This window comes from Alteromonas sp. ABM1_013, from assembly GCF_056160505.1.
In genome coordinates this window covers 173,015-403,700 of the sequence record NZ_JBSWXH010000002.1, presented here as the reverse complement: position 1 = coordinate 403,700, position 230,686 = coordinate 173,015, and the positions used below count along the sequence as shown (strand labels likewise).

The 230,686-nt window shown below is 44.2% G+C and carries 194 protein-coding genes, 1 tRNA gene and 1 pseudogene (1 of these 196 only partly in view); 119 read left to right on the top strand and 77 right to left on the bottom strand.

The window, feature by feature from the left end:
• The 4 genes from ACXAGK_RS06410 to ACXAGK_RS06395 all read left to right on the top strand — a co-directional run.
• Nucleotides 1-632 carry the 3' portion of an AAA family ATPase gene (locus ACXAGK_RS06410; RefSeq protein ID WP_474854982.1) on the top strand. 64 nt of this gene lie to the left of the window's left edge, so 632 of the gene's 696 nt are visible here — the last part of the coding sequence; its start codon lies off the left edge, out of view; it ends in the stop codon at nucleotides 630-632.
• Complete coding sequence (locus tag ACXAGK_RS06405; protein WP_474854980.1) at nucleotides 592-915, top strand: replication protein RepA; 324 nt, start codon at nucleotides 592-594, stop codon at nucleotides 913-915. The genes ACXAGK_RS06410 and ACXAGK_RS06405 overlap by 41 nt, the downstream gene beginning before the upstream one ends.
• A gap of 129 nt (nucleotides 916-1,044) precedes the next feature.
• A complete protein-coding gene (locus tag ACXAGK_RS06400; protein WP_474854978.1) occupies nucleotides 1,045-3,177 on the top strand; it encodes a tetratricopeptide repeat-containing diguanylate cyclase in 2,133 nt (710 codons plus the stop codon).
• An 18-nt stretch (nucleotides 3,178-3,195) separates the two neighbouring features.
• On the top strand, nucleotides 3,196-3,513 hold the full coding sequence (locus ACXAGK_RS06395) for a GFA family protein (RefSeq protein ID WP_474854976.1): 318 nt from the start codon (nucleotides 3,196-3,198) through the stop codon (nucleotides 3,511-3,513).
• A 157-nt stretch (nucleotides 3,514-3,670) separates the two neighbouring features.
• Here the strand turns inward: ACXAGK_RS06395 and prsR are convergent, their stop codons facing one another.
• The 3 genes from prsR to ACXAGK_RS06380 all read right to left on the bottom strand — a co-directional run bounded on the left by prsR (nucleotide 3,671) and on the right by ACXAGK_RS06380 (nucleotide 8,581).
• On the bottom strand, nucleotides 3,671-5,032 hold the full coding sequence (gene prsR, locus ACXAGK_RS06390) for a PEP-CTERM-box response regulator transcription factor (RefSeq protein ID WP_474854974.1): 1,362 nt from the start codon (nucleotides 5,030-5,032) through the stop codon (nucleotides 3,671-3,673).
• Nucleotides 5,033-5,113: 81 nt separating this feature from the next.
• Entirely contained in the window at nucleotides 5,114-7,159 is a 2,046-nt protein-coding gene (gene prsK, locus ACXAGK_RS06385) for an XrtA/PEP-CTERM system histidine kinase PrsK (RefSeq protein ID WP_474854972.1), read from the bottom strand.
• A gap of 297 nt (nucleotides 7,160-7,456) precedes the next feature.
• The gene (locus tag ACXAGK_RS06380; protein WP_474854970.1) at nucleotides 7,457-8,581 is read right to left on the bottom strand and encodes a beta-ketoacyl-ACP synthase III; all 1,125 of its coding nucleotides are present in this window, start codon (nucleotides 8,579-8,581) and stop codon (nucleotides 7,457-7,459) included.
• A gap of 624 nt (nucleotides 8,582-9,205) precedes the next feature.
• Here ACXAGK_RS06380 and ACXAGK_RS06375 point away from each other — a divergent pair.
• The 4 genes from ACXAGK_RS06375 to ACXAGK_RS06360 all read left to right on the top strand — a co-directional run bounded on the left by ACXAGK_RS06375 (nucleotide 9,206) and on the right by ACXAGK_RS06360 (nucleotide 17,655).
• On the top strand, nucleotides 9,206-10,084 hold the full coding sequence (locus tag ACXAGK_RS06375; protein WP_118492763.1) for an NAD(P)-dependent oxidoreductase: 879 nt from the start codon (nucleotides 9,206-9,208) through the stop codon (nucleotides 10,082-10,084).
• Between the two features lie 51 nt (nucleotides 10,085-10,135).
• Nucleotides 10,136-11,449 carry an MFS transporter gene (locus ACXAGK_RS06370; protein ID WP_474854968.1) on the top strand — a complete coding sequence of 438 codons (1,314 nt, stop codon included), beginning with the start codon at nucleotides 10,136-10,138 and terminating at the stop codon, nucleotides 11,447-11,449.
• Nucleotides 11,450-11,829: 380 nt separating this feature from the next.
• On the top strand, nucleotides 11,830-14,544 hold the full coding sequence (locus ACXAGK_RS06365; RefSeq protein WP_474854966.1) for a poly(beta-D-mannuronate) lyase: 2,715 nt from the start codon (nucleotides 11,830-11,832) through the stop codon (nucleotides 14,542-14,544).
• A gap of 84 nt (nucleotides 14,545-14,628) precedes the next feature.
• Nucleotides 14,629-17,655, top strand: a complete 3,027-nt coding sequence (locus ACXAGK_RS06360) for a TonB-dependent receptor (RefSeq protein ID WP_474854964.1) — start codon at nucleotides 14,629-14,631, stop codon at nucleotides 17,653-17,655.
• A gap of 146 nt (nucleotides 17,656-17,801) precedes the next feature.
• On the opposite strand, the gene ACXAGK_RS06355 is transcribed toward ACXAGK_RS06360, so the two are convergent.
• Nucleotides 17,802-19,604: a choice-of-anchor I family protein gene (locus ACXAGK_RS06355; protein ID WP_474854962.1), complete on the bottom strand. Its 1,803-nt coding sequence runs from the start codon at nucleotides 19,602-19,604 to the stop codon at nucleotides 17,802-17,804.
• Nucleotides 19,605-20,012: 408 nt separating this feature from the next.
• Between ACXAGK_RS06355 and ACXAGK_RS06350 the strand changes: the two genes are divergently transcribed.
• A complete protein-coding gene (locus ACXAGK_RS06350; RefSeq protein ID WP_474854960.1) occupies nucleotides 20,013-20,810 on the top strand; it encodes a M48 family metallopeptidase in 798 nt (265 codons plus the stop codon).
• Nucleotides 20,811-20,892: 82 nt separating this feature from the next.
• Here the strand turns inward: ACXAGK_RS06350 and ACXAGK_RS06345 are convergent, their stop codons facing one another.
• On the bottom strand, nucleotides 20,893-21,735 hold the full coding sequence (locus ACXAGK_RS06345; protein ID WP_474805326.1) for a mechanosensitive ion channel family protein: 843 nt from the start codon (nucleotides 21,733-21,735) through the stop codon (nucleotides 20,893-20,895).
• Nucleotides 21,736-22,526: 791 nt separating this feature from the next.
• Here ACXAGK_RS06345 and ACXAGK_RS06340 point away from each other — a divergent pair.
• The 4 genes from ACXAGK_RS06340 (at nucleotide 22,527) to ruvX (ending at nucleotide 25,477) form a co-directional block, all read left to right on the top strand.
• The gene (locus ACXAGK_RS06340; protein WP_474854958.1) at nucleotides 22,527-23,255 is read left to right on the top strand and encodes a 16S rRNA (uracil(1498)-N(3))-methyltransferase; all 729 of its coding nucleotides are present in this window, start codon (nucleotides 22,527-22,529) and stop codon (nucleotides 23,253-23,255) included.
• 138 nt (nucleotides 23,256-23,393) lie between these two features.
• A complete protein-coding gene (gene gshB / locus ACXAGK_RS06335) occupies nucleotides 23,394-24,347 on the top strand; it encodes a glutathione synthase (protein WP_474855595.1) in 954 nt (317 codons plus the stop codon).
• Nucleotides 24,348-24,486: 139 nt separating this feature from the next.
• Nucleotides 24,487-25,053, top strand: a complete 567-nt coding sequence (locus tag ACXAGK_RS06330) for a YqgE/AlgH family protein (protein WP_179984299.1) — start codon at nucleotides 24,487-24,489, stop codon at nucleotides 25,051-25,053.
• A complete protein-coding gene (gene ruvX / locus ACXAGK_RS06325; protein ID WP_179984300.1) occupies nucleotides 25,046-25,477 on the top strand; it encodes a Holliday junction resolvase RuvX in 432 nt (143 codons plus the stop codon). Before ACXAGK_RS06330 ends, ruvX begins: the two co-directional genes overlap by 8 nt.
• A gap of 46 nt (nucleotides 25,478-25,523) precedes the next feature.
• Here the strand turns inward: ruvX and ACXAGK_RS06320 are convergent, their stop codons facing one another.
• The 3 genes from ACXAGK_RS06320 to ACXAGK_RS06310 all read right to left on the bottom strand — a co-directional run bounded on the left by ACXAGK_RS06320 (nucleotide 25,524) and on the right by ACXAGK_RS06310 (nucleotide 28,165).
• Nucleotides 25,524-25,841 (bottom strand): putative signal transducing protein, encoded by a 318-nt coding sequence (locus tag ACXAGK_RS06320; protein WP_474854955.1) that lies wholly within the window; start codon nucleotides 25,839-25,841, stop codon nucleotides 25,524-25,526.
• 159 nt (nucleotides 25,842-26,000) lie between these two features.
• Nucleotides 26,001-27,113 (bottom strand): PilT/PilU family type 4a pilus ATPase, encoded by a 1,113-nt coding sequence (locus ACXAGK_RS06315; protein WP_474805322.1) that lies wholly within the window; start codon nucleotides 27,111-27,113, stop codon nucleotides 26,001-26,003.
• A gap of 8 nt (nucleotides 27,114-27,121) precedes the next feature.
• Entirely contained in the window at nucleotides 27,122-28,165 is a 1,044-nt protein-coding gene (locus ACXAGK_RS06310) for a type IV pilus twitching motility protein PilT (protein ID WP_179984303.1), read from the bottom strand.
• A gap of 27 nt (nucleotides 28,166-28,192) precedes the next feature.
• On the opposite strand from ACXAGK_RS06310, the gene ACXAGK_RS06305 reads away from it, so the two are divergent.
• The 5 genes from ACXAGK_RS06305 to ACXAGK_RS06285 all read left to right on the top strand — a co-directional run bounded on the left by ACXAGK_RS06305 (nucleotide 28,193) and on the right by ACXAGK_RS06285 (nucleotide 33,329).
• Nucleotides 28,193-28,879 carry a YggS family pyridoxal phosphate-dependent enzyme gene (locus tag ACXAGK_RS06305; RefSeq protein WP_474854953.1) on the top strand — a complete coding sequence of 229 codons (687 nt, stop codon included), beginning with the start codon at nucleotides 28,193-28,195 and terminating at the stop codon, nucleotides 28,877-28,879.
• A 76-nt stretch (nucleotides 28,880-28,955) separates the two neighbouring features.
• Nucleotides 28,956-29,777, top strand: coding sequence for a pyrroline-5-carboxylate reductase (gene proC / locus ACXAGK_RS06300; RefSeq protein ID WP_269916798.1), 822 nt, complete (start codon nucleotides 28,956-28,958; stop codon nucleotides 29,775-29,777).
• A 20-nt stretch (nucleotides 29,778-29,797) separates the two neighbouring features.
• Nucleotides 29,798-30,334, top strand: a complete 537-nt coding sequence (locus tag ACXAGK_RS06295) for a YggT family protein (protein WP_474854951.1) — start codon at nucleotides 29,798-29,800, stop codon at nucleotides 30,332-30,334.
• 111 nt (nucleotides 30,335-30,445) lie between these two features.
• Nucleotides 30,446-30,895, top strand: a complete 450-nt coding sequence (locus tag ACXAGK_RS06290) for a DUF4426 domain-containing protein (protein WP_474854949.1) — start codon at nucleotides 30,446-30,448, stop codon at nucleotides 30,893-30,895.
• Nucleotides 30,896-31,238: 343 nt separating this feature from the next.
• Nucleotides 31,239-33,329 (top strand): oxidoreductase, encoded by a 2,091-nt coding sequence (locus ACXAGK_RS06285; protein ID WP_474854947.1) that lies wholly within the window; start codon nucleotides 31,239-31,241, stop codon nucleotides 33,327-33,329.
• A gap of 42 nt (nucleotides 33,330-33,371) precedes the next feature.
• Here ACXAGK_RS06285 and ACXAGK_RS06280 read toward each other — a convergent pair whose 3' ends face one another.
• The 4 genes from ACXAGK_RS06280 to ACXAGK_RS06265 all read right to left on the bottom strand — a co-directional run bounded on the left by ACXAGK_RS06280 (nucleotide 33,372) and on the right by ACXAGK_RS06265 (nucleotide 37,884).
• Nucleotides 33,372-34,529, bottom strand: a complete 1,158-nt coding sequence (locus ACXAGK_RS06280) for a tetratricopeptide repeat protein (protein WP_474854945.1) — start codon at nucleotides 34,527-34,529, stop codon at nucleotides 33,372-33,374.
• 91 nt (nucleotides 34,530-34,620) lie between these two features.
• A complete protein-coding gene (locus ACXAGK_RS06275; RefSeq protein ID WP_474854943.1) occupies nucleotides 34,621-34,956 on the bottom strand; it encodes a VOC family protein in 336 nt (111 codons plus the stop codon).
• Nucleotides 34,957-35,117: 161 nt separating this feature from the next.
• Entirely contained in the window at nucleotides 35,118-36,962 is a 1,845-nt protein-coding gene (locus tag ACXAGK_RS06270; protein WP_474854942.1) for a DUF885 domain-containing protein, read from the bottom strand.
• Between the two features lie 280 nt (nucleotides 36,963-37,242).
• Nucleotides 37,243-37,884, bottom strand: a complete 642-nt coding sequence (locus tag ACXAGK_RS06265; protein ID WP_474854940.1) for a glutathione S-transferase family protein — start codon at nucleotides 37,882-37,884, stop codon at nucleotides 37,243-37,245.
• A 354-nt stretch (nucleotides 37,885-38,238) separates the two neighbouring features.
• On the opposite strand from ACXAGK_RS06265, the gene sodC reads away from it, so the two are divergent.
• Nucleotides 38,239-38,781, top strand: coding sequence for a superoxide dismutase [Cu-Zn] SodC (gene sodC, locus ACXAGK_RS06260; RefSeq protein ID WP_474854938.1), 543 nt, complete (start codon nucleotides 38,239-38,241; stop codon nucleotides 38,779-38,781).
• Nucleotides 38,782-38,852: 71 nt separating this feature from the next.
• Here the strand turns inward: sodC and ACXAGK_RS06255 are convergent, their stop codons facing one another.
• Nucleotides 38,853-39,287, bottom strand: a complete 435-nt coding sequence (locus ACXAGK_RS06255) for an OsmC family protein (protein WP_474854936.1) — start codon at nucleotides 39,285-39,287, stop codon at nucleotides 38,853-38,855.
• Between the two features lie 571 nt (nucleotides 39,288-39,858).
• Here ACXAGK_RS06255 and msrA point away from each other — a divergent pair.
• Nucleotides 39,859-40,461, top strand: a complete 603-nt coding sequence (gene msrA, locus ACXAGK_RS06250) for a peptide-methionine (S)-S-oxide reductase MsrA (RefSeq protein WP_474854934.1) — start codon at nucleotides 39,859-39,861, stop codon at nucleotides 40,459-40,461.
• 30 nt (nucleotides 40,462-40,491) lie between these two features.
• Here the strand turns inward: msrA and ACXAGK_RS06245 are convergent, their stop codons facing one another.
• The 3 genes from ACXAGK_RS06245 to ACXAGK_RS06235 are packed head-to-tail and all read right to left on the bottom strand — an operon-like array spanning nucleotide 40,492 to nucleotide 42,081.
• Complete coding sequence (locus tag ACXAGK_RS06245) at nucleotides 40,492-40,845, bottom strand: AzlD domain-containing protein (protein ID WP_474854932.1); 354 nt, start codon at nucleotides 40,843-40,845, stop codon at nucleotides 40,492-40,494.
• Nucleotides 40,835-41,557: an AzlC family ABC transporter permease gene (locus ACXAGK_RS06240; protein ID WP_474854930.1), complete on the bottom strand. Its 723-nt coding sequence runs from the start codon at nucleotides 41,555-41,557 to the stop codon at nucleotides 40,835-40,837. Before ACXAGK_RS06240 ends, ACXAGK_RS06245 begins: the two co-directional genes overlap by 11 nt.
• On the bottom strand, nucleotides 41,554-42,081 hold the full coding sequence (locus ACXAGK_RS06235; protein WP_474854928.1) for a helix-turn-helix domain-containing protein: 528 nt from the start codon (nucleotides 42,079-42,081) through the stop codon (nucleotides 41,554-41,556). The genes ACXAGK_RS06240 and ACXAGK_RS06235 overlap by 4 nt, the downstream gene beginning before the upstream one ends.
• 540 nt (nucleotides 42,082-42,621) lie before the next feature.
• On the opposite strand from ACXAGK_RS06235, the gene ACXAGK_RS06230 reads away from it, so the two are divergent.
• Nucleotides 42,622-43,881 carry an MFS transporter gene (locus ACXAGK_RS06230; protein WP_474854926.1) on the top strand — a complete coding sequence of 420 codons (1,260 nt, stop codon included), beginning with the start codon at nucleotides 42,622-42,624 and terminating at the stop codon, nucleotides 43,879-43,881.
• A 103-nt stretch (nucleotides 43,882-43,984) separates the two neighbouring features.
• On the opposite strand, the gene ACXAGK_RS06225 is transcribed toward ACXAGK_RS06230, so the two are convergent.
• Together ACXAGK_RS06225 and ACXAGK_RS06220 are read right to left on the bottom strand one after the other, a co-directional pair.
• On the bottom strand, nucleotides 43,985-44,335 hold the full coding sequence (locus ACXAGK_RS06225) for an RNA recognition motif domain-containing protein (RefSeq protein WP_474854924.1): 351 nt from the start codon (nucleotides 44,333-44,335) through the stop codon (nucleotides 43,985-43,987).
• 116 nt (nucleotides 44,336-44,451) lie between these two features.
• Nucleotides 44,452-45,432 carry a GlxA family transcriptional regulator gene (locus tag ACXAGK_RS06220; RefSeq protein WP_474854922.1) on the bottom strand — a complete coding sequence of 327 codons (981 nt, stop codon included), beginning with the start codon at nucleotides 45,430-45,432 and terminating at the stop codon, nucleotides 44,452-44,454.
• A gap of 139 nt (nucleotides 45,433-45,571) precedes the next feature.
• On the opposite strand from ACXAGK_RS06220, the gene ACXAGK_RS06215 reads away from it, so the two are divergent.
• From ACXAGK_RS06215 to ACXAGK_RS06180, 8 genes are read left to right on the top strand one after another with little or no spacing between them, the layout of a single operon-like run.
• Nucleotides 45,572-46,726, top strand: coding sequence for an acyl-CoA dehydrogenase family protein (locus ACXAGK_RS06215; RefSeq protein ID WP_474854920.1), 1,155 nt, complete (start codon nucleotides 45,572-45,574; stop codon nucleotides 46,724-46,726).
• 12 nt (nucleotides 46,727-46,738) lie between these two features.
• A complete protein-coding gene (locus tag ACXAGK_RS06210; protein ID WP_474854918.1) occupies nucleotides 46,739-47,731 on the top strand; it encodes an NAD(P)H-dependent flavin oxidoreductase in 993 nt (330 codons plus the stop codon).
• A 3-nt stretch (nucleotides 47,732-47,734) separates the two neighbouring features.
• Nucleotides 47,735-49,348 (top strand): acyl-CoA carboxylase subunit beta, encoded by a 1,614-nt coding sequence (locus tag ACXAGK_RS06205; protein WP_474854917.1) that lies wholly within the window; start codon nucleotides 47,735-47,737, stop codon nucleotides 49,346-49,348.
• Nucleotides 49,349-49,377: 29 nt separating this feature from the next.
• Nucleotides 49,378-50,187, top strand: a complete 810-nt coding sequence (locus ACXAGK_RS06200) for an enoyl-CoA hydratase/isomerase family protein (protein WP_474854915.1) — start codon at nucleotides 49,378-49,380, stop codon at nucleotides 50,185-50,187.
• A 7-nt stretch (nucleotides 50,188-50,194) separates the two neighbouring features.
• Complete coding sequence (locus tag ACXAGK_RS06195) at nucleotides 50,195-52,213, top strand: acetyl/propionyl/methylcrotonyl-CoA carboxylase subunit alpha (RefSeq protein WP_474854913.1); 2,019 nt, start codon at nucleotides 50,195-50,197, stop codon at nucleotides 52,211-52,213.
• The gene (locus ACXAGK_RS06190) at nucleotides 52,200-54,020 is read left to right on the top strand and encodes an acyclic terpene utilization AtuA family protein (protein WP_474854911.1); all 1,821 of its coding nucleotides are present in this window, start codon (nucleotides 52,200-52,202) and stop codon (nucleotides 54,018-54,020) included. The genes ACXAGK_RS06195 and ACXAGK_RS06190 overlap by 14 nt, the downstream gene beginning before the upstream one ends.
• A complete protein-coding gene (locus ACXAGK_RS06185) occupies nucleotides 54,021-54,893 on the top strand; it encodes an SDR family oxidoreductase (RefSeq protein WP_474854909.1) in 873 nt (290 codons plus the stop codon).
• A gap of 16 nt (nucleotides 54,894-54,909) precedes the next feature.
• Nucleotides 54,910-56,496 (top strand): class I adenylate-forming enzyme family protein, encoded by a 1,587-nt coding sequence (locus ACXAGK_RS06180; protein WP_474854907.1) that lies wholly within the window; start codon nucleotides 54,910-54,912, stop codon nucleotides 56,494-56,496.
• A 129-nt stretch (nucleotides 56,497-56,625) separates the two neighbouring features.
• Here the strand turns inward: ACXAGK_RS06180 and yaaA are convergent, their stop codons facing one another.
• Complete coding sequence (gene yaaA / locus ACXAGK_RS06175) at nucleotides 56,626-57,402, bottom strand: peroxide stress protein YaaA (RefSeq protein WP_474854905.1); 777 nt, start codon at nucleotides 57,400-57,402, stop codon at nucleotides 56,626-56,628.
• Nucleotides 57,403-57,788: 386 nt separating this feature from the next.
• Between yaaA and tal the strand changes: the two genes are divergently transcribed.
• The 3 genes from tal (at nucleotide 57,789) to ACXAGK_RS06160 (ending at nucleotide 60,952) form a co-directional block, all read left to right on the top strand.
• Nucleotides 57,789-58,748, top strand: a complete 960-nt coding sequence (gene tal, locus ACXAGK_RS06170; protein ID WP_474854903.1) for a transaldolase — start codon at nucleotides 57,789-57,791, stop codon at nucleotides 58,746-58,748.
• Between the two features lie 15 nt (nucleotides 58,749-58,763).
• A complete protein-coding gene (gene pgi / locus ACXAGK_RS06165) occupies nucleotides 58,764-60,413 on the top strand; it encodes a glucose-6-phosphate isomerase (protein WP_474854901.1) in 1,650 nt (549 codons plus the stop codon).
• A 362-nt stretch (nucleotides 60,414-60,775) separates the two neighbouring features.
• A complete protein-coding gene (locus ACXAGK_RS06160) occupies nucleotides 60,776-60,952 on the top strand; it encodes a DUF3545 family protein (RefSeq protein WP_081765847.1) in 177 nt (58 codons plus the stop codon).
• A 76-nt stretch (nucleotides 60,953-61,028) separates the two neighbouring features.
• On the opposite strand, the gene ung is transcribed toward ACXAGK_RS06160, so the two are convergent.
• From ung to ACXAGK_RS06130, 6 genes are all read right to left on the bottom strand, one after another.
• Complete coding sequence (gene ung, locus ACXAGK_RS06155; RefSeq protein ID WP_474805302.1) at nucleotides 61,029-61,700, bottom strand: uracil-DNA glycosylase; 672 nt, start codon at nucleotides 61,698-61,700, stop codon at nucleotides 61,029-61,031.
• Complete coding sequence (thrC, locus tag ACXAGK_RS06150) at nucleotides 61,700-62,983, bottom strand: threonine synthase (RefSeq protein ID WP_474854899.1); 1,284 nt, start codon at nucleotides 62,981-62,983, stop codon at nucleotides 61,700-61,702. Before thrC ends, ung begins: the two co-directional genes overlap by 1 nt.
• A gap of 156 nt (nucleotides 62,984-63,139) precedes the next feature.
• Nucleotides 63,140-64,084: a homoserine kinase gene (gene thrB / locus ACXAGK_RS06145; RefSeq protein ID WP_474854897.1), complete on the bottom strand. Its 945-nt coding sequence runs from the start codon at nucleotides 64,082-64,084 to the stop codon at nucleotides 63,140-63,142.
• A 46-nt stretch (nucleotides 64,085-64,130) separates the two neighbouring features.
• The gene (thrA, locus tag ACXAGK_RS06140) at nucleotides 64,131-66,596 is read right to left on the bottom strand and encodes a bifunctional aspartate kinase/homoserine dehydrogenase I (RefSeq protein WP_474805299.1); all 2,466 of its coding nucleotides are present in this window, start codon (nucleotides 66,594-66,596) and stop codon (nucleotides 64,131-64,133) included.
• Between the two features lie 378 nt (nucleotides 66,597-66,974).
• Nucleotides 66,975-69,524, bottom strand: coding sequence for an excinuclease ABC subunit UvrA (locus tag ACXAGK_RS06135; RefSeq protein WP_474854895.1), 2,550 nt, complete (start codon nucleotides 69,522-69,524; stop codon nucleotides 66,975-66,977).
• A gap of 82 nt (nucleotides 69,525-69,606) precedes the next feature.
• Nucleotides 69,607-70,485 (bottom strand): LysR substrate-binding domain-containing protein, encoded by an 879-nt coding sequence (locus tag ACXAGK_RS06130; protein ID WP_474854893.1) that lies wholly within the window; start codon nucleotides 70,483-70,485, stop codon nucleotides 69,607-69,609.
• Nucleotides 70,486-70,674: 189 nt separating this feature from the next.
• Here ACXAGK_RS06130 and ACXAGK_RS06125 point away from each other — a divergent pair, with 189 nt between their 5' ends.
• Entirely contained in the window at nucleotides 70,675-71,832 is a 1,158-nt protein-coding gene (locus tag ACXAGK_RS06125; RefSeq protein WP_474854891.1) for an S-(hydroxymethyl)glutathione dehydrogenase/class III alcohol dehydrogenase, read from the top strand.
• Between the two features lie 88 nt (nucleotides 71,833-71,920).
• Here ACXAGK_RS06125 and ACXAGK_RS06120 read toward each other — a convergent pair whose 3' ends face one another.
• The gene (locus tag ACXAGK_RS06120) at nucleotides 71,921-72,556 is read right to left on the bottom strand and encodes a carbohydrate binding domain-containing protein (protein ID WP_474854889.1); all 636 of its coding nucleotides are present in this window, start codon (nucleotides 72,554-72,556) and stop codon (nucleotides 71,921-71,923) included.
• A 411-nt stretch (nucleotides 72,557-72,967) separates the two neighbouring features.
• Here ACXAGK_RS06120 and ACXAGK_RS06115 point away from each other — a divergent pair, with 411 nt between their 5' ends.
• The 5 genes from ACXAGK_RS06115 (at nucleotide 72,968) to arsB (ending at nucleotide 76,540) form a co-directional block, all read left to right on the top strand.
• Nucleotides 72,968-73,648, top strand: a complete 681-nt coding sequence (locus ACXAGK_RS06115; RefSeq protein ID WP_474854887.1) for a protein-tyrosine phosphatase family protein — start codon at nucleotides 72,968-72,970, stop codon at nucleotides 73,646-73,648.
• Nucleotides 73,649-73,784: 136 nt separating this feature from the next.
• On the top strand, nucleotides 73,785-74,129 hold the full coding sequence (locus ACXAGK_RS06110; RefSeq protein ID WP_474854885.1) for a metalloregulator ArsR/SmtB family transcription factor: 345 nt from the start codon (nucleotides 73,785-73,787) through the stop codon (nucleotides 74,127-74,129).
• 130 nt (nucleotides 74,130-74,259) lie between these two features.
• Complete coding sequence (locus ACXAGK_RS06105) at nucleotides 74,260-74,727, top strand: arsenate reductase ArsC (RefSeq protein WP_474805292.1); 468 nt, start codon at nucleotides 74,260-74,262, stop codon at nucleotides 74,725-74,727.
• A gap of 74 nt (nucleotides 74,728-74,801) precedes the next feature.
• The gene (gene arsH / locus ACXAGK_RS06100) at nucleotides 74,802-75,476 is read left to right on the top strand and encodes an arsenical resistance protein ArsH (RefSeq protein WP_474855593.1); all 675 of its coding nucleotides are present in this window, start codon (nucleotides 74,802-74,804) and stop codon (nucleotides 75,474-75,476) included.
• Nucleotides 75,477-75,499: 23 nt separating this feature from the next.
• Nucleotides 75,500-76,540 carry an ACR3 family arsenite efflux transporter gene (gene arsB, locus ACXAGK_RS06095; protein ID WP_474854883.1) on the top strand — a complete coding sequence of 347 codons (1,041 nt, stop codon included), beginning with the start codon at nucleotides 75,500-75,502 and terminating at the stop codon, nucleotides 76,538-76,540.
• Nucleotides 76,541-76,625: 85 nt separating this feature from the next.
• On the opposite strand, the gene ACXAGK_RS06090 is transcribed toward arsB, so the two are convergent.
• A complete protein-coding gene (locus tag ACXAGK_RS06090; protein ID WP_474805290.1) occupies nucleotides 76,626-77,024 on the bottom strand; it encodes a response regulator in 399 nt (132 codons plus the stop codon).
• 179 nt (nucleotides 77,025-77,203) lie between these two features.
• On the opposite strand from ACXAGK_RS06090, the gene aceK reads away from it, so the two are divergent.
• From aceK to ACXAGK_RS06075, 3 genes are all read left to right on the top strand, one after another.
• Nucleotides 77,204-78,937, top strand: coding sequence for a bifunctional isocitrate dehydrogenase kinase/phosphatase (gene aceK, locus ACXAGK_RS06085; RefSeq protein WP_474854881.1), 1,734 nt, complete (start codon nucleotides 77,204-77,206; stop codon nucleotides 78,935-78,937).
• Between the two features lie 264 nt (nucleotides 78,938-79,201).
• Nucleotides 79,202-79,882: a response regulator transcription factor gene (locus tag ACXAGK_RS06080; RefSeq protein WP_474805288.1), complete on the top strand. Its 681-nt coding sequence runs from the start codon at nucleotides 79,202-79,204 to the stop codon at nucleotides 79,880-79,882.
• Nucleotides 79,879-81,294: a sensor histidine kinase gene (locus tag ACXAGK_RS06075; protein ID WP_474854879.1), complete on the top strand. Its 1,416-nt coding sequence runs from the start codon at nucleotides 79,879-79,881 to the stop codon at nucleotides 81,292-81,294. The genes ACXAGK_RS06080 and ACXAGK_RS06075 overlap by 4 nt, the downstream gene beginning before the upstream one ends.
• Nucleotides 81,295-81,460: 166 nt before the next feature.
• On the opposite strand, the gene ACXAGK_RS06070 is transcribed toward ACXAGK_RS06075, so the two are convergent.
• Both ACXAGK_RS06070 and ACXAGK_RS06065 read right to left on the bottom strand, forming a co-directional pair.
• Complete coding sequence (locus ACXAGK_RS06070; RefSeq protein ID WP_474854878.1) at nucleotides 81,461-82,021, bottom strand: DUF3833 domain-containing protein; 561 nt, start codon at nucleotides 82,019-82,021, stop codon at nucleotides 81,461-81,463.
• 57 nt (nucleotides 82,022-82,078) lie between these two features.
• The gene (locus ACXAGK_RS06065) at nucleotides 82,079-82,567 is read right to left on the bottom strand and encodes a chalcone isomerase family protein (RefSeq protein ID WP_474854877.1); all 489 of its coding nucleotides are present in this window, start codon (nucleotides 82,565-82,567) and stop codon (nucleotides 82,079-82,081) included.
• Nucleotides 82,568-82,843: 276 nt separating this feature from the next.
• On the opposite strand from ACXAGK_RS06065, the gene ACXAGK_RS06060 reads away from it, so the two are divergent.
• A complete protein-coding gene (locus ACXAGK_RS06060) occupies nucleotides 82,844-83,764 on the top strand; it encodes a 1-aminocyclopropane-1-carboxylate deaminase/D-cysteine desulfhydrase (protein ID WP_474854875.1) in 921 nt (306 codons plus the stop codon).
• A gap of 173 nt (nucleotides 83,765-83,937) precedes the next feature.
• The gene (locus tag ACXAGK_RS06055; protein WP_118492654.1) at nucleotides 83,938-84,183 is read left to right on the top strand and encodes a DUF4282 domain-containing protein; all 246 of its coding nucleotides are present in this window, start codon (nucleotides 83,938-83,940) and stop codon (nucleotides 84,181-84,183) included.
• Between the two features lie 53 nt (nucleotides 84,184-84,236).
• Here the strand turns inward: ACXAGK_RS06055 and ACXAGK_RS06050 are convergent, their stop codons facing one another.
• Nucleotides 84,237-85,067 (bottom strand): sterol desaturase family protein, encoded by an 831-nt coding sequence (locus tag ACXAGK_RS06050; RefSeq protein ID WP_474854873.1) that lies wholly within the window; start codon nucleotides 85,065-85,067, stop codon nucleotides 84,237-84,239.
• Nucleotides 85,054-85,482, bottom strand: a complete 429-nt coding sequence (locus ACXAGK_RS06045; protein WP_474854871.1) for an SRPBCC family protein — start codon at nucleotides 85,480-85,482, stop codon at nucleotides 85,054-85,056. Before ACXAGK_RS06045 ends, ACXAGK_RS06050 begins: the two co-directional genes overlap by 14 nt.
• A 99-nt stretch (nucleotides 85,483-85,581) precedes the next feature.
• Here ACXAGK_RS06045 and ACXAGK_RS06040 point away from each other — a divergent pair, with 99 nt between their 5' ends.
• The 5 genes from ACXAGK_RS06040 to ACXAGK_RS06020 all read left to right on the top strand — a co-directional run bounded on the left by ACXAGK_RS06040 (nucleotide 85,582) and on the right by ACXAGK_RS06020 (nucleotide 91,554).
• Nucleotides 85,582-86,619 carry an AraC family transcriptional regulator gene (locus ACXAGK_RS06040; RefSeq protein ID WP_474854869.1) on the top strand — a complete coding sequence of 346 codons (1,038 nt, stop codon included), beginning with the start codon at nucleotides 85,582-85,584 and terminating at the stop codon, nucleotides 86,617-86,619.
• A 183-nt stretch (nucleotides 86,620-86,802) separates the two neighbouring features.
• Nucleotides 86,803-87,213 carry a hypothetical protein gene (locus tag ACXAGK_RS06035; RefSeq protein ID WP_474854867.1) on the top strand — a complete coding sequence of 137 codons (411 nt, stop codon included), beginning with the start codon at nucleotides 86,803-86,805 and terminating at the stop codon, nucleotides 87,211-87,213.
• Between the two features lie 227 nt (nucleotides 87,214-87,440).
• Complete coding sequence (locus tag ACXAGK_RS06030) at nucleotides 87,441-88,643, top strand: saccharopine dehydrogenase family protein (RefSeq protein ID WP_474854865.1); 1,203 nt, start codon at nucleotides 87,441-87,443, stop codon at nucleotides 88,641-88,643.
• Between the two features lie 172 nt (nucleotides 88,644-88,815).
• Nucleotides 88,816-89,946, top strand: coding sequence for a carboxynorspermidine decarboxylase (nspC, locus tag ACXAGK_RS06025; RefSeq protein WP_474854863.1), 1,131 nt, complete (start codon nucleotides 88,816-88,818; stop codon nucleotides 89,944-89,946).
• Nucleotides 89,947-90,198: 252 nt separating this feature from the next.
• Entirely contained in the window at nucleotides 90,199-91,554 is a 1,356-nt protein-coding gene (locus ACXAGK_RS06020) for a CsgG/HfaB family protein (RefSeq protein ID WP_474854861.1), read from the top strand.
• A gap of 77 nt (nucleotides 91,555-91,631) precedes the next feature.
• Here ACXAGK_RS06020 and ACXAGK_RS06015 read toward each other — a convergent pair whose 3' ends face one another.
• Together ACXAGK_RS06015 and rsmI are read right to left on the bottom strand one after the other, a co-directional pair.
• Nucleotides 91,632-91,895 carry a hypothetical protein gene (locus ACXAGK_RS06015; protein WP_474805277.1) on the bottom strand — a complete coding sequence of 88 codons (264 nt, stop codon included), beginning with the start codon at nucleotides 91,893-91,895 and terminating at the stop codon, nucleotides 91,632-91,634.
• Between the two features lie 103 nt (nucleotides 91,896-91,998).
• Entirely contained in the window at nucleotides 91,999-92,835 is an 837-nt protein-coding gene (gene rsmI, locus ACXAGK_RS06010; RefSeq protein WP_474854859.1) for a 16S rRNA (cytidine(1402)-2'-O)-methyltransferase, read from the bottom strand.
• Between the two features lie 141 nt (nucleotides 92,836-92,976).
• Between rsmI and ACXAGK_RS06005 the strand changes: the two genes are divergently transcribed.
• From ACXAGK_RS06005 to ACXAGK_RS05960, 10 genes are all read left to right on the top strand, one after another.
• Complete coding sequence (locus ACXAGK_RS06005; RefSeq protein ID WP_474854857.1) at nucleotides 92,977-94,992, top strand: penicillin-binding protein activator; 2,016 nt, start codon at nucleotides 92,977-92,979, stop codon at nucleotides 94,990-94,992.
• A gap of 3 nt (nucleotides 94,993-94,995) precedes the next feature.
• Nucleotides 94,996-95,337 carry a YraN family protein gene (locus tag ACXAGK_RS06000; protein WP_474854855.1) on the top strand — a complete coding sequence of 114 codons (342 nt, stop codon included), beginning with the start codon at nucleotides 94,996-94,998 and terminating at the stop codon, nucleotides 95,335-95,337.
• A gap of 178 nt (nucleotides 95,338-95,515) precedes the next feature.
• The gene (locus ACXAGK_RS05995; RefSeq protein WP_474854853.1) at nucleotides 95,516-96,604 is read left to right on the top strand and encodes a glycosyltransferase family 4 protein; all 1,089 of its coding nucleotides are present in this window, start codon (nucleotides 95,516-95,518) and stop codon (nucleotides 96,602-96,604) included.
• A 181-nt stretch (nucleotides 96,605-96,785) separates the two neighbouring features.
• Nucleotides 96,786-97,382, top strand: coding sequence for a phosphoheptose isomerase (locus ACXAGK_RS05990; RefSeq protein WP_118492632.1), 597 nt, complete (start codon nucleotides 96,786-96,788; stop codon nucleotides 97,380-97,382).
• 23 nt (nucleotides 97,383-97,405) lie between these two features.
• Entirely contained in the window at nucleotides 97,406-97,981 is a 576-nt protein-coding gene (locus ACXAGK_RS05985; RefSeq protein ID WP_474855591.1) for a BON domain-containing protein, read from the top strand.
• 19 nt (nucleotides 97,982-98,000) lie between these two features.
• Nucleotides 98,001-99,383: an MFS transporter gene (locus ACXAGK_RS05980; protein ID WP_474855589.1), complete on the top strand. Its 1,383-nt coding sequence runs from the start codon at nucleotides 98,001-98,003 to the stop codon at nucleotides 99,381-99,383.
• A gap of 125 nt (nucleotides 99,384-99,508) precedes the next feature.
• Nucleotides 99,509-100,105 (top strand): DUF7010 family protein, encoded by a 597-nt coding sequence (locus ACXAGK_RS05975; protein ID WP_474854851.1) that lies wholly within the window; start codon nucleotides 99,509-99,511, stop codon nucleotides 100,103-100,105.
• A 27-nt stretch (nucleotides 100,106-100,132) separates the two neighbouring features.
• Entirely contained in the window at nucleotides 100,133-100,462 is a 330-nt protein-coding gene (locus ACXAGK_RS05970) for a DMT family transporter (RefSeq protein WP_474805271.1), read from the top strand.
• A 16-nt stretch (nucleotides 100,463-100,478) separates the two neighbouring features.
• Nucleotides 100,479-101,723 carry a sensor histidine kinase gene (locus tag ACXAGK_RS05965; RefSeq protein ID WP_474854849.1) on the top strand — a complete coding sequence of 415 codons (1,245 nt, stop codon included), beginning with the start codon at nucleotides 100,479-100,481 and terminating at the stop codon, nucleotides 101,721-101,723.
• Nucleotides 101,720-102,340 (top strand): response regulator transcription factor, encoded by a 621-nt coding sequence (locus tag ACXAGK_RS05960; protein WP_474854848.1) that lies wholly within the window; start codon nucleotides 101,720-101,722, stop codon nucleotides 102,338-102,340. Before ACXAGK_RS05965 ends, ACXAGK_RS05960 begins: the two co-directional genes overlap by 4 nt.
• 7 nt (nucleotides 102,341-102,347) lie before the next feature.
• Here the strand turns inward: ACXAGK_RS05960 and ACXAGK_RS05955 are convergent, their stop codons facing one another.
• The 3 genes from ACXAGK_RS05955 to ACXAGK_RS05945 all read right to left on the bottom strand — a co-directional run bounded on the left by ACXAGK_RS05955 (nucleotide 102,348) and on the right by ACXAGK_RS05945 (nucleotide 105,395).
• Nucleotides 102,348-102,680 carry a hypothetical protein gene (locus ACXAGK_RS05955; RefSeq protein ID WP_474854846.1) on the bottom strand — a complete coding sequence of 111 codons (333 nt, stop codon included), beginning with the start codon at nucleotides 102,678-102,680 and terminating at the stop codon, nucleotides 102,348-102,350.
• Nucleotides 102,681-102,728: 48 nt separating this feature from the next.
• Nucleotides 102,729-103,004 carry a hypothetical protein gene (locus ACXAGK_RS05950; RefSeq protein WP_474805267.1) on the bottom strand — a complete coding sequence of 92 codons (276 nt, stop codon included), beginning with the start codon at nucleotides 103,002-103,004 and terminating at the stop codon, nucleotides 102,729-102,731.
• A 126-nt stretch (nucleotides 103,005-103,130) separates the two neighbouring features.
• On the bottom strand, nucleotides 103,131-105,395 hold the full coding sequence (locus ACXAGK_RS05945) for a TonB-dependent receptor (protein ID WP_474854845.1): 2,265 nt from the start codon (nucleotides 105,393-105,395) through the stop codon (nucleotides 103,131-103,133).
• Nucleotides 105,396-106,182: 787 nt separating this feature from the next.
• Here ACXAGK_RS05945 and ACXAGK_RS05940 point away from each other — a divergent pair.
• From ACXAGK_RS05940 to ACXAGK_RS05915, 6 genes are all read left to right on the top strand, one after another.
• Nucleotides 106,183-106,845 carry a GntR family transcriptional regulator gene (locus tag ACXAGK_RS05940; protein ID WP_474854843.1) on the top strand — a complete coding sequence of 221 codons (663 nt, stop codon included), beginning with the start codon at nucleotides 106,183-106,185 and terminating at the stop codon, nucleotides 106,843-106,845.
• 65 nt (nucleotides 106,846-106,910) lie between these two features.
• A complete protein-coding gene (gene prpB, locus ACXAGK_RS05935; RefSeq protein WP_474854841.1) occupies nucleotides 106,911-107,786 on the top strand; it encodes a methylisocitrate lyase in 876 nt (291 codons plus the stop codon).
• 236 nt (nucleotides 107,787-108,022) lie between these two features.
• Complete coding sequence (prpC, locus tag ACXAGK_RS05930) at nucleotides 108,023-109,147, top strand: bifunctional 2-methylcitrate synthase/citrate synthase (RefSeq protein ID WP_474854839.1); 1,125 nt, start codon at nucleotides 108,023-108,025, stop codon at nucleotides 109,145-109,147.
• 17 nt (nucleotides 109,148-109,164) lie between these two features.
• Nucleotides 109,165-111,756 carry a Fe/S-dependent 2-methylisocitrate dehydratase AcnD gene (gene acnD, locus ACXAGK_RS05925; RefSeq protein WP_474854837.1) on the top strand — a complete coding sequence of 864 codons (2,592 nt, stop codon included), beginning with the start codon at nucleotides 109,165-109,167 and terminating at the stop codon, nucleotides 111,754-111,756.
• 391 nt (nucleotides 111,757-112,147) lie between these two features.
• A complete protein-coding gene (gene prpF, locus ACXAGK_RS05920) occupies nucleotides 112,148-113,329 on the top strand; it encodes a 2-methylaconitate cis-trans isomerase PrpF (RefSeq protein ID WP_474854835.1) in 1,182 nt (393 codons plus the stop codon).
• A gap of 129 nt (nucleotides 113,330-113,458) precedes the next feature.
• The gene (locus tag ACXAGK_RS05915; RefSeq protein WP_474854833.1) at nucleotides 113,459-114,709 is read left to right on the top strand and encodes a response regulator; all 1,251 of its coding nucleotides are present in this window, start codon (nucleotides 113,459-113,461) and stop codon (nucleotides 114,707-114,709) included.
• Between the two features lie 14 nt (nucleotides 114,710-114,723).
• Here the strand turns inward: ACXAGK_RS05915 and ACXAGK_RS05910 are convergent, their stop codons facing one another.
• From ACXAGK_RS05910 to ACXAGK_RS05895, 4 genes are all read right to left on the bottom strand, one after another.
• Complete coding sequence (locus ACXAGK_RS05910) at nucleotides 114,724-115,866, bottom strand: ROK family transcriptional regulator (protein WP_474855587.1); 1,143 nt, start codon at nucleotides 115,864-115,866, stop codon at nucleotides 114,724-114,726.
• A gap of 70 nt (nucleotides 115,867-115,936) precedes the next feature.
• The gene (locus tag ACXAGK_RS05905; RefSeq protein ID WP_474854831.1) at nucleotides 115,937-117,169 is read right to left on the bottom strand and encodes a glycerate kinase type-2 family protein; all 1,233 of its coding nucleotides are present in this window, start codon (nucleotides 117,167-117,169) and stop codon (nucleotides 115,937-115,939) included.
• 30 nt (nucleotides 117,170-117,199) lie between these two features.
• On the bottom strand, nucleotides 117,200-118,771 hold the full coding sequence (locus ACXAGK_RS05900) for a sodium:solute symporter family protein (protein WP_474854829.1): 1,572 nt from the start codon (nucleotides 118,769-118,771) through the stop codon (nucleotides 117,200-117,202).
• A gap of 84 nt (nucleotides 118,772-118,855) precedes the next feature.
• The gene (locus tag ACXAGK_RS05895; protein ID WP_474854827.1) at nucleotides 118,856-121,306 is read right to left on the bottom strand and encodes a TonB-dependent receptor; all 2,451 of its coding nucleotides are present in this window, start codon (nucleotides 121,304-121,306) and stop codon (nucleotides 118,856-118,858) included.
• A gap of 194 nt (nucleotides 121,307-121,500) precedes the next feature.
• Between ACXAGK_RS05895 and ACXAGK_RS05890 the strand changes: the two genes are divergently transcribed.
• Together ACXAGK_RS05890 and ACXAGK_RS05885 are read left to right on the top strand one after the other, a co-directional pair.
• A complete protein-coding gene (locus ACXAGK_RS05890) occupies nucleotides 121,501-122,802 on the top strand; it encodes an MGH1-like glycoside hydrolase domain-containing protein (protein WP_474854825.1) in 1,302 nt (433 codons plus the stop codon).
• Between the two features lie 11 nt (nucleotides 122,803-122,813).
• Nucleotides 122,814-124,022: an AGE family epimerase/isomerase gene (locus tag ACXAGK_RS05885; protein WP_474854823.1), complete on the top strand. Its 1,209-nt coding sequence runs from the start codon at nucleotides 122,814-122,816 to the stop codon at nucleotides 124,020-124,022.
• An 83-nt stretch (nucleotides 124,023-124,105) separates the two neighbouring features.
• Here ACXAGK_RS05885 and ACXAGK_RS05880 read toward each other — a convergent pair whose 3' ends face one another.
• The 4 genes from ACXAGK_RS05880 to ACXAGK_RS05865 form a co-directional block, all read right to left on the bottom strand.
• Nucleotides 124,106-125,797: a PH domain-containing protein gene (locus tag ACXAGK_RS05880; RefSeq protein WP_474854821.1), complete on the bottom strand. Its 1,692-nt coding sequence runs from the start codon at nucleotides 125,795-125,797 to the stop codon at nucleotides 124,106-124,108.
• Nucleotides 125,797-126,351: a PH domain-containing protein gene (locus tag ACXAGK_RS05875; RefSeq protein ID WP_474855585.1), complete on the bottom strand. Its 555-nt coding sequence runs from the start codon at nucleotides 126,349-126,351 to the stop codon at nucleotides 125,797-125,799. The genes ACXAGK_RS05880 and ACXAGK_RS05875 overlap by 1 nt, the downstream gene beginning before the upstream one ends.
• A 171-nt stretch (nucleotides 126,352-126,522) precedes the next feature.
• Entirely contained in the window at nucleotides 126,523-128,877 is a 2,355-nt protein-coding gene (gene arcB, locus ACXAGK_RS05870) for an aerobic respiration two-component sensor histidine kinase ArcB (protein ID WP_474805257.1), read from the bottom strand.
• 98 nt (nucleotides 128,878-128,975) lie between these two features.
• A complete protein-coding gene (locus tag ACXAGK_RS05865; protein WP_474854819.1) occupies nucleotides 128,976-129,911 on the bottom strand; it encodes an N-acetylmuramoyl-L-alanine amidase in 936 nt (311 codons plus the stop codon).
• A 647-nt stretch (nucleotides 129,912-130,558) separates the two neighbouring features.
• On the opposite strand from ACXAGK_RS05865, the gene gltB reads away from it, so the two are divergent.
• The 12 genes from gltB to ACXAGK_RS05805 all read left to right on the top strand — a co-directional run bounded on the left by gltB (nucleotide 130,559) and on the right by ACXAGK_RS05805 (nucleotide 144,042).
• Complete coding sequence (gene gltB, locus ACXAGK_RS05860) at nucleotides 130,559-135,025, top strand: glutamate synthase large subunit (protein ID WP_474854817.1); 4,467 nt, start codon at nucleotides 130,559-130,561, stop codon at nucleotides 135,023-135,025.
• 13 nt (nucleotides 135,026-135,038) lie between these two features.
• The gene (locus ACXAGK_RS05855; RefSeq protein ID WP_474805255.1) at nucleotides 135,039-136,454 is read left to right on the top strand and encodes an FAD-dependent oxidoreductase; all 1,416 of its coding nucleotides are present in this window, start codon (nucleotides 135,039-135,041) and stop codon (nucleotides 136,452-136,454) included.
• 196 nt (nucleotides 136,455-136,650) lie between these two features.
• Nucleotides 136,651-137,094 carry a hypothetical protein gene (locus ACXAGK_RS05850; RefSeq protein ID WP_474854815.1) on the top strand — a complete coding sequence of 148 codons (444 nt, stop codon included), beginning with the start codon at nucleotides 136,651-136,653 and terminating at the stop codon, nucleotides 137,092-137,094.
• Nucleotides 137,095-137,301: 207 nt separating this feature from the next.
• A complete protein-coding gene (locus ACXAGK_RS05845) occupies nucleotides 137,302-137,889 on the top strand; it encodes a DUF2726 domain-containing protein (protein WP_269916726.1) in 588 nt (195 codons plus the stop codon).
• A 167-nt stretch (nucleotides 137,890-138,056) separates the two neighbouring features.
• On the top strand, nucleotides 138,057-138,758 hold the full coding sequence (locus ACXAGK_RS05840; RefSeq protein WP_474805252.1) for a 5'-methylthioadenosine/adenosylhomocysteine nucleosidase: 702 nt from the start codon (nucleotides 138,057-138,059) through the stop codon (nucleotides 138,756-138,758).
• Between the two features lies 1 nt (nucleotide 138,759).
• Nucleotides 138,760-139,707: a cobalamin biosynthesis protein CobD/CbiB gene (locus ACXAGK_RS05835; RefSeq protein WP_474854813.1), complete on the top strand. Its 948-nt coding sequence runs from the start codon at nucleotides 138,760-138,762 to the stop codon at nucleotides 139,705-139,707.
• Nucleotides 139,704-140,612, top strand: coding sequence for a cobalamin-binding protein (locus ACXAGK_RS05830; protein ID WP_474854812.1), 909 nt, complete (start codon nucleotides 139,704-139,706; stop codon nucleotides 140,610-140,612). The genes ACXAGK_RS05835 and ACXAGK_RS05830 overlap by 4 nt, the downstream gene beginning before the upstream one ends.
• A 59-nt stretch (nucleotides 140,613-140,671) precedes the next feature.
• The gene (locus ACXAGK_RS05825) at nucleotides 140,672-141,076 is read left to right on the top strand and encodes a rhodanese-like domain-containing protein (protein ID WP_474854810.1); all 405 of its coding nucleotides are present in this window, start codon (nucleotides 140,672-140,674) and stop codon (nucleotides 141,074-141,076) included.
• 120 nt (nucleotides 141,077-141,196) lie between these two features.
• Complete coding sequence (locus ACXAGK_RS05820; protein WP_071952535.1) at nucleotides 141,197-141,598, top strand: DUF2721 domain-containing protein; 402 nt, start codon at nucleotides 141,197-141,199, stop codon at nucleotides 141,596-141,598.
• Nucleotides 141,595-142,191 (top strand): GNAT family N-acetyltransferase, encoded by a 597-nt coding sequence (locus tag ACXAGK_RS05815; protein ID WP_474854808.1) that lies wholly within the window; start codon nucleotides 141,595-141,597, stop codon nucleotides 142,189-142,191. The genes ACXAGK_RS05820 and ACXAGK_RS05815 overlap by 4 nt, the downstream gene beginning before the upstream one ends.
• Nucleotides 142,192-142,230: 39 nt before the next feature.
• Nucleotides 142,231-143,589 (top strand): NAD(P)/FAD-dependent oxidoreductase, encoded by a 1,359-nt coding sequence (locus ACXAGK_RS05810; protein ID WP_474854806.1) that lies wholly within the window; start codon nucleotides 142,231-142,233, stop codon nucleotides 143,587-143,589.
• Nucleotides 143,590-143,688: 99 nt separating this feature from the next.
• Nucleotides 143,689-144,042 (top strand): DUF1428 domain-containing protein, encoded by a 354-nt coding sequence (locus ACXAGK_RS05805; protein WP_071969533.1) that lies wholly within the window; start codon nucleotides 143,689-143,691, stop codon nucleotides 144,040-144,042.
• 53 nt (nucleotides 144,043-144,095) lie between these two features.
• Here the strand turns inward: ACXAGK_RS05805 and tyrS are convergent, their stop codons facing one another.
• Nucleotides 144,096-145,295, bottom strand: coding sequence for a tyrosine--tRNA ligase (gene tyrS, locus ACXAGK_RS05800; RefSeq protein WP_474805235.1), 1,200 nt, complete (start codon nucleotides 145,293-145,295; stop codon nucleotides 144,096-144,098).
• A gap of 417 nt (nucleotides 145,296-145,712) precedes the next feature.
• Between tyrS and ACXAGK_RS05795 the strand changes: the two genes are divergently transcribed.
• Nucleotides 145,713-147,038, top strand: a complete 1,326-nt coding sequence (locus ACXAGK_RS05795) for an OapA family protein (protein WP_474854804.1) — start codon at nucleotides 145,713-145,715, stop codon at nucleotides 147,036-147,038.
• Between the two features lie 7 nt (nucleotides 147,039-147,045).
• Nucleotides 147,046-148,248 (top strand): anhydro-N-acetylmuramic acid kinase, encoded by a 1,203-nt coding sequence (locus tag ACXAGK_RS05790; protein ID WP_474854802.1) that lies wholly within the window; start codon nucleotides 147,046-147,048, stop codon nucleotides 148,246-148,248.
• Between the two features lie 53 nt (nucleotides 148,249-148,301).
• Here the strand turns inward: ACXAGK_RS05790 and fucP are convergent, their stop codons facing one another.
• Complete coding sequence (gene fucP / locus ACXAGK_RS05785; RefSeq protein ID WP_474854800.1) at nucleotides 148,302-149,639, bottom strand: L-fucose:H+ symporter permease; 1,338 nt, start codon at nucleotides 149,637-149,639, stop codon at nucleotides 148,302-148,304.
• Between the two features lie 501 nt (nucleotides 149,640-150,140).
• On the opposite strand from fucP, the gene ACXAGK_RS05780 reads away from it, so the two are divergent.
• Together ACXAGK_RS05780 and ACXAGK_RS05775 are read left to right on the top strand one after the other, a co-directional pair.
• On the top strand, nucleotides 150,141-151,454 hold the full coding sequence (locus ACXAGK_RS05780; protein WP_474854798.1) for a carbohydrate porin: 1,314 nt from the start codon (nucleotides 150,141-150,143) through the stop codon (nucleotides 151,452-151,454).
• Nucleotides 151,455-151,616: 162 nt separating this feature from the next.
• Nucleotides 151,617-152,738 carry an alkene reductase gene (locus ACXAGK_RS05775; protein WP_474854796.1) on the top strand — a complete coding sequence of 374 codons (1,122 nt, stop codon included), beginning with the start codon at nucleotides 151,617-151,619 and terminating at the stop codon, nucleotides 152,736-152,738.
• Nucleotides 152,739-152,934: 196 nt separating this feature from the next.
• Here ACXAGK_RS05775 and ACXAGK_RS05770 read toward each other — a convergent pair whose 3' ends face one another.
• Together ACXAGK_RS05770 and ACXAGK_RS05765 are read right to left on the bottom strand one after the other, a co-directional pair.
• On the bottom strand, nucleotides 152,935-153,381 hold the full coding sequence (locus ACXAGK_RS05770) for an SRPBCC family protein (RefSeq protein ID WP_474854794.1): 447 nt from the start codon (nucleotides 153,379-153,381) through the stop codon (nucleotides 152,935-152,937).
• A gap of 201 nt (nucleotides 153,382-153,582) precedes the next feature.
• On the bottom strand, nucleotides 153,583-155,394 hold the full coding sequence (locus tag ACXAGK_RS05765; RefSeq protein WP_474854792.1) for a trans-sulfuration enzyme family protein: 1,812 nt from the start codon (nucleotides 155,392-155,394) through the stop codon (nucleotides 153,583-153,585).
• A gap of 176 nt (nucleotides 155,395-155,570) precedes the next feature.
• Between ACXAGK_RS05765 and ACXAGK_RS05760 the strand changes: the two genes are divergently transcribed.
• Nucleotides 155,571-156,542 (top strand): D-2-hydroxyacid dehydrogenase, encoded by a 972-nt coding sequence (locus ACXAGK_RS05760; protein ID WP_474854790.1) that lies wholly within the window; start codon nucleotides 155,571-155,573, stop codon nucleotides 156,540-156,542.
• 153 nt (nucleotides 156,543-156,695) lie between these two features.
• On the opposite strand, the gene ACXAGK_RS05755 is transcribed toward ACXAGK_RS05760, so the two are convergent.
• The 4 genes from ACXAGK_RS05755 to ACXAGK_RS05740 form a co-directional block, all read right to left on the bottom strand.
• On the bottom strand, nucleotides 156,696-157,268 hold the full coding sequence (locus tag ACXAGK_RS05755) for a glutathione S-transferase family protein (RefSeq protein WP_474854788.1): 573 nt from the start codon (nucleotides 157,266-157,268) through the stop codon (nucleotides 156,696-156,698).
• Nucleotides 157,269-157,469: 201 nt separating this feature from the next.
• On the bottom strand, nucleotides 157,470-157,814 hold the full coding sequence (gene erpA, locus ACXAGK_RS05750; protein ID WP_025256292.1) for an iron-sulfur cluster insertion protein ErpA: 345 nt from the start codon (nucleotides 157,812-157,814) through the stop codon (nucleotides 157,470-157,472).
• Between the two features lie 258 nt (nucleotides 157,815-158,072).
• Nucleotides 158,073-159,950 carry a methyl-accepting chemotaxis protein gene (locus ACXAGK_RS05745; protein ID WP_474854786.1) on the bottom strand — a complete coding sequence of 626 codons (1,878 nt, stop codon included), beginning with the start codon at nucleotides 159,948-159,950 and terminating at the stop codon, nucleotides 158,073-158,075.
• A gap of 49 nt (nucleotides 159,951-159,999) precedes the next feature.
• Nucleotides 160,000-160,782 (bottom strand): hypothetical protein, encoded by a 783-nt coding sequence (locus tag ACXAGK_RS05740; RefSeq protein WP_474854784.1) that lies wholly within the window; start codon nucleotides 160,780-160,782, stop codon nucleotides 160,000-160,002.
• A 128-nt stretch (nucleotides 160,783-160,910) separates the two neighbouring features.
• On the opposite strand from ACXAGK_RS05740, the gene ACXAGK_RS05735 reads away from it, so the two are divergent.
• Nucleotides 160,911-161,744 (top strand): polyphosphate kinase 2 family protein, encoded by an 834-nt coding sequence (locus tag ACXAGK_RS05735; protein WP_474854782.1) that lies wholly within the window; start codon nucleotides 160,911-160,913, stop codon nucleotides 161,742-161,744.
• 31 nt (nucleotides 161,745-161,775) lie between these two features.
• Here the strand turns inward: ACXAGK_RS05735 and minE are convergent, their stop codons facing one another.
• From minE to ACXAGK_RS05710, 5 genes are all read right to left on the bottom strand, one after another.
• Entirely contained in the window at nucleotides 161,776-162,030 is a 255-nt protein-coding gene (gene minE, locus ACXAGK_RS05730) for a cell division topological specificity factor MinE (protein WP_118492536.1), read from the bottom strand.
• Nucleotides 162,030-162,839: a septum site-determining protein MinD gene (gene minD / locus ACXAGK_RS05725; RefSeq protein WP_474854780.1), complete on the bottom strand. Its 810-nt coding sequence runs from the start codon at nucleotides 162,837-162,839 to the stop codon at nucleotides 162,030-162,032. The genes minE and minD overlap by 1 nt, the downstream gene beginning before the upstream one ends.
• 30 nt (nucleotides 162,840-162,869) lie before the next feature.
• Entirely contained in the window at nucleotides 162,870-163,664 is a 795-nt protein-coding gene (gene minC / locus ACXAGK_RS05720) for a septum site-determining protein MinC (protein ID WP_474854778.1), read from the bottom strand.
• A 350-nt stretch (nucleotides 163,665-164,014) separates the two neighbouring features.
• On the bottom strand, nucleotides 164,015-165,382 hold the full coding sequence (locus ACXAGK_RS05715; protein WP_474854776.1) for a class II fumarate hydratase: 1,368 nt from the start codon (nucleotides 165,380-165,382) through the stop codon (nucleotides 164,015-164,017).
• 124 nt (nucleotides 165,383-165,506) lie between these two features.
• A complete protein-coding gene (locus ACXAGK_RS05710) occupies nucleotides 165,507-165,839 on the bottom strand; it encodes a hypothetical protein (RefSeq protein WP_474854774.1) in 333 nt (110 codons plus the stop codon).
• A 201-nt stretch (nucleotides 165,840-166,040) separates the two neighbouring features.
• On the opposite strand from ACXAGK_RS05710, the gene azu reads away from it, so the two are divergent.
• Together azu and ACXAGK_RS05700 are read left to right on the top strand one after the other, a co-directional pair.
• Nucleotides 166,041-166,490, top strand: coding sequence for an azurin (gene azu, locus ACXAGK_RS05705; RefSeq protein ID WP_474854772.1), 450 nt, complete (start codon nucleotides 166,041-166,043; stop codon nucleotides 166,488-166,490).
• 91 nt (nucleotides 166,491-166,581) lie between these two features.
• A complete protein-coding gene (locus tag ACXAGK_RS05700) occupies nucleotides 166,582-167,832 on the top strand; it encodes a putative manganese transporter (protein ID WP_474854771.1) in 1,251 nt (416 codons plus the stop codon).
• Between the two features lie 125 nt (nucleotides 167,833-167,957).
• Here ACXAGK_RS05700 and ACXAGK_RS05695 read toward each other — a convergent pair whose 3' ends face one another.
• Nucleotides 167,958-168,665, bottom strand: coding sequence for a DUF6776 family protein (locus ACXAGK_RS05695; protein WP_474854769.1), 708 nt, complete (start codon nucleotides 168,663-168,665; stop codon nucleotides 167,958-167,960).
• 105 nt (nucleotides 168,666-168,770) lie between these two features.
• Between ACXAGK_RS05695 and ACXAGK_RS05690 the strand changes: the two genes are divergently transcribed.
• From ACXAGK_RS05690 to ACXAGK_RS05680, 3 genes are all read left to right on the top strand, one after another.
• Complete coding sequence (locus ACXAGK_RS05690) at nucleotides 168,771-170,447, top strand: chloride channel protein (RefSeq protein WP_474854768.1); 1,677 nt, start codon at nucleotides 168,771-168,773, stop codon at nucleotides 170,445-170,447.
• Between the two features lies 1 nt (nucleotide 170,448).
• Nucleotides 170,449-170,877, top strand: coding sequence for a CopD family protein (locus ACXAGK_RS05685; RefSeq protein WP_474805196.1), 429 nt, complete (start codon nucleotides 170,449-170,451; stop codon nucleotides 170,875-170,877).
• A gap of 183 nt (nucleotides 170,878-171,060) precedes the next feature.
• Entirely contained in the window at nucleotides 171,061-171,252 is a 192-nt protein-coding gene (locus tag ACXAGK_RS05680) for a hypothetical protein (protein ID WP_474805194.1), read from the top strand.
• A gap of 31 nt (nucleotides 171,253-171,283) precedes the next feature.
• On the opposite strand, the gene ACXAGK_RS05675 is transcribed toward ACXAGK_RS05680, so the two are convergent.
• A complete protein-coding gene (locus ACXAGK_RS05675) occupies nucleotides 171,284-171,982 on the bottom strand; it encodes a UPF0149 family protein (protein WP_474854765.1) in 699 nt (232 codons plus the stop codon).
• Nucleotides 171,983-172,234: 252 nt separating this feature from the next.
• On the opposite strand from ACXAGK_RS05675, the gene ACXAGK_RS05670 reads away from it, so the two are divergent.
• Nucleotides 172,235-173,431 (top strand): Nramp family divalent metal transporter, encoded by a 1,197-nt coding sequence (locus ACXAGK_RS05670; protein WP_474854763.1) that lies wholly within the window; start codon nucleotides 172,235-172,237, stop codon nucleotides 173,429-173,431.
• A gap of 50 nt (nucleotides 173,432-173,481) precedes the next feature.
• On the opposite strand, the gene ACXAGK_RS05665 is transcribed toward ACXAGK_RS05670, so the two are convergent.
• The 3 genes from ACXAGK_RS05665 to typA all read right to left on the bottom strand — a co-directional run bounded on the left by ACXAGK_RS05665 (nucleotide 173,482) and on the right by typA (nucleotide 177,455).
• Complete coding sequence (locus tag ACXAGK_RS05665; RefSeq protein ID WP_474854761.1) at nucleotides 173,482-174,657, bottom strand: MalY/PatB family protein; 1,176 nt, start codon at nucleotides 174,655-174,657, stop codon at nucleotides 173,482-173,484.
• 267 nt (nucleotides 174,658-174,924) lie between these two features.
• On the bottom strand, nucleotides 174,925-175,302 hold the full coding sequence (locus ACXAGK_RS05660; RefSeq protein WP_474854759.1) for a response regulator: 378 nt from the start codon (nucleotides 175,300-175,302) through the stop codon (nucleotides 174,925-174,927).
• Nucleotides 175,303-175,622: 320 nt separating this feature from the next.
• Nucleotides 175,623-177,455, bottom strand: coding sequence for a translational GTPase TypA (typA, locus tag ACXAGK_RS05655; RefSeq protein ID WP_179984410.1), 1,833 nt, complete (start codon nucleotides 177,453-177,455; stop codon nucleotides 175,623-175,625).
• 458 nt (nucleotides 177,456-177,913) lie between these two features.
• Between typA and glnA the strand changes: the two genes are divergently transcribed.
• The 4 genes from glnA to glnG all read left to right on the top strand — a co-directional run bounded on the left by glnA (nucleotide 177,914) and on the right by glnG (nucleotide 182,806).
• Complete coding sequence (glnA, locus tag ACXAGK_RS05650; RefSeq protein ID WP_020746516.1) at nucleotides 177,914-179,323, top strand: glutamate--ammonia ligase; 1,410 nt, start codon at nucleotides 177,914-177,916, stop codon at nucleotides 179,321-179,323.
• A 295-nt stretch (nucleotides 179,324-179,618) separates the two neighbouring features.
• Complete coding sequence (locus tag ACXAGK_RS05645; RefSeq protein WP_474854757.1) at nucleotides 179,619-180,191, top strand: DUF4124 domain-containing protein; 573 nt, start codon at nucleotides 179,619-179,621, stop codon at nucleotides 180,189-180,191.
• Between the two features lie 130 nt (nucleotides 180,192-180,321).
• Nucleotides 180,322-181,407, top strand: coding sequence for a nitrogen regulation protein NR(II) (gene glnL, locus ACXAGK_RS05640; protein ID WP_474854755.1), 1,086 nt, complete (start codon nucleotides 180,322-180,324; stop codon nucleotides 181,405-181,407).
• Nucleotides 181,397-182,806, top strand: coding sequence for a nitrogen regulation protein NR(I) (glnG, locus tag ACXAGK_RS05635; protein WP_474854753.1), 1,410 nt, complete (start codon nucleotides 181,397-181,399; stop codon nucleotides 182,804-182,806). The genes glnL and glnG overlap by 11 nt, the downstream gene beginning before the upstream one ends.
• 86 nt (nucleotides 182,807-182,892) lie before the next feature.
• On the opposite strand, the gene ACXAGK_RS05630 is transcribed toward glnG, so the two are convergent.
• The gene (locus ACXAGK_RS05630; RefSeq protein WP_474854751.1) at nucleotides 182,893-184,032 is read right to left on the bottom strand and encodes an HD-GYP domain-containing protein; all 1,140 of its coding nucleotides are present in this window, start codon (nucleotides 184,030-184,032) and stop codon (nucleotides 182,893-182,895) included.
• 202 nt (nucleotides 184,033-184,234) lie between these two features.
• On the opposite strand from ACXAGK_RS05630, the gene ACXAGK_RS05625 reads away from it, so the two are divergent.
• The 6 genes from ACXAGK_RS05625 (at nucleotide 184,235) to ACXAGK_RS05600 (ending at nucleotide 192,167) form a co-directional block, all read left to right on the top strand.
• The gene (locus ACXAGK_RS05625; protein ID WP_474854749.1) at nucleotides 184,235-184,960 is read left to right on the top strand and encodes a 1-acylglycerol-3-phosphate O-acyltransferase; all 726 of its coding nucleotides are present in this window, start codon (nucleotides 184,235-184,237) and stop codon (nucleotides 184,958-184,960) included.
• 32 nt (nucleotides 184,961-184,992) lie between these two features.
• Nucleotides 184,993-185,391 carry a ribonuclease E inhibitor RraB gene (rraB, locus tag ACXAGK_RS05620; protein WP_474805173.1) on the top strand — a complete coding sequence of 133 codons (399 nt, stop codon included), beginning with the start codon at nucleotides 184,993-184,995 and terminating at the stop codon, nucleotides 185,389-185,391.
• A 111-nt stretch (nucleotides 185,392-185,502) separates the two neighbouring features.
• Nucleotides 185,503-186,318: a choice-of-anchor H family protein gene (locus ACXAGK_RS05615; RefSeq protein WP_474854747.1), complete on the top strand. Its 816-nt coding sequence runs from the start codon at nucleotides 185,503-185,505 to the stop codon at nucleotides 186,316-186,318.
• Nucleotides 186,319-186,485: 167 nt separating this feature from the next.
• A complete protein-coding gene (locus ACXAGK_RS05610) occupies nucleotides 186,486-187,940 on the top strand; it encodes a sensor domain-containing diguanylate cyclase (RefSeq protein WP_474854745.1) in 1,455 nt (484 codons plus the stop codon).
• A gap of 219 nt (nucleotides 187,941-188,159) precedes the next feature.
• Nucleotides 188,160-189,443: an ABC transporter substrate-binding protein gene (locus tag ACXAGK_RS05605; protein WP_474805166.1), complete on the top strand. Its 1,284-nt coding sequence runs from the start codon at nucleotides 188,160-188,162 to the stop codon at nucleotides 189,441-189,443.
• 48 nt (nucleotides 189,444-189,491) lie between these two features.
• On the top strand, nucleotides 189,492-192,167 hold the full coding sequence (locus ACXAGK_RS05600) for a hybrid sensor histidine kinase/response regulator (RefSeq protein WP_474854743.1): 2,676 nt from the start codon (nucleotides 189,492-189,494) through the stop codon (nucleotides 192,165-192,167).
• Between the two features lie 95 nt (nucleotides 192,168-192,262).
• Here the strand turns inward: ACXAGK_RS05600 and ACXAGK_RS05595 are convergent, their stop codons facing one another.
• From ACXAGK_RS05595 to pepA, 3 genes are read right to left on the bottom strand one after another with little or no spacing between them, the layout of a single operon-like run.
• Nucleotides 192,263-195,037 (bottom strand): valine--tRNA ligase, encoded by a 2,775-nt coding sequence (locus ACXAGK_RS05595; RefSeq protein ID WP_474854741.1) that lies wholly within the window; start codon nucleotides 195,035-195,037, stop codon nucleotides 192,263-192,265.
• Nucleotides 195,038-195,072: 35 nt separating this feature from the next.
• Nucleotides 195,073-195,495 (bottom strand): DNA polymerase III subunit chi, encoded by a 423-nt coding sequence (locus ACXAGK_RS05590; RefSeq protein WP_474854739.1) that lies wholly within the window; start codon nucleotides 195,493-195,495, stop codon nucleotides 195,073-195,075.
• A 6-nt stretch (nucleotides 195,496-195,501) separates the two neighbouring features.
• A complete protein-coding gene (pepA, locus tag ACXAGK_RS05585) occupies nucleotides 195,502-197,007 on the bottom strand; it encodes a leucyl aminopeptidase (RefSeq protein WP_474854737.1) in 1,506 nt (501 codons plus the stop codon).
• Nucleotides 197,008-197,270: 263 nt separating this feature from the next.
• Between pepA and lptF the strand changes: the two genes are divergently transcribed.
• Together lptF and lptG are read left to right on the top strand one after the other, a co-directional pair.
• Complete coding sequence (gene lptF / locus ACXAGK_RS05580; RefSeq protein WP_474854736.1) at nucleotides 197,271-198,371, top strand: LPS export ABC transporter permease LptF; 1,101 nt, start codon at nucleotides 197,271-197,273, stop codon at nucleotides 198,369-198,371.
• Nucleotides 198,372-199,433 carry an LPS export ABC transporter permease LptG gene (gene lptG / locus ACXAGK_RS05575; RefSeq protein WP_474805154.1) on the top strand — a complete coding sequence of 354 codons (1,062 nt, stop codon included), beginning with the start codon at nucleotides 198,372-198,374 and terminating at the stop codon, nucleotides 199,431-199,433. It abuts the gene before it with no gap.
• A 102-nt stretch (nucleotides 199,434-199,535) separates the two neighbouring features.
• On the opposite strand, the gene ACXAGK_RS05570 is transcribed toward lptG, so the two are convergent.
• A complete protein-coding gene (locus tag ACXAGK_RS05570; RefSeq protein WP_474854734.1) occupies nucleotides 199,536-200,120 on the bottom strand; it encodes an RDD family protein in 585 nt (194 codons plus the stop codon).
• A gap of 195 nt (nucleotides 200,121-200,315) precedes the next feature.
• On the opposite strand from ACXAGK_RS05570, the gene ACXAGK_RS05565 reads away from it, so the two are divergent.
• From ACXAGK_RS05565 to ACXAGK_RS05515, 11 genes are all read left to right on the top strand, one after another.
• Nucleotides 200,316-202,376 carry a TonB-dependent receptor gene (locus ACXAGK_RS05565; RefSeq protein WP_474854732.1) on the top strand — a complete coding sequence of 687 codons (2,061 nt, stop codon included), beginning with the start codon at nucleotides 200,316-200,318 and terminating at the stop codon, nucleotides 202,374-202,376.
• 164 nt (nucleotides 202,377-202,540) lie between these two features.
• Complete coding sequence (locus ACXAGK_RS05560) at nucleotides 202,541-203,074, top strand: sigma-70 family RNA polymerase sigma factor (RefSeq protein ID WP_474854730.1); 534 nt, start codon at nucleotides 202,541-202,543, stop codon at nucleotides 203,072-203,074.
• Nucleotides 203,071-203,805 carry an anti-sigma factor gene (locus ACXAGK_RS05555; RefSeq protein WP_474854728.1) on the top strand — a complete coding sequence of 245 codons (735 nt, stop codon included), beginning with the start codon at nucleotides 203,071-203,073 and terminating at the stop codon, nucleotides 203,803-203,805. Before ACXAGK_RS05560 ends, ACXAGK_RS05555 begins: the two co-directional genes overlap by 4 nt.
• Before the next feature lie 263 nt (nucleotides 203,806-204,068).
• The gene (locus ACXAGK_RS05550; RefSeq protein WP_474854726.1) at nucleotides 204,069-205,661 is read left to right on the top strand and encodes a DUF4331 domain-containing protein; all 1,593 of its coding nucleotides are present in this window, start codon (nucleotides 204,069-204,071) and stop codon (nucleotides 205,659-205,661) included.
• A gap of 11 nt (nucleotides 205,662-205,672) precedes the next feature.
• Nucleotides 205,673-206,251: an Ig-like domain-containing protein gene (locus ACXAGK_RS05545; RefSeq protein ID WP_474805145.1), complete on the top strand. Its 579-nt coding sequence runs from the start codon at nucleotides 205,673-205,675 to the stop codon at nucleotides 206,249-206,251.
• 83 nt (nucleotides 206,252-206,334) lie between these two features.
• Complete coding sequence (locus tag ACXAGK_RS05540; protein ID WP_474854724.1) at nucleotides 206,335-207,405, top strand: tetratricopeptide repeat protein; 1,071 nt, start codon at nucleotides 206,335-206,337, stop codon at nucleotides 207,403-207,405.
• Between the two features lie 28 nt (nucleotides 207,406-207,433).
• Nucleotides 207,434-208,531 carry a HupE/UreJ family protein gene (locus ACXAGK_RS05535; RefSeq protein WP_474854723.1) on the top strand — a complete coding sequence of 366 codons (1,098 nt, stop codon included), beginning with the start codon at nucleotides 207,434-207,436 and terminating at the stop codon, nucleotides 208,529-208,531.
• A 200-nt stretch (nucleotides 208,532-208,731) separates the two neighbouring features.
• Nucleotides 208,732-208,818: transfer RNA gene (locus ACXAGK_RS05530), tRNA-Leu, on the top strand.
• A gap of 722 nt (nucleotides 208,819-209,540) precedes the next feature.
• Nucleotides 209,541-210,506, top strand: a complete 966-nt coding sequence (locus ACXAGK_RS05525; RefSeq protein ID WP_474854721.1) for a LacI family DNA-binding transcriptional regulator — start codon at nucleotides 209,541-209,543, stop codon at nucleotides 210,504-210,506.
• An 82-nt stretch (nucleotides 210,507-210,588) separates the two neighbouring features.
• On the top strand, nucleotides 210,589-212,397 hold the full coding sequence (locus tag ACXAGK_RS05520; protein WP_474854719.1) for an amylo-alpha-1,6-glucosidase: 1,809 nt from the start codon (nucleotides 210,589-210,591) through the stop codon (nucleotides 212,395-212,397).
• A 4-nt stretch (nucleotides 212,398-212,401) separates the two neighbouring features.
• Nucleotides 212,402-213,880: a glycoside hydrolase family 32 protein gene (locus ACXAGK_RS05515; RefSeq protein ID WP_474854717.1), complete on the top strand. Its 1,479-nt coding sequence runs from the start codon at nucleotides 212,402-212,404 to the stop codon at nucleotides 213,878-213,880.
• On the opposite strand, the gene ACXAGK_RS05510 is transcribed toward ACXAGK_RS05515, so the two are convergent.
• From ACXAGK_RS05510 to ACXAGK_RS05480, 7 genes and pseudogenes are all read right to left on the bottom strand, one after another.
• Nucleotides 213,877-214,029, bottom strand: coding sequence for an AraC family transcriptional regulator (locus tag ACXAGK_RS05510; RefSeq protein WP_474854715.1), 153 nt, complete (start codon nucleotides 214,027-214,029; stop codon nucleotides 213,877-213,879). The two genes, ACXAGK_RS05515 and ACXAGK_RS05510, sit on opposite strands and share 4 nt — an antisense overlap.
• 23 nt (nucleotides 214,030-214,052) lie before the next feature.
• Nucleotides 214,053-215,119 (bottom strand): annotated as a pseudogene (locus ACXAGK_RS05505) (IS3 family transposase).
• Between the two features lie 172 nt (nucleotides 215,120-215,291).
• Nucleotides 215,292-216,437 carry an ABC transporter ATP-binding protein gene (locus ACXAGK_RS05500; protein ID WP_474854713.1) on the bottom strand — a complete coding sequence of 382 codons (1,146 nt, stop codon included), beginning with the start codon at nucleotides 216,435-216,437 and terminating at the stop codon, nucleotides 215,292-215,294.
• Between the two features lie 22 nt (nucleotides 216,438-216,459).
• Nucleotides 216,460-217,842, bottom strand: coding sequence for a carbohydrate ABC transporter permease (locus ACXAGK_RS05495; RefSeq protein ID WP_474854711.1), 1,383 nt, complete (start codon nucleotides 217,840-217,842; stop codon nucleotides 216,460-216,462).
• Nucleotides 217,835-218,932 (bottom strand): carbohydrate ABC transporter permease, encoded by a 1,098-nt coding sequence (locus ACXAGK_RS05490; protein ID WP_474810461.1) that lies wholly within the window; start codon nucleotides 218,930-218,932, stop codon nucleotides 217,835-217,837. Before ACXAGK_RS05490 ends, ACXAGK_RS05495 begins: the two co-directional genes overlap by 8 nt.
• Nucleotides 218,929-220,182: an ABC transporter substrate-binding protein gene (locus ACXAGK_RS05485; protein WP_474854709.1), complete on the bottom strand. Its 1,254-nt coding sequence runs from the start codon at nucleotides 220,180-220,182 to the stop codon at nucleotides 218,929-218,931. The genes ACXAGK_RS05490 and ACXAGK_RS05485 overlap by 4 nt, the downstream gene beginning before the upstream one ends.
• A gap of 104 nt (nucleotides 220,183-220,286) precedes the next feature.
• Entirely contained in the window at nucleotides 220,287-222,788 is a 2,502-nt protein-coding gene (locus ACXAGK_RS05480) for a TonB-dependent receptor domain-containing protein (RefSeq protein WP_474855583.1), read from the bottom strand.
• A gap of 917 nt (nucleotides 222,789-223,705) precedes the next feature.
• Here ACXAGK_RS05480 and ACXAGK_RS05475 point away from each other — a divergent pair.
• Nucleotides 223,706-223,972 carry a hypothetical protein gene (locus ACXAGK_RS05475; RefSeq protein ID WP_474854707.1) on the top strand — a complete coding sequence of 89 codons (267 nt, stop codon included), beginning with the start codon at nucleotides 223,706-223,708 and terminating at the stop codon, nucleotides 223,970-223,972.
• Nucleotides 223,973-224,433: 461 nt separating this feature from the next.
• Here ACXAGK_RS05475 and ACXAGK_RS05470 read toward each other — a convergent pair whose 3' ends face one another.
• Nucleotides 224,434-224,667 (bottom strand): hypothetical protein, encoded by a 234-nt coding sequence (locus ACXAGK_RS05470; protein ID WP_474854705.1) that lies wholly within the window; start codon nucleotides 224,665-224,667, stop codon nucleotides 224,434-224,436.
• Nucleotides 224,668-224,790: 123 nt separating this feature from the next.
• Complete coding sequence (locus ACXAGK_RS05465; RefSeq protein WP_474854703.1) at nucleotides 224,791-225,672, bottom strand: LysR family transcriptional regulator; 882 nt, start codon at nucleotides 225,670-225,672, stop codon at nucleotides 224,791-224,793.
• A 99-nt stretch (nucleotides 225,673-225,771) separates the two neighbouring features.
• Here ACXAGK_RS05465 and ACXAGK_RS05460 point away from each other — a divergent pair, with 99 nt between their 5' ends.
• Together ACXAGK_RS05460 and ACXAGK_RS05455 are read left to right on the top strand one after the other, a co-directional pair.
• On the top strand, nucleotides 225,772-226,386 hold the full coding sequence (locus ACXAGK_RS05460; RefSeq protein ID WP_474854701.1) for a LysE family translocator: 615 nt from the start codon (nucleotides 225,772-225,774) through the stop codon (nucleotides 226,384-226,386).
• A gap of 62 nt (nucleotides 226,387-226,448) precedes the next feature.
• Entirely contained in the window at nucleotides 226,449-226,811 is a 363-nt protein-coding gene (locus tag ACXAGK_RS05455; RefSeq protein ID WP_438823648.1) for a cupin domain-containing protein, read from the top strand.
• Between the two features lie 338 nt (nucleotides 226,812-227,149).
• Here the strand turns inward: ACXAGK_RS05455 and ACXAGK_RS05450 are convergent, their stop codons facing one another.
• Nucleotides 227,150-228,166, bottom strand: a complete 1,017-nt coding sequence (locus tag ACXAGK_RS05450) for a Gfo/Idh/MocA family protein (protein WP_474854699.1) — start codon at nucleotides 228,164-228,166, stop codon at nucleotides 227,150-227,152.
• Nucleotides 228,167-228,254: 88 nt separating this feature from the next.
• On the opposite strand from ACXAGK_RS05450, the gene ACXAGK_RS05445 reads away from it, so the two are divergent.
• The 3 genes from ACXAGK_RS05445 to ACXAGK_RS05435 all read left to right on the top strand — a co-directional run bounded on the left by ACXAGK_RS05445 (nucleotide 228,255) and on the right by ACXAGK_RS05435 (nucleotide 230,574).
• Nucleotides 228,255-229,163: a LysR family transcriptional regulator gene (locus ACXAGK_RS05445; RefSeq protein WP_474854698.1), complete on the top strand. Its 909-nt coding sequence runs from the start codon at nucleotides 228,255-228,257 to the stop codon at nucleotides 229,161-229,163.
• 262 nt (nucleotides 229,164-229,425) lie between these two features.
• Nucleotides 229,426-230,022, top strand: coding sequence for an NAD(P)H-dependent oxidoreductase (locus ACXAGK_RS05440; protein WP_474854696.1), 597 nt, complete (start codon nucleotides 229,426-229,428; stop codon nucleotides 230,020-230,022).
• Between the two features lie 9 nt (nucleotides 230,023-230,031).
• Complete coding sequence (locus ACXAGK_RS05435) at nucleotides 230,032-230,574, top strand: redoxin domain-containing protein (RefSeq protein WP_474854693.1); 543 nt, start codon at nucleotides 230,032-230,034, stop codon at nucleotides 230,572-230,574.
• Nucleotides 230,575-230,686 lie beyond the last annotated feature (112 nt).

Here is a 230,686-nt window from a genome sequence, read left to right as displayed (position 1 = left end):
CAGTGTATCTTCGCACTGAAAAAGGTGCCAAGGTATTGATGGTGGATTGTGACCCGCAGCGAACGACCTCAGACTGGATCCAAGAGCGTAAAGCAAACCCTCGTCTTGCTGAAATTAACTGTGTTCAATTATATGGCAAAATACGTAACGAATTGCTCAGTCTGCGACAGTATTACGATTACGTAGTGATCGACTGTGGTGGACAAGACAATCTTGCATTGCGCTCATCAATGGCGGTTGCTGACCATATACTGATTCCACTTAGACCTAAGCGTCGCGACCTTAAAACCGTACCCCATATGGAAGATATTTTGTCGACTTGTAAAATGGTCAACCCAAAAATGAACGCGGCTTTTGTCATTACACAGTGTCCTTCGCTTCCTAGCCTAGCTAACCGCATTTTAGAGGCAAAAGAAGTGTGTCGTTCATTCGGCATCCCTGTTTTAAACTCTGTCACCTTTAGTAGAAATATGTATGACGATTCTGAAGAATCAGGGCAATCGGTGATTGAGAGTGAACCTGAGGGCAAAGCCGCTACGGAAATACGAACCCTGTTTGAAGAGCTATTAGCTGGCAAATTGGAGGATGCTTATGAGTTTGCTCAACCTCAAAAAGTCGAAGCCGTTAGCTAAGCCCAATCTTCGTTCGATAGAAGATTTTATTGATGATGCGCTGCTTTATGCGCAAGGCAAAGTTGATAAACAAGAAGAACAAGGAAGAAAAGGTTGCGTTAAAACCGTAAACAACCAGAACGTTGCACCAATAAGAAAACCGGCGAAAACGGAAGGTATGCGTCACGCTACCTTTACCTTAACGCCGCAGTGTATTGAAAAGCTTGCAGATATTGCTCATAGAACAGGAAAAGCAAAGTCAGCGCTTATTCGCGAGTGGATTGAAGAAAATAGCAAATATTAAACTAAAGTATAAATCCAAATACGTATAAGATTCGTTTTATCCTTCAAAATAATAAAGTTGCTAGGCCAAAGGCCTATTGAGATACTTAGTATTAAGCGTATTCTGACAGCGTATAGGAGATACAATAGAATGGGCCGTGGAGGAATAAGCACAGCGCGCGTGCTGGTGTGTGCCCTAGTGATTGCTGTATATCTTATACCGAGCAAACCGGTAAAGGCATTCGAACTTTTTCATACTGAAGTTACACGAATTGAAAACCTGCTCAATGCCAAGCAGTATTCGGATGCAGACAGCACTGCGCTCTTGCTTTTAGAACAAGCGTTGCAACAAAAGCAGATGCCTGCAGATATCTTTTCATCACTAGGTGAGCTACTGCAAAACGCATCTCGCTTTGAAGTAGCAAAAGCCATTTTTAATGCTGCGTTAGAGCGTTACACCCTTGAAGGCCGTCTCAATAAAATGGCGTCAACGCTTCTACAGCTTGCCACCTCCGAGCGACACCTGTCTAATTATACGAATGCCGTAACCTATGTCAGGCGCGCAATGTCTATCGCTCAAATTGAGCGCGATGATCTTTTAAAAGCCCGTTTAAATCTCGAGCTAGGTATAATCCAACAAGAACAAGGCGAAATAGAAGCGGCGTTAGAGCCACTGAAAAATGCGCTACGTTACTTTCGGGAAAATAACATGGCTAACGAAATGAGCCTTTCCCTTCTTCGCATTGGCGAAATTTATAGTTTACTTAATCAGTCCACGTTAGCCCACACCTACTACCAAGATGCATTCGATAGCATTCAAAGCACAGGGACGCCTAAACTTCTCGGTTCAATTAAAACACGAATGGGCGAGCTGTCACTAAAATCCGGCGCCATCAAGCAAGCTATACAAACCATAAATGAGGGCCTTACTCTTCTGCTTTCAACTAACGACGTTGGTGCCATTGCACAAGCAAAGATGCTAATGGGTAAAGCCTTCGTTGAAAGTGGCGAGGTTGCTAAAGGTAGAACGCTTCTGCAAGAAGCCATGCAGTTCGCAAGTTCATCGGGGCAGACAAAATTAATGAAAGAAGGCCGACTCGCCCTCGCTCAAGCCTATATGAAAGAACAAAATTTCGAACTGGCACTTACAGAAGCGAGAACAGGTACTATCGATGCGCGTACAAACAGAGATATTCGTGGGCAGTTGAGCTTCCTTTCATTGCAGCTTAGTGCTTTTGTATCTTTAGGTGAATTTAAAAAAGCCTTGGATATTCAATCTGTCATTCAACAGTTGCGCGAAGTTTTGCTCGACTCAGAAAACAAGTCAGCCATTGAGGGGCTTCAGGCTGAAATTGAGCTTGTGCGTCAGTCTCGTACACTAGAAAAACTGGAAGAGTCTAAGCAGCTTGTACTTGCCCAAGCTGAACGTGAAAACTTACAAACTACCTTGTTTTGGAGTGTATCGTTAGCTGCACTTCTGCTCACATTTTTAGTTTGGAGTCGATACAAACAGCGCCAACAAACTATTATTCTACGTCGCGAAGTTAGACAGCAAACCTTAACACTACAAGAAAAAAACCAAGAATTAGAACGCGCTTACAAAACTCTAGAGGAAGTAAGCCTACGTGACCCTTTAACCGGCTTGTACAACAGGCATTATCTGGAGTCACAGCTTCCGGGCGAAATTAGACGCAGTCAATTTTCAGCAAGACAAAACCCAAATGCCAATAAGTCTAAACAAGACTTACTTTGCCTTCTGATTGATATTGATCACTTCAAGCGAATTAACGATGACTATGGGCATATAGCAGGAGACAAGGTGTTGTCAGCATTTGCCGGCGTCCTAAAAGAGGTATTCCGGCAAACCGATCTCATTATTCGTTGGGGCGGCGAAGAGTTCTTAGTAGTGTGTCGACAATCAAACAGAGAAGAATTACCAGAGCTGGCTGAGCGCTGTCGGGAAATGGTGGCTCGTACCTCTTTTGATATCGGTTTAGAAGAGCCTATCTACATTACCTGTAGCATTGGCTTCTCTCTTCTTCCTCCAGATAAAGAAGATGATTTTGATACCGCATGGAAGCGCACGTTTGCCGTTGTAGATTATGCGCTGTACGCAACTAAGCTGTCCGGTAGAAACGGCTGGGTGGGTGTTATAGAAACTCTTGAAACACCGAGAGCGCACCCAACTTTGTTAGATACTAAGTTCAACTTTCCTGGTTCTAGAATTGCCACGTCTTTTAATAACGTAGCCAGTATTCAATGGCCAGATACCCTCGATAAATAGCAGTAGAGGAAATGAGATATGTATAGAGGAAGTTGCAGTTGCCAAGCCATTCAATATGAAATTGAACATATTGATGAGTTCGAAGCCGACGATGAAACACTCATTCAGACAGATATCAGTAAACTGCGTATGGCCGTTGAAAAAGAAAGGCTTGTGATTGACTGCGCGCCTTCCGCGCTAGCCGAACTACATCAAGCAAACGGTGAAACGCACCATGTATGTAACGTGTGTGGAAGCGTAATATGCATAGAGGTGAGCCCAAATAAAGTGCTACTTGACGTTGCGTTTAGCGGTCACGACGCTTTAGCTGAGCCTCACCGCCAATTTATCTTATAAAGCAGTTCTAGTCGGTTTAGCTCAGTTCAGTTCAGCTCAGTTAAATAAGAACAAGCGATATACAACAAAGCCTATTGACTGTTTAATAACGCGAATGAAAAGGGTGGGATCATCTCACCCTTTTCGCGTTAGCACATAAAGCTATGATGACAAACGCTTAGTCACTGCTTTTAATGTCTTCCATGTGATACTTATCAATTAACGAATAAAGTGTTGGTCGGGTAACGCCAAGCAGTTCGGCAGTTTTCGACATGTTTTTGTCCGCTTTTTGATATGCTCGTCGTATGGCGCGACTTTCGGCTATTTCTCGTACTTCACGCAAGTTTAATGTTTCAGGCTCTTCGTGGGCATCTACTGGCATTAACCCCAGATCATCAGGCTGTATTACCGTCCCTTCAGCCATGATCACCGCTGACTTGAGCTTGTTTTGCATCTCGCGAATGTTGCCCGGCCATTTGTGAGCTAACATGGCATTGACTGCCGTTTCTGAAAAACTCTTAGCTTTGGCTTTAAACTCTTCGCGGTAAATGTTCAAGAAGGTACGAGCAAGCAGAATAATGTCTTGATCCCTCTCCCGTAGCGGCGGGATCATAATAGGCATTTCGCCCACTCGATAATATAAATCTTCTCTAAAGGTTTCTTGTGCGACCATGGCTTGTAAATCTCGGTGAGTCGCACAGATTACGCGTATATCAACCGGGATTTCATTGCGTCCACCAACCCGCTCAATCACCCTCTCTTGCAAGAAACGCAGCATCTTAGCTTGTAAACCAATAGGCATATCGCCAATTTCATCTAAAAATAGCGTACCGCCCTGTGCCGTTTCAATCTTGCCTACCGTTGTTTTATTAGCGCCTGTAAATGCCCCTTTTTCATACCCAAACAGCTCACTTTCAAGCAAATTTTCGGGAATAGAAGCACAGTTAATCGCCACAAAGGGTTTATCTTTTCTAGGGCTGTGTTCATGAATGCTTCGTGCAAACACTTCTTTACCGGTACCACTTTCACCAAGTAGAAGCGTGCTGATATCGGTGTTGGCAATTTTCTCGGCGCGGCGAACCACTTTTTGAATAGCTTCACTATTGCCAACTATCCTCGACATACCTGAACGAGTCCGCGCTAAAATGCTGTTCTCATGTTCTAATTTCGACAGGTTTAACGCGCGATTGACCAATAATTTAATAGTGTCTGAGTCGATAGGCTTTTGATAAAAATCGTACGCCCCGAAATCAATGGCTTTAAGCGCATTTTGCTTATCGCTGTTACCTGTGACCACTATGACTTTTGTTCTTGGCGCCAGCTTAATGATGTCGTGAAGGATTCGTAAGCCCTCAGAAGCGTTGGCAGGGTCTGGTGGAAGCCCTAAATCTAGCGTAACCACTTTAGGTTCAAAACGACGCAGCTGCGCAATAGCAGAAGTATGATCGTCAGCAAAAACAACATTGTAATCCGTAAGGCTCCATTTAAGCTGTTTTTGAATGCCTAAATCATCATCTACTACCAAAATGGTATCGGTCATTTCATCATCCTATTAATCTACTTCATCCATCCGAGGAATGTGGATTTTTGTCGCGTACGGATCCACTTTCTAATTATTTGTCTATCCTATCGGAAAATGCAGCGTAAAACAGCTACCGCGTCCGGGTTCACTTTGGACCGTTAGTTTACCACCGATAGACTCGATATAGGTTTTCGCATCGTAAGCGCCTATTCCCATACCTGCATTCCCTTTTGTGGTATCAAAGGGTTTAAATAAACGTTCTTCAATAAAGCTTTTTTCCATCCCCACGCCAGTATCTTCTATCATGACAAGCTGGATATTGCTGTCGGAATTGGCAGTTATCACTACATCAACTTCACCGTCATCACCTGTTGCTTGTTGCGCGTTACTGATTAAATGGTAAAAGACATTGGCTACTTTTTCTTTATCAACCATAACAGCCGTTTCTTTAAGCACATGCACTTTCGGTATAGGGTTTAAACCTGAGCAACGACTACTTACCACATCCTTGGCAACTTCCGAGAGTAAAAGCTCAGCGTCAACCCCTTCCTGTACCGCCTTTTTGTCTGTGAGTTGCTTTAACATTTTCTCCATTCTAGCTTTAGTATGTTCTAAAGTTTCAAATGTATCGTCGATAAACTCGGGATTGTGCTTATGTTGTTGCGCGTTCGCCAAAATAAGGTCCACTTGCGCTAGTACATTTTTTAAATCGTGCAGTACGAATGCAGACATTCTGTTAAACGCAGCAAACTGTGCATTTTCAGCAACTACTTGTGCCGCCTCATGATGCTGCATATAGGTACCTACCTGCTCAGAGACCGCAGTAAGATAGTCTTTAACTTCCCAATTGAGACTAATTTTTTCTTTGTCTCCAGGAGCAAGTAAGGCAAATCCCCATAACCCTCCGTCTTTTAAGAAAGGTACAAAGAGCTGGTAGCCCCACTCTTTTAAAGCATTGCGGTCTAGTTTTAACCCTTCGTAATCAAAAGGCTTCACCAGATAAGCATCTGTATCAATAATCCAACCATTTTTATCACTGTATTGCGCTAAAGTTTCTAATATAGCGTAGGTGGCACTGCCTTTCGCTTCGCTTGATATATCTGTAATAGGGGATGCCTCAGCCACACGTTCATAACCATTTGCATTCACCCTATAGAACAGGCCCGATTCATACTGAATAGCGTTCAGCATGCCCGTTAGCCCAGCGTGATAAACATCTGATGACGAATCCCCGGCCCTAGTTAACCACTGGGTTAACTTCACCCATTCGACGCGATAGTCGAACTGATTAGCAAAGAAATGCTTCGTTATAAAAACTTTGATTTTTGTGCGAAAGGCATTCGATAAAAATACTGTGGCTAACAACGCGAATGACATCACCACCAGGATAATTTGTACGGTAGCGCCCCAGTTACCCCCGACATAGTTGATGGCGTAGCCAACCACAGCCATGACAAATAGGTAACCACCCGCCACAAGCAATAATGAGCTATGTAAAACCACATCGCGGGATATAAATATATCTATCCCCCAGTGATGAATACGGCGAATTGATATTACGAGTAAAGGCATGAGCAAGAAGTAGATATAACCCCGTGCAGCGATATAACCAATTTCCACTTGGTTAACCATGGTCGCATTAGCGTAGGTTACAAATTCGAACAAATTTGTTGCGCCAAGATAGATAATAAGCGGTTTGAAGGCCCACTGCTCTCTTCCTGCTTGCCGATAAACAACCTCTAAAAGTACAAGAACTTCTAAAGAAAGTACGATTAAAACGAGAAAGCTCCACGCAGGGTTAATTGCCAATAAATAGGGTGCAAGAAGCGCGATAAGCGCAGGTGCGACGATAATTAGCGTAATAGGACGCTTTAATACAGCAGCTATATTACTGAAGTTAGTTTGAATACAAGCGGACAAAAACAAAAGCCAAGCCAATTGCTTTATAACGTCAACACTTAACAGCCAGCTAAGGGAAATGGGGCCGAACAGCGAGGTAATTAAACTTGTCGACCATAAAAAAGTGGCAGCGGTCGCAACGACAAGCAGGTGCTTGGCAACGCCTGGCTTTCTTACTGTTAGCAATAACAATAAAAGGGCTAGGTGCGCGAGACTATTTAGCCCGTAGCCTACATCTGAAATCATCCTTTTATCTCACCTTTATTATCATTATTAGGAGGCATAGATCTGCGTGCTAGCAGATCATTACATTGATAACACTCGATATATACCGACCATGTTAGATGCTGCAAAACTCCATCTCGTTTTTTGTATAACTCCTAAGTAGCAGCAAGAACCGCACTTATGCTGTGCACCTAGTCCTATTGCCGCATGAGATAAAGCAACGAGTTGGTAAAACGGGCTCACAAAATAAATAGTTAACTTACGCCCTTTGTGATGCGCAGGCCAAGCCTGCGCTCTGAGCTTTTACCGATTAAACCTTTATCGTTTTTGAATTACCAAGGAACCAATTGAATAGCCCGCGCCAAATGAGCAAAGCACACCGATATCGCCAGAGACTAAGTCTTCATGATTCAAACCAAAAGCAATGACAGAACCAGCAGAAGCAGTATTTGCGTATTCATCGAGTACGATAGGCGCTTCTGTTCTGTCTGCATCGCGCCCTAATAAGCGCTTACAAATTAAGGTGTTCATATTGATATTAGCCTGATGTAGCCACCAACGCTTCACGCCTTCTGGTGTAATGTTATGACTTGCCAGGTGCGCTTCTATATGAGCTGCAGCCATCGGGCAAACCTCTTTAAATACTTTGCGCCCAGCTTGGTGGAAAAGTTTGTCAGGACCGTAAGGGTCTACATCTTCAGCACGGGTCATATAGCCAAAATTCGAACGAATATTATTTGAATACTTCGTCAGTGCCTTAGTGCTAAGTACGTCATAAACGTGTTCGCTTTTTGCCGTTTCAGCGAGTTCTAACACAGTCGCTGTTGCTACATCACCAAAGATAAAGTGGCTGTCGCGGTCTGCGTAGTTAATTTGAGGAGACACTAACTCAGGGTTGATAACGAGTACGCGAGTAGCATTTCTAGCGCTTAGCATCTCATAAGCGCGATGCATACCGAAAGTTGCTGCTGAGCAGGCGACTAACATATCAAACCCAAAGCCCTCGATATTTAGTGCTTCTTGCACTTCAATAGCGATAGCGGGATAGGCGCGTTGTGTGTAGGCACACGATACAATAACGGCATCAATCTCATCTGCACTCACGTTCGCTGAAGCCATAGCTAACTTAGCTGCTTCAACGGCTATTTCTGCCTGATGAGAAAGTTCATCATCTGCTCGCGGCGCAATTTTTGGTTTCATGCGAGTGATGTCTAGCGCGCCCTCTTTTTGATAAATATAGCGACTTTTAATTCCCGACGCCTTTTCAATAAACTCTGCACTTGAGTAAGGCACGGCGGCTAGCTCACCTGCTTCAATTTTAGTTTTGTTTTCAGCATTAAACGCGTCGGCGTATGCGTTATAGCTTTCTACTAGTTCTTCATTGGTAATACTATCTTTTGGGTGCCAAACACCCACACCGCTAATCACTATTTGTTGAGACATAAGCATTCTCTATTATCTGTTAACACTTCTGGCTTTTAAAACGTCGCGTTACTTCGTGTCCTTCACGCTACGGTGCCAGTGCAATTAAGCCTAATCGTACCTTTTGTTAGCAATACGACTGCGTTTTATGAGCTATAGCTTACCTTAATCCGTGGTCACTGTAACTATGGAGGAAGCCACCGTCCCTCTCAAACACCTAAATCGCTGCTGAAATAGAATTGACTTGACCAATAAAACAGCATCCATTGAGCCACTCCAACAAGAATTGTTTGTTCAAAGAAACAAAATCAACTTCTTTCCCTTTCACATCCACAGCTTAAGTAAGCAAACAAAAACCTCAAAATATTAAAGAGTTAGAGATTTAAAACGAACGTAAATTAAAGTGACTAGCAAATAGACGCCCTCGCACCTCTACAATTTATTTACAAAATGATGACCTTCAACGCGATATTGGTTGACAAATTGGCAAGATAGAAATAGGGTTTAAACATTAAATTGGTAATAACAATAGTCTCTCGATTATTAAGTGCCGTCTTTTCGGCAATAATCTGTTTATGACTAGGTGATACCAAAGGTGACGAGGTTGTATCTAACCTTCGAATTTTTACTTATGAGGAAAAGATAATGTCTAAACCATCAATTGGTTTCATCGGACTTGGTCTAATGGGCGGCAACATGGTTGAAAACCTTTTAAACAAAGGCTTTCCAACCACAGTTATGGACTTAAACCCTGATGCAGTGGCTAAGTGCACAGAGCGCGGCGCAAAGGTTGCAAAAACAGGTAAGGAATTAGCTGAAAGCGCGGATATCGTCATGCTTTGCTTAACGACGTCGAATATTGTCGAATCAGTAATGTACGCTGAAGACGGAATCATGGCAGGGTTAAAAGAAGGTGCCGTGGTAATTGATTTTGGAACCTCTATTCCTTCTTCTACAAGAAAAATTGGCGCAGACCTAGCAGCCAAAGGCGTAGGCATGGTAGATGCACCACTAGGTCGAACTCCTGCACATGCGAAAGATGGCCTACTTAATATTATGGCTTCTGGCGACAAAGAAACTTTTGAAAAAGTGAAACCAGTTCTTGATGAACAAGGTGAAAATGTCTTTTACCTTGGTCAGCTTGGTGCAGGTCACACTACAAAACTGATTAATAACTTCATGGGAATGACCACCGTATGTGCAATGTCACAAGCTTTTGCTGTAGCAGAGCGCGCTGGCGTTGACCGCCAACAGCTTTTCGACATCATGTCTGCAGGTCCATCTAACTCGCCATTTATGCAATTCTGCAAAAACTATGCAGTGGATAATAATAGTGACTTAGGCTTTTCTATTGCTAATGCCAACAAGGATTTAGGCTATTTCTTGAAGATGGTAGAAGACTTAGGTACTGAGTCAAAAATTGCTGAAGGTTCATCTGCTAATTTACAAGCAGCATTAGACGCCGGCTTGGGTAACGGCAACGTTCCTGAAATCTACGACTATTTTGTCAAATTAGATAAGTAGTAAACGAACACTCTGGCGAAACTATACACAACCTAAAAGAGAAGTGATGCCGTGAAAATTCAAGGTCTACGTTGGTGGGTAATTACACTTATTGCTCTCGCAACAATTATAAATTACATCGATAGACAAGCTTTAAGCGTATTATGGCCTGCTATTGTAGAAGACTTGTTTCCAGATGAATCAGCGTTAGAAAGGAAACAGATTTACGCTAATATCTCCATCGTGTTTGTTTTCTCTTACGCGTTTGGTCAGGCGATTTTCGGTAAGATTTTCGACTGGATTGGAACGCGAATTGGCTTCGTTCTTTCTATCGGTGTTTGGTCACTCGCCACTATTGCTCATGCATTTGCGCAAGGCATGTTGAGCTTCAGTATCTTTAGATCGATTTTAGGTATTGCCGAAGCTGGTAACTGGCCTGGTGCAACCAAAGGTAACGCCGAATGGTTTCCTACGAAAGAGCGTGCGCTAGCCCAAGGCATCTTTAACTCTGGTGCGGCTATTGGTGGCATCATAGCCTTTCCAATTATTGGCTTTTTAACTCTGCATTTTAGCTGGCAGGCGGTATTTATTATCGTAGGTGCCATCGGTCTTTTATGGCTATTGCCTTGGGTTATTATAGTTAAAGCTCCACCAGCGATGCACGCTTGGATTACCGAGGAAGAAAAGCACTATATTCTTTCTGGTCAGCGCACCATGAGCGAAGATAAAGATGAAAATGGTAATGCCAAGGAAATGGAGGAATACAGCCCTTCAACAGGTGAACTGCTTTCTCGCAAAGAAAGCTGGGGCGTAATTATCGCTTCGGCGGCAATCGACCCTATTTGGTGGTTATTTGTATTCTGGATCCCTATCTACCTTAACGAAGTGTATGGCATGAACGTTACCGAGATAGGTATATACGGCTGGGTGCCCTATGTGGGCGCAATGCTTGGCGCATGGTTTGGCGGTTTGTTGGCGCAAAATCGTATAGCGGCTGGCTGGACGCCGAACAAGACAAGGAAGCTAGTTATCACCTTGGGTTGTCTAATAATGCTCCCTGCTCTTATCGCAATGTCAGACCCTGGCGCGCCAACGGTAGCGGTGCTTATTATGGCGGTTATCCTTTTCGGTTTCCAAACAGCAATAGGTAACGTTCAAACCCTTCCGAGCGATTTATTTGGTAAAAAAGCTGTGGGTACGCTATCTGGTTTTTCAGGTATGGCGGCGAAGCTGGGTGCGGTGGGCTTAACATCTTTGGTTCCATGGCTTACTGCAGATGGAAATTATACGCCAGCCTTCGTCATCGGAGCGTCGTTAGCTATCATTGCAATTGCAGCCATTTGGCTTCTTATCCCAAAAATAGAAATGCTTAAGCCTAAGAGTTAGTAAATTGGTGCGCTATCAGAATTATTAGGTGTCTGGTAGCGCATTTTTTACCCATAACGTAAACGCAATTAACAGGTGTCTATAACCTGCCCCTAACCTAAAACTCATTTGGATGTCACAGTGAAAAGTACTCTGACTTCGAGCCTAAAAAGTACTCTGACCCCAGACCTATCTGACCAATTCCGCCAATCCCTCTTATCGAGCTCATTTTAAACGTCTTAATTTTTAAGAAATTTAGTAAATTTGCTAGCAAATGTTAATAAATTGTGTTTTTATTAGCCTTATTACCAATTTGGTAAAAACAAATACACATATTGGTAACACCAAAATACAATAAAAACTTTACCACCCTATAATTAAACTTGGAGCACGATGCCATCATGAAGATTAAAGCATTTGCACTTTGCGCCATAGCCGCAGCCATTACGGGATGTGATGTAGATTCTGATAACAACCCTAATACCCTAGGTAGCATCACGCTATCTGGTACACCAACTTCTGGCGAAACGCTAACTGCATCAGTCAGCGACCCAGATGGTATATCATCAGACGTAAGCTACTTTTGGTACGCTGATAATCAACTTATTGCTGACGCAAGCGGTGCAAGTTTTACTCTTACTGACGAGCAAATTGGTTCGGCTATTACGGTGCAAGGCTCTTACACTGATGATGGTGGTATTAACGAATCTCACGTGAGTGAACCAACAAGTGATGTAATGGCAATAGCGTTTGAGTCAAGTATTGCCATCTCTGGCGATGTTGTAGTAGGCGGTATGCTTACTGCCACAGTTTCAGATGAAAACGGTGTAGAACCAGAAAGCATTGTTTATACGTGGTATGCAGATGATGTTGCTATTGAGAATGAAGTTACATCTACAATCACGCTTACAGAAAATGAGTTTGGTAAGGTTATTACCGTATCTGCGGCTTTTACTGATAACCGCGGCTTTGATGAAGCGCCTATGTCTGAACCAACAGACCCTGTAGGTCGCGTAAATTCAGAAGGTGCAATCGTTATTGTAGGCACGCCTACTGTTGGCAACACCCTTTCTACAGAAATTAGCGATGAAGATGGCGCTACTGGCGAAGTGGCATACCAATGGTATGGCGATGACGTTGCCATCTCAGGTGCTACTCAAAGCAGTTACGTTGTTGACGCAAGCCTTGTAGGCCAGGTCATTACGGTAGAAGCGTCTTATACTGATGATAATGGCTTTGAAGAAGTTATTACCTCAGAACCTACTATACCGGTTAATGAAGAGGCCGTGGACGAAGCTGGAACGATAGAAATAACTGGCACTGTGCCTTATCTAGTAGACGGTGTATTAACGGCAACACTGACAGACAATAATGGGTTTGACGAAGCAAGCGTTGAATACACATGGTTTGCTGATGGCGTAGCCATAGCCGATAGCAACAGCAGCACTTTCACACCAAGTGCTAACGCTGGCGCAATCATTTCTGTAGAAGCCTCTTACACCGATAATGACGGTTTTGAAGGTTCAGCATCAGATGCTGTTGATACCATTGTTTATACTACTGTAGTTAACGATAAAGCCGGTCTTGAAAGTGCACTTAATAGCGGCCTTGCCGACGGCGATGTCTTAGGTCTAAACACCAACGTTTATGCTGACCTAGCACCAATTTTGTTAACCAGTGCTGTAACCATGACTGCAGTAGAAGGCGAAACGCCGGTAATATCTGGTGAAGCATGTATAAATGTTGCTAGCACGGTAGACGGTGCTGCAATAAAAGGCATGCGTTTTGAAAGCATTGATACGGCATTAGATTCTTACTGTGAAAGCGAAGCAGCCGCAGTTATTTATTCAGAAGGCGATAACTTCACTTTTGCTGAAAATACAATGGACGGCGACCAGACCACATTGAATGAAGAAACTCATCATTGGCTTGTTGTTAATGGTGAAGGCGCCATGATTGAGCGTAATACCTTCCGCAATAGAAACAACGCGGTTAAAGGCTCGGTAATCAAGCTCTCTTCTTCGGGCCTAAACCATACCATTCAGTACAATTTGTTTGAAAATGCGGTTAACCCGAACTTCAACCAATCAAGCCTACTGCTTCTTAACGTTGGAAGCACTACGGGTGCGGATGCGGCAGAAGACGCTAACTTTGTTGTTCAGTACAACCGTATTGATAACTTCACTTCAGGCCGTCGTCTAATGCGTGTTCAAACGTCTGGCGCTACTATTCAAGGTAACACGATTATTGACCCGAAAGGCGGTATTTCCTTAGAAGACGGTGGGTTTAACACCGTTGCTGACAATATTATTATTCGGACCACTGATATTTCTGGTTCAGACGAACGCCCAAGTGGTGTATTGATGACACCGCTCGGTCATACGGTAACGAATAACTACATTGCAGGTATTCGTTCAGGCAATAAAGAAGCTGGCGGCTTAGTGTTCACGGCTAACCCATTTTCTCAAGCTGACGGCGGTGTACCTAACGCAGGTAACCAAGCTGTGCTTGACGGCAGCGGTGACCTAACGCTAACTGTTACCAAGAATACCGTACTAAACTCACTTCAACCCATTGTGTTCAGCACCGAGATTGGCAGCAGAGCACCTGTGGGTGACTGTGACGAACTAACTGCAGATAACGCGCCAGTTCTTTATGGTCTTACCAAAAACTTCTTTGTAATCGACTTCGATGCTAATGCAATTGCAAATGGCTTTAACGAAGCAGATAAAGAAAGCACGCTTGGGCTTGCATTTGATTCTGAAGCGATTAGTAGTGACCACGCTTTTGAATACGACTGTGATCTAATTAACCACGAAGAATCACTACTTTCTAACAACTTCGGCTTTACCGATAGCTATGCATCGGGCGATGTTGAAGATGAGTCTTGGGTAGACATTCGCAACCTTAACGGCAACGGCGAATTTGATACCGACGGCGCTATCGACCAAAACCCCGCAGACAATGGCAAGGAAGTGCCAGAGTTTGTTACCGCTACCAACGGTCTAATTGAAACCGACCCGAACGGTGCACAAGCAGTCGCTGGAGCTAAAGGGCTTTACTACATTCAGTCTACTGATGTAGGTGCTGGCTCTACATGGACGGCAGATAATTAATACATAAAACATAAATACCCTACACATTAAGTCACTGCGCCCTTCGGGGCGTTAGTGCATCGATAACACAACGGAGAAATTGTAATGTCGTTGAAAAGAAGCACACCCTTTACCCTAAACCCAACTGCGCGTTGGGTAAGAGCCGCATTCATCGCTGGTGTAGCCAGCACTGCCGCTTTTTCAGTACAAGCGCAAGAAACGCAAGAGCAGACCGCGGCGGAGGACGTAGAAGTTATCGACGTTGTTGGCTCACGTCGTACTATACAAGACCAAATTTCAATCAAGCGCGAATCGACTACTGTTGTTGACGGCTTATCGGCCGAAGACATTGGTGATCTACCTGCGCTTTCTATTGGTGAAGCACTAGAATCAATTACGGGCGCAGCGTCACACCGTGAAAATGGTGGTGCTACAGAAATTACTATTCGTGGTCTAGGTCCGTTCTTAAGTGCGACGCACATTAACGGCCGTGAAGCGACTAATGGTAGCGGTGACCGTTCGGTTAATTTCTCACAGTTCCCAAGCGAACTGGTTAAGAAAATTGCTATCTATAAAACCCAAGACGCCTCTATGATTGAAGGTGGTGTGGCTGGTGTTATCGCCCTTGAAACTGTAGCCCCTCTTGATTACGGCAAACAGCGTATTCAGGGTGAAGTTAAAGGCAACTATAACCCTGACGAAGGCAATGTAGATAACTCACTGCACAGTGACTTAGGCTATCGTGGAACGATAAGCTATGTTGACCAGTTTGAGTTCAATAACGGCTCTGCGTTAGGTATCTCTATCGGTGCCCAGCGCCAGGATATAACTCAACCTGAGGCCGAGTACAGAAGCTCAAGCCCGACGGGCTCTTCACTATGGGCGTGTTTGAACGATCCTACCAACACTAATGAAGGTTTTTTCCGCAGCAGCGCTGGCGACTGTGAAGACCAGGTTAGCGGTAGCTCAAACCAAGGCTACAACACAGAAATCGACCCAGAAACTGGTGAGGCAATCAGTGCAGGTTCACCTTATGCGTGGACAGGTAGTTCTCGTAGCTATCGTCAAAACGAAACATCTGATGAGCGAGATGCATTCTTCTTAGCACTACAGTTTCAGCCTAATGACGCCTGGGATATTAACACTGACTTCCAGTACTCGAATCGCTTGCAACAAGAAGCAAGACACGACTTAATCTTCCTACAAAAGCGTGCGATACCTGGCTTGACCGGCCCTACGTTAGTAACCAATGATGTGGGCGGCATTCTACACTGGGAAGGTCAAGATCGTATTGAAAGCTCTGGTGAACAGTTCTCGCGTGACGAGACTTACCACGGTTTTGGTATTAACGTAGAGCACTTCGCTACTGATGCATTAACGTTAAGTTTCGACCTTGCCTACTCAAAAACCGAGCGTGAAGAGCTACAAATTTCAAACCGTGCCCGCACCGAAGACAGACAATTTTTCTCGTGGGATATGGGGGATGATATTCCTCATTTCACGGTACAGAACTTTGACGTGACTGATATCACTAACTTCTACGATAGCTTACGTACCCGTGCAGACAGAGAAAATACGCGCGAAAACGAAGTTAAGTCGGCTAGGGTAGATTTCAGCTATATTCTTGACCACGACGTTTTCGTAAGCATCGAAGGTGGCTTACGTGCCTCTGAAATGACATTCGTTCAGCTAGGCGGTTCTCAAGGTAACGGTTCTAGAACTGAATGGACCTTCTCTCCGACTGAAGGCTCATCTGACGAAGAAGAGATCGCCCAAGCAATTGCACTTATGCAAGGCTGTCAAATTGACTTCCCAGAAAGTGACTTCTTATCTTCTGTTTCAGACGGTGACATTATTACTCACGTTGATGGAGACGGAAATACCGTAGATAGCGGCACTGGTTCTTCGTGGGCAACCTATGACAACAACTGCTTCGCCCGTGCCGTAGCTGCATCTAACGGCGATGATTTCGCTTACCCTGAGTTGGAATATGAGAACTCGGGAACAATAGATGTCACTGAGCGCACTTATGCCGGTTATTTGATGGCGAACTACGACACAGAAATGTGGGGTAAATTCATTCGCGGTAACTTTGGTGTTCGTGTTGTAAACACTGAAGTTACTTCAATTGGCTTCAGAAATTCATTTGAAGTTATTGAAGGTGAACTGGGTACACTGACACTTGTTGAAGATGACTCAGTAGTTGAGCGTATCGAAGGTGGTGGTAGCTACACTGAAGTGCTGCCTAGCGCTAACTTTGTAATGGATTATAGCGACGATATTTTGCTACGTGCTGGTATTTATCGCGGTATGTCTCGCGCAGACCCATCAGACCTAGGCTTTAGCCGTACGTTCCAAACTGATGATGAAGTGGCTCCTACGACTATTTCAGACTTAATTGTTGGCGTAAACGGTTCTGGTAACCCGAGTACTAAGCCACTTATGTCTTGGAACTATGACGTTGCCATTGAATGGTATCCGAATGAAGACTCAATTTTTGCTTTCGGTGTTTACTACAAGCAGTTTAACGGTGGCTTCCAACAGCAAACGGTGCTAGAAACGTTTGAAATTGAGGGCGATGATTATGACTTGCCTATTACTAACTCTGTAACAACAGACGAAAGCAGCAGCATCATTGGTATCGAAACCTCAATCGCTTATCGTTGGGATAGCGGAATTGGTGTTAAGTTTGGTTATAACTATGCTGACACAGATTACGAGTTTGAGGATAGTAATTACGGTGATACCTTTATTACCGACCTTGACGGTAATACTACTCAGTTAACCCAAGGTATCATTCCTCCGGGCGCTGTACCTGGATTCTCTGAGCATGTGTTTAGCGGTCAGGTTTATTACCAGATTGGCGACCTAGATACAGCGCTTATCTACAAGTACAGAAGTGAGTATTTCCAACCGTATACTAGCAACGGGACGCGCTTGCGTTACGTAGACGAGGTAGGTGTTTGGGAAGCACGCGCATCGTACAAGGTTAATGACCACGTACGTGTTAAGGTTGAAGCAATTAACCTATTCAGTGCACCTAAGTCTCAAGACTACTACGTTCAAGGAAACCTTGGTGAAGTTAATGACTATGGTCCTCGCTTGTTTGCAGGTGTAACGGTTAAGTACTAAGCACTTCCAATCGCAACAGATAATGCCTTAGCAAACGCAAGGCATTACGCGACTCTGAAAGGCCCGAGTTCAAGCTCGGGCTTTTTCATTAGATAATAAAAACCCGCTTAATTAAGCGGGTTTTTGTTTAACTATTTAGTGTTAAATTACAGCTGGTTAATTTGCCATACCGATACTGTACCGCTAACTTCATTGCCTACAACAAGAAGAGGCACACCACTTGGGCTGTCGTCAGCGCTAACAAATACCAAACTTTCTGGCGCAAGGTCACCAATAACATCATCGCTGGTTAAACCTTCGGTAAGATTGCGGTTGATCACATACTCAGCAAATTGAACATCGTAAGGGTTCGTTACATCGTAAACAAAAATACCACCCATGCGCTCTGTACCGATAAATGCATAAGTACGGTCGCCAACTTGACCCACGGTCAATGCCTCTGGTTCTGGTCCTTTGTTCTCAGAGCGTGAATCGCTAGCGTTTTCGTCGTCACCGTTGTTGAACTGTGCACCGTGAACTGAAGCGGTAATGCGCTCAAAATCGTCGCCAGAGTCATAAACCACTAAGCCGTTTTGATCCCAAATGGTAAATGAACGCGCACCGTAGGCATATGCAGCGTCATATTCACCGTCTCCATCAGCATCACCCATGGCCGAAGTTACACGTAAATCGTCAGCTTCACCTGTTGCCTGTAGCATGGCCAATTCAGAGTTTGCCGCAGCCGTTAGGTCTTCTACTTTCACTTCGTCGGTATACGCAAGGCAACCATCGTCTTCGTCAAAATCAACACCACCAGCGGCAGTACAAGCAGCTTCATCAGCAGCTTCAAAGAAGTACTCACGGGCGTCACCTTCGTTCGCCGTCACGACGAAAGTTGCGTCTTTCCACGTAAAATTAGCGATAGTATCTGGCTGATATACCCCGTACAGGCCAGTATATTGGCCAAAGCTAACCGCATCATCCTCTTGGATATCTATGTTAAGGCTAGCCCAAGACTTAGTCCCTAAACCAACAACATCCACGGTTAACTCTTCTAAATCTAATATCGCCAGGCCATTGTTTTCCTGAAGGCTTACATAGGCAACATCGTTAGTCGCCGTAATATATTCAGGCTCTAGGTCTTTCGCTACAGTCGAGGTGATAGCTGTTCCATTAATTGTGCGTCCTGCTGGATTTGGGAACATCATTCCTTGTGCTATAAGCTCAGCTTCACTGCCGTTAAATGCGCTAAAGCCTACGGTAGTGCCTGTTTCTTCAGGCTCACCACTGGCAAGAATGTTGATAACCGTGATAGAACCTTCAGGATCAACGGTATAGTCGTCAGACGGTTCGCCTTCGTTCGCAACTAAAACTTTACCGCCGTCAGGGGTGAAGGTGACCATATCAGGTAGTGCACCTACCTCTACCGAGTCTAAAAACGCGGGAGCAGAGCTATCAAGCCCGTTATAGAACAATACGTAACCATTGTCAGTTTTAACATCCGCAGGTACTGCAACGGCCATAAGGTCACCGCTTATTGCAATACTTGTTAAGCTGCCTAAGGCCACGCCGTTAATGTCTGCAGGTAATGCGATTGTAGTCGGTGTTAGCGTGGTCGTATTGATTGGATCTGACATTGTTGCCGTACTAACACCTGAGGCATCAATAACTGCAATTGTATTTGTTTCGCCATTAGTGGCGTAAATAGTGCTGGAATCAGAATGATATTGAACGATTTCAGCTGCCGTTTGATTACCTAAGAAGGCACGACCAACGATATCCATTGCAATACCGATAGAAGCATCGGTGCCGTCGCTGCCATCAGTACCTGGATCACCCTGTTCGCCCTGTGGCCCTTGTGCCCCTGTTTCACCCTGAGCACCATCGTCACCATCAAGGCCGCATCCTGTGAGCGCAGCTGAAACTAAAAATGCAATTAATCCGTATTTAAACTTGTTACGCACTGCCATTTGATTTCCTTTTTAATTGTTTTTTGTCGTACGTTGCGAGGTCCGAGAAATCTGGGATTTCTGCTCTTAGTACACCAGAAAATTTATTCAACTTCTATGTATAAATTAAAATCAGTTTATGACACAAATATTAAGAAGGCAAAAGCGTGTCATTTTTCTATAAAAAGTACACACCTAGCCGACTTTGAGCCAATTGTAAGTGCATATTTCAACATCTTTTATTACTTATTGAATCCGATAGAAACGCCCGTGAGCACAAAGCAGTATCTTTAGCGCGAAGGTCTAGTTTTATTTGCTCTCGCTATCTGATACTAATACGGTCAAACAGATGTATAAACTGAATGGAATATCATTTTTTGTGACAGCGTCACGAAAAATGAGTGTATTCAGCAATCAAAAGGATTAACTATGAAATTGAAATTCACTGCCTCAGCGGTTATTGCTGCTGCGCTCACATTAACTGCATGTGCAACATCTCCTACCGGCAGAAATCAAGTATTACTTTATTCAGAAGCCCAGCTCGCACAAATGGGCGATCAAGCTTTTTCAGGTATGAAAGAAGAGCTAAAAATATCGAGTAAAGCAGTACAAAATACCTATGTGGAATGCGTTGCAAACGCCATTACTGCCCAAGTTCCGGCAAGCGTTTTTAGTGGTCAATGGGAAGTAGTAGTGTTTGACGATGAACAGGTTAATGCTTTCGCGTTACCTGGCGGGAAAATAGGCGTATATACCGGGTTACTTAACGTAGCGGAAAATCAACATCAGCTAGCGGCTGTTATTGGTCACGAAGTAGGACACGTTATAGCAGAGCACGGTAACGAGCGTATGTCTCAGTCAACGTTAATTAATGTAGGTAGTCAGGCAGTAGGTCAAGTGTTGGCCGCGAACGAAGTTCCTCAATCAGGCCCTATCATGGCAGCGATTGGTTTAGGCGTGCAAGTAGGTGTTCAGTTACCTTTTAGCAGAACCCATGAATCGGAAGCCGATGTTATCGGTCTTCAGTTGATGGCAAAATCTGGGTTTGACCCAAGGCAGTCTGTAAACTTGTGGCAAAATATGGATGCGGCGAGCGGCGGTGAGCGCCCAATGGAATTACTATCTACCCACCCTGCGCCACAAACAAGAATAGATAACCTACAGGCAAATATGCCCGCTGCCTATGCTGACTATCAGGCCACGGCTTATCGACCTAGCTGTAAATGAAAGTACAGTCTTATAGAGTTATACTTTTTTAGGCAAAAAAAAACGCTGCATCAAGCAGCGTTTTTCGTTTTCAAGATAACGATTACTCGCCGTCTTGTTTGTGTAGGTGCACATCCATTTGTGGGAATGGAATTGATATACCTTCTTTATCAAAGCGAAGTTTAACTTGCTCTGTAAAATCGAACTTAACTGCCCAGAAATCTGCAGCATTTACCCAAGGGCGTACTACAAAGTTAACGCTGCTATCGGCAAGTTCAGAAACCGCTACAGTTGGAGCAGGTTCAGCTAAAATTCTGTCGTCTGCTGCAACCATTTCTTGCAATACTTGCTTAGCTTTAAGCAAGTCAGCGTCATAACCAATACCAACAACCATATCTACACGGCGAGTATCTTTAGCAGAGTAGTTAGTGATGTTACCGCTATAGATATTACCGTTTGGAACGATAATTTCTTTGTTATCAGGCGTATTCATTGTAGTTGTGAAAATACCAATCTTTTTGATTGATCCAGCAGTACCCGCAGCTTCAACAAAATCACCTGCTTTGAACGGCTTAAATACTAATAGCATTACGCCTGCTGCAAAGTTTTTAAGTGAGTCTTGAAGTGACAGACCAATGGCTAAACCAGCCGCACCTAAAATAGCAACAAGAGAAGTAGTATCCACACCTAGTTGATTCAGTGACGCTACTATAACGAATAACATCAAAATAGCGCTGATTATCGCCTCTAGGAAATCTACTAACATGTCATCATATTTAGACTTAGCCATCAGGCGTCTAAATAAAGACAAAATAAATCCAACTACGATTTTACCGACTACATAAATCGCTATTGCCATTAAAATGTTGATACCCCACGGAATGGCGTAGTCGTTTATGTACCTTTCAACATCACTTGCTGAAAAAAGTGAGAGTTTTTCTTCCATAATATGGTCCTTGTCATGGTTAGTTGTAATTAGCACGTATACGGTAGCAGCTATTCGTATTATCACCAATACACAATAGGTCCAAACAGCATAAATTCGCCCTAAAGTCTAAGCCCCATAGGCCTTTGATAGTGTTAGCATTATCCAAAAGTAGCGATACATAACGCTAATCTTGGGTACAACGTATACCAAAGTTTAAGTATTTTTTTGAATAATTGTCACACACATGTCACTCAACAAATGCACTATTTTACACCGAAGCTTGAATGCGCTTTGTTGTCTTTTTAACTTTGTCGGAAGTTACCGAGTTTTAAGACTTTTTTTTTGATGATTTTTTAGCCTTAAAGTTTTAGACTAAAGTCTCATAAGAACTAAACCAAATTATCGTTTTTGATGAATTTGTTTTATTTCTTGTGAACGAGCTTTAGCAAACTATGTCACTTAAAGGATTAACGCATGTTGCTTCTCATAACCCTATTTTCGGTTGTTTTGTGTTTATTTTTGTATTCACTTCGCACCGATAAAGGAAAACACACTAAGTATGCAAGAGCGGAATACCGCCCAGCACAAAAATCGAAGCCATCTTCCACAGTGTTGGAAAACTCTTCGAGCAACTCTTCGCCCTCTGCGGCATAGAGTAAACCTACGAGTCAGGTGATTATTAAAGATAGGTCGCGTGTTGCCGTTTGTGTAAGTTTTTCTCCAATTATTTACATGATGCCGTCGACAGCATTGCAACCTGCATATACTGACACGTATCATACGCATCAAAACCAAACACCTGATTCCTTATGCGTATACCAAGAGTTTATTACCCCAACCCCATTCCTTTAGAACAAGAATTTGAATTAACCGAAGATGCGGGTCATCACATCGCTACTGTGCTGCGCATAAAACCCAATCGCCCTATCGTGCTATTTAATGGCGATGGCAACGAATACAGTGCACAAGTCATAAGTGTTCAAAGAAAAAAAGTAACAGTTGAAGCCGATGCATGCCTTTCTTTAGCAAAAGAGTCTCCCCTCCACCTTCACTTAGGTCAGGGTGTTTCTAAAGGCGATAGAATGGACACTGTGTTACAAAAAAGTGTAGAGCTTGGCGTAACAGAAATAACGCCTGTTATTACTGAACGATGCACAGTAAAGCTTGACGAGTCGCGTTGGGAAAAGAAAATTCAGCAGTGGCAGAAAATTATCATTGGAGCCTGTGAACAAAGTGGTCGCAATATTATTCCTGTGCTTAACGCCCCGGTAAATTTAAGTCAGTGGCTGTCCTCATCGACCAATACTACGCGGTTGGTATTAGCACCCGGTGCAGAACAAAGCTTAGTGAGGCAACCCTATAATACGCAAGGCTTTCGACTACTAATAGGTCCAGAAGGCGGGTTATCAGACACAGAAATTCACCAAGCTAACGAAAACGGTTATCAATCGGTAAGTTTAGGCCCACGTATTTTACGTACCGAAACGGCGGCAATTACCAGTTTAAGTATTCTCCAGGCACAACACGGCGACTTTTGAGGATATAGTCTAAACCCTTTTTTTTACAGGCCTATGCTATACGCATAACTTGAAGTATTAGGGTGTGACCCAATATACAAAGATTATCAGCAGGGCTATATGAGCCGGCATTTTATAAACATTCAAGGTGAGAACATTATGCAATATACCGTTGGCGTAATTATGGACCCCATCGCAAGCATTAAGCCACATAAAGACACAAGCTTTGCGATGATGCTTGAAGCTCAGCGCCGCGGTGCAAAGGTTGTTTATTTCGAACTAAAAGACCTGTATTTAGACAATGGTAAGCCTATGGGTTTGGGCAAAACCGTGTCGGTTAAAGACCAAGCGACAGATTTCTATGCGATTGAAGACGAAGCGACCCTGCATTTAGGGGATATTGATGTTTTACTTATGCGTAAAGACCCGCCTTTTGACAGCGAATTTCTGTACGCCACCCAGATATTATCGCTAGCGCAAGACGCTGGAGCACTGGTTGTAAATAATCCTCAGGCCCTACGTGACTACAACGAAAAATTGTTTACGTCGTATTTCCCAAAGCATATCCCGAATACTCTAGTTTCGAACAATCAGGCGCTTATTCGTGAGTTTCATGCCAAGCATCAGGATATTATTTGTAAGCCTCTGGATGGCATGGGTGGGGCCTCTATATTTAGAGTAAAACCTGACGGTAATAATTTAGGTGTAATTATTGAAACGCTGACGCATCTAGGCACCCGCTATATGATGGTACAAGAGTACCTTCCAGAGATTAAAGACGGTGACAAGCGTGTATTGATTGTAGATGGTGAAGTAATGCCATACTGCTTAGCGCGACTGCCAACCAAAGGGGAAACAAGAGGGAACTTGGCCGCCGGTGGCACTGGCCGCCCTCAGCCAATTTCTGATTCAGACCGCGCATTGGCTGAAGCCATAGCTCCTACGCTTAAAGATAATAATATTTTGTTTGTAGGGCTTGATGTCATTGGCAATAAAATTACAGAAATAAACATTACCAGCCCAACGTGCGTAAGAGAAATAGAAGCCGCGTACGACGTAGACATTATGGGCGCACTGTTTGACGCAATTGAAAAGCGCTTAGCCAACAGATAAAACGTACTTTGCACTAGTCACCGGCGCGAGTAGCTCAGATAAAGCTCAACATGGGTGAATACAGGGCCTTTTATACTTAATATTTAAAGGCCCTCTAAAGTAAAAGACGTTAGTAAAATATAGTAGTAAAAAGCAAACTATGACGGAATTAAAAAGCCTACAAAATCACTTTTTGGTCGCAATGCCTAGCTTAGACGATCCCTACTTTTCTCGTTCACTCATTTATGTTTGTGAGCACAACGCTGAAGGCGCTATGGGCATTGTGGTAAATCAGCCCTCTACTATGAACGTCAAACAACTTCTTGAACAAACTGACAAAGAGTTGACAGTTTCTGAAGACAAGGCGGAACAAATCGTACTTGCGGGCGGACCGGTCAACCAAGAACGTGGCTTTGTTTTGCATTCGTCGCAAAAGTCTTGGGCATCTAGCCTTAAGCTCGCGCCGGGAATCATGGTTACAACATCAAAGGACATTTTGACAGCTATCGCCAATGATGAGGGCCCAGAAGACGTACTTATTGCTTTAGGTTACGCCGGGTGGACACCTGGGCAGCTTGAAAAGGAAATGCAGGAAAACGCCTGGCTAACCATAGAAGCGGACGAAGAAATTTTGTTTAACACACCTATGCATAAAAAATGGCAAGCAACAGTAAATAAACTCGGTGTTGATGTATGGCAGCTAGCGCCAGGAGCCGGGCATGCCTGATATAGGAAATCGTACTGTACTTGCGTTTGACTTTGGTACCAAGAGTATTGGCGTAGCGGTAGGCCAAGAAATTACGGGCACTGCTTCACCTCTTGCAGCGCTTAAGGCACGAGACGGCATTCCAGATTGGGCATTGATAGAAAAGCTTTATGAAGAATGGCAACCCCATGTTGTCGTAGTGGGTTTACCGCTAAATATGGACGGCACAGAGCAGGAAATGACCCAACGAGCTCGCAAGTTCGCCAATCGACTCCACGGTCGTTTTCGTGTTGCAGTGGAAACCTGTGACGAGCGTCTTACTACTACAGACGCTAAAGCTATGCTGTTTGAGTTAGGTGGCTACAAAAAGCTTACTAAGGATAAAGTGGATAGCGTATCAGCTTGCGTGATCTTCACCAGCTGGAGCGAAAGCCAATACGAGTAGCCGCTTTTGCGCTACTCTTTGCTTTTAATTTTTAGTTCCTGTACTTCTATTTTTCCGCGCCGCACTGCCAGCATACATCGAATGCGCTGCCGTTTTCCTCTCCACACGCGTCACATCGCCAGTCTTCACTGCTGTTATTCGTACTACGTGATTTGTGAACGAAGGCCTCGATAACTTTCGACGCTCGCGCATACCAGCTATCGTCGACGAGCCATACTTCCTGCTGAGCATCCTGCCAAGCTAGCTCTCCTATAGCACCACCAGCAAATTCGTTTTTTACCATATAGGGAATAGACAGCGCATCGAGTTCGCTGCGAACCGCTTGCATTTCAAAAGCGTCTTGTGAAGTGAAAAGTTTTTTCAATGGCTATCCTATTGCAAAAAATAATGCACATCGCGTAAAGCTTATACTAAAAAGCAGCCCTTTAGCTGCTTTTTAAGTAAGAAAACCGAATTACTCAATGACGTAATTATCTAGGTGCCGCTTTTTAAAAGTGTAACTGCAGCACTGAAGAAGCTGCGTCTAGTCATCCATATCAATTGATACATTAGACAAGGTGCCTAAGCTAGAGCCGTCGCTAGTATCAAGCTTGATCATTAAGCGCAGATCATTAGGCGAGTCAGCATGATGAAGTGCCTGGTCCATATCAATCTTGCCCGCTTTATAAAGGTCATAAAGAGCCATATCAAAGCTTTGCATGCCCTGCTCTTTACCCTTTTTCATAGCTTCTTTTAATGCGCCTATTTCGTTGCGCTGAATAAGGTCGCGCACTAACGGCGAGTTAAGCAGTATTTCTATTGCCGCTACCCTGCCCTTACCGTCAGGAGTAGGCACAAGTTGCTGTGCCACAATAGCGCGTATGTTTAAGCTTAAATCGAAACGAAGCTTATCGTGCTGATCTTTAGGCGCTAAGTGCATAATACGCTCAATAGCTTGGTTCGCGTTGTTAGCGTGCAGCGTTGCCACACATAAATGCCCCGTATCGGCAAACGACATGGCATATTCCATGGTTTCCATTGAGCGAATTTCACCAATAAGAATCACGTCCGGCGCTTGACGCAAAGAGCTTTTAAGTGCGTCGTCGAAGGACTGAGTATCAATGCCCACCTCGCGCTGCGTGATAACACAGTTTTTATGCTCATGAACAAATTCGATAGGATCTTCAATGGTCAATATATGCCCATGAGTGTTTTCATTTCTGTGCCCAATTAGCGCAGCCAATGATGTCGATTTACCGGTCCCCGTTCCACCAACAAATAGAACAAGACCGCGTTTAGACATAATAATTTCTTTTAATACTCGCGGCAGGCCCAAATCATCCGCTTTCGGGATTTGAGTAACAATACGACGGATAACCATACCCGCTTGGTCTCGTTGCCAAAACGCAGAACAACGGAAACGGCCAATGCCATCGCGCACAATAGCGAAATTGCATTCCTTCGATGTATGAAATTCGTCTCGCTGCTTTTCAGTCATCGCTTCGTGAACCAGCGCGAGCGATTCTTCTACCGACGTGGCATTTTCTGTTACTGGGGTAAGTTTGCCGTTGATTTTGGCACTTACCGGAAACTCTGCCGTTATAAACAAATCAGAGGCATTGGTATCAACCATTTTTTGTAATAGTGAATCTAGCATAATGGCCTCTAGAAGTTGTTCATAGACTGTTTATCTACTGACTTTGCCGCCGCATCTTCTTTGCTAATGACCCCCATAGCTACCAATCGCTGTAAGCATTGATCCATAGTTTGCATACCATGTGCTTGCCCGGTTTGAATAACCGAGTACATCTGCGGCACTTTATCTTCACGAATAAGGTTTCTAATAGCTGGGATACCTACCATGATCTCATGGGCAGCAACACGGCCCCCACCGACTTTCTTAAGTAACGTTTGCGATATAACCGCGCGAAGCGACTCCGATAACATTGAGCGCACCATGGCTTTTTCCTCTGCAGGGAACACATCAATGATACGGTCAATGGTTTTCGGTGCTGAATTGGTGTGTAGCGTACCAAACACCAAATGGCCTGTTTCTGCAGCTGAAATCGCAAGGCGAATGGTTTCTAAGTCACGAAGCTCACCAACCAGAATGACATCTGGATCTTCACGAAGGGCTGAGCGCAGGGCGTTATTAAACGAATGCGTATCGCGGTGTACTTCACGCTGGTTTACCAAACTAAGTTTATTGTCGTGAACAAATTCAATCGGGTCTTCAATGGTAAGAATATGCTCACGTTTATGCGTATTAATATGGTCAACCATGGCTGCTAGGGTGGTACTTTTACCCGAACCTGTAGCGCCAGTGACTAGCACAATTCCGGTAGGCTGATTGATGATGTCTTTAAAAATTTCGGGCGCGCCAAGGTCGTCTAAGGTTAACACCTTGCTAGGAATGGTACGCAGCACCGCCGCGGCACCGCGATTTTGAACAAAGGCATTAACACGAAAACGAGACAAGCCATTTACTTCGAATGAAAAATCGGTTTCTAAGTTTTCTTCGTACTCTTTGCGCTGCATGTCATTCATAATCTCATAAACAAGACCATGAACTTGCTTGTGATCGAGGGCAGGCACGTTAAGTTTACGCATCTCGCCATCTACACGAATAATTGGTGGTAGGCCCGCTGATAAGTGTAAATCTGAGGCGTTATTCTTAACACTGAAAGCCAAAAGTTCGGTAATATCCACAACCACTTCTCCAAAACAAGGTGAATAATGCAAACAATAGCAGAAAGACTAGATTCCGCACGAAAAGGAATAGACCAAGCCGCTACCAGTGCACATCGTCCACCAAAAACCGTTAAATTGCTAGCGGTTAGCAAAACAAAACCCGTATCAGATATCATTGAAGCGTATGAAGCGGGACAACGAATGTTTGGCGAAAACTATGTGCAGGAAGGTGTTGAAAAGGTTCAGGAACTTTCAAATCTTGAAAATATTGAGTGGCATATGATTGGCCCTATTCAGTCAAATAAAACTAAAGTAGTAGCCGAACATTTTGACTGGGTTCAGTCAGTAGACAGAGAGAAAATAGCCCGCCGCCTTAATGAGCAACGCCCAGCCTCAATGCCGCCATTAAACGTATGTATTCAAGTGAACATTGATGATGAAGGCAGTAAGTCTGGCGTAGCACTCAACGAATTAGCGTCTTTAGTTGAGTTCGTAACGTCACAGGAGCGCCTTTGCTTACGCGGTTTGATGGCTATTCCCAAGGCCAATCCTAATGAAGAACAACAGCGCGCTACGCTAACTAAGCTAAAAGAATTATTTGACCACTACCATACATCACTGAGCAATTTTGATACCCTATCCGTAGGAATGAGTAGTGATATGGCAGAAGCAATTCAACATGGCTCTACCATGGTTAGAATAGGTACTGCTATTTTTGGTAAACGTACTTAGTGATACCTATCGTGCTGAGCTTTTAGTGATTAGCCATGCTACACAGACTTAAATGCAATCAACAAATAGGATTTACATGCAACAGAAAAAATTAGCATTTATTGGCGCGGGTAACATGAGCCGCAGCATCATCAGTGGTCTTATCAAATCTGGGTATGCGAAAGAAAATATTCTTGCGGCAAACCCGTCCACTCCAAAGTTAGACGGCCTTAAAGCCGAGTTTGGTATTCACACCACTCAATCTAACGATGAAGCTTGCCAATTCGCTGACGCCATTGTGCTTGCGGTAAAACCACAAATTATGGGTGATATGTGCGGCGAACTGCAAAAAAATAACGACCTATCAGGTAAGTTGTTTATGAGCATCGCAGCCGGTCTACCCGTTGCCAGATTACAAGAGATGTTAGGCGGCGAATACCCTGTGGTTCGTATTATGCCAAATACACCAAGCTTGTTAGGCAAAGGCATGTCGGGTATGTACGCCGACGATACAGTGTCTGAGTCTGACAGACAGTACGTAGACGATGTGATGAACAGCGTGGGCGAAACTGTTTGGGTAGATAAAGAAGATGGTATTAACGGTGTTATTGCGGCAGCAGGAAGCAGTCCAGCCTATTTCTTCTTGTTCCTACAAAACATGCAAGAAGAAGCCATGAATATGGGTTTTGACCAAGCCCAGTCACGCCTTATGGTGCAGCAGGCTATGTTGGGTGCAGCTGAAATGGTTTGTAACAACCCAGACCTTGAATTAAGTGAGCTTCGTGCCCAAGTTACGTCAAAGGGCGGCACCACAGCCGAGGCCGTAAATACCTTCATCGATGAAGGCTTAAAAGATATTGTCAGCAAGTCGATGCGGGCAGCCGTAGCGCGCGCTGAAGAAATGGCAAAACAGCTATAACGTTTTAGGAAAAACACAACATGAATGCAACGGTATTTTTGGTTGATACCTTATTTAGCCTTTATTTGATGGTGGTTATTCTGCGCCTTTGGTTACAAATGGTTCAAGCAGACTTTTATAACCCAATGAGTCAATTTGTAGTAAAAGCAACCCACCCTATCGTGGGGCCGTTGCGCCGTGTTATCCCGTCAATCGGCAGGTTCGACACCGCTACCTTTGTATTGGCGATAGCGGTATGCGCGCTTAAACTCGTTACTCTTGGACTTATGTTTGGCGGTACGCTAAACCCCGTAGGCATAGCCGTTTTATCGGTAATTGGCGTGGTAAAAGAAACCCTATCGCTAATGTTCTGGGTATTGCTGTTACGTGCAATTTTAAGTTGGGTATCGCAAGGTCAATCTCCGGTAGACTATGTGCTGTATCAACTAACTGAACCCTTTTTAGCGCCTATTCGCAAAGTCATTCCTCCGCTAGGTGGCCTTGACTTGTCGGTACTGATTGCCATCATCGCATTACAGTTTTTACAGCTTCTGATCCAAGACACTTTCCCTATGTAAACAATGTTTACTACAGGCATCAAAGGTGAAACCTTAGGTCATACAGTATTAGGCAGCGGGTACGCCCGCTGTTTTGTAAAAGAAAAATATGAAGGCAAAGTAAGGTCTATCATGAGTAAAATAAAACAAATTAAGAAAGGGTACGCAGCTCTTCTTGCAATAGCTATAGCTTGCTTAAGCTTCTCTGCATTTGCCGAACAGAAGAAAACGCTCGGCGAATGGGATGTACACTACATGGTCGTAAGTACGCCTTTTTTAACGCCTGAAGTTGCGGCTAATTACGGTATTGTAAGAAGCAAGTTTAACGCGCTGGTCAACATTTCCGTACTCGACAAAGTTTCAGGTGAAGCGCAGCGTGCAGACGTGACAGGTACGGCAAAGAACCTTTTGGGTAACTCGCGAAAGCTAACCTTTAAGAAAGTAGAAGATGGCGATGCTATTTATTACCTCGCAGTACTACCATTTCGCGACCAGGAAACGTTCAGGTTTGAAATAGACGTACAAAAGGGTTCAAGTAAACAGACGCTGAAATTCCAACAAAAAATGTATGTGGATGAATAGGCAACTACAGGTTACTTTCTTAGGCAATATTGTTTACGCATCAAACCTTGCCGACGCTAGTAAATTGTAACCTCTTCTTACTAAACTTAATTTTAAAACTGTTAAAGCGAGATTGCCGATAATCGGTATCTCGCTTTTTTATTGTGTTAAAAAATTGATAACTTCCCTTTACCAAACTGATGCAGTAGTAAATAATCAAAGCAACTGGTCGGGCAAGTTGGATTGTAAAGATTAAAGCATTAGTTACTGAAGCCTGCTGAAGCGCGATTAAAATCAGTTTCTACTTACTTTAATAACTAAACAACATGCTAGATGCCTTCATAGTAAAAAATAGAGAATAAATATGAATACGCCCTCGTCACAGTCTGCACCTCAGACCGCCGCAGCCCATTCTGTAAATACGTCAGAACAGCAGTCACCTTTTTATCCTAACCTATTAGCCCCATTAGATTTGGGTTTTACTACACTTCGTAACCGTACCCTGATGGGCTCGATGCATTTAGGTTTAGAGGAGGAAAAAGGCGGCTTTGATAAACTGGCAGCTTTCTATGCCGAGCGGGCAAAAGGCGGTGCCGGGCTTATTGTGACTGGCGGCATTAGTCCTAACATTTCAGGTTGGGTTGCGCCCTTCGCCGGCAGAATGACGCGCTCTCGTCATGCCAAGAAGCACCGTGTTATTACCGATGCTGTACATAAAGAAGAGGGTAAAATTTGCATGCAAATACTGCATTCGGGTCGCTATGGTTATCACCCGCTTGCTGTTTCCGCTTCACCTATGAAGTCGCCCATTACTCCGTTTAAGCCTCGCGAGCTTTCCTCGCGCGGCGTGAGAAGCACCATTAAAGACTATGTTAAATGTGCTGCCCTTGCCCAACAAGCAGGTTACGACGGTGTGGAAATAATGGGTTCAGAAGGTTACCTCATTAATCAATTCTTTTGTGAACGCACTAACCACAGAAATGATGAATGGGGTGGCAGTTTAGAAAACCGAGCCCGCTTAGCAGTTGAGATCGTTAAAGGTGTGCGAGAGAAAGTAGGTACTAACTTCATTATTATCTATCGGCTGTCTATGCTGGACTTAGTAGAAGGCGGCGCGAAGTGGGATGAAGTCGTGTACTTGGCTAAAGAAATTGAAAAAGCAGGTGCTACGCTTATTAATACCGGTATCGGATGGCACGAGGCCCGCGTTCCCACAATCTCTACATCTGTACCACGTGCAGCGTTTACCTGGATAACCGAACGCATGAAAAAAGAGGTGTCTATCCCTCTTATCACTACTAACCGTATCAACACACCAGAAGTAGCGGAATCGGTATTGGCGCAAGGGCATGCTGACATGGTATCGATGGCCCGCCCTTTCTTGGCTGACGCACACTTTGTGACCAAGGCCATGCGCAATGAATCTAAACTTATCAATACCTGTATTGCCTGCAATCAGGCCTGCCTTGACCATGCCTTTGAGCAAAAGCGGGCAAGCTGTTTGGTAAACCCGCAAGCATGCTATGAAACCGAACTTATCTTTACACCTACGGAAAACAAGAAAAAGCTAGCGGTTGTGGGTGCCGGTCCAGCTGGATTGGCATTTTCAATGTATGCCGCAGAGCGTGGCCACGACGTGCATTTGTTTGATAAAGCCAGTGAAATTGGCGGTCAATTTAATTACGCCAAGCAAGTGCCGGGTAAAGAAGAGTTTTATGAAACCCTGCGTTATTTTGACAATCAGCTAGCGCGGGTTGGCGTATCCATTCACCTTAACACCGAAGTTAATGCAGAAAGCTTGTCAAATGAGGGGTTCGATGAAGTGGTGTTAGCAACAGGCATCAATCCACGTAAACTTGCTATTGAAGGTCACGACCACCCTAAAGTGATGAGTTATTTAGACGTATTGCGTGACCACAAACCGGTGGGCAAAAAAGTGGCAATTGTTGGTGCTGGCGGTATTGGCTTTGACGTAGCAGAGTTCTTAGTTGAGCACGAACACTTAGCTAAGGATAAAGAAAAATGGCTAGCTCACTGGGGTATCGACAAAAATTACTCAGCACCAGGGGCACTTAAAGAAAAGGCGATAGAGCCTTCTGAACGCGAGGTGTATTTGCTACAACGCAAGACCTCGAAGGTGGGCAAAGGCCTAGGTAAAACAACGGGCTGGATCCACAGGCAATCATTGAAACACCACAATGTTCAAATGATAAATGGTGTTAGCTACGAGAAAGTGGACGATGAAGGCCTTCACGTGCTGATTAACGACACACCCAAAGTATTGCCTGTCGATAACATTATTGTATGTGCAGGCCAAGAGCCCTTTAAACCTCTGCAGCAACCTCTAGAAGAGGCAGGATTTAGCGTACACATTATCGGTGGTGCTGACGTCGCGGCAGAACTTGATGCCAAGCGTGCTATTCGTCAGGGCGCTGAACTGGCAGCGCGAATTTAAGCGCGCAGCCAGCTCATAGAAACTCATTCGTTACTGGCTATGTTATTGGCTATTTTGAATAGCCTGTAGCTTGGCGGTGTAAAGCGCTCTGTTCTGCGAAGGCAGTGAAAGAGAGAGCGCTTTTTCCATCATACTTTCAGCTTTGATCACCTCGCCCTGTAAAAAGTAAGTTTTAGCCATAGCCGAGTAACTCTCCCCCAAATAAGGTCCTGTAGCGATGGCTTTATTGAAAAACATTTCTGCCTCTGAAAGCTTACCCTTTGCTAAAAATGCATTACCTAAATCTATCCATCGATAAGGGTTGTCGTCGTCTGTTTTTAAATACATGTCCCCAATCCGCGATAGGGTTTCTACATCGCCTACTTTTTTAAGCAACACTGCGAAATTTGATAGCGTATGTACCGACTGGATATGGTTTTCGATAGCGAACTCATACAACTTCCGAGCTTCTTTTTCGTAGCCATTCGAGCGGTAGAGTACAGCGAGAGAATTTAGCGTAGATGCATTCGCTGTGTTTAACTGCATTGCGCGATACAAATAACTGTAGGCTAAATCAGGGTTGTCACTCATCACTTCAGCAGACATATTTTGGTAGTACATAGAGATAAAATCGGCCTCTGAGATATAAACTCCTCGGTCGTTACGGCTTGATGGAAAATAATCAATGATCGCTCTTCCCCTAAAAACTATGCTATCGCCTGTTTTTTCGGGTTCCGGCCCTAAAATTATGCTTCTAACATGTGTAGACGTAGTGAGTGTCTTTCCAAACCTTCGGTACAGTGGTGGGGTATGGACTTGTTGATAAACTACATCTAGGTTAACGAGCCTGGCAAGAGCTGTAGTTAGCAACGCAAGCGACATACAGTTCCCGTAACGGTTGTTTAAAACATCTTGTGCTTTCAGGGTATCGCCGGCGTAACTAAAATTTGAGACCAGATCGTTTAAGTAGTAAGCGAGGCGAAAATTGGGTGATATATGTGCTTTAGTCGGCGAGTTATAGTAAGAAAGAAAGTGTTGCTTTTGCTGCTCAGACAACGCAAATAATGACTCAGGCTCTTCCACATCAACCCTTACGAACTCCTTAACCTGCCAATCGAATGGTTTTAATTCACTATTGCCCTGAATGTTAGTACTTTTGGTGCTCTGACACGCTACTGTTGTCATCAACGCTATAGCTAGAAATAACGATTTTGTTTTCAACCTGCCCTCCCTCCTCACTTCCTTTTGATTAAGAGTAATAGCTCAAAAAACTTGGCTCGTAAGGTTACAATGGCAATTAAAAGAATTTTTCTTAAAACTGATCGAACATAATAGTGTTGCCGTCGGGGTCTTTTACAATAAAATGACCAGGGCCACTATCGCCTTTCACAGGTACATCCAATGCAATGTCTTGTTCAACTAAGCTAGCTTGAAGTGCTCGAACATCGCTGGGGTTAAAGGTCATAATGTTGTCTTCAAACATACCTTCAAATAAACCAACCATGGTGTTGCCGTTTTTCATCATTAACCATTTGTCTTCTACAGAACCACATGAAGGCATAGCTTCAAAGCCTAATGCTTCGTAGAAGGCTTTCGATTTATTAATATCCTTAACCGTTAAACTTAATGAAAATAACCCTAACTCCACCTTGCGCTCCTTTAAACCTTTAGAAAACTGTACAATTACTACTCTAGTGAAGCTATTCGTCAATATCACTGCTATTGGTCGCAAAAACGAAAAAAGCCAGTAAGGTCTGAAACTTACTGGCTTTATAGTGTTTTAAGCTCTACTTAATTTGCCGCTTTTCACTAACTTTGTTGGCTAGCAATCCAGCGGTCAATTTTCTGTTCAAGAATAGCAAGTGGAATTCCGCCCGTATTCAACACTTGTGCGTGGAACTCTCGAATGTCGAAATCGTTGCCTAATGCTTTTTCCGCGCGAGCGCGCAGCTCTTGAATTTTAAGCGCGCCAACTTTGTAAGACAGCGCTTGTGATGGTATAGCAATATAACGCTCTACTTCTGCCACGACTTCCGTGCGAGTCATGCCTGAGTTTTCGAGCATAAAATCGATAGCTTGTTCACGGCTCCAACCTTTGGCGTGAATCCCCGTATCTACTACCAAACGCATAGCGCGCAGCTGTTCATCCTGAAGCGTGCCGTAACGGTTCCACGGGTCATCAAAAAAGCCCATTTCATAGCCCAAGGTTTCTGAATATAGCGCCCACCCTTCACCGAAGGCTGGTAGGAAGCTAAAGCGCATGAAAGACGGCAGCGCTTCGTTTTCCTGGGCAAGGCTCACTTGGAAATGATGGCCCGGAGCACCTTCGTGTAGGTACAAGGTAACGTTGCCGGTGGTTAAGCGGCTAGGCAAATCGTAGGCGTTAAAATAGAAAGTACCAGGACGAGAGCCATCTGGCGTGCCTGGTTGATAGGATCCACCCGCACTGAATTGCTCAATAGCAGGGTCGTAAGGTTTTATTTCTAACTCAGATTTTGGCAGTAGAGAAAAGTATTGGTCAATTTTTTCATCCACTTCACGACCAATATCATAATAGCTCTGGGTTAGCGCCTCACGGCTTTCAGGCTTGAACTTAGGATCGGTGCGTACGTAGTCGAAGAACTCGTTTAATGTTCCTTCAAACTTTACTTCGTCTTTAATTTCAAGCATATCATTTTTGATACGCTTAACTTCTTTTAAACCAAGATTATGCAGCTCATCTGGGGTCATTGGCAGTGTCGTTGAACCTTCCACCATCAATTGATATAGCTTTGCACCACCTTTCATATCGCTAAGGCCAATGCTCTCACGGGCCACAGGCAAGTACTCATCGCGAAGGAAATCGCGCATGCGTGTGGTTGCATCGTAAATTTCTTGCGTCGCTTTTTCATATTCAGCAGTTAAACGGGCTTTTTCTTCGTCTGAGAAGCTTTCTGGGAACATGGTAATTGGCCCCCAAAACTGTGACTCTTTGATAGGGATAGCCAGCTGTGTATCGAACTGCTTGATTACACGGTCGATAGTTAACTTAGTTTCCAGCACACCACTTTCCATGCCCTCGCGGAACTTTCCGATAGCGCGGTCAGAAATAGCAATGTAATCCTTATGGCGAGATAAATTATTTTCGTAATCTTCTACTGTTTTAAATGGCGCAGCGCCTTTTCCGCTCGCAAAGGTCGGGTAAAAAGTGTGGAATCCGCTAAAGTGGTTTATAGGGCGCACGGCTGTCAGTGCTTCAATTTCATCGCTCGACATTTTTAACGAGCGTTCTTGATTGTATTTGAAGACATCGTAGGCAAGTTTGTCGGTATCGCTTAGCTTGCTGCGATTAATTTGTTTAAGTTCTGACAAGTTAAGCAATGTTGCCGTTTTCCCCGCTATAGCATGGGAGTCTGTTAAGAAATCGCCCATTCTGTCTGCGTAACGCATATCGCCACGGAAGATAGCCATAATTGGGTTTAGCTCAATATTGCGCTGGTCAGCGGCTGCAAATAACGCAAAAAGCTTCTCGTGCTCAGACGCTTCTTTTGTCACTGATTCACTTGTTGATGGACTCTGCATATCTGCGTGATTGTGTGCATGAGCCACAGCTGAGCTAAGGCCCAGTGCCATAGTTACAGCACTACTGACGAGTAGTGTTTTAAATGATTTCATTTGTGTTTACCTTCTTGTTTTATTATCTCGCCGTTAATCTTACGTAAGCTTTAGTATCAGCTTTAATTTCAGCCTTCAAATTAGCTTTTAAAACAGCGGCGCTGTCGTTATATGTTATTGCCCTACAATGTCGTAGCAAACGGCTTTAATTACTCAGACCTGAACCGGATCCCCAAATTAAAATTCACATTTTATGAATTGCTATCTATTGCACACATGGCAGCGCTGGTAATTTGCACCACGTTAAACCAGCCTAAGGTTGTTCTGGGTCTGTAAGCAATTATTCAGGTAGATGAGCCATCTCTCGTCGCCATGCCCTTTCATAGGCTTCACGGCCCAATACACGTTTCGCGTAAACCCCTACATTGTCCGTTTTGCCGTCAAGCACAATATCTAGCTTACTGCCTTTTGCCCACGCCAAAATATGACCTGCTATCACGTCGGCCATGGTAAACATGCCGCCGCAAACAAACTCTTTATCGCCAAGCATAGAGGAGAACACAGGCACCACTCGCTTAAATTCCCACATCGCTACTTCGCGCATTTGCTCAATCCTCTGCTCTTTTGGCAGGGCAAAGGTGTGCTTTGCCAAATTCCAAATGGGCTGCTCTAATTCACTGGTAAGAAACAGCATCATCTCTTCATATTTTGCACGCTCGAAACTGCCTGGCTCTGGGATAAATTCATGCATGCCGTGTCTTTCAGCTAAAAAGGTGACAATAGCAGCAGACTCAGTCAAGGTGCCTTCGGGTGTCGCTAGCGCTGGAATTTTTGCAGCCGGGCTTATAGCTTTGTATTCCTTTGACAGGTGCTGTCCTTGTTTTAGGTCAACCAACTTGTAATCAAAAGGCAAGCCGAGCTCTTCCAATGCCCATGCCACGCGAACCGAGCGGGTTTTCGGATAACCATAAAGTGTATACATGCCTATGTCCTTTGATAGCCTAATTGGTGCTAACTGTAAGTCGAATAGGAGAAAAGTGCCACTACCATATTGTTACTGAGTTTTACCGCGCTACTACAAACTTACCCGCCTTCATTTCATAAAACGCATAAAAAATATAGAAATGCATTCGGTAACTTTTTCATAGGCACGCTATAAGTCTTGCAGCCAACGTAGGGGATTTTTTTAAAATCTTAGAGCTATGTATGGCCTAAAGTTCACAGTGATAAGGCCTTCAGCACCTTTTCTTTTACTTCGCTCGAACTGGTTTATTTTATGCTGTTTAACTTTGTAGTTGCTCGAAAACGAATCATTAATTTAGTGAAGGAGAATACTATGAAGAAACGTTTACTTACTACGTTAGCAGGCTCAATTTCTTTAGTGCTAAGTGCTGGGAGTTTTGCCGGTCATCACGAAGAAGGAAAAGAAGTGATGATGAAAAATTTAGAAACTGGCAATGCTATTGGTACAGTTATGGTGAGTAGTCACGATGATGACGGCGTGGTATTCACACCTAAGCTGTCAGGGTTAACGCCGGGAGTCCATGGCTTCCACGTTCATCAAAATGGAGATTGCTCCTCAGCAATGAAGGATGGAAAAAAGGTGCTAGGTGGCGCAGCTGGCGGTCACTTTGACCCAGAAAATACCGATAAACATAGCGCCCCATGGTCTGAGCGCGGTCATGAAGGCGATCTTCCTGTGCTTTATGTGAACGAAGAAGGCGAGGCTACTCAGCCAATTTTCGCGCCAGAACTTGAATTGGAAGATATTGAAGGTCGTGCGCTGATGATTCACGCCGGTGGTGATAATTATTCTGATTCACCTAAAAAGCTCGGCGGCGGTGGCAAACGTGTGGCGTGTGGTGTAATTAGCAAATAAAACATAATCAATACAAAAGAGCGGCTTTGTTAAGCCGCTCTTTTTTTGTTCTGTTTTATTGGCTGAAATATTTAGCCCTTATTCAACTTGTATTCCAAGGTAATGTTGGCATTCAGCAGTTGAGAAACAGGGCAATTCCCTTTCGCTTCTTGGGCTATTTTTTCAAATTCGTCTTCAGTGATACCGTCAACTTCAGCATCTAACGTCAATGCTGACTGAGTAATTTCAAACCCGTCATCGCTTTTGTCTAGGCTGATTTTGGCCGTCGTATTTAATTCGCCGTCTTCATACCCTGCATCGGATAATGCAAAAGAAAGCGCCATAGTGAAGCAGCTCGCATGGGCTGCGCCAATTAACTCTTCAGGGTTTGTCCCTTTTCCATCTTCAAACCGCGTATTAAAACCATAAGGTTGATTAGACAAAGCGCCTGTTTCCGTAGAAATGCTGCCCTTCCCATTTTTACCTAACGGCTTGTAAGCTGCACTACCTGATTTGACTATAGACATATTACCTTCCTTACTTTCGACTTAATTAAATCTGAGCCAAGCTCTTTTAGAGAGCCGAATAACCGACAACCGGCTGCACGAAGTAAAACAGTGTTTGATCAGCGCTAAACAAAGCTGAACTACCTCACTAAGTGAAATCACACGTTGTCGCGTATTTTGACTCACACGTAATTGCTGAGATGCAAGTGCTCTGCCGACCAAAAGTCTCTTACTCCACCCCTTGTCATGGAAGGGCTACAGAGCAGTCGGGCGAAAATAAGATGGCGTTCACTTTGCTACTAGCGAACGTCGGCTACAGAGTCTGATGAAAATTTTACTTACCCTCTTTTGGCATTAATTGTTTTTGATTCTAGTGCGATACTGTTAATCGCCAGCTAAGCTCTCTCTTTCATAAGCAAGGAAAAGTGATGCTTCAAACTGCAGTGAAATTAATTGCAGCCTAAACCGTTCTTTATCTAATACTCGTATATGTTCACTAACATAGCCTCACTTTATAAGTCGAAAAGCTTAAAAGGAAAACTGAGCCATAGCGCATAGCTATATGGCTTTGTCAAAACGTAAAAGGTACAAGATGAAATCTACAATCACCGCAGTATTGTTTGGCGCAACTTTGAGTGCCGCGGTATTTACACCATCTACAAATGCCGATGAAGCTATTCTAGCGGGAGGCTGCTTTTGGTGTATGGAGTCTGACTTTGAAAAATTAGAAGGCGTAACCGACGTAGTTTCTGGGTTTACAGGTGGAAGTGCACCAAACCCTACCTACAATGGCAATCACAAAGGGCATTACGAAGCCGTTAAAATCACTTATGACGGTGAAGTGCTTTCTTATAAAGATATACTCGATCATTTTTGGGTAAATATTGACCCTTTTGATGACCGAGGCCAGTTTTGCGACAAAGGTCCTAGCTACCTAAGCGCTATTTTTGTTGCGAACGATAAAGAACGCGCTATCGCCGAAAAAACAAAAGCTGACGTAATCGCTCAGTTTCCAAATAAAGATGTGGTAACACCAATACTCGATGCTTCCACCTTTTATCCAATTAAAGGTGATGAAATAGGTCACCAAGATTTCTATAAGAAAAGCCCTGTTCGCTACAAATTTTACCGTTGGAACTGTGGTCGCGACCAGCGCTTAAAAGAAATCTGGGGTGACAAAGCTATGGGAGGCTAACTATCAATTAACTTTTCCATTTAGCCTGCGTTATATATATAGAAAATGTAAAGCGCACCAATATATTACGCCAAAAAAGGCGACGCCTGCAAAGACGGGTAGGCCCAATGTTCTGGTTTTTCTCCAAACGAGTATTGTTATGGCTGTTGCAACACCAGTGGCTATCCAACTAGACGCTGATGGCACTTTAGGAACAAGGGAAGCCCCTAACATAGCGGCTATCATTAATGGTCCCAACACACTCAACCAGGTAGGCAGGCGCGCTTCGGAATTATTGGCTTTGTGTTTATTGAAGTGACGCTGTGTCCATAACAATGGTCCAACGCGCAATGCATAGGTGCCTATAGCCGCTACGATAATTGCTACCCAAATATCAGTTTGCATGAGACGGTTTCCTTCCGACATGGGAGGTAAGAACATAAAATGTAAGCGCACCAAACAGTGCAGCTAAAGGAATAGCCGCATTTTTGAAACTACTAATTGCAATGAAAAGGGCGATGGAGATAGTGACCAATAAGGTAACAACCCATTGTTTACTAGAAAACTTTGGCGCTAGCAGAACGAGAAATAAGGCTGGTAAGGCAAACGGCATTACACTATCTAAGACAGGCCATTTCTGTGTAAGCGAATCTCCAGCTAACCCGCCAAGCGCAGTACCTAAAATCCAACTAAACCACGCCACCATTGAAACACCTTTAAACCAATCAACTTTCTTTGCGTCTTCCATAGAGGGTAAACGTGTATGGGCTAGCGCAAAAATTTGATCGGTAAGCCCATGCATTAAATAGGGCCACGCCTTACTCTGTGGTAAGTAAGGCACTAAATTGGGCGCGTAAACCACATGGCGTACATTAACTAATAACGTCATACACACCGCTAGCCAAAGGGGTGCACCTGAAGCCACCATGGCAACTAGAAGAAACTGCGACGCGCCAGCGTAAATGAACACAGAGATAAGCGTTGCTTCTAATGTTGAAAAGCCAGCTTGAATAGCGATCACGCCGAATGAAATAGCAACCGGAATATACCCTCCTAGCAAGGGTAACCCATCTATAATCCCCTGCTTAAGCCCACTTTTTGAAGGAATTTGGCTCATTCCGTTGCCTCTTTGTGATAAACGATAGTGATAAGGCAGGTTGCCCAGTCATCTTGAGTTTTGTAGACGTGAGGTAAATCAGCCCTAAAGTCGGTAATTTGGCCGGGTAGCAGTAGCTGAGTACTGCCCATATTCCCGGCTTCTAAGGAACCGCTTATTACCGTAATGGTTTCCTTTGTTCCAGTCGCGTGAGCCTCGGCTTCTCGCAATGTATTAGGTGCGACCGACATCCAGTAAGCATCAACATTAGGTACACCCTGCCCTTGTTCAATAAGACGCACTTCCACACCATTCTCTCCTACACTTGTGCTAAGGGGCTGAACAAGCTGACCAAAGGGCACGTCTAGTTGTTTGGCCAATCGCCAAATCGTATCTAACGTCGGATTGCCGTTGCCCTGCTCTAGCCTAGAGAGGTTAGATTTTGCAATACCTGCACCTGCGGCTAATTGAGACAGAGAGACACCTTTATCTTGCCTAAGTTTCTGCAGATGCCTACCTAAAATATTGAGGGTAGATTGATTCACTCGTTGCCAAACCAGTTTGTTCCATTTAAAGAACGTTCTATATATAGAACGCAGTAAAGTCAAGAAGTTTATTTTTTATACGAATAATCATTAAAAGATAAAACCAGCTATGACAGCTAGCCCTGCATAAAATGTTAATAGTTAGCTGAGTAAAAACGAAAGATGTCGAGGGCTTTTACGCTCAGAAAACAACCACTTTAGTATTGAGTTAGCTCTCATGTGTATTACTGAAAAAATGACGTGAATCAAATCATTAACAAACACACTACATTTAAAGCGCTGAAATGATTAAGAAATCTTATCAGCTACCGTTACTAAATAGTCATTCGCTGCTAAGATCTCAGCTTATTAATGAATGAACAAAGCACAAGCTTGGGGCTTTTGGCCTTTTTCGCATAACCAAAGCAATAGCTTTTAAAAGTAGAAAGCCGGCAAACATACCGTTTGCCGGTTTTTGTATTTTAACCTTGTGCAAGTGCGCCATGCTCAAGCAGCAAGCAAGCGACTGAATGGTACGATAGGAAGGAAAAAAGATAGTTTATGGCGAATCAAACTGACGACATCACTTCTACTCAGGCAGCGTATGAGGGAGCCCGTTCGGAAGAGCAATCAGCAGCAGGAGAATATTCACTGGCAACGATTACGTTCTGGCTAGCTTTCGGTACTTTCGTAATAGGTTGCAGCGAATTTGCGGCAATGGGTTTACTGCCTTACTTTGCTGAAGATTTTGGTATTACAGAAAACGTTGCAGGCCATGCGATTAGTGCCTATGCCATTGGCGTTGTAGTAGGCGCGCCGCTTATCACTATTTTCTTTTCTCGCCTTGCCCGACGTACCATGCTTATTTCAATGATGGTCTTTTATGCTGCCGGAAACTTGCTAACAGCACTAGCATGGTCAGAATGGACAATGAATATAGCTCGCTTTATTGCTGGTCTTCCACACGGCGCTTATTTCGGTATTGCCATGCTTTTTGCCGCTGACATTGCTGGTAAGAACAAGCGTGCCCAAGCAGTCAGTAACATTATTTTAGGCTTAGCTATAGCAAATATAATAGGTGTTCCATCAATTAGCGGCATCGGGCAAATGTTTGGGTGGAGAACCGGTTTCTTTATGATTTCAGCCTTTGCCTTAGTCACCGCATTAATGGTGTGGAAAACTGCACCATACCGCGGGCCAAACCCGGATGCCGACCCGTTAACTGAGATAAAAGCGCTAAAAAACAAAGATGTGCTGCTGGTTCTACTTATGGGCGCAATTGGCTTTGGGGGCATGTTCTCCGTTTATTCTTATTTCAGTGCCTCATACTTAAACACGACCTCAGCACCTGAATGGGGAATCTCTGCAACCTTGCTTATCTATGGCATTGGCGTAACCCTCGGCAACATTATTGCGGGTAGATATTCTGAAGGCAGATTACTGACATCAGCTATCGTTTTTCAGGTTCTATTGGGCTTATCTGCAGCCGCATACGCCGCGTCTATGGGCAACCCTTACCTGATGGCGGCCTCGCTGTTTTTTATTGGCATCGGCGGCGGTATGGTCGTGCCACTGCAAACACGCTTGATGGACGTAGCTGGCGAAGCGCAAACTTTGGCAGGCGCCATGAACCATGCAGCATTTAATACCGCTAATGCGCTTGGGCCTTGGTTGGCAGGAATGACGCTGTCAGCGGGGTACGGCTATACATCAACGGGTTGGGTAGGCCTAGCGCTTGCCGGTGGTGGCGTGTTGATATGGCTAGCCATTGTTATGACTGCTCGCAATACCCGAGAGCGAGCAACAGCATTATCTAGCTGAGTTACCTGTTAGTGCTGACAACAATGGATGTCAGCACTGCTCTAATTTTCAAAACAAAAGTTTAAAAATAAGACAAAGTTTTGCTATTTAGTTAACTTAACTATTAACGGTCGTCGTTTTCGAGTTCGGAATTATTGCGAGAAGCACTTCCCCATACATCTTCTGGGATGTTTCTTTTGGGCGCGGGAGCATCGTCTATTGCTGCTTGCTTCTTCTCTTGATTTGACCATTTAACTCGAATCTTTTTACCTTCGATAACTTTGGCGTTAAGCGTTTTAATCGCTTTATCGGTTTCTTCTTGGGTACTCATTTTAACGAAGCCGAAGCCTTTAGATAAACCCGAGGCCTCATCCATCACTAGGTCGCATGACGCTATGGTGCCAAACTCGAAAAACAAGTCTTCAAGATCTTCTTTTGTAAGTGTCTTTGGTAAGTTTCGAACTAAAATACTCAAGGTTTTGGCTCTGCTTTAAGGTGGTTTGTACTGTAACTATTGTAGCACGCAGTAGCATGTTTAATAGGGGGATTAACCACTCAACGCTCATTCTTGAACAAGCGCCCTAAACTACGTTAACGCCTATTCGTTGTTTGCTGATAAGTATCTCGCCAGCATGAAACATTCATTCCAAAAGTTCGTTTAAAAAGTCTATTAAAATGCCCGGGATCTTGATAGCCCACTGCCCATGCAATTTCTTCTGCACTCTTATCGCTGTGTTTAAGAAACTCTTTCCCTTGTTCTATTCTAAGTTGTTGAATGTAACCAAGGGGAGTTTCCCCCGTAGCCTCTTTAAACCTGCGTTTAAAGGTGCGTTCAGTCATATTTATGCGCGCCGCCATTTCACCTATGGTCACTTTTTCTGCAAAATGTATCTCTAACCACTGCTGAATATTTAAAATATCGTCGTCTTGATGATAGGTTTGGTGGTTGAGCGACGTTGCTTCTGACGTAACACCACGGCGAAAGTCTACCAGAAACGCCTGCTCTATAGCCTCCCCCACCGCTTTGCACGACAAACGCGATATTAGAAAGACAATTATTTCTAACGCAGCATTTAGCCCTGCAGAACAATACAGCTCGCCCGTGGCAGTAATGAATCTGTCAGACCTAAGGTTCACTTTGGGAAAAGCTCGCGCAAAGTGCGATTGTTTATGCCAGTGGGTGGTGCCCATTCTCTCGTTTAGCAGCCCTGCCTGAGCGAGAAAAAAAGCGCCTGTGGCTGCCGCCATTATTGGAATACCTTTGCCATGCCACCGCCGTAGCTTTGGGTATAGAGCGGCTTGTTGTGCCAGTAATGGTTCCATGTCACCCCACACACTGTGCAGTATTACCAAATCAGTCTCATCAATATCCGCCAACGCACAGTCTGGGGTAATCGCAAGGCCACTAAACGTTGTCGTTGGATTACCGTCTATTGTCACTAGCTTTACCGTTATCGCGTTTCCAAGCAGTTTATGCTGAAGGTCTGAGGCAAATTTTAGCACGTCATGGGTTAAGCCCATGCTAAGCCCCATGGTGTTTTCGCTGGCATATAAGGTTACGTGTTTAAGCATGGTCTTTCCCTGTTCAAGCTCGCTATTTTGATCTCGCCACTTTGGCCCGATTGGCCAATCAAATGTCCCAACTCACACTGTTAACATTATTTTCACAAAATTACTATGAAGTTAGTCACAATTTTGTAGAGATAGAAAAATGCAATTTACTGAAGAGCACAACGCGCTTAGAAAAACCGTTCACGATTTTGTAAATCAAGAGATGGACGCTTTCATTGATGAATGGGAGCACGAAGGCATCGCTCCCCTTCATAGCCTGTTTAAAAAAATGGGGAATTTAGGCCTATTAGGTATACAAAAGCCAGAGACCTACGGCGGCGCTGGCTTAGATTACAGTTACAACCTGGTATTTGCTGAAGAAATAGGTCGAGCGTATGGCGGCTCTATTCCTATGGCTATCGGCGTTCAGACCGATATGGCCACCCCTGCCTTAGCGCGATTTGGCAGTGATGAACTAAAGCGTGAGTTTTTAGCGCCCGCTATTGCCGGAGACATGGTTGCATGTATTGGAGTGAGTGAACCAGGGGCGGGGTCAGATGTTGCAGGGTTAAAAACCACAGCCCGTACAGATGGTGACGACTTCATTATTAACGGCACGAAAATGTGGATAACGAATGCCACCCAAGCAGACTGGGTTTGCCTGCTAGCAAACACAAGCGACGGGCAAGTGCATGCTAATAAATCATTAATTGTTGTCCCCCTTAACACCCCAGGCATAACCATTTCAAAGCCGTTAAACAAACTGGGGATGCGCGCCAGCGACACTGGCCAAATTTTCTTCGATGACGTGCGCGTTCCAAAGCGCTTTTTAATTGGAGATGAAAACAAAGGCTTCACTATGCAAATGATGCAATTCCAAGAAGAGCGCATGTATGCAGCAGCGAGTGCGCTGAAAGGAATGGAGCGCATTATAAGCGACACCATTGAGTGGGCAAAAGACCGACACACATTTGGTCAGCCTATTATCAACAACCAAACCGTCCATTTCAAATTAGCTGAATTGCAAAGTGAAATTGAGGCCCTACGCGCTTTAACGTGGCAGGCTTGTCAGGATCATATTGAAGGAAAAGATGCTACTTACTTGGCGTCAATTGCAAAACTGAAAAGCGGCCGATTGTGGCGACAGGTTACCGATGGCTGCCTTCAGTATTGGGGCGGTATGGGTTTTATGTGGGACAACCCTGTTGCGCGTGCATATCGCGATACCCGAATACTATCTATTGCTGGTGGAAGCGACGAAATGATGCTCGGGATTATTGCAAAGTACATGGACATTTTCCCAAAACGTAGATAGCGACGTATTTTTATGATGAAAACAGTTCAAGATATGCTGAACAAAAATATGCGGCTACCCGTAATTTGCGCCCCCATGTTTTTAGTTTCTAGCCCAAACTTAGTGATTAACGCGTGTAAAAATGGCGTTGTAGGTAGTTTTCCCGCCTTTAATACTCGCACTCAAACAGCGTTAGATGAATGGCTGACCACCATCACCGCAGCCTTAGATGAAGAAAAACGAACTAACCCAGCAGCCAAAGTTGCGCCGTACGCTGTGAATCTGGTGGTGCACGCTTCGAACAAGCGTCTTCATGCGGACTTCGAGATAGTCAAAAAGCATAAAGTGCCGTTTGTTATTACCAGCCAAGGTAATCCTAAACCTGTTATTGATGCAGTCCATCAGTGGGGAGGCATTGTTTTTCACGACGTAATAACTGTAGCCCACGCGAGAAAAGCCATTGAAGCAGGTGCAGACGGCCTAATCTTAGTTGCCGCTGGTGCTGGTGGGCACGCAGGAGAGGTAAACCCTTTCGCGCTTCTGCGTGAAGTGAGAGAGTTTTGGCAAGGCCCACTGGTACTTGCTGGCGCTATTAATGATGGTTACGGAATTAGAGCCGCAGAGATTTTAGGCGCTAATTACAGCTACATGGGCACACGCTTTATTGCTACGAACGAAGCCGAAGTAGACCCTGATTACAAAACCATGTTGATTAACGCCAACGTAAACGATCTTGTGTTTACTGACACCTTCACTGGCGTCAAATGTCACTTCTTAAAACCCTCTATTACTCGCGCTGGCGTAGACTTGGCGTCGGTTGAGGGTAAAGAAAATGTCGACTTAGACTTGGGCGGCAGTAACGCTTGGAAAGACATGTGGAGCGCAGGGCATGGTGTAAGTGGAATTCGCTCGGTGATGCCAGTACATAGCCTGATTGAACAACTTGAAGGGGAATACAATAAAGCGGCCACAACGCCATTGTTTAATCACGTTACGGAACATCAAACCGCGCACTCAGGAAGCTAAGTCATGGCCATTCTTCAGTCTAATATTGACGTTAAAAATACATCGTATAGCAACAATTACGCCGCTATGGAAGACGCCGTTGCCGAATTTCGCACTATCGAGCAAAACGTCATTCAAAACGCGCAAGAAAAAGCACCGCGTTACGAAGAAAAAGGGCTACTGTCACCACGCAATCGACTCGCCTTATTGCTTGACCCCAACATGCCGTTTCTTCCCCTTTCAACATTATGTGGATATCTGCAAGAAGGCGATAAAGACGGCAGTGCTGCCGGTGGCGGAGTAATAGCTGGCATTGGTTTTGTCGCTAACACTCGCTGTATTGTTATGGTTGATGACTACCTAACTAAAGGTGGCAGCATAACCGAACTTGGTAGCAAAAAGCGGCTGCGCTTGTATCACATTGCCCTTCAGCAAAAATTACCGGTGATAGCGTTATCGCAAAGCGGTGGCGGCGACCTTACTTCGCTAGGTGATTGGTTTGGGTTCTCTGCAGCAGGTTTCGCTATGCAGGCTCGCTTGTCGGCCGCAGGTATTCCGCAAATAACGGTTGTGCATGGCAGTGCCACAGCAGGCGGTGCGTATCAGCCTGGACTGTCAGACTATGTGATTATGATACGCAATCAATCTACGGTGTACCTTGCAGGCCCGCCTTTACTGAAAGCCGCAACAGGGGAAATAGCCACTGACGAAGAAATAGGTGGCGCAGAGATGCACAGTGAGGTTTCTGGCGTAGCAGATTTCATTGCTCAGAGCGATGCCGATGGTATTCGCATTGCCCGTGAAGTTACGCAAATGCTGAGCTGGAATAAAGATTTTTCCGAAGCTACTACACCTAGCGATGTTGCCCCTGTTTATACTTCAGATGAATTACTTGGCATCGTTCCCAAAGACGCCAAGACTCCATTTGATGTGCGCGAAGTCATTGCCCGTATCGCTGATAAATCGGATTTTGTTGACGTTAAACCCGAGTTTGATATGGGCACCGTGTGCGGATACATCACCATTGAAGGGCAACCGTGTGGCGTTATAGGCAACAATGCGCCTATTACTGCGAAAGGCGCAGCGAAAGCAGCACAATTTATCCAGTTGTGTGAACAAGCTGGCACTCCTTTGTTGTTTTTACACAACACCACCGGCTTCTTAGTGGGCACAGAGTCTGAACGCGCAGGTATCATTAAGCACGGCGCAAAACTCATTCAAGCAGTTACCAATGCTACTGTTCCCAAGATAAGCATTGTTCTGGCAGGTTCATTTGGCGCAGGGAACTACGCCATGGCTGGGCGGGGCATTGAGCCTGACTTTATGTTTTCATGGCCCCGCTCAGTGGTCGCCGTGATGGGCCCCGCCCAAGCTGGCAGTGTGCTGCGCACCGTTGCTCACGCCAAAATGATGCGAAGCGGTAGCGTAGATGAGGAAAAGCTAACCGCACTAGAACAACATACCGTCTCTGTAATGGAAGCTAAATCACGTGCCCTCGCTAATTCTGCTCGCTTGTGGGATGACGGCATTATAGATCCAAGAGATACACGCTCTATTGTTGCTTTTGTTCTTTCTATTTGCCAGCACGCTAAAACGAAGCAACTTCACCCTACTAGCTTTGGCGTAGGCAGGCTATAGGCCTCAATTTGACTAAAGAGGACAACAGGATGCCCCACTTAGAATCAATGGTATTCAAAGAAATTACCGCACGGCTTACTGACAACGTATTACACATTCAATTTAACCGCCCGCATAAGAAAAATGCCATGAATTTAACATTGGTTGAGGAGGTCATGCAGTGTTTTGAACGCGTTGAAGATATTGATAATTTACGGGTCGTCGTAATACAGGGAAGCCATGGCAACTTTTGCGCTGGCGGCGATATTTCTGACATGCATTTATCGTCGTTGAGTGAATCTGAGCGAGAAGACACTATTTGGCACTTCAATCGTAGCTTCGGTCGCATGATTACTCAAGTAAAACACTCTGCCACGCCAGTCATTGCTGTGGTTGAAGGCGCGGTACTTGGCGGCGGTTTTGGCCTAGCTTGTGTAGCAGATATAACCATTGCCTGTGATAGCGCCTTTTTCGCACTTCCTGAAACGGGGTTAGGTGTTATTCCCGCACAAATAGCACCATTTGTGGCTAGCCGCATTGGGATCGATCAAACGAAAAGATTGGCACTTACTGGTGAAAAGCTAAATGCCGAACAGGCATTGCGCTTGGATTTAGTGCATAGAGTTTGTCAAACAAACGCCATTTCCGAACAGGTAAACAAAGAGATTGCCCGAATAAAACAATGCGCACCGCAAGCAAACTCAAATACCAAGCGCTTGTTATTAGGATTAAATAACACGCCACTTGAACAGATCCTTGACGGCGCTGCTACGGCGTTTGTTAAGTCGCTGACGTCTGAAGAAGGGGTAGAAGGAACCCAAGCCTTCATTCAAAAACGCAAACCTTCTTGGTGTGAGTGAACACATTATGACGAAAAACATTCAAAAAATACTCATTGCTAATCGCGGCGAAATAGCCTGTCGGATTATTCGAACCGCACACAAACTTGGCTTTTTTACCGTTGCTATTTATAGCGAAGCAGACCGCAACGCGCTGCACGTACAGCAAGCTGATGAAGCTGTTTTCGTTGGCCCTGCCGATCCTACATCATCGTATCTTCACAGTGAAAAAGTGATAGACGCTGCAATTCAAACACAGGCAGACGCTATCCACCCTGGGTATGGCTTTTTATCAGAAAATGCTGACTTCGCACGTGCATGTGAAAAAGCTGGCTTAACTTTTATTGGCCCTAACGCAGACGCCATAGCCTTAATGGGTAGCAAACGCTTGTCAAAAATAGCCATGCTGCAGGCTAATGTTCCCTGTATTCCAGGTTATGAAGGTAGCGACCAAAGTGATGCGGCACTCATAGAAAATGCCAAAAACATTGGCTTTCCTTTAATGGTGAAAGCCAGCGCTGGTGGTGGCGGCAAAGGTATGCGTTTAGTGCATGAAGCCAATGATTTGGCAGCTCATATTTCTACGGCTCGATCTGAGGCCTTAAACGCATTTGGAAATGACGAACTTATTTTAGAGCGTGCGTTAATTGCGCCTCGGCATATAGAAATTCAAATTTTTGCAGACGGCTGCGGCAACACGCTTTATTTAGGTGAGAGAGACTGCTCAATTCAACGCCGGCATCAAAAAGTGATTGAAGAAGCCCCGTCACCGTTTGTGGATGAGCTACTACGCAAACGCATGGGAGAGGCGGCTGTGGCTGCTGCAAAGGCTTGTAACTACTGTGGTGCAGGCACGGTAGAATTTCTAGTTGATAGCGACAAGCAATTTTACTTTTTAGAAATGAACACGCGCTTGCAGGTAGAACACCCGGTTACAGAGTTAGTGACGGGACTAGATTTAGTTGAATGGCAACTGCGAGTAGCCTGTGAAGAATCACTACCCTTCACACAGCAAGACATTCAAATAAGCGGTCACGCCATTGAAGTGCGCCTGTACGCTGAAGAGCCGCGCCAAAACTTCATGCCACAAACTGGGAAGGTAAAAGTATGGAAACCTGCCACGAGCGCTAGAACCGACCACGGCGTTTATCAGAGCATGGAAGTAAGCAGTCATTACGACCCCATGCTTGCCAAGATAATTGTTAAAGCTGAAAGCAGAGCGAGCGCGGTTAGAAAAATGGCGAGAGCGCTTCGCGAAACACAGATAATTGGAATAAATACCAATAAACACTTTTTACAAAACCTTGTGCAAAGCCCTGCGTTCTTGGGAAGCGATGTAACAACGGCATTTATTGAGCAACACGCACAAAACGACGACATGAAAGGCAGCCTTTCGCCATCGTTTTCGTTATTAGCGAAAGCTGCGCTGCTGTTTGCGTTAACGCAAAACAAACATGCCAGTGCATTGGTTTATGGTAATGCATTAAACAAGCTCACACCCACTTGGCAACATACCATGGGCTTTGCTTACCCCATCATTATTACTTGCAACGATGTCACCGCATCAATGACTGTTACACCTTTCACTAATCACTATCGAATCTGCGATACAGGTACTAAAACAGAAGTAACACTTACGTTATTAGACTCAACGCCACAAAGCCTAGTAGTAGAAGCAGATAAGTTGCGAAGCACGGTCTCATACGCTGCGAACGGTAACACATTATTTATTGACGATGGCACAGGTCACTTCACGTTTAGCTGCGTAACGCACAGCAAAGTAGATAGCCAAAAAACACAGGGCACAGCGCAAGTGAATGCAGTGATGGACGGTGTCATCGTTGCTCTTCTTGTAGAGCAAGGTGATACCGTAAATGCAGGTGATACGGTGGCCATTATGGAAGCGATGAAAATGGAACACCCCCTTAAAGCAGGCATAAAAGGTACTGTTCACCTATCTTCAATTGCGGCTGGCGATCAGGTTAAATCTAAACAAACCATAGCCACCATACTTCAAGCCGATGAGGTCATCCATGAACAAAAATAAGGTTCGTATAGGCGGTGCTTCAGCGTTTTATGGAGACAGTCAACTTTCTGCAAGGCAGTTAGTTGAAAAAGGTGACATAGATTACCTTGTTTTTGATTACCTAGCCGAAGTGACAATGGCCATTTTATCGCAAGCCAAAGCAAAGAATGAAAAGCTAGGCTATGCCGTCGACTTTATCACCGTGGCCATGAAAGACGTACTGCAAGACTGTGCACAAAAAGGCATAAAAGTGATTGCAAATGCGGGGGGAGTCAACGTGCCGGCCTGCATAGAATCGCTTAATGCGCTGTGTGCACAGCTCAACCTAAATTTGAATATTGTAGGCGTGTACGGTGATAACTTGCTTAACAATATGCGCAATGAAATCTTGGCTGAAACTAACACCCATGACCTTGATAATGGCAATGAATTACCTAATGCACTTGCGTCGATGAATGCGTATTTAGGCGCCCAGCCAATTGCCGATGCGTTAGCTGCCGGTGCTGATATTGTGATTACGGGTAGAGTGGTAGACAGCGCGCTCGTGCTTGGGCCCTTAATGCATGAGTTTTCATGGAGCTATGACGATTACAACGCGCTCGCGCAAGGTTCGCTTGCAGGACATTTGCTCGAATGCGGTGCTCAGTGCACCGGGGGGAATTTTACCGATTGGGAGCAAGTGCTCGACTTTTCAGACATGAGCTACCCCATTGCCGAGGTTGAACCAAACGGCGAGTTTACTATTGTGATCCCGCCAAACACTGGTGGGCTGGTAACAACCTTCACAGTGGCCGAGCAACTGCTGTACGAAATTGGCGACCCTGCGAATTATCTTCTACCCGATGTTTGTTGCGACTTTACCCAAGTATCTTTAGAGCAAACGCATAGCAACGCCGTTCGTGTGTGTGGTGCAAAAGGCAAAGCACCTGGTAACGACTACAAAGTATGTGCAACATACATAGACGGCTATAAACTTACTGGCGCTTTTTTTATTGCAGGTTTTAACGCAAAACAAAAAGCGCTTACCAATATTCATGCGCTGGTTGCACGAACCGAACGCGCGCTCAAAGAAAGTGGTATGCCGCCTTTTAAAGACACCTGTATTGAAATATTAGGCAGCGAAGCAACCTTTGGCCCCCATGCTAATGCAGAACATACGCGAGAGGTCATTGCCAAATTCACACTTCATCACAGTGATAGTAAAGCCCTTTATTTTTGTGCCAGTGAAATGGCGTATTTGGCTACATCGGCTGCGCCTGGTATGGCGGGATTTGGCGCTGGTCGCCCAAAGCCACAACCTCTTATTCGGGTGCACTCATTTTTAATCAACAAGAAAAAGGTTTCGGTTAGTATTCAAAAAAATGACGTCATTGTGGCGCACACTACTTACCAAACTGACGCTGCTCCCATTCAATTTCAGAAAGAAGCATGTCGTCCTGAACCTACTCAAGAAGCACAGCTTGAAAATGAGCACTCAGTCTCTCTTCCATTAGTTGAGTTGGTTTGTGCCCGAAGCGGCGACAAAGGTAACAACTTAAACATTGGGGTGATCGCGCGACATCCAAAGCTCTTTCCCTTTTTAAACCGGACTCTAACTGCTGATGTGGTAAAGCAATTTTTTGCTTATTCAGTAAAAGGAAGTGTTTCTCGGTATGCCCTACCTGGCATTAACAGCTTTAATTTTTTACTCACTGATGCATTAGGAGGCGGCGGCACCGCATCTCTTCGCACTGATAGCCAGGGCAAATCAGCAGCGCAAACGTTATTAACCATGCCTATTAACGTGCCAGTGTCGTTGATCCCTTTTACCAAACACAAAGGTGAGTGAATGCCATATCAATCAACGTTAGCAGCAGGAAGCTTTTTAAAGCAAACGATTGTTATCACCGGAGGAGGCAGCGGTATAGGACGATGTACTGCTCATGAACTTGCCTCATTAGGTGCAACCGTTATTTTGATTGGTCGAAGTGAAGATAAGCTTATAAACACCACTGCAGAAATCAAAAGCGATGGAGGCACAGCCTGTTATTACACGCTTGATATTCGCAGTGAAGAAGACGTGTCACACACAGTAAACGCATTGCTTGAGCAGCATAAACGCGTGCACGGGTTAGTCAACATGGCGGGCGGCCAGTTTCGCGCCCCACTCTCGCACATATCCCAAAACGGTTTTGAACGCGTTATTCAAACTAATTTACTTGGTGGCTTTTTAATGGCGAAAGCCCTATTCAATAAGCACTTTAAGACTCATAGCGGCAATATTGTCAACATTACCGCTGACAACAAAAATGGCATGCCGGGTATGGGACATTCTGGTGCCGCCCGAGCAGGTGTGGAAAACCTCACTAAAACCGCGGCGTGGGAATGGGGTTCATTTGGCGTTAGGGTCAATGCTATTGCGCCTGGGTGGGTAGCATCGTCAGGGCTAGACACCTACCCCGAAGATATGAAACTCGCTATTCAAAACCTGAAGCACGCGGTTCCGCTAGGACGAATTGCCAGCGAAGCTGAAATCGCTTCTACGGTGTGCTTTCTACTAAGCAAGGGAGCAAACTTCATCACTGGGCAAACACTATTTGTAGACGGTGGTGCCAGCATGGGGTCAGCTCCAGCACTCTTCCCTTTGCAGAACCTTCACCAGCCTGCCAGCGAAACGTGGGATGGCTTCCACAGAAGCATTACACCTGAGGTTTTGCGTTAACGACAAGGACACAAGCATGAGAACACAACAATTAGAAAGAAACCTGGTAGAACGCGTAGCCATGGGAGACTTATTGCGCAGGCGCGCACGAGATAGCGGCAGTTTGCCTGCACTAGTCGACTTTTATCATAATGAACGCCGCACCGTAACCTATAACGAGCTCAACAAAAAAGTTAATAAATTAGCCAATGCGCTGATGCGTGAAGGCATTAAACAAGGCGATAAGCTGGCGATATTAGCGGTAAACCAGATAGATGTTGTTGTTACCTACTTCGCCTGCTACAAACTGGGCGTTATCGCAGTGCCTATTAACTTTATGCAAAGCGTTGCCGACGTGACCTTTAATCTTGAACACAGCGGTTCCAAAGTAGTCGTTTTCGACCCTCTACTCTCAGATCTTGCGTTTGCAAGCACGAATAATAATGACGACATACGTTTTACCATTCAATTAGGCCAAGATAAGGGCAAGGCAACGTTCGCATTTGAGCCCTTTATCAAAGAGCGTAGCGACGCTGAAATTGAAGACAGGATAATAAACGACAGAGACACAGCCCATATGATTTACACGTCTGGGACCACCTCAAAACCCAAAGCGGTTGAAACATCTCACCTTTCATTAACCATTGCAGCACTTACCGCGGCAATAGAACTAGAACTAAGCGCACAGTGCAGAATGTTACTCGTTCTTCCGCTATTTCACTGTACCGCCCTTTCAATACTCTACCCTACGTTTTTAAGAAGTGGATGCTGTACGCTTCACGCTACATTCGATCCTATTCAAATAGCGAACAGCTTAGAAAATGAAAAAATAGAAACGTCTGTGCTTTTGCCTATGATGTGGAATGCACTAATGGCAACAGATAACTTTCACGAACGAAACCTTAGCCACTTTAAATTAGCCATTTACGGTATGGCGCCAATGAGTGAACAGAATCGTCAGCAAATTCGCGATGCTTTTGGCTGCAAAGTCCACTTAGGCAGTGGGCAAACAGAATTTAGTCCTGTTTCTAGTTTGTTCAAAGACGGTTGTGAAACTGAATTTGCAGAGGGTAATTACTGGGGTGTTCCCCTTTGTCTTAACGAGCAGGCCGTAATAAATGAGGAAGGTGTTGAAGTGGAACAGGGCGAAACAGGTGAGATAGTTTGGCGAGGTCCGCAGGTCATGAATGGATATTATAAAAATGAAGACGCCAGCAAAGCCGCTTATAAATTTGGTTGGCACCACACGGGCGACTTGGGATTTATTGATAGTAAAGGCCAACTAATGTTTATCGACAGGGTAAAAGATACCATTAAGTCTGGAGGAGAAAATGTGTCGTCTCAAAAAGTGGAGCAAACGCTTTGCTTAGTGAAAGAAATAGAAGCTGCAGCTGCGATAGGAGTGCCCCACCCTCACTGGGGTGAAGCGGTTTGCGCATGCATAGTGGGTAATGACTTAACACAAGAGATGTTGCCAGCCATCAATGCATTTTGTAAGGAAAAGCTCGGCAAGTTTGAAGTACCCAAACATATAATTATTTGCGAGGCATTACCAATGACAAGTACAGGGAAAATTCGTAAAGTAGCGCTAAGAGAGCAATATAAAAGCTTTTTTATACAGTGAGTCAACTAAAAGTGGGTATTCCATAATGATGGTTTACCCACATCAGCACGCTCACATCAAATGAAGGGGGCACTATTGCTTTAAGAGATAATAGACAAGCTTGCTTACCCTCTATTTCTGGACTTCCTCTTAACTTACCTGATTGCGCAGAAACACAAGTTCCGTCGATGAGCTTTGCTCTTCGCTAAATTGATAGCCGTCTACGTCGAAGTTTTTCAAGCCTTCTACATCCTCAACACGGTTTTCAAGAATGTAGCGCGCCATTAGGCCGCGGGCTTTCTTCGCAAAGAAACTGATAATTTTATACTGACCGTTTTTGTAATCTTTAAAGGTTGGCGTAATAATCATGCCGTCTAACGACTTTTTCTTTACTGCTTTAAAGTATTCATTAGACGCAAGGTTAATTAACACATTATCACCCTGCGCTTCCAACGCCTTGTTTAAGACGTAGGTAATGCGATCATCCCAAAACGCATACAGGTCTTTACCTTCAGGATTCGCGAGTTTAGTGCCCATTTCTAGACGATAGGCCTGCATTAAGTCTAGCGGTCTTAGCAGCCCATACAGACCAGACAAAATACGAAGATGTTTTTGTGCGTATTCTACACTGTCGCTGTCTAGCGAGTAAGCATCAAGCCCAGTATAAACATCACCGTTAAATGCATACATTGCCTGACGCGCATTCTCTGGTGTGAACGGTGTAGAAAACTCAGCAAAACGGTTAGCATTTAAGGTTGCCAGTTTATCGCTTATTTTCATTAGCGATGATAAGTCAGCCGGAGACAAAGTGCGGCACACTTCCATCAAACGTTCAGTGTCTTCAAGCATGTCAGGTTGTGTAAACTGACTTACAGGAACTTCGCTTTCAAAATCTAAATTTTTTGCTGGGGATACTACAACTAACATTTCGACTCCTTAAATTAGATACAGCTATTGTACCACCTGATACGCAGTAAAAAGCAAAATGGCATAAGAAAGACACAAATTGGCTTAACAGAGAAATCCGATTAGCGAATTTGTCATTATTCAATGTATGAATTGTCACACGGGTTTGATATAAATAGCATTACAAAAAATATTCAAACAATAACCTTGAAGCACTGCTTATGAGTGCTTCTTGAAAACCAAAGCGCTATTTTTCGACTTAGCTTAGTTTGTTTTTTAAAAGCTAAGTAAACAAAGAGAAAACGCAAGCGCAATATCCTACAAAAACGCGCAAGCGTATCGTTTTATTCAACTGGCTTTTCTAGCGAGTTGTCCAAATTTATTATTGATAAAGTACAGAGAGAATTATGAGCAATCAGTTAGCTTCATTACGTGATATCACTACCGTAGTTGCCGATACCGGCGACATCGATGCCATCAAAAAATATCAGCCGGTTGACGCTACTACCAACCCGTCGCTACTGCTAAAAGCAGCAGGTCTTCCTCAGTATGCAAGCTTAATCGATGACGCTGTAGCGTGGGCAAAACTTCAGTCAAACGATGCTGACCAGCAATTAACTGATGCCTCTGACAAGTTAGCAGTAGCCATTGGTAAAGAAATTTCTGCAACCATCCCTGGCCGTATTTCAACAGAAGTTGATGCCCGCCTATCGTTTGATACTGCCGCTACTATTGAAAAAGCAGAGCGTTTGGTACAGTTATACGAAGATGCAGGTATCGATAAGTCACGCATTCTTATTAAAATTGCGTCTACGTGGGAAGGTATTCAAGCTGCTGAAGCACTTGAGAAAAAAGGTATTCAGTGCAACCTAACTCTGCTATTCAGTTTCGCCCAAGCGCAAGCATGTGCAGAAGCAGGCGTTTACCTTATCTCTCCATTTGTAGGTCGTATTCTAGACTGGTACAAAAAGGCGACTGGCACTGAATCTTACGCAGCAGATGAGGACCCAGGCGTAGTGTCAGTAACCAAAATTTACAATTACTACAAAGAGCACGGCTACAACACAGTTGTAATGGGCGCGAGCTTTCGCAACATTGGCGAAATTCAAGCACTGGCCGGCTGCGACCGTCTAACTATTAGCCCTGCACTACTTGAAGAACTGGCAAATGAGCCGGGTGAACTGGAAGTTAAGCTTAAAGACAATGGTGCGACAAAAACGCCAGGCGACCGTTTGACAGAAAGTGAGTTCCGCTGGGCAATGAACGAAGATGCGATGGCAACGGAAAAACTATCTGAAGGCATTCGCAACTTCGCAGCTGACCAAGAAAAGCTTGAGACTTTACTTCGCGAAAAACTAAGCGCATAAGGAACTGACTAGACAATGAGTGTTTTAACTTCTCTTCCGGAATGGAAAAAGCTATCTGAACTCGCTTCATCGGTAAAAGATGCCCATATGCGCGACTGGTTTGCACAAGATCCAAGCCGTGCAGATAATATGCAGCTTGAAGCCTGCGGCATTTTTCTTGATTACTCGAAAAACCGTGTAAATGATGACGCACTTAAAGGGCTTTTTGACCTTGCACGCGCATGTAAACTAGAACCCCTTCGTGACGCTATGTTTTCTGGTGAGCAGATTAACTCAACAGAAGGTCGCGCAGTGCTGCATACCGCGCTTCGTAACTTCTCTGACCGCAAAGTTATGGTAGACGGCGAAGACGTCATGCCTGAAGTGCACGCCACTCTTGAGAAAATTGAGGCCTTTACTGCTTCAATCCACAGTGGTGAACACAAGGGCTATACTGGCAAACCTATTAAGCACATTGTAGCGATTGGTATTGGTGGTTCGTTCCTTGGCCCTAAAATCATGACCGAGGCGTTAAAACCTCATACGGTTGAGGCGGTTAAGGTTCACTTCGTTGCCAACGTTGACGGTTGCCACATTCACGACGTGCTATCTAGCGTTGATTTTGAAGAAACCCTAGTGGTTATGTCATCAAAGTCTTTCTCTACCCAAGAGACGCTGCAGAACACGCTAACGGCTAAAGACTGGTTCTTAAAGTCTGGCGGTACACAAGAAGATATCGCTAAGCACTTTGTCGCGGTATCTTCAAACGTTAAAGCAGCGACCGAATTTGGTATCAGCGCTGATAACATTTTCCCTATGTGGGACTGGGTAGGCGGTCGTTATTCGCTTTGGTCTGCTATAGGCCTACCTATTTCATTAGCTCTCGGCTTCGAAAACTTTAAAGGCTTACTTGAAGGTGCGTTTGAGATGGATACCCATTTCACGACGGCACCGCTTGAAGAAAACATGCCTGTATTGCTTGCGTTGTTAGGCGTTTGGTACAGAAACTTTTTCGATGCACAGTCGCATGTTCTACTGCCTTATTACCACTATCTTCGCGGCTTGCCTGCTTACGTGCAGCAGTTAGATATGGAAAGTAATGGCAAAGAAGTAACGCAAGAAGGTGAAAGCGTAGACTACCCTACTGGCCCAATTATTTGGGGTAGCGAAGGTACAAACGGGCAGCACAGTTTCCATCAGCTTATTCACCAAGGCTCTGGGGTTATACCAGCAGACTTTATGCTGCCGCTTAACGTTCCTAACCAAGACGACACGCATCACGCTATGCTTGCGTCTAATTGCTTTGGTCAAACCCAAGCGCTGATGCAGGGTAAAACCTTTGAAGAGTGTTATGCAGACCTTGACGGTAAAGGCCTAGACGACGCTGAACGCAAACGCTTGGCGGCTCATAAAACCATGCCTGGCAACAAGCCTAGCAATACTTTCTTGTTTAATAGCCTTACGCCTAAAACACTTGGCGCGCTGGTTGCAATGTATGAGCATAAGGTATTCGTTCAGGGTGTTATCTGGAACCTTAACTCATTCGACCAATGGGGCGTAGAGTTGGGTAAAGTACTAGGAAACCAAGTACTTGCTGGCATTCAAGGCGAAGCAGACAAAGATAATTTCGACGCTTCAACACAACAATTGATTGCTAAATTCAGAGCAGCGAATGCACCAAAATAAGGAATGCGAGGTGATTTAAAATCACCCACTTGGTGCAAATAACAAACTGAACGGCTAGCTTTTTCGGAAGCTAGCCGTTTTTTGTTGCGGTATTTATCAAGCACACGACAGACATTTTTGATGCCCGTAACACTGTACAGTTGATTACTAAGAAACCAAATAGGATCAATTACATACAGTTATTGTTCACGCTTTAAACACACTGGACATTTCCTAACCCTTGTCATCATATCGTCACAATTTGTTAATAAAAGGTAAATTAAACTATTTTATTTTAGTGGCGGCTGTGATACAAAATCGTACAGAGGGAATTAAAAACAAAAACTCTGTATTAGTTGTAGTGGTATAAAAAGGAGATCCCAGTGGATAAATCAGATCTATTTGCCATGTTAGACATCGAAGCAAGCCCAGCAAAAACCAAAAGCAAAAAAAGGAAGTGGAGAGAAATCGAGGCACTACGCGATAGGTACGCTTTAGAAAAAGAACTCGCCGAACTCGATTGTGGTTTCGAGTACGAGCTAGAGACACTGGAAAGATAAATAAAAAGGCCGCCTGTAATACAGGCGGCCTTTTTACTTTCTAGCATGGTGTAAATACTTAGCGTAAAAGCTAACGCTATACCTGCCAGGTGATCGGCGTTTTACCTTTGTCGACCAAATATTGGTTGGTTTGGCTGAAGTGTTTACAACCTAAAAAGCCTCTGTGCGCTGAAAGCGGAGATGGATGAGGTGCATGTAAGACGTGGTGTTTTTCACGGTCTATGTGCTTACCTTTTTTTTGCGCGTGACTTCCCCACAAAAGGAATACAACGTTGTGGCCGTGCGTATTGACCACATCGATTACCTTATTGGTGAAGGTTTCCCATCCCCATTTCGCATGGCTGTGGGCTTTCCCCTGCTCTACCGTTAGCACGGTATTGAGTAAAAGTACGCCTTGTTCTGCCCAAGACGTAAGCGTGCCATGATTAGGCTCGCTAAAACCGTCTATATCGGCTGACAATTCTTTGTACATGTTTTTCAGAGATGGAGGTGTCTTAACGCCCGCTTTTACTGAAAAACATAGCCCGTGTGCTTGATTAGGTCCGTGATAGGGATCTTGCCCTAAGATCACGACTTTAACCTTATCAAGCGGGGTGTATTTAAGTGCATTAAATACGTCAGACTGAGGCGGGTAGATAACACTCCCCGCTTCACGAGCGTTTTTCACCCGTTCAAGCAATTCAACAAAATAGTCTTTTTGTTTTTCATCACCTAACGTGCTTTGCCAAGTCAACTCCGATGATGACATTACTTAAGCAAATCCATCATGTGCTGTTTAAGTGCATCGTAGGACGCTGGTAAGTCCACCGCTAAGCTGTCTTCTCCCGCTACATCGGCCAACGCTTTCGGTAAACTGATTGGGTTACCTAACACGTTTTCAACTGTTTCTCTGAACTTAGCCGGGTGCGCTGTTCCTAAGAACAAACCAATTTCACCGTCTTCTAAGTCGTGACTTACCGCGCGATAGGCGATAGCGGCATGAGGCTCACTGGTATAGCCTTGTTGAGCTAATTGACGCATTGCAAGCTGAGTATACTCTTCGTCTACCATCTCACCTTTAAGGCACGATTTATCGATGTAGCCACGCTCTATAAGCGCCTCAATACGAGGCCAGTTGTTTGGCTGACTAACATCCATCGCGTTAGACATAGTTGCAACCGTCGCTTTAGGATCCCACTCGCCAGTTTTAAGGTAGCGAGGTACCGTATCGTTTAGGTTAGTTGCAGCGATAAAACGCTTAATAGGTAGACCCAAAGATTTAGCAATCATGCCAGCAGTCAGGTTACCAAAGTTGCCGCTAGGTACTGAAATAACAAGCTGATCACGCTTCTCTTTTGGCAGCTGACTTACTGCTTCAAAGTAATAGCAAACCTGCGCCAACAAACGGCTAATATTGATTGAGTTTGCTGAGTTTAAGTGAAGACCTTCACGCACATCAGGGTCGTCAAACGCGGTTTTCACTAGCGATTGGCATGCATCGAAGTCTGACTCTACAGCAACGGTATGAATGTTACCGCCTAGCGTGGTGAATAACTTTTCTTGCAGCGCGCTAATCTTGCCTTTCGGGAACAAGATAACCACGTTGATGTTATCAATACCATGGAACGCGTGAGCAACTGCGGCACCTGTATCACCTGATGTTGCGGTTAAAATAGTTACTGGCTTGCCCTCGCTGATGCGCGAAAGAGTTTGCGCCATAAAACGGCCGCCGAAATCTTTAAATGCCAGTGTTGGACCGTGGAAAAGCTCTAGGCTGTAAACATTATCATTAACCTGCTCAACCGGCGCACCAAAAGCAAATGCGGTTTTAACAATTTCTTCTAGCTCGCCATTGTTGAGTTCGTCACCGATGAGCGCGCGAAGCACATCAATGCTGCGCTCGACAAACGGTTTTTCCAACAGTTCGTCAATATTATCTAGTGTTGGTATATGCTCTGGAAAATAAAGCCCTTGGTTTTTACCTAAGCCGCGCTTAACGGCTTCAGCAAAATTTGCTGTGTCCGATGAATCTTTTAAATTTACCAATTCCACTTGCTGTTACCTTTATAGTTGGGCAGATAGGCTACCCTTTTAATCTTTTAAAAAATCACTGTGCTTTTATAAGTTACTATGACTTTAAGAAATCATGTGCTTTTAAGAATTCATGTACCTTTGCGAAATCATATGCCTTTAAGAAGTCATGTACTTTTAAGAAATAATAGTACCTTGGCTTGGTATTTGGCACACATGGCTAAAGCCATCTTCGTTTTGGATGTAGTTCGCGGTTAAATATGCCGCGACTTCTTCCGCTTGCGCCTTGCTAGGGCATACAGCGAACACCGTAGGCCCCGAGCCCGAAATGCCAAAAGCTAGTGCTCCGGCTTGCTCGCTAAACGCGCGAGCTTCATCGAAACCTGGCAATAGCGATTTTCTGTAAGGCTCGGCAATAACATCTTTCATTACCGACGCCGCCAAGTCAAAGTTACCCGCATGCAGTGCGTGTACGAACACGCCAAGTTGTCGACCAAAGGTAAGCGCCGTCGCCATATCCACCTGCTTAGGCAAGATGTCACGCGCTGCGGCTGTGGATACGCTAATACCCGAATAGCACACTGCATAGTACCAGTCATCGTTAAGAGGTAGAGACAGAGTGACCGGCGCATCGCTACCAGTCATCAAAGTCATGCCACCTAAATAACATGGCGCAACATTGTCGTAGTGAATACTACCGCTTATTTGACCTTCTAACTCACCCATCATAATAAGTAGCGTATCTTCATCAAATGGCGTATCGAAGTAAGCATTAAGTGCCGCAAACGCTGCCACAATAGAACTTGCGCTTGAACCTAAACCACTACCAATAGGTAGATTTTTATGTAGCGTTAGTGCAACAGGAGAGGTTGGCTTTCCAGCCTTTTCCATTTGCTCACAAAAATAGTGATAGCACTTAGTAACTATATTGCTATCTGCATCGCCCGGAAGCTTGTGAGCAAAGCGCCCCACCGTTTCTAATGAAAATGACTCAGCCGCCTTTATTTCAACTTCATCACCGAGCTTAGTACCGTCAACCGGCGCAAGCGCTGCGCCTAGTACGTCAAAGCCTAAGCTTACATTTCCAATTGATGCCGGCGCAAAGGCCTTGAATGCTTTCATATAATTTCTCTTACTTCGCTTGCGACATAGCTAATTAAATTAGCCTCTAATGCGCCATTTGTTTCCACGGCATAGTGCGTAAAATGTCGGCAAATACCCCTGCCGCCGTTACCGTACCACCTGCACCATATCCTCTAATTACATAAGGAATTGGGCTGTAGTAGTCACTATTAATCGCCAGTGCATTCTCGCCGTCTTTCACCTGAGAAAGCGGATTGCTAGCAGGGACGGCCTGTACACTAACTTTGCACTTTCCATCTTCAATGCTGCCAATATAGCGAAGCACTTTGCCTTCCGCTTTAGCCGCCTCAACTTTATCATTCATCGCAGCATCTAACTCGGGTAGCTGCTGCATAAATTCGTCGATAGAACAGTTTTCTGCAAATCCCGAAGGCAGTACCGACTCAATCTCTATATCAGAAAGCTCAAGCTCTAAATCGGCTTCACGGGCCATAATAAGCAACTTACGAGCAACGTCCATACCGCTTAAATCGTCGCGAGGATCTGGCTCGGTAAAACCGTTATCTTTGGCCGTTTGTGTCGCTTGTGACAAGCTCATGCCCTCTTCAAGCTTACCGAATACGTAAGACAAGCTACCTGAAAGAATACCTTCAAAACGATGCAGCACATCACCTGCACTGAATAGTTTTTGTAGGTTGTCGATAACAGGAAGGCCCGCGCCCACTGTTGTCTCATACAAATATTGGCGATTCGTATTAAGTGCAGTCTTACGTAACTTGCGGTAATAAGACATAGCGCTGGTATTCGCCTTTTTGTTAGGCGTTACTACGTGGAAGCCGCTTTCCATCATATCAACGTATTGATTAGCGATGGCTTCATGGCTTGTACAATCAACAATGACTGGGTTGACCAAGCTGGTATCGTTTGCGAACTGATGCAAGCGCTCTACACTCAAGCCTTCACTTGCAGAGTCCAGGGCCGCTTTCCAATCGCTGCTTAAATCTATACCTTGGCTGTTCAACAGCAATTTACGGCTATTTGCTATACCGTAAACGCGCAGCTGAATATTACGTTTTAAAAGTGCTGGCTGTTGTTTTTCAATCTGACCTAGCAGTTCAGTGCCTACATTGCCACACCCTACTAGGAATACGTCTATGGTATGGCGGTCAGAGAAAAAATTCTGATGAATAACCTTAACCGCTTTCTTAGCACGCTTACTTTCGATTACTGTGGAAATTGAGCGTTCTGAAGAGCCCTGTGCGATAGCAACGTTGTTTACTCGTGCTTGAGCAAGCGAGTTGAAGAAACGCGCTGCCAACCCTTTTGTTTGACGCATACCGTCACCCACCAAAGTGACTATGGCCAGATCGTGACGTACTTCGATAGGGTCAAGCAATTGATTTTGCAGCTCTAGCGCGAAAGCATCTTCAAGTAGCGTTAATGCACGGCTGGCGTCTTTACTTTGAATACAAAAACTAATTGAGTATTCCGAAGATGACTGCGTAATAAGGCTAATTGAAATGTTGGCGTTCGACATAACCTCAAACACACGGCTCGCCATACCCACCATGCCTTTAAGGCCTGGCCCTGCTACGTTGAACATGGTGACGTTATCAAGCTGTGAAATACCTTTCACCGACGTCCACACTTCGCTTTTTTCATTACTGATTAGCGTACCAGGCGCTGCCGGGTTTAAGGTATTTCTAATTAAGCAAGGAATGTGGTGCTGAGCGATAGGCCCGATTGTTTTCGGGTGAAGCACCTTGGCACCGAAGTAAGACAGCTCCATCGCCTCTTGATAAGTAAGCTTGTCTAGCAGCACCGCGCCTTCCACTTGATTGGGGTCAGCGTTATACACACCGTCTACGTCTGTCCAAATTTCACAGCAGCTAGCGTCTATACACGCCGCTAAAATAGCCGCTGAATAGTCAGAGCCATTACGTCCTAGCGTTACTTTTTCGCCTGCTTCGTTAACAGCTACAAAGCCAGGCATAACCAAAAACTCACTGCCATCGGTAGGCACATCTGAAAAACGCGCTTTACTTAGCGATACGTCGGCAATACTGTCTAAGTAATCGCCCTCAGCAAGCACATATTTAACTGGGTCGATAACGCGGTTTGCAATGCCTTTAGCCGATAACATAGCGCTAAAGAGCGTAACCGAGATGTATTCGCCAATACTAAGAATACCAGCAGCAACATTATCTGGCGCAACGCCGAGCAGTTTAATGCCTTCAAGGTGCTGTTTTAATACTGATAAGTGACTATTGATAAATTCCACCACGCTTGCGTGTTCAAATCCGTCGAGTTCATCGTTCAGGTCGTTGGCAATGCCTGTGACCGTGTCATTCAACTTATCGAATAATGGCTGGAAATCTTCACCCGCGGCTGCTTGTTCACAAAGTAGTGAAAGCGCGTTCGTTACCCCCTTTGGGGCAGAGAGTACAACCGCAGCACCGTCGGTTTGGTGGGTTGCCGTGCTAATTTCCATAACGCGCATGTATCGCGGTGCATCGGCTAGAGAAGAACCCCCAAACTTTAAGACTTTCATATGCTGCTCCTTAAGGTTACGCATGCTAAAACGTGTGTAAAAAAAAGCCCGCTCTGTGTTAGGCGGGCTTTCGTTGTCTTTTGCTTACTTGCACTAGTCAGCGACCGCCCTTTTTAAGGTGGTAATTAACATAATGGTGGTGCGAGTAAGTAGAATCTTTTTCATACAAGCAATTTGCCGTATAGACGTCTATAAGTCAACCGCAGTTTTCACTACACTGTATTGCAAAATATGAAACACTCTTTAATTAATATTTCTTTTTGAGGTACAAATACAGTTTAAGCAGTTTCTAAATTGGCTTACTTGTACTTAAGTAGCCTTAAACAAGTACTTATTTCTACGATCATTTAAACCGAACTCATTCAGTGAAAGCCTTTGTTAGAGCAAGCTCGCCTTCAAAAATGGGGCTGTTGCACTTTGTTTAACCTTAGCAACCTCCTCTGGGCTACCTTCAGCTACTATTTCTCCCCCCTCGTCACCAGCGCCTGGTCCCATATCTATAATGTGATCGCAAGCCCTAGCTACCTGCATATTGTGCTCAACCATCACCACAGTATTTCCGGCTTCAACTAGCGTGGTTAAATGCTGCATAAGTAGCGAGGTGTCTGAAAGGTGTAAACCTGTTGTAGGTTCATCGAGCACGTAAAGGGTATTAGCATTTTGAGCGCGTTTAAGTTCTGATGCTAATTTAATACGCTGCGCCTCGCCGCCTGATAATTCGGTGGCACTTTGTCCAAGGGTTAGATAGCCAAGCCCTACATTCATTAGCGTTTGAAGCCCCCGCGTAATGACTTGATTACTCTTGAATATAGATAGTGCTTCTTCAACCGTAAGCGATAATACGTCAGCGATAGAGTGTTCGTTGTAACCAACTTCCAGTACGCTTTCGTTAAAACGGTGTCCGTTACAAACTGTACAGGGGGAATAAACACTCGGCATAAACAGTAGTTCTACCGATACCACACCCAAACCTTCACAATGTGGGCATCGTCCTTTTGCCACGTTGAAAGAAAAGTGACCCGCATCGTATCCTCGGGCTTTTGCTTCTTCGGTTGAAGCAAATAAACTTCTGACTTGGTCAAATATGCCTGTATAGGTTGCCAGTGTTGAACGGGGTGTTCTGCCGATAGGAGACTGATCTACCACAACTATACGACTTAACTCTTCAAGTCCGCTTTCAATAAAGCCTTGCTGCGGCTCACTTTCATGTGAAAAAGTGTCTTGAGCAAGGAGCGAATTGGCGTCAGTAAGCAGTTCTTTCGTTTTTCTCGTCTCTTTCGTTTCTTTCGCTCGCTTCCCTTCTTTCTCGACTGGACTTAAACCGTCTTTGACTAACTCAACTAATGCTTGGCTAATCAAACTCGACTTTCCAGAGCCGGAAACGCCAGTAACACAGGTCATCACGCCAAGTGGAATATTAATATCAACATGGCTGACGTTGTTTCTAGACACGTCTTTTAAACGCAATACCCCTGATGATTTGCGTTTTATACGCTGGCTTAGGGCTTTATTGTTAAAAACGTAGTCTGCCGTTGGGGAGCTTTTAATGCTTGCCAGTTCTTTAATCGGCCCACTATAAACCAGCTCACCTCCGTTCACTCCCGCTCGCGGCCCTACGTCTACAACCCAGTTAGCGCCTTTGATAACATAAGGATTGTGCTCGACAACAAGCAACGAATTTCCCGTTTCGGTTATATTGTGAAGCGCGCGAATAAGCCCTTCGACGTCGCGAGGGTGAAGACCTGATGACGGCTCATCCATCACGAAGACAACGCCAAATAAGTTTGATTTAAGCTGAGTTGCCAGCCGTATTCGCTGCAACTCGCCTACTGAGATACTTGTTGTACTTCTATCTAACGAAAGGTAATGAAGCCCAAGCGCTATAATCGGTTTCACTCTTTCAATAATGTCACCCGTAATATTGCGTATCACCTGAGCGCGCTCTGACGTATCGCCGTTGACTGAATTTCTTAATGCCTGAAGCTTTTCGTAAACTTGCTGCAGTGGCAGCCTAGAAAAATCAATAATATCTAAGTCATCAATTTTTACTGCCAGTGCATTTTGCTTAAGCTTTTTACCGTGACAAACCGGACATACTTCAACAGATATGAAAGGAGCAATTCGCTGCTTCATTTTCTCTTTTTGAGACGTTTTGAAGGTATCGAGCACATGACGTCTCGCGCTGATAAACTTGCCGTTATAGCTGGCAGGTTCACCTTCTTGTTGTGCTTTACGGGTTTGCGCTAGATTGTAATTTCGATAGACGGGCACCTGTGGCATTTCGTCGGTATATAAGATCCAGTCGCGCGTTTTTTGAGGCAGTTCTCGCCATGGAATATCAACATCAATATCAAGCGATAACAGCACCCTTACTAGGTTTTTGCCCTGCCACGCACCTGGCCAAGCTGCCACAGCGCCCTCGCGTATGGTGAGGCTATCGTCGGGTACAAGGCGATGAGCTTGTGTGTCAAAAACTTTTCCAATACCGTCACAGTGTTCACATGCACCTTCAGGCGTATTAGGAGAAAACCCGTCTGCGTAGACAATATTCTGCTCTTCGGGATAGTCGCCTGCACGCGAATAAAGCATTCGCAGACTATTAGAAAGCGTGGTGATACTGCCAACGTAAGAACGAACGGAAGGTGCGCCACGGCGCTGATGCAGGCCCACAGCAGGCGGTAATCCCTCAATCGCGTCTACGTCAGGTTTCTCCACCTGCTCAATTAGCCGCCTTGCATAAGGTGATATTGAATCTAAATACCGATGCTGAGCTTCGGCATAAAGCGTACCGAAAGCCAAAGAAGATTTTCCTGAACCAGATACACCGGTGAACACCACCACTTCATTTCGCGGTATATCGATACAAATATTCTTTAAGTTGTGTACACGGGCACCGCGTACGTGAATTTTTCCCTCATCATTGTGCACTTCATCACCTGCATGTCACCTTAATTAAAGAATACTTAGATAAAGGCGCTCTATTTCGATCATTATTTTTAAAACAGGCACTTTAGCTATCTGAGACAAGATGTTGAGCTAAAAAGTCCACCAGCAACCTAATTTTGGGTGCAACATTTCGGTTCGAAGGAAATACAGCCCAAATAGCTTCTTGCTTATCTTTATACTCGGGGAACAGCTCTATTAGCTGACCTGAGGCTAGTGCTTTACGCACGTAAAACCCGGGCAGTTGTGCAATACCTAAACCAGCAATCGCGGCGCTACATAGTGCATTACCACTGTTATACCGAACCCTTCCCTGTACTGGAATTGATTGAATTTTATTATCAATAAGTAAACGCCAATATGGCTGTGACCCCACCAGCAGCGAGTGCGCTTTTAACTCTTCAATACTTTTAGGCTGTCCTTTATCTTTGAAATATTCCCTACTTCCGCATACAAACAAGTGACGAGTAGCCAGCTTTTTGGCAACCAGCGTCGAGTCTTCTAGTTTGCCAATACGGATGGCCAGGTCGAGGCCTTGCTCGACAATATCGAGCTTTTCGTTTGAGAAGGTGCACTGTACGCTAATGCCAGAATACTTTTGCATAAAGGTATTGAGCAGAGGCGCAATAAATGCTTCGCCAAAGGCGACTGGTGCGGTGAGCTTAATTAACCCTTGCGGCGATGCTTGAAGCGCGCTTACGGATAGCTGGGCATCTTCAAGCACTTTTAACGCGGGTAAAACTTGCTGAAAATACTGGGAACCTGCTTCAGTAAGTGAAACACTTCGCGTAGTACGCTGCAATAATTTAACGCCTAACTGCTTTTCTAACGATGCGACTTTACGGCTTATTTGCGCCACTGAAGTATCTAGCTTATTTGCAGCCCCTGTAAAATTTCCTACGTCTGCTACTGCACAAAACTCAGCTATTCCCTCTAGATATTTCATTATTCTCACCCGTTAATTGAGCGTTACTCAATGTAGTACTCTTTTCTATCCACCAATTCTATTCGTCAAGCGCAATTATTACAAATTTGCAAAAGTCATTTACTGAAAATGTATTTATCATTAGTAATCCGTCTCCTATACTTTGGCCTATAAAACATCATCCTATATTTATGATTAAGGAGTCATCACATGACATCGTTTAAAGATTCGTTGCAAGAAGGTCAAACCCACATCAAGTCGAAAGCTGCGGTGGCTTGGGGCCCAGGTGAGCCGTTAAAGATGGAAGAAGTTGACGTAGAGCTTCCTAAGAAAGGCGAGGTACTTGTACGCATCGTTGCAACTGGTGTATGCCACACTGACGCATTTACGCTGTCCGGTGATGATCCTGAAGGCGTATTCCCTTCAATTCTTGGCCACGAAGGTGGTGGTATTGTTGAAATGGTGGGCGAAGGCGTTACTAGTGTAGAAGTTGGCGACCACGTTATCCCTCTTTATACCGCCGAGTGTGGCGAATGTAAGTTCTGTAAATCAGGTAAGACTAACCTTTGCCAAGCAGTGCGCGAGACGCAAGGTAAAGGCCTAATGCCAGATGGCACAAGTCGCTTTTCTAAAGATGGCGAGCCAATTTATCACTATATGGGCTGCTCAACGTTTTCTGAGTACACAGTTCTACCTGAAATATCGCTAGCGAAAGTAAACAAAAATGCGCCGCTAGACGAGGTTTGCTTGCTTGGTTGTGGTGTCACTACGGGTATGGGCGCTGTACTTAAAACTGCAAAAGTACAGGAAGGCGACACGGTTGCTATTTTTGGCCTAGGTGGAATTGGTCTATCAGCCATCATTGGTGCGCGCATGGCGGGGGCCGGTCGCATTATTGGTATTGATATTAACGAAAGCAAATTTGACCTAGCGAAACAGCTTGGCGCAACTGACCTAGTCAATCCTAAGAATTTCGACAAGCCTATTCAGGAAGTGATTGTTGAAATGACTGACGGCGGCGTTGACTACTCATTTGAATGTATTGGCAACGTGAACGTTATGCGCTCTGCGCTTGAATGCTGCCACAAAGGTTGGGGTGAATCTGTGATCATCGGTGTTGCAGGCGCAGGACAAGAAATTTCAACGCGTCCATTCCAGTTAGTGACAGGTCGTGTATGGCGCGGTTCTGCTTTTGGTGGTGTTAAAGGTCGCTCAGAACTGCCAGGTATTGTTGAACAATACCTAAACGGTGATTTTGGCCTCCAAGAGTTTATCACTCATACTATGGGCCTTGATGAAATAAACGAAGCGTTTGATTTAATGCATAAAGGCGAAAGCATCCGCTCTGTTGTGCATATGGATAAATAAGCGTTAGAACCAAAGCGCAGATATTTTTGCATACAAAACAAAGGCCCGCATAATTGCGGGCCTTTTCGTAATTACTTCATATGTGAATTTACTTGGCTCTCTTGCGTCTTATCAGCGCCAAAGCCGATAGAGGTAGCAATATTGCCAAGCTTGCCGGTTCAGAAACAGAAACACTCGATACGCTTGCTGCAAAGCTAGGCGCTGCAGTTACCACAATATCGTCAACAAAGTTGCCATAGGTTCCTGTATTAATGGTAGAGAAACGAATGGTAGTTAGAGCAGTTTGTGCAACAAAATCACCGTAGAACTCAGACCAGCTTTTAATGGCATGATCGTCAAACACCTGACTGTATAAAACGCTATTGGTATCACTGAGTATGTCTAACTGGAAACTTTCTCCACTGCGTCGTGCTGCATAGGCAAATGACACATCGTAAGTATTTCCGGCCTCAGTAGAAAAAGTCTGAAAAATAGAATATCGACCGCCGTTTCCATTAGCATTTAGTTCAGCGTATTGGCTACCATCAAAAGCGTTTAAACGTTGAAAGTTATCCCATAACTCCATATTCGTGCCGCTCCAACCCTCTACGGTTCCAGCGGTAAAGGCTTTCCAGCTGTTACTTCTGATATCGTTATTTTCAAAACTACCATTTAATATCAAGTTAGCATGAGCGGACGTACTCACACCTAAAACTAAAAATAGAACTGTTAACCACTTGCTCATGTACTTCTCCAAAACCACGCGCGATTCTATAAGTATATTTTATCAAGTGGTCCAACCTGTGTATCTTATTCTTTAGCATGTCGTATAAAAGTATAACTAAATAACTCGGTGCTCTAATGCTTTGAGCACGGCCCTTGTTCTATCTCTCACGTCAGTATTTGATCTTCAACTGAAATAAGGCACCTTCTTTAAAGTCTAAGGCGGTAAAAAGCTGAGGGCTTAATCCAAAATATAACGGCAGTTATCTATGCTAGTGTTTTGGTCTTGTCGACCTTTACTTAAAATCAAAGGTCAACTAGCCCTAATTACAAAAGGGTGGCTTTACCGTTTGGACAACACGCAATCAAGTGTGTAACGTAAGACGTGGCAACATTGCCACCTTTAAACAGTGTCAACATTGAGCGCTAAATTATGAAAAAGCCCCAGCCAGCAGTAGATACAAGAATGAAAAAGTCACTATCGTTTAAAAAGCCTACATTTAGTTTTACTGTTACCGCTGCTTGTATCGGTCTAGGGCTAGGTTTAAGTGCACCTGTGAACGCTCACGCTACAGCATCGAAAACAAGTGCCGACACGCAGGTTGAGACCACACCTACCCTTTCAACGCTCACTAACTACCAAAAAAACGCGCCCTTTATGCATTCTTCAGGCTTGCCTGATGCCTCTCATCTTTCTTTGCTAAAAGAGGAAGGGGTGACACACGTTATAGATTTGATCCCTGGAAATCGAGCGAGTGAGATTTTAACGACCTCAGAATTAGGACTCGACTACTTTAATGTGCCCGTAGATTGGGAAGGCCCAACGCTCGCTAACTTTTTAAATTACGCGGCATTTATGCAAAGCGTAGATGTTAAGGAAGACAAGGTACTCACCCACTGTAAACTGAATTGGCGGGGTGCTGCTTTTACCTATCTTTATAGAATTAACGTACTGGGCGAAAGTGAACAAAATGCTAAAAAAGACCTTATGGCTATTTGGCACCCGAACCCGACATGGTACGCCTTTATGAACGAAGTTATCACTCACTACAATGGGGTAAACGGCAAACAAGTAGCGATGTCGTTTGAGGCCGCCGTTCCTGAAAGCCAATAAATTTAACCGCTTCCTTAGTTAGCTTTTAAACCACTTCATTCCTTTTACATATATATGAAATTTCAGATTCGTTGTTGACACATACGGAATTTCATATACGATACATCACATACGAAATTTCATATGTGATAATTTTATGTCGAATTGTTGTGAACCTGCGCAGATAGCGCCCTTAACATTTTTCAAATGCCTGTCGGAAGACACTCGCTTAAAGACGCTACTAATGCTTAGCGTAAAAGGCGAGTTATGCGTGTGCGATCTCACCGATGCGCTTCAACTAAGCCAGCCAAAAATTTCACGTCATCTTGCAGATTTACGAAAATGCGGTTTAGTGCTCGATACCCGTAAGGGCAAATGGGTGTATTACCAACTTCATCCTGACTTGCCTGCTTGGGCGCTAGACGTTATCAAAAACACTGCGTCGAATAATAGTGCATACATCGAAGAGCCATTAGCGAACTTGCTCTGCGAGAATTGCTAACGCTCACATACTTTGATGTACATCACGAAGGTGATTGCCCTTAGCACATTGCAAGCGGCTTACTTTTTAACTTTTTCAACTTTTTGATAGCTAACTAAAGTAGCTTCAGCCATTTAAATAAGGTTTTTATATGAAGATTTTATACATTTGTACGCACAACCGTTGCCGCAGTATTCTTTGCGAGGCCATCACTAATGCCTCTAACGGTAATGTAGAAGCGCGCAGCGCGGGCAGTCAGCCTGTCGGTGAAGTTCACCCTCTCTCTCTTAAATACCTTGCAGAGCGCGGATTTGAGACCAACGGGCTTCAAAGCCAATCGTGGGATGAATTTGAAGATTATGACGCTGACCTCGTTGTAACCGTTTGTGATTCAGCTGCGGGTGAGTCATGCCCCGTTTATTTCGGCAAATCGCTTAAGGTGCACTGGGGCTTAGAAGACCCGTCTAAGTTAGAAGGTAGCGAACAGGAAAAAGCTGAAGCATTCAACAACACCATCAATATTATTGAAAAGCGTGTAGCGGCATTAGCAGAGCTTGCTGAGAAAAACTTAGATAAAGCAGCGCTTAAAGAGGCGCTATCAAAATTAGGCGCCCAGTAAAGAGTAAAGGTAGATCAATGGAACAGAAAACATCAACAGCTGAAAGCCCCTCTGATAACGCAGTAATGGAGCAAATGCACAAGCCGATTATGGCTAACTTTGCATCAAGGTTTTCAGACCACAAGCCGCGCATTTTGTTACTTTACGGCTCGCTTAGAGAACGTTCTTACAGCCGCCTAGTTATAGAAGAGTCAGCGCGCTTGCTTGAATACTTTGGCGCAGAAGCCAAAATTTTTGACCCTCGCGGTTTGCCGCAGCCAGATACTGAAGATGATTCACATCCGAAAGTTAAGGAGCTACGCGAGCTTATGATGTGGTCTGAAGGTCAAATTTGGTGTTCACCTGAGCGTCACGGCAGCATGACCGGAATCATGAAAAGCATGATCGACTGGGTACCGCTTAGCCTTGGTGGCGTGCGCCCTACTCAAGGGAAAACGCTGGCCATTATGCAGGTATCAGGCGGTTCACAATCGTTCAATGCGGTGAACCAAATGCGCATTTTAGGCCGCTGGATGCGCATGTTAACCATCCCTAACCAGTCTTCTGTGGCAAAAGCGTTTTTAGAATTTGAAGACAATGGACGCATGAAACCGTCACCTTACTACAACCGAATAGTAGATGTAGTGGAAGAATTGGTGAAATTTACTTTGCTTACCCGCGACAACAAAGACTTTCTTGTTGATCGCTATTCCGAGCGCGTTGAAAGCGCAGAGGAAGTGAGTAAGCGTGTTAATCAAAAATCGCTGTAAAATTAAGACAAAGGTGAGTAGAAATGGGGTTCTTTGAACGTTATTTATCAGTGTGGGTTGGCCTTTGTATTATTGCCGGGGTCGGCCTAGGCTATGCCTTGCCTGGCCTATTTGAGTCTATTGCTGCACTTGAATATGCACACGTAAATCTTGTAGTGGCAGTACTTATTTGGCTAATGATTTACCCAATGATGGTGCAAATAGACTTTGGCTCTATTAAAGATGTGGGTAAAAAGCCAAAAGGCCTGGTGCTAACGCTTGTGGTTAACTGGCTGATAAAGCCTTTCACTATGGCGCTATTAGGCTGGCTATTCTTTAAAGGTATTTTTGCCGACTGGGTAGACCCGCAAACTGCCACAGAATACATTGCAGGTATGATCTTACTTGGTGTTGCTCCTTGTACTGCCATGGTTTTTGTATGGAGCCACCTTACCAAAGGAGATGCTAACTACACTCTAGTTCAGGTATCAATTAACGACCTTATTATGGTCGTTGCCTTTGCACCGCTTACCGCCATGCTGTTGGGTGTAACAGATATCACGGTTCCTTGGGACACCCTGCTACTGTCTGTAGCGCTCTATGTAGTATTGCCGCTGGTAGCGGGTTATATCACGCGCCGCCACTTGGAAAACAAAAACAAGATAACGCAGAAAACAGGTTCAGGAAATAACGCGGTCGACGCGCTAGTAAGTAAATTTAAGCCGTTTTCAGTAATTGGGTTACTGCTGACAATAGTTATTTTGTTTGGCCTTCAAGCAGAAACGATATTATCGCAGCCCCAAGATATCGTGCTTATTGCGATACCCCTGCTTATACAAACTTACGGTATTTTTGCTATTGCCTACTTTGCCGCAAAGCGCATGAAACTGCCGCACAATGTAGCTGCACCAGCATGTATGATAGGTACGTCTAACTTCTTCGAGTTGGCGGTAGCCGTAGCCATTTCACTATTTGGTTTACACAGCGGCGCAGCGCTTGCCACCGTCGTTGGCGTACTAGTTGAAGTGCCCGTTATGCTTTCGCTAGTGTGGTTTGCAAACAAAACGCGCCATTGGTTTGACTAAGCAGTGTTATCCCAGTCTGCAGCGGTGACATCGCGGAAATAAAAAAGGGCGAGCCCATGGCTCGCCCTTCTCATCTTTTAAATTCTTAAACCGCAATTGGCGCTTTATAAGTATCGGGAAGAATGAAACCAAAGCGTTGTAGAACCGCCGTAAGTTCGTTTCGCTTAATTGGCTTTTCAATAAAACCTAATGCGCCCAAAGACATCACTTTCTCTTGCATCAATGGCTGAATATCACCTGAAATAACAATGACAAAAGTCTCAAGTTTACGGCGTTTAATTTCGCTCAAAACGCTGAGCCCGCCCAGCACAGGCATTGTTAAATCTAGTAATACAAGGTCAATAGTATGATGGGCTAATACTTCTAGAGCGTCCATACCATTTGACACTTCATAAATAGCTTCAGCGAACCCACCAGGCAAGTTACTTCTAGCCATTTTCCGTGCAAGCGCTGAATCGTCACAAATCAGAATATTAAAACCCATTAACTACAATCTTATAATTGGTTACTAATCCACCGTTAGAATACATTAAACGAAAGTATAAGAAAATAATAAAAACATCGAATTATTGGCTACTTACTCGATAACGACACCAAACTCTCCTCTCCTATTAGCATGTTTTGTGGTAGATATAAGGCGTAACAAAAAAGGAAAACATCCCTATGCAAGAGTTAGCTGCGACCCAAGACAAAAACTTGGTCAGAAAAGTTGCCTATCAGATTTTGTCTCATTTTGATAAGAGTTACCGATGGTTCACCCGAATTACACGGGGCGCTCAAGAAAGATTTGAAAAGGGTAATTGGAAAGAAACACAGCTAGCCTCTAAAGAGCGCATTACTATTTATGAACAAAGCCTGTCAGATGCGGTTGCCGAAATTTATCAGCTTACTCAGGTCCACCAAAAAGATGATGCTTTTTGGCAAGAGCTCAAAAAGGTGTTTGCGCTACAGCTTGAAGGGCACCCGCAGTTTGAGTTAGCTGAAACCTTTTATAACTCAGTGATTGGTCGACTGTTTAAGCACAGAAAAATAGACAACGACATGATGTTTGTTCTGCCTAGCCGTTGCTTTTTGCCGGGGCAAGACAGAGACAAAGTAGTCAACAGCTTTGACACCACCACTACCGTACGTGAAATGTACGAGTCGATATTCAAAATTTATCGATACAATATTCCGTTTGAAAACTTTGAACGCGACTTACAAAACCTTGAGACGGCCCTACGCGCACGATTAAACAAAGAACAACTAGCCAGTGTACAAGCCGTTGAGATCCTTAAGCCTACTTTTTTTCGTGGTAAAGCGGCTTATTTGATTGGTCGCATTTGTATGCCCGATGAAACCCTGCCGTTTGTCATCGCCATGCGAAGATACAACGAGCCACATATGTTCGTTGATGCCCTTCTGACCGACCGCAAAGACCTAAGCGTCATTTTTGGTTTTGCTCGTAGCTATTTTATGGCCGACACGCAAAACCCGGCCGAGGTTGCCGCTTTTCTACAAGAGTTATTGCCGAATAAAAAACACTTCGAATTATATATGTCGATGGGGCATTACAAACACGGCAAAACGGTTTTCTATCGCAACTTTTTGGCACACATGGACGAGACTGATGACAAGTTCGAAGCTGCGCCGGGAATTCGCGGCTTAGTGATGATGGTTTTCCATCTGCCCTCTTATGGCGTTGTTTTTAAAATTATTAAAGATGAATTTGCAGAAAGTAAGAAAATCACTCGTGACCACGTTAAGGAATGCTACAAGCTAGTAAAAATGTCAGACCGTGTGGGACGAATGGCTGACACCCATGAATACGTTAATTTTAGGTTCCCGTTAAATAGGATTGAGCCTGAGCTTATTAGAGAACTAAAAGAAACATGTGCATCGAGTTTAGAATTTACTGAGACAGAACTTATCATCAAGCACATGTACATTGAGCGGAAAATGACGCCGCTAAATATATATCTTCAAGAAGAAACCGACGATGAAAAAATAACGCGTGCGCTCGATGAGCTTGGCTTATGTATTAAACAAATTGCTATGGCAAACATATTTCCTGGCGACATGCTACACAAAAACTTCGGCATTACCCGTCATGGTCGCGTGATCTTCTACGACTATGATGAAATTTGCTTAATGAACGAGCGTAACTTCAGGGAGTTGCCCAAATCTGATGACCCCTATGCCATTGATACACTTTCAGTAGCGCCTAACGACGTATTCCCCGAACAATTCGAGCACTTCATCGTTGGTAAGCGAAAGTTCAAAGATATACTTAAGTCATTGCACGGCGACTTGATGACACCTGAGTACTGGCATGGCGTACAAAAGAAGTGTGCCCGTGGGGACGTGCAGCACTTTACCCCTTATAACCCGAGCATGCGCTTTGACAAAGGTAAATAGACTGGATACGTGAATAAAAAGCATCCTCCCTATCACCTTAAACTAACGTTCAAAGGGATATAGCGCTCTATAAATAAGGACAAAATTTAGCTACATGCGAAAAAGCTTAAAAGTGATCGTTTTAAGTCGTATAGCTCGTAAAAGAGGCAAAGCGATATTGCTTTTTGACTGCTTGTTCTCGCTTGCTGTTTGTTAAATACCGCATATCGGTATCAGCAATGCCAAACAAGTGTGTGAATGTAGATAAATAGAAGAATCCTGATAATGAAAGTGCTACTTGTAGAAGATGATCCAAAGGTTGCCTCGCACATTGCAAATGGACTGTTGGGTGAAGGGCATGAATGTATTACTGTAGGTGATGGAACATCAGGCTACCAACAGGCCGCTAGTAACGAACTAGATGCGGTGATTTTAGACGTAATGTTACCCGAACTCGACGGTTTCACTGTGCTTGAGAAGCTTCGCGAAGAAGGTAACACGACCCCTGTTCTATTACTAAGCGCCAAGAGCCAAGTTGAAGATAAGGTTAAAGGCCTTCGCACCGGCGCTAACGACTATCTAACTAAACCCTTCGCCTTTGAAGAGCTGCTTGCTCGCGTTGAAGGTTTGGCTGGTCGCAATAAAGACGGCGATGACAAGACCTTGATAAAAGTTGGAGACCTCACGCTAGACTTAGTTAACCGTAAAGTATTGCGTGGCGATCAAGAAATTGATCTTCAATCAAAGGAATTCCAACTACTTGAATGTCTACTTCGTCATAAAGGTAAAGTTGTAACGCGGAGCATGTTGTTGGAGCAGGTTTGGAATTATCATTTTGACCCGCAAACTAACGTGATTGATGTTCACATTAGCCGTCTACGTCAGAAAGTGGATAAAGCGTTTAATGTTCCACTTATTGAAACCGTAAGAGGCACTGGCTACCGCATAGCGGACGAGCTTGCATGATAGCAATACGCGACTTTACGCGTAGTTCTAGTTTTCGCGTAGGCGTATTGCTCACCACCCTAGCTTGTATTGCCATTGTTTTAATTGTTTACTTTTGGCGATTAACGAGCAGTGACTTGTTTATTTCCGAGTCGAATGCTGCCGTTAATGCCAAAGCAAACGCGCTCGTAACTCTCTATGAAAACCTTGGTATTGATGCCGTTAAGTCGGTCATTGTAAACGATAATAACCACGACCCTTCTAGCGCGAAAACCCCCTCTCATTCATTCGAACATCTGCGATCATTTGTCGTTCTGAGCAAAGATGAGCAAGTAGTTGCGGGGAACTTAGCATCTATCCCTCTGGTATTAGAGCGGCACAAAGGGGCCAACTTTGATACTGCAGAAATCGTTATTACCCGGCCTAACAGCTCATCAAGGAAAACCTTACGCCAAGCATTGATGAGGGAAGATGTACTAGGCGACTATACCCTCTATGTCGGGCGTGGTATCGATGACTTATATAGCGCACAGTGGTTTGGCAAAACCTTTAGCTGGATTATCGTTGTGTTGCTTTGTGCCTTAAGTATTCTAAGCTTCGCCATTGCCGTTTATGTGGTCAATCGAATTAACCGCATGTCTCAAACCGCTGATAAGATTATAAAGACTGGTAACCTTGAAGAGCGGCTAGAGATTGATAGCAATTGGGACGATCTCAGCAGTCTTTCCTTCGTTTTTAATCAAATGCTGGATACCATTGAAAGCTCGGTTAATAACATCAAGTCAGTCACAGACAGTATTGCTCATGACCTACGCACACCGCTTTCCAGACTTCGTAATACCTTAGAAAGAATTGAAGACGACCAGCTACGAGAAGACACGACTCAAGAAGCAGATAACCTGCTGAATATGTTCAATAGTTTATTGCGCATAAGCGGTCTTGAGACCACGAACAAAAAAGAGGGTTTCTGTAGTACAGATGCCCGAGCTATTGTTGAAGATGTGGTCGATCTTTACCACCCCCTTGCCGAGGAGCGCAATATTCAGCTGTCCAGTCAGCTTGAAAGCGTGACTATGCTTGCTGACCCTAACTTACTTTTCCAAGCTGTAGCCAACGTATTAGATAATGCTATCAAGTATTCAAATGAAAATAGTATGGTTGCGGTTCAGCTAATTACCACGGAAAAACACATCGTTATTGCCGTCAATGATGCAGGCATAGGCGTGGGTGAACACGAGATATTAAATCTAGAACGCCGCTTTTATCGCGCTGATGGCAGCAGAACGAGCAAAGGAAATGGGTTAGGCTTATCACTTGTCTCCGCAATAGTGAAGCTTCACGATGGGCAAACTTGGTTTGTGCACGACCCGCTAATGCAAGGACATGGTCTGGGTGTTGTTTTTTGTTTTCCGATTAATCTGCGTCAAAATTAGCTAGTCTGAATCAGTAAATAGTAGGTACTATCTAGATACCTAGTGCGCTAGGTTGTACTCGTCAAATTTACTCTTCTTTTTCTTTTTCCGAATGCTGACCTATAGATGATACAGGTCAGCAAAATTTCCAGATCGGCGAGCATTCAAGAGCTATAATTGCAAATTATCAATCAGTTTGCTTCTGCATAAAAATAGTAACTTCGGCCATCACAATACCGAACTTACGAATGTACGAACGGTTCATCATGGTAGTGTCATCGAAAGCCCAAAACCAGTCATCAAACGTTACTGAATAAGTAGTATCATCTACCGGCAAATCCATCTGGTAATGAAAATTGAAAGCGTTACCATAGCTCGTACCTTTTGCAGGACCATCAATATCACCCGCGTTACCGACAAAAGTGTTATCGCTTTGCTTTACTATTTTCCAAGTCCGAGATTCAGGCCCTTCACCTACGCCATAATCAAACGTTTCATCAAGTGTTAGGGTATTCCCCACTATTGAGCCATCAATGTTTACCACAAACCTTTGAACCACCTCTCCTGAGCGGTTTTGTACTATGCCCCATGCCTTAACGTTTCCATCGAAAAACTGCTCAATATCGAAAACCGGAGATACCGACTGATAGTCTTCACCATCGACTGACACAGAACATCCAGATAGCCCTACCATGGTCAATGCTGCAAACCCTATCCCTAAACATAACCTCATCATATTTTTTATCATTTTACTTATCCTGCTCAACTAACCCTGCTTGGGATTTATATCTATAAAATCACTAAACTAATCTTTTCCGAGTAGCTTTCTTCTAAACTTAGGTTCCGATGTTTCATCACTTAACCAGATATCAAAAAAACGCTGCGTAAACGTTTTGTCACTTATCTCATCCGCTTTTTCGCCATTTACGTAAAACACGCTTGTGCCTTCTTTCGTTGCAATCCCTGTAATTACATCGCCCTCGCTAACGTCAGGAAAGATACGCTCCATTAGCGACAGCCATTTATCAGCATCATCGGCAGCGATACCTCCCTGTTTCTTCATTTCATCAATAGAGCGCTTGGCAATCTTTTTTCCCTCAAGGTCCCGTTGGTAGGTCAAACGAAGGGCGAAAGGAGGCTGCTTTGCGTACTTGCCTTCAGAAGCAAAAAGCTCTCCGGTATATACGTCCCAAAAGTAGTAAGAAAACATGCCTTTCCCCACTAGTTTCGCATTGGGAACATACTCATTGATGTGTTCTGAATCAGACTCTTGCGCATAGGCGTTGTTTGACATGGTTAGTCCGCTCACTGATATGGAAAAAAATATAATAAAGGCAGATGCAGCGGCTATTTTATTGGCGCAAGACATACAAATAGCCCAAGCGCTTTTTACGTAATAAAAAAACCATGATGGGGTATAAATCACAGCTTTTCGTGAAACGCCGTTTTTCTTAATAACCATAAAAATGCTCTTATAAGTCCTAATAAAAATTACAGGTCTTTTATTGAATTTGTATCTGGTTATACTCTTGTCAATGTGCAATTGATCAACTGTCTCTAGGCTCTCAACGTGCTTTCCCTTGATGAATTTAAAACGTCACTCACTCTTCCTTCGCCTCTTATCCCTTTCAAACCGAACTGGGGGGGTGCAAGCAAGGTGTCGCTTTATGTGAAGCGTGATGATGCTATTCACCCTGTGATGTCAGGAAACAAATGGCGAAAGCTAAGCCATGCACTAACTAGCCCTTTGCCAAACGCCGTAATCAGTTTCGGCGGCGGCTTTTCTAACCACCTTCATGCGTTGGGGTTTGTTTGTTACAAACTTGGTATTCCCTTTACCGCCATTATTCGCGGCGACTACAGTGCTGCACCATCGCCAATGATTAAGGATTTGATGCAGTGGCAGACTCGCATTGAATATGTAAATAGAATTACCTACAAAAAGCGTAACGATAGTACTTATTTAGATGAACTAAAGCTGGAGTTCCCCAATGCGATTATCATTCCTGAAGGTGGAAGCCAGGCCCTAGCGCTTCAGGGGATAAAAGATATGGTCGATGAAATCGAGGTAGACTTCGATTTTATCGTTGCCCCTGTCGCAAGCGGTGCCACATTGGCGGGAATTGTAAATGCATTAAATAAACGTAATAGTACTACGGGCATCGAGTTTAGTTCTCGCAACAAAGCCATTGGCATAGGCGTACTAAAAGGTGAAGGCTATCTAGAGGGGTTGGTTGAGCAATTTCTTCCAATAACTAACCAAGCAAATTGGCATATTGATCATAGCTACCATTTTGGTGGCTACGCCAAAGCGCCAAGTGAGCTTCAAACCTTTTGCAACGATTTCAATAACACTATGGATTTTGAAATAGAGCCAGTTTACTCGGGCAAAGCTTTCTGGGCCGTTAAAGATATGCTGGCTAAAGGCAAGTTTGAGGACGGTTCACGCATTGTTGTATTGCATACAGGAGGTTTGCAAGGAGCTAGATAAAACCTTGTTTTAAAAAAGTATTGTTTTAACTATGTATGAGTGATAAAACTAAATTAGTGGGCATGCTCACATCACTCATAAATAATAAATCAACGATAACAACAAGAAGTTTGTCGCAGGATGCGGCATAAAATTTAAAGCTTGCTACCTGCAAACTTCATCAAGGAATGATTATGAAAGATATTTTCTTTTTCGACTCAATGCTCACCCCTAAAATTATCACTTTCGTGTACTGGCTATTGCTTCTAGCGTCAGTGGTAAGTGGCGTAACAACAATGTTTGTAGGTTACGACGCAAGCTTCGTATACGGCCTATTTATTATCGTGTCTGGCTGTATTGGCGCAAGAATCTGGTGCGAACTACTTATCGTTCTCTTCAAAATTCACAGCAACCTTCAAAAAATTGCAAATAAAGAGTAGTGTTATGCGAATGCTATCGCTTCTTTAAATAGCGATAGCATTCCGTTTATTTCTTAATCCAGGCCTTTACATCGATCTGCAACAGGATAGCCAAACAACCTTTTCAACTTTGCTTTTATTCCTTTTGCTTGCTGAAGCTGTTCACGAAGCACACCTATTTGACTGAAGTTGGCGCTAAGAGGATTATCCTTAGGTATTTTTCCAACTATGCCGTACTTTATACTGATTGTTTTATCTTCTTCAGCGAAAGTGCCGAATAACTTATCCCATATAATAAGTACGCCACCATAGTTCTTATCAATATAAGGCTTATTGGTTGCGTGGTGAATGCGGTGATGAGTAGGCGTATTGAAGATATGCTCTGCCCAGCCTAAATGACCAATCGTTTGCGTATGTACAAAAAACTGATAAGCCAGATTGATGGCAACAATGGCGAAGACCAAACTTGGTGAAAAACCGATGAGTATCATTGGCACCCAGAACAGCCACATGCCCACGAATGGGTACAAAATACTTTGTCTAAACGCTGTCGTGAAATTCATTTTTGTTGAGCTGTGATGCACCACATGGGCCAGCCAAAACCAGTGTATGTTGTGTGAAGCCCGATGAAACCAGTAGTACAAGAAGTCTTGCAGGATAAAACCTGTAACAAGCGATACTGCCGTAAGCTCTATGTTAAATAGAGAAAACTGGTGCAGCCAAAGAAACAAAGGCATTAGTAGTAGTAATACCAAAGCATCAGAGCCCTGATGAAGTAATGCAAGTAATGCATTGTTCACACTGTCTTTTACGTTATAAAACTGCCGTGCCTTTTTGAACTCCACAAAAACACACAGTAAGAAAACCGGGCTTAAGCCAAGTAAAATAAGTTCAACAGGGATCAAAACGCGCTCCTAACTTATTTAAACATTGCTCTATATCGTTTTGTAAAAGGTGTGTCAGTAGCCAGTTGGGTATATACCAAGGCGCGCAACAGCTAATGTGATAAGAAACTTTGGTTAGGCTACCCTGTGCGGAAAACCTGATAACTCCCCGATGATCTTTTACTGGAAAGTCGTCAACAACACGATATTCAATACCATCTGTGTCTGCTTTCACAATCTCTTCTTTAAAGCTAACGCCTAGAATACTCACTTCTCTCACGCAGCCTACTCCGCCACTAACTTCACTATTATTTGCCGCCCTTAATACCTTAAACGAAGCGTTAAAGAAATCGCTTAAATTCGGGTGATCAAGCAGCGTATCGCGAAGCACTTGTGGCGTTGCATGAATAATTCTTTGGTAGTGAACGTCAACCATTTACGATATGTCCTCTTCTCATGGCTATTAGCATAAATTGACATTCCTATTTGATCTTGCGTTAATACGTCATGATTCTTGTTATTTTGCGACATGCATATGCCATCAGTTTCTTTTGCCTATATTCAAAGTATAGAAAGCTATTTAGCTAGTTTAGAGGTTGATACAAGAGAACTGTCGCGACTCACGCAAAAGCATAGCTCACTTCCAGGTTCATCCCGTGTTTCCATGGAAGCCTACGTCGAGCTTTTAAACCAAGGTGCATCGCTCACCAACAATGCATTATTTGGGTTTGAGTTAGGCAAACATATTCAGGCAAAAGATTATGGAGTGTTGGGTTACCTCGTTGAAAGTTGCGAGAATTTAGCTCAAGCCATAGGGGCGCTTACTCGGTTTGATGCGCTAGTCGCTGATATCGGCACAACAAGCGTATTTTTTGAATCTAACAATGCCCGGGTTGAATGGGTGCCTAAAAGCTCAGATTGCAAACAAATGGTATTGCGCAATACCACCGCGTGGGTAGCAACCGTTTATAAAATATTGGGTTCAGCCTGCCAATTAAACGCTATTACCTTTACTTTCCCCTTAAGTACATTGGAAAAAAATACGTTAGCCCAGTGGTTTAACTGCGAGGTGATTGATTGCGCCCGCACTAACGCCATTATTTTTCCCCTACACTTACTGCATGTGCCGTTTACCAGTGAAAACAAGGCTATGTTCAGCGCGCTAATAAAAGTGACTGAAGAAGAATTAGACGAGTGCAAAGGGGAACGATTTGCTCAAACCAACAAGCGCCATTTTTCCCCTAATCCACACGAAGATATCGCTCACAAAGTCGTTGCACTTTTAAAGGCCAACCCAACGCTAAAGGGGTGTGATCAAAAGCGTATGGCCGAAGCGCTATTCATAAGCCCGCGCACCCTGCAGCGAAAGTTGAAGCGAAGCAACACTAGCTTTCAGCAAATTCTTGATAGTGAGCGAAAATCTCGCTTAAACGACCACCTTAGACAATACTCTATTGCCGACACCGCAGATTTATTGGGGTTCCAAGAACAATCATCATTTACCCACGCGTTTAAAAAGTGGTTTTCTACTACACCGCTTAAGTATCAAAAACAGCTAAAATTGAAAGGGTAAGCGTATTTCGTTATTAACCTTGCCGCATGCGCTATTGCGGCTCGAAAAAGGTAATGTGACTTATAATCTTTTAGTCTGAAAAGGCAATTTTTACTATCGAAATTATGATTATTAAACTAATGTGACTGAGAACGCGTAGGTATTACCAGGTGTACAGCAACGCTAACTCACAGGAGATACGCTATGATCGACCGTCCAGTTACATTGCCAACGCAGTTAAACGCACTCGTGTCAAAGTCACTTAATCTATGTGAGCTTATGTTACCCGTGTGTGATGTGTTTTATCCTTTTGCTGCTATTTACGAAAATGGTCGCATCGGTTGTATTTTTGCCGACGAGACTGGAACTAAAAAGCGCGAGTCACAGCTTATTGAACAGCTTCAGTGGCGAATAATCGACACCACAACAGATACAAACAGTTACAGTGTCTTAGTGTATGCTGCGGCAGTTAACACTCAAGACAGTAAAACCCTTGATGCGATTGCCATTGCAACTGCCACACCAAATCACGAAGAACGACTCATACTCTATCCTTACTACAAAGTAGATGACAAAGTAGTCATTTCTCCGCCTATAGATACGGTAACGCGTTAGTGCAATACGGTAGTGAAAGCATTGTTTTTCAAATTACCTAGTACAAACCAAGTTCGGTTATTACAATAGTCTTTTTAGGTAGTATCGCTAGTGCGTGCACTACCTTTTACATTCGTTGTTACGATTAAAATTTTTTGTCCTTTCATAGGCTGTCTGTGCTTGCCAAATCCCATTGGTCTGCTAGCATTCAGCCCAAAATTCATTAGCAAAATTAGGGATTAGTTATTATGTCTCGCGTTTTAATTATTGGTGCTGGCGGTGTTGCGTCGGTAACTGTGAAAAAATGTGCACGTTTACCGCAACATTTCGACGAAATTTACTTAGCAAGCCGCACGGTATCTAAGTGTGAAGCGCTACAGCAAGAAGTAGGTGTAGATCGCGTTAAGGGCGTTTTCGCTGTTGATGCCGACAATGCAAAAGAAGTTGAAGCACTTATTAACGAAGTAAAACCAGACCTAGTAATCAACCTAGCGTTGCCATACCAAGACCTTCCTATTATGGATGCGTGTCTTGCCACTAACACAGATTACTTAGACACTGCCAACTATGAGCCAAAAGACGAAGCGAAATTCGAATATTCGTGGCAGTGGGCTTACCAAGACAAGTTTAAAGACGCGGGCATTATGGCCCTTCTTGGCAGTGGCTTTGATCCAGGCGTAACTAACGTTTACACAGCATATGCAGCTAAGCATTACTTCGACGAAATCCACTACCTTGATATCGTAGACTGTAATGGTGGCGATCACGGTCAGGCTTTCGCGACTAACTTCAACCCTGAAATCAACATTCGTGAAATTACCCAACGCGGTCGTTTTTGGGAAAACGGCGAGTGGAAAGAAACCGATCCGCTAAGCGTACGTGAAGACCTAGATTACCAAAACATTGGGGTTCGTGCGTCTTATCTGATGTTCCACGAAGAATTAGAGTCTATTGTTAAGCACTTCCCTACTCTGAAGCGCGCACGCTTCTGGATGACCTTCGGCGATGCTTATCTTAACCACCTGCGCGTACTTGAAGGCATTGGTATGACTAGTATTGAGCCAGTTGAATTCCAAGGCCAGAAGATTGTGCCTCTAGAATTCTTGAAAGCAGTACTGCCTAACCCAGGCTCACTTGCTGAAGGCTATAGCGGTATGACGTGCATTGGCACTTACATCACAGGTATTAAAGACGGCAAAGAAAAGACCATCTTTATCTACAATAACTGTGACCATGCAAAATGTAATGAAGAAGTGGGCGCACAAGCGGTATCTTATACTACAGGTGTTCCGGCAATGATTGGTGCGGCGCTTATGCTTAACGGTACATGGAAAGAGTCGGGCGTTTGGAATATGGAACAATTCGACCCAGACCCATTCATGGATATGCTTAACGAGCACGGTCTTCCATGGCACGTTCTTGAATGTGAAAGCAGCCCTTTCACTAAATAATCGATATATAGGGCGCTTAATTCAAGCGCCTTTTTTATTAACGCCACAGTTTAAACTAGACCAAATTATACGAACGTGTTATTCCGCGTAGTTTTGAGCTATGACCTGTAATGTAATACATTGGGCGTTAGATAAATGTTGAAAGCAGTTTTATTTTTGGAGCTTTACCCCATTGACCGATTTAACTCAACGCACTGATATCCCCTCTCCTTGCTACGTGCTAGAAGAAGCAAAATTAATTAAAAACCTTGAGCTAATGAAACGGGTTCAAGATGAATCTGGCGCCCGCATCATTCTCGCGCTAAAAGGCTTTTCGATGTGGTCTTGCTTCGACATTATTAAGCAGTATTTACACGGTGCAACAGCAAGCTCGGTATGGGAAGCGAAACTTGCTGCAGAGATGGGTAAAGAAGTTCACGCTTATTCTCCAGCGTATAAAGTTAATGACGCTAAGGAACTAGCGAGTCTTGTTAACCATCTGTCTTTCAATAGTTTGTCTCAGTGGAATGCGCATAAAGAAACGTTATCGAACGTTTCATTAGGCCTTCGCATAAACCCTGAGCATCAAGAGGCTGATACGCCACTGTACGATCCAGCAGCGCCAGGCTCGCGCTTAGGCATACGCGCCAGTGAACTAGAAGGCGTGGATCTGACAGGTATAGAGGGTTTCCACTGCCACAACCTCTGTGAATGTGATTCTTTCGCTACTGCACGTACCCTTGAGGCCATCGAAAAGCGCTTTGGTAAATGGCTAGGTCAATTAAAATGGTTGAACCTAGGCGGTGGACATCTTATGACCCGTGAAGGTTATGATGTAGAGCACCTTATTAAAACGCTAAAAGACTTTAAAGCACGTTACCCACACCTAGACGTAATTTTAGAGCCAGGCTCTGCGGTTGCGTGGCAAACAGGTCCACTAATTTGTGAAGTGGTAGATATGGTAGAAAACGATGGTGATATTGCCATTTTAGATATCTCGGCTACCGCTCACATGCCGGACGTTTTGGAAATGCCTTACCGCCCTGCCATTTTAGGTGCAGGTATGCCAGATGAAAAAGCATATAACGTGAAGCTAGGCGGAAACTCGTGTCTTGCCGGTGACGTAATAGATGTCTACTCGTTCGACAAGTCGTTAAAAGCAGGCGATCGTTTACAGTTTGAAGATATGATGCACTATACCATGGTAAAAACCACGTTCTTTAACGGTGTAGAGCACCCCGCTATTGGTATTTTACGAACTAATGGCGACTTCGAACTAGTTCGTGAGTTCAGCTACGAAGACTTTAAAGGCCGTTTGTCTTAGTCTTAACCCTTCACTAAAAAGTATACCAAAAGCTAATTGATCAATATTTGACCAATTAGCTTGTTCCCAATCTGCTCTAGTGCTATTTTGAGATTGTTGAGTAGTCAAAAGGGAATTTCGACCTACCATTCCTTTCTAAGGTGAGTCCTTAATCTCCGTCGTCTTTTGTTCAACACCGAATTCAGGTGTTGTATCAAACCATCAAAAATTGCCTGTCTCGGTTATATCTTATCTTTATCAGAGGAATTGATCGTGAGAAGGAATAATCTAGGCTCAAGCTGTGCAACTCAAGTACACACATTTGCCAAACCTATTGTATCTGCGCTTAGTGCGCTACTTTTAACCACGGCCTGTATGTCGACAGCTCCTTCTATGGGAGGTGGAAGTTCAGGCGCAGTAAGTGGTGGCGCCGGCGGCGCTGCGGCTTCAAACAATAATGCGCAATTAGAGAATTGTGACGAAACACTCGGTACATTAAGTGTTTTTGAAGATACAAGTTTGCCCTGGTGGTCAGAGTACCGCAGAACTTACCCAAAACTCGGCAGTACCATTCCTGTTATCAGGTTAATGATTCAACAGTCTAACTGTTTTGTCATTGTTGAGCGTGGCCGCGCTATGAATGCAATGAACACCGAGCGTCAGCTAATGCAATCTGGGCAACTTCGCTCTGGTTCAAATATTGGGGGCGGCCAAATGGTAGCAGCTGATTACACGCTCAGCCCATCTGTACTTTTTGCCGAAAAAACCCAGGGTGGTAAAGCCATAGCCGGTGCACTGTTTGGCACATTAGGCTCTATCGTTGGCGGAGGTTTTAGCAAGAATGAAGCGGCTACCTCGTTACTACTTATAGATAACCGCTCCGGTGTTCAGGTTTCTGCTGCAACAGGTAGTGCTGCGAATCACGACTTTAGCTTGTTTGGCGGCATGTTTGCTGGCGCAGCAGCAGGTGGCGCTGGCGGTTTCTCAAAAACACCTGAAGGAAAAATGCTGGTCACTGCTTTTGCCGATTCTTTTAACCAGATGGTGGTCGCACTTCGCTCTTACAAAGCCCAAGAAGTTGAAGGGGGGCTAGGAAAAGGAGGAAGGTTAACAGTCGGGGGCGCTAATGATGCCATGCCAGACGCTACCGATGCTCCTGCAATAACTACCTCAACAACAACCACTGCCGTCTATGTCGACAACACCCCTTCTAGGGTCACCGTTTCAGACCGCAGGTCTTACAATTTTGACGTCGATGAATACGATGAAAAAGCCTTTAATAGGTACTATGACTGGCTGAAAAACTATGGCCCATTAATGACTGCGTTCGTCTCCTTCGACCCAGAAAATAACAATCCTAACTGGCCAGGCGGAATGTCTATGGCGGCAGCCGCGACCATGCTTCTAACTCAGTTAGATTCTCATCGCATTGAACTTGAGGCATGGCCTTATGAGGCCAGAGTTCAAGCATGGAGAAAGATGGGAAAAAGGTTGGAAAGCCACACTGAACTGTTTGAGCGAAACCGGACATTAGCGCTTCGAAATGAAAAACTTGACGACGAAGTGCGTCAAGTTATTGAAAGCATACAGGTAGTAACAAAAGAAAGCTTGTTCCCAGAGGGTATTTAGCTATTAGGACATTGAACCCGAAGCCGCAAATTGCGGCTTCGACTCTCAATACTTTTGATAGTAGTAACACGTTATATCTATACCACACCGCTACCCGAAGCAGCCTCAGATTTGTCAATCTCTCCTTCAGCGAGAACGTCATTACCTAATTCTATTTTAAAGGTTGTGCCAGGCTTCCCCTGCAAACTGTAGCGAAAGCCGTACATCTCACCTTCGTTCAATGAGACTTCTGTCACATCATTTGGATGGATTAAATCGTAAACGCCAGAGTCATTCGTTTGAGAGAATATATCTACCAGCCATTTGCCATCAGACATGGTGATTTTAAGAGTCTTTGTCATCTGCGCCTCCTTTAGTAACCAGCCCATTCATCTTGGACTGTCATACAATGTACTACTTTGTATTTCGCCGATGACGCTTAAGATCAATCTTTCTTAGAGCAAATTACGCTTTTGCATCTAGCCCTGCTTGATACAGCGCATTCTTTTTCAAGTCATAATGACTTGCTACCACAGCCGCGGCTTTTTTTAACGGCATGTGCTCGCACAAGGTATTTAGGAGTGACATTGCTTCACTGGGTATTGCTTGGTCACTTACTTTAGCGGGACCAATCATCACAACGAACTCACCTTTTTGGTGTGCAGCATCGGCATTAAGATAATTAATCACATCTTGCGCGTTACCACTTACATAGGTTTCAAAGGTTTTAGTCAACTCTTTAGCCACAACAATGTGGCGTTCGCCTAATACACGCTGAATATCAGTAACCGTGTCTAGAATTCGACGAGGCGCTTCATAGTAAACCGTGGTAAAAGTTCTATCTAATAGCGCTGATAGTACGCCTTCCCGCGCTTGGGTTTTAACAGGCAAAAAGCCTTCAAATGTAAATTTATCTGTAGGCAGCCCTGACGCGCTTAATGCAGTAATTGCGGCGCATGGTCCGGGCAAAGCACTAACTGGAATGCCTTGTTCACGGCATTTACGCACTAAAACAAAACCCGGGTCGCTGATAAGTGGCGTGCCCGCATCACTTATCAACGCGACAGATTCACCACCTTTCAAACGCTCACACAGCATGGCAGTACGCTTATCTTCATTATGCTCGTGAAGTGAAAGGGTTTTAGTTCCAATACTAAAGTGCTGAAGAAGTCGCGCGCTATGACGGGTGTCCTCGGCAGCAATCCAGTTAACTTCACTTAATACGCGAATTGCTCTAGCGCTGATGTCATCTAGGTTGCCAATAGGCGTAGGAACAATATATAGAGTGGCGGTGTCTGTCATAACAGTGGTTAAGTCTTACGTTAAATTGAAAGGTTATGCGGTAAGTGTATCACGCCATTAGTCCAGATTATGCTGGCAAGCGTAGATTTTCACACTGGTTAAGATAAACTTGACCTATAACGATGTAAAAGGAATGAAACTGTGCGTCATATCGGACAATCTGGAAAAATTTTTACGCTATCAGCCATTGCTACGGTTTTGGTACTATCGGGTTGTGGGAGTACTCCAAAAACTCAGTCGAAACCTGTGGTAGTGGAACCGACTCCAATTGAAACCACCCAGGTTGAAGAGAACGTCACACCTTCGCACAAACTCCTAGAAGCTAAGAAGGTATGGGAACGTACCCGAGATAAAGTACAGCGTAATAGCTTATTACTACAGGCCGCTGACTTATACCTTCAAAATCAGCAACCTGTATTAGCGCAGCAGGTGTTGTTTGAAGTTAAAGAAGATGGTGTGTCAGAACGCAATCACTCGTACTATTCCCTTTTAGTTACCAAGGCCTATGCGGGGATGCCTGATGCGTCAGCAGATGAATTACTGGCAATGCTGGACGGAGTAATGGGTACAGGTGAAACTGCATTTCAAAAAGCAGAACTTCAAACTCAGCTGTACTCACAGCAAGGTAATTTTGCAGCAGCAGCCAATAGCGTGCTACAAACCAATTTGTCAGACGAGGATAAAGTACAGCAGGTGTGGCAGTGGCTCACTTCCATACCGACAGAAAGGCTTTCAACAGTAGGAAAAGCGTATCCTTCCCTTTCACCTTTCATCACGCTTCGCGAGTTGACTGAAGCGAATGCTTCATCGCCCGCAACGTTAGCAAGAGAACTTCAAAAGTTTCAACAAGTTTATCGCGGGCACATTTTAGAAACGACTTTGCCTAACAATGTGCTTAAAGCAACACAGCTTACTGACGCTGGCGCCAATGATATTGCAGTACTACTTCCGCTTTCCGGCCGCTTAGCGCGCACGGGGCAAGTAGTAAAAAATGGTATAATGTCGGCCTATTATACTGATGTTGAAAAACGTCAAGATGAGCACTTACTGCCGCGACTTCGTTTTATTGACACTAATGGCGTTGATACGCAGCACCTACTTAATGAAATTGGCGACACTAAATTTATTGTCGGACCGCTACTTAAAGATACTGTAGAAAATTTAATTCCCAATTTACCGACAGGTGTGAACGTACTAGCATTGAATCGGCCAGAAGAACTGATAGACAAAGTAGCAGCAAACGATACGTCGACAAGTAATACATTAACGACATCAGCCAGCGCTGAGCTAAATATTGATTCAAATACGCCTGAAAGCGTATTGAAAGCTCCCGAGACCCAAGGGGAGCTGGATGCACTGGGTCTAGCCACTTCGTTGAACTATTTCGGTCTTGCCCCAGAGGATGAAGCCAAGCAGCTTGCTGAATATATCTTCAATAAAGGCTACCGTGCACCTATCGTTATTGCGGCTCAAAGCAGTTTGTATCAGCGAATGGACACCACGTTTAAAACGCATTGGAGAGCGCTTAACAATAAAGAGAATAAGCGTCGCACTAACATAACATCGGTTACTTTTAACGACAGTAACTCGCTTCGCGAGGGTATCACTCAAGCGCTTGATGTTGCACAAAGCAATGATCGCATTAATCAAATTGAGTACATGACCAACGATGAAGTGTACAACATGCCTCGCAGCAGGCGGGATATTGATGCCATAGTCGCGTTTGCGTCTCCGCAAGACACAGAGCTGCTAAACCCAATAATTGAAGCAAGCTTAAACCCTTACGACGGTAAGCAAGTTCCTGTGTATGCTACATCTCGTTCGATGGATTACGACAGCGGAAAAAACCAATGGCGTGATTTACAAAATGTGCATTTTATTGATATGCCATGGTTAATGCCTTCACACAACTGGCAACCTCTTCAGCAAGAGGTGGAGCACGCTTGGCAAAATCAAAATACCATGCAAAAACGTTTGTTTGCGTTTGGCTTCGATGCCTACCAGCTGCTTCCCCAGCTAGGCATGCTAAACACGCTTAAGTACCTTTCACACGAGGGATTGACCGGAACCCTTTCGCTTAATGAGAAAGGCGAAGTCATTCGCCGGCAGCCTCAAGCTATGATCCGTAACGAAAAAGTACAGATGCTGTCGGAGTAAAATATGTCAAAACTGCAAGGGAATGCAGCAGAAGACAAAGCCTGTCATTATCTAGAGGAACAAGGCCTTACCCTTCTGTGTCGAAACTACCGTACGCGATGTGGTGAGTTAGATATTGTAATGCAAGACGGCAATACTATTGTGTGTATTGAAGTCAAATATCGGAAACGGAATCATTTTGGCAGTGCATTAGAATTTGTAACGGCTAAAAAGCTAAATCGAATTCATGCTGCGTTTGGTTTCTATTTGTTAGATAATAACCTGAATCCAGCATCTACGCCCTTACGGATAGACGTTATTGCCATAGACGGAAGCAACCTTCAGTGGCTGAAGAACGTGGGCTAAAGACTGACAATATCAACTTTAAAACCGGTGTTGCCCAAAGAGGACGCTAAACGTACGCAACGATGGACGCATCCGATATTAATGAAAATGTCTTTATGTCAGAAGTATTCCATTTGTTTTATCATAGTTTTACAAGCTTTCTTCTATGTGACGAAAGTGTCTTAGGTTCCTACAAACAATGAGTCATCCCAACAACGAGATTTCGCCAAGCAGCGTTGATAAACAAGAAATTGAATTAATAGTTGGTAACTCTAGTGCCAACTTTTCTGGTGTAACGTCTACTATGCTGCAGGTGACATCTATTCAAAAGCACATGATCAATTTGCGGATCATGGGTAAACACTTTGTTTCAGATCCTGCGATGACGATAACATTCTGGAAAGTCGTTAGAATGTGTCAACGCCCGCTTAGTAATGGTAAGTGGCGTATTTTTCACGCACGTCGTGTTGACGAGATGATTCAGGGCGTGGTCCTTAAATATCTTTTTCGCGCCAAAATCAAACTTGTATTTAGCTCAGCGGCTCAACGGAAGCGTTCCGCTTCCACCGTATGGTTAAGCAATAGAATGGACGCTATTATTGCGATGAGTAACCGTTCTGCAAAGTACTTAAACAAACCTCCTGCCAAGATTAATCTTCACGGTGTGCAGATTGATAACTACACGCCAGCAGAAAACAAGCAGGAAGCTTGGCAGGCTCTCGGCTACGGAGGAAAATACGGTATCGGTATTTTAGGTAGAGTAAGAGAACAAAAAGGCGTACACCTTTTTGTAGACGCTTGCATTAACGTGTTGCCCAAATACCCTGATGTGAATGCGGTAGTGGTGGGCGCCATCTCCTCAAGTAACATAGAGTTTGTGAACGAGCTTAAAGAAAAGGTGTGTGAAGCAGGTTTAACTGATCGCATTATTTTCACCGGTGAGTTGCCGTTTGAACAGATTCCTAAAATATTCAGTGCACTGTCACTTGTGAGTGCTCTTAGTTACAATGAAGGCTTTGGTTTAACCGTGCCGGAAGCCATGAGTGCTGGCGCGGCTGTACTAGCGACACAGGCGGGAGCTTGGGAAGATATCGTTAGACCAGGCATTGACGGATACATCGTTCCTACCAGAGACCAGCAATCTGTAACTGAAAAAATGGACCTGCTACTTTCAGATATGGATAAACTTGCAGAAATGGGCAAAGCAGGTCGCGAACACGTTGTAAAAAACTTTAAGGTTGAAGATGAAGCAAAGAACTTAGTAGAGTTTTTTCGCTCGCTTCAATAAATAACGCCTTGGCATTGCAGTAAAGGCCAATGTCACGTGGTATTTGATATTTGATTTTGATAATGCAAAACATAAGCAAATATTTCTCAGATACTGATCATTATGTTTAGCCATGCGTTGTAACTTAGTGCTGCAACCACTAAATAATGATCAGTAGGCAGTTGAAAAAAAGAGATAACAGATGATTGAACAAATAAAAGCGAACTTTACCGAGAGCATTCAGACAAAAATTGCAGCATCGGAAATATTGCCAGAATATATTGAAAAAGCGGCGTACATGATGGTTGAAGCCTTGATAAGAGGCAATAAAGTACTGAGCTGTGGTAATGGCGGTTCTGCTGGCGATGCCCAGCACTTTTCATCAGAAATGTTAAACCGCTACGAACGTGACCGCCCTAGCCTGCCTGCTATTGCGTTAAGCACAGACACGTCGACCATCACGTCTATCGCTAATGACTACAGCTACGACGAAATATTTGCCAAGCAAGTACGTGCGTTAGGCCAGCCGGGAGATATTCTTTTGGCTATCTCCACTAGCGGTAATTCTCGTAATGTTATCGCAGCAATGGAAGCGGCATTGTCTCGCGATATGACTATTGTGGCCCTTACCGGCAAAGACGGCGGCGAAATGGCTGGTTTTTTGAGTGAGCATGACGTAGAAATTCGCGTTCCTTCTAACCGTACCGCACGTATTCAAGAAGTGCACCTTCTAGTTATTCACAACCTATGTGAATGCATTGACGACAGCTTATTCCCTGCTGATCATGGCGACGACTGATCAAACTAACTATGAGTAGACAAATAAAAAACTTAAGCCTGCTTGGCACTGTATTAGCCCTAATTTTAACATTACAAGGTTGCGTAGTGGCAGTCGGTGCTGCCGGCGCCATGGCAGTAAAAGTGGCTAACGATAGACGTACGGTAGGTACACAACTTGACGATCAAAATGCCGATGCGGCGGTGTCTTACCAATGGTCGAAAAGTGACGCGCTTAAAGAGCAGACTAACCTTCAGGTTGATGTTTATAACGGTGTTGCCTTACTTACCGGTCAAGCCCCTAATCAAGGGCTTATAGACGAGGCAGTTAGCCGTGCTCAGGAAGTCAGCTACATTAAAAAAATTCACAACCAAATACGCATTGGTGAACCCATAGGTGCTGGCACACAAGCCAACGACCTGTGGCTCGCGTCAAAAGTACGCACTAAGATAGTCGCTGATGAGCGCGTACCGGCGCTTCAGATTAAAGTGGTTGTGCAAGACTCAGAGGTATTTTTAATGGGTCGATTAACCAACCTTGAAGCTACAGCAGCGGTCGATATTGCGCGTAATATTACGGGTGTAGCTCGCGTCGTTAGAGCCTTTGAAATTGTTCAATAAAGAGATTGCCACTGCCCTTTTGGTAGCAGGGGCACTCTTTATGGAAATTCTAGACGCCACGGTAATTACCACGGCGCTCCCTGTTATTGCTGCTGACTTTAACGTGCCGGCAGCCCACCTTTCTATCGGCGTGTCGGCTTATTTGGTAGCCGTCACGCTCTTTATCCCTTTAAGCGGCTACGCTGCTGACAAATTTGGGGCTCGCACAATATTTATAGCGGCGATTGCCGTTTTTACTTTTGCTTCGGTTCTTTGTGGCTTAAGTACCAGTTTATTTGAATTTACGTTATCTCGCATTCTTCAAGGTTTAGGTGGTGCTATGATGGTGCCGGTTGGAAGATTAGTAGTATTGCGGGATTTGCCAAAAGAAAAACTAGTAAAAACCGTAGCGATTATTACATGGCCCGCCTTGAGTGCGCCGCTATTAGGCCCAGTACTTGGCGGCTACATAGCCACACATTTTAGCTGGCAGTGGATTTTTTATATGAATATTCCGCTGGGTATTATCGCGATCCTCGCCTCTCTTTACCTATTGCGAAACACCAAAGGTGATGTAGGCAAGTTTGATATTAAAGGCTTTTTGCTTACCGGCGTAGGCTTTGCGCTTTTTATGGCTGGTATAGAGTTTCTTGCCAGTACCAGCGACAAACTTCTTCAGTCTCTAGGCGTCATTGCCGTTGGTTTAACACTCATGATTCTCGCAATACGGCATGTTAAAAAAGCCAAAAATCCCCTATTTTCATTCGATGCCATGCAGCATAAAACCTTCAGACTTTCAGTCTACGGAGGCTCTGTAGTACGAGTGGCTCTTGGAAGTGCGCCTTTTCTTGTGCCGCTAATGCTACAGCTAGGGCTAGGTTACTCGCCTGTAGAGGCTGGTTCCCTTTTATTGTGGCTTTTTGCAGGAAACTTGGCGATAAAGCCTGCAACAACATGGATTATGAATACGTTTGGTTTCAAACGTGTACTTGTAGTGAACGGAGTACTCATTGCTCTTGGTTTTGTCGCGCTAGCGATGATAAATCACGCTACGTCGTCGTTTACCATTGCCGCTATCTTGTTTGCTAACGGCGTGACTCGCTCAATGCACTTAACGTTAATAAATACTATTGCTTTTGCCGACGTACCGCCTAATAAAATGCGAGATGCGAATACGTTAGGCGCTATTCTAATGCAAATGAATCGTGGCCTTGGTATTACCTTATCAGCGCTTGCCATCGCTGCTGCAGCCTTCATTCTTGGACAAAGCCCCGACACGCCAAATCTACAAACCTTCACCCTATCTATGATGTTTATGGGAGCTGTGGCGCTAGTGAGTATTTACGACAGCTTAATGCTTTCGAAAGAAGATGGTGACTCTGTCTTAAACAAGCGCAAGGCGAAAAAAGCGCGACAAAGCTAGCCCAAGCCCATGCTTGTAAATCTTGTGACAAATGTCACATGCGATTGGTGACGTTTGTGACTAACGCCATCTAAGACACTTTTGCATACTTTACCTATCGTAAGTTACAACACTAGGTAAAGCAAATGGAACACCTCCTAAATCACACTCCTGGAACCAATGTTCAGAGTTTCCCTCTTTCATTGGAAGAACAGCGTGAAGACTTCAAAAAGAAAAGATTTATCGCAATGCCGCTTGCAGGCACCCTTGTTTGGGCGTTGCTTGGTGTTAGTGCTCCCTTTGTATCTGAGCTCACCATAACCTGGATGATTTATATCGGCACAGGGGCAATTTTCTATCTAGGCGCAGGCTTGTCTTACCTTACCGGTGAAAGATTCTTTGCGAAAAGCGCAGTAAAGAACAGCTTCGACCGCCTTTTCTTTGTTGGTATGTTTGTGAGCCTACTGGTCTTTGCCATCGCCCTTCCGGTTGCAGCCATCGACCACACAACCGTGCCGTTGAGTATCGGCATTCTTGCTGGACTAATGTGGATGCCTTTATCGTGGGCTATAGAGCATTGGGTTGGCTATTTTCACACTATCGCAAGAACCTTCGGGATTGTTGTAGCTTGGTACCTGTTTCCCGAAGCACGAGTAGAAGCAATTTCGGCGGTAATTGTCGCGGTTTACATTGTGTCGCTCATCACTCTTGAACGCCGTTTTCAAACAATCAAATCTAACTAATTTCACTTTAACAAGAAGGAACATACGATGACTTACTTACTTTTAGCGGTTGCAATTATCACTGAGGTTACGGCTACCATGCTGCTTAAAATGTCGAACGGTTGGGAGAAATGGGCCTTTGGCTACGGCGCTATATTTTTTTATACCGTGTCAGGAATGTTGTTTGCCATGGTCCTAAAAAACATGGGAATTGGCGTTGCCTATGCGATATGGTCAGGGATGGGTATCGCGCTAATCACTGCTGCTTCGGTGATATTTTGGAAACAAACTTTCGACATTTATGCCGTGCTAGGTATTATGTTAATTATCTCTGGTACCTTGCTAATTACTAGCAAGTCAGCCGTTGTATTTCAGTAAGGACGAAGTACTCACAATGCGCAGCCATAACAGCATGCAAAATAACAACGATGCAGTGCCTACAACTCATTTAAATGAAGGCACTGAGACAGTGGGTGGCTCAATAAATAATGTAGGCAAAAGCGATATGGCGCCGGTCATGCCATTGTTGGGAAGTGGTAGAAAAAAGCGCTGGTCTCATGCCAGCTTGTTTTTTTCGCTGTTCTTTTTTGTGCCCCTCATAATTTCCCGTCCTCTTCCCATCGAGGTATGGGTAATTCAAAGCTTGGGATACCTAAGCTTTATTGTTCTGTACATCAAAGCGATAAGCCAGCCTGTCAAAGCTATTCCTTCCTATTTATTGTCTATGTTTTTGCTTTCTGTCGCCTGTTGTTTTCAAAATCCAGGTGGCGCGACGATTATAGGTTTCATTGCATTCATTATTGGCTATTACAACTCGTTCAAAACGGGGTTAGCAAGCATAAGCATAATGATGATCGTGCTCTTCACGCTAAATATTACTATGTTTGAAAATGCACACTTCCTCTTAGGTGCTTCAATAATTAACAGTTTGGTATTGTTTGGTTTTGGCGTTATGGAGCGTAAGGAAACCCTTCATGGCCTAAAAGAAAGCCAGCAAGCTGAAGCCTTGCACGTATTATCCGCGATAGCTGAAAGAGAACGCATTGGCAGAGACTTACACGATGTTGCAGGTCACGCATTAAGCTCAATTTCGTTGAAAGCTCAACTGGCTGATAAGCTTATTAGTAAGGATAAAATTGCTGACGCGCATAGGGAAGTAAAGGCGTTGGCGCAACTATCTCAAGCATTATTAAGCGACATTCGTCAGGCAGTATCAGACATTAAACAACTTTCCCTTGGCGATGAAATAGCGAAAGATAAAGCACTACTAGAAGAAAACGGCTTTAACGTTTCAACCACTATTGATGACAGCGCTTTAATGAAGCTGACTTCAAAGCAAGAAAGCCAGCTTGCGCTTATAGTAAAGGAATTAACCACCAATACCTTGCGCTATTCAAAGGGAAAGACGGTATCTATTAATTTTGACCTCAACGATAATCCGCAAACTTTGGTCATGACCTATCAAGATGACGGTGTAGTTGAGGACAGGGGGTCAATTAAAGAAGGAAACGGATTAATGGGTATTAGAGAACGTGCAGCATCTATAAATGCAGATGTGAGCATTTCGTTTCACCCCCACCCTTCTGTAAACGTGCAGCTCATTTTGGGAAATCCATCGCCTGAAAAGGTGGGGCTATGAATGTAAAAGCGAAAACAACCATTTTAATTGTTGAAGACCAATCGCTAATTCGAGATGCCATAGCCATGCTTCTGTCACTAGAGGACGACCTAACCATCGCTGATAAATGCAGTAATGGGCAAGAAGCGATTAAGTATTTAAGCGATCACCCTGCGCCAGACATTATCCTAAGCGATATTGAAATGCCGCTGGTCTCAGGCCTAGATTTGGCCGCCCGCGTGACAGAAAAATGCCTTAGTACCAAGGTAGTTTTAATGACTACATTTTCGAAACCGGGATATATTAAACGTGCATTAAGCTTAGGGGTTAAAGGTTTTATTTTAAAAGAGTCTGACAGCGACTACCTGATAGATGCCATACATAAAGTATCTGCTGGGGAAAAAGTGATTTCGACAGAGCTGGCTATCATGGCCCTCGACGACAACAATCCGCTTTCACAGAAAGAAATGGCGGCACTTAAGCTTGCTTCTGACGGACTCAAAACCCAAGACATCGCGCAATCGTTATTTTTATCAGAAGGTACAGTAAGAAACTATCTTTCCGAAGCGATATCAAAGCTTGATGCGACGAACCGTGTCGACGCAGCACGCATCGCGAAACAAAAAGGCTGGCTTTGATAGAAGCTTAAAACCACGTCGTAGAAATTGTCGTAGACGTGGGTATAGTTAATTTTTCTGACAAACCGGTAAGCACGCGCTCAGGACCGTAGAGTATTCCTTGATGCTTTGCAGTCCATACGCAGGTTAAAATGCTGGTACCTTTGCGTAATTCACACTGCCATTTAGCTGTTTTTTCAGCAAGTCGTTCATAGTCATCCTCAATTTCCCAACCTGCGTCAACATGCTCTACGATAAGTTGTTCGAATTGAGAGAACGGAATAGGCTGAATGATTACCCATTCGTTTTTCTTAAACTTTTTTTCTAACCGCGATTTTTTGAAACTGGTAAAAAAACCCACGCTCCATCTCCGTATGATTGAAAGGCTTAACGTGCAGCTAAAGCATTTCTAATATTTCGACACCGTTCCCATAATTTGCCCTGAAGGAGTCGGACAAGAACAAGACGTTCCAACCATTTCACCGTTCGACGTGGGGCATGTGCCGTACTCGCCGTTACTACCATAGCGGCACTGGTTACCAAACTCAGGGTTGGCTAATGCTGCTCTTTCGTTGCGAGTGGCATTACCTGCTTCATCATCCGGTAGATATACAGTGTATGTGCAGCTAAAAAGCAGACTTGTCGCAAACATGGTGATTAAACGAGAAATTGATTTTAGCTTCATTGTTATTGGTCGATTACTTTTAATACAATTCTAAAACTATGCTAATAATGCAGATAAAACAAGAAAAAATAAGCAAAAAAAAGCCAGTCACAAGACTGGCTTAATGATTATAACTCGTTGTTGATATTAGAATTCGGTTGAGAACCTAACACCAAACTCGCTCGCATCGTTGCTTAAAATTTGCAGGATATAGTCACCTGTATTCAAGCGCGCGTTGTCGTAACGCTCATCGAAAATGTTGCGACCGTAAAGGGCTACGGTGTAAGCATCATTCGCTGGCGTGTAAGCAATGTCAAAGTTTACTAGCTCACGGCTATCTAGCTCGGTCATACGCTCAGGTGCAGACGTCGGCTCGCCATACATTTCAGCGCGGTATGAGTAATCAGCACGCACGCGAATTGAATCGCCACCATCAAGCTCGAAGGTATATTGCGGGCCAATTGCTAACGTTAGGTCAGGCGTAAGCGGTGCAACAGGGTTGAAACCGTCTTGCTCTTCAACATCAACGTCCATATAACCAATACTGGTCATCATGCTGAAGTTACCATAACTAAATGTTGCGTCTGCTTCGACGCCACGAGAAGTTTGTTCGACAACAAGGTTTGCTGTATCAAAACCACCTTCGCTAACTCGACTTACTTGGTAAGGAAGATCTTCAAACTCGGTGTTAAATACGGCAACACTGATATCGAAGTAGTCATTCACACGACCTTTGATACCCACTTCATAGTTAGTCGCAGTAATGTTGTCAGACGCTGTAAAACAATTATTTGCACGAACTGCTGCTTGCGCACCTTCGATATCATCAAAGCCACCAGCACCAAAGAACTGGCCTATTAGGCAGTAAGGGCGCGCTGGGAACTGACCAGACTGATAACCAGACTGAATAGTCGCATAACCTGTCATGCCATTTTCAAACGTATAGTTTGTAGCAAGCTCCCAAGTTACTTCATCCCAATCGTTTGAATCGTAGATAGTTCCAAGTGCTGAGAATACGTTCGCAGACGCGTCTTTTTCATCTTTGGTGTAGCGAAGGCCACCAGATACGCTTAGCTCGTCAGTCAAATCATGACGTACATTTACGTATGCTGCTTTTGACGTAGTTTCTTGGTCTAGCGCAAGTAGATTAGGACCACCATCGAAGTTAGAGTCGTCGCCTTGGCGGTTGCTACCTTCTTCGTTGAAGTAGTAAAGACCGGCTACGAAGTCAGTGTATTCGTTGATATAGCCGTTAAGCTGAAGCTCAATTGACGTTTGATCTGCTTCACCGCGCTCAGGGAACTGGTCTAGTGAGAAAACCGTGCCGTCATCGTCAAGGCCAGCCTTGTACTTTGATGTACGTTGGCTTGCTACCACTTTAGCTGTGTAGTCGTCGTTGATGTCCCATTCGGTAGTCAATGAAATGCCGCGCGCTTCGTTCGATACGCCAGTTACTGCTTCAGTACCTGTTGCGTTATCGTAGATATCAGCGCCTTCAGGCGTCACATCGCTATTACGCAGCTCTATACCAAGGCCGTTACCGCCGCCAAAGTAGCGTGCTGAGCCCACTTCATCAATAAGCACAGTGTATGGACGAAGGCCGCCGTCGCCATTATTAGCGTCTGCAGTTAATACCATACGGAAGTCATTTGAAGGCTCCCACTTAAGTGAAACACGACCTGAAATATCTTCAGTTTCACCTACGTCGTATTCAGCATTTGGCACGTTGATGAATTCACCAAGCCCGTCGCGCTTGTTGAAAGCCAAATTCATATTGAACGCAACAGTTTCTGATAAAGCGTGGTTAACAAAAAGATCTGCTTTTACGCGACCGCGTGTACCAAACTCAGTATTGATTTTAGTTACATCGCCTTGGTCTGGCTCTTTAGTGATGATGTTTATTGCACCACCGATAGAGTTACGACCGTATAGGGTGCCTTGAGGACCACGAAGTACCTCAATACGCTCAATGTTATTAAGGCTCCAGTTTTGACCAACTTGGCGGCCTAGGTAAACACCATCAACATAAACACTTACACCCGGGTCTGTAGTAATTAGGTGATCTTGAAGACCAATACCACGAATAAATGGGTTTACAGAAGACGTATGACCGGCAGAAAAACCAGTAACGTTTAGATTTGGTACAAACTTACCAACGTCCGTCAGGTCAGTAATACCTTGAGAAGCTAGCTTATCGCCGTCAAAAGCACTGATAGCAATTGGTACTTCATAAATAACTTGAGGGCGTTTTGTCGCGGTAACGGTAATGGCTTCAAACTGTTGTTCTTCAGTTGCTTCAGTTTCTTGAGCAACAGCAATGTTTGAAAGAGCTGGAACGGTCATCGCTACTGCTAGTGCGACAGGTGAAAGCTTACTGGCGAGTGTCTTAGACACGTCAGTATTGGATTTCATGGTGTAACCCCTTTTGCGTGAGTGTTAGGTATAAATTTGTTGTTATAAGCTGCTTCAAGTTCTTCTTTGGAACCTTGAAAGACTAAACTCATTGAACTAAGAGGCACACATAACCTTGTGCTAATACTGGATTACAGGCAATAAAAAAGTAAGTCGCAATAAAACATTACAAACTTACTTTCAATAAAACTCTGCTTTAAAAGTAGTGAATACTTTTCCAGTCCTCTAAAATTCAGTAGAAGAATTTAGGCTTGAAGACTGGAACGATATGTTACCGTTAGATTGCGACCTTGCAAAGTAAAATATTACACTTTTACTAAAATAAGACTTCAAAATTAGACTAATTGGTTAAGTTAAGCACCAAGACTCCGATTTCTTTAAAAGCCAAAAAAGAGAATAAATATCAAACAAATAAATATAACAACCACCTAACAAAGTCTGTTTAAAATGATAAATCAAAACCTAGACCAAGCGGACAAACTTTAATCAAATTACTCACTGCAGATATTTCTGTTGTGACGCTGATTACCACACATAATTCCAATCAATACCCGTCCCCAACTTTCAACCCCGCTGCGACAGCGTTCGAATGCGAGTTCCGACAACTAGTTTGCGTTCATATTCAGATAGAACCAAAGCTTTCTACACCTAGCTTAAGCAAAATTTTCAAACACCTCCATAAGACCAACAGCTTACGCTCGTTGTCGACAATTTGGGCTTAGAAAGGTTGAAAAAGACGTCTAACAGGCATATATTGTCGACATTAGTTAATCAAAGACGATGTAAAGTGTTAGTAAAAAGCGAACAAGCCATCACCAATGCCGACCGTACTTTCTTTCAATTGAGGAAGGATATTGTTGAGGGCATTATTCCCGCAGGTAGTAAGTTAAGTGAAATGGAATTGTCGACAAAGTATGAAGTTAGTCGCGCCGTTATTCGTGAAGCCATAAATCGCCTTGCCACCTGTCATTTAGTGGAACGCAAAGCTAATGTAGGCGCCCGCGTGGTTGCACTGTCACCTGAAGGCCTTATTCAGCTATATCAAGTGCGCGAAGCGTTAGAGGGTATGGCCGCCCGCTTGGCCGCACGCTACATGAGCGATGAAGAAATTGCCGACATGCAGGCATTGCTTGATAGCCACTTCGATAAAGTGAAAGGTGGCCAAAGCTATTATCAAGAAGCCGGCGATGTAGATTTTCACTACAGAATTGTAACTGGCAGTAAAAATGATCATCTCATTAGTGTACTTGTAGATGGGCTTTACCATCTTGTTCGTATGTATCGCGTACAACTCGGTATGGCTGGCCCTCGCGTAAGCACAGCGTTTGATGAGCACAGACACATTGTTAACGCCATTGCCAATCGCGACGAAGAATTAGCAGAAATGCTTATGCGTCGCCATATTCTTTATTCAAAAAACAATATTGAGAAGAAGCTCAGTCATGGTTAACACCACTAAATCTTCTTCATACCTAATCCACCTCTACCCTACTTTTAAATAAGCGAGTGATTATCATGAGTGCAGGAAAGAAATTCAGAACCGCATTAGAGAACAATAAACCGCTACAAATCGTGGGCACCATTAATGCCTATACCGCAATGATGGCGAAGGCTATTGGGCACCAAGCTATTTATTTATCAGGTGGCGGCGTAGCTAATGCGTCTTACGGCCTACCCGACTTAGGCATGACATCGCTTAACGATGTGATTGCGGATGTTCAGCGCATTACCAGCGCATGCGACCTTCCGTTAATGGTAGATATCGACACAGGTTGGGGCGGTGCATTTAACATTGCCAAAACCATTCGCGACATGGAAAAAGCAGGCGCGGCGGCCGTTCATATGGAAGATCAGGTTGCACAAAAACGCTGTGGTCACCGTCCTAATAAAGAAATTGTAAGCACGGCTGAAATGGTCGACCGCATTAAAGCAGCGGTAGATGCTAGAACTGATCCAGACTTTTTCATTATGGCGCGCACCGACGCGTTCGCACAAGAAGGTTTAGAAAAAGCCATTGAGCGTGCAAAAGCCTACGTTGCAGCAGGCGCTGACGGCATATTTGCAGAAGCAGTGCAAACCGAAGAGCACTACCGCGCATTTGCTGAAGCATTAGACGTACCTATTCTTGCCAATATCACTGAGTTCGGCAAAACCGAACTATGGAACAAAGAAGAGCTTGGAGAATGGGGTGCCGACATGGTGCTTTACCCGCTAAGTGCATTCCGTGCGATGAATAAAGCAGCAGAAATGGTGTACAAATCTATACTTGAAAACGGCGACCAAAAAGCCGTTGTGGACAGCATGCAGACACGCATGGAACTGTACGATTATCTTGGCTACCACGAGTACGAGCAAAAACTAGATGCGCTATTCGCTGAAAGTAAGAACTAACTAGAAAACGAATTCAGCTTGAAGTTGGCGGGCACGAAGATGCAGGGGTGAAGTACAGTTCCCTGCCCCTCTGAGGCATGGATGCCGAAGCGGAGCCCCCACGGATGGGTTTACGGCGTGGCAGGGAACTGTGCTTTGCTCCTGCAGCCAATGTGCCCGCCAACTTCAAGCGCCAAATGACGAAGATATCACACTAAAAAGTACCTTACACAATTTACAAGACCGGAGACAACAAGATGGCTAAACAGTTAAGTGGCGCGGGTTTACGCGGCCAAGTTGCAGGTAAAACAGCATTATCAACCGTAGGTAAATCAGGTTCTGGTTTAACGTATCGTGGTTACGACGTAAAAGATTTAGCGCAAAACTGCCAATTTGAAGAAGTGGCGTACCTTATTCTTAAGGGCAAGCTACCTAACCAGTCTGAGCTAGACGCTTATAAAACAAGACTTCGCGGCATGCGCAGCCTTCCTACAGCGCTTAAAGAAGTGCTAGAGCGCATTCCAAAAAATGCTCACCCAATGGATGTACTTCGCACGGGTTGTTCAATGCTAGGTAACCTTGAAATGGAAACCAGCTTTGACCAGCAACAAGACGTGACAGACCGTATGTTGGCATGTTTCCCAAGTATTATCTGCTACTGGTACCGCTTCTCGCACGATGGAGTGCGCGTAGATGTTGAAACCGATGACGACTCAATTGGCGGTCACTTCCTTCATATGCTTCATGGCGAAAAGCCACGTGAACTTCATGAACAGGTCATGCATGTATCGTTAATTCTTTATGCCGAGCATGAATTTAACGCGTCTACCTTTACGGCGCGTGTTTGCGCTTCAACCTTATCTGATATGCATTCTTGTGTAACGGGTGCTATCGGCTCACTGCGTGGTCCGCTTCACGGTGGCGCTAACGAAGCTGCCATGGAAATGATTGAAGGCTTTACCTCTGCTGATGATGCAGAAGAAAAAATGATGGGCATGCTTGAACGTAAAGAGAAGATCATGGGCTTTGGTCACGCTATTTACTCAGACTCTGACCCACGTAACGAAATTATCAAGCAGTGGTCTGAAAAACTGGCTGCGGATGTAGGCGACGAGGTGCTTTATCCTGTGTCTGTTCGCTGTGAAGAAGTGATGTGGCGCGAGAAGAAGCTTTTCTGTAACGCCGATTTCTTCCATGCCTCTGCGTACAACTTCATGGGCATTCCTACGCCGTTATTCACCCCAATCTTTGTAATGTCTCGCCTAACTGGCTGGGCAGCACATGTTATGGAACAGCGCGCTGACAACCGCATTATCCGTCCGTCAGCAGAATACACAGGTGAAGAACTTCGCCCAGTACCTGCTATTAGCGAACGTGCGTAACGCTGAGGTTTAGTTTTATGAATATTGATTACCGTAAACCGCTTCCAAACACGGGTATCGATTTTTTCGATACCCGTGAAGCGGTAGACGCCATTGATCCTGGCGCCTATGCCAAACTACCTTACACCTCACGTGTACTGGCTGAAAACTTAGTGCGTAAATGCGCACCTGACATGCTGACCGACTCGCTTAAACAGCTTGTTTACCGCAAGCGCGACCTAGACTTTCCGTGGTTTCCTGCTCGCGTAGTGTGTCATGACATTTTAGGTCAAACTGCACTTGTCGACTTGGCAGGTCTTCGGGATGCTATTGCGGCCAAGGGCGGCGACCCGGCGAAGGTTAATCCGGTTGTACCAACACAGCTGATAGTTGACCACTCACTAGCGGTGGAACACGCAGGCTTTGAAAAAGACGCGTTCGAGAAAAACCGCGCTATCGAAGACAGACGTAACGATGACCGTTTTCACTTTATTAACTGGACAAAAACGGCGTTTAAAAACGTTGATGTTATCCCGCCAGGTAACGGCATTATGCACCAGATTAACTTGGAGCGTATGTCGCCGGTTATTCAAGCCCGCGACGGCGTAGCCTTCCCTGATACCCTAGTAGGTACCGACAGCCATACGCCGCATGTTGATGCACTTGGCGTTATCGCCGTAGGTGTGGGCGGCCTTGAAGCGGAAAGCGTTATGCTAGGGCGCGCGTCATATATGCGATTACCTGATATTGTAGGTGTTGAGCTAACAGGCAAACCACAGCCGGGTATTACCGCTACTGACATTGTATTAGCGCTTACTGAATTTTTGCGTAAAGAGCGCGTGGTATCTGCTTATCTTGAATTCTACGGTGAAGGTGCATCGCACCTAACGCTGGGCGACCGTGCCACCATTTCGAACATGACACCGGAATACGGCGCCACTGCAGCCATGTTCTACATCGATCAGCAAACCATTGATTACTTGCGCCTAACGGGGCGTGAAGAAAAGCAAATTGCGCTTGTTGAGCAATACGCTAAGCTTACAGGTTTGTGGGCAGATGATTTAGAAACCGCTGAATACGAACGCGTACTTAAGTTCGACCTGTCTTCTGTTGGTCGTAATATGGCTGGCCCGTCTAATCCTCACGCTCGCTTACCTACCAGTGACCTAGAAAGCCGAGGAATTGCAGCGAAGTGGGAGGAAGAAGAAGGCAAAATGCCTGATGGCGCGGTTATTATCGCGGCTATCACCAGCTGTACTAATACGTCAAACCCGCGCAATGTTATTGCAGCAGGCCTACTTGCGCGCAATGCCAACCAGCGCGGTCTAACCCGCAAACCGTGGGTTAAAAGCTCTCTAGCACCAGGCTCTAAAGCCGTTAAGTTGTATCTTGAAGAAGCTAACTTAATGAGCGAACTGGAAGATTTAGGCTTTGGCGTTGTGGCGTTTGCGTGTACTACCTGTAACGGTATGAGCGGCGCGCTAGACCCAAAAATTCAGCAAGAGATCATCGACCGCGACCTTTACTCAACAGCAGTATTGTCGGGTAACCGTAACTTCGACGGCCGTATTCACCCTTACGCAAAGCAAGCATTCCTAGCTTCGCCACCACTTGTTGTAGCTTACGCCATCGCCGGTACCGTGCGTTTTGATATTGAAAAAGACGTATTGGGCACTGACAAAGAAGGCAACCCAGTAACGCTTAAAGACATTTGGCCAAGCGACGAAGAAATTGATGCTATTGTTGCGAAGTCAGTGAAGCCTGAACACTTCAGAAAAGTGTACGAGCCAATGTTCGAATTAAGCGTGGACTATGGCAAAGACATTAACCCGCTTTATGACTGGCGTGAAATGAGCACCTACATTCGCCGCCCGCCCTACTGGGAAGGCGCAATGGATGCCGAGCGTACAATGAAAGGTATGCGTCCGTTAGCCATTTTGGGTGACAACATCACCACTGACCATCTATCACCTTCGAACGCCATTATGGCAAGCAGTGCTGCAGGTGAATACTTAGCAAAAATGGGACTACCCGAAGAAGACTTCAACTCCTACGCTACCCACCGAGGCGATCATTTAACCGCACAGCGCGCTACTCTTGCGAACCCGAAAGTGTTCAACGAAATGGTGCTGGAAAACGGTGAAGTAAAACAAGGTTCACTGGCCCGCATTGAGCCCGAGGGTAAAGTAGTACGCATGTGGGAAGCTATCGAAACTTACATGAACCGTAAACAACCGCTGATTATTGTAGCAGGTGCTGATTATGGTCAGGGTTCATCACGTGACTGGGCAGCTAAAGGTGTACGTCTAGCAGGCGTTGAAGTAATTGTGGCAGAAGGCTTTGAGCGTATTCACCGTACTAACCTAATTGGAATGGGCGTGTTACCGCTTGAGTTTAAACCGGGCACAACCCGTAAAACGTTAGAACTAGATGGTACAGAAACTTACGACGTTAACGGCGAACCGTCACCTGGTGCAACGCTTACGCTAATAGTTAACCGTCAAAACGGTGAGCAGCTAGAAGTGCCAGTAACCTGTCGTTTAGATACTGCAGAAGAAGTCTCTATCTACAGCGCAGGCGGCGTATTACAACGCTTCGCAAAGGACTTCTTAGAAGCGGAAGCTAGCTGATTCAGCTAGGAAGAACTGAGCCGGTTACGGGACACGCCGTAAATACATCCATGTAGGCTCCCAATTCGCATCCATGCGAATTGAGGGCCCCGTAACCGACTCAGTACTTCCTATGCGGTCTAGTTCTCGGACGGTGGGGACGAATTAGTTATAGGGCACGCCGTGAATACGTCCCTGTAGGCTCCCAACTCGCATCCATGCGAGTTAAAGGCCTTGAAACTAACTCACCTCTCCCCTACTGGAATCGTTTAATAGCTTTGAGAAGGAAGTTGGTTACGATTTGAGACTTTCCAGCCGCAAGGATGCGGCTTGGAAGCGCACACGGACGTGTTCACAGTGTGTTTCAAAACACAAACAGCTTCCAACCTTTAAAAACAGAAAAGGAAAAAGCATGACAAAGTATGCGCCACAACTTCGAGTACCGGCTACCTATATGCGTGGCGGTACTAGTAAAGGTGTGTTTTTTAATTTAACTGATTTGCCAGAGGCAGCACAACAGCCGGGGCCGGCGCGCGATGCCCTGCTTCTTCGTGTCATCGGAAGCCCAGATCCATACGGTAAACAAACCGACGGCATGGGCGGTGCTACCTCAAGCACCAGCAAAACAGTGATCATAAGCAAAAGTGAACGTGAAGGTTACGATGTCGACTACCTGTTCGGACAAGTGGCTATCGACAAACCTTTTGTAGACTGGAGCGGAAACTGCGGAAATCTTACCGCAGCGGTTGGTGCTTTTGCTATCAGCAATGGCTTAGTTGATGAAAGTAAAATTCCGGAAAACGGCATTGCCATAGTCAACATTTGGCAGGCGAATATCAACAAAGCCATTATTGCAAAAGTACCAATGACTAATGGTGAAGTACAAGAAACCGGTGATTTTGAGCTAGACGGCGTTACTTTCCCAGCCGCAGAAGTAGAGGTAGCTTTTGTTGACCCAGCCGACGGTGAAGGTGCTATTTTCCCTACTGGACGCTTAGTCGACACGCTTGAAGTACCGGACGTAGGTTCACTTCAAGCGACTATGATAAACGCGGGTATTCCGACTATTTTCATTAATGCGGAAGATCTTGGCTACACAGGCACTGAGCTGCAAGACGACATTAACAGTGATGCAGAGGCGCTTTCGAAGTTCGAAGCCATTCGTGCACATGGCGCGGTTCAGATGGGGCTCATCAATGATGTGGGTGAAGCTGCAAACAGGCAGCATACACCTAAGGTTGCTTTCGTCGCCTCTCCGAGAGGTTATAAAGCGTCAAGCGGCAAAGATATATTAGGTTCCGACATAGACGTACTAGTACGCGCATTATCTATGGGGAAACTTCACCACGCCATGATGGGCACAGCAGCAGTAGCTATTGCCGCCGCTGCTGCCATTCCAGGAACCTTGGTGAATATTGCCGCAGGTGGTAAAGACAGAGAATCGGTTACTTTTGGGCACCCTTCCGGAACTCTTCGTGTAGGCGCTAAAGCCACTTTTGAAAACGACAAGTGGAAAATCGAGCAAGCGGTGATGAGCAGAAGTGCCCGTATTTTGATGGAAGGTGCAGTGCGCGTACCCGTCGAGCAAAGTTAGTAGCGCCTGTCTAAACAATAAAATATTAGATAAACCTTATTTAGACATAAGTATGAAACGCCCTCTCATTGAGGGCTTTTTTATATTTTATTGGTTATTATCATAAGTCAAATGCCTTGAGTAAATCACATGTATAAAGTTCTTGTAGTAGAAGACAGCTTAACTGTCCGAAAGATAGTAAACAAACTCATTGAGGATAACCCTCACTTTACCTGTGATCTTTGTGAAGACCTCTCTGAAGCCCGAAGTGCGCTTGAGAGCGATACCGAATACTTGGCAGCTATCGTCGACTTGAATCTTCCCGATGCTCCGAATGGCGAGAGCGTTGAGCTCGCGCTTTCTTACAACGTTCCAACTATCGTGCTTACTGGGAACTTTGACGAGTTCACTCGAGCCCAATTATTAGATCAAGGCGTATTGGACTACATTACAAAAGAATCTCGTTACTCATACCTTCAAGTTTCTAAATTAGTTGATCGCCTGCGGAAAAACCTAACGACTAAAGTGCTTGTTGTAGAAGATTCAAAAACCAGTCGAAACCACATTTGTTCATTACTTCGCAAATTCCAGTTTCAGGTGCATGAGGCCAACGACGGTCTTGAAGCGCTTGAGGTGCTGGAAAACCATCGCGATATCAAAATGGTGATCGCAGATCATAGAATGCCTAATATGGATGGCTATGAGCTGGTTAAAACGATTAGACACGAAAGGCGGATGCAAGACTTAGTTTTTATTGGCCTTTCAGCCACCGGCGACAGCGTGCTCACTTCTAAGTTTATTAAAAGCGGTGCTAATGACTTTTTATCTAAGCCGTTTTATCACGAAGAATTTTACTGCCGTGTAATGCAAAACCTTGAATCCCAAGAAATGATTCAAACCATTCGTGACTCGGCGAACTTAGACGCATTGACGAAAGTGTATAATCGACGTTTTTTACACGAAAAAGCGGAGGAGCTTTTCGCCAATAGTACGTCTAGAAAAGACGTTATTGTATCTATGATAGATGCTGACAACTTCAAAAGCGTGAACGATACGTATGGTCACAAAACCGGTGACATGTTATTGCAGGAGTTCGCCGCATTACTGAAAGATTACTTTCCTGACGATCTAATTGTGCGCTACGGCGGCGAAGAGTTTACGGTGGTATCAGTTAGGCCGCCGAAGGTGTATCTATCAGCGCTTTCTGCATTTATGGATGCAGTTCGCACTACGCTCTTTACCAGCCACAAATTTAACATTACGTGCAGTATCGGTGTGAGTACTGAAGAGCACAAATGCTTAGAATCGCAGCTAGAAAAAGCCGACGCGCGTTTGTATGAAGCTAAACATGCCGGCAAAGATCAGATTATTCTTAGGGATTTACAGCAAAAGGTATCTTGAAAACACGCGGGATATTAAAGAAACCAATCTCTTATTGGTAGCGTTGCCGCTCCCACTGCAACCGGGCAATCAGTTACTCCAGCGCAAACAATTTCTGGCATTGGACGCTTAGCGCCTCGTCTAAACTGTGCGTACACATCAATTCTGGGAATGACTTTTTGCGCCAATTTAGTAGGTATATGACCACCAATGATTATGGCTTGGCTATCAAGTAACGCAGAACTTGCCGTTGCAACTAAGTCGAATGAGTCTTGCACCTTATAGATCCATTCATCAACCCCTGGCCATTCGGGATCAAATACTTCATTTAGGCGATACATAGATGGCACTTCTACGCCGTGCTTTAACAATATACGCTCAAGCAACTTTAGGTTTGGGTGGCTATACAATTTTGCAGGTAGCATATCACCTAGTTCCCCAGCATTACCGTGGGTGCCTCGAATCATGTCACCGTTATTAATTAAGCCACCTCCAAAAGCACTAGATACGAAGAAATATACAAAGTTTTTATACTTCCTTCCTACACCAGCAATACCCTCTCCAGCTGCTGCACCCGTTCCATCGTTTACTACCCAAGTGGGTAAGTTAAATGCCTCTGCCACAGTATCTGCAATATTAATGTCAGCCCATTCTTCAATCGCATGGTGCGTATTCATTTTTCCATCATTTGAGCTGAAGAAGCCTGAAATGCCTACACCAATACCGAGTACGCGGTCGTTATCGATACCATGTTCTGCTGAGATTGCTTCAACTTCTGACACGGCTTTAGAAAGAACAGAGGCAATTCCCATATTGTCTAACTCAATATGACGGGTAGTGACTACTTCGCCTTTGAAATTCATCAAGGCAATGGATATCGCATCAAGCAATATCGATAACCCATAGCAGTAAGCGTAAGATGAATTTGGCTCTAAACCTGTAGAAGTTTTACCTGAATCACCGACGCTTTTAATAAGATCATCTTCAATAAGCGTATTAACCAAACGAGAAACAGTTTGCTGAGGAATTTTAGTTGAAGTAGATATGGCACTCTGCGTAATGCCATGGGACCAAAACACTTCTTTTACTATGGCTTTCGGATTGTCTTGAAGAAGCTTGCCGCCCTTACCTAGCGAAAAAGCACTTCGCAGCAATTGATTATTTCTCGCCGATGTCAGCATAGATTTTACTTTCAACATGTCCTATTCAAGCTAGCTTTATTATACGTAACTAACGCTCTAGTTCCCACTACGATATAATAGAAATTACTCTAAAATCGTTTACGTTTGTTCGTGTTGGACCTATTTCAATATGCGAATTTAAACGGTTAAAGAATCCAAAGCTGTCGTGCTCTTTTAGCAATTCATCAATATCTAACTTTTCTTTTAACGCCATCGCTAGTGTATTTTCATCTATGTAACCACCAGCAACGTCTTTACTACCATCAACACCATCAGTATCGGCCGCCAGTGCGCTTATGCCTACCTCGCCATTGAGCGCACGAGATAGTGCCATGAGATATTCTTGATTCGGCCCGCCCTCACCTTGCGAGTCACCTAAGGTTACGGTAAGTTCTCCGCCTGAAAATAATAGAATTGATTTGCCTCTTTTCTTGTATTCAAGCGCAATCTCTGCGTGACGTTCGGCGACTGTCTGCGCCTCACCTCTTTCTGTGTAGCTAATAATCGCGGTGTCCCAACCTGCCGCTTTCGCTTTCTCAACAGCAGCATCAATTGCACTTTGCGCATTAGCCACCAATTTGTAATCACCTGACACTTTCGGAAGCGGCAAAGCCTGATTCAGGTAATCGCGAATACAAGATGCTTCGCTAAAACCATATTTGTCGAGAATAGCTAGTGCTTCTTCAGGCTTTGTGTTGTCTTGAACCGTTAATCCAGAGGCAATAAAAGCTGGGTCATCACCCACAACATCTGAAATAACTATGCTGGTATTTTTCCCTTTTGACGCTGCTGCAAGCCTTCCCCCTTTAATGACAGAAACATGTTTTCTTACTGTATTCATTTCCTCAATGCTTGCACCACTTCGCAACAAGAACTTGTGTAGTGCAAGTTTCTCATCCAGAGAGATGCCCTCAGGCGGAGCACAAGCAAGTGCCGACCCGCCGCCGGAAATAAGAAAGATGACGTTTTCAGAAGGCTCTACCTTAGATGCCAAAGACAATAATGCTTTAGCACCTTCTACGCTATGTTCATCGGGAACGGGATGTGCGGCAAGGCGAACCTCGATATTGCCTGTGGGTTGTGTGTTTTCATAGCCATAGCGGGTCACCACCAAACCATAAGCGTTGTCGCCGAAGTAATTATAGGCCTCTACGGCCATATCTGCTGCCGCTTTACCTGCGCCCAAAATACATACTCGCTGATCCCTATCAAACGATGAAAAATAATCGGGCAAACAGTGTCTAGGTTTGCTGACTCTTACCGCTTCTTCATACAAAGATAAAAGAAATGTTTTACTCATTAGAAACCTCTGGAAGGGTCCAAAGGACCCTTATGAAAATAGTGAAGGAAGAAGTAAGCACGCACTTAGCATCAGGACAAAAAATCCCAACAATATGAAAATGTCGTTCTTAGTGAGAATAGAGTGGAAAACAAGCGCTTTAGTATCATTTGAAGATACTGATGAGGGCCATGCAGTACGCGCTACCATTGATACCACGCAGGTAACAACAAAGCCAATGACATTCCACCAGAACCAAAAGATGTCTGGAACGAATAGCCAAATAATAATGTTTGTGCCCACGCCTACAATGAGACCTAAATTAACGTGTCGTCCGCTTAGCGTTTTACTTGCTACGGCAAGTAAGAAGAGCGCAAGTATAGGCCCGTAAAAGACAGAGCCAACTTTATTGATAGCTTCAATTATTGTTGGCGCAATATTTCCTGCAAACAGAGAAAGCACAAGCGTAACGCCACCCCATATCAAACCGGTTATTTTAGCAACACGTAGATAGTTTTTGTGCTCAAGTTCTGTATCAGTTATACGACAATAATCTTCAACGGTAACCGCCGATAAAGAATTGATAGCTGAGCTTAAGGAGGACATAGCGGCAGATAAGATAGCGACAATTAATAGCCCTATTAACCCATGCGGTAGGTAATTTAGGATAAAAGTCGGCATCAACCAGTCAGGGTTATCAACAGGAATTTTACTGAAAAAATCGGTGTTGGTAAGTGCAAGTGTGCCAACAATTAATCCAGAAAAACAATACAACAATGTTATCGGAAAACGAATAATTCCGTTGGCGACAATCATTTTTCGAAGGTCATTCTCGTTTCTCGCTGATAACGCACGCTGTGCCTGTGTTTGATCACAGCCATAATAGGATGCGTAAAGAACAATCCCACCAAACAGCATCGGGAAGAAGCCGAAGCCATCGCCGCTAAAACCCAGCGAAGAAAAATCTATTGCGGTTAGCCGCTCTTTTGGAGCCTCTTCTACCAGTGCGTCAAAGCCGCCAAGTGCATGAAGCCCGATGACGATACACGCTATGGTGCCCAGCACAATTATAACCATTTGTATGGCATCAGCATAAACCACCGCTTTCATACCGCCTTGTAGCGAATAAAGCACAGTAATAATGCCTGTAAGCACCACGGCTTGCCACGCTTCGATGCCCATAGTGCCCTGCAAAATGATCGATACTGCATAAATCATGATACCCGTCGCAAATGCACGGCTAAATTGGAAAACAATACTTATTAAGACGCGAGTTAAACGCCCAAATCTTTGCTCTAAGTAATCATATATGCTGACTACACCCGACTTGTATAAAGACGGGAGAATAGTACCTAACAACAGGATCATGGCAATAGGAATGCCTAACTCATAAGACAGCCAAATCATTCCGCCTCCATCTCTCAAACCAACGAAAGCGGGAGCAGAAATAAAGCTAATTGCAGAGAGCTGTGTGGCCATTACTGAAAGTGTTAGAGGTTTCCACCCTAACGTTCTGCCACCAAGAAAATAATCCCCCTTGTCTTCTTGCTGCCTTAAGGCGAACCCCATATACAGCAAAGCGCCAAGGTAACCTATCACTACAATATAATCTAAAAAATTCATATGCTGTTCTTATTATTCAAGTCGCGAAATAAAAAGCTGACAGCCCCGTTAAGAGCCATCAGCGAGGGGGAGTGTCAACGTCGACTAGAAATCATAACGCAAACGTAATGACACACGGCGCGGTAATATAGGGCGACCTACAAAATAAGATTCACCTGCAGTTTGACTATTACCCAGACGAGGAGACCCTTCAGTAATACCATCTGAATCGAATAGATTCCACACAGCAATACTTGCACGAAGTTGCTCACCTTGACCTAGTACCCATGTATAGCCTGTGTCTAAGCGAAATACGTGAAAATCGTCTAACTCAACAAAATTTGCGTCATTAGTGAAGTTTTTACCGTGGTAGTTGTGGTAAAAAGAAATATCCCAGTCGTCTAACGTGTAGCGCAAGGCAGAGTTAAACATCACATTCGGCTTTCTTCTTAACTCGTTACCAATCACAGAAGGATCTGAATCGTATTCAGTAAATTCATGATCAGTGTAGGTAAAGTTAGCGTCAAAAATTAAGTCATCGGTGATGTTGTAACTACCAACAATTTCAACACCATAAGCTTCTGTCGACTGAAAAACAGGCACTTCAACTGCTACGCCATTTTCATCGTTCACGAAGTCAACAGAACGTCTATCCTCAAGATCTGTTTTGAATAATGCTACAGTACCAATAAAATCATCCAGGAAGAACTTAGTACCTATTTCGGCCTGCTTAACAATTTCGCTTTCATAACTTCCAGGTTGACCGTTCGGATCAAATGCAACACCGCGTAGTTCAGGGAAGAAAAACCCTCTAGAATAGTTAGCATATACATTAACGTTATCAGTAAGCTTATAGAGTGCTGCTATTGAGAAGGCTAATTCTGAGTTATCTACCTTACCGTGAGTTAACGCGCCGTTTCCAGTAACGTTTAGCTGCAAGTCTTCGTAAAGCGCAGGGTCGTCATTAACGACAACGGTTTGACTGCCTTCTCGTGTAATTGTGCCGTCTATCTCTTCCCAGCGTAAACCAACGTCAATGATCCAGTCGTCACTTTGCATTTGATCAGCAATGTAAAAAGCATTTCTTCGAGCAGAGATAGTAGTATCAGAGAAACTGATACCCGGGCCTGTTACGCCGTTTTGACTGACTATTACGCTATTATTGTCTGCATCGGTAATCGATAAATCGACCAGACGTGCTTGGTTATTAAACTCGCCTAAATAGCGCGTGATAACGTTATTATCTTCAGCTTCACTACTTGAGAAAAACGTACCTACCGTAATGCTGTGAGAAAAGTCACCAATATCAAGGTACTTAACAATATTAAGTTCAGATGAGAAATCTGTAGCGGGTCTATCTCTATCTAGAATACGGTTTGCAAATAATAAGTCGCCTTCTGGAAGAGCGACATCGGTGCCAGCATAGGTAAATGCTGCACTGCCAAGCTCATCAAGCCCGCGGTTTGCTAAATATTCGCTTTGCGTTTCGGGCACATTGATGATGCCGTCTCCATCTAGGAAAAGATTAAACTGGTGGTCGTAACTAGCATACTTTGCTCGCGCAAGAACGCTATAATCGTTACCCAAATCTTTTGAGAACTCCATTGAAATAGAGCCCCCTTTTGTTGCTACACCTTCTTCAATCGGCGTACGATAGCGTCCATCTGCGGTTTCGTATGACAATCCAGAAGCATAAAACGTTTGCGTAGACTCGACTTCTTTGCCGTCATTTCCTGCAACTCGCTCACGGCTTTGGGCATCTAGCGGGATGGGTAGAAAAAACTGTACTTCATCGTTAATCGCTTGCCCGTAAATAGTGAAGTAGCCGCTCCCGTCATCAAATTCTTTGTGAATGTTACCGCGAACTTGGTAGCCTTCAGTAGGTAACCCCGTATCAATTGGGCCTTCATCGTAACGATAAAAACCAGACATAGCGTAATACATACCCTTTTCGTTCAGAGGACCACTTGTCGCAAAATCTAAACGCTTGCGATTGTTGTCAGACAACTCTAGCTGTACTGTACTCTCAGAAAGTTCGGTCCCTTTCTTCGAAAGGTAGTTAATAACCCCTGCAACAGAGCCTTGACCAAATAGGTTAGATACACCACCGCGTACAAACTCTACACGCTCAATACCTAAATCGTTCCTAAAGTACACATCGTATGCAGATGAGTTCAGACCAAACGCACTCAAAGTGGGTGAGCCATCATATAGTAAAGGCGTAAACTGGAACTGTCCTGATGATGGCAAGCCTCGTACCTGTAAATTAGTTGCGACCTCACCACCACCGCCTTCTACTTTTATGCCAGGTACATAGCGAAGAACATCGGCTTGACTACTCATTGAGAGTTTTGCTACTTCTTGCGCGCCCATGGATGTAGTTGATTGCGGCGTTTCCGCTACCAAACGAGCACGGCTGGTGCCCGTAACAACGATTTGTTCATAATCTTTCTTAGCTTTGGCGCCTTGATCACCATCTGTTTCTGCGGCGTCCTGAGCGATTGCATTTCCAGCTAATAACGACGAAATTGTCGTTGCAAGAAGTAACTTTTTCACTGTGTATCTCCAACCGTTTGTAATTGTATTGAGTGCTGTAGTAGGGCTTAACACACTGCCGAACATGGCACCTTTCGATTAACCTCCCATTTACAATAAAACACAAAATTATCACTTTCAACCCAAAATGGGTTTTATTTTTAAATTTTTGTGTAATAATTGCTAAATCAAAAACTCATACTGGGTATTAAGCAATGACAAATATAGATAAACGTGATGAGCAACTCATTGAAGAAGCAAAAGCAACGCTAATTAAGAACGACCTTGGAGGCTATACGGTGCCTACGCACGGGTTGTATCCTTTTCAGTGGAATTGGGACTCGGCTATAGTAGCGTTAGGCTGGCTTCCTTTTGACGAGCCTAGAGCTTGGGAAGAAACAACGTCATTACTCAGTGCACAATGGAAATCAGGGATGGTGCCTCATGTTGTTTTTCATAAACACTCTGATACCTATTTTCCTGGCCCGGACATTTGGGGTGTAAAAAACACGCCTGATAGTACATCTATAACGCAACCCCCTGTCCTAGCTACCGTAATCAAATTACTTTTTGAAGAAACTAAAGACCGTGAACTAGCAGAAGACCAAATTAAGGCGGTGGTTCCACAGCTTATTGATTACCACTTGTGGTGGTACAAACAACGAGATCCGGAAAATACTGGTTTAGTAGTAAGCTATCACCCCTGGGAATCAGGAATGGACAACAGCCCTGCGTGGGATGCTGCTTTAGAGGCAGTGCCCTGTGTTGACTGGGAATATACGCGTCGCGACACAAGTCATATCGATGCCTCTGAGCGTCCACACAAAAAAGAATATGATCGCTTTTTATACCTTGTCGACTTTTTCCGCAAGATGAATTTTGACGATACGTTGATTTATCAAGATTGCCCTTATCGCGTGAATGATGTCAGCATCATCTCTATCCTGCACCGCGCCACAAAAGACTTGCTCTCTATATGTGAAAAGATAGGTGTGAATAACGAACAAACGGCTTACCTTGAAAAACGACTCAACCTAACTGAAGGTGCAATTAACAAGCTTTGGTGCGCCGAAACTAACATGTTTCATAGTTTTGACACCCGAAGCAATTCAATGTGTAAAGCACGTACATCTGCCGGACTACTACCGTTTTTCGCAGGTCTTGTTGGCGAGCATCAAACTGACTTGCTAATTGATGAGTTAGATAAGTGGCTTAAGCATAGCGAATACGCTATTTCATCGACTCACCCCGAAGACCCTAACTACGAGCCTCAACGCTACTGGCGCGGGCCTATCTGGATTCATATAAATTGGATGATAGTGTTAGGCTTAGAAGACTATGGTTTCTCGCAACAGGCGCAGCGGATCACAGAAGGTAGTCGTGCTTGTATTTATACAAGTGGGTTTAACGAATCGTTCCATGCAGAAACTGGCGCGCGCAGTGGCGGAGCTGATTTTTCTTGGACTGCGGCTATGGCGCTGTACTGGCTTTTACCTAACACAGTGAAAAAAGGTTAAGGAGTTATATCATGCTTTCTCAACCCAATTTTTCGTCCAAAGAATTTTTAAATTTACACATAAAAAGCATACTGGCATTTTATGAGCCAAATGTTGACGCCCCATCGGGTGGTTTTCACCAAAACTTTATGGATGATGGCAGTGTTTATGACAAACAAACTCGCCATTTGGTGAGCTCAACCCGATTTGTATTTAATTATGCGAGAGCTTATTTAGCCTATGGCGATAGCGAACATAAGAAACGCGTCGAATCTGGCATTCAGTTTTTACGCGACCATCATTTGCAACAAGACACAAAGGGATATGCCTGGACGCTCTCTGTAGATGAAACGGAAAGCACGGTTACTGATGCTACCAACCATTGTTACGGTCTTGCATTTGTAATCTTAGCCTATAGCTGGGCACTTCGCGCTGGGGTAAAAGAGGCGGAGCAGTATATTCACGATACATTTTCTCTCATGGAAACGCACTTCTGGGATAGCGAATTCGGATTATACAAAGACGAATTTAATGCTGACTTTTCACAATGCAGTGACTACCGCGGGCAAAATGCAAACATGCATAGCTGCGAGGCGCTAATTGCGGCTTACGAGGCAACCCGTCATAAACCGTTTCTTGCACGCGCTTTAGAGCTCGCTAAAAACATCACTATTCGACAGGCGAATAAAGCTGATGGACGAATTTGGGAGCACTATACTAAGACGTGGGAAGTAGATTGGGATTACAACAAAAATGATCCTAAAAACCTATTTCGTCCTTGGGGTTTTCAACCTGGCCATCATACTGAGTGGGCAAAGCTATTACTACAAATTCATCAATATGATCCGCAAAACTGGCTAGTTGAACGAGCGTGTTCGTTGTTTGATTCCGTTATTGAAATAAGCTGGGACGACAAAAACGGTGGTTTATACTACGGGTTTGCTCCGGACAATAGTATTTGTGATGGTGAAAAATACTTTTGGGTACAAGCTGAATCATTTGCTTGTGCCGCTCGATTAGCGCTAGAAACGGATAACGAAAAGTACTGGCAGTGGTACAACCGAATTTGGGATTATTCTTGGACACACATGGTTGATCACCAATTCGGCGCTTGGTTTAGGATTTTATCGGTGAATAACGATAAGCTTGAAGCAACCAAAAGCCCCGTAGGTAAAACGGATTACCATACTATGGGCGCCTGCTACGACGTAATGGATGCATTAAGCTTTTACCAAAACTAACCGAAACAGAGCTATTAGAAGTGCCGCTTAACTTTGATGCGGCACTTCTTATTTCAATTTAAACTTTAACAACATAAACCCATTTACATCCAAGACCTTCTGGTAGACTCCACTTCAAACAAAACACTATCTGCTAGTTTATCGACGTATTCCTCTGGTAAAAACGGTACCGTCACCGCGCCTGAGGCCAGCACAAATTTTATCGTGGCAAGCTTTTTTCGTTTCATGAAAACGCTCTGTTTCACAATTACTTGCTGTGCTTTATAGGGCTCAAAACATTGATAGTCGACACCTATACGACCTCGTCTTATATACACATATTTGTTATCGTAAGCTATTCCCCATCGCCACCATCTAAGTGTCAGCAAAAGCGCAACAGAGATAAAAATAGTAACTGCGCCAATCATAATGTCTAAATGGGAAGTGACGGCTCCCAGTGTGAAAAAACCAAAAACTGGCAACGCCCATGCTGCAAGCAACCAAAAGCTTATAAAGCGTTTGCTGATAACCTGATAAGGCTGACCACGTAAATCGCAACCAGGCATAACCTCTTGGCTAAGTTCAAAGGCTTCATTTTCAGTGACCGATGGCACAATGAGTTTATTTGGCGACATCAATTCTTGCATTTGCTGCCCAGCCGTAGAGTTCTGCTCAAAATACAAATTCACCCGCTTTAGTATTTTATCCAGCCAGTCTTGCTTCGCTGTAATCATTTGAATACGCGATGCACGCATACTGACTTCCAGCTTATTCAGTAAGCCACTACGACGGATATATCTGTCTCCCGATCGTGAAAGCGTATAACCGTAAAACGTGAAAAGAGCGCCACCTACGCTAAGTAGCGCAACTAACGCCATTAGCATCATTAGTATGACGAAGGCATACAGTCCAAACTGCCACCAAGCGACTGTTTGTTCACCTACCAACTGATTAAGCTGTAAGCCCTTATCAGCCAACCACTCTGACACAACCCCAAACACATCGTCATAAAAAGGCGCTGCTGCACCCAGTATGATCCAAACTCGATTGTTAGTGATGCCGTGAATAATAATGTCTTTGACAGACCGACGATTTAATACTTCTTCACTTGTATGGGCGTTACTTGCAGCTTTATCACTCATGCTTTGTGTACGTGAAATCGAACTTCCGTCAGCCAATTCACTATCAGAAAGGTTTTCACCAGCTAGCTCATCTATATCGCCCACGTCATGATGCGCTTTTTCATACAGCACCTGCTTCTTCAGTGCTTCAGCATAGTCTTGAGGCACCGCCACTATTTTTGCTTCTTCTTTACCGCTTCCTGCGGTATCGAGCACCACTAACGCATACCCAAACGGGCGATAATAGAAAGGGCGTTCTATTTTAACGTTTTGAATACGCCACAAAGGCAAGTTGGTATAGCGGCGTTGAAACACGCCATGATGAATTTCGACATGTTGGTTGTGCACGCGAAACTTGTACATAAGAAAGCTTATTACGCCGCTACTACTAGTAGATAAAAACAGGATCCCGGCACCAATTAGCACTTCAGGAGACAGCAAGTTATCCCAAATATTAAACGATATGGCTAACGCGGGAATGGTGTAGATAAGTACTTGTGCCGAGGCGGAAAAATTACGAATGGTAAAGTACAGAATAGAAATAAGAGAAAGGCGCTGCCACTCATCACCCGTTTCTACCTTTAATGTCGGTGCTTGCACAGCAGCATCAGGTTTTATCTCTTGTGACAGATTATGTTCTGACGCTTCGTTTGAGGACGTTTCTGATACCGACATTAGCGAGCACCAATATCTTTGTGAGCAAGTATAAACTCTCGTAGCTGCTCTGCCCTTTCAATACTTAGCCCGGGTATTTCAAAGGTATGCATTTCACCGCCAGCCGAAAAAACTTGAAGAGAAGCAAGGCCCGCCCATCTATCGAACGGCCCGCGATTAACTTCAACGTGCTGAACACGCAATATAGGTTGGCACGAGAGTTTTCTGAAAATTAGCCCTGACTGTTTACTAATATCTTGCTCTCGAATCGCATAGAATATGCGGACATCAGCAAAGAAATGGTACAGCGCCCATACGGAGCCTAAAGCGACGATACCTGCGATAACATATGGATAAGCGTGTAGTAACCCTTCTGGTAGTGACCAAAAGCTTTGAAATCTTAGTGCGGTGGCAATACCTATTAGTACTAAAGCTATCAATCCAATTGAGAAAATATTTAGCGCTCGGTACTTTTTAGAAATAGGCAGTAACGCGAGCGTTTGAAGTGAGGGAATCTCGTCAACGCTTAACTGATCGTTTGAAAATACGGTTTCTTGTTGTGCGCTTATTGTCATCACATTAATTCCTTTTACCACTGAATAGATATAAAAGCCCTCCGCCTTTTTGAGAGCCGTCTAGCTAAGTAACAACGCTATTCTTAACGTCTACTCTACCGCTATTTTTATAACAAAAAAGAGGGCAAGCCCTCTTTTTAACATTACAAATCAAAGAGCGCGTTGCGCTGACTAGTCGTCAACCTGTTGTTCGTTTAACCAATCGTGCAGCGCCTTCATGTCGTGTTGAACCGCCATTTGAAGCTCTTCTACCCAATCGTGCACGTTCTCCCACCACGTTGGGTGATCACCTTGTTGGATTTGATTAGCGATACGTTGTACGCGAGCCAAGCCTACAGAGCCAGCTGCACCTTTAATTTTGTGAGCCTGTGAGCACACTTCGGACTTTTCATCGGCGCTTAAGCTAAGCTGCAGTATTTCCATGTATTCAGGCATTTTTTCTTGGAATACTTTAACGCTAGCGCGAACCATCTCATCCCCTATGGTATCAACTAACATCTGTAATAAGTCCATATCTAAAATGTTACTTAATGTTTTAGTTGGTTCAGGGCGCTCTACTTCGCCGTCTACTTCTAGCGGAGCTGGAGGTGCATGGAACAGCTCGTTGAACACCTCAATAACCCGAGACTTCTTGATTGGCTTTGCAATCACATCGTCCATACCGTTTTCTAAATATTCATCACGCTTTTTAATGACGTTAGCCGTCAGCGCCACAATAGGCGTCTGCATGACCAAGTCTTCTTCAATAATAGTGCTCGCCACATCGAACCCAGTCATATCAGGCAGCTGAATGTCGAGCAGGATAAGGTCGTATTGGTTCTCCCTTACCTTATCAATAGCTTCTTGGCCCGTCATTGCAACATCAACCTTTTGCCCAAGCTTCTCAAGCAAGGCTTTGGCAACCATCACGTTCAACTCAATATCTTCTACCAACAAGATATTAAGCCCCGTCACTTGAAGCTGTGCGACCTTCATTGGGCTGTTAGAGATTTGCACTGGCAGTACAATCTCAAAACGGGTGCCTTTACCCACGCTACTAGAAACGTGAATTTCACCTTTCATTAAATCGACCATTTGCTTACAAATAGCCAGACCGATACCCGTGCCTGTGGCTGACTGATGATCGGGGTGATCGACTTGGTAGTACATAGCAAAAATCTTATCGATTTCGCTTTCAGGAATACCCACGCCGGTATCTTCAATAATGAAGGTAACGTATGCCTTATCACCATCAGGTTTCGTTGATGATACTGATAAACTCACGTGCCCCTTTTGTGTGAACTTCACTGCGTTAAACAATATATTCCACAAAATTTGGCGAAGACGGGTACCGTCAATTTCCACTAAACGGGGTAACGGCTCATTAATCGTCGTTTTTAGTTCAAGCTGTTTATCTGCCGCTAGCAGTCGAATAATACTGCTTAATTCTTCTGTGAAATCTTTTAGCGAAATCGTTTTAAGGCTTAGCTCTAGTTTATCTCTGTCTAATTTGTCGAGATCAATAATATCGTTGAAGATATTACCTAATGTAATAGCACTAGCGTAAATAGTACTTACCCAGCTAAATTGCTCATCGCTTAGCTCGGTATCACGCAGCATGCGGCTTAGGCCTACAATACCGTTCAATGGGGTACGAAGTTCATGACTGATGGTCGCTATAAAGCGCGTCTTATCGGTGCTTGCTTTCGCCGCAGCGTTTTCGGCTTGTTTACGTTCCGTCATATCTCGACCGAAAGACAATAAACCTAAACGATTACCTTCTTTGTCGAAGAAAGGTACGCGCTTCATTTCAAAGTAGCGACGACGGCCGTCAGCGAAGCGAAGCCACAACTCTTCTGTGATACTTGCGTTGGTTTCTAATACTTCATGGTCGCTTGCTACAATTTGGCGGGCTAGCTCTTCTTCGTATACATCTTTTGGCGTCAACCCAAGCAACTCTTGCTCAGTTTTGCCCGTCATTAACTCGGCAATGCGGTTACAGCCTGCAAACCTGCCCTCCTCATTGCGGTAGTAAATTAAGTCAGGCGACGCATCAATGATAGAGCGCAATAGTGTGGACAAACGTCGCGCTTGAGCCTCTTGCTCAGATTTGTCTTGAATTTCTCTTTCTAAATCTTTGAACAGAGCTTCTCGCTCTTCCTGCGCCTGTTTACGCTGTTCAATTTCATGATTAAGCTGACGAATATTGCTCTGTAGTTCTCGGTTAAGAAATACGTCTTCTTCACGTAAGCTTTCTAATTGGCTAACAACTTCTTTTAAGTTGGTACGCGAATTCTCTAGCTGTTTTATTAGTTCACTGAAAAAGTAGAGTACCCAAGGCGCAGATAGCATCGTGAGAATGACTGCACTTATGAAATCGTCAGGTTGAACTTGGCTTCCCATACTCACGCGTATCACGTAAGAACCGCCTAGCGTGAACACCAGCGAAAGAACAACAAACAAAATGCTGAGCTTTAGAGTGCCAAAACGCTGAACAAATTGAGCAAAGCGGATTGCCCAAGAATCGTTTGGTGAATCTGAATGCATGTACGTCTAATCTAATCTTATTTTGCCTGTATCCTATCAGGCTTTAATCACTTCGGGAATGCGGTTTGTTGTAACAAAGCGATGACACCACTTCACGATCACGATTTAAACGGCGACTTTTCCGTAACTTCGTGAATAAACGAGGTGTTTACCCATCCGACTTTAGTAAAAGATACTTTCGCCCAATCGCCCTGCCTCTCTAGTACTTTTAATATTTCTCCTTTATTTAAACCATTATCAATAATGGGAAATGAAGTGCCAGGCCCTTTTCTAACATTAAGCGCATTTGCACTCACATTCGCAATTTTCTTTATGGGGCTAGTTATGTCACGTCGGAATTGGTCGTGGGCTTCTCGCTGTGAATTGGTGTTATTTGAATCAGTTTCCCAAACGTTACTGTCGGGATGTAATGCGAGTTCTTTAAATTTTTGTAAGGGAAAGGCGGGGCCGGGATCTACTTTACGCGAGGGCGCAATCTCTTCATGCCCTACAATGGTAGAAATTTGGTAGTGCTCACACAGTGCTTTACACAAGGTAAGGGTTCGCGAAATTTGAATATCAGAATACTTATGCCAATAGCCAGTGGCATGCTGGTTTTTCTTTTTAGCTTCGAATACTTCGTTTTTTTCAAACACTTTACCGAACCAACTCTCATAAGTGCCGTCACTTCTTTCTTTAAGTTGGCCTGCATTATCTAGTTCAATACCTATTGAATATTGGTTTAATCCGCTACGCCCTTCGAAATGGCTTTCCCCTGCATGCCATGCAATCTTATTGGTTGGCAGCATTTGTACTATATTGCCACTGCGTCCCACGGCAAAGTGAGCAGACACGCCACTACCTGGCCTGGTTAATACATTAACTGACGACGCTAGGCTACTGCCTGCGGTGAAGTGTATGACGATAGTGTCAGGAAAGCCCTGCTCAAAAAGCCCTGAGGTATTGGGAGAAGGCGTAAAACTTACGTCTTTGCCTGTTATTATATGGTCGTTAATAATAAAGGTGCTGTTGGGGCTTGTCTGTAATGCAGTCATTCGATAGTCCTCACTGACTTGGTAGCATGAGCTTTCAGTGAATTTTTATTCTCTAACTAACGCTAATGCGTTCGTGGAAATTACACGAATGTCCTATCAAGTGAGACACAACCTTACATACGAATAATTTTTAACCAATATAGCAAACTACTTATATGAGTGGAACCGTAACTTTACGATTTAATAAAAATACAAACAAAAGGCATTTGACAACATAAAACGACAACATGAGAGCATAATTATTCACTTTAAAAAAGCGAATGAGAACCAATACCATTTACACAACTAAAATTTATCATTTTTATCCGCTGATAACATTTTTGTTACAAACCTGAAAGTTCAACTGCAAACCTATGATTTAAATACATTTATTTATATTTATACCAATTCTCTATAAACCTCGAATTTTTAGCGTTTGATTTTATTTTTCAATGTGGGTATTTTGTACGGCCCGCACAGCAATAATGCATAAACATGCGGAAAAGACTGGAATCCTCTAATAATAAATAACGACAAGAAAGGCGCATGCCGCGAGCAATACCGCTCGCAGGTTTAAAAGACGTCTAATAATGTTGTGATACGCAAACCTAGGCGCATCTACACGCAACGCATACCTTGCCCAGTCAAAAGGTTGAAGGAGTTAAGAGATGAGTTTATATAATCCCAATGATTCCCGGGACAACTGTGGGTTTGGCTTAATTGCTCACACTCATGGGGAAGCCAGTCACGAATTGGTAACTACTGCTATACACGGTCTTGACCGTATGCAGCATCGTGGCGGTATCGCCGCCGACGGGAAAACCGGTGACGGCTGTGGTTTATTACTACAGAAACCGGATGCGTTCTTCCATGCAATCGCCGAAGAAAATGGCTGGAAACTCAGCAAAAAATACGGCGTGGGCATGATTTTCTTGAGTCAGGACCCGGTACTTGCGCAAACTGCGCGTGAAGTACTTAATGAAGAACTTGAAAAAGAAACACTTTCAGTAGTGGGATGGCGCGAAGTGCCTGTCGACCGCTCAGTACTGGGTGAATTAGCGCTGACCGGCGTTCCACAGATCGAACAGGTTTTTGTGAACGCTCCTGCGGGCTGGAGAAAACGCGACCTAGAGCGTCGTTTGTATATGATCCGTCGCCGCGCTGAAAAACGTCTTGAAAAAGATCCCGATTTTTACGTAGCTTGTTTATCAGGCTTGGTAACTATCTATAAAGGCTTGGTAATGCCAAAAGATTTACCCGCCTTTTATCACGATCTTGCCGATGAGCGTATGCAAAGCGCGATCTGCGTTTTCCACCAACGCTTTTCAACGAATACACTACCACGCTGGCCGCTAGCCCAACCTTTCCGTTTCCTTGCGCATAATGGTGAAATTAACACTATTAAAGGTAACCGCGATTGGGCGATGGCTCGTGCTGCTAAGTTTTCAACGCCGCTTATCCCCGACCTTAAAGATGCCGCACCTTTTGTAAATACTGAAGGTTCAGACTCATCGTCACTGGATAACATGCTGGAACTATTCCTCGCCGGTGGTATGGATTTATTCCGCGCCATGCGCTTGCTTGTTCCACCTGCATATCAAAATAACAAAACCATGGATGATGACCTTCGTGCATTCTACGAGTTTAACTCGATGCACATGGAACCATGGGATGGCCCTGCCGGCATCGTATTAACGAATGGCCGTCATGTTGCCTGTAATCTAGATAGAAATGGCCTGCGCCCAGCACGTTACGTTATCACCAAAAACGGATTTATTACTCTTGCTTCAGAAGTGGGTATTTGGGACTACGAGCAAGCTGACGTTATCGAGAAAGGCCGTGTAGGTCCTGGTGAAATGCTTGCTGTAGATACTTACACAGGCAAAATCTGGCGTTCTACAGAAATTGATGACGACTTAAAAGCGCGTCATCCATATAAAGAGTGGCTAGAAAAACACATTCGTCGCTTGACCCCTATCGAGCAGCTTGATGCCTCTCTAATTGGCAAACGCGTGTTTGACGATGATGCCATGGCGGTATATCACAAGCTACACGCCTACAGCTACGAAGAAATTCAGCAAGTGGTTAAAGTGCTTGCAAAAGACGGTCAAGAAGCCGTTGGTTCAATGGGTGACGACACCCCAATGGCGGTTATGTCATCGCGCCAGCGTACTGTTTACGATTACTTCCGTCAGCAATTTGCACAGGTTACTAACCCGCCTATCGACCCGCTACGTGAAAACCACGTTATGTCGTTAGCAACCTGTATTGGCCGCGAGCAAAACGTCTTTAGCGAAACCTCAGGGTACGCTGACCGCGTGTTGTTCGACTCGCCTGTATTAATGTATACCGATCTTAAGCAGCTGCGTGAATTTAACCCTGACAACTACTATTCAGAGGTTGTAGAGCTTCAATACGCACCGCAAGAAGGTTTAAAGAAAGCCATCGAGCGCGTGTGTAACGAAGTAGAAATGCTGGTTAAGAACAAGCGAGCTGCGTTTGTTATTCTGTCTGACAGAAACATTAAGCAAAACCGTTTGGTTATTCCAGCAGCAATGGCGGTAGGTGCGGTACAGCGCCGTCTTGTTGAAAAGTCATTGCGCTGTGACGCGAACGTTGTTGTTGAAACAGCAAGTGCCCGCGACCCGCATCACTTTGCCGTGTTGATTGGTTTAGGTGCTACTGCGGTTTACCCATTCCTAGCATACGAAACCATTGAGCAGCTTTGCGAAAAAGGTGAGCTGGATATTTCTCCTATGCAGGCCACGTTGAACTACCGTAAGGGTATCAACAAAGGCTTGTATAAGATTATGTCTAAGATGGGTATTAGCACCGTTGCTAGCTACCGTAGCTCTAAGCTATTTGAAGCGGTGGGCGTAAACAATGAAGTAATGAACCTTTGCTTTAAAGGTGTGACTTCACGCATTCAAGGTGCGGGCTTTGATGATTTCCATCAAGACCTTGTGAACCTTAACCGTATTGCATGGCTTAAGCGTAAGTCTGTCGATCACGGCGGCTTGCTTAAATACGTTCACGGTGGCGAATATCACGCCTATAACCCAGACGTAGTGAGTACGCTTCAAAAGGCGGTGGTGTCAGGTAACTACGATGACTATCAGCAATATGCCAAGCTTGTTAACGACCGTGCGCCAGCGCACATTCGCGACTTGCTAGCTATTAACCCTGATTGCGACCCTATTGATGTTAGCGAAGTAGAAGCAGCGGAGAACTTATTCCCGCGCTTTGATACCGCAGCCATGTCAATTGGTGCACTAAGCCCTGAAGCGCACGAAGCGCTAGCGATTGCCATGAACCGCTTAGGCGGTCAGTCTAACTCAGGTGAAGGCGGCGAACACCCTTCTCGTTTTGGTACTGAAAAGAACTCCAAAATTAAGCAGGTTGCGTCAGGTCGCTTCGGTGTAACACCTCACTATTTGGTAAACGCTAACGTTATTCAGATAAAAGTAGCGCAAGGTGCTAAACCAGGTGAAGGTGGTCAGCTTCCTGGTGATAAAGTAAATAAGTACATCGCACAGCTTCGTTTCTCTGTGCCAGGTGTAACCCTTATTTCACCACCACCGCACCACGATATCTATTCAATTGAAGATTTGGCTCAGCTAATTTTCGATTTGAAACAGGTTAATCCAACGGCTCTTATATCGGTTAAGCTGGTATCTGAGCCGGGTGTAGGCACCATTGCAACAGGTGTAGCAAAAGCTTATGCCGACCTTATTACCGTGTCAGGCTACGACGGCGGTACAGGGGCAAGCCCATTAACGTCTGTTAAGTATGCAGGTAGTCCGTTCGAATTGGGCTTGTCTGAAACGCAACAAGCCCTAATTGAAAACGGCTTGCGTCATAAAGTACGCGTTCAAACCGACGGTGGTTTGAAAACCGGTCTTGACGTAGTTAAGGCAGGTATTTTAGGTGCGGAAAGCTTTGGTTTCGGTACGGGCCCAATGGTAGCGCTTGGTTGTAAATACTTACGAATTTGCCACTTAAACAACTGTGCGACCGGTGTAGCAACGCAGGATCAAAAGCTGCGTGACGATCACTTTATCGGCTTACCTGACATGGTGATGAACTACTTTAAATTTATCGCTCAGGAAGTACGTGAGATCATGGCGTCTATGGGTGTGGCTAAGTTCGACGACTTAGTTGGCCGCACAGAGCTACTTAAAGTGCTAGACGGCATTACTGCTAAACAAAATCGCTTGGACCTGTCGCCACTACTTGCGCAGCCTAAAGCGGGCGACCACACTCGCCTATTTTGTTCGCAAACCACTAACGCGCCTATCGATAAAGGCGAGTTAAATGCTCAGATGCTTAAAGATGCTCAGCAAGCTGTGGTAGATGGTGAGTCAATTACCCTCAAATACCCAGTACGCAATACAGACCGCTCTGTAGGCGCTCTGCTATCAGGTGAAATTGCTAAACATCACGGTAATCACGACTTTGAAGATACACCTATAAAGGTTGAACTTACCGGTACAGCGGGCCAGAGCTTTGGCGTATGGAACGCTGGCGGCCTACATATGCACCTTGAAGGCGATGCCAACGATTACGTAGGTAAAGGGATGACTGGCGGTAAGCTTGTTATCCACCCGCCGCGCGATATCTCGTATGACGCCCACGACAGCGCCATCATGGGTAACACATGCCTTTACGGCGCAACAGGCGGTAAATTGCTTGCTGCTGGCCGCGCTGGTGAGCGTTTTGGGGTACGTAACTCAGGTGCTATTGCAGTAGTGGAAGGCATTGGCGACAACGGCTGTGAATACATGACAGGCGGTATTATTGCCGTACTTGGTCCGGTTGGCGTGAACTTCGGCGCAGGTATGACAGGTGGTTTTGCTTATCTTATGGATGATGGCGACGACCTTGATAACCGTGTAAACGCCGAGCTTGTTGATGTTATGCCTATTGAAGACAAAGCGATTCTTGCTGAGCACTTACGAGGCTTAATTAATCAGCATTACGAAGAAACAGGAAGCGAGCACTCGTTGTCACTGCTTACTGATTTCGCCGCAACGCTGAAACGCTTTAAGCTTATTAAGCCAAAAACCAGTGATGTGAAAAACTTGCTTGGTCACATTAGTCGTTCAAGTGCTGAATTACGCATTCAGGCTCAGTAGGAGGATTTAGTTTATGGCAAAGAACGTATATCAATTTGTCGATGTTGAACGTATCGATCCGCCTAAAAAGCCGATCATGGTACGTAAGCAAGAGTTCGCGGAAATTTATCAGCCGCTAAGCCAATCTCAAACCGAAGGCCAAGCAGATCGCTGCTTGGACTGCGGTAACCCATACTGTGAATGGAAGTGCCCTGTGCACAACTACATTCCCCAATGGTTAAGCTTGGCAAATGAAGGGCGTATTCTAGAAGCGGCAGAACTTTCTCATAAAACCAACAGCTTGCCGGAAGTATGTGGTCGCGTATGCCCGCAGGACAGACTTTGCGAAGGTGCGTGTACGCTGAATGACGATTTTGGTGCTGTTACCATCGGTAGTATTGAAAAATACATTACCGATACGGCATTCAAAATGGGCTGGCGCCCAGATATGTCTGACGTGGTATGGACCGACAAGAAAGTGGCAATTGTAGGTGCAGGTCCTGCGGGTCTTGCATGTGCTGATATTCTAGTTCGCAACGGCGTTAAACCTGTTGTTTACGATAAATACGAAGAAATTGGTGGCCTGTTAACGTTTGGGATCCCGTCTTTCAAGCTAGAGAAAGATGTTATCAAGTTACGCCGCCAAATCTTTACCGAAATGGGTGTTGAGTTTGTACTTAACACCGAAATTGGTAAAGACATCCAGTTTCAGGATTTGCTTGATAAATACGATGCAGTATTTCTGGGCATGGGTACGTACAAGTCGATGCAAGGTGGTTTCGATAACGAACACGTTGAAGGCGTCTATGATGCACTTCCTTTCCTTATCGCTAACACCAACCGCGTAATGGGACTTGAAAAAGACCCTGCTGATTTTGTTGACATGAAAGGCAAGCGTGTTGTTGTGCTCGGTGGTGGTGATACCACTATGGACTGTGTTCGCACCTCTATTCGTCAAGACGCTGCGCAAGTAACCTGTGCGTATCGTCGTGACGAAGAAAGTATGCCTGGTTCACGCCGCGAAGTGGTTAACGCTAAAGAAGAAGGCGTTGAGTTTAAATTCAACCTACAGCCTCTTGATATAGCCGTTGATGAAAACGGAAAAGCCTGTGGCGTTAAGTTCGTGAAAACTGAAATGGGGCCGCCTGATGTAAATGGTCGCCGCCGCCCTGTTGAAGTAGAAGGTTCTGAACACGTACTTGAAGCAGATGCTGTTATCATCGCATTTGGTTTCCAACCAAGTCCTGCGCCATGGTTTGCCGATTTCGGCATTATGCTTGATGAGAAAGGTCGCGTACGCGCGCCTTCTGCGGGTAAGTTTGCTTTCCAAACTTCACACCCACAAGTTTTTGCTGGTGGTGATATGGTGCGTGGTAGTGACCTGGTTGTTACCGCTATCGACGAAGGCCGTAAGGCTGCAGAAGGTATCATGGATTATATTGGCGTTTAACCTTCGCGAATATTCCTTGTCATTAAAAGCTCGATAGCCTCGCTATCGAGCTTTTTTGTTTTACACGCAACAGAAGATACGAAAAGCTCTACTTACATACCTTAATAGACCAAGGTTTAGTTGAAGCAAAAGCGCAACGCCTCTAGTATCGTAACAAGGAATTAAGAATATCGCCCACTGGATGAAGAACCTACCTATGAAGCACGTAAACACTAAGAAGCTTTTATTTTGTTTAGCATTAGCCTCAGGAAGTGCCTGTTTTGCAGACACTCTTTCAGTAGATTCTTCGTCGAACGCCCAAGTTAATGAGCAAAAAGTTAACCAGGGTGCGATGCCGTCTTTAAGCCAACCTTCTATTGTGTCGTGCCCCGCCGAGTTTCAGCAGGTGAAAATATCTAATGATGCAAGACAGTGCCAAGCCTTCGAAAAAGACACGTCGGCAGTTATGGTTTATCACTCACCACGCTCCCCAAGTGAGATACTTAGCGAATACCAAGGCGCTCACCCACTACTTAAGCCCCATCTAGCTATTAGAGGCCGTACATTATTGTCCTCTCAAGATAATGCCGTAAGGGTAGTTATAAGCCCTGACAATGCCGGTTCTCAGGTTGATATTCTAGTCACCTCAAAAAATCAATAAATACATCGTAGAAATCTGCCAACAAAGCTAATGTTGGCACCCGCCTTGCAATTTCATCAATAACTACTTCATGACAGCAATAAGCGTCATTTTTATGACGCCTATGCCGTAAACGAAGCTCATGCCGCTAAGCTATATACACTGGGCCAGGCTGACCTTCAGTTACTCATGTCATGACTTTTTCTATTGATATTTGCGAGGGTTACGATGGAATTGGCAATTATTTTAATGATGTTACTTATAGTCGTTGCACTAGGTGCCATAAAGTTGTCAGACGGTGGAGTAGCATTTCCATTTAGGCGGAAAGCACAACTGTTCACTCCGGTAGAGCATACTTTTTTAAACCTTATTGAACAGGCCATGGGTCGAGAGTTTAGAATAGTGTGCCGCGTACGTCTTAATGACCTTGTATCAGTACGTCAATCAACCAACAAGAAGACAGCAAGCCAAGCGCTTAGCAGAGCATCTAGCAGACAACTCGACTTTGTACTGGTCGATAAACAAGATATGAGCCCTGTTATGGCTATCGATTTGGTTCACAGCCAAGGGAAAGAAGGCTATAAAACGCAAAAAGATTGGTTTGTAACGGGCGCTTTAGATGCAGCAGGCCTTCCGCACGCAAGGATTAAAGTTAAATCTGGCTACACGGTTGACGATATTCGCGAGTGCTTGGAAAACAAACTGATCCCTTATCGCCGTCTACAAAATAAAATGGCACAGCTACCTACGCACAACCCAGAACCACCCAAGCGCCCTACCCGTCCTGTGCGTTCAAGCAGACCAGCTGCCGCCTGAAACGGTTAATCAGAGCTTCCCCTAGCCTTTGTTACTTTGCTGTTTTCTTACTCTCAAATAGCGGTAACAAAGGCATTTTTCTGTCAGTTTCTCTATTTTCCTTATACAATTAGTGCATTCAATAGCGTGTTCACGCTTTTAACTCTCTTAACACCCTCGGTAATGTTATGAAAAAAATTGGTATTTTAGGTGCAATGGATGAAGAAGTTGCGCTACTTAAAGCATCGCTTTGGAACGTAAAAGAAACACAGTGGAAACACCTTACATTCTATGAAGGCACACTCAACGACATTGAAGTGGTGTTGGTTAAATGCGGCATTGGTAAAGTAGCAGCCGCTATCGCTACCACTGTATTGATTGAGCAGTACGCTCCTGATGCAGTTGTTAATACAGGTTCTGCAGGTGGTTTCGACAAGAACCTGAATATTGGTGACTTAGTGATAGCAAGTCACGTTATTCACCACGACGCCGATTTAACCCATTTTGGTTACAAGCTGGGTCAATGTGCAGGTATGCCTGAAGATTTTCGCTGTGATACCGCATTGATGGAAACAGCACGTAGTGCAGCTGCAGAAATTACTTCATTACAATCGACAACGGGCTTGATTTGCACTGGTGATGCATTTATCGGGAGCGATGAAGCGGTGGCGGAATTGCGTGAAAACTTTCCTGATATGAAAGCGGTGGAAATGGAAGGAGCAGCTATCGGTCAAACCTGCCATATGCTAGATACACCGTTTCTTGTGATTCGCTCGTTATCAGATATTGCTGGTAAAACTTCATCAGTGAGCTTTAAAGAATATTTAGACACTGCTGCTAAGCATTCTGCACAGCTAGTTATGGCAATGATCAAGGCCCTCGCAAAATAATATGACAGAGGTAATTAGCGACCCGCAATATCAGTCGCTATTAGTACTTTGGCTGGCTCTCGCCGTAGATGCCTTGTGGCGCTGGCCCCAAAGTACACATCCCCTAACACTTATGCGCTACCTCGTTCTGCAAATGGGGCGTAAGGTAGTGCCATCACGAGACTTCGGCCCGTCTCAGCACTACATTTCAGGTTCGTTAGCCGCTCTAGTTTTAATTGCGCCTTTAGTAGTTTGTATCGCCATCTTAGTGTACATGGCTCAGTACCCCGTTTTCTTTGAAGCAATCATTCTCGTCGCGCTGCTCGATTTTGGCTACCAGCGTCAGCAGTATAAAAAGGTGCTGGCAAGTGTTGGTAGAAATAAAAAGTCTCTTGCACGAGAAATGGTTCAGACCATTACCGCAAGACAGTGTAACTCTCTAACAGACATTGGTATTGCTAAAGCAGCGATTGAGTCGCTTTGGCTTAAATTTCTTTACCTGTATTGCGGCGTTATTTTTTACTTTGTGGTTGCAGGGCCAATAGGTGCACTGATCTATAGGTTACTTTTGCTCACGTCGTGGCAATGGCACTACCGCACGCCTGCAATGGCACTCTTTGCAAAACCCGTTCGCAAGCTGGTTTATTTACTTACCCTTCCACCCGCTGCTATTGGCGGCTTTATAACTCTTCTTATTAGCCATCCCGTAAAAGGCATTAGCGCTATAAAACGCTCACAAGTAAAAGATAAGACGTCACTACTTCTGGCGCTTATGGGTGGTGTACTAGATGTAAAACTGGGGGGCCCTGCAATTTATGCTAATAAGAAATTTCGATATGCCCGCGTAGGAGGCAAAAATGACGTTAAGTATTCTCACATGTTAAAAGCTAAAAACACGGTTACTTTGGCAATGATAGCAACGAGTGCATTTGCATCTTTAACCCTGTTTGCCATGGCCGTTGCGCTATGAAAATATTGCGCGCACTAAGCGCATTTTCTTTTTTTCTGCTGTGCTCAATGCCTATTTGCGCACATGCCAACAAAGCAACAGATCCTACCGTCGGGACAAGAAAAATTACCAACGAAGAGCAACTTCCTTCCGGCGGTTTAAATGAACAATTGGATGCGGAACCTTCCGACTTAAAAATAATTAGCCTTGCACCACACCTTACAGAATGGGCATTTAGTTTAGGTTTAGGGTCAAACCTTGTAGGTGTAAGTGACTACAGTGACTATCCAGAAGCTGCCAAGAGTATTCAACGAATAGCCGATTTTCAAGGTGCTGACATTGCGGCAATAGTGGCATTAGAACCAGATTTAATACTTGCTTGGGACGGAGGTAACAAACCTCAGGATATACATAGACTTTCTTCAATGGGGCTTAATGTATTTACCAGCAAGGTTGGAAATATCACAGATATTGCTAGTGAAATAAAAAGGCTTGGTGCACTTACTAACACGCAAAAAAAAGCCACCCAGCTCGCCAATGATTTTCTCAGCGAGTTAAAAAACCTAAGACAAAAATACGATAAGAAGCCACGTAAATCAGTGTTTTACTATTCATGGACGGCGCCACTTATGACTATTGGCCCCAATGCATGGGGAAATAAACTATTAAATGTTTGTGGGGCGCAAACGCTATTTCACGATAGCCCGATAGATTACCCTCAAGTAGCGGTTAAAGACGTGCTAGTTCGCCAACCCCATGCACTCATTGCCGCTTCCAAGAGTTCACACAAAGACCTAGAAGTATTTTGGCACGCTCATCGCGGGTTTCTTGATGCACCACTTATTGTGGTCGACCCGGATGTCACTAGCCGCTTTTCACTACGATTAATAAATGAACTAAAATCATTATGTGAAGGTATTAAATAAAGCGCATAAGCGTTATACTTAAGTCTAAAATATCAGTAAGAAGGTAAGAGCATCATTTCATGCGGATTGTTGTTGCGGGTTTTCTAGTTGTTATTAGTGTTGCATTATTTGTTTCGCTTCAGTGCACGGCGAAAGCGACGGCACAAGCTTCTGTTGCCGCTTCTCCTTATCTTATTGAACGGGTCGCTAGCAACGACTGGCTACTTATTGATGTTCGCTCACCTAAAGAGTTTGCCGATGGTCACATTCCTGGTGCCGTGAATATGCCCCACGAGAACATCAATGACTACCTCAGCGAATTAGAAGGCCACAAAAACAAACCTATCATCATTTACTGCCGTTCCGGTAGACGCGCTAAATTGGCGATGAAAGTGCTGGAAGAACTCGACTTCTCTGAAGTCATGCATTTAGAAGGCGACATGTTAGGTTGGAGCGCGGCAGGCATGACAGTTGACAGAATGTAGTCTAGTTGCTTTCCCCTGAAAACCACGCAATGCGCTAAAAACCAAGCGCTTAGCTGATAACTGTGTGTAACTCATCCCCTGTGATACACTCTTTTTATTCGATGATTGCATGAAACACCTATGAAAATAGATATTGCTACTCCGGCTATGTTATTTCCGGCAATTTCTTTATTGCTTCTGGCCTATACCAATCGCTTTTTAACCCTTGCGACTATCATCCGAAACTTTTCAAAAGAAGAGAAAGATGACAACACTCAAGCCCAAATAAAAAACCTTCGGTTGCGCATTCAACTGATTAAACGTATGCAAATAGCGGGGGTGGGCAGCTTTTTTCTTTGCGTGGTCTCAATGTTGGCCATTTATCTCACCTATCAACAAGTGGGAAACTGGGTATTCGCAGCAAGTTTAGTGTCACTACTCTATTCATTGTGGATGTCGGTAAGAGAAATTCTGATTTCTGTAGAAGCGTTAGATGTTCACCTTGATGGGATGAAAAACGCCCCTCATAAAGAAAAAACATGACGCCAACCAATCACATGAATCATTTAATTCAAAGCGATATAACTTACGAGCATTTAGCGCCTGAGTTTTTTCAAGGCGTGATTTCTCTTGGTAATTACGTACATGGTGACAACTACCTCACTAACGAGTTGCTCGCTGATTACTACACCAAAAGTTTTGTTGGCAATACTAATGCTAGCTGGGTAGCGCTATACAAAAATAAGGTAGTGGGTTTCAGACTGACCTTCGCACATACTCAATGGAAAATAGATGAATGGTGCTGCCCTTCCCTTTGGCCGGTAGATTCAAATACGGTGTGCTATTTCAAATGCAATACTGTAGACCCCGCTATGCAGGGCTGTGGAATTGGCAGTGTGCTATTAAGCAAGTCTATAGAATGTGCAAGAGCGCAAGGTGCTGAAGCGGGTTTAGCGCATATTTGGTTGGCAAGCCCAGGCAATAGTGCATTTAAGTACTTCACCAAAAATGGTGGCCAATTGATAAAAAAACACGCCAACAAATGGCGCTACGCATCTATTCACGAGGGCTATGATTGCCCCGTTTGTGAAGGCTATTGTGAATGTGAAGGTGCGGAAATGCTACTACAATTCTAATATCTCACATGACATAAACGCTCACAGCCATCTTATTTTATGACCTACGACCCTCTTATTTCCCGCTGCGTTTCATCAATGCTTCCCGTGCCCAAAAGCTACTGGCATGCTACGCATAAAGTGCCAACACTACCGCCTTTGAACAAAAAGGTTAATTCCGAATACCTCGTTATAGGTGGTGGCTATATCGGCCTATCCGCTGCAATCACGCTTGCTCAAGCTAAGCAGGATGTTACGCTACTTGATGCAAACTCACTTGGATTTGGCTGTGCAGGCCGCAATGGCGGTTTTATCCTCTCTGGAAGCGGTAGACTGTCATTAAGCGCTATAGAAGATAAATGGGGTCATACAGTTGCTACGGGCATGCAGGCCGAGTTTGACGGCGCCGTGGATTTGCTTAAAAAGCGTATTACAGCCTTTGATATGCAGGTCGATTTAGTAGAAGGGCCTTATTTAAAATTGGCCCATAATGTTAAGCAAGCCGAGCAACTGTACGCCAGTGCTAATCATCTAGCATCAAACTTCAATGTACCAAGCACTATCCTCACTTCAAAAGACCTTGCTGCCCGTTTTGGAATAAACGGGGCTTACGGTGGCGTTGAACTTGAAGGTGCATGCTTACACCCTTTAAAACTGGCGAGTGAATATGCAAGAGTCGCTAAAGAACTTGGTGCCACGCTTTTCTACGACTCACCAGCCATTCGCATTGAAAAGCAAAAAACAGGGTTCCTTGTCACCACGCCAAGCGGCTCGGTATCTGCTAAGCATTTACTCATTGCTACTAACGCCTATACCCCCAAACGCTTTCACGACAGCGTAGACAATAAGCAATTCCCCGTACAGTCGAGTATCTTTGTTACCGCCCCTTTAAATAAGGAGCAACGCGCTTCGACCGGGTTGACCACCCCCATGAGCTTTATGGATACGCGGATGATGAAATACTACTATCGAGTATTGCCAGATGGCAGATTATTATTCGGTGGTCGTGGTGCCGTAAAAGGCAAAAATGCAGATAACGCTTCAGAGAAGCAGCGCTTATACCGCGCTATGGTAAAAAGCTTCCCTTCACTTTGCGGAATCGCCATGGATTATTTTTGGAGTGGTTGGGTGAGCGTGTCGCTAGATAGCATGCCACGTATTTTCGTAGACAGTGAAGCCAGCAGTAATAACGCAAACCGTTCTGCTTATTCTATCGGTTATGCTATGGGGTATTGTGGTTCAGGGGTTTCCTTTGCCGCCTTTGCCGGGCAGCGGCTTGCTCAACGAATCATGGGCACAAGCGACCTCGACTTATCTCTTCCTATTTATCAATCGCCCCTTAAAAAATACCCATTTCCCAAGGCAAGAAGACTAGCGCTGCACGGTTTATATCAGTGGGCTAAAATTGCAGAGCGTTAGTCTTAGTAGATTTTTTACGAAAAGTCTGCCGTATTCACCATTGCGCACTGTTCGTTATTTAGGCTATGTTAGTAGTCTAATCACTGACGGAGACACCTCATGTCATACATCGATGCCTTTGCTGTAGCCGTTCCCACAGAAAACAAAGCGTTATACATTGAACACGCCAAACTCGCTGGCGATATTTTTAAAGAGTATGGTGCCACTAAAATTCTTGAAGCTTGGGGTGACGATGTACCCGACGGTGAGATAACGTCTTTTCCTTTAGCGGTAAAAGCCAAAGAAAATGAAACCGTAGTGTTTTCCATTGCATTTTGGCCATCAAAAGAAGTGCGTGATACCGCATGGCAAAAAGTAATGGAAGACCCCAGAATGCAGGAAAGCGAAAACCCCATGCCATTTGACGGTAAGCGCCTTATTTATGGGGGCTTCGTTCCTATGTTGGAATTGTAAGTAAAAAAGCCCGCTTAAATAAGCGGGCTTTCCAATACTAGCTTAGTGAGGCGTTAAGCTAACGTGATACGGGCAAACTTGCGCTTACCTACCTGATAAACGTTTTCACCTTTTTCAGTGAGTACTAAACGGGTGTCTTCTACTTTGTCGCCGTTTATTTTAACTGCGCCCTGTTTGATCATGCGCATGGCATCTGACGTTGAACCAACAAGTTTCGCTTCTTTTAATAAATTGCCGATAGCGATGCCTTCTTCACCTAGCGCTACTTCAAGCTCTGGCATGTCATCAGGAATAGCATTTTTCTGGAAGCGTTGAATAAAGTCTTGGTGCGCGCCTTCAGCGGCAGCATCGTCGTGGAAACGAGCGATAATTTCTTTTGCCAACATGATTTTGATATCACGCGGATTTTCACCGCCTTCAACGCGCGCTTTAAGCTCTGCTATCTCTTCTAACGGACGGAAGCTGATAAGGTCATAGTAACGCCACATCAAATCATCAGAAATAGACATCACTTTACCAAACATGTCGTTTGGCGCGTCCGTAATACCGATGTAGTTATTCAACGACTTCGACATCTTTTGAACACCGTCTAAGCCTTCAAGTAGCGGAACCATCACAATTGACTGCTGCTTTTGGCCTTGCTCTTTTTGAAGCTCACGGCCCATTAGCAAGTTGAAACGCTGGTCAGTACCGCCCATTTCAACGTCTGATTCAAGGGCTACCGAGTCCCAACCTTGCACCAGTGGATATAGGAATTCGTGGATAGCAATAGGCTGACCGTTGTTGTAGCGCTTCTTAAAATCATCACGCTCTAGCATACGCGCCACGGTTTGGCTTGCCGCAAGTTTGATCATACCCGCCGCACCAAGACCGTCCATCCACTCAGAGTTAAAACGAATTTCCGTTTTATCTTCATCAAGGATCTTGAACACTTGTTCTTGATACGTTTTAGCGTTTTCTAATACCTGTTCTTTACTTAAAGGCTTGCGTGTGACATTTTTACCTGTAGGATCGCCAATTAGGCCAGTAAAATCACCAATAAGAAAAACAACTTTGTGGCCTAGTTGCTGGAATGTACGCAACTTGTTGAGCAACACAGTATGACCTAGATGCAGATCAGGCGCAGTTGGATCAAAACCCGCTTTAATGGTTAGGGTTTTGCCGGATTTTAGTTTTTCAATTAAATCCTCTTCGGGGAGTATTTCATCAACGCCCCGTTTAATCTCAGCTATCGCTGTTTGCCAATCTTTCATTTGTTAATCACACTCTACATAACTGTACATTCAATATTGGCGGGCATTTTACGCTTACAACGGAACCATTAAAAGCTTTGCGCGTCAAAAAACGGGTTCCAAACAGTCATGTTGCGAAATCATACGGCATTTTGAATTGTTGATTCGTGAAACTTACTCTTTCTAACCTTGGTATGTATCGAGGTTAGCCGATTGGAAAGGAAAGGTTGGAGCAAACCCTCCACCGCAGGGATGCGGTGGCGGAGCCTCCATGGATGGATTTACGGCGTGTTTGCACAAACTTTTCCTTTTCCAATCTGGGCAGCTTGAAACTGCCTCGAACAATTTGCGCTAACAAAATAATGAGAAAAGTTGCATTTTTAAGCAACGTATGTGAAATAGTGTTGTGCACATAACATTTCTCAGGTGGGTTGTAGTATGAGAAAGAAATTAGACGCTTCAAAAGCGCTACATTTATATAAAAATTTACCTAAGCAACATAGAACCGGCATTGCGATCGCAAGCTTGTTTCTTGGTGGGCTTATCCTTTTGCCGTCGGAGCCTGTAGAGGCTAGCCGTCATCAAGAGGCACATATCTTAGACGCAGGTGTCCGCTACCCTGTAGATCTTAACATTACACCGTCAACCGACGTTTTTTCGAATGAAGAAGAGTCTACTTGGCAAACGTATAAAGTGCGAAGTGGCGATACCCTAGCAAAGCTTTTTAAGCGTGCAGGGTTCACATCGCGCGATGTTTACAATGTGACTCAGGCTGGTGAACTAACAAAAACGCTTGTTACTTTACTGCCTGGCGACGAATTATCGTTTAAAGCGAACAAAGATGGTAGCTTCGGCGAGTTAAAGTACAAGCTATCTTCAACGGAGACTCTTTTCGTTCGTCCGGATTCGACTGACGAAAACAGCAGTCTTGTCGCTGAATTAGAAAAACGCGATGTAGATATTCGCTACAACTTTGCCCAAGGTGAAATTCACTCAAGCTTTTGGAATGCCGCGAGAGATGCTGGGCTTACCAGCAACCAAATTATGAATTTGGCAGGTATTTTCGGCTGGGACATAGATTTCGCGATGGAAATACGCTCTGGTGATACGTTCAACGTTGTTTTTGAAGAGCAATACATTGATGGCGAATTCGTAGGATACGGCGATATCGTAGCGGCTGAATTTACCAACCAAGGCGAACAGTTCAGTGCAATCCTTCATGAAGACGGTACCTACTACACCCCGGAAGGTCGTAGTATGCGCAAGAGCTTCTTGCGTGCGCCAGTTAATTTCAGATACGTCAGCTCTAATTTCACGAAGGCACGTTTCCACCCAGTACAAAAACGCTGGAAAGCACACCGTGGTACCGACTACGTAGCAGCCGTTGGTACACCAATCATGGCCGCTGGCGATGGAAAAGTTATCAAAGCAGGCTATGATAAATATAACGGTCATCATGTATTTATTCAGCACGGCGAGAAATACACGACCAAGTATCTTCACTTTAAAAAGCGTGCGGTCAAAGTGGGCGACATCGTTAAACAGGGCCAAACGGTAGGTTACCTTGGAAGTTCTGGCATGGTGACAGGTGCACATCTTCACTATGAATTTTTGGTAGATGGCGTGCATAGAAATCCACGCACTGTAGAGCTGCCAAAAGCTTTACCCATAGCAAAGGAAGAGCGAGAAAGATTTATGGAAATTGCAAAACTTCGTCAGCAGCAACTCAACAACAACAAGCGTATTATGCTCGCGATGAAATAGTTGCGCTATGGCAAAATATATTGGCTTGATGTCAGGCACAAGCATGGACGGCGTTGACGCCGTTCTATGCGACATCTCTGCAACGACGTGCAAAACGCTTTCAGCACATACCATCCCCTACCCTAGCGAACTGCTTCACGCGCTTAATGATTTGTGTAATGAAGGCCCTGACGAGCTCAACACGCTTGGCATTGCAGATAGACTCGTTGCAGAAGCCTTTTCAGAAGTTACGTTAGCGTTACTTGATAAAAACAATCTTAAAGCGTCAGATATCACTGCCATTGGCTCTCATGGCCAAACAGTGCGGCACTACCCAAACTCTGATGTGATGTCTGCCCATTTTTCTAGCCCTTCTATCCGGGGCTTCACTTGTCAGATTGGCGACCCTAACACTATCGCTGCGCTCACCGGCATTGATGTTATCGCCGATTTTAGGCGCAAAGATATTGCGTTAGGCGGGCAAGGTGCGCCCCTGGTACCCGCTTTTCACAATGCGGTCTTCGCCAGTGAAAATAGATATCGAGCGCTGGTAAATATTGGCGGCATCGCAAACATTTCATTGCTTGCGCCAAAGCAAGATAACATACCACCTAGAGGGTTTGATACCGGGCCAGGTAATACCTTAATGGACCAATGGATTAGCCTGCATTTAAATGAAAGTTTCGATAAAGACGGTAAATGGGCCGCGTCAGGGCATTGCCATAACGGCTTACTAGGCAGGTTTTTATTAGATAATTACTTTTCTTTACCCGCGCCTAAGAGCACAGGTAGAGAACATTTCAATATTGATTGGTTAAGCAACGCCCTTGCCGATTACTTTCCCTCTAGTGCTGATTTACAAAGCGACGAAGAAAACAATAATTTAGCTCCAGAAGATGTTCAAGCCACTTTGCTTAGCCTTACTGGCAGCACTATCGCTCAAGAAATAATGAGACACCTACCTAGAGCGAGTGATGCGAACTTACAAAGTGAAGTGATTGTGTGCGGTGGCGGCGCGTTCAATAAAGCGTTAATGTCTTACTTAAACAACAACTTAAGCGACTATGCCGTAGCTGACAGTTATGCTCTGGGCATGCATCCACAGCAGGTAGAAGGCGCCGCGTTTGCGTGGTTTGCACATGCTTATTTGAATGATATTCCCGGTAATGTACCTACAGTGACTGGCGCTTCAAAAGCAGCGGTTTTAGGTGCGCTATTTAAAAAAGCATAAAAAAGAGCCACTGATGCAATCAGCGGCCCTTTGATACCATTCATTCAGAAGTACTATTTAGCGATTTCCATTTCCATATCTTTTAGTGTGCTAACATCACTATCAGACTGTGGTTTAGCAATGCTCTTTTTGGCTCGCATATCGAAATAGCCATAACCGCCCACAAGTAAAAAGCAGATGGCTGGTACGACATAAGATACAACCACACCAGCACTGTCAATAATGGCTGCTTGGAAGAGTGGCATGATAGCGCCGCCGAGAATCGCCATCACAAGGCCAGCTGCGCCTAATTTGGTATCTTCACCCAGCCCTTCAAGCGCAATGCCGTAAATCGTTGGAAACATTAGTGACAAACAGGCAGAGATAGATACCAATGCGATTACGCCTGCAATATTAGGAGACTGTGTCATGAAGATACATAGCGCCATGGCAACCAGTGACATGATCATTAGTAGTCTAGCTGGGTAGAGATATTGCATTACCCACGTCATCACAAAGCGAGAAATTAGAAATACAATCATGCTGTACTGTAAGATTTCGCCACCACTCACCTCATTGCCGCCAGTCGCTTTCATTGCATATTGAATAGTGAAGGTCCACACGCATGTTTGTGCGCCAACGTTGAAGAACTGAGCCAATACACCAAAACGGTAATGCTTGTTAGCAACTAAGCGCTTAAGCGATGCGCCCAACTTAACGTCTTCCACACTTGACTCAACCGATTCTTGAATTGGCGCTTTAATTAGGAAGATAGCAACCCAAACTAAAACAAGCACACATGCCATACCTACGTAAGGAAGCATTACTGCATCAAGCTCGCCCCCTATCACGTTTTTAAGCTCGCTTGCTGACATGGCGGCACGCTCTTGTGCAGATGCTTGATTCAAATTTGGCAATATAAGTGTTGCGGCCAAAAATACACCTAAATTGGTACCGACAGGGTTAAACGCTTGCGCTAAATTTAAACGACGTGTCGCACTTTTTTGATTTCCCATCGCCATAACGTAAGGGTTGGCAGAGGTTTCAAGAATAGATAAGCCACCAGCCAATACGAAAAGAGCGGCTAGAAAAAAACCATACGTCATAGTTTGGCTAGCAGGGTAGAAAAGAAATGCTCCCGCGGCCGCGCAGCCCAATCCTGTCAAAACGCCTGTTTTGTAAGAAAAGCGCTTGTTAATAAAAGCAGCAGGAATGGCTAAGCAAAAATATGCGCCATAGTAAGCAAATTGAACCAGTGCCGATTGCAGAGACGACATAGTAAATATCTTACTAAATACCTTTACCAAAGGGTCTGTCATGTTCGCAGCCACACCCCATGCAGCAAAGCAAATCGTTAACAATACAAAGGGAATCAGTGTGTCTTTGGAAACCAAAGGGGCGTTGTTTTTCATAAAAACGGCCTTTCGCTTGTAAAAAATTAGTTAAGCAATTTAAGCACCGACCATTTCCCCTGTCAATAAATCAATTTAATTTATTTATACTAAAATACGTTAAGAATTAGACTTTATATTTAGATGAGCATTAACAAAATAATCCCACCCACTTCTACTTATTGCACCTACAAACAAAATACCAGTTAATAATCAGCAAGATACATGAATAAAATAACTAACCGGAAAAATCTTACCGTGACGCTTTCTTTCCCAAGACATCATTTTTTTATTAACCAAAAATACACAAAATCAGAAAATAAAGTAAATAAACATGGTTGATTTAATGACAGAGGTTCGTTAAATTTCGTCAAAAGCATAGACATGTTAAAACGCTGTAACGAGAGCCCACTCTGATTTATCTAGCGTCAACAAAGAGTTAGCGAAGAATGTGTAGATGCCATCAGTCACACGCTCGTAACAAGCTACGGCTGATAAACATTTTTAATTGAGAGAATAACGATGAAAACAACTACAGCTACACGTCGCCTTTCTAAATATAAGAGAGGGTCATACACCACAATACTCGCTGGTACCGTTCTTATTGCTGCCACCGCGTCAGCATCACAAAGTAAGTTTCAAGAAGCGTTTGACTTTCAAGCAAGTTACACAGGCGAGTCAGCAACCAACATTGACGGTGGTGAGCGCAGAGGTAGTGCCTATGCTGGTCAGCTTTTTGTAGGTGGAGAACTCGACTTAAATACGTTAGCAGGTTGGGATGACACTAAAATTCATATTGCCATGACAAATCGACACGGTAAAAACTTAGCCGAGCACTACATCGGAAACAGCACATCTGTACAAGAGATCTTTGGCGGCCAAAATACCCGTCTTGCACGGTTTACGATTTCTTCCACATTTCTAGATGGCGATTTAGAACTAGAAGGTGGCCGTACTGTAGCGAATATCAGCTTTTTAGGCTCTGAACTTTGCCAGTACTTTCAAACCAATGCTGCCTGTGGGAACCCAACTTTTGTATTTAGAACCAGTAATTTTACTTGGTGGCCGGTTTCGAGTTGGGGTGGCCACGCTAAATACTGGCTTTCACCAAAAACATACTTTCATACCGGCGTGTACGAAGATAATACCAGTCATCAGGACTTAGGCGATCACGGCTTCGATTGGGCGACTAATGAAGCTACTGGCGTTGTTGTTCCGTTCACTCTAGGGTATCAAACTACTTGGGATAATGACGAACTACCAAGAAGATATGAAATTGGCGGTTGGTATGATGGCGCAGACTACACCGATCCTGTCTTTGATGATGAAGGCAACTATGCGGCGCAAACAGGTAATGATTACGCTGTTAGAAACGGTCGCTCGGGTATATTTGCTCGATTTGAACAAACTGTTACTCGCCCTAACCCACTCACGAAAGAAGGGTTAACGCTTTTCGGCGCCGTGCTAACCGGTACATCTGGCGAATTGATTGAAGACTATTATGTCAAAGCAGGCTTTGTACTAAGAGGTACCATGGCGTCACGTCCTGACGATACTCTGGGCTTCGTGTTTACCCGTCAGCAATACAGTGATGAAGCGCTAGAGGATCAGCGTATATTAAGAGCCATAAACGGCGGGGTTGGTACTCCAGCAAGTAGCCAAACCATGTTAGAACTGAGTTATGGCTATCAACTCAACGACCACGTAAGAATTCAGCCAAACGTTCACTACATCATCAATCCCGACCAATTCGCAGAGCGCGACAGAATAATGGCACTTGATGATGCTATTGTTCTAGGCCTAAGGTTCGACGTCAACCTAGCAGCTTTACTGTAAAGTTTTTTCTCCCTGCAATACACTCAATAGCGCCTTCGGGCGCTTTTTTATAAATCCAACTCCCCGCTATTCCTGTATTCAATACTTATCTTATGGCGTTTATAGCGCTAACAAGCGTAACGCTTCATCAACAAACTCTTCTTCGTTGAATAAGGAATACGAATGACAGACTCAGTACTTTTCAGCTCGTTCGATTGGGCAGGTAACACATTGCAAAACCGCATGGTATTGGCACCAATGACAAGAGGTAGAGCTGGCGCCGACCGCATACCCAATAAGATCATGGGCGATCACTATGTTCAGCGTGCAGATGCGGGGCTTATTATCACAGAAGCGACGACCATATCAGAGGAAGGCATTGGTTGGGTTGATACTCCTGGAATTTATACTGACGAGATGGTTGAAGGCTGGCGCTCAATCGTAGACCGCGTTCATGAAGCGGGTGGAAAAATCGTACTTCAACTCTGGCACACCGGGCGCGCATCTCACAGCGACTTTCACAACGGTAATTTACCTCTTTCAGCATCTGCTATCAAAATTGAAGGCGATGAGATTCACACGCCTAAGGGCAAAAAGCCCTACGAAGTGCCTAAAGCCATGACATTTGATGATATAAAGCGCACTGTAGGAGACTTCAAGAAAGCAGCTATTAACGCCAAGGCAGCAGGGTTTGATGGCGTGGAAGTGCATGCGGCAAATGGCTACCTTATAAACCAATTCTTAGATAACCGTAGCAACCAACGTAACGATAATTACGGTGGCAGTCTAGACAACCGATATCGATTCTTAAGCGAGGTGATGGACGCAGTATTGAGCGTATGGGAAAAAGAGCATGTCGGTGTAAGGTTGTCGCCAAATGGCGCATTTAACGACATGGGTGCTGACGACTTTCGAGAAACCTTTACTTATGTGGCGCAGCAGCTAAATAAGCTAGAGATAGGCTATTTACATGTAATGGACGGCCTAGCATTCGGGTTTCATGAGCGTGGTGAAGCCATGACGTTAGCAGAATTCAGGGCCCTTTTTAACGGTATGTTGATGGGAAATTGTGGCTATACAAAAGAAGAAGCGGAAAAGCGATTATCTGACGGTGATGGAGACATGATTGCGTTTGGAAGACCTTGGATCACAAACCCGGATCTACCTACTCGCTTTAAACACGACTACCCACTGGCATCATTTGATGATCCGTCGGCATGGTACGGAGGCGGTGAAGAAGGCTATAACGACTTTGACACGTACCGAGAAAAAAGCGGAAAAGATGCGATGACATCGCTGACCTAAACTGGTTCTGGGCAGAGCAAACCGCTCTGCCCTTGCCTTGCGCCCACTGAATTTTAATCAAACAGTGTGTATCAAACACTGTGCCCCATGTATACGCTTCGCTATTAATACTATACCTGATCTATACCTGATCTGTGCCTAAACTAGGCTTAAACTATGCCTAACTTGCAGAAAGCTGGTGACTGCAGAAAAATGGTTAATTAAACGATTTCGTCTTAGCTGCTAACACGGCAAGTTTTTCCAAGCACGACATCCACGCGAAGTTGTGCTGATCGCACTCTTGCTTATTTAAAAAGCCCTGTTGAACAAGAACTAGCCTTACGTTGTCTTCTTCGGTCTTTTCGAAGTGAATGTCCACCGATGTCATTACCGACTCTTCCATGTCATCTTCCCACGCCCAGGAAAAAGACAGCTGCTCATTCGCTAAAATGGTCACGTATTCGCCGGTCAATGACATTTCTATACCGCTGGGATCCATCATTTTTATCCGATAACGTCCTCCCTCTTTGAAGTCACTCATAATTTGTGTAACTGAACAATCGCCTGGTGCAAACCACTCTGAGAGATACTCAGGTTCGTGAAATGCTGTAAAGATAAAGGGCAATGATGCATCTAGCGTTACATCAATTTTAAACTCGTGCATAAAGCCGCCTTAGTTATTTTGTGAAGGTAAGGGTTTTAGTGTCTTTTTACTTTATAGCAAAGAGAATCGCTCATCATCACTAATAAGCTTTGCCAAAAATAAAAAATCCCGAGCCCGCGTAAGGAAAGGCCCGGGAGAAGGAGAACATCCTCAATATGTTTTATCGACAGTTCAAGACAATTTCTTAAACTAAAAGTGCACCTAAGCCCCTTTCATCAGTGAATCCATACTGGCCTTGCTGCCAAAATGCTGTGAGCTTACTCTCTCACTTACTGATAAATACAAGTTATCAATGTCGGCGTTTGCCATAAATTTCTCACAAAAACCAGGCGCATGAGGCTCTATAAAATGCTTGGCGGCCAGCATAAAGTGAGCAATAAGCTGCTTAACATTGTCTGTCCCCATTGCAATACGCATAGTCGTTAATTCTATTCCGGCTTTTTTCTGTTCGTCGCCACTGAGTTCTGAATGAGACGTCAACGCGGGGCACAAAACAATCGTATTGTTTTGACCTATGCTTACCTGGTGGCTAAAGGCCGGCTCTAGGGCATCGAAAAAGCGCACAAACACGTCGCGCGGTAAATTCGCGGGCGCCATGTCTACGGTGAATAAGGTACAAGGCCAGCCGTGCGTATGCTGTTTCTCGCGCAAACCTGCATTGCTGTGTTCAGGCAACGCATGACAGTTAACGCGAATTTGGTCGTGGGCATTTAGGAATGAGGTAAAGACTTGAGTATTGATAACCTTAGTCATCATGCGCTGTTCCAAGGTCTTCATACCGTTTAATACATCAAACGCCTTTTCAGAATCTAGGAATGCACCTTTGATGTAGTACACATCCCAGAACATGGTTTCTGACCAGTCTACCCCGTTTGCTGAGCTGCCTTTTGGCTGGAACATGCGATGTCCCTCGCCTATTACAACGCCCGCTGTGGTTGCGCCACTACCACACAAATCTTTGGTGTAGCTGTGGATGACATAATCGGGACGTGAGGCTTTGTTTTTATGCTGTAGCGGTTGGTGCAACACAGGCGTAGCAAGCGTAGAGTCCAACATAACTAACGCATTTTGTGCGTGTGCTAACTCACATATTCCGGGTACGTCCAGTACGTAACCATGTGGGTTGCATGGCGACTCTAGATACACATGCATTTTTGCACCATTGTCTAAACGTGAGGCATGCTCGGCCTTTGTTTGCTGCATAAATGACGCAAAGCTTTGTGCGTCATAGCCATCAAACCATGCAATTTGAATATCCATACGGTTGCTGCGAGCGAAGTAATCATGAAGCAGCTGATACACCCCACCATATACATTCCTAGAAACAATGAGCACATCGCCATGACTCAGCACGTTCGATAAACAAGCGTCAATTGCCGCCATGCCCGAATTGAAATTCCACGCCAAGTATTCCGCGGCGTAAGGGCCCGCTTCCATATCTACAATTGCGTTAGCAAGGGAGATGTTGGTAGGGTTTAATAATCGCGAATAAATTTGATGGGTAAACTCTTTTCCTTGAAAAGCATCGTCTACCCATTCAGTACAGGCATATACATAGGTTGCAGTTCTTACGACCACGGGCGTTGCTGAAAAAAGTGCAGTGACATTGTCGAATAGTGGATAGTGCCCTTGTGAGCCGTTGCCGCTCGACAAGCTTTGGTATGTGGCTCTAAACGGGTTTTGCAGCGTATCTAATATTTTCGCAATTTGAAAAGACAAAAACTTTTTAGCATTGAAATAGGCAAGCCTGTCTTCTTTATCAAGTTCTTGCAACGTATTACTAGTAATATCCCAAAGCTGCATAACGCTGGCCTGAGCACCGTACAAGTGATGAGCCGTATTGGCGAGTGCCTTGCCATAGTCGCTTTGTGCACTTATGCCGAAATGTGAAAGTTGTTCCTCAACTAACGCCTGCGACGTTTCGGCTTGGGTCGTGTTACGCTTAGGTGATAGTACTTTTGCGTGCGTTACATCAACATCTATTGAATTTTGGAATTTGTTTTCTGACTGCATAGCGATTCCGTTGCAATTTAACTTCAGGTGCAAATACATAACACCGACACTGTTTACAAAAATGTAAAACTTAAATCACATTTTTAGAACAACCAGGTTAACGATAATGCATTCAGGCAGAGGAAAGAAAAGTTTACTTTAGGAGTGTTAGACCAATGACAGCGAGGAGTTCGAAGGTGATTGAACTTACTATTTTAAGTAATGAAGCTAACGATATTGCAGATGCACTTCGAGAAAAAATAGCAGATAACGATAGCTTCATCGGGGCAGATGGCTGCCCACTTATAACGCTTAAACAAATAACTACGCGTTCAGAAGATGTAGATACCAAAGACGTCAGCGTGATGCTCGCAGACCCTGATCTCGCTTCTAATATCATCCACAGCTGTGCAGCGATTACTTGGTGTCAATCAACGTGGGCGGGCAATGCCCCACTGTTAAACGCAAATAAATCAGACTACACGCTTACTGGGCTAAAAGGAATTTTCGGTAAGTTAATGCGGGAATACGTTTTTGCCTATTTACTGGAGCATGCTAGAAATACAAAAGCGTTTGAACAAAATCAGCGCGCCGCCCAGCCGAAGTGGGAGGCATCAAAACGGGTACCGTTAAATGGTCAAACGCTGGGTATAGTCGGACTTGGCAGTATAGGGCAAGCACTAATTCCGGTTGCTCACGCCTTCGGTATGCAGGTTGTAGGTCTAACGAGAAGCGGGAAAGAAGTGGAAGGCGCTAATGCTGTTTACACTCCTGACGACATCGACGGGTTTGCCAGTGCATGTGATCACGTCGTGAATTTAATGCCAGATACTCCCACAACGCAAAACTTGCTATCTCACGGCTTTTTTAATGCACTTAAACCTCATAGTGTCTTCATTAACGCGGGTAGAGGCAGTGCAGTTGACGACGATGCGCTTTTGCAAGCTTTAGACAAAGGCGCTTTGGCGCATGCAGTATTGGACGTATTTCGCAGCGAGCCCCTCGACCCCGTTCACCCGTTTTGGCAGCACCCTAATATTTCAGTGACTGCTCACACGGCCGCAGAATCTCAACCTAGCGATGTGGCAGATGTGTTTTTAGACAATGCGCTGCGCTATATCAAAGGCGAACCGCTTAAATACCAGTTTGATTTTGATAAGGGCTATTAATTGTTTAGTAGCCCTTATTTTAGCACCCCTTTCTATAGCACATTCAAAAACTTGGTTGAGCGTAACTATAGAGTGGTGATTGTAAGTTAGGACAGCATTACCTATTTATACCTAATTTGCCTACATTTACCTGGCCATGATATCTGACTAAATCTAACTACGCGGGTCAGTTGCGGTTACTTCAATTCTGTTATGGTGCTTTTCATGGAACGCTAACAATTGTGGGTAGTCTTTCATGCTGTGTAATTCGCGGAAAAGCACCCAGTCGATCATGCTATACAAACAGATTTCCGGGTAAGTCCATCCACTAAAGCCACCCGCATCTAGTTGTTCTGACAACGCATCCAATACTGCTTCAATCCGCTCATTTTGAAGTCGGTAATACATTTTATCTTCGCTAATATCAAAATCTGAACGCTTTAGAAGCATAAGCTGAACAAATGAATCGTTAGCGGCGTCAATTAATGTTAGCTGATTCTCTTCTTCCCAACTTAACCCATCATGATCAAGCTTATCGGCAAGATAACTATAGATAATGCGAGAATCGAAAATCATTTGCCCATCGTCTTCAAGGCAAGGTACTTTTAAGGTTGGGTTGCGCGAAGCAAGCAGTTCGCGATCTTCACCTGAAAAGATTTGAAGATTTAAAAATTCGTGTTCTGTAGACGCTAATACAATGCGAATGCGGCGTACATAGGGAGAAGTAGTAGAGCCATATAATTTCATAAACGCTGTCCTAAACTATGGTCGTTTGTTGAAATCAGTGTAGCCAGAATTTGAAATTAAAAGGAAGTATTGTAAGTAGAACAACCGACAGGCATACAAAATGATGCGATGTATGCCTATCGCTTTAACTGCAAATGGTTATAAATGCAGACTTTCGTGTTTTAAGCGCTCAGCGTTTAGCTCGCTTTTAAACGAACTTACTTAAACGCTAAAGCTTGCGCCACAGCCGCAGGTAGTCGTGGCATTAGGGTTTTGAACTAAAAAGCGTGACCCTTCAAGGCCATCCACGTAATCAACTATTCCACCTACTAGATATTGTAGGCTCATTGGGTCGACAACCATAGTTACTGTGTCTTTCTCAATAGTCATATCGCCTTCGTTCACCTTCTCATCGAATGTGAAGCCATATTGAAAGCCCGAACAACCACCACCTGTTACGTATACACGTAATTTCAAATCAGGATTTTCTTCTTCTGAAACAAGGGCTTTCACTTTCGCTGCTGCAGCGTCTGAAAACTCAATTGGCAACGCCGTTTCTACAGACATACCCACCTCTACAATAATCTCGTGCTAACGCACTTTCTGCTTGCCCGCAATTATCTAATACTTGCGGATAGTTAGCAATTATTGGGGCAAAACTTAACGAATCAACCTCAGCCATGAGTTAACAATCAAACCATGAAATAACAAGCAAACCATGAGATAAAAATTAAGCCATGTAATAGCACTTGAACCAACTAGTAGCACCTGAATTAACTCTAGTAGCTCTCGAACTATCCAAACAACGACTGTGGCTAACCTGCATTAAAGCGTAAATTTACTGATAGTGTTATCCAACGCTTTCGCCTCTTCATCAAGCTCATTGACCAAGCTATAGCTTCTTTCCATACTGCGAGATGTTTCCTCTGCCGTTTGCGAAATGACAGAAATATTTTCGCTGATCTCACCGGTAGCTGCAGATTGCTCTCGGGTTGCTGAAGCCACATGGGTATTGGCTTCGGTTAACTTGCTTACCTCAGCCGATATGTTTGAGAGAGCCTGCACACAGGTTGATAAGAACTCAGACGTGGCTTGTGTACTTTCGTTACCTCGCAAGATATCCGCTACAGTGTCCGACGTGCGCTTGTTTAGTTCATCCATAAGCTGGCTAATTTCTGTCGTAGACTCGTTTGTTCTTTTCGCAAGGTTTCTAACCTCGTCTGCCACCACTGCGAAACCTCTGCCCTGTTCCCCAGCTCTAGCCGCTTCAATAGCTGCATTTAACGCAAGTAGATTAGTCTGCTCAGAAATGCCTCTGATCTCATCCAAAATAGAAGAAATAGAATTAATACTGCTAGAGAGCTCGTTAACTGAGTTGACCGACTTTGTCATGACACCGCTAAGCTCACTCATGTTTTGCATAGCCTTGTCTATTGTATTGGCACTAGCGCTGACGTTTTCTTCGGTAGTATTAGCGACTTCAGATGCGCCCTGAGCACTGTTTGATATTTCACGTACAGTCAAGTCCATTTCTTCAATTGCTGCAGCTACCGAGTTGGTGCTGTCGGTTTGTCTTGAAGAGTAGCTTTGGGAAAGCTCTATTTGTTCGTAAACTTGGGCAGCTATGCCCTTTACGTGCTGCGCACTTTCTGAAACCTGGAGGAACATGGCATGGAGCTTTTCCAAAAATAAATCTATTTGAGCAGATAAAGCGCCAACCTCGTTATCTTCACTGATATTCAAGCGAGCAGTAAGGTCGCCATCCCGTTCGTTTAACGAAGTAACAGCGGCGGTAATAGTATCAATAGGTGCAAAAATCTTGTTCGACAAGAATCTCATTCCCACCAAACCTAGCGCTATGATAATAAGCGCAATGAGTATGTTAGTTAAAACAGCCGTGTTAATGGCTCCGTAAAGCTCATCGGTTGGAACTTCTGTAACTAAATACCAATCCAAGGAATTCAGTTTTACTGCAAGACGTGTTACATCATTGCCAGACACTTCTAGTTCACTGGGATTGTTCACAAATGCACTTGCATTCAACTTTTCGCCACGCTTTGACATGTTTGGGTGCAAAGCAATACTACCGGCGTCGTCAACTAGATAAACAATGCCACTCTCAGCAACTTTATAAGAAGCTATCAGCTTAGACATAGCATCTAACGATAAACCGACTCCAGCAAGCGCTACGCGCTCTCCTTCAACTTTTATCGCATAATTAATGAACGCTGAAGCAACGCCGTTCGATTTGTTGATATCAATAGCAATTTCAAAAGGCTGACTGCTATTAATAAAGGTTTGAAACCAAGCGTCGCCTTGAGGTGTGATCTGGCGATCTATACCATCATGGGTATAGTAATTATTAGAGTTTCCCGACACAACATAAGCACTAATGGCATTACTTTCTCGCTTTATTTCCGCAAGGTGGCTGGTAAGTACGTCAACGCCTTCTGAAGGCTCACCATTTTGCATCCAACGTTTTATGTACATATTGTTAGCCAATGAACGGCTTGGGAGTATTGTACTCTGCAAATCTAATTCAACAGCATTCTTGACCTCTTCAAGAGCGGTAGGTAGGTCTGATGTCTCTACCTTATTAGTAAGAAAAGTTAAAATAGACGTTGCAAATACGGCCGTGGTAATCACCACAGGTACAATAAGCGCGGAAATTAACGCAATGAAAAGCAAACGCTTTAATTGCATATTGATTTACTCCAAATAAAATTAAATAACTATCAACACTAAGTGTGGCTTAAAAACGCCATACTGCCAGCGCTTGAACAACGCTGTCTTCTTCTTGCGTTCCTAGCTTGTTGTTCCAATACTGATACTCTACCCCTAGAAACAGCCTGTCCTTCACATTGAAGAAAGCCTGCCCAGCGTCCCATCGCGCTTGGATTTGAGCCAATACCCACGACTCGACTACAGCGCCAGGTATTTCAGATGTTCTTTCATCGATGTACTCTGCATGTCCTTCAATATAAAATTGCTGTGAAGAAAGACTTAGGGGGTATCGCCAAGCAATATCAACCATCCAGCTGTCGTCTTCTTTAGGTGCTCCACCAGCACTGAGTCCCTCGCTATCATCTAAATATGCGGTGACAAGCACATTCAAAAACTGGAAGCCTTCTACGTCGAGATGAAGTTGAATGCCTGGCAGATATTTTAAAACGTCTGACTCTGGCGCCATATTTACGCCCATGACAAAACTGATATCGCTAAGCACGCCACTGTAATTAGCATTAAATAGAGCTTTAGAGCTGAAAGTGGGGTACCACTCTGCGTATAGTTCATCACTGGCGGACGTGCTTGAATAGTCAGCAAAAAAGAAATTTCCGCCATACTCCCACCCGCTGGCATGCTGGAACGTAAAAATTGTTGTAGTAAGTTCGGTACCCGAGGCCTCAGCAAAAGGCTGATTGAGCTTCCCGTGCTGGATATGAAGCTCGTTTTCACTCCATGTTGCACTATGGGTATTAAGAGAAAAAAGACAAATTGCCGTCAAAAGAACCAACGAAGAAACGTTGAACTGCATACTTAAATCCTGTTAGCGTAATTTGACAGGTAAGTGTAGACGCTCTTTTTAATTCTGCATGAGATTTCTTAAAAATTAATAATTCGTGGTAAAAACTCTGATATCTATCTGAAATATAGGTTATTTATATGAGCTCTTCTCATTCAAAAACTTCCGCTACCTTGTTTGACGATTTCGGTCGTTCTCGATTTAGTGAGAAAGAAGAATACAAAAATCAGTTAAGTGCATGCCAAGAATCTCTTTTTCATGTTCAGCAGTCCTACTATCACCAAAAAAGACGCGCGCTTATCGTTTTTGAAGGTTGGGATGCGTCAGGCAAAGGTGGAGTTATACGACGTATCACAGAAAAGTTAGATCCTCGCTCCGTGAACGTGTGTCCAGTAGCTGCACCAACAAAGGAAGAGCGTGAAAAACACTTTCTTTATCGTTTTTGGAAACAGATCCCTTCACCTGGAAAGCTCACAATTTTTGACCGTTCCCACTATGGACGAGTGCTGGTTGAGCGGGTTGACGAGCTAATCCCCGCTACAGACTGGCAGCGTAGTTATAAAGAGATAAATGAATTTGAAAAAACGCTTAGCGATAATGGTGTTCGCATCATAAAGTTGTTTATGCATATCTCTGCCGATGAGCAGCGCGAAAGGTTTGAAGAGCGCTTACACAACCCTTTTAAGCGTTGGAAGCTCACTGAAGAGGACTTACACAATCGTCGCATGCGCGAACATTACGTTGAAGCTATCAACGATATGTTCGAGAAGACTCATACCGATTACGCCCCATGGCATATTATAAATGGAGAGTACAAGTGGCAGGCGAGAGTTGACGTACTTGAGACCCTCGTTCAAGCATTAAGTGAAGGGGTAGATATTACCCCTCCCCCTTTAGATGAGAAGCTCATTGCTATGGCTTCAAAACAACTAGACGTTAACGAGGAAAAGCTAAGAAGCACCGATAAAGAATAATCTATTACTATTTTCTATCGGTTATTACCAACTAGTTTTCCGGAAGCGTTACGTTTAGCTCTAGTACGCTGCATTCGTCATTATTATCAAGCTGAACTGACACCTGATCATCCGCGATAGAAACGTATTTTCTAATCACTTGGATAATTTCTTGCTGCATCATGGGCAAGTAATCAGGTTCGGTTCGCTTTTTACGTTCATGTGCAACGATAATTTGTAACCGCTCTTTAGCTACAGCGGCAGTGCTCGGCTTTTGCTTCTTTTTGAGCAGGTCGAAAATTCCCATTACTTCCCTCCTAGAAGACGCTTAAAGAACCCTTTCTTTTCTGCTTCAAGGAAACGATGTGGAACAGTTTCGCCTAGCAGACGTTTAACGGCGTCAGCATAAGCTTGTCCTGCATTCGCCTCTTCGTCAAGAATAACCGGCTGCCCTTGGTTTGACGCTTTAAGCACTGACTCTGATTCTGGAATGACACCTAAAAGTGGGATAGCCAAAATTTCTTCTACATCTGCAACACTTAACATTTCCGCACTTTCTACACGCGTTGGGTTGTAGCGAGTAAGAAGCAGATGCTCTTTAACCGGTTCGCCTTTTTCTGCGCGCATCGATTTGCTTTGTAAAATACCTAAAATACGATCTGAGTCACGTACCGACGATACTTCAGGATTGGTTACTACAATGGCTTCATCAGCAAAATAAAGCGCCATTTGAGCACCTTGCTCGATACCTGCTGGCGAATCACAAATGATGTACTCGAAGTCTTTCTTAAGCTCATCTAATACTGCTTGCACACCCTCTACAGTAAGTGCATCTTTATCGCGAGTTTGAGAAGCGGGAAGAATGAAAAGATTTTCCGTTCTCTTATCTTTAATTAGCGCTTGTTTTAGTGACGCTTCTTTATTGATAACGTTAACGAAGTCGTAAACAACGCGGCGCTCACAACCCATGATAAGGTCAAGGTTTCGCAGGCCTACATCGAAATCTATCACTACCGTTTTATGACCTGCTAACGCAAGCCCCGTACTTATTGCTGCACTCGATGTAGTTTTACCTACACCACCTTTTCCTGAGGTTACTACGATAATCTTTGCCATCTATTCTTTCCTATTAGTGCGTACAAAGCATTAAGCTAACGGCTCTATACGTAATGTTTCTTCTTCTAAATACACTTGTGCAGGCTTCTTCCAGCACTCACCCTTTACGGTGTCATGCATAATGAATTGCCCAGCAATTGAAATGAGTTCTGCGTCTAATGACTGACAAAATACACGAGCCCCCGTGTTGCCTTTAACGCCAGCTAACGCGCGTCCGCGCAACGTACCGTAAACATGAATGTTGCCATCAGCCAAAAGCTCAGCACCTTCGCTCACTGACGCAGTTACTACTAAGTCACTGCCTTCAGCATAAACTTGCTGACCAGAACGTACAGGACGATTGACAACTTTAGCAGGCTTAAGTGCGGGAGCTGCTGTAGGCGCAGACTCGCTTTTGGATGGCTCTGCAGCCGCTTGCTGTTGAGCCTGAGGCGCGCGCTCGTCGCTATGGGCTTTGTTGCTGCCGCTTTCAGTGCCGTTATTAGCGCTCTCTTTTTGTGAGCGAAGCGCGCTATCTGTAAATTTACTTTGGCTTACATCAGCTAATCCCAAATCATTAATGGTCGGTTTCAGCTCTGCCACTTCACCTTTCACTGCCATAGGCTGCAATTGCAACCGACGGCAAAGTGCAACCAGCAGTTCAAACTCGGTAGCAGACAAAGGCTTTATCAAATGCAAAATCAGTGAGGAACGGGTAAAGAACTGCGGCGCGCTCGCAACTTTCTTAGATAGCTGAGCTTCGAAGTTATCTGGCTCAAAATCTATTACTTCTAACACAATACTGGTGAGCGTAGTGCCCTTCATGCGAAAGCAAGTTTCTGTCATTTTTTCATCCCGAAAAGGCGTTACTTTTTTCCTAGCAATTGGCCATCAAAATAAGTAAAACCTATTAGCGCTAATGTCTGTCGCTGTCTTACGCAGCTATACAAATAATTTATAACATCACTGTACCAAAATTCCTGTTCACATACAGCAACTCTATACCGGTTAAAACAGGTTTTGCCTAAGCTTTTTAGCTAGGAACGTGCCAACCATCGAATAGTTTTTAGGCAAGCAGGTGCTCTGCGATTTTTTTACCCAATTTCCTTTGAGTCAAACCACAAAAAAAGTGCGATGGTAAATCGCACTTCTTTCAGTCCACATCGGTTTCTAGACCTTTTTTAAGCGCTTTACAGCTAAGTGAGTTTTCTAGGGTCTAGCAGGGCTTCCAGCTCATCCCGAGAGATATCTGTCATTGCTTCAGCCACATCGATAACAGGCTTATTCTCCTTATACGCTGCTTTGGCAATTTCCGCGGCTTTTGCATAGCCGATGACAGGATTGAGCGCGGTAACGAGGACAGGGTTTCTGTAAAGAGGCGCTTCAATGTTATCTTGGTTGACCGTGAATCCTTCAATTGCTTGTTCGCCAATAAGCGTCGCACTGTTGGTCATTAGCGACAAGCTTGATAACAAATTGCTGGCAATCATAGGCAGCATGACGTTGAGCTCAAAGTTTCCAGACTGCCCGCCTACGGTAATTGCCGCATCGTTACCTATCACCTGTGCACAAGCCATTGCCACCGCTTCAGGAATAACTGGGTTAACCTTACCTGGCATTATCGACGAGCCGGGCTGTAATGCTGGCAAAGCTATTTCGCCTAAACCTGCTAGCGGACCGGAATTCATCCAGCGCAGGTCGTTGGCAATTTTCATTAAGGTTACTGACAGGCTTTTCGTGGCACCTGAAAGCGTTACTGCAGTGTCTTGAGAACCAATAAGCGCGAAGAAATTATCTGCTGGTTTAAACGCGATATCGGTCAGTTCTCCTAGCGTATCTGAAAATGTTGTTGCAAAGTCAGCATGGGCGTTTACACCCGTACCCACTGCCGTACCTCCCTGAGCAAGGGTTTGGATAGCAGGTTGCAAAGCACGAAGATTTTTTAACTGCTGCTTAAGCTGAGATACCCAAGCGAGTAGACTTTGATCCATTCTTACTGGCATCGCATCCATAAGGTGAGTGCGCCCGGTTTTACAATATTGCGCGACAGACTTTGCTTTCGTTTCAATAATGCTAACCAAACCTTCCACAGCAGGCACTAGCTCATTTGATAAGGCAATAGCCGCGCTTACGTGAATGGTTGTTGGTATTACATCATTTGAACTTTGCCCATAATTTACATGATCGTTCGGGTGAACCTCTTCACTTGAATAACGAGATGCCAAACGGGCTACTACTTCGTTGGCATTCATGTTTGTACTGGTACCGGACCCCGTCTGAAAGACATCTACCGGAAAATGCTGCATCACATCATCAAGGGCTAACAGTTCATCGCAGGCTTTAACTATCGCCAAACCGCGATCGCTATCTAGTGTTTTCAGCTTCATATTTGCTTGCGCTGCAGCTTTTTTTACAGTGAGCAACGCGCGTATAAAAGCTTCAGGCATCCGCTGTCCACTGACCGGGAAGTTTTGAATAGCACGTTGAGTTTGTGCGCCGTAAAGTGCATCTTCAGGCACTTGTAACTCACCCATGCTGTCGCGTTCTGTGCGTGTTGCTGTCATAACTCGTATCCTTGTGTTGATGTAACTGAATTTTTGGCGTGTTTATCACGCTGTCATCAAAGGTCTACCCGGGCTACCAAGTGCAAACAAAGAGTACTCAGTAGATATCTCCCTCGTTAGCCGCTCATAAAAAATGTGGGACTAGCACATGCATATTTATTTTTAATCTTGCAAGCGTAATTCGATCACTCTCGGTACAGGCGTAGCGCTCAGCGTTAAGTAAAGGCCTGTATAAGTGGTCTAAACAGGCATAGCGCCATTGTTTACAAACTAGCGGGTCGCAAATGACTTCATACAGCAATTCAACGGCATTGATATAAATCGCAAACTTGTCGCTTTTTTGTGGCAGTAAATTAGCGATGCAGGTCACACTGTCTAAATAGTTAACCAATACATCCCGTTCAATATCGTTGTGTCCAAAACGAATTTGTTTACGTGCATTTCGTATCGATGACATTAGCTTTTTCGTTTATCAAGAGTGCATCAAAAAATAACGCGGTGAATAGGCAAGAACTATTGATAGCAAACTCACCATAAAAACTCAAATGATAATTATTAGCATTTAATATGATCCAGTGCTATGCTTTTTCGTATTGAAAATGGAATCTTCTAATTCCACCGAAAGGTGCGGTTAATCTATATTCAAAGGATATTATTCATGATGAAGAAACTACTTGGCGGCACAGCCCTTTTTCTTTTAGCTTCCAGTGCATTTGCTAATGAATGTGAGACTACTGTGGAATCAAATGACGCGATGCAGTTCAATACAAAAAACGTAACGATTCCTGCAAGCTGCAGCGAATTTACCGTTACGCTTAAGCATACTGGTCAACTCCCGAAGCAATCTATGGGTCATAATTGGGTAATGACCACCAAAGCCAACGGGCAAGCAGTGGCAACAGACGGCATGAGCGCCGGACTCGACAATGACTACATCAAGCCAGATGATGAACGTGTAATTGGCGCTACAGATATAATTGGTGGTGGCGAACAAACCTCTACTACGTTTTCTGTTGAAGGTCTAAGCAAAGACGAAGAATACATGTTCTTCTGCTCATTCCCCGGTCATATCGGAATTATGCAAGGAACAGTTACCCTTTCTAGCTAAGCGTATGCGATTTGTCGATAGGCAAACGGAAGGCGCACTTTCAATTGTGCGCCTTCAAAATAGTGTTCAGTAATTTAAGAGTGAAGTGGTAATGGATACAGCGCCCCAAACATCGAAAAGTTCAAGAGCGTTGGAGAGCGATAATTATCGGCCACGTTTTCTTGGTAGCTTTACTCAAGGTTTTATGCAAAGCACTCTTTACCCGCTGTTAGCTAATAAGCGACTGTTGATGCCGCTTTTAGTTTTAATCCTACTTACTCATAGCAGTACCCATTCTGTAACGCTTTCAGTTTTATCAGACGCATACTTCCAAGTAGCAGCATTTGTTTATGCATCACTTGCACTTTATTACTTGGCCACATTGCGGGTCTCAGCCGATGCTATTGGCAACTACATGGAAACCCACCCCGTCCACGAGGTAGGCCTTTCGGCACTGCTTGGTGCTTTACCCGGCTGTGGTGGTGCAATTATTGTGGTAACGCAGTACACACGAGGTGTTACCAGTTTTGGCGCTGTGGTAGCGGTATTAACCAGCACCATGGGAGATGCGGCGTTTCTATTACTAGCCCAAGCACCATTAGATGCGTTAACCGTAATGGCAGTCAGTGTCACCGTGGGCGCTGCAACGGGATTAGTGGTTAATAAATTCCATAATTATCGAGCACCTGAAACGGTTGATTCTAACCAAGAGCCCCAGAACACAGATAAACATCAAGCACTAAGCCATAAAGCCGCTTCACTATCTACAGCATTCTGGATGATTGTGAGCTTACCGTCGCTAGCAGTTGCCTTGGCTCTGGCGTTTCAACTCCCCGTTCACAGTTACTTGGCTATCAGTGAGAATACGCTAACACTAATTGGCGCTTCTTTATGTATAGCAAGTTTGGTGCTTTGGTCACTATGTGGTTCTGGAAGCGGATACGCCTCTATTGCCAAAGAAGACGTCATTCCGCCCCCGCCTAAGTGGCAGGAAAAAGCCGCATTAGATACGCAATTTGTATTGGCATGGGTGATACTCGCATTTTTGATTTTCGAGCTTTCTGTTGTCTGGTTTGGACTAGACATAGCGGGAATGCTTAAAGCTATGGGACCTGGCTTGGTCGGCTTGGCTATTGTTATAGGTTTTCTACCCGGCTGCGGCCCTCAAATACTGGTCACTAGCTTGTATTTAAATGGCGCAGTCCCTTTTTCAGCTCAGTTAGGCAACGCGATTAGTAACGATGGCGATGCCTTGTTTCCCGCTATCGCGCTTTCACCAAAAGCAGCCCTTATCGCTACTGTGTATTCTGCCATTCCAGCTTTTCTTGTGGGCTATGGCTACTGGTACCTGTTTGAATATTAACAAGATCATGCCCTAGAAATTATTAAGCTTTTACTTACCAAAACCATGGGCGTGAATAAATCATATGTGTGGAAAACCTAAGTATACCTAGCTATGTACTTAGCCAAACTATGGTTGTAAGAGACTTACTCTACGTCAACTGAAAGCGCTTCGCTCCATGGGACGCTAACCTCATAGTTGCCCTTGCGGGTTTTATATTGATAAACCCGTGTAGTAAAATCGATAGACTCTACATCTATATCCTCTTCGATATTAAGCGTTACGTTAACCGCTTGGAAAAAACGAAAACGATACTTAACGTCTTCAGCAAGTAGGCTTGAACTGCCAGATTCTAGCCTAACAGGCTTTCCATCTCTTTTGCCTACAATAGCAATATCTAAGTTGCCATTTATCACTGCTTTTCTCTGTTTAGATTGCAGTAAGACTAACCTGAGCTGATATGATGTATCGCTTAATTTAAAGATCTCTACCCCTTCAATAGCAAAGCCTTCATCGGTTTTCTCGGGCGCCATAACACGCTCATAGAATCTTAACAGCTCTTGTTGTGCTTCTAGCTCTTTCTTCTGTTCACTTAACGTTTTTGCGATATTTTCAGACTCTAGTGTGGCAAGTTCCAAGGCTACTTCAAGCTGATTTACTTTCGTCGTTAGCGCATTATTTTCTTCAGACAAAATAGCAATAGTTTCTTTTTGAGCCTGCACTTTCTTGCTGTCGCCTTCGTCAATAATTCGCGCCAGCTTGTAACCGAATCCAATCATGACGAACATGATAAGCGCTACCATCAAGGTCCATTTATAGTTGCCTAATAAATCTTTTAATTGGTCTGTCGTCATAATTTCTTCAATGAAAAACTACAAAAACGCTAACGCGTTCTAAATATTATGAATTTTAAGTGTTTATGGTAAGCTGCTAGCTACGTTAATCTACTGTACCACAACATGCGCTTGCAGGCTTTAAGAGAGGAGTTAGCTCATCCACGCACTACTATTCAGTTGTGCATGCTGGGCATTGTAGGGGGAACCTGCGCGGCGCTTATTATCATATTGTTTCGGCTATGTGTTGAATGGCTTCAAGAAACAGGGGTATCGTCGCTTAAGTCAATTCTTGCTTACGACTGGTTAGTGTGGCTTATCATGCCGCTTATTAGTGTTGGCTTAATACTATTCATTGCTTTTCTCACTGGCTTCAAACACTACCGCTTGGGTATTCCTTTCGTTATACACCGGGTAAAATACTATTACGGTCATATTCCGTTTCGAACGACCATCAATCAGTTCTTTGGCGGTATGCTAGCGCTTGCTGGAGGCTTCGTCGTAGGAAGAGAAGGTCCTTCTGTTCATATGGGAGCATCGGGCAGTAGTTTTCTTGGGCAATGGCTTCGTCTGCCCTATAACAGTATTAGAATTCTTGCAGGCTGTGGCATTGCTGCGGGCATTTCTGCATCGTTTAATACCCCTTTCGCTGCCGTTATCTTTGTAATGGAAGTCGTGCTTCGAGAATACAAAATCCACATATTTGTACCTATCATGCTAGCCGCAGCCTGTGGCTCTGTGCTTACCCGTATTGTATTTGGAGAGGTCAATGAACTTTCCTTCTTATCTTTCAATGCCTTTAGCCAGTGGATGTATTTCTATTTAGTATTGTTAGGCATTTTACTGGGTATGTTGGCTGTGCTTTTTAATAGCCAACTTATGCGTGTTATGACCTGGTTCCGACCGGTTTCTATGGTGTGGCGTTTAATACTTGCAGCGCTAATTACCGGTACTATAGGTATGTTTATACCTGAGGCACTTGGGGCGAATTTTATCGATGTAGAGCACTTATTCGATAGTTCACCTGGCGCGCTATTGTTAGTATCTACCCTTGTGTTTAAGGTTATCTTAGCGGTATTTGCTATCGGCCTTGGTATTCCTGGAGGGATCATAGGCCCGGTGATGGTTATCGGTATGCTCGCTGGTGCCGTGCTTTTATTGCCGCTAGCCTACTTTATCAACGTGCCTGAGTTCACTAACAGCTTCGCATTGCTAGGTATTGCGGGTATGTTGACGGCGGTATTACACGCGCCTCTCGCTGCACTATCTGCGGTTATGGAGCTTTCCTATAGCCCTCAAATAATTCTGCCAGCCATGCTGGTGATAGTACCTGCTTACGTAACTTCAACGCAGTTTTTCGGCAACCGCTCTATTTTTATACGTCAGCTTGACTATCAGAATCTACCATACGCCATTTCATCTATCCGAGAGGCTCTTGAAAAGACCGGTGTACTGGCAGCAATGAATACAGATTATAAGCTTTTTCACGATGCCCCAGAACAAGCGCTAATTAACTATTTAGAAGGCGATCCGACAAAAATTGTCATTCAGAAATCAAAATTTGAAATAGATGTGCAGTATAAACTGGTCCAATACAATGTAAGTTTGGAACACGATGCCTCCGCGTTAAACTATTATGAAATGGAAGGCATCAGCGCGCAGTCTACGCTGCACGAAGTATACGAACATCTTAAAAATTCGCGCTCTGGCGCAGTTTATATTTACGATCAGGAGCTTAACGATATCATTGGTGTAGTAACCTGGAATATCTTGCAAAGCTTCTTACAAAAGGCACATTACTAATATGTACATTTTATGGTTTAAGGCACTGCACATCTTTTTCATGCTGGCGTGGATGGCAGGGCTTTTCTATTTACCACGACTTTTTGTTTATCATGCCACGACTAAGTCTCAAATAGTTAAAGATGAATTTAAAGTTATGGAGCGCCGATTGTGGCTCTTCGTTACTCCATTCGCCTTATTAACTCTGGCATTCGGCGTTGCGCTTATTGTCAGCTATGGTGGCACCTGGTTTAAAATGTCAGGATGGCTTCACATAAAATTGCTGCTGCTACTTGCTATTTACGCTTACCACTTCTATTTGTTTAAGTTGATGAAGCAGTTCGCACGAGATGAAAATAGGCACACTCCCCGCTTCTATCGCTTTTTGAATGAAGCCCCAGTGTTAATTATTCTCGCAGTTGTATGTCTAGCTGTAGTTAAACCCTTCTAGGGCTTAACTACACGCAGACATTCATAGACAGTAAGGAAGTCAGTACTCAAGGAATTCGTACTACAGTGTGATGCAAAAAAGTTTTTGAATCTTTATGTAGAGAGTGTTGTAGACATCACACATAGCCGCCCGAGAGTCACGATATATCGGGTTTATTGAATTGTTTTTATCGGAATGTTTACCATGGATGACAGTAATCAACACCTCAAACACCTACTACAACAGACGGATATTGCGTTTAAGGCGCTAATGAGAGAGCCTGCCTCTATACTGTTAAATGAGCAATACGAGAAGGCGAAACTTGAGCTAGATAGCTACACGGCTTCGCTAAAACACACGTTAAACCAACGTCACCAACAGCAACGGCAGCGTTAACCAGCTACGGTGAGACCGATTATATTAAGCCTTAAGTAACTTTGTTAAAGGTTTCGAATTGATTGGGTAATGCCTGCGCCAGCTCTCCGGATAACTTGGTAAAATCTGCGAGTACCGATGGCAACTGCTTAACAAGCATGTGTATATTACTTTCAAGCTGTGCAACTTGCGTTTCGTTTCTGTAGGACAAAGCCAATTCTATGTTGGCAAGCGTTGAAAAAAGTTTTAAACAACGGGACAACCTCGCCTCCGCAGGTTCAGCTAGTTTAGCTTCTTCTAGTTTATCCTTATCGTCACTTGTATTCTGTTCAGAGCGCTTATCAAGATGGTTCCAAGCATTTTGCCACACTGGCTCTAACTGCTTATGTACTTGTAAAAGCCCGTTCAGCCAGCTTTCTAATTCCTTTGAAGGCCTCATCACTCCTTTCACTTCTATCGCTTCGGTGAGTTCAATAGATAAAGGTGATTTACTCTGGCGCATTAAATCTAAATGGGCGCGCAAGCCGTTCATCAAGCTATCTGCAAGCTTATCGACATCTTTATCTACTAGCTTGCTATCACTAGATTGAATGAGCCAAGGCATCCATTGCTCGGGCATGGGGATTTCTGGTGCGGCGGCAACCGCAAAGATCATCCCATCAACCTGATAAGCATTCGGAAGTACATTTTTGAAATTGGGATGCGAAACAATATCGCTGATGATGTGTACTGGAAACCCGTCTTTCATCATTACCTTCCTTTTTTAATTTGCGTTCTCTTTCTCGAAACGGTAGTCTGCGCGGCCACTTTGCAGAGGGCGTGTTTTCTGACCTTATACTTCTCCCACATAGTTGGGGTTAGGCACGCAGAAAAAATAAGTCCTTTGCACTGGGTACGCGACAATAGGTTTAAAACCAATCTGTTACTGTATTGGTTTAGCGGTACTGTTGCGTGCTCGCCCACCTATTGTCATGATAGCAAAACTTAACTAAGAGTCGTTGCAATGGCAAAAGATAAATCAGGATATATCATCGCGGCCGCCTTCATTGGCCCTGGAACAGTAACTACAGCAAGCTTGGCGGGTGCAAACTTTGGTTTTCACTTAGTATGGGCGCTACTTTTTTCCATATTTGCAACCATAGTATTGCAAGACATGGCTGCACGTCTTGGTGTTGCAAGTGGTCAAGGCTTGGCAAGCGCAATGAAAAACATGGCGTATAAGCCATGGCTTAAAAACGCCTTCATTGTACTCATCGTTAGCGCTATTGGCATTGGTAACGCAGCCTATGAATCGGGCAACCTAACCGGCGCTGCAATCGGTCTAGACGCGTTTATCAATTTAGGCATTGGTCAGTGGGCCAGCATATTGGGCACTATCGCAATTGTGTTGCTATGGTCAGGCAGCTACAAGTGGATAGAAACAGTATTGGTTTACCTTGTCTTTATCATGGCCGGGGTATTTTTAGTGACGCTGCTTGTAGCCAAGCCTGATATTGCTGCTATGTTTAGCCAGCTTACTTCACCGCGACTAGACACAGATGCTATTACCACTGTGCTAGCCCTCATTGGTACAACCATTGTGCCATACAACTTATTCCTTCACGCCAGCTTAGTTGCGAAATCATCAAAAGGGCAGGATAAAAATGACGCCGTAATAGCCTGTCGAAACCAGTCGGCTAGGGCAATAAGTATGGGTGGGCTTATTACCCTTATCGTAATGGCAACAGCAATGATGGCGTTCTTCAATCAAGCGGCCACTATGGACGCTTCGAACATGGGCGAGCAGCTAAAACCGGTTTTAGGTGACAAGGCGCAGTGGTTCTTTGCATTAGGTTTGTTCGCGGCCGGTTTGACCAGTGCCATTACCGCCCCCCTAGCCGCCGCTTATGCCGTAACTGGCGCGCTAGGACTATCTGATGATATGCAAAGTAAAAGCTTTAAAGCTGTTTGGTTCATTATCATTGTAGTTGGGGTAAGTGTTGCAGCACTTGGCTTTAAGCCTCTACCCGCTATTTTGTTTGCCCAGGCAACAAATGCCTTACTGCTACCTATTATCGCAATATTTTTGCTGGTCGTTATGAATAAAAGCACAGCGCTGGGTGAGTTTAGAAATACGTGGAAAAGCAACCTGGCAGGCTTTGTGGTAGTTGGCACAGTGATTGGTTTAGGCCTATATAAACTGATCGGTGTTTTCAGCTAACACCTTCGAGGTGTGGGGTCAGAGTCCTGACTCTGACCCCACAGTTTTTTTTAGCTGGCGAGGCGTTGGAGTATGTCTTGAAGCATCGCTTTGCTGCAGCCAAAATTGATTCTGAAATGATCCGCTTTGTGGAAATCAATACCCGGAGATGGGCCAACGCCCTTTTCTTCCGCCCACTGTTGAACGTTTTCTACGCCAAGCCCGCTGGCGTCTACCCACGCAAGAAATGTTGCATCGGCTTTTAGCATTTTAAGCCCGTCAATACTGTTGATGGTGTTAAACACCATGTCTCTGTTTTCACGTAAGTAGCTAAGCTGCTGCTGATGCCAATCGTCACACTGAGTAAATGCAGCTTCTGTTGCCGCTAAGCCTAATACGGTTACCCACGGCACTATGCCTGCTGCGGTATTAGTAAATGCCTGACGCAGTTGGCGATTAGGAATAATGGCAAAAGACGTACCTAACCCCGCAATATTAAATGTTTTACTGGCAGCCATAAGCGTTACGCTATTTTCAGCAAGATTAGCCTCGCGGCCTGCTGGGATATGCTGCTTCCCGTCTTCTAAAATAAGGTCACAGTGTATTTCATCAGAGCAAAGCTTAACATTGTTCGCATTACAGATTTCGGCAATGCGGTCCAGCTCCGCTTTAGAAAGTACCGAACCTACAGGGTTCATTGGGTTACAAAGAATAAACAGCTTGCATTTAGGGTCCGCAGCTTCTTTTTCTAACGCGTCAAAATCCAATGTATAGCGCGCTCCATCAACTTCACTGATACTATCTAAACGTTCACCGTTCGCGCTTTCTACAACTGTACCTATATCTACTCGCTCTAGGCCGTTTAGCTTTGGCGCCGCCAGCAGTGGCGGGTAATTAGGCGTTTGAATAAGCACTTTATCGCCGGGGTCACAATACGCTTTGCACGCTACGTTGAACGCAGGTACAACTCCTGGTGTCCACACTAGCCACTCGGGCTGGATTTCCCAATTATGCTTATCTTTAAGCCATCGTACTACAGCCTGAATAGCACCAGCGTGATGGGCAGGCAGTATATACCCCATATTGCCATGTTCAACTTGACCAGAGATGGCATCTAAGATTGGCTGAGCACATCGAAACTCGGTATCAGCCACCCAAGCAGGAATGATGTCTTTTCCTTTGTACTTTTGCCATTTGAACGAAAACGTATCTTTTCTAGAAGGGGTATTATCGAATAAGGCGCTCACATTACATCCTGTTGCTCAAAAACTTATAGCACCAGTGTAGAATTTTAGCGCCTCATAAACTAGGGGCTTAAGATGAATTAACTCAGATTTGCTATATCGAAATGTACTTTTATAGAGGTAAAGTTAAGGCGTTAAACAAGTAGTGGCAAAGTGGACTTTTCCATTTTATACCTTGTTGCGGTGAAAGCCTGCTTACTTTCGTTATTGTGTGTTCGTTATTAAGTGGTCGCGTCAGTGAAACCGTACCATGTCAAAAAAGCTTTAAGGCTAACTTGCTTGTGTGACTGCTTCTTTCGACTTTTGAACCAGCTCTTCCATATTCAGGGGTTTAGCTAAAAAGCCTGATACTTGAAGTTTACGAGCTTCAATAACGAGCTCTTTGTTAGGATCGGCAGTAATAAGCAAAAAAGGGACGTCCAAACCAGACGACTGACAAGTTTTTAAAAGGCTAAGCCCGTCATAATCCGGCATTACTTGGTCGCTTATGATCAAGTTTATAGTGTCGGAAGTTTGTTGCAGCAAGAAATCTCTTGCAAATTTACTACGCGTAAATGGAAAAACAGTAGCGTATAACTGCGTCTCTAAGGCATCAGTAATAAGGTCTAGCGTAATAGGATCATCTTCAACAACGGCAACAGAAAACACTACCCTTCCCCTTTTGTTAGGTCATTAGCCGTCGATATTACAACGACTTAGCTTACGAGTTAATGCGTAAACATGTACTTGAATAAGCATAGAAGCTCTAAGCATGTTTGACCACTAACCTTTGGTCGATATTTACGCTTTTCGATGTTCACCGTTACAGTGAATTAACTGAGTTGGTGATTTCGAAAAGAAAACCTTCAACCGTTCAAAAATAGGAAAGACTAGCGGCAAATATTGATTTAACAAAGTTCAACCGCTAAATAAAAAATGCCAGCAAAAGCTGGCATTTTTAAAGTCGATGTATGTAGTCTTAAAGGATATTAAGACTTAGGTGCGCGTGATGCACGCTTACGTTCGTTTTCTGTAAGAAGCTTCTTACGAATACGGATAGACTCAGGTGTTACTTCTACTAGTTCGTCGTCATCAATAAACTCAAGCGCTTGCTCTAGTGACATCTTGATTGGTGGAACTAGGGTTTGCGCTTCGTCAGTACCAGAGGCACGAACGTTTGTAAGCTGCTTACCTTTAAGTGCGTTTACAGTTAGGTCATTGTCACGGCTGTGAATACCAATAACCATACCTTCGTACACTTCAACACCGTGACCGATAAATAGGCGACCACGCTCTTGCAAGTTAAACAGGGCGTTAGTTAATGCTTTACCGTTTGCGTTTGCGATAAGTACACCGTTTTTACGCTTACCGATAATACCGCCCTTATATGGACCGTAGTGGTCGAACGTGTGGTAAAGCAAACCAGAACCAGATGTCATTGTCATAAAGTCTGTTTGGAAACCAATCAGGCCACGGCTTGGAATAATGAAGTCGATACGTACACGACCTTTGCCATCTGGAGACATATCGGTCATTTCGGCTTTACGAAGACCAAGCTGTTCCATAATTGAGCCTTGGTGCTCTTCTTCACAGTCGATCGTTAGTGTTTCGTAAGGTTCTTGAGTTTCACCATCAACTTCTTTCAGAATTACTTCTGGACGAGATACAGCTAGCTCGTAACCTTCACGACGCATGTTTTCAATAAGAATACCTAGGTGAAGTTCACCACGACCTGATACGCGGAACTTATCAGGGTCTTGAGTTTCTTCAACGCGAAGCGCAACGTTGTGTACTAGTTCGTCGTTAAGACGCTCTAGGATGTTACGTGACGTTACATATTTACCTTCTTTACCCGCAAACGGAGACGTGTTTACCTGGAAGGTCATGGTTACAGTAGGCTCATCAACCGTAAGTGGCGGAAGCGCTTCAACCGTATTTTGATCACAAATGGTGTCAGAGATCTTAAGTTCGCCAAGACCTGTGATAGCAATGATGTCGCCAGCATGCGCTGATTCGACTTCATGACGAGCAAGACCAAGGTAACCATATACCAGGCCAACCTTACCGTTGCGCTTTTCTCCATCAGCAGTAACAACCGTTACTTGCTGGTTTGGCTTAACAGAACCACGTTTAACACGGCCTACACCAATTACGCCCACGTATGAGTTGTAATCAAGCTGAGAAATCTGCATTTGGAAAGGACCGTCTACGTCTGCATCAGGTGCAGAAACTTGCTCAACGATAGTTTCAAATAGTGCATTCATGTCTTCTTGAGGCTCGTCTGCATCGTGTGATGCCCAGCCATTTAGTGCAGAAGCGTAAACAACTTGGAAATCAAGCTGCTCATCAGTTGCGCCTAAGTTATCGAAAAGGTCGAATACTTGATCCATTACCCAATCAGGGCGTGCGCCAGGCTTGTCGATTTTATTAATAACAACAATTGGCTTAAGACCTTGAGCAAATGCCTTTTGCGTAACGAAACGCGTTTGTGGCATTGGGCCTTCTTGTGCATCTACAAGTAGAAGTACAGAGTCAGCCATTGACATTACACGTTCTACTTCACCACCGAAGTCAGCGTGTCCTGGGGTGTCTACGATGTTGATTCGGTAGTCATTCCAGTTAATCGCTGTGTTCTTAGCTAGGATGGTAATGCCACGTTCTTTCTCGATGTCGTTCGAGTCCATTACGCGCTCTTCTTGCTCGCCTCGAGATTCAAGGGTGCCAGACTGCTGTAACAGTTTGTCTACCAGGGTGGTTTTACCGTGGTCAACGTGGGCGATGATTGCGATGTTACGCAATTTACTAATATCAGTGGTATTCATGCTTATATAGAGCCTGTGTAAATCGATGCCAACTTAATTCGGGAATCGAATAAGTCTGCATTAGATTTGTTGCAAAAAAATGCAGATAGAGAAATTTGCGCGGATTGTACAGAAAAACCACGACGTTTGCGCACCTTTTTTTGATAACAAGTCACTTTTATTAGAATTACTTCTTTAGTTCAAAAAATAACCACCTTATTTGCACCGAATTGAACATATATAGTGGTGGTGTGATACAAAGTGATCTAGGCTAGATGACATAAAAGTAACAATTAAGCACCACCATGGAGCATTAATGCACTCTTCTGGTGCAACACTATTCAAATGGAAGTGATAGATGCCTGTCCATGCCACAAAAACCGGCATGCATGTAAATGGCATGATAATCGCTTTCACTTTTGCCACTGTTGGAGTGAAGCTGATCATTCCGCATTTTTACATTAAACCTGGAGGACACGATGTCAGTAGATAAGGCATTAGAACTGATTAAAGAAAGTGAAGCGAAGTTTGTAGATTTACGTTTTACCGACACCAAAGGTAAAGAACAACACGTATCAATTCCTGCAAGTGTTGTTGATGAAGAATTCTTCGAAGAAGGTAAAATGTTCGACGGTTCCTCAATTGCTGGTTGGAAAGGCATCAACGAATCAGATATGGTTCTTCTTCCAGACGCAGACAGCTGCGTAGTAGACCCTTTCGCAGAAGAAACACAAGTAAACATCCGTTGTGACATTGTTGAGCCTTCAACAATGGAAGGTTACGAGCGTGACCCACGCTCTGTTGCACGTCGCGCAGAAGAGTACTTGAAATCTACAGGTATCGGCGACACATGCTTCTTCGGCCCAGAGCCAGAGTTCTTCCTTTTCGACGACGTGCGTTTCCACACAGATATGGCGGGTTCGTTCTACAAGATTGACTCTTCAGAAGCAAAGTGGAACTCAGGTGAAGAATTCGAAGGCGGCAACATGGCTCACCGCCCTGGCGTTAAAGGCGGCTACTTCCCAGTACCTCCTGTAGATTCTGCTCACGACATTCGTGCTGCTATGTGTATGGTTATGGAAGAAATGGGCCTTGTAATTGAAGCTCACCACCATGAAGTAGCGACTGCAGGTCAAAACGAAATCGCTTGTGAATTCAACACGCTAGTTAAGAAAGCGGATGAAATCCAAGTGTATAAGTATGTTGTACATAATGTTGCACATGCATACGGCCAAACTGCTACCTTTATGCCTAAGCCACTTGTTGGCGATAACGGTTCTGGTATGCACTGTCACCAGTCTATCTCTAAAGACGGCGTTAACATCTTCGCAGGTGACAAATACGCAGGTCTTTCTGAAGAAGCACTTTACTACATCGGTGGTATCATCAAGCACGCGCGTGCAATTAACGCCTTCGCTAATGCTTCTACTAACTCTTACAAGCGTCTAGTTCCTGGCTTCGAAGCGCCGGTAATGCTTGCATACTCTGCGCGTAACCGTTCTGCATCAATTCGTATTCCACACGTAACTAGCGATAAAGCGCGTCGTATTGAAGTACGTTTCCCTGACCCAACAGCTAACCCTTACCTTGCATTCTCTGCGATGCTAATGGCTGGCCTTGACGGTATCAAAAACAAGATCCACCCTGGCGATGCTATGGATAAAGACTTGTACGATCTACCTGCAGAAGAAGCGGCTGAAATTCCAACTGTTGCAAGCTCGCTTGAAATGGCACTTGAAGCACTTGATAACGACCGTGACTTCCTTAAAGCCGGTGGCGTTATGACTGACGACATGATTGATGCATACATCGACCTTAAGTCAGAAGAAGTAACTAAACTTAACATGACAACTCACCCAGTTGAGTTCGACATGTACTACAGCGTGTAATAACACACTGTATCGCGATATATACTAAAGCCCGCTCTGCGGGCTTTTTTTATGGGTGCTAATTAACTACTATATATTTGTGTCAGCGCTAAAAGCATCTTCTACGTTTGCTCACTTAGGACAATGACCTAGGGGCTAGCTCATATGGGCAATGCTGAAAAGATTTAGCCACAGGCCTCTTATGATAAAAGTAGTAAGCTGGCAGTTTTCAAATACAATGATTAGGTAACAACACGTGCAAAACATGATGCGATACATCTGCTTAACTTCCCTATTATTGTGTTGCAGTAATGGAGTGTTACCTTTGCAAGCCGCTACGCTTGGTTTAGAGCAAGACAATGCGCAGCAAGAACCACAAACAAACGAGTTAGAGCGCGACGCCGAGGCAACTACTCCCCTTTCTTCTTCAACTACAACAATCTATAAGGTGGTAGGAAAAGACGGCTCTATTACTTTCACCGATAAGCCGCAAAAAAATGCTGAGCCGTTGGCATTCGATGATAAAACGCAAAACGTAGTTACAGCAGCCAAAGTTGCCCCCCCACCGCCGCTTAAGCCTGATGCCCCTAAACCAAATTATCGCGTAGTTATCAAATCTCCTGCACCAGAAGCAACTATTAGAAATAATCTAGGTGAGTTAATTATTTCTGCGGCACAAACTGGTGCACCCAAAGCGCCCATCTATCGCTTAATTTTCGATAACGCCCCATTTGCAAGCAATAGTTCAGGCGTATTTAAACTTTCAGGTATCCATCGTGGAGCACATACCTACAAAGTTGAGCTAACGAACAATACGGGCAAGACTCTTGCATCGTCTCCAGAACAAACCCTTTACCTACATCAGGCATCGGCGTTAATTAATAACTAATAGCGTGCAATCATTGTTCTGTAAGCGCACCACCGAGGTTCAGTAGACTATGTTTGCTTAGCCTCTTACTCGCGCATCGCATCATTGCAAGCTACAATGCACAATTATGGTGCAAAGGAGACGAGCTCGGATGCATTCCACCGAGTTAGAAACACAACAGCTTATAAATAGCCTAAACACAGCGTTGGTAATGGTAGATAACAAACTTACCATTGTTTACGCTAACCACGCGGGTGAAGCTTTGTTCGAAACAGGCTTGAAGCAACTTATCGGGCACCCGCTTCAAGACTTTTTCTTACCAGGAACCATAGAGACTACCCGACTAAAAGCGGCCATTAGAAAAGGTGAAGACTTTACCGAGAACGAAATTAAACTAGCGTTCAGAGACAACCGCTATGTTTCTGCCGATCTTACCGTTACCAACTTATACTTTGACGATGGCCCTCGATTGCTGTTCGAAGTCAAAAAGATTGATCAACAAAAACGAATTTCTCGCGAAAACTTACAAAACGCACAGCATTATGCGGCTCGAGAGCTAGTACGTGGCCTAGCGCATGAGATAAAAAATCCATTAGGTGGTATTAGAGGCGCAGCCCAGCTTTTAGAAAAAGAGCTGTCGGAAGAACACAAAGAATTCACGCGTATGATCATTGAGCAATCTGACCGTCTACGCAACCTTGTGGACCGTTTGCTAGGCCCCAATTCACTACCTCGATTCGAAGAAAGCAATGTGCATCAGGCTCTTGAAAAAATACGTAGCTTAATGCGCTTTGAATCAGACAACCCTATAACCATAGTTCGCGACTATGACCCTAGCATACCACCGCTTTTATTAGACCCAGACATGATTCAGCAGGCGGTGCTCAATATAGTCAGAAATAGTATTCAGGCTTTAACCGAGAGCCAAACCCCTAACCCAGAGATTAGGCTAGTTACGCGAATAGAGCGCCAGATGACGATTCAAACGAAACGTCATGCGCTGGTAGCAAAAATAAAAATTATAGATAACGGCCCGGGTATTCCCGCTGAAATTAAAGACACACTTTTCTATCCCATGGTCACAAGTAAACAAAATGGCTCTGGGCTGGGTTTGTCTATTTCACAAACCCTTATTAACCACCACGGCGGCAAAATAGATGTAGACAGCTACCCTGGTCACACTGAGTTCGTAATTTACCTACCAATAGATCGTAAGGAGACAGACGATGACGAATGAGTCTGTGTGGATTGTCGATGATGACAGTTCTATTCGTTGGGTGCTGCAAAAGGCCTTACAAGCCGCTGATATCAGCTGCTTGAGTTTTGAAAACCCTGAAGATTTATTGCTTCAACTTCAAAGCGGCCAAGCCCCCGAAGTCATCATTTCAGACATAAGAATGCCACAAATGGACGGCATGACATTACTGAACGAAGTGCACGCTTCCCATCCGTTGCTTCCCGTTATCATTATGACGGCGCATTCGGATTTAGACAGTGCGGTAAACGCTTATCAAAAAGGGGCATTTGAATACTTGCCAAAACCTTTTGATATTGACGAAGCGGTAACCTTAACCCAGCGCGCCCTTGCTCATGCAAGAGAGCAGTCGACGGTATCCAAATCACAAGTTGAAGACGTTGTAACCGAGATAATTGGTGAAGCACCTGCTATGCAGGAAGTTTTCCGTGCTATAGGTCGACTCTCACGTTCTTCGATTAGCGTACTTATTAACGGCCAATCAGGTACGGGTAAAGAACTGGTAGCGCACGCACTTCACCGACACAGCCCTAGAGCGAGTAAGCCTTTCATTGCGCTTAATATGGCGGCCATACCTGCAGATCTCGTAGAATCTGAACTGTTTGGTCATGAAAAAGGCGCCTTTACCGGCGCACAAGCGGCACGCCAAGGGCGTTTTGAGCAAGCTGACGGCGGTACACTTTTCTTAGATGAAATAGGCGATATGCCGTTAGATGTGCAAACCCGCCTTTTGCGAGTACTCGCGGATGGTCAGTTTTATCGCGTAGGTGGCCATCAGTCGGTAAGCGTTGATGTACGCATTATTGCAGCAACCCACCAAAACCTAGAGCAGCGTGTCGCTGAAGGAAAATTCAGGGAAGATTTATTTCACCGACTGAATGTTATTCGCGTGCATCTTCCATCGCTGAACGAGCGCCGAGAAGATATTCCTTTGTTAACGCGTCACTTCCTTCGCCGAGCAGCCAAAGAGCTTGATGTGGAGGCGAAAAGCATTTCAAAAGAAGCTGAGCGCGTTATGTCTCAGTTACCGTGGCCGGGTAACGTACGGCAGTTAGAAAACGTGTGCCGCTGGTTAACGGTGATGGCGAGTGGACAAGAAGTCTTACCGAGCGATCTGCCGCCAGAAATTCACAGCGATAGCAGTATCGAAAAACCTAGTGCCGAATCGGGTGATTGGCCAGAATTACTTGCGAGTTGGACCGACAAACAACTACGCGATGGTCACCATAATATTCTTAACGACGCTATGCTTACTTTCGAACGCGTTATGCTTGAGCGAGCACTCCAGCATACTCACGGTCACAAACAAGATGCGGCTAAACGCTTAGGTTGGGGGCGAAATACCCTTACCCGTAAGCTAAAGGAATTAGGTGTAAATTAAACCTGCTTCGCTTCTTGAAGTAGCTGAGAAGCCTTGAGCTGAATTAGGCTCTCAGCCAACATCACGTAGCAAGATAAGGGCAGCGTTTACTGCCCTTTAGTCAATAGCGCTGTCATAGCCTGATTAAACAGCCTCACCCACTTCATACTGAACTGTCCTTTGGCACTGCGATTTATCTCAATCACCGCTTCTTTTTTGGAAAGCACATTGTCTTCGTTGTGCGCCCTTGGGTGCGTCATTGCGTCGTAAGTATCAACAATTGCAAGCAGCTTAGCGCCTTCACAGATATCGTCTTCTTTTATGCCTAGCGGATATCCGGTTCCATCCGTGCGCTCGTGGTGCTGCATCACTATCTTTCGCGCCATGTCCCATTGGTCCAGATGCTCTAACAAACGAGCGCTTTTGTAGACATGAGACCGCATCAGGTTGAACTCAATATCACTTAATTCATCGCCTTTATGCAACAGCTTTAACGGCATGAACGCCATGCCAAAATCATGAACGTAACTGGCTACCGCCAGCTGGTCTTCGTCAATTGGATTTTCAGCGACATCGTTAATGTACATGGCCAACTTAGCAATGCGATCACCTCGTCCAACCCAATAGTTAGAACGCCGCTCAATGGTTTGCATAAGATCGCGGAAAAACAAAATGTCTTGTTTCTTTTCGCTGCTAATGTCTTTAGGTATACCTGTCGCAGCTAATGTGGGCGGCTTTATTTGCACGTTTTCGGGGTCGTCGCCGTCAGCGACAATGTCTAACGCAGGATTAAGTAACAACACCGCTTCGGTAAGACGCTTTTCATGTTCAGCAGAATTCTCTGGCGTAACACGACTGATAGCCAGCACTAGCTGATTGTGAAGGTTGTCATCATACTCAGCCTTTCCGTCAGCCATTACAGCCTCGACAAAGGCTTTTACTCTGTCCATCGTCAGTAGCACCAAGTCGCTCATGGTACTGGTATACGCTACCTGCCCTTTACGTAAGTAATCGAGTAAATCTTCAACATGCTGTAAAAGGGGGATCATAGGAGAGAAATTTACTAAGCCTAAATCGCCCTTAATAGTGTGGATTGAACGAAACAGAGCTCGTTGCAACTCGTTGTCTTCCGGCCGAAGCTCTAATTCAATCAAAGTTTGCTCACTTGATTCATAGAGTTCGTTAATTTCCTCCATAAGGTCAGCAAGAATATCTTCTTCTAGGTCGTCTGGAGTAAATGTCTGCATGTAATGAATACCGAGTTAGGTTCTATTAAGCTTTCTATTATTGTAATTCGGTATCGGCAAAATTTCCTCATACTAAAGGTGATAAAGAAGGAACTTTCATAAGTGATGACCGATTAAATCTAAACACTGTAAAAACTCATCGGACAAGTGTACGCTCAAACTTCATCTATACTGCGCGCGTCAATTGTATCTAGGAGTTGTTTTGATCGCTTTATTTCGCATACCGGCACTATTTATCGCCTTTTTATTAATCAACATTATTTTGCTGATCATTTGTATCGTGCGCCCTTTTCACAAAGATAACGTGCATGCTGCCGGTAGTTTGTATTCACTTATGGCTAGAATAGTGGGCCTTAAAATTATTATAAAAAGAGACCCCGCTGTAAAAACGAACGAGCCCTATGTTTTCATCGCTAATCACCAAAACAGCTTTGATGTAATTACAATTTGTAAGGCAGCACTTCCCGGCGTAGTTACCATCGGTAAAAAGAGTTTGAAATGGATCCCTATTTTCGGCCAAATTTATTGGCTGTCGGGGAATATCATGATCGATAGAAAAAATTCAGGAAAAGCGCGAAACACCTTAGATATTGCCGCTAACCGCATAGCTAAAAAGAAAACGTCTGTATGGTTATTCCCTGAAGGTACCCGAAGTTACGGCAGAGGCATTCTGCCGTTTAAGCAAGGGGCTTTTCGTTTAGCCAAAACCACTAATGAACCTGTTGTTATGGTTACAGCGAGCAACCTGCATAAGAAGGTTAAATGGAACCGCTGGAACAATGGAATTGTGCTAATTGATATTGCAGCGCCTCAACCACTGACCGAAGAACATACAATTAAAGAGTGGATGGTGCACTTCAATGATGAAATGAAACAAAAGTTTGATGTGCTTAATACACAGGTCGATGAACTGGAAAAAAGCAGGTAAACTTGCGCCTAAATTGCTAACGAGTGTTTATTATGACCCAGTTCGATGAAAGAGAAGAGTGGTACGAGTTTAACCAAGAAACTATTGATGCCCTTCTAGAAGATGGCAGTCAAGCAGATGCCGACTATACCATTGAGCACCATTTCGCCAGTACCGACTTCGACGTATTAGAAAAAGCCGCTGTAGATGCCTTTAAAGCGGGCTTTGAGGTGACTGACGCCGAAGAGCTAATTCTTGATGACGGCGAAACCATTTTTTGCTTCGACGCCGTGGTAGAAAGAAAGCTAGATATTGAAAAGCTTAATGCAGATTCAGACGCACTGTTAAAAATTGCCGACAAACACGATGTAACCTACGATGGATGGGGCACCTATTTTGAACCGCGTGAAGAAGGCGAGTACGAAGAAGAAGACTATCACTTCGACGACTAATTCTTAAATTCCCCGATAAAGCTGAAGGGGTATTAAGTTACTCTTCAGCTTTTGTTCATCTTTTTTATTCAACAATGACCCTGTCATTATCGATTGGAAAAGGATGGACAGATGAAAAACTTAGTATCAGCACTTACAGCATATTCTGCTATCGTCACATTACAGCTTGCGTTTTTGTCACCTGTACATGCAAGTACCGATAGTTTTTCAGAAGAAAAACAGGTTACCTCAACCGAATTCCGTTACGACAAACCCTTTGCCGCCGCTGAATCACTACAGCCAAAAACCACGAGTGAATTGGTCAATGATAATGTTGTCGAGCAATCTACAGATAAGACCAACGCTCAACAAAGCACGCTCAGCCAAACTAATAAGCATCAACAACACCTAGGTGTAAACAAATCATCAAGCGATATTATGGTTAGCAGCGTTAACGAATTTTGGATTTATGAAAGTTGGGTAACGCTTGAGCAAGATATTGACTACGACGGATATTACTCTACATTCTCAATTGAGTTTGACGCCGACACGATTTTCACACGAGCGCCTGTTTACGCAGTATTGTATTTAGGTAAAGACGGTCTCTACGATGCAATTCACGTGTCGTCTGAGTTTTATATTTATTCAGAAGATTCAACCGATACATTTACTATCGAAAGTTCATTAGTATCTGGTTTCCCTCCTGGTGAATACGACATACTGCTAGAACTTTACGATGCCGACACTGAAGAGCTAGTGGCATTTACCGATGCTTATGATGACAACGCACTTGCCTATCTTCCTCTTGAAAGCGAAAACAACGAGTACATCGTAGAGGATACGGTAGTAATAGTAGAAGAGCACGGCGGTGCTTGGTCGCTACTTCCATTGTTCCTACTAGGAGGCATTGTACTTACGAGACGCTTGAGCAAATCCGCTCGCCATTAATATTCCTTCTAAATTTATCTTTGCCAAAAGCTGTTTTAATCACAGCTTTTGGCTATTTTTTAAACTAAAGTCTAATATATAGGTTAACTCTTCTTTCTAATTAACGTTGATTCGCCAATGTACAAGGAAAAACAGTACATACTGACGCTTTCAAGTGGTGTAGTGCAATGAGCTTCAACAATGTTAACTTGTTCAATCTATTAGAAAACACGCAAATTGGTGTGGTCATTCACAACGCGACTGGCGCTGTGGAGTATGCCAACCCCGCTGCATCGATGATGCTTAACTTAAGTCTAGAAGCGCTTAAGGACAAGAGCATGAATGTAGAAACGTGGGAATTCATTGATAGGCAAAACCGACGGATTTCCTATGATGAATTACCCGTAGTTCGCGTACTATCGACGGGTAAACCTGTAGATAATCAAATAGTAGGCGTTATCGACAAAACCACAGAAACGACAGCTTGGTTTAGTGTAAATGCCTACCCAGAGAAACATAGCGGGAAGGGAATTACACCGCCCTTTGTGGTCGTTTACTTTACGAACATCACCAAGAAAATAAACGACTTTTCCTATAAAGATATTGTGCAAAATTCACAAGACATGATCCTCGTGACAGAAGCGAAAAACATCAATACCCCACTCTCACCTAAAATAATTTACGCCAACGAAGCCCTCTGTAAGCATACTGAGTATGACTTCGAAGAGCTAATTGGCGAAACACCCAGGATTTTCCAAGGAACCCTAACAGACAAAGCCTCCACTGATCGCATTCGCCAAGCCCTTGTTAAACAAATTCCGTGTACTGAGACACTGCTGAACTATACGAAAACCGGTACACCGTTCTGGGTACAAATGAATATATTCCCGCTAACCAACGATTTTGGTGAAGTTACGCATTTTGCTGCGGTTCAGCGCAATGTAAGTGAGATGAAGTTTCAGTCTGAACAGCTGGATAAAAGAAATTCAGAGCTAAAAAGAATAAAACAAGATTTAGAAAACTTGGTTCACGAACGTACAAGTGAGCTGCGAGATGCAAACCTGAAATTAGAAAAGCTGGCATATTTTGACGCCTTAACCAATATCCCCAACAGACGTGCCTTTATTGATGCGTTCTCTAAATCTTTAATGTTTGCCAAGCGCAACAACCATGAAGTTCTGGTAGGAATTGCAGATGTTGATCACTTTAAATCAATAAACGACAACCTTGGCCATGGGTTTGGTGATGAAGTCCTAACTATCGTTGCGCAAACAATGCAGAGATTCTTTCGCGCCGAAGACGCAATAGGCAGAATTGGAGGTGAAGAATTTGCTTTTTGCATTGTGCTTTTAAGTCAGGTTTCCCCGCACGAAATACTGGATAGGCTGAGACAAAAAGTAAGTAAATTACACGAAACCCAACCGCTTTTAAAAGGGCATAAAATTACGGTAAGCATTGGTGCAGTGCAAACACATGAGCTTCAGCACAAAAGCACTAAACAGCTTTTGACCTATGCTGATAAAGCGCTTTATAAAGCCAAAAACAATGGCCGAAATACGGTGGAGTGCATTCAGGAAGGTGCGAAAATTTCACCAATTTCAGCTCCAGAGCCTTTAGACGATGAACCACGGGAGGCGCTTTAACCGACATTTAAAAAAAAAGCGCCAACCGCGTTCTTTAAACATGCTCGAACTGCTTAGCACAAGAGCCTATTAGTGAATCTTATAAACCATCATTCTTCGTAGGTTGAGTTTCTTCAACTTCCACCACCACTTTTTCGACAATCTTCTTACATTTTTTGGTAACAATATGAAATAAGTGCCAGAATGTATCAAAGGAACTTCTTTATACGGAATTTCACAATGCCTACTAAGCCTTCTAAAAACAATGACTCTTCAGCATCACGCCGAACTTTACTAAAAGGCGGACTAGCGTTTGGATTATCAGCCGGCATAACACCTTTCGCTATAGGTAAAGCTAAGCCAACACTTCGTGTAATGGGTACCCACGTAACGCTCCAAGAAGCTATACGTCAGCGGGCTATCGAAGACTTAGGTATTAACATAGTGTTTGAACCCGGCGGTAGCGCAACTGTGCTACAAAAAGCCTCTATGAATCCCAACTCCTTTGATTTATATGAACAATGGTCAAATAGCATTAACGTGCTGTGGCGTGCGAAGGCTATTCAACCGATACAAAAAAAGCGCCTTCGCTATTGGGAAGAAATAAATGACTTAAGCAAAACCGGTAAGCTCACTGAAAACGCTCGCATGGGCGCGGGCGACGCTCCCCACAAGATTCTTAATGTGCAAGGAGATGGCTCTTTGGGTGAGAAGCACACCGATACCATCAGCTTTTTACCTTATGTGCACAACGTGGACTCATTTGGTTACGACACTTCAAAACTCCCCGCTGAACTAAAAGGGCAAGAAGAAAGTTGGGGATGGCTGTTAGACCGTAATTTTTCTGGAAAAGTGGGCATTGTGAACGACCCTACTATCGGGCTATTCGATTTAGCGCTAGCAGCACAAGCTAAAGGGTTTATCACTTTTAAAGATATTGGTGCTATCACGGAATACGAGCTAGACGACCTGTTTAACCTGCTTATAGAGTTAAATCAGTTGAATCACTTTAGTGGGTTTTGGACATCGGTTCCCGAATCTGTTGAATTTATGAAAAGTGGCCGGGTTGCCATTGAAAGTATGTTCTCCCCAGCGGTCTCCGCGCTAAATGGCCAGAATATTCCCGTGACCTTCGCAGCCCCTAAAGAAGGGTATAGAGGATGGCACGGCGTCATGTGCCTTTCTTCTGCTACCCAAGGAAGAATGAAAGATGTAGCTTACGAATATATGAATTGGTGGCTTTCAGGCTGGCCTGGTGCATTTATAGCAAGACAAGGCTATTACATTTCAAACCCTCAACGTTCTGCCGAGTATTTGTCGCAAGCTGAGTGGGACTATTGGTATAGGGGACAAATTGCCTCCACACCGCTAAAAGGCCCAGATGGCAAGGTGAGTGTACAAAAAGGCGCGCAGCGGACCGGCGGTAGTTATGAAGAGCGCTTTAGCAACGTTGCAGTTTGGAATACGGTTATGCCAAGCTATGAATATAGCTTACAAAAGTGGTACGAATTTATCACTGCATAAAACAGTGTAATACCACATCTTAAATGGAAGAAGGTTCTTTAGGCTTATATGTTATCGTCAATCCGGATACAGCTTATAACAGTGTTAGTTGCCTTAATCGCGCTGATACTCGCCCAAGGTTTTGTGGCACGAAAAAACCAAGAGGTCTTAAACGAAGGGGTTGCGTCTGCTGCGAAAGCCGTCATTGATGTTGGTATAGTTAAAGAGCTTGAGCGGGACGTTGTTGACCTTCAGCGTAATGTTCTGATATTTAAAGAAAATGCCAGTAAGTCGGCCATTACGCGCTTTAGTCGTTTGATGGTTACGATCAATAGTAAACTCGATAAGCTTGCGGTGGTGAACGAACGCGCCGAACAAAAAGATGACAGCAATCAAATTCTCAATAGAATGAGAGAGCATTTGAACGCTTATCAAGAAAACTTCTCTCAGGTTGTTGAAGCACGCTCTGAAAGAGATAACCTCATCGACCAAGGCACAATGTCTGACATTACTCTACTCGGGAGTGAGCTAGATAAGGCTTTAGCACAAGGAAAGGTTTCTGCTGCTTTCGTAGACGATGCCAAGGTCATTCTTATACATACAGAAAATGCGATGCTGAAATACTTGATGAAGCCTGATATGGAATTCATCCAGTCTTTTAATGATGCCATAGACGCTTTGAAACGCTTACCTTCTACTGCTTCTCCTGAACTACAACAGCGTATTGAACGCATTATAGATAGAATTAAAAACGACTTTTTTAAGCTGACGCAAATAACACAGGGCAACCTTTTTCTAGTTAATGTTGTTATGGCAGGCTCTGCCAACGAATTTCTCTATTTAAGTGGAGAACTGGCTAAAAAGGTAAGTACCGATTCTGAAGTTATAACCCAGCGTACCTACCAAATAGCAGAGAGTACACAACGCAATGGCGAGCTCTTTTCTCTGTTTGCCATTTTACTTGCTTTGTCGGCGGCATTGTTTTCTACCCTCCGTATTCTTGGCCCTATCCGCTCTATCACTGAAGTTTTCAATAAGCTCGCTCAAGGCATACAAATCTCTAATATTCCAGGCAGCAATCGAAAAGACGAAATTGGCAAGCTAGCGAAAGCCGCTCTTGTATTTAGCGATAAAAACCGTGAGACAGAAAAACTGCTTAATGAAGCACGAACCATGAACTCTCAGTTGGAAGACTTAAATAAAGTTATCACTGAATCTAAAGTTAAAGCCGAGCAAGCTACCGCATCGAAAAGTATGTTTTTGGCCAATATGAGTCACGAAATTCGTACCCCCATGAATGGTATCATTGGCCTGATAGAGCTAGCCCAACAGCAAGAACTATCTCCAACAGTACGAGGCTATCTTGATAAAGCTTCGTACTCTGGGCAAATATTACTGAGCGTGATTAACGACATTCTGGACTTTTCAAAGATCGAAGCAGGTGAATTGAAGATAGAAGAGGTTAGCTTTTCACTGCACTCGCTATTTGACAACCTCATCGCGGTAATAGCGCTACGCGCAAAAGAAAAGAATCTATCGGTTCATTTCACGGTAAACCCCAAAATACCGCCTCAGGTCATAGGCGACCCGTTGCGTATTGCCCAAATCATTATGAACATTGGCAATAATGCTGTGAAATTCACCGAACAAGGGCGTATAGAAATTGAATTTGACGGTAGCTCAAATGAAAAAGGCAACCTGCTTAACCTCACTATGAGAATAACCGATTCTGGCATTGGAATGAGTCGAGCGCAGCTTGATAAAATATTTAAACCTTTCACTCAGGCTGACGGCTCAACCAACAGAAAGTACGGAGGAACTGGCCTAGGGCTTGCTATAGTAAGCCAGCTTACCGAACTCATGAATGGACGACTTGATGCAACGTCTACCGAGGGTAAAGGCAGCACGTTTGAAGTTGAACTTCCCTTACGAGCATTTAAAAATCAGTCAGGGGTATTGCAAAACTCGCCTCAACTACCTAGCAATAGCCTTTACATTACAGAGTCGCCATTACTTCCAGAGGCTTACTGCACCCAAATTCAGCTGTCGACAACCGCTAATATGTCAATTGATGACGCTAAGAAAGTAACAACCCTCCCCGATCATATTGTTGTTGATGTTCATGAATTTAGTTTCTTTAGGAAAAATATTAGCTGGCTGAATAGTTTATTAGAAAGCGGGAAATCCGTGGGCTTGGTGATGGAGAGCGCAGGTAGTGCTCTTCAATCTAAATATGACTCGCTTTGGAAAGGCCCATTAATTATGCACCCCTTTACACCTGCACAATTCGAGCGCTTCGTTAATCAGATTATCTCTAAAGACGCCGGCTTTGATGGCCAGAACTTTAAAGACGAGTCGCTAGTTACTTCGCTAGAGGGGCACGTGCTGCTGGTTGAAGACAATAATATTAATCAGCTGGTTACCGGCGAGATGCTCACTAATCTTGGGCTAACCTTTGATATAGCTGAAGATGGTAAACAAGCAGTACAAAAGGTAGAAAATTCCCCCCAATACGACCTCGTGCTGATGGATGTACAAATGCCAGTTATGGACGGATATGAAGCTACTGCGAAGCTTCGTGAGAAAGGATTCACCTCCATACCAATAATTGGTCTTTCTGCCAATGCGATGAAAGAAGACAAGCAGAGCGCAATGGACGCGGGTATGAACGACTATTTAACTAAGCCAATAAAACAAAAGTCCTTAATAGGCATGCTAAGACAATATTTGGGTAAGCAAGTCTAGCCGTCATTCAGTAAAGGCTGTTGAAAGTAAAAAGGGGTTACCTTTCGATAACCCCTTTAATTTATAGCGAGAAATCCCCGCTTAGGGGGCTGCACTTACAGCGCTTTTATGGTCTCGAACTGCTCTTTAAGTTTGGCTAGGGCTTTTTCACCCTCTTCCAACTTACCGCGTTCTTTTTCAATTACCGCTTCTGGCGCATTGCTTACGAACTTCTCGTTACCCAACTTGCCACGAGTACGAGATACATCTTTCTCGATTTTCTCCATGGCTTTAGTGATACGAGCAAGTTCTGCGTCTTTATCGATAAGCCCTGCCATTGGGATAAGAATTTCCATCTCACCCACAAGCGCTGTAGCGCTGGCTGGCGCTTCTTCACCGTCTTTCAATATAGTGACGGTTTCAAGCTTAGAAAGCTTGTCTAGGAATGCTTTAGCGGCATCGAGACGGCGAGCGTCTTCATCACTTACGTTTTTAAGTAGCGCGTTAAGCGGTTTGTTGGGCGAAATATCCATTTCACCACGGATATTACGAATACCCACGATAAACTTCTTCACCCACTCGATATCAGCAAGTACTTTGTCGTCTTGTTTCGCTGCATCAACTTCAGGGAATGCCTGAACCATAATGCTTGCACCCTCTTCTACCTTAAGCGCACTGAGTGGCACAACACGCTGCCAAATAGTGTCGGTGATAAATGGCATAAGCGGGTGCAACAAGCGAAGCAGGCTTTCAAGCACATTGATAAGCGTATGACGTGTACCGCGCTTCTCAGCTTCGGTGCTAGCGTCATTGCTAAGCACAGGCTTAGTAAGCTCTAGATACCAGTCACAGAATTGGTTCCAGGTAAACTCGTAGACGGTTTGCGCAGCAATGTCGAAACGGTAATCTTCAAGGGCCTTTTCAAACTCAACTAACGTTTGTTGGAACTTAGCCCAAATCCAGCGATCGGCCATACTAAGTACCATTTCGCCACCGTCACGACCTGTATCGTGCTCTTCTGTGTTCATCAATACGAAACGCGATGCGTTCCAAATCTTGTTACAGAAGTTGCGGTAGCCTTCAACACGGGCCATATCAAAGTTGATATCGCGGCTGGTTGAAGCCATAGCAGCAAAGGTAAAGCGCAGTGCATCTGTACCGTAGGCCTGAATACCCTCTGGGAATTGTTTACGAGTACGCTTGGCAATCTTCTCAGCCAGCTGAGGTTGCATCATGCCCGCGGTACGTTTAGTCACTAGCGACTCAATATCAATACCGTCAATCAAATCAATAGGGTCAAGCACGTTGCCCTTCGACTTAGACATTTTATCGCCGTTCTCATCGCGGATAAGACCAGTAATGTAGATGTCTTTAAACGGAATTTTACCGGTGAACTTCTTGGTCATCATGATCATTCTGGCAACCCAGAAGAAAATGATGTCAAAGCCAGTTACGAGTACCGAAGACGGTACGAAGGTTTCTAGATCTGGCGTTTCTTCTGGCCAGCCCATGGTTGCGAACGGCCATAGTGCACTTGAGAACCAGGTATCTAGTACATCGTCGTCTTGTGAAAGGGTTACGTCACTGCCAAGGCCGTGCTTTTCACGCACTTCTTCTTCGGTGCGGCCAACAAAAACGTTACCGTTTTCGTCATACCACGCCGGAATGCGGTGTCCCCACCACAGCTGACGTGAAATACACCAGTCTTGAATGTTGTGCATCCACTGGTAGTAAGTTTTGTTCCAGTTCTCTGGCACAAAACGAATTTCACCGCTTTCCACTGCTTCAATAGCTGGCTTAGCAAGAGACTCAACCGCTACATACCACTGGTCGGTTAGGTATGGTTCGATAACCGCGTTGGTTCTGTCGCCACGTGGAACTTTAAGCTTATGCGGCTCAATTTTAACCAATGCGCCTTGTGCGTCTAAATCAGCAACAATTTGCTTACGGGCGTCGAAGCGATCTAAACCACGGTACGCTTCTGGCGCATCATCGTTTATTTTCGCATCGTCGGTAAGAATGTTGATCATAGGCAGGTTGTGACGCTTACCCATATCGTAGTCGTTGAAGTCGTGAGCAGGGGTAATTTTAACGCAGCCTGTACCAAACTCTTGATCGACATAGTCATCGGCAATAACTGGAATTAAACGGCCAGTAATAGGCAGCTTAATTTCTTTGCCGATAAAACCTTGATAACGCTCGTCATCTGGGTGAACCGCAACCGCTGTATCACCTAGCATGGTTTCAGGGCGCGTTGTTGCAACCACTAGCTCACCGCTACCGTCAGCTAACGGGTAGCGCATGTGCCACATGTGTCCGTCTTCTTCTTCGTTCAGTACTTCAAGATCAGATACTGCAGTGTGAAGCACTGGATCCCAGTTAACCAAACGCTTACCACGGTAAATAAGGCCTTCTTCGTGTAGTTTCACGAATACTTCAGTTACGGCTTTAGACAGGTCTTCGTCCATGGTGAATACTTCGCGAGACCAGTCAGGAGACGTACCTAAACGGCGCATTTGGCCAGTAATAGTACCGCCGCTGTGCTCTTTCCAATCCCACACTTTTTTGATGAAGTCTTCGCGACCTAAGTCGTGGCGCGTCTTGCCTTCAGCGTTAAGTTGGCGTTCTACCACCATTTGGGTAGCAATACCGGCGTGGTCAGTACCCACTTGCCATAGCGTATTATCGCCCTTCATGCGGTGATAACGGGTTAAGGCGTCCATAATGGTTTGCTGGAAACCATGGCCCATGTGAAGGCTACCGGTAACGTTTGGTGGCGGAAGCAAAATACAATAAGGTTCGCCGCTACCTGAAGCTTTAAATAAACCCGCCTCTTCCCATGACTTGTAGCATTGCTGCTCGATGGACTGCGGTTCGAAGGTTTTATCCATTACACACTCTCAAATTGAAGCTAAACGCGAATGATTTATGCAGATTTGAACTGCATGTTGCATCCAGCTTGCTGATAGTTTTTGTATCTTACCCGCGCGGCCTGTTTGGCATTCTCGTCCACGGGCACAAAATCGATGATTTGACGATGCAGGTTGGGTGAAGGCACCATACCGGAACCCACGTTCACCACCATTTGTCGTCTGGCTACCTGCTCTGGCTGCCAACAAATTTCCACCGGCGTTCCCGATTGCGGCCCTTCACCATAAAGGTTATGGGGCACAAAGCGGTCGGCCGGTAGCTGCCATAACAATTCATCAACTTCTTCAGCTTGCGCCTGTGTATCACACAGCACGCTAATCTTTTGCTTATTAGCAAACGCTGAAGCAATGACTTCACTGGCGCGGCCTGCCACACCATTATCACTGCTGGTAAGTTGATAAAATATCACTTGTGGCATGAATGATTAGTCCTCTAACTTGATATCAGCGCGGTTCATTAGGAACTGAGACAGCATAGGCACTGGTCGGCCTGTTGCGCCTTTGTTCTTACCACTGCGCCACGCCGTACCAGCAATATCAAGGTGAGCCCAGTTGTACTTCTTAGTAAAACGTGACAAGAAACAACCTGCGGTGATCGAGCCCGCTGGGCGACCACCTAGGTTCGTCATGTCGGCAAATGGGCTTTCAAGCTGCTCTTGGTAATCGTCCCATAGCGGTAAACGCCATGCGCGATCTGAACTTTGCTCTGATGCATTAAGTAGCTCGTGAGCAAGCGGGTTATGCGTGCTCATTACCGCTGTTGCATGGTGACCAAGCGCGATAATCGCTGCGCCGGTTAGCGTGGCTACGTCAATCACTAGCTCTGGGTCGAAGCGCTCTACATAGGTTAGCGCGTCACACAACACCAAACGGCCTTCGGCATCTGTGTTTAGTACTTCAACGGTTTGACCCGACATGGTCGTCAGAATGTCACCCGGGCGGTACGCTTTACCATCTGGCATGTTTTCACAGCCTGCCAATACGCCAATAACGTTAATCGGAAGATTTAGCGCCGCGATAGTGTGCATAGTACCCAGTACGCCTGCAGCCCCCCCCATGTCGTACTTCATTTCATCCATGGCTTCGCCTGGCTTAATTGAAATACCACCTGAATCGAAGGTAAGGCCTTTACCTACAAGCACGATTGGCGCTTGATCAGCTGGGCCACCGCGGTGATGCATAATACTCATCATGCTTTCATTTGCAGAACCACGACCAACGGCAAGGTAAGACTGCATACCCAGCTCTGCCATTTGAGTTTCGTCTACTACTTCAGCGGTTACGCTGTCGTATTGACTCGCTAATTCTTGCGCTTGCTGCCATAAATACGCTGGGTTACAGATATTTGGTGGCATGTTAGCTACGTCTTTGGTTACTTTCGAGCCACGGGCTACAGCTAAACCATGCTCAACCGCGCGCTCACCAACAGTAAGCTCGCGACGGGTAGGCACGTTAAATACAATTTTACGCAGCGGGCGGCGAGGCTCGCCTTTTTTGGTTTTAAGCTGCATAAAGGTGTAAAGCGTATCTTCAGTCGCTTCTACAGCCTGACGCACTTTCCAGTAAGTATCGCGACCTTTAACGTGAAGCTCGGTTAAGAAACACACCGCTTCCATCGAGCCGGTTTCATTCAATGTTTGAATGGTTTTGGCAATAATATTTTTGTACTGACGCTCATCAAGCTCGCGCTCTTTACCACAACCAACAAGAAGCACGCGCTCGCTTAGTACGTTTGGCACGTTGTGTAGCAACAACATTTGCCCTGCTTTACCTTCAAGGTCGCCACGGCGTAACAAGTTGCTGATATAACCTTCACTGATTTCGTCTAGTTGTTCAGCCACTGCCGTTAGGCGGCGCGGCTCGAAGACACCCACAACAATACATGCGCTGCGTTGTTTTTCAGGACTGCCACTTTTTACACTAAACTCCACGATATCACCTCGCTTTTCGTCGTTTATGGTTTGCACGATGACTAAAATCACGTAACGTTTCGCGCTGCTTTATGTTTTAATACGCAGCATAACTTTTTAGTTCGCTGCAATTCACGCTTACAGACCTATTGAATATAGGTTAAATTTGCGTCAAAACACCATGCAAACGGTTTATGATTGCAGGCAAAACTTGTAAAAACGGTAAGTTTAAACAAAATTGTGCTTTCTTTCACTAAAATTCCTAATTTTCCGGAAGGGCTGAGATGCTGATATTCCGCTATTTACTTAAGGAAACGCTGAAATCTCAGTTAGCGATTTTCTTTATCCTAATGGCAATTTTTGTCACCTTAAGATTTGTGCGCGTTTTGGGCGACGCATCAGACGGTGATATCCCTGCTGGGCTAGTGCTTGGCTTCTTAGGTTTATATGCTCCTATTCTCTCATCTTTGGTGCTGCCTATCAGTGCTTATTTGGGCATTATGCTGGCACACGGCAGGCTGTATGTAGACAGCGAAATGACCGTAATGCGGGCTTGTGGCATCAGTGAATGGTACGTCACACGGGTGATGCTGTTTTTATCCGTAATCATCATGATAGTCACAGGCGCAATCACTCTTTATTTCGCGCCCTTGGCTGCAGAGAACGAATACCAACTACGTGAAAAAGCCCGTAATGAAGCGGGGCTTTCTGCCCTAATGCCAGGTAGATTCCAGCAAACGGGTAACGAAAAAGCGGTGATATTCGTGCACGATGTAGATAGCAACGATAAGCTGCAACGCGTGTTTTTATCTCAGAATCAAACGGATGACAGCGAAGGCGATGTGCGCGTTGTATATGCACAAACTGGCGAAGTTGCAAACAACCCCGACGGTACCCGAAACCTTGTATTAAAAGAAGGTGTGCAGTACGAAGGCAAACAATCTGAAAAGGCTTACCGCAAAGTAGAATTTGACGAATACCAAATTCAGATTGCCGATAAACCAGCAGATGAAACACGCCGGAAAGTAAGCGTATTGCCCACCAGCGAGCTTTGGGAAGACGACAGTATTGAGGCCAGAGCCGAGCTTCAGTGGCGTATTGCCATACCGCTATCAATCCCGTTTCTAGTGCTGATTGCTGTGCCGCTAAGCGCAGTCGATCCGCGTCAGGGGCGCTTTGGTAAAATGTTTCCGGCCATCCTGCTTTACTTAGGCTACTTCTTGCTATTGCTTGCAAGTAGACGCGTACTGGAAGATGGAAAAATGCCACCACAATTAGGCTTATGGTGGGTACATACCATCATGCTGGTCATTGGTGTCATGTTAATCGTGCGGGACAGAAAAACTGGCACAGAGCTTCGCGCTTGGATATTGGGGAAAAAGTAGATGTTTAAGATCCTCGATTTATATATTGCACGAACACTGCTAGGCACTATCACGGTTACATTGAGTGTACTTATTGGTTTAAGTGCACTCATAAAGTTTGTAGAACAGCTGCGTAAAATTGGTGAGGGTGACTATGACATGCTGGTCGCTTTTATCTACGTTTTACTGAGCTTACCTCGCGACCTAGAGCAATTCTTCCCTATGGCCACCTTACTTGGCGGTCTTATCGGTATGGGCGTATTGGCCAGCAACAGCGAACTGGTAGTAATGCAGGCCGCGGGTATGAGCCGTTGGAACATCATAAACTCAGCCATGAAATCCACCCTTGTAATGATTTTACTGGTGATGGCTGTTGGTGAATGGGTTACTCCATACAGCGAAACCAAAGCAAAACAGATAAGAACCGAGGCTATTTCAGGCGGTAGCTTGTTTTCTTCCGACAAGCTGGTGTGGGCAAAGGATGGCGACCGATTTGTGAGTATTGGTCAAGTACTTAGCCAAGACTCGCTTAAAGACGTAAGCATTTTTAGCTTTAATCCTGACTTGTCTCTTGAAAGTATTACCTACGCGAAAAATAGTGCTTTCGATGGCGACGGTTGGTGGTTAAGCGATGTTGAAGTAACTGAGTTTTCAGAGACCAAGGTGTCGGTAGAAGAAAACGAGCGTATGCGATGGAACTCAACGCTTACGCCTGACAAGCTAGGGATTGTTGCCGTTAAGCCAGAGGCTTTATCCATCACTGGGTTGCTAGATTACGTAAACTATCTAGATAACAACGACCAAGATCCCTCGCGCTATGAGCTAGCGCTTTGGCGAAAAATCTTTCAGCCTATTTCTGTTGGCGTAATGCTGTTAATGGCACTGTCTTTCATCTTCGGCCCGCTTCGTAGCGTTACCATGGGCGCAAGAGTTATTATGGGCGTACTCACGGGCTTTGGTTTCTTTATTCTTAACGAAGTGTTTGGCCCTGTCAGTTTGGTATATCAGCTGCCGCCTTTCTTGGGCGCTCTACTACCGAGTTTACTGTTCGCTGCTGTCGCAGGTGTGATGCTTAAACGTTGATAAAGCTATCAGCGATAGGCTAATTAAACGCTCAACGCTTACAAAAAAGAGGCTCGTTGCAGCCTCTTTCCTATGATTTTTTAGCGCCCTACAAGCTGTGTCCTACCAACTTTTGTGGTCGTTCGCTTCTTTGCTCAGCTTCAACACTTCTGTTTTTGCTAAGCGGTCCTGTAGAGATTGTTTGTTTTTAAAATCGAACAAAACAAGTAATGTCCCTAAACCACCCAATGATGCGACAAGGCGAATGAACAAACGCGGCCATGTCATAGGCTCTTCAACTGTGCTGTAAATTCGTAACCGCCAAGCACGCATGCCAAGTGTTTGCCCGCCTCTGCGCCAAAACCACAAGAAGAAACCCGCAATCCATAAGCCTACCCAGGTTTGAATAAGCAGTTTATAGCCAAAGGATGCTTGTATAAGGTCAGCGGGTTCAGCATAACCTTGTAAATCAAGCGCACCATTTTTCAACATAACCACCAAGGTTACTATCATCACCATAGCCGCACACATACCGACAGCAGTAGCCACTAGCGTATCGTAAATCATGGCCAACAAGCGTCGCACAAACCCTGCTCGCTCAAGGGTTTCACTTTCTGAGTCTGCGCTACTCGCATTTTCATATTCAGCAGTCGTCGACGATTTTGGTGCCGGCTGCCTTTTCTTAACTTTCTTATCGTGTCTTGCCACGGGTATCTCTTCACATCATCATTTTCAATACATATTTTGACACAAGCGCCCTATAGCTTAAACACAATAAGCCACACTAAACGTCATTTAATAAAGTGATTGATAAACCGATAACTGCACTGTTATTAAAAATAATGCATCCAAGCATTCAATTCATTCGTTATTGTTATTAAAACGGATAACGGAAATCTTAAAGTGACCACATTAACTTTCGCAAAAACACTAACTGCTAGCGCTATATTACTCGCAACTGCGCCCACACTCGCCCTCGATGACCCAGAAGGTGATATTGAACATATTCGGGTACGCGGTGACTCGTCGGTCAAAGACGGTGAATTTATTTCTGCTTCTCAGGGATGGGTGTCGGGTGACACTATGATTGACCGACCAATGCTTCGCGCTGGTGAAATATTGGAATTTATTCCGGGTATGATGGTGACGCAGCACAGCGGTTCAGGAAAAGCCAACCAGTATTTTCTTCGCGGTTTTAATCTTGACCATGGAACCGATTTCACCGTAAGCGTTGATGGAATGCCGGTCAACATGCGAAGCCATGGACACGGTCAAGGCTACAGCGACCTGAACTTCATCATTCCTGAATTTATCGACAACCTTAGCTACTTCAAAGGCACCTATTACGCCAACATTGGCGATTTTTCTAGCGCAGGCGGCGCAATTTTTAATTTGAGAGATTCCCTTAAAAACAACCAGGTATTCTTGGGCTTAGGTGAATATGGATTCAAACGCGCCGTCGCACTAAACCAGTTTGAAGCAGGAGAGAGCCGTGTCGTTACAGCTTTAGAATATCAAACTTATGACGGCCCATGGACTGATGTAGACGAAGACGTAAAAAAGAAAAACGCACACATTCGTTATATTACGCCCTTGCTAGATGGCCAGCTTACCATAACAGGCATGGCTTATGACAATAGCTGGAATGGCGCCGACCAGGTTCCAGAGCGCGCTATTCAAAGCGGCTTAATAGACCGTCTTGGCTCTATCGATACTCAAGTTGGCGGTGAATCCTCTCGGTATAGTTTATCTGCAAACTACACCAGTGATACATGGAATGCTTCGCTTTATGTCATAGATACCGAACTTAGTCTGTTCTCTAATTTTACCTATTTCCTTGATAACCCTGTTCGAGGCGATCAGTTCGAACAAGCTGACGACAGAAAGATATACGGTGGCGAAATATTCACTACCCTGCCCTTAGCCATTACCGATGGCAGTAGTATTACCCTTGGCGGCCAGTGGCGTTTTGATGATATCGATAATGTAGGCTTGTACCGCACCCAAAACTTAGTCCGCTTTGGCACTGTCCGAGAAGACGAGATAGACAGCAATAGCTATGCACTTTTTGCTCAGTCCAATATTTTTCTAAATGATAGATTAAGCCTGTCTTTAGGCGGTCGTTATGATTATTTAGATGTTGACGTAGATAGCGATTTAGACGCTAACAGCGGTAGTGCTGACGATGGTATTTTTACGTTAAAAGCAGGTCTTAAATATTTGCTGTCGGAACAGCTCACCGCATTTGCCAATATCGGTCAAGGCTATCACTCAAACGACGCGCGGGGTGCAACTATTACTGTAGATCCGGTAAGTGGGGATGCAACCGAAACTTCACCGCTATTAGTGAAGTCTCTTGGTTATGAAGCCGGGGTTAATTTTACCGACAACAGAACCTATAACGTTTCCGCTGCATTGTGGCGACTAGAACTAGATAGTGAACTGGTTTATGTCGGCGACGCAGGCTTCACTGAAGCGAGCCGACCATCAGAAAGACACGGTATAGAAGTAAGTGCCTACTACTGGATTAATCATCATTTAACAACTGACATTGAAGCTGCTTGGACAAAAGCAAGATTCAGCGACAGCGTAGAGGGTGAAGGCCGCCATATTGACGGTACAGTTCCGGGCGTTGTGAGCGCGGGCCTGACCTATTTTCAAAACGGAAACCAGCTTGGGTTTAGCTATACGCTGCGAGGTCGTTATTTAAGCTCTCGCACGGTGGAGAGTTTCGATGAAGTTTCGCCGCCATCAACATTTTTAATGAATGCACAGGTCGCTTATCGTCAGCCTATGTGGGACGTTACTTTAGAAGTGTTAAATGCCCTTGATAGTGATGATCATGATATCGACTACTTTTATGCGTCGAGACTTCCTGGCGAGCCTGAAGAGGGCATAGAGGACTTGCACTATCACCCGGTTGAACCAAGAAACGTTCGCCTTACTGTTTCCTTGAAATATTAGCCGAGCAGAAGTTTTTAATAACAGCGGCGCAGGCCCTTTTGGCGCCGCAATATTTTATGTAAATGTTTAAAAAGCGTGCTAGTTTAAATACTTAGAAGCCGCACTTTTCAATAGTAAGTCTCATTGTGAAAATGGTGCCATAACAATAAAAGGTAGGAGCAACGATGGAACATGAAACTTTGTTCCCTTTGCTGTGTAAAACAGCAGACGGTGACAAAAAAGCCTTCGCAGAGCTTTATAAAATAACCAGCCCACAGCTTTATGCAGTTGCTTTAAAGCTACTAAAACGGCCAGAGCTTGCCGATGAAGCCACACAAGATGCTTACATTAAAATATGGCATAACGCTGGCAATTATCAGCGAGGAAAAGGTACGGTGCTAACTTGGATGGTAAGCATTGCACGCTATCGAGCGCTGGATTTAATTCGCTATCACAATGTAAGAAATGAAGTTGAGCTGAACGATGATGCACCATCAGGAGTAGAAAGCGCACAAAATGTTAAACTGGGTGCAGAGCAAGCTAGATTAGCCGCGTGTTTGGATGAATTAGACGGCCCTCAGCGCCAAGCCATTCACTTAGCTTACGTTAACGGCATGTCTCACCAGGAAGTGGTGAGTCACTTGGCCTCGCCCCTTGGTACAATTAAAAGCTGGATAAGACGAGGCTTGCAGAGCTTGCAGAGGTGCCTGTCACTATGAATTATTTGAAAGAAGAACGACTTAATGCACTGGCAGCGGAATACGTTGTTGGTACCCTCAGAGGTAAAGCGCGTACACGCTATCAAAAGTTAATGATGCAATATCAAGCGGTGAGCGATGCAACGGCCCAATGGGAACAATATCTAACCGGCTTTGCGGAGACGCTCCCGCCTGTAACGCCGCCAGACAACGTGTGGGAAAACATCCAAGTAAAACTTGGACATAAAGCCGCTAACGACGCAAACATAGCTAGCGATACACAACCCTCCAGTAAGTCTGGCGAGGTTATTGACTTTGAGAAAGAAAAGCAGAAACGCTGGAAAAATTTATCGTTTATATCTACGGCTGCTGCAATGGTGTTAGCCGTACTGCTTTTTGTTATGCAACCTGCGCCTGCCCCAGAGGTTTCCCATATCGCCGTAGTCAACAACGCTGATAACACGCCACTGTGGGTGATAGAGGTATCTGACACGACCATGAATGTTAAGGTTACCGATGCTTTCGTGGCTCTAGCAGACAAAGACTACGAGCTGTGGATGGTACCGGCAAACGGTGAAGCGCCAATTTCCCTTGGTCTAATGCCTGAAGCAAATGGAGATACCAGGGCAACACCAGATATACTGCTAGATCAAAGCATCATGGCTTTGGCAGTGAGTTTAGAAGCGCCTGGTGGCTCGGTAACGGGTGCACCGACCGAAGTACTTTACATAGCACCCATTGTGTCTGTGTAGTTTTAAACACTAAACTTTCCGTCAAAAGGCCACAATCTGTGGCCTTTTATTTTTCTATCGCTGCTTGCTTAGTTTTCACCAGTAGTCTCTCAGGGCTCTCTTGCTCTTCTAACTGCTAACGCTTTTTCGTTATTCCTTTTCCCCCACTACCTGCTTTTACACTTAACTAAAATTTTATTTTAATTTTTTTAAAAACTTTTGCATCCAACATGAATTCTCAGACGTTTAACTTTTGAACTCATAAAAAAACAGAGAGACCCAACATGATCCAATTCAAACGCAAAACTTTACCATTGGCTATTGCCGTGACATGCGCCGCCGTCACTGCGGGTGCAATTGCATCAAGCCACAGAGAAGCACCGAACATTACCCGTCACCCAGCCTTAGATAGCACAGACTTTTACGCTTTTAACAGTTATGAAGAAGGCCGTGAAGACTATGTGACTTTCATCGCCAACTATATTCCACTGCAAGATGCCTACGGCGGCCCTAATTATTTTGCGATGGATCCGAACGCGCACTATGCCATCCATATCGATAGCGACGGCGACGCGGTTGAAGACTTAAGCTTTGTTTTCCAATTTAACAATATGCTCGCTGCAGATAACGAAGGTATTGCCCTGCCAATAGGCCCTGAAGGCGATCAAAAGATGGTGAAAGTGCCGCTTAAAAATGTAGGTGGTATAAGCGCAGATGATTCAAGCGCAGCGAATTTTTCAGAAATGTATAGCCTTACGATGGTAAGCGGTGACATGCAAACGGGCACGCGCACTACGCTTACCCCGGCCATGGGCGATATGTTCAAAAAGCCCCTTGATTACATTGGTAACAAAACTTTTACCAGTGAAGCTGAATACGCACGTTATGCTGAAAGCTTCATTTACTCATTCAGCATCCCTGGCTGCGATGATATGGCCAAAGTATTTGTTGGCCAGCGCAAAGACCCCTTCGTTGTTAACTTAGGCAAAACCTTCGACTTGGTCAATTATGTACCTGTTGAGGGCGATAGCGCACCGGGTGCAGGCGATGGCGAGGGCTTCCCTGGCGGCATTACACAAAGTGCTATGAATGATGACTTAGTAGACAAAAACGTGACTGCTCTCTCTATTGAAGTACCAAAGGCTTGTGTTACCGGTGAAGGCAATGGCGTAATTGGTAGCTGGACCACGGCAAGTTTACCTCAGGCGCGCATTCTTAACCCAGATGCCACGTTTGAGAAGCCAGAAACCAATGGCGGCGCAATGACACAAGTGTCTCGCTTAGGCAGCCCGCTAGTTAACGAGCTTGTTATTGGTATTGGCGATAAAGATAAGTTTTCTAGCTCTCATCCAAGTGCAGATGGTCAATTTGCAGATTATGTCACTCACCCATCGCTGCCAGAGTTGCTCAACATTCTGTTTAAAGATGCAGTGAATACCACACTGGGTACGGATATTGAAACCCTTGCACCTACTAACTTCCCGCGTATGGACTTGGTGACAGCCTTCCTTACTGGCTTCCCAGGTGTTAACCAGCAAGCTACGGTTACAGCGTCTGAAATGCTGCGCCTAAATACAGGGATCCCAGCAACTCCAGCGGAATCACAGTCTACCTTCGGTGTAGCAGGCGATGACTTAGCAGGCTTCCCAAATGGCCGCCGCCCTGGTGATGACGTGGTTGATATTGCGCTTCGCGTAGTAATGGGCCGTTTATGCTACCCCATTCCTGTTGCAGGCGAAGACACAGACCTTGGCCTTTGTGCACCTGAAGACGCGAGTGTAGGTAATGTACCATTCACTGATGGCGCGCCTGTAGATGCGAGCATGATTGATACATCATTCCCTTACCTAAAAACACCACTTGCTGGCTCTGAATAAGGAGATCCATCATGTCTACGAAGATTAGGTTATTAAATAAGCTCAGTGATGCAACTGCGCCTAAAAAGCAAACGTCAGGTAAACGTCAACAACACCGTATGTGGATTGCTTCAGGGTTGGTATTAGCACTTTCAGGTTGTTTCGATAGTGACGACGATAACGACTATCAAGCCCCAGAAGAAAATGCTGCGCCGGTAGCCGTTGATGAAATGTTGACGACACAAGCGGATATTGCGATTGATGGCACCTTGTCAGCTACCGATGCCGATGGTGATGCGCTTACGTTCGGGCTTGGTGAAAACGGTACGTTAGGTAATGCAGAAGTTAATGCTGATGGCAGCTTTACCTACACACCTAACGCTCAGGTAACAGGAAGCGATAGCTTTACATTCACCGTTTCTGACGGTGTTAACCCAGAGGTTACGGCCACCATTAGCGTTACGATTGAGGCACAGCAGGTATCGCTTTCTAGCTATACACGCGACGCCTTCAATCAAGCGCCAACGGATGATCCATTACCAATAAATGGAAGGGAGTTCATCCAAGATGCTGACGACTCTACATTTGATGACTTGTTGATAGACCAATAACACGCATCAAATAACAGGAGTTTGTTAGCACATAACCAGTGTCAACCGTAAAGCCAAGGAAGGCTTTTTTTAAGGAAGTAGCAATGAAGTTTATCAAGTACTCTGCTCTGAAGTTCATTTTGGCGAGTACATCACTAACCCTTTCGACTTTTTCAATATACGCTCAACAACAAATCTCTGATATCAATACTGTAATAGCAAGCTGGGAGCCTGAACAGTTATCAATAACAAGCTTGAATGAAGCAGAAAAAGTGCTGTCATCAAGTCGCTATATTTCCGCAAAAGGAGACGAAAGAGAGCGGGTGGCTCGCTTCGCCAACTCTATGCGAGCAAACTTCACATCGTTAAATGCTGGGCAGCAAGAACGCCTAGTAATCTTAGAGGCTCGCTTGTTACAAGGCACTCATAGGTTCGAAGAAGCCAAGCAACATTTAAAACAAATTGCCTACTTTCGCTCGCCGGCCGCTTACTTACTTATGGCTGATATTGCCACGCAACAAGGTGATGTTAAAAAAGCAAAAGAAAACTGTGAAAGACTGGTAGGGAAAACAAGCTTTCTCATTGCATTTACTTGCATGGTAAACGCAGAGTTTTCCCAGAACGCTCAAGCGAGGCTGCTTCAAAAACTTAAGGCCTTTGAAACTTATACCAGTAATGCTCGGCCTTCTGAACGCCAGTGGTTTTATGAAGTACTTGCGGATATGTCACTGCAGCTTGGCTACCCTGAAGCAGCGCTTGAGTATCTATCACAAACAGAGTTTGAAAAGCTTCCTATAAGTGCCCTGTTAGTATGGTCAGACGCTAATTTTCAATTAAGAAATTATGAGGCTGTTACCACCACGCTCGCCCGCAATGTACCCGATATCAAAAAAGCGGATGACGGCTTGCTTTTGAAATGGGCTATCGCAGAACGTGCCCAGGGTATCACGTCCTCAACGGTGCAATCTCAACTGTCAAAAAATATGGAAATTAGAGTGTGGAGAGAGGATAGCTCGCACGCGGCACAAGTTGCCACCTACTTTTTAGAGATAGAGCAAAATTACCCGCAGGCCCTCAAGTTTGCTGAAATCAATTGGCAGTACGCCCAAGCATTAAGTGACAAAAAGCTTTTAGAGCGTGCCCGCAAAGCTAATGGTGAATCAACCAATGCTTAGATCTTTCAACTATTTCAGCGAACGAACCATGATAAGATTTATTGTATTTTTCATAGTAGCGTCTTTCAGTTTTCCAACCCTTTCTCACGAGCTAAGCAACGGTTATTTAACCCTAAAAAATGATTCTGGCGAGACACTTTCAGGCGAGCTTTTGTTAAAACCCAAAGACATAGGGCAAGCTGCCGGACTCGATACCAATAATGACGGCAATCTGACATGGGGTGAAGTGAAAAGAAACCACAATCTAGCGAATGATTACATTCAAAATCACCTAATAATTCGTGGTAGCGAGACACGGTGTACAGTAAGTCTTGCATCACCTTCCATACGTGACATATCTGCGGAGTCATTATTGGTATATCCACTTTCGGTGAATTGCGCTTTTTTAAACGAAGTGTCTGTACGTTACACAGGTTTAGTGAGCGATTTTCCTACACATAAACTGCTTACTTCCGTCACCCTTAATGAACAAACAAGTGTGCATGTACTTGATAGTGAGCAAACTTTCGTATCTGTATTTCCTAAAAATAGTCACTGGATTTCACAGTTTAGCGAAATGGTTTATCAGGGTATTTGGCACATTTTTATTGGGTTAGATCACATACTGTTTTTAGTCGCGACATTGCTGACCGTTAACTTACTTAGAAAAAGTAAACGTTGGGTAAAAGAAAAAAGTATCAAACGGATTGTAAAAAGCACGGTGATTTTGGTAAGCACTTTTACTTTAGCGCACTCAATTACGTTGACCCTTACAGCTCTTGATTTAATAACGCTTAATAGTCGTATTGTTGAACTCGGCATTGCGATTTCGGTGGCCATTACTGCACTAAATAACGTGTACCCCGTTATCATGCGCTTGGGATTTGTTACTTTTGGATTCGGCCTACTTCACGGGATGGGATTCGCAAGCGTGTTTAGCGACCTAAATGCCCAGTCAGGCAGTTTGGTGATGAACATGCTTGCATTTAATTTAGGTGTAGAAATAGGACAACTTGCCATAGTTGCACTGCTACTTCCCATACTTATCCTACTTAGAAACGTCAGGTTATATTCGAAAGCCATTATGCCAATTGCGTCATCAATTATTGCGGTTATAGCGATTAACTGGACGTTGCAGAGATGGTAGCAGCGGCACACCTAGTTATTAATTGAGAGATAAGAGTAAGCTTATACTGAGTGACAAAAAAATAAGAAATGACTAAAGCAGCGCGCGCCTTTGGACAATCTTTCGGCACTTAGCCATAAAAAGCACAAAAAGTAGTTGTATAGGCGCGCCGCATCGCTATAATGCCAAGCATCAACACCACGTTGATGTCTATACACTATGCCAGTGTGATGGAATTGGTAGACATGGCGGATTCAAAATCCGCTGCTAGCGATAGCGTGGCGGTTCAAGTCCGCCCACTGGTACCATCTCTTCTTTTAGAAGCTGATACTGAAACCGACTTTTGAGTCGGTTTTTTTTGCCTGAATTTCAGCAAATCGCCACGCAAGCGTGTCGGCCGAGTGTCGGTCCAATCAAAGCCCGCCCGCTGGTACCATCTCTTCTTTGCAGAAGTAGATACTGAAACCGACCTTGAGTCGTTTTTTTGTTTCTGGAATAAAGTTTATACCAAAGAAGCTATTACTGCTCTAGTTCAGCATATCCGCGTAGCACGCTCTTCAAACATTAAATTTAAGACTCGACAACATTTGGTTTAGTTGATTATTTAGTTTGCGTTAATCGTTATTAACGTTATCTATTATCTAGTAGCTACGTTATAAGAAACTTTTAAATATCATCAATTATAGTATGAAGCGCCTGTATTGATGTGTAAAAAGGTTAAAAGATCAAAACGAGAACCTGTCTAATGAGGTTGAGTCGATTCAGACTTCCAAGCGAAAGCGCTCCGTTGCCCGATAGCGAGACCGATTTCCAGCAAATGATTCACTCAACGGCTTACATTGGACTGAGTGTAATTCTGCACCACCAACTTCAGTTGCAACGAAACACATTAACATCTCTAAATTTTCATTAAGGAGGACTTGCATATCGTTGAACCAACCGCAAGAGTAAACGATTACTAAACTTCCAGCATTTTAATTGAAACTTTGATTTGGTATTCTCACTTTTCGAACAATTGCAAAGCCGAATCATGAATAAAAACTCAATCAAAGAAGCTGCAAGACTCGCTGGAGTTTCTGTAGCCTCTGTTTCTCGCGCATTAAATGGTAAACCCGGAATTTCTGAAACAACACGTCAGAGAATAATTGATATTTGCAATGAGCTTGATTATCAGCCATCAGATGCAGCAAGACGTCTAAAGTTTGGCAAAAATAGTCATGTTGCAATCTCCCTAGGCAAAAGTGACAAGCCGCACGGCCACTACATATCCTCTCTATTCGAGAGCATTCATACGCTTCTAAGCAAAGAGGGGTTAATCGTAAATATTTATCCTTATGACAGTTTTGATAGCATGGTAAGAGATACAAGTGGAGTAATTCTTACTGGTGTCGAGGAAAGTGATTCAAGAGTGGCTAGCCTCAAAAAAGCGTCTTTGCCTTTCGTATCTATCGGTCAGGTTGAAGGGGAATTCTGGGTGTGCCCAGATGACTATCAGGGGGGGCAACTGGCGGCCTCACACCTTTTAAATCAAGAGTGTCAAGAATTTCTCATAGTTGAAAGCGCATTAAGAAGCAAAGGGACTAAGGCTCGAATTATGGGGTTTCAGAAATCCATTCAAGAAAAAGGGTTTGTTGCAGGTCAACTTTACATAGATGATTCAATGGCTGTTGAACTTCAGACTTATCGAACCCTAATGAAAGTTTTCAAAAACAATTCGTCCAAGTTTGACGCCATTTTTTGTGAAAACGACGATATTGCATATGGGGCCATGCTCGCTTGTAAGGACTCTGATTTATCTGTCCCAGATGATTTGAAAATCGTTGGGTTCGATGATCTTCCCGGCATTTTTGAAACCATAACAACGGTACATCAAGATATTAACGAGATCGCTAAAAACGCTGTTGAGCTTTTAGATAAAGCTCGAAACGGAGACGCACCAGAGAGTAGAGTATTGCCAGTGAACTTGGTTATTAGAGAATCGTCTCGCATACAATAAAAAATAACACTTGAACTCATTACGTAAACGTTTACTATGCGTTAATAACTTTCAATATTTAACGGATAGGAGGCTTGCCTACGTGATCCCTCTAAAGAAAAATTTTACTTATCTTATTCTCAATGATGAAGGTCAAATTAACAGTAGACATGATGCCGCTATAGCATGTTCAGAGTCTGGTGGATACGTATTAGACACCCGTGTAATAAGCCAGTACGAATGGAATTTTGCAGGATTCGAGTTGTTACACACTAAATACATCGGAAGTAGATGTATAAAACAGTATTTCAGCAAGTTCGAGAAACACAAACAAAGTCTGATGATCGTAAGAACATTATCTGTAAAGGACGGTGGCTTTACAGATGAGTTAGAGTTGATTAACGATGATTTGGAAGACCATACTTTTTTAGCGGAGCTCAAACTAGATAGTGACTTCATCGATATGTTTGAAGTTCGTGGACATGTACCAAGTGAGGGTGTCCGAGACGTATATCATCATCAGTCTAGCAACCGCTATGATGCTCACTATATTGCGCCTGATGATGTAAAGTCCGAAGTTCAATTGGAGCTGGAAGGTTTTAAATTTAACGAGCAAATGGCAATAGCTGCTCGGTCGAAGCGCCTTCTTAAAATAAATGCAAAATTTACTTCAACATATTCAATTGCATCAACTATTCAGGGTATTCCTGAAGACTGGTTAAGTAGTAAATCGATACCAGATCATACGAAAGTTTACAGGCAGGCAGAGAGAGATCTGCATGATCTGTTATTATCAACCGAACACGGCCTAACTATAGCAGCGGGGATACCTTGGTTTGTTACACCCTTCGGTCGCGATTCAATTATTTCTTCGTGGTTTCTCTTGAATACATACCCTGATTTAGCCAGAGGGACGCTTCAGTTTCTTGCAGCAAATCAAGGTACAAAAATTGATGAATATCGTGATGAGCAGCCTGGAAAAATTCTTCATGAGCAGCGGTACGCAGAGTTAAGCCGCTTAGCAAAACTTCCGTTCTTAACGTACTTTGGAACTGCAGATGCCACGCCGCTGTTTATTGTTCTTTTGCACGATTATGTCGAGAAAACAAAAGATTACTCTCTAGTTGATGAGCTTAAGGACAACTGGAAAAGCGCATTACATTGGATGGAAAAGTATCAAGACGAAAGAGGGTTAATCGTTTTTCGCGGCAACACTAAAGGTTTGACGGTACAAAGCTGGAAAGACTCACATGATTCATTGAGTTATAAAAATGGGAAGCTTGGTGAAGGAGCACTAGCAGTAGCCGAAGTACAGGGTTACGCTTACGCCGCGTACTTAGCTGCCGCGAATTTCTATAAACATGAGAACGACACTAAGCAAGCTGCGTATTACAAAGAAAAGGCTGACAAACTTCAACACTCCTTCGATAGCTTATTTTGGATGCCCGAGCACAATAACTTTGCTATAGCTGTGGACGAACATAATTGCCAATTAGATGTAAACAGCTCAGATAGCGGCCATTTGCTTTGGTCAGGTATCGTATTGGACGAAAAAGTCGATGTTCTTGTAAATCGGTTATTCGAAGAAGATATGTGGAGCGGTTGGGGTTTAAGAACTTTGAGCACTCAAGAATTACGCTATAACCCAATTTCATATCACAACGGTTCAATCTGGCCTCATGACACGGCAATTTTTGCTGCTGGACTCAAAAGATATGGGAAAGAGAAAGAGTTTGGTGTTGTAAAGTCAGCTCTAGTGGATGTTGCATCTTCTCAAAAAGATAGACGACTTCCTGAGCTCTTCTCTGGTTACCCTAGAGGATTAACGCCTATTCTGCCTTATGTAGAAGCATGTAGACCACAGGCATGGTCTGCGGCTGCTCTCGTTTACCTTATGAACGACGGAGAGTGAATAAGTGTCGAAGTCTGAAAAGTACCGTCCCTCGCTACACCTAACCTCGAGTATTGGTTGGATTAATGACCCAAACGGGCTCATTAAGTTTAAGGGGAGATATCACCAATTCTATCAGTATCACCCAAACTCTACACTTTGGGGGCCAATGCATTGGGGGCACCAATCCTCATTAAATTTAGTAGATTGGGAGGAGCATGAAGTCGCCCTCTACCCTGACGAAAGTGGTATGTGCTTTTCAGGCTCGGCAGTATTCGATGACACAAACACTTCAGGACTATTTCCCAAAAAAGGAGGGATAGTAGCTCTCTTCACGACTTTCATTGAGAGCGAATACGAATGTATAGACGGTGATATTGACATTAGACCTCAACAACATCAGGCGCTCGCTTTTAGTGAAGACGGATACAAATGGAAGAAGTATAATAATGGACAACCAGTTTTGTATTCTAAGGGTAATCCTGACTTCAGAGATCCTAAAGTGTTCTGGCATGTCGAAACCAATGCATGGGTTATGGTTCTAGCGAGCGGACAATTCATTGAGATTTTTCGGTCACCGGATCTTATTAACTGGGTAAAAGTTAGTGAGTTCGGACACAGATATGGTTTCCATAGTAAAGGTCCTTGGGAGTGCCCTGACCTTTTTCCATTAAAATGTGAAGACTCTGGCGAGTTGTTCTGGGTCTTGATAGTAGGTATTGGAGAGGGTGTTTGGGCTGGCGGTTCGGGCACTCAATACTTTGTCGGAACGTTTGATGGTTTTGATTTTACGTGTGTAGAAAGGCACGACAAAAAGCGGTGGTTAGATTTTGGTCGAGACCATTACGCTACGCAGTCTTTCAGCGGCACAAGCGCTAACGAAAGAGTCATCAGTGCTTGGATGAGTAACCATCAATATGCCAAATCAACTCCAACATCTAGATTCAGAGGGGCTATGATTGTTCCCCGAAAACTCAGCATACGTCGCTCGAGAAAAGGCTCATTTGAGTTACAACAGACTTTTGTTGAAGGATTGTATGACAAGTTCAAATCGTGCGAGGAAGTTGAATTCGTAGTAGATAGCAGTCAACCAATTACAAAGTCACTAAACACCGAAGTAGCATTCTTGGAGTTTAATACTACGTTTAACGATTCAAAAGCAATTATACTTTCTTTATTTGAACAACAAGAACTTCAGTTCGTTGTCTCGCAGCAAGAAAACAAAACGGTCGTCAGATCTATTAGAGCTGTTTCCGAGCACCGAGACCTTATAGAAAGTGGATTCAACCATGATTACTCGGTCGAACTACCTAAGTACGAAAACCTTCATATTCAAGTTTTATTGGATAGAGGGCTGTGTACGCTCATTGTGAACAATACTTTTGCGTTTTCAAATCTCTGTTTTCCGACATCTACAAGAGTAGATTTGGCGGTTGCGCCCCAAAATGGGAAATGCGAATTGACAGCAAAATTTTGGACCATTGATGACGAGCAACAAGATTAACTTCTTAACTTTAATCTGCTTCCCGAAGCCCTGATGTATTCTGTTGGGGTTACTCCACTCCAAGACTTAAATTTTCTAGTAAAAATACTAGGTTCTGCGAATCCAAGCAGTAAAGATAGTTGAGTCATGGATACAACACTTTCATGCATGTAGTGCTGTAAACCTCCCTTAATTAAGTACACCCATAATTAGAGGTTTCGGCCAGCTCATGTTTCGTTAAATATTCCCATGGCGTTAGATTATTCAGCGCATCATGGGGGCGTTCTATGTTGTATTCAGTCACCCATTTATCCGTCAGTTCACGAACTTCGTTGAGTGTTCTGAAGACGTACATATTGAGTATTTCGTCGCGGTAAGTCCGGTTAAAACTCTCTATGAAAGAGTTTTGTGTTGGCTTACCCGGTTTGATAAATTCCAGTGCGATGTTATGTTCTTCCGCCCAACTGGCCAGTGTGATGGAGATGAACTCTGGCCCATTATCCATGCGTAGTTTGGCTGAGTAACCTCGCCAAGCGACGACGCGTTCCAGTACGCGTACAACCCGCTGCGACGGCAGGTTTAAATCAATCTCAATGGCCAACGCTTCACGGTTGAAGTCATCCACCAGGTTAAACGTTCTGAAGCGCCTGTCACACATAAAGTCCATCGACCCGCAATGGTTGGCCTAAGCTGGAGCCGCTAGAGGCTCTGGGTTTCTTGCTGGTAGGCGTCGTTTTCCAAGTCGGCGTTTATTCAGCTTTAGCTCACAGTAAATGCGATAAACACGCTTATGGTTCCAGCCGTGCCCCCAGCGTTTTAGGATCTTAAATAGCTTACTGAATCCGTAGGCGGGGTACCGTTCAACGGCTTCCTTTAGCTTGGCGACGACCTTGTCATCGCGCGCTTTATCCGGCTGATACCGCTAAAGCGAGTCACTGATGCCAACTACGCGACACGCCATCCGTAAACTAGCGCCATGCTGCTCTCGCGCATAATTCACAAGTTCACGTCTGATCGCTGGCTTTACAGCTTTTTTTCAACGATATCTTTCAATATCCGGTGTTCCAGGCTGAGATCGGCAGACATCGATTTCAGGCGCTTGATGTCCGAAGCCTCCATACCACCATATTTGGCTTTCCAGTTGTAGTAGGTGGCGTCTGAAATGCTGTACTCACGGCAGACTTCTTTAACCAGTCGGCCAGCTTCCACTTCTTTCAGGATCTTAACGATCTGTGTTTCTGTGTATCGGGACTTTTTCATCAGGAGTTCTCCTTCTTGGCTCAGTGTACGCCGAAGAGCTCTAAAAAAGTATGCCACTAGTTTAGGGGAGGTTTACACTTGCAGTTTGATATCAAGCTTCAAGGATTGCAAAAGCAAAACTGTGGCCAGAATGATAGCAAAGGCAAATTCCAATAAACCTATTCCCCTCACACTAGTGTGGTACTAAATCCTGAGGGCTTACAAAAAGTGAATTTCTATCAACTTTTCTATTCAGCGCAATTCCGTTGTCTGCAAAAAGGTGGCAGGCAGCGGGAGGAAACCTCACAAACAAAGCATCTTTTTTACTTACATTGAGCGTACCCGGACATCTCACTAAAAATTCATCATTTACCGCTTTTGTACTGGTAAATAAGATTGATTCTGCACCTAGTAATTCCTTGCCTGTCACGTAGACGGGGATGTCGTTTACACCACCTATCTGAATATCTTCTGGCCTGATTCCTAGTTTTAATCGTTGATTTGGTCGTAATTCGCTTCCGTCTACGGCCACTTTTACCAGTTTGCCGCCCATATCAACTACAACTAAATCATCAACAACTTCAACGAATTTAACGTCAACCATATTCATCTTTGGTGAACCAATAAAATTGGCGACAAACTCAGTTTTTGGGAAGTGATAAAGTTCTAAAGGTGAGCCGATCTGTTCAATCGTTCCCTTGTTTAAAACGACTACTTTGTCAGCTAAAGTCATGGCTTCAACTTGGTCATGAGTCACATACACTGTCGTTGATTTGAACTGTCTATGAAAAGCCGCTATCTGGAGCCGCATGCGAACCCTTAATGCAGCATCTAGATTAGAAAGTGGCTCATCCAATAAAAACACCTTTGGCTCTCGAATTAACGCCCTACCAATCGCCACACGCTGCCTTTGGCCTCCAGACAGGCCACTTGGCTTTCTATTGAGTAAACTAGTTAGCTCAAGTGCTTCAGCTATCGATTCAACAGCTTCATCTGTTTGCTTTTTAGACCATCGCTTCGTGTACTTCACTCCGAAGGCGATATTTTCTCTTACAGTCATGTGTGGATACAAAGCATAGGATTGAAATACCATTCCTATGCCACGCTCACTGGGCGACAAGTCATTGACAACTTGGTTGTCTATGACTAGCTCTCCACCTGTTATTTCTTCAAGCCCAGCTATCATCCTTAACATTGTTGACTTACCACAGCCTGACGGACCCACAAATACGACAAACTCTCCCTCTTCAATCGAAAGGTTTGCGTTTTTTACAATATGAGCAGGTGTACCACTGGGATCGTAAACTTTATTTATATTTTTCAAGCGAAGCTTATTCATATATTTATTCACCTTCTATCGGCTAACCCTTGACAGCCGAACTCACGTTGTTTCCTACAAAATATCTTTGAAATGCAATGAAAATAATGAGTATTGGAACGGTTGAGAGAAACGAGCCTGCCAAAATTAAATTCCAGTCACCCGCCACTCCATAGCTGTTGCGCAAACTTAATAATCCTACTGGAAGCGTATAGGTTTCAGGTGGCGTAGTAAGCACAACGAGAGGCCAGAAAAAATCGTTCCATGTGCCTTGAAAACCTAAAATAGCAACTGAAGCAATCGCTGGTTTCGCGAGAGGCATAAATACGTGCAAAAGTATAGATGGAGGGGACGCGCCATCGACTATTGCTGCTTCTTCAAGTTCTTTCGGAAATGATTCAAAAAATTGCTTCATGATGAGCACTTGCGCAGAGGCCACCAACAGCCCAATTACTGCCCACGGAGTGTTTAATAGACCTAGCGTATTGAATACCTCGTAATTTGAGATGAAGCTAACTTGCATGGGGACAGCCATTGATATAACTAAGGCGAAGAATATGAGACGAGATCCTGCGAACTTCATTCTAGCCAAGGCGAAGCCTCCAGCACATGCAATTAATACTGTCAGTACCATTTTTACCAGAGCAATAAAAAAAGAGTTAATGGTCCAGTTCCAAAACAAGCTTTCTCCAGTATCGAGACTTACAGACTCATTCCATACTCTGATGTAGCTCTTGAAAACGTAACCTATCAGTCCGGGTGAAATATTTCCCCAGCTTGCCACTCTGCCACGTCGTTCAAATCGGTTTGGGGGGATCGTAGAGTCAATCAAGACCTGCTCTCTGGGAGTTGTGATATCCAGTGGTAGGTGTTTTATATTTGGACCATATCCATTGTATTGAATGGTGAATTCCCACGTTGCACTATGCCCGCTTCGAGATTCTTTTCTTATCCCCAAAGTCTGGATGTATTCTACATTGTCAGAAGTAGAGATAAGTTTTGGCTGGGAAACAATGGCATAGTCCGCAGCGAAATGTGGGTACGCAATGGATGCCATACCACTTCCCGGCTTTCTTCTAGGAACACTAATGGCGGGTACTAAGAGTTCGTTTTGATTTGTGGTGGCATAAGTAACTTGAAATGTAACTTCAGATTCAGGAACAAAGCCCCCCCATAAGATGCTTTTCCCACCCTGACTTCCCAATGAACCAGCAGCAATCCAGTTAGAAGGCTGTAGCTGAGGAATACTGATCTTACTTGGTTCATTTAAAGCGTCATCTTTGATGCTTGCAACAAACGCTATCAAAAACGTACCTAACGTTACGGTTGCTAATAGCAAAAGAAGTCCATAAACCCACACTATATGGGAGACAAAGCGACGTTGTCTAAACTGAGAGGCGCTTTTGCTGTACAAAATGTTATCCATCGCTTTGCTCCTTAATTCCTAATTTCTTCTGGAGAAATACTAGTACGAGTGTTATCCCTCCAAGAACGAGCGCGGAAGCACTTGCTACTCCTATTTGTGGTGATGTGCCATCGGGAAAAGCGTAGTGATAAACGTAAAATGCCAACGTAATCCTTGACTCAAGTGGAACGCCTCCCCCTAGCAAAGCTACTTGATCAAACATTTGCAATGTCCCAATAATACCCATAGTGATGACAACAAAAGTAACTGGAGCAAGCTGGGGCACAGTAATGTGCCAGAGCTGTTGCCATTTGTTTGCTCCGTCAACCGTCGCAGATTCATAAAGATCATCAGGAATGCCTTGTAACCCTGCAAGGAACAGAAGCATGAGTGTTGGGACAGTGGTAAATATATTTTGTATAACGATGGCCCAAAGAGTCAGTGGCAGAGGCCCCACCATATCTCTGGTGCCAAGCCATGAGACAACAACGGAAGAATCTTGGCTACTTACTAACCCTGTATTCTTAACGAATACACAAATGCTAAATGCAACGAGTAGACTAATAAGCGCATAGAACGGGTCCGTTACTCTAACTCGCTGATTCCTTTTTCTTCCTGAAACTACGAGTGAAGCCTGACAAGCAATAAACCCAACAATAAATGTGAGTATGAATTGTTGGTTGCTAGTAATGTTTTGTAAAAGTTGATTTAAAAAACCGTTCTTCTGATACACCCATACAAAAATGAGCGTTATTGCCGCACTAGACATAATACTCGGAACATAATAAACGGTTCTAAAAAAGCCTTTTGCCTTTATTTCAGCGTTGAGCGCAACGGCGAGAAGCAAGGCAAGTGTCGTTTGAATTAGCGTTACGATGAGTGAAAATGCAAACGTATTTGTCAGCGCTCTAAAAAACAATGGGTCAGAGAACAGATTGACGTAGTTTTTAAAACCAACCCACTCAGGAGAGTTGAAGAGGTCGTAACTTGTAAAGCTATAAGCGATTGTTCTCAGTAATGCATAGAAGAAAAAGAGAACCAGCGATAAAGCAAACGGAGATATAAGTAGCCAACCAAACGCGTTGTGCTTGAAAGATGATGATAATTTCATTTGTTGGCTCCGACTTTTTTGAACATTTCATCATATGCTCTTTGCGCCTCTTCAAGCGCTTCCTCTTCGCTTAACTGACCTAACATGACGGAAGACAGGGCAATCTGTATAGGCTCTAACCATTGATTACCATACTTCCCAAAGCTGAAAGTCATTGTATTGTTGACCTGAGTACCTTCTTGTATAGTTTTTGCTAGCTGATTTTTTGGCTCTTGCGAGTCATAATAAGGATGGTCGTCTAAAAGCGTTGAACTAGGGATCGCTAATCCAGAAGATAATATTGTGGACTGCGCTGCATTGCTGGTTAAAAGTTCAATGACTTCTAGTGTAGCCTCTACGTCTTCAGCATTTTTATTTACAGCCCACCCGGCTGAAAATAGCAGATTTCCTCTTTCACCAGATACGGGATCTTTTGGAAGCAGTGTACTTCCGTAAAGTAAGTTGGGGGATTTGTCTCGTAGGTAGCCAGCAATCCAACTTCCCTCAATGGCTATGGCCGTTCTTTCGATAGCGAACCCCCCCCCCCCCCAATTTTGACCGAGGTCCGAGGGCAATTTTGCTAGACCACTAGCATGTAATGAGAGATAGAACGAAAAAGCTCTCTTAAAATTTTTGTCAAGTATGGTTCGACCTGTTTTGTCAAAGGGCTTCCAGCCAGTAGCAAGTGCAAATGGAGCAAATCGATTGAAATCGGTACTTATACAAAGTCCTGTGACGCCCTCATCACCTAATTCTTCAACTACTTTTTCTAGTTTCGACTTTAAGTCACTCCAATCATCATTGTTATCTGGAGGTGTAACACCTGCATCTGTGAATACATCGTGGTTAAAGACTAATGCGATAGCATTCATGTCTTTAGGTATCGCGAATAGTGAGTTGTTGAAAGTAAAGTTTTCTAAAACTTTTTGAGTAATGTTCGCTCTTGCTGATTTTAGAGACTCTGGAAGAGGCAGCAACTGGTTAGTTTGAATCCAGCTTTGAGCGACATCGGTGTTGACGTAAAATGCATCAGGTGCATTACCTGAAGACAATGCATTTAGAACATATTTAGGATAGTCACTCTCAATCGCGAAATAGGATACATCGATATTTCGCTTATCAAACTCATCCTTAAGTGTCTCTTCTAACAACAGCTTCATGGCGAAGACGTCATTTCCACCATACCCAGCAATAGTGACTTGTTTCTTTGCGTACACACTTTGACTAAAACAAGCGATACATATAAACGAGACGAGAGTTCTAATTATCATTGATGTCCCTGCGAAAGAGTATTGATCAAACTTTAGTAGACTTAGAAATATCAATTGTGAATAGGATAAGGACAGGAACAAAAGCGCCTGTCCTTTGGCTTTATTTAGAATCTATAACCTACGCCGAATACAACGTTTCTACCAAGTAGCGGTCTCCCATAGAACCCATCCGCCGCAACGCTTTGTTCAACAATCGACTGAGGTCCACCAAACACACGTTGAATTGACTCTTCATCTGTCAGATTCTGAACGTTTATTCGAGCGTACCAGTCACCTTCAAGGCTTTCGAAATTAAGGCCTGTGTTAACTTGTGTGTAGGATTCAGTATAGTTTGAGTTGGCATCATCGAGAGGCACCTCATCCACATAGCGAAGCACTACATTGAAGTTCAAATAGCCATAGTCACCCAATGTCCATTCATAGTCTAAGCCCAAATTACCAAGCAGTTCAGGTTGGTTTGCTATCTGGTTACCATCGATAGATGTCAAATCACCTATCGCGGCATCAAGTTGATCTTGTGTAACATCAAAGCCGGGGCGAGGGGTCGCCGAGCCGCCACTAGCAAACTCTGGCTTTTGATAAGTACCACTAATATTCAGGCTCAATGCATCAGTGATATCCCAAACAGCCTCAATTTCAAGGCCGACTGATTCACGGTCTGTTTGGAACTGAGCAATGACTTCTTGTCCATCAATCGTAAGACCTCGTTCCTGAATATCACCATCCTGCGTCAATCTGAAAATGTTGCTGGCAATAGTAAAGTCACCACCATCATACCTAGCTCCAAGCTCTATCACATCCGTGCCTGTAGCACCTCTTGGGTTTGGCAAATGAGCTTCTGTATAGCGACCATAAAGAGCAAAGTTGTCTTGTACTAAGTAGTTCGCACCGAACGTATAACTCCATTCTCTAGTCGTAAAGTCTTGGTCAGTTCTAAATGAACCATCGTATCGCTGAATTGCAGATACAGCCGGGGAAACTGTTGTGCCGGGCTCAGGAAGCGCAACTTGGTTTGGCCCGTCTCCAAAAAAGTTAACTGTGTTTGCTCTTTGAATAATGTTTGAGAACTCATCGTGTCGAGCACCCACATCGAGAGTCAATTGATCAAGTTTGATTTCATAATCAACATAAAAAGCATTAATCTCATCAGTAATTGCTTCTCGATTCAACCAGTGGTTGTGGGTCAAGAATCCATCATCCGTAAGTGTTACTTGATCTCCGTTCGCATTTTGCAGATTTACATCCACTCTGCCTGCCTGAGGTCTTAAGTCAATCAAGAACAATTGCTGACGGTTATCCTGTTCCCTGTCCATCTTCATGTAGTAGTAACCAGCAGAAACGTAATGTTCAGCATTGTCAGTATCGAAACTATAAGCCAACTCTAAATCTTGCTGGAAGCTAATAAATGGATTGTCCTGATCAAATGCGGCAACAGGCATGAATATCCCATTTCCATTTGCAAGCGATGTCGCAGTCGAACTTGCTTCTCCTGCATCAATGATCCCGTTGCCATTTGTATCGGCAATTGTACCGTTATCAAGGACAGCCCCTTGTTGATTTGTGACTGTATATCCGGTTGGCGCAAAGCCTTCTGGCAGCGCATAACTATAGTTAACTAGACCTGCACCCATCGTATTTGTATTTAGCATGTTTGGAACAAGAGATTCTCCTGTTTGAAAATCACCGCCTAACGCAAACCCAGCAGCGTAATAACCTGAAAAGCGAGAACTAACGCTGGTGTACCTATTTCGGCTGGTAAACTCAAGCGCTGAACCGTCTTTTAAGTCCCAGTTCTTTTTCAATTCCGTGCCTAAATAAGTCATGTCGGAGGCATTACCGTCCAACAAATCCAATACACTAGGTTCATTGGGTGCAGAAAAAGTATTTGAAAGGGCGATTTCTCGGCTTAGTAAAGAACCTGTAGTAATGTCTGGACCACCGGGGAACTGCTCAGGATTTGCTGGATCACCGCGCAGTGGAACTGCTAAGTAAACAATATTATTCTCTTCAAAGGTACGTCCAGACATCTTGAAGTGCCCAGATCCATCTTCAAAATGGTATTTAAGACTTCCGTGAAGGTTGTAGCCTTCGTTTGCTGGAAAATCGACTTCTCTTACACCGTCGTCCGTCGTGTAATATCCGGCAAGCGTATATTCGAGTTGTTCGTTAATAGGACCGCCTAACCATAGCTCAGTTCTAAACATTCCGAAGTCAGAAGTTTGAAAAAATACATCGCCCGATTGCTCTTGTGTTGCTTCCTTATGTCGGAAGTTAATAACCGCGCCTACTGCTGCAGTTCTCAGAATAGGTGCATTACCACCACGAATTGTATCAATTCCTCCTGTTGCGTTACTCACCCGATATAGAAAGTCAGGTGCATCCCTCATAATAGGAATTCCATCTTCCTCGAACTCCAAAAATTGAGTACCGCCTGCACCAACCCCACGAAAGCGATACTCATTGTTTGTATTACCTGAAGTATTTTCGACTTGAAGAGAAGGAATATTAGTCAACGCGTCTGAGATGTTTCTCGGTGCCTGACGAGCAATTTGTTCTTCTGTAATTTGGGAGAATGGGACTGAAGCTTCAATCAGTCGTTTTTGCATGTTCCCTATGACAATAATCTGCTCAAACGTTGACTTTTCTGCTTCAGGAGAGTCTACCTGCTGCTCATCTGTCTGAGCGATTACTTGTCCTGCCAATGCAAATGAGACCGCAAGAGCAAGAGGTTTAATTGTTTTTATGTGCATGTTCATTGTGTTACCTCGTGTGTCCTAATTCTACTGTCTGAAAACTAAAATTCGAAGCCAAAAGAGTAATCGTTTACGTAAAGTTAAACCATACAGCAAAAATTGTAAATACCAAGTAAACAAAAAAGTGTACTTTAACATCTATGGTGCCGCCTAACTGCTATATCTCTACATAGAAGAAAAATTAAAAACAACCACACGAGCAAAAAACCAAAAAGTAAACGTTTACTTTAATGACAAAGAATCAATAACTTGACTTCATGATCGTGAAAAGTGCTTCGTTCGAATCGTTGATAAACTTGGGACTGACACTAGAAGCAATAAGGAGTTTAATAATGTTTATTAATTGCTAAGTGAAAAATTTGAGCCGCTTTGGAAACTAAATAGGACTGCATTGTCAGTTGTATGAGAACTTTCCCCATACTCAAAAGGCAGTAAGATCAAAACTTTGCTGTCTTTTTTGTAAGTAGCTACATTTATCACTGCTCCAGCTACCAACATACGGCACAAAAAAACAGTTGAAATTAAAGGTCGTCAATATGTCAAAGTGGATGATTATTCTAGTTATTTGTAGTGCAGCGGCAGTCATAGCAGGCTATCACTACTACAAAACTCAGACCCATTGGGTAACTTCGGATGATTACAAGAGGCCAAGTCAAAATCCGGCAAAAACCTTAGTAGTCAGCTATTCAAGAACAGGGAATACAGAAATCTAACCAGCCCCCTCGCGCGGCGACCAGTCAAAGCCTGCCCGCTGGGAAATCTCATTATATATGCTTCGTCATCTTGGCACTGAATGGCGACATTACCGAGAATACCAGGCACTTTATGGGCAGGCTTTCCCAGATCAAGCATATCCGTTGTCAGAGCTTTCAAAGATAGAATTGCCCTCCCAGTATATTTTTCATTTCTGGTTCGACTTTGCATGGCAAGTCGGACTAATAGAAAAACGTGAAAGCACCGATGAAAATACAAATGGATTTTCCAAAGAAATCATAGCTACGCCTCTGTTTATTGAACTGATTTCTGCGCACATATGAATCCGTTGATAAAAAACGTCATTTACTCTAATCGAATGTGTGCTGCATCAGTAATCATAGCGTCTTCAATAAACATCAATTTATTTGTTATGGCATGGAATTTAAAACCAAAACACGCCGTTTATCTGAGTCTGATAGAAAGGGATTCCACCTAAACCTCATCACCTTTGTTTGGGGCTTCATGGACTGGGGGAGGGAGAATCGGGTAAAGTGGCTATAAGCATTTTCTTTGCGAAAAGCTGTTAGTCATGCAAAGAATTTGCAAAGCGTCATTATTACAATTTAACTTACTGATTTGAAATAATTATTTCAAACACTAACTTTTCAAAATCCGCTGCTAGCGATAGCGTGGCGGTTCAAGTCCGCCCACTGGTACCAAACATTAAACCAACTTTTCAGTCGGTTTTTTTTGTGTCTGAATTTCAGCAAATCGCCACGCAAACGTGTCGGCCGAGTGTCGGTCAAATCAAAGCCCGCCCACTGGTACCATCTTCTTCTTTTAGAAGCAGATACTGAAACCGACTTTTGAGTCGGTTTTTTTGTGTCTGAAGTTCAGCAAATCGCCACGCAAACGTGTCGGCCGAGTATCGGTCTATCCAAGCCCGTTCACCGATGCCATCTTCTTCTTTACAAGCAGATACTGAAACCGCACTTTGAGTCGGCTCTCGCCCATAAATAAAAGGATTAGCATTCATTTTACCCTGTTGATAACACTATCCCGTCTAGTAACCGGCATGGCACAACGACTCATCACTCTTATTCTGCAATCCCCAAGGTCGAAAATATGCAATATACATCATAAGCACCTGTAATTTAGATTAAATGCATAACTCGAACTTATCAGGGGTACAATTCGAAAGCTCAGCTCCCAACCATTGCTGAAACCGCTCCTCTTTTGCTTTCAGGTTTTGTGAATGTCGTATTAGTAAGTAATTATGCCCTGACGGGCAAAAACCAAATGGAGCAATAAGCCTCCCAGCTTTAAGGTCGTCAGCAACTAACGGAAGTGAGCCGATTGCTGCTCCCAGACCATCAACCGCAGCCTGTAGACAGAAGTAAAAGTGATCAAACGATTGGTTAGACTTATTCAGGTGAAGAGCATGATGTGATACCGCGATCCAATCATCCCAAGCATCTGGACGCGTTTTACTATGAAGCAAAGTAATACTCGCATGATTGTTCTGGATCATGTTCCAATACTGAGGAGACATTACCGGGCCAACCCATTCTTCAACCAAATTGTGTTTCGCGTAGTCAGAAGGTATATCAAAGTCATCTCGGCGGATTGCCATTGCCAACCCCGCCTCACTTAAAACAACGGGGCCGCCCGCTGTAGACAGCCGGATATCAATCTCAGAGCTTTGATAGAAATTTGAAAGCCTTGGCATAAGCCAACGCATAGTTAATGTTGGTTCACAGGAAACCTCAAGATAATCATTTGTTGTTTCTTTTAGCTTACTGATGCCAGTATTTAACGCATCAAAAGCTACATTGGTATATCGCTTAAGCAACTCCCCGTCCTGAGTAAGATTCATTCCCCGACCATTTTTATAAAACAATGTCTTAGAAAGATACATTTCTAACAGTTTTATCTGTTTACTTACTGCTCCGTGAGTTATATACAGCTTATCTGCCGCTTCACTATAACTGGTAGATTCTGCTGCAATATGAAAAACATGAAAGGCTTTAAGGTGTCTCATCTGTGATTTTTTCTCACACTAACTAAGCGTTTATTTCGATTATAACTCGCTCTTTAGTCATTACAATGACGGTAAGCTAGAGGAGTAAAGAGAGTAGAAATGGAAATAATCAGCTATGCAGCTTTAGGCCTATTAATCGTTGTAAGCCCAGGGCCAGACTTCATATTAGTATTAAAAAATAGCCTATGTAGTGGAAGGAAGGCAGGATTAATGACTGGAATAGGCATTGGCCTTGGCATTTGTATTCACGTTAGCTACTCAACATTCGGAATTAGTCACTTTTTATCACATAACGAGGCTATTTTTGGTTTAGTTAAATACGCAGGCTCAGCGTATCTGATCTATCTTGGTCTCTCAGGATTGTTTAACTCGAAACTTACCATTGACATTAAGAATAAAAAGACGGTTGATAGCAGTGCTAAGAAATGTTTTGCACAAGGCTTTTTGTGTAACGCATTAAACCCTAAAACAATGTTATTTTTTCTCAGTGTGTTTAGTCAACTGGTGTCACCGGAAAGTGAGAACAACTTTATGTTTGTATTGATATATGGTCTGTACATCACGTTACTACACATTATTTGGTTTTGCTTTTTGGCATTTCTTGTTACATCCACCAAGGCTCTCGGTACCTTTCAGCAATTTAGTCGCATTATAAATCAAGCTTGCGGAATGGGACTTGTGATCTTTGGTGTGATGTTATTTACCAGCAATTAATCGGACATCGAACGTAACTTTTTTATTTAATAGAAACAATCAACGTAAATATCGGAAAAATAATGGCTAACGCAATAAATTTAAAAGATAAATTTGGAAAATTTAATGATTTTTGGTCTCCTCGGGTTATTTCGGAGTTGAACGACTATCAAATAAAACTAGCAAAATTTGAGGGAGAGTTTACTTGGCATGACCACAAAGATACCGATGAGCTATTTTTTGTTATCTCCGGCTCTATGCGCATTGAGCTTCGAGGAAGCTGTGTCGAATTAAATGAAGGGGAAATGTACATAGTTTCTAAAGGAGTCGAGCATAAGCCTGTAGCAGAAAAAGAGTGTCACGTAATGCTCATTGAGCCCAAAGGCGTGGTTAATACTGGTGATACAGATAGTGGTCTTAGAGCTGAAAACGACGTTTGGATTTGACGGCCACTACCACTTGTATATTTTGGGGATAAGCGAGACTTATTCTCAATAGCTTTGCAAAGCTATTTATAAGAGAATTAAGGCACTGATTTATAAGAACAAAGTACACGATAACCTTTCAAAATCCGTTGCTAGCGATAGCGTGGCGGCCGAGTGTCGGTCCAATCAAAGCCCGCCCACTGGTACCATCTTCTTCTTTTAGAAGTAGATACTGAAACCGACCTTTGAGTCGGTTTTTTTGTGCCTGAATTTCAGCAAATCGCCACGCAAGGGGGGTCGCCCGAGCTTCGCTTCATCGCATGGGGACCAATCAAGCTCGGACTCAGGTGCCATATCTTCTATGCCACTGCATCCCAATATGCGTCTAGCAACCTCTGGGTTAATAGGGCCAAGTGTTGCGCTTTTGCATTTTCGGTCGATTCCACATCCGATGTTAGCGCCGCAAAATTTCTCATCATAAAGACTGACTGCGCTTCTGAGGAATCTGCTTCAATATATTGATGCTCGCTGGGTTGCTGCATTTCTTTGCGCTTAGTAAAACCGACAACATGGTCTTGGTTATCAAATGCAAAACCATTCTTCCAATCAAGTACATAGTCAGACATGCTAAATACTCCCTCATGACCCAGAATATCTAAATCCATCAGGCACGTTCCAACGTTGTAGCCAAAGTCAAAGGTAGACGATTTGCCATCTTCAAACACTGCAACGCCCGAACCTCGGATGACAGCATTGGTTTCCTCGTCCCTAACAATTGCGCCAGAAATTTGTTTTAGCGGTGCCGTAGGCTTCAAATACTCGGCAATGGCCCGCATTGAATACCAAGTCATGTCACCCACTGCGCCTGTCGGCTCTTTTGAGGTATCGAAACGGATGTTAGTTTTATCCATGAATGGGAAGAAAAAAGACGTTCTAACCGCTTGTGGTGCACCTATTTCCTTCTCCATTATGTCATTAACGACTTTAGTCCGCGGATTATGGGTGAAATGCGTAGCGTCCATAAAGCTAACACCATTCACATTTGCTGCATTTATCATGTTTTCTAGTGACTTTGCGCTTGAGTAAGGCTTTTCCACCAGCAAATGCTTTTTGTTTTGTGCGCCATAAATCGCAATTTCTTCTTTGCTTGCCGTTGGTGTTGCTACATAAATTGCATCAATCGAGTCTGACGCTAACATCTCTTGCCATGTATCAAACACGAGGTTAATGCCATGCTCATCAGCAAATGCTTTAGCTGAAACCGGGCGGCGACTTGCCACGGCTGCTAATTCAATACTTTCTACCTGCTTTACTGCATTTGCGATAATACCCGCTATCATGCCTGAACCAACAATACCTAAACGTAACTTATTCATACTTACCTCCAGTGATTAATTGACGGGAAGTTTAAGTACAAACTAGAATCACAAGAAATGAATAGGTTAAATAACACCAATCCAATTTATGAATATCTCAACCAAAGACGTAAACTTACTTTATGTATTTAAGGTTTTATTTGAAGAGAGGAACTTATCCAATGCAGCTAAACGCATGGCTCTTAGCCAGCCTGCACTTAGCCATAAGCTAAATAAGTTAAGGAATGAATTCGATGACGCGCTTTTCGTAAGGGCAGCTAGAGGCTTAACCATAACCCCATTAGCTGAACAAATTGCGCCGCTCGTATTGCAAGCCGTTCAATCTATCGAAGGCTTATATCATCAACTCGAATCTCAAAACTTTTTACTTAATGAAGATATTGTTCACATATATACGACAGACTTTATTGAGCAACTGTTATTGCCTGATCTGCTAACGCGAATAGAAACGAAGGCACCAAACCTTAAAATAGTCTGCCACAATACCTTGGGCAAAGTGCCCAAAAAAGAGTTGGAAACAGGCGAATGTGATTTAGCTATTGCAGGCTTTTACAATGAGTTACCTGATACCTTTTATCAGCAAAAACTAAGAGACGAGTCTTTCGTTGTTTTAAGTAGCAGCGAAAAGCTTGCCCCAACAGCGCAACTAGACCTAAACACTTTTTTAGACGCTAGGCATATCGTCACTACACTAACCGGAGATCTTGACGGAATAGTAGATAAAGCACTACGTAATCTAAACTTAACCAGAAATGTTGTTGCTGGCGTTTCAAGTTTTTTAACGCCCCCGCTTATTGCAAAAGATACAAACTGCATTTTAGTGTGCTTGGAGTCTATCGCTAAAATGTATGCTTTCACTTTCGACAGATTAACCATACATAAGTGTCCAATTGACTTACCAAAGGTAAACATTAGCCAAATATGGCACGGACGCACGCATCAGGATCCAATGAGAAGGTGGCTAAGAAATGAAATACACCAAGTCTTGTCTAATTGAATAGAGTGAAAATTTACTGTTTGCCTAGAAGCAATAAAAATAAGCTTCGTTGCAGTAAGCGCTTGAAGGCTGCAATAAACTTCGCTCGACAACCCACATTCTTTAATCACTTAACCAATTGATTCAAAGTCAATTTATACAATATCCCATTAATCCCCAACATAGTTACTAAAACACTACTAGTTGTTTAAAGTTAAAAGGTCACTAAAATAAACTACCTATAAGCAATAATCTTTATTCAATTTTTTTTGGGAGTTTTGAGATGACCACCACAAAAGCAGGCAATGTACTAATTATTAATGCACACCAGTATTACCCTTTCTCGGAAGGCAAGCTAAACGCATCTTTCGTCGATAAAGCAGTAACGCTTCTTGAAGCTAAAGGCTATAACACTCGTGTAGTGACAATGGCCGAAGAGCACAACGTTGAAGAACAGTTGGCCCATCATCAGTGGGCTGACATTGTCCTTCTACAGGCACCAATTAACTGGATGGGTGTGCCATGGTCTTTCAAGAAGTATATGGATGAAATCTACACTGCAGGTATGGGTGGAGCCCTATGTGCCGGCGATGGTCGCGTTGAAGAAGCGCCGAAGAAAAACTACGGCACAGGCGGTACCCTTACCGACGTTAAATATATGATGTCTTTAACCTTCAATGCTCCAGAAGAGTCATTTAACGACAGCGAAGAGTTTTTCGAAGGTAAATCTGTAGACGATTTACTATTTCCAATGCATATGAACTTTAAGTTCTTTGGCATGAAGCCAATGGAAACTTTCGCTAGCTTTGACGTAATGAAAAACGCCGATGTAGAAAACGATTTCAAACGTTTTGAAGCCCACATCAACAAGCATTTTTAAGGATTTATCATGAGTACTGAATACACCAATAAGTTACATGCAGGTTCTGCCTTTCCAGATATTTCAGCAAAGCTGTTAAATGGCGACACTAAAAAGTTAGCGACACCTGAGAACGGTCTTGATTGGAAAATGATAGTGGTTTACCGAGGGCAACATTGCCCACTGTGCACTCGATACCTCAATCAACTTGAGAGTGTTAGAGGTTATCTTGCCGAAACTGGCGTAGACCTTATTGCGGTGTCTGGCGACGGTAAAGCGCAGCTTGAAAGTCACCTGCCTAGGTTGGACATTAACTTTCCAATTGCGTACGGCTTAACGGTGGAGCAAATGGAAGAATTAGGCGTATATATCTCTGATCCAAGATCTCCTCAAGAAACTGATCACCCGTTTTCTGAGCCCGCGCTGTTTGTTGTGAACAATGAAGGTAATGTGCACGTCGCTGATATTTCTAACAACCCATTTGTTAGACCTGAGTTAGAGACATTAGTAAGTGGTTTGGGCTGGATTCGTAACCCTGATAACAACTACCCTATTCGCGGTATGCACAAATAAGCGCACTGATGAAGTTAGTGTCAGGGTTACTTGGCACTAACTGCATTATCTTGGCGCATACGCTTACTTATATTTGCCCTCTCCCACCAGCAGACCAATTTAGAAACAATCT

What these genes read in the sequence shown, in the direction of transcription:
- tyrS (WP_474805235.1), bottom strand. Translation starts at nt 145,295, where the DNA reads ATGAAAGATTGGCAAACAGCGATAGCTGAGATTAAACGGGGCGTTGAT.
- ACXAGK_RS05445 (WP_474854698.1), top strand. Translation starts at nt 228,255, where the DNA reads ATGAATATCTCAACCAAAGACGTAAACTTACTTTATGTATTTAAGGTT.
- ACXAGK_RS05510 (WP_474854715.1), bottom strand. Translation starts at nt 214,029, where the DNA reads ATGCATGAAAGTGTTGTATCCATGACTCAACTATCTTTACTGCTTGGA.
- ACXAGK_RS06205 (WP_474854917.1), top strand. Translation starts at nt 47,735, where the DNA reads ATGGCCATTCTTCAGTCTAATATTGACGTTAAAAATACATCGTATAGC.
- ACXAGK_RS06315 (WP_474805322.1), bottom strand. Translation starts at nt 27,113, where the DNA reads ATGCTAGATTCACTATTACAAAAAATGGTTGATACCAATGCCTCTGAT.
- ACXAGK_RS05490 (WP_474810461.1), bottom strand. Translation starts at nt 218,932, where the DNA reads ATGAAATTATCATCATCTTTCAAGCACAACGCGTTTGGTTGGCTACTT.
- ACXAGK_RS06180 (WP_474854907.1), top strand. Translation starts at nt 54,910, where the DNA reads ATGAGAACACAACAATTAGAAAGAAACCTGGTAGAACGCGTAGCCATG.
- ACXAGK_RS05885 (WP_474854823.1), top strand. Translation starts at nt 122,814, where the DNA reads ATGCTTTCTCAACCCAATTTTTCGTCCAAAGAATTTTTAAATTTACAC.
- ACXAGK_RS05745 (WP_474854786.1), bottom strand. Translation starts at nt 159,950, where the DNA reads ATGCAATTAAAGCGTTTGCTTTTCATTGCGTTAATTTCCGCGCTTATT.
- ACXAGK_RS06030 (WP_474854865.1), top strand. Translation starts at nt 87,441, where the DNA reads ATGTCTCGCGTTTTAATTATTGGTGCTGGCGGTGTTGCGTCGGTAACT.
- ung (WP_474805302.1), bottom strand. Translation starts at nt 61,700, where the DNA reads ATGTCATCATCGGAGTTGACTTGGCAAAGCACGTTAGGTGATGAAAAA.
- ACXAGK_RS06355 (WP_474854962.1), bottom strand. Translation starts at nt 19,604, where the DNA reads ATGGCAGTGCGTAACAAGTTTAAATACGGATTAATTGCATTTTTAGTT.
- thrA (WP_474805299.1), bottom strand. Translation starts at nt 66,596, where the DNA reads ATGAAAGTCTTAAAGTTTGGGGGTTCTTCTCTAGCCGATGCACCGCGA.
- ACXAGK_RS05455 (WP_438823648.1), top strand. Translation starts at nt 226,449, where the DNA reads ATGGCTAACGCAATAAATTTAAAAGATAAATTTGGAAAATTTAATGAT.
- ACXAGK_RS06380 (WP_474854970.1), bottom strand. Translation starts at nt 8,581, where the DNA reads ATGTCTCAACAAATAGTGATTAGCGGTGTGGGTGTTTGGCACCCAAAA.
- ACXAGK_RS05915 (WP_474854833.1), top strand. Translation starts at nt 113,459, where the DNA reads ATGTATAAAGTTCTTGTAGTAGAAGACAGCTTAACTGTCCGAAAGATA.
- erpA (WP_025256292.1), bottom strand. Translation starts at nt 157,814, where the DNA reads ATGTCTGTAGAAACGGCGTTGCCAATTGAGTTTTCAGACGCTGCAGCA.
- ACXAGK_RS05710 (WP_474854774.1), bottom strand. Translation starts at nt 165,839, where the DNA reads ATGTCATCGATACGAAATGCACGTAAACAAATTCGTTTTGGACACAAC.
- ACXAGK_RS06240 (WP_474854930.1), bottom strand. Translation starts at nt 41,557, where the DNA reads ATGAGCCAAATTCCTTCAAAAAGTGGGCTTAAGCAGGGGATTATAGAT.
- ACXAGK_RS05535 (WP_474854723.1), top strand. Translation starts at nt 207,434, where the DNA reads ATGATAAGATTTATTGTATTTTTCATAGTAGCGTCTTTCAGTTTTCCA.
- ACXAGK_RS05775 (WP_474854796.1), top strand. Translation starts at nt 151,617, where the DNA reads ATGACAGACTCAGTACTTTTCAGCTCGTTCGATTGGGCAGGTAACACA.
- tal (WP_474854903.1), top strand. Translation starts at nt 57,789, where the DNA reads ATGAGCAATCAGTTAGCTTCATTACGTGATATCACTACCGTAGTTGCC.
- ACXAGK_RS06215 (WP_474854920.1), top strand. Translation starts at nt 45,572, where the DNA reads ATGCAATTTACTGAAGAGCACAACGCGCTTAGAAAAACCGTTCACGAT.
- aceK (WP_474854881.1), top strand. Translation starts at nt 77,204, where the DNA reads ATGCAAGAGTTAGCTGCGACCCAAGACAAAAACTTGGTCAGAAAAGTT.
- arsB (WP_474854883.1), top strand. Translation starts at nt 75,500, where the DNA reads ATGGGGTTCTTTGAACGTTATTTATCAGTGTGGGTTGGCCTTTGTATT.
- ACXAGK_RS05540 (WP_474854724.1), top strand. Translation starts at nt 206,335, where the DNA reads ATGAAGTTTATCAAGTACTCTGCTCTGAAGTTCATTTTGGCGAGTACA.
- ACXAGK_RS06130 (WP_474854893.1), bottom strand. Translation starts at nt 70,485, where the DNA reads ATGAAATATCTAGAGGGAATAGCTGAGTTTTGTGCAGTAGCAGACGTA.
- ACXAGK_RS06305 (WP_474854953.1), top strand. Translation starts at nt 28,193, where the DNA reads ATGCAAACAATAGCAGAAAGACTAGATTCCGCACGAAAAGGAATAGAC.
- ACXAGK_RS05495 (WP_474854711.1), bottom strand. Translation starts at nt 217,842, where the DNA reads ATGGATAACATTTTGTACAGCAAAAGCGCCTCTCAGTTTAGACAACGT.
- ACXAGK_RS06105 (WP_474805292.1), top strand. Translation starts at nt 74,260, where the DNA reads ATGAAGATTTTATACATTTGTACGCACAACCGTTGCCGCAGTATTCTT.
- ACXAGK_RS06230 (WP_474854926.1), top strand. Translation starts at nt 42,622, where the DNA reads ATGGCGAATCAAACTGACGACATCACTTCTACTCAGGCAGCGTATGAG.
- ACXAGK_RS05840 (WP_474805252.1), top strand. Translation starts at nt 138,057, where the DNA reads ATGAAAAAAATTGGTATTTTAGGTGCAATGGATGAAGAAGTTGCGCTA.
- ACXAGK_RS05480 (WP_474855583.1), bottom strand. Translation starts at nt 222,788, where the DNA reads ATGCAAAAACGACTGATTGAAGCTTCAGTCCCATTCTCCCAAATTACA.
- ACXAGK_RS06090 (WP_474805290.1), bottom strand. Translation starts at nt 77,024, where the DNA reads ATGGGTTTTAATATTCTGATTTGTGACGATTCAGCGCTTGCACGGAAA.
- typA (WP_179984410.1), bottom strand. Translation starts at nt 177,455, where the DNA reads ATGAATACCACTGATATTAGTAAATTGCGTAACATCGCAATCATCGCC.
- ACXAGK_RS05440 (WP_474854696.1), top strand. Translation starts at nt 229,426, where the DNA reads ATGACCACCACAAAAGCAGGCAATGTACTAATTATTAATGCACACCAG.
- ACXAGK_RS05545 (WP_474805145.1), top strand. Translation starts at nt 205,673, where the DNA reads ATGTCTACGAAGATTAGGTTATTAAATAAGCTCAGTGATGCAACTGCG.
- glnL (WP_474854755.1), top strand. Translation starts at nt 180,322, where the DNA reads ATGCATTCCACCGAGTTAGAAACACAACAGCTTATAAATAGCCTAAAC.
- ACXAGK_RS05560 (WP_474854730.1), top strand. Translation starts at nt 202,541, where the DNA reads ATGGAACATGAAACTTTGTTCCCTTTGCTGTGTAAAACAGCAGACGGT.
- glnA (WP_020746516.1), top strand. Translation starts at nt 177,914, where the DNA reads ATGTCAGTAGATAAGGCATTAGAACTGATTAAAGAAAGTGAAGCGAAG.
- ACXAGK_RS06120 (WP_474854889.1), bottom strand. Translation starts at nt 72,556, where the DNA reads ATGAGCAAGTGGTTAACAGTTCTATTTTTAGTTTTAGGTGTGAGTACG.
- ACXAGK_RS05975 (WP_474854851.1), top strand. Translation starts at nt 99,509, where the DNA reads ATGGAACACCTCCTAAATCACACTCCTGGAACCAATGTTCAGAGTTTC.
- ACXAGK_RS06365 (WP_474854966.1), top strand. Translation starts at nt 11,830, where the DNA reads ATGAAGATTAAAGCATTTGCACTTTGCGCCATAGCCGCAGCCATTACG.
- glnG (WP_474854753.1), top strand. Translation starts at nt 181,397, where the DNA reads ATGACGAATGAGTCTGTGTGGATTGTCGATGATGACAGTTCTATTCGT.
- ACXAGK_RS05590 (WP_474854739.1), bottom strand. Translation starts at nt 195,495, where the DNA reads ATGCCACAAGTGATATTTTATCAACTTACCAGCAGTGATAATGGTGTG.
- ruvX (WP_179984300.1), top strand. Translation starts at nt 25,046, where the DNA reads ATGCCTGATATAGGAAATCGTACTGTACTTGCGTTTGACTTTGGTACC.
- ACXAGK_RS05550 (WP_474854726.1), top strand. Translation starts at nt 204,069, where the DNA reads ATGATCCAATTCAAACGCAAAACTTTACCATTGGCTATTGCCGTGACA.
- acnD (WP_474854837.1), top strand. Translation starts at nt 109,165, where the DNA reads ATGAATATTGATTACCGTAAACCGCTTCCAAACACGGGTATCGATTTT.
- ACXAGK_RS05820 (WP_071952535.1), top strand. Translation starts at nt 141,197, where the DNA reads ATGAAAATAGATATTGCTACTCCGGCTATGTTATTTCCGGCAATTTCT.
- minC (WP_474854778.1), bottom strand. Translation starts at nt 163,664, where the DNA reads ATGACAGAAACTTGCTTTCGCATGAAGGGCACTACGCTCACCAGTATT.
- ACXAGK_RS06070 (WP_474854878.1), bottom strand. Translation starts at nt 82,021, where the DNA reads ATGATAAAAAATATGATGAGGTTATGTTTAGGGATAGGGTTTGCAGCA.
- ACXAGK_RS05615 (WP_474854747.1), top strand. Translation starts at nt 185,503, where the DNA reads ATGAAAAACTTAGTATCAGCACTTACAGCATATTCTGCTATCGTCACA.
- prsK (WP_474854972.1), bottom strand. Translation starts at nt 7,159, where the DNA reads ATGATTTCAGATGTAGGCTACGGGCTAAATAGTCTCGCGCACCTAGCC.
- ACXAGK_RS05465 (WP_474854703.1), bottom strand. Translation starts at nt 225,672, where the DNA reads ATGAGACACCTTAAAGCCTTTCATGTTTTTCATATTGCAGCAGAATCT.
- ACXAGK_RS06295 (WP_474854951.1), top strand. Translation starts at nt 29,798, where the DNA reads ATGAATGCAACGGTATTTTTGGTTGATACCTTATTTAGCCTTTATTTG.
- ACXAGK_RS06190 (WP_474854911.1), top strand. Translation starts at nt 52,200, where the DNA reads ATGAACAAAAATAAGGTTCGTATAGGCGGTGCTTCAGCGTTTTATGGA.
- ACXAGK_RS06285 (WP_474854947.1), top strand. Translation starts at nt 31,239, where the DNA reads ATGAATACGCCCTCGTCACAGTCTGCACCTCAGACCGCCGCAGCCCAT.
- ACXAGK_RS05880 (WP_474854821.1), bottom strand. Translation starts at nt 125,797, where the DNA reads ATGTCGGTATCAGAAACGTCCTCAAACGAAGCGTCAGAACATAATCTG.
- msrA (WP_474854934.1), top strand. Translation starts at nt 39,859, where the DNA reads ATGAAATCTACAATCACCGCAGTATTGTTTGGCGCAACTTTGAGTGCC.
- fucP (WP_474854800.1), bottom strand. Translation starts at nt 149,639, where the DNA reads ATGAAAAACAACGCCCCTTTGGTTTCCAAAGACACACTGATTCCCTTT.
- ACXAGK_RS06350 (WP_474854960.1), top strand. Translation starts at nt 20,013, where the DNA reads ATGAAATTGAAATTCACTGCCTCAGCGGTTATTGCTGCTGCGCTCACA.
- ACXAGK_RS06255 (WP_474854936.1), bottom strand. Translation starts at nt 39,287, where the DNA reads ATGTCTATAGTCAAATCAGGTAGTGCAGCTTACAAGCCGTTAGGTAAA.
- ACXAGK_RS05865 (WP_474854819.1), bottom strand. Translation starts at nt 129,911, where the DNA reads ATGACTGCATTACAGACAAGCCCCAACAGCACCTTTATTATTAACGAC.
- gshB (WP_474855595.1), top strand. Translation starts at nt 23,394, where the DNA reads ATGCAATATACCGTTGGCGTAATTATGGACCCCATCGCAAGCATTAAG.
- ACXAGK_RS05630 (WP_474854751.1), bottom strand. Translation starts at nt 184,032, where the DNA reads ATGCAGACATTTACTCCAGACGACCTAGAAGAAGATATTCTTGCTGAC.
- ACXAGK_RS05805 (WP_071969533.1), top strand. Translation starts at nt 143,689, where the DNA reads ATGTCATACATCGATGCCTTTGCTGTAGCCGTTCCCACAGAAAACAAA.
- prsR (WP_474854974.1), bottom strand. Translation starts at nt 5,032, where the DNA reads ATGACCGATACCATTTTGGTAGTAGATGATGATTTAGGCATTCAAAAA.
- ACXAGK_RS05905 (WP_474854831.1), bottom strand. Translation starts at nt 117,169, where the DNA reads ATGAGTAAAACATTTCTTTTATCTTTGTATGAAGAAGCGGTAAGAGTC.
- ACXAGK_RS06015 (WP_474805277.1), bottom strand. Translation starts at nt 91,895, where the DNA reads ATGACAAAGACTCTTAAAATCACCATGTCTGATGGCAAATGGCTGGTA.
- ACXAGK_RS05945 (WP_474854845.1), bottom strand. Translation starts at nt 105,395, where the DNA reads ATGAAATCCAATACTGACGTGTCTAAGACACTCGCCAGTAAGCTTTCA.
- ACXAGK_RS06075 (WP_474854879.1), top strand. Translation starts at nt 79,879, where the DNA reads ATGATAGCAATACGCGACTTTACGCGTAGTTCTAGTTTTCGCGTAGGC.
- prpF (WP_474854835.1), top strand. Translation starts at nt 112,148, where the DNA reads ATGACAAAGTATGCGCCACAACTTCGAGTACCGGCTACCTATATGCGT.
- ACXAGK_RS06035 (WP_474854867.1), top strand. Translation starts at nt 86,803, where the DNA reads ATGATCGACCGTCCAGTTACATTGCCAACGCAGTTAAACGCACTCGTG.
- lptF (WP_474854736.1), top strand. Translation starts at nt 197,271, where the DNA reads ATGCTGATATTCCGCTATTTACTTAAGGAAACGCTGAAATCTCAGTTA.
- ACXAGK_RS06125 (WP_474854891.1), top strand. Translation starts at nt 70,675, where the DNA reads ATGACATCGTTTAAAGATTCGTTGCAAGAAGGTCAAACCCACATCAAG.
- ACXAGK_RS05970 (WP_474805271.1), top strand. Translation starts at nt 100,133, where the DNA reads ATGACTTACTTACTTTTAGCGGTTGCAATTATCACTGAGGTTACGGCT.
- ACXAGK_RS05950 (WP_474805267.1), bottom strand. Translation starts at nt 103,004, where the DNA reads ATGAAGCTAAAATCAATTTCTCGTTTAATCACCATGTTTGCGACAAGT.
- ACXAGK_RS06110 (WP_474854885.1), top strand. Translation starts at nt 73,785, where the DNA reads ATGTCGAATTGTTGTGAACCTGCGCAGATAGCGCCCTTAACATTTTTC.
- ACXAGK_RS05795 (WP_474854804.1), top strand. Translation starts at nt 145,713, where the DNA reads ATGAGAAAGAAATTAGACGCTTCAAAAGCGCTACATTTATATAAAAAT.
- ACXAGK_RS05525 (WP_474854721.1), top strand. Translation starts at nt 209,541, where the DNA reads ATGAATAAAAACTCAATCAAAGAAGCTGCAAGACTCGCTGGAGTTTCT.
- ACXAGK_RS05485 (WP_474854709.1), bottom strand. Translation starts at nt 220,182, where the DNA reads ATGATAATTAGAACTCTCGTCTCGTTTATATGTATCGCTTGTTTTAGT.
- ACXAGK_RS05830 (WP_474854812.1), top strand. Translation starts at nt 139,704, where the DNA reads ATGAAAATATTGCGCGCACTAAGCGCATTTTCTTTTTTTCTGCTGTGC.
- ACXAGK_RS06220 (WP_474854922.1), bottom strand. Translation starts at nt 45,432, where the DNA reads ATGCTTAAACACGTAACCTTATATGCCAGCGAAAACACCATGGGGCTT.
- ACXAGK_RS05810 (WP_474854806.1), top strand. Translation starts at nt 142,231, where the DNA reads ATGACCTACGACCCTCTTATTTCCCGCTGCGTTTCATCAATGCTTCCC.
- ACXAGK_RS05875 (WP_474855585.1), bottom strand. Translation starts at nt 126,351, where the DNA reads ATGACAATAAGCGCACAACAAGAAACCGTATTTTCAAACGATCAGTTA.
- ACXAGK_RS05500 (WP_474854713.1), bottom strand. Translation starts at nt 216,437, where the DNA reads ATGAATAAGCTTCGCTTGAAAAATATAAATAAAGTTTACGATCCCAGT.
- ACXAGK_RS05755 (WP_474854788.1), bottom strand. Translation starts at nt 157,268, where the DNA reads ATGAAATTATATGGCTCTACTACTTCTCCCTATGTACGCCGCATTCGC.
- minE (WP_118492536.1), bottom strand. Translation starts at nt 162,030, where the DNA reads ATGGGAATTTTCGACCTGCTCAAAAAGAAGCAAAAGCCGAGCACTGCC.
- ACXAGK_RS05890 (WP_474854825.1), top strand. Translation starts at nt 121,501, where the DNA reads ATGACAAATATAGATAAACGTGATGAGCAACTCATTGAAGAAGCAAAA.
- ACXAGK_RS05470 (WP_474854705.1), bottom strand. Translation starts at nt 224,667, where the DNA reads ATGAATGCTAATCCTTTTATTTATGGGCGAGAGCCGACTCAAAGTGCG.
- ACXAGK_RS05960 (WP_474854848.1), top strand. Translation starts at nt 101,720, where the DNA reads ATGAATGTAAAAGCGAAAACAACCATTTTAATTGTTGAAGACCAATCG.
- ACXAGK_RS06405 (WP_474854980.1), top strand. Translation starts at nt 592, where the DNA reads ATGAGTTTGCTCAACCTCAAAAAGTCGAAGCCGTTAGCTAAGCCCAAT.
- ACXAGK_RS05680 (WP_474805194.1), top strand. Translation starts at nt 171,061, where the DNA reads ATGGATGACAGTAATCAACACCTCAAACACCTACTACAACAGACGGAT.
- ACXAGK_RS05780 (WP_474854798.1), top strand. Translation starts at nt 150,141, where the DNA reads ATGAAAACAACTACAGCTACACGTCGCCTTTCTAAATATAAGAGAGGG.
- arsH (WP_474855593.1), top strand. Translation starts at nt 74,802, where the DNA reads ATGCACAAGCCGATTATGGCTAACTTTGCATCAAGGTTTTCAGACCAC.
- ACXAGK_RS06055 (WP_118492654.1), top strand. Translation starts at nt 83,938, where the DNA reads ATGAAAGATATTTTCTTTTTCGACTCAATGCTCACCCCTAAAATTATC.
- ACXAGK_RS06210 (WP_474854918.1), top strand. Translation starts at nt 46,739, where the DNA reads ATGATGAAAACAGTTCAAGATATGCTGAACAAAAATATGCGGCTACCC.
- ACXAGK_RS06395 (WP_474854976.1), top strand. Translation starts at nt 3,196, where the DNA reads ATGTATAGAGGAAGTTGCAGTTGCCAAGCCATTCAATATGAAATTGAA.
- ACXAGK_RS05715 (WP_474854776.1), bottom strand. Translation starts at nt 165,382, where the DNA reads ATGACAGCAACACGCACAGAACGCGACAGCATGGGTGAGTTACAAGTG.
- ACXAGK_RS06360 (WP_474854964.1), top strand. Translation starts at nt 14,629, where the DNA reads ATGTCGTTGAAAAGAAGCACACCCTTTACCCTAAACCCAACTGCGCGT.
- ACXAGK_RS05990 (WP_118492632.1), top strand. Translation starts at nt 96,786, where the DNA reads ATGATTGAACAAATAAAAGCGAACTTTACCGAGAGCATTCAGACAAAA.
- azu (WP_474854772.1), top strand. Translation starts at nt 166,041, where the DNA reads ATGATGAAGAAACTACTTGGCGGCACAGCCCTTTTTCTTTTAGCTTCC.
- ACXAGK_RS06330 (WP_179984299.1), top strand. Translation starts at nt 24,487, where the DNA reads ATGACGGAATTAAAAAGCCTACAAAATCACTTTTTGGTCGCAATGCCT.
- ACXAGK_RS06185 (WP_474854909.1), top strand. Translation starts at nt 54,021, where the DNA reads ATGCCATATCAATCAACGTTAGCAGCAGGAAGCTTTTTAAAGCAAACG.
- lptG (WP_474805154.1), top strand. Translation starts at nt 198,372, where the DNA reads ATGTTTAAGATCCTCGATTTATATATTGCACGAACACTGCTAGGCACT.
- ACXAGK_RS06345 (WP_474805326.1), bottom strand. Translation starts at nt 21,735, where the DNA reads ATGGAAGAAAAACTCTCACTTTTTTCAGCAAGTGATGTTGAAAGGTAC.
- ACXAGK_RS06200 (WP_474854915.1), top strand. Translation starts at nt 49,378, where the DNA reads ATGCCCCACTTAGAATCAATGGTATTCAAAGAAATTACCGCACGGCTT.
- ACXAGK_RS06400 (WP_474854978.1), top strand. Translation starts at nt 1,045, where the DNA reads ATGGGCCGTGGAGGAATAAGCACAGCGCGCGTGCTGGTGTGTGCCCTA.
- ACXAGK_RS05835 (WP_474854813.1), top strand. Translation starts at nt 138,760, where the DNA reads ATGACAGAGGTAATTAGCGACCCGCAATATCAGTCGCTATTAGTACTT.
- ACXAGK_RS06340 (WP_474854958.1), top strand. Translation starts at nt 22,527, where the DNA reads ATGCGTATACCAAGAGTTTATTACCCCAACCCCATTCCTTTAGAACAA.
- sodC (WP_474854938.1), top strand. Translation starts at nt 38,239, where the DNA reads ATGAAGAAACGTTTACTTACTACGTTAGCAGGCTCAATTTCTTTAGTG.
- ACXAGK_RS05735 (WP_474854782.1), top strand. Translation starts at nt 160,911, where the DNA reads ATGAGCTCTTCTCATTCAAAAACTTCCGCTACCTTGTTTGACGATTTC.
- ACXAGK_RS05460 (WP_474854701.1), top strand. Translation starts at nt 225,772, where the DNA reads ATGGAAATAATCAGCTATGCAGCTTTAGGCCTATTAATCGTTGTAAGC.
- ACXAGK_RS05900 (WP_474854829.1), bottom strand. Translation starts at nt 118,771, where the DNA reads ATGAATTTTTTAGATTATATTGTAGTGATAGGTTACCTTGGCGCTTTG.
- gltB (WP_474854817.1), top strand. Translation starts at nt 130,559, where the DNA reads ATGAGTTTATATAATCCCAATGATTCCCGGGACAACTGTGGGTTTGGC.
- ACXAGK_RS06045 (WP_474854871.1), bottom strand. Translation starts at nt 85,482, where the DNA reads ATGGTTGACGTTCACTACCAAAGAATTATTCATGCAACGCCACAAGTG.
- ACXAGK_RS05595 (WP_474854741.1), bottom strand. Translation starts at nt 195,037, where the DNA reads ATGGATAAAACCTTCGAACCGCAGTCCATCGAGCAGCAATGCTACAAG.
- ACXAGK_RS05670 (WP_474854763.1), top strand. Translation starts at nt 172,235, where the DNA reads ATGGCAAAAGATAAATCAGGATATATCATCGCGGCCGCCTTCATTGGC.
- ACXAGK_RS05600 (WP_474854743.1), top strand. Translation starts at nt 189,492, where the DNA reads ATGTTATCGTCAATCCGGATACAGCTTATAACAGTGTTAGTTGCCTTA.
- ACXAGK_RS05825 (WP_474854810.1), top strand. Translation starts at nt 140,672, where the DNA reads ATGCGGATTGTTGTTGCGGGTTTTCTAGTTGTTATTAGTGTTGCATTA.
- ACXAGK_RS05610 (WP_474854745.1), top strand. Translation starts at nt 186,486, where the DNA reads ATGAGCTTCAACAATGTTAACTTGTTCAATCTATTAGAAAACACGCAA.
- yaaA (WP_474854905.1), bottom strand. Translation starts at nt 57,402, where the DNA reads ATGTTAGTTGTAGTATCCCCAGCAAAAAATTTAGATTTTGAAAGCGAA.
- proC (WP_269916798.1), top strand. Translation starts at nt 28,956, where the DNA reads ATGCAACAGAAAAAATTAGCATTTATTGGCGCGGGTAACATGAGCCGC.
- ACXAGK_RS05605 (WP_474805166.1), top strand. Translation starts at nt 188,160, where the DNA reads ATGCCTACTAAGCCTTCTAAAAACAATGACTCTTCAGCATCACGCCGA.
- ACXAGK_RS06040 (WP_474854869.1), top strand. Translation starts at nt 85,582, where the DNA reads ATGCCATCAGTTTCTTTTGCCTATATTCAAAGTATAGAAAGCTATTTA.
- ACXAGK_RS06245 (WP_474854932.1), bottom strand. Translation starts at nt 40,845, where the DNA reads ATGCAAACTGATATTTGGGTAGCAATTATCGTAGCGGCTATAGGCACC.
- ACXAGK_RS05450 (WP_474854699.1), bottom strand. Translation starts at nt 228,166, where the DNA reads ATGAATAAGTTACGTTTAGGTATTGTTGGTTCAGGCATGATAGCGGGT.
- ACXAGK_RS05740 (WP_474854784.1), bottom strand. Translation starts at nt 160,782, where the DNA reads ATGCAGTTCAACGTTTCTTCGTTGGTTCTTTTGACGGCAATTTGTCTT.
- ACXAGK_RS05965 (WP_474854849.1), top strand. Translation starts at nt 100,479, where the DNA reads ATGCGCAGCCATAACAGCATGCAAAATAACAACGATGCAGTGCCTACA.
- ACXAGK_RS05770 (WP_474854794.1), bottom strand. Translation starts at nt 153,381, where the DNA reads ATGCACGAGTTTAAAATTGATGTAACGCTAGATGCATCATTGCCCTTT.
- ACXAGK_RS05815 (WP_474854808.1), top strand. Translation starts at nt 141,595, where the DNA reads ATGACGCCAACCAATCACATGAATCATTTAATTCAAAGCGATATAACT.
- ACXAGK_RS05690 (WP_474854768.1), top strand. Translation starts at nt 168,771, where the DNA reads ATGCGCTTGCAGGCTTTAAGAGAGGAGTTAGCTCATCCACGCACTACT.
- ACXAGK_RS05790 (WP_474854802.1), top strand. Translation starts at nt 147,046, where the DNA reads ATGGCAAAATATATTGGCTTGATGTCAGGCACAAGCATGGACGGCGTT.
- arcB (WP_474805257.1), bottom strand. Translation starts at nt 128,877, where the DNA reads ATGCATTCAGATTCACCAAACGATTCTTGGGCAATCCGCTTTGCTCAA.
- ACXAGK_RS06000 (WP_474854855.1), top strand. Translation starts at nt 94,996, where the DNA reads ATGTCAAAACTGCAAGGGAATGCAGCAGAAGACAAAGCCTGTCATTAT.
- ACXAGK_RS06265 (WP_474854940.1), bottom strand. Translation starts at nt 37,884, where the DNA reads ATGTATACACTTTATGGTTATCCGAAAACCCGCTCGGTTCGCGTGGCA.
- ACXAGK_RS05995 (WP_474854853.1), top strand. Translation starts at nt 95,516, where the DNA reads ATGAGTCATCCCAACAACGAGATTTCGCCAAGCAGCGTTGATAAACAA.
- ACXAGK_RS05435 (WP_474854693.1), top strand. Translation starts at nt 230,032, where the DNA reads ATGAGTACTGAATACACCAATAAGTTACATGCAGGTTCTGCCTTTCCA.
- ACXAGK_RS05475 (WP_474854707.1), top strand. Translation starts at nt 223,706, where the DNA reads ATGCTTCGTCATCTTGGCACTGAATGGCGACATTACCGAGAATACCAG.
- ACXAGK_RS06195 (WP_474854913.1), top strand. Translation starts at nt 50,195, where the DNA reads ATGACGAAAAACATTCAAAAAATACTCATTGCTAATCGCGGCGAAATA.
- ACXAGK_RS05675 (WP_474854765.1), bottom strand. Translation starts at nt 171,982, where the DNA reads ATGATGAAAGACGGGTTTCCAGTACACATCATCAGCGATATTGTTTCG.
- pgi (WP_474854901.1), top strand. Translation starts at nt 58,764, where the DNA reads ATGAGTGTTTTAACTTCTCTTCCGGAATGGAAAAAGCTATCTGAACTC.
- ACXAGK_RS06375 (WP_118492763.1), top strand. Translation starts at nt 9,206, where the DNA reads ATGTCTAAACCATCAATTGGTTTCATCGGACTTGGTCTAATGGGCGGC.
- ACXAGK_RS05850 (WP_474854815.1), top strand. Translation starts at nt 136,651, where the DNA reads ATGAAGCACGTAAACACTAAGAAGCTTTTATTTTGTTTAGCATTAGCC.
- ACXAGK_RS06065 (WP_474854877.1), bottom strand. Translation starts at nt 82,567, where the DNA reads ATGTCAAACAACGCCTATGCGCAAGAGTCTGATTCAGAACACATCAAT.
- thrB (WP_474854897.1), bottom strand. Translation starts at nt 64,084, where the DNA reads ATGAAAGCATTCAAGGCCTTTGCGCCGGCATCAATTGGAAATGTAAGC.
- ACXAGK_RS05845 (WP_269916726.1), top strand. Translation starts at nt 137,302, where the DNA reads ATGGAATTGGCAATTATTTTAATGATGTTACTTATAGTCGTTGCACTA.
- minD (WP_474854780.1), bottom strand. Translation starts at nt 162,839, where the DNA reads ATGGCAAAGATTATCGTAGTAACCTCAGGAAAAGGTGGTGTAGGTAAA.
- ACXAGK_RS05765 (WP_474854792.1), bottom strand. Translation starts at nt 155,394, where the DNA reads ATGCAGTCAGAAAACAAATTCCAAAATTCAATAGATGTTGATGTAACG.
- prpC (WP_474854839.1), top strand. Translation starts at nt 108,023, where the DNA reads ATGGCTAAACAGTTAAGTGGCGCGGGTTTACGCGGCCAAGTTGCAGGT.
- ACXAGK_RS05700 (WP_474854771.1), top strand. Translation starts at nt 166,582, where the DNA reads ATGGATACAGCGCCCCAAACATCGAAAAGTTCAAGAGCGTTGGAGAGC.
- prpB (WP_474854841.1), top strand. Translation starts at nt 106,911, where the DNA reads ATGAGTGCAGGAAAGAAATTCAGAACCGCATTAGAGAACAATAAACCG.
- ACXAGK_RS06115 (WP_474854887.1), top strand. Translation starts at nt 72,968, where the DNA reads ATGAAAAAGCCCCAGCCAGCAGTAGATACAAGAATGAAAAAGTCACTA.
- rsmI (WP_474854859.1), bottom strand. Translation starts at nt 92,835, where the DNA reads ATGACAGACACCGCCACTCTATATATTGTTCCTACGCCTATTGGCAAC.
- ACXAGK_RS05855 (WP_474805255.1), top strand. Translation starts at nt 135,039, where the DNA reads ATGGCAAAGAACGTATATCAATTTGTCGATGTTGAACGTATCGATCCG.
- ACXAGK_RS05555 (WP_474854728.1), top strand. Translation starts at nt 203,071, where the DNA reads ATGAATTATTTGAAAGAAGAACGACTTAATGCACTGGCAGCGGAATAC.
- rraB (WP_474805173.1), top strand. Translation starts at nt 184,993, where the DNA reads ATGACCCAGTTCGATGAAAGAGAAGAGTGGTACGAGTTTAACCAAGAA.
- ACXAGK_RS06270 (WP_474854942.1), bottom strand. Translation starts at nt 36,962, where the DNA reads ATGAAATCATTTAAAACACTACTCGTCAGTAGTGCTGTAACTATGGCA.
- ACXAGK_RS06080 (WP_474805288.1), top strand. Translation starts at nt 79,202, where the DNA reads ATGAAAGTGCTACTTGTAGAAGATGATCCAAAGGTTGCCTCGCACATT.
- ACXAGK_RS05685 (WP_474805196.1), top strand. Translation starts at nt 170,449, where the DNA reads ATGTACATTTTATGGTTTAAGGCACTGCACATCTTTTTCATGCTGGCG.
- ACXAGK_RS06290 (WP_474854949.1), top strand. Translation starts at nt 30,446, where the DNA reads ATGAGTAAAATAAAACAAATTAAGAAAGGGTACGCAGCTCTTCTTGCA.
- ACXAGK_RS05695 (WP_474854769.1), bottom strand. Translation starts at nt 168,665, where the DNA reads ATGACGACAGACCAATTAAAAGATTTATTAGGCAACTATAAATGGACC.